We start from the raw sequence: 228,512 nt of genomic DNA on the forward strand, positions 1-228,512 counted from the left end.
GCGGGGCGCCGGGCGCGCTGCGACAGGCGCCTCCATGCCGCCGCCCTTCTTCTCCGCCGTCAAGGCGACGACGGCGCCGGCGACCCCTGGAATAGCCTTCACGACACGCTCGGCCGCGGTGCGCAGCGGCTCCATCTCCTGCGCCCTGGCGGCCGGAACGGTGATCGAGAAGAACACTTTCGCATCGGCGATGAAAATCTCGGAAACCATGCCGAGGTCGACGATGTTGCCGGTGAAATCGGGGCCATTGACCGTTTTCAGGCGCTCGATGACGGTTTCCTTGGTAACGGACATGGCTGATGTTTCCCTGACGTTCGGCTGCTGTTCACATAGTGCAGATCGCCGGCGGCTCCAAGCGCCAGGCCGCGACGTCAGCCTGCCAGGCGAACCGCCAGATAGGTCAGTGCCGAAATCGCCGCCGTCGCCGGCAAGGTGACGACCCATGCGATGACGATGTTGCCGGCTATGCCCCAGCGAACCGCCGAGACACGGCGGGCGGCGCCGACGCCTATGATGGCGCCGGTGATGGTGTGCGTGGTCGAAACCGGAACACCGAGCCATGTCGCGGCGAAGAGGGTGATGGCGCCGCCGGTCTCGGCGCAGAATCCCTGCATCGGGTTGAGCCTGGTGATCTTGGAACCCATCGTGTGGACGATGCGCCAACCGCCGAACAGCGTGCCCAGCGCCAATGCCGACTGGCAAGTCAGGACCACCCAGAGCGGCACGTAGAAATCCGTTCCGAGCATGCCTTGGGAATAGAGCAGCACGGCGATGATGCCCATGGTCTTTTGCGCATCGTTGCCGCCATGACCGAGCGAATAGAGGGATGCGGAAAAGAACTGCATGACACGGAAGGTGCTGTCGACGGCGAACGGCGTCTGGCGCACGAAAAGCCAGGAAACCACCAGGATCAGGAGAAGCGCCAGGACAAAGCCCGTCGCCGGCGACAGAACGATGGCGGCGACCGTCTTGCCGAGCCCCGCCCAGACGATGGCACCCGTCCCGGCCTTTGCGACGCCTGCTCCCACCAATCCGCCGATCAACGCATGCGAACTGCTCGACGGGATGCCGGCGATCCAGGTGACGATGTTCCAGACGATGGCGCCGACCAGGGCGGCGAAGATCACCGCCGGGGTGACGATGCTTGCATCGATGATACCCTTGCCCACGGTTTCGGCGACATGAAGGCCAAAGAACATGAAGGCGATGAAATTGAAGAAGGCCGCCCAGAACACCGCGTAATGCGGTCTCAGCACCCGGGTCGAGACAATGGTGGCGATCGAGTTGGCGGCGTCGTGCAGGCCGTTGAGGAAATCGAAGAACAGCGCGACGGCGACGAGGCCGACCAGCAAGGGAAAGGCGATCGCGACTTCCATCGCCTAGACGTTCTCGATGACGATGCCGCTGATCTCGTTGGCGACGTCCTCGAAGCGGTCGACCACCTTCTCCAATTGGCCATAGATCTCCGAGCCGATCAGATAGGCCATCGCGTCGCTGCGGCCGTGCCGCCTGAAGAGATCCTTCAGGCCCTGCTCATGCAGATCGTCGGCCCGGCCTTCGGCACGCATGACTTCCTCGGCGAGTTCATTCAGGCGCGCGCTGTTGGCGCCGACCTTGGCCAGCAGCGGGATCGCCTCGGCGACGAGCCTGGCGGCATCGACAATGACGGCGCCCATTTCCTGCATCAGCGGATCGAATTCCCTCTTCTCGAACAGCCGCACCGTCTTGACGGTCTTGTGCATCATGTCGATGGCGTCATCCATCGACTGGATCAGGTCCTTGATATCGCCGCGGTCGAAAGGCGTGATGAATGAGCGCCGCACGGCAAGCAGGACTTCGGCGGTGATATGGTCGGCCTCGTCCTCGAGATCGACGATCTTCTGGCACCAATGCTCGATGTCCTTGCCCAGGAGGAGCTCCTGCAGGGCCTCCGCGCCGCCGACCACCGTGCGGGAATGCCGCTCGAACAGGTCGAAGAAGCGATCTTCGCGCGGCAACAGCTTGCGGAACCAGCCCAGCATGTTCGTCCCTCCCGGCGCACCAGTTCCATCCACATAGCGCCGCATGCGCCCAGGGGGAACAGTAAGCCGGCTGAAAGATGTGGATGCAGCCAATTGCAGGCACCGCTCGCAATTGGCTGGCCGCCGGCAAAGCGGGGCTCGTCAAGCGACCGGCTCGACCTATTTCCAAGGAGACGCCGGGGACGACAAGCAGCGAAGGAGAAACGATCATGCTTGCAAACAGCAACGCAACGGCCAACCTCGCGGTGAAAGACCTGGCGAAGGCAAAGGCTTTCTATGAGGGGACGCTCGGCCTGAAACAGGTGCATGACGAGGGTGGCGAACTGATCGTGTACAAAAGCGGCGACACCACGATCAATGTCTATCGCTCTCAGTTCGCCGGAACCAACAAGGCGACGGCGGTGACGTGGACGGTCGGCGATGAGATCGACACCGTCGTCAGCGGGCTGAAATCGAAGGGCGTTGCCTTCGAGCACTACGAGATGCCCGGCCTGAGCCTGGAAGGCGACATCCATGTCGGCCAGGGCATGAAGGTCGCCTGGTTCAAGGATCCGGATGGCAACATCCTCAATCTCGTCGACCGATAGGTTTCTGCGATCAAGCATCGGCTTGGGGCGATCGACATCGCAGTTGGCGGCAGCCCTCTGGCGCGGTGCGGCGGGGGCGGTTAGCTTCAGACATGATCGACAAGCTGGAATTTTTCATCGCGCTTGCCAAGGAAGAGCATTTCGGCCGGGCGGCGGAAGTGTGCGGCGTCACCCAGCCCACCTTGTCGGCCGGCATCAAGCAACTTGAAGGTCAGCTGGGTGTAATGCTGGTCCTGCGCGGCTCGCGCTTCCTGGGCCTGACCCCGGAGGGCAAGCAGGTGCTGGTGTGGGCACGCCGTATCGTCGGCGATACCAGGACCATGCGCGAGGAGATGCGGGCGGCGCGGCACGGCTTGTCGGGACGTATCCGCATCGCCGCCATTCCCACCGCGCTCGCCATGGTGGCGCGGCTGACGACGCCATTCCGCGAAAAACACCCCGGCGTCACCTTCTCGGTATTGTCCCGGACCTCGATCGAAGTGCTGTCGCTGCTCGGCAATTTCGATATAGATGCCGGCATCACCTATCTCGACAACGAGCCGCTCGGACGAGTGACCAGCGTACCACTCTACGATGAGCGCTATCAGCTGATCACCGCCATCGGAAACCCCTATTCCGACCGCGACAAAGTGACATGGGCCGAGATCAGCCACCTGCCGCTCTGCCTGCTGACCCCAGACATGCAGAACCGCCGCATCATCGACCAGCACCTGGCCGAGGCCGGCGTCGAGGTGCGGCCGACGCTGGAATCCAATTCGATGATCGTGCTGTTCTCGCATATCCGCACCGGCAAATGGTCCTCGATCATGCCTCTCAACCTCACGGAAACGTTCGGCTTTTCCGAGCCTATCCGGGCCATCCCGATCGTCGAGCCGGACGCCAGCCACACGGTCGGGCTGGTGGCCGCGCTGCGCGAACCGCACACGCCGCTGGTTTCGGCGCTGCTGGACGAGGCGATGGCGCTCGCAGACGATTTCCGCACCCACCGCTAGGTTAGGAAATGCAGGTGCTGGAGCTCGATAGAAAATTTCTATCGAGCGACGGATCAGCTTTATTGATTTCGGGGGTTTCTCCTGATTTTGTAAAGACTTAGCGATAAAGCCACCGACCAGGGAGGGCGCTGCGTGACGATGCAGCCTGCAAGTACCGAGATCGCATCGCGCACGGCCGCGATCATCCAGGATCTGAAAGACCTCGAAGGTCCGCTGCTGCCGATCCTCCACGGCATCCAGGAAGAGTTCGGCCATGTGCCGCAGGCAGCACTCCCGGTCATTGCCGACGGGCTGAACCTTTCCAGAGCAGAGGTGCACGGCGTCGTCACCTTCTATCACGATTTCCGTGCCCGCCCGGCAGGCCGGCATGTGCTCAAGCTCTGCCAGGCCGAAGCTTGCCAGTCGATGGGTTCCGATGCGGTAGCCGCCAGGATCAAGCAATTGCTCGGCATTGATTTCCACGAGACGGCGAAAGACGGTTCGGTGACCCTGGAGCCGGTTTATTGCTTGGGACTGTGCGCCTGTTCGCCCTCGGCGATGCTCGATGGCGAGGTGATCGGGCGGCTCGACAACGAGAAGATCGAAGAGATCGTCGCGGAGGTGCGCTCATGATCCCGCGCATCTACATTCCCGGCGATTCCGGCGCGCTGGCGCTCGGTGCCGAAAGGGTCGCCAAGGCTGTTCGCGCTGAACTCGCCGAGCGCGGCGTTGAGGCCAAGATCGTCCGCAATGGTTCGCGCGGCGCCTATTTCCTAGAGCCTATGGTCGAGGTCGCCACAGCAAACGGCCGCGTCGCCTACGGGCCGGTGAAGCCGTCCGACGTCAGGAGCTTGTTCGACAGCGGCTTTCTCACCGGCGGCCATCACAAGCGCTGGTTGGGCGCGCCGGACAAGATCCCGTTCCTGGCCAAGCAGACCCGTCTGACCTTCGCGCGCTGCGGCATCAACGACCCGCTGTCACTCGACGCCTATAAGTCGCTTGGCGGGCTGAAGGGCCTACAGAACGCGGTGGCCATGGCGCCGGCCGAGATTGTCAGCCAGGTTACGGAGTCCGGCCTGCGCGGCCGCGGCGGCGCCGGCTTCCCGACCGGCATCAAATGGAAGACCGTGCTCGATACGACATCCGAGCGCAAATACATCGTCTGCAACGCCGACGAGGGCGACAGCGCCACCTTCGCCGACCGCATGATCATGGAGGGCGATCCCTTCGTGCTGATCGAAGGCATGGCGATCGCCGGCATCGCCACCGGCGCGACCAAGGGGTTCGTCTACATCCGCTCGGAATATCCGCATGCGGTGGCGGTCATGAACAAGGCCGTCGAGGTCGCCCGCAAGGCCGGCGTGCTCGGCGTCAACGTGCTCAGTTCGCCCAATGCCTTCGACATGGAGATCCGCCTCGGCGCGGGCGCCTATGTCTGCGGCGAGGAGACCTCGCTTCTGAACAGTCTGGAAGGCAAACGCGGCGTGGTGCGCGCCAAGCCGCCGCTGCCGGCAATCCAGGGCCTTTTTGGCAAGCCGACAGTGATCAACAACGTCATCTCGCTGGCTTCGGTGCCTGTCATCATGGACAAGGGTGCCGCCTACTACAAGAATTTCGGCATGGGCCGCTCGCGCGGCACGATCCCGATCCAGATCGCCGGCAACGTCAAGCGTGGCGGCCTGTTCGAGGCGGCGTTCGGCATGACACTGGGCGAAATCGTCGACGATATCGGCGGCGGCACGGCCACCGGCCGGCCGGTGAAGGCGGTGCAGGTCGGCGGTCCGCTCGGCGCCTATTTTCCGCGCGCTTTGTTCGACACGCCGTTCGATTATGAGGAATTCGCCAAACGCGATGGACTGATCGGCCATGCCGGCATCACCGTGTTCGACGACACCGCCGACATGCTGAAGCAGGCGCGCTTCGCCATGGAGTTCTGCGCCATCGAAAGCTGCGGCAAGTGCACGCCCTGCCGCATCGGCTCGACGCGCGGGGTGGAGACCATCGACAGGCTCGCCGCCGGCATCGAGCCGGAGAAGAACCTCGCCCTGGTCACCGATCTCTGCAACACGATGAAGTTCGGATCGCTCTGCGCGCTGGGCGGCTTCACGCCTTACCCGGTGATGAGCTCGATCACGCATTTCCCCGAGGATTTCAAGCCCGCACCGGCGCGCGTGGCTGCTGAATAGGAGCTGGCAGATGAACATCAAGGCCGACTTCCCGACGCTCATCGAAGAGATCGACTACGGAACTCCGCAATCGAAGGCTGAGAAGCGGATCACGCTGACCGTCGACGGCCGCAGCATCACCGTGCCGGAAGGCACGTCGATCATGCGCGCCGCGATGGAGGGCGGCGTCGAGATCCCGAAGCTGTGCGCTACGGACATGCTGGACTCCTTCGGCTCCTGCCGCGTCTGCCTGGTCGAGATCGATGGCCGCGGCGGCACGCCGGCGTCCTGCACGACCCCCGTCGGCGAAGGCATGGTGGTGCGCACGCATTCGGAACGGCTCGACGCCATTCGCCGCGGCGTCATGGAGCTCTATGTCTCCGACCATCCGGTGGGCTGGGACCAGAAGGCCGGCACCGGCGCCAGCGAGTTCGACGCGGTGGCGAAGTCGGTCGGCCTGACCGAGAACCGCTACGGCGTCGAAGGCCGCAACCACGTCAAGGAGGATGGCGTCGCGCCCGGCCACGGCTCGCTGGCCGTCGACTACATCGCGCGTGACGAATCCAACCCGTATTTCACCTATGATCCGGCGCAATGCATCGTCTGTTCGCGTTGCGTGCGGGCATGCGAAGAGGTGCAGGGTACGTTTGCGCTGACGATCGAGGGCCGCGGCTTCGAATCGCGCATGGTCGCCGGCATGCATGAGGATTTCATCGCTTCCGAATGCGTGTCCTGCGGCGCCTGCGTGCAGGCCTGCCCGACCGATGCGCTGCGCGAGAAGACAGTGCTCGCCAAGGGCCTGCCGGAACGCTCGGCCGTGACCACCTGCGCCTATTGCGGCGTCGGCTGCTCGTTCAAGGCCGAAGTGAAGGACGACGAGGTCCTCCGCATGATGCCCTACAAGGAGGGCAAGGCCAATCACGGCCATTCGTGCGTGAAGGGCCGCTTCGCTTATGGCTACGCCACCCACAAGGACCGCATCCTGTCGCCGATGATCCGCGAGAAGGTCAGCGATCCGTGGCGCGAGGTGAGCTGGGAAGAGGCGATCGCCCACACGGCCAAGGAGTTCCGCCGCATCCAGTACCAGTACGGACGCACCGCGATCGGCGGCATCACCTCGTCGCGCTGCACCAATGAGGAGACCTATCTCGTCCAGAAGCTGGTGCGCCAGGGCTTCCGCAACAACAATGTCGACACCTGCGCGCGCGTCTGCCATTCGCCGACCGGCTACGGGCTCGGCCAGACCTATGGCACCTCGGCCGGCACGCAGGATTTCGATTCCGTCGAATTCACCGACGTCGCCGTCATCATCGGCGCCAATCCGGCTTCCGCACACCCGGTTTTCGCCTCGCGGCTGAAGAAGCGGCTGCGCGAAGGCGCCAAGCTGATCGTGCTCGACCCGCGCCGCACCGAGATGGTCAAGTCGGCGCATATCGAAGCCGACTACCACCTGCCGCTGAAGCCCGGCACCAATGTCGCCGTGCTGACGGCGCTGGCACATGTCATCGTCACCGAAGGCCTGTTCGACGAGGCCTTCATCCGCGAGCGCTGCGACTGGACGGAATTCCAGGACTGGGCGTCCTTCGTCGCCCTGCCGGAGAACAGCCCCGAAACCGTCGGCAAGCTGTCGGGCGTCGATCCCGAACTGATCCGCGGTGCGGCACGTCTCTACTCCAAGGGCGGCAACGGCGCGATCTACTATGGCCTCGGCGTCACCGAGCACAGCCAGGGCTCGACCACGGTGATGGCGATTGCCAATCTCGCCATGGCCACCGGCAATATCGGCCGCCCGGGCGTCGGGGTGAACCCGCTGCGCGGCCAGAACAATGTGCAGGGCTCGTGCGACATGGGCTCCTTCCCGCACGAACTGCCGGGCTATCGCCATATTTCGGGCGACGCGGTGCGCGACATCTATGAAAGCCTGTGGGGCGTGAAGCTGGACGACGAACCGGGGCTGCGCATCCCCAACATGCTGGATGCAGCCGTCGACGGCTCCTTCAAGGGCATCTACATCCAGGGCGAGGACATCCTGCAGTCCGATCCCGACACCAAGCATGTCGCCGCCGGTCTGGCCGCGATGGAATGCGTGGTCGTGCACGATCTCTTCCTCAACGAGACGGCGAACTACGCGCATGTGTTCCTGCCGGGCTCGACCTTCCTCGAGAAGGACGGCACCTTCACCAATGCCGAGCGCCGTATCAACATGGTGCGCAAGGTGCTGGAACCGAAGGCGCGCTACGCCGACTGGGAAGCGACGCAGGAGCTTGCCCGCGCCATCGGGCTCGACTGGAACTATACGCACCCCTCCGAGATCATGGACGAGATCGCCAAGACGACGCCGAGCTTCGCCGGCGTCTCGTTCGAGTTGCTCGACCGCGTCGGGTCGGTGCAATGGCCCTGCAATGAGAAGGCGCCGCTCGGCACCCCGATCATGCATGTAGACGGCTTCGTGCGCGGCAAGGGCAAGTTCATCCGCACCGAATATGTGGCGACGGACGAGCGAACCGGGCCGCGCTTCCCGCTGCTTTTGACCACCGGCCGGATCCTGTCGCAGTACAATGTCGGCGCGCAAACGCGGCGCACTGATAATATCATGTGGCACTCCGAGGACCGGCTGGAGATCCATCCGCACGACGCCGAGAACCGTGGCCTGCGCGACGGCGACTGGGTGCGGCTGACCAGCCGCTCCGGCGAGACGACGCTGCGCGCGCAGGTCACCGACAGGGTGTCACCGGGCGTGGTCTACACGACCTTCCACCATCCCGACACGCAGGCCAACGTCATCACCACGGACTTTTCGGACTGGGCGACCAACTGTCCGGAATATAAGGTGACGGCGGTGCAGGTCGGTGCCTCCAACGGGCCGTCGGAATGGCAGCGCGACTATGACGAGCAGGCTCGCCAGAGCCGTCGCATCGCTCCGCTGGAAGCGGCGGAGTAGGAGGCAAGGTCGCAATGTATGCCTTGCCTGCCTATCTGCTCGCTGTCCTTACCGCTTCAGTGGTAATTCCGTTGGAGTTTTTGGCGGTTTCGATATCGAAAGACCTGATCGCTGGAAAAGGTTTCTCGTTGGATCCATTTCGGGACGGACTGCTCGCCGGCGTGTTCCTGTTGCCGTTCATCGTCTTCTTTTTCGCGATTGTGATATCGGTGGTGCCGTTCGCGTATTTCCAGAGCGCCTATAAGCAATTGAATGGAACTGCTGCCAAATACGCGGCTATTTTGTTTGGTGTCGCAGTTGCCTTCTTCGGATTTGAAGTGATGGGCCAGCTGTTGCCGCCGTTCCCCCGACATGATCATTTAGCAGCAGCACTATTGAGCATTGCGCCGGGAACCGTGAGCGGTTGGGTCTTTCACAGGACGAAGAAGCTTTCTTCCGAAGAGCTTACCGCGAAGGAGGATAGCTGATGTTGCCTCGTCCGCCTGCCACTACGCCGGCCAGCCGTATTGCCAGACGCGCGTCCGGCACAATTTCGGCAACCCGTATGGTACCGGAGGAGACGCCGGTGGCGTTCTCCTTTGCCGGCACGACGCACGCGGTGATGATGGCGAGCCCGGCCGATTTGAAGGATTTCGCGCTCGGTTTCTCGCTGACCGAAGGCATCATCGCTTCACCCGACGAAATCGAGGCGATCGAGGTCGAGGATCTCGGCGCCGGCATCGACATCCAGATTCGACTGAAGGACCAGGCCAACACGCGCTTCGAGGCGCGGCGGCGCAGGCTCGCCGGACCGGTCGGCTGCGGGCTCTGCGGCATCGAATCCATCGAGGAAGCGATGCGCTCGGTCGATACGGTTGGTGCGCCTAAGCTTACGCTTGATGCCGGCGACATCGTCCGTTCCGTCAAGCTTCTCGCCAAGATGCAGCCGCTGCACAGCGAGACGGGCGCGGTGCACGCCGCCGGCTTCTATATTCCCGGCAAGGGCACCGTCATTGCGCGCGAGGATGTCGGCCGTCACAACGCACTGGACAAGCTGGCCGGCGCATTGGCCAAGGCCGGCATCGACGGCGCGACCGGCGCGGTGGTGGTGACGTCGCGCGTCTCCGTCGAGATGGTGCAGAAGACGGCGGCGATCGGCTCGGCCTTCATCATCGCCGTGTCGGCGCCGACCGCGCTTGCCATCCGCACCGCCGAAGAGGCCGGCATGACGCTGGTGGCGTTGGTTCGCGGCCACGATTTCGATATTTTCACCCACCCCGACCGGGTGGCTACCGGAGCTGCCAAGCATGTCGCATGACGAAGACCATATCATGAGCACCGGCGAGAAGCTGGTGCGGATGGCCAACCAGATCGCGGCCTTTTTCCACTCCAGGCCGCGCGAAGAAGGCGTGGCCGGCGTGGCCGAGCATATCAACAAATTCTGGGAACCGAGGATGCGGCGTCAGTTCTTCGAGATGTTGGACAGCGGCGGCGATGGCTTCGATGAACTCGTCGTGGCTGCCTCGACCAGGATCAAGCGGCCGGTCACGCCCGCCGAAGCTGATCTGAAGCTCGGGCTCAAGCTTCCCCCAGGCGACGTAGCCGCCTCGCAAAAATAGCCATTGGTTCGCGTCCGCTTATATTTCCTTCCGCTAAAGTTTAAGCTGCCGCAAGCGACGCAGCTCTGCTATGGTCGGCGATCCGAAATCGTCAGGCCGGGCGGAACAACTCGTGAGGCCGATCGAGACCCGATATGCCCGTAGCGGCGACGTGCGGATCGCCTATCAGGTGGTCGGCCAGGGCGCGTTCGATCTCGTCTTCGTGCCGGGCTTCATCTCCAACCTCGATCTGCATTGGGAAGATGAAGGCTATAGCAGGCTGCTGAAACGGCTTTCCGCCTTCTCAAGGCTGATCCTGTTCGACAAGCGCGGCACCGGCCTGTCCGACCGCGTCGATGCCAACCACCTCCCCAGCCTCGAAACGCGCATGGACGACGTGCGTGCGGTGATGGACGCCGCCGGCAGCGGCCGCGCGGCCCTGCTCGGCGCCTCGGAAGGCGCTCCGATGGCCATGCTGTTCGCGGCTACCTATCCGGAGCGGACGCGCGCCCTGGTGCTCTATGGCGGCTATGCCCATTTCCACCGATGGGTGATGCCGCCGGAACGGCTGGACGCATTCATCGCGACGACGGAAACCGCCTGGGGCACTGGCGCCACCTTGCCGCATTTTGCGCCCGGGCGCGTGGAGGACAGTCACTTTGCCGCCTGGTGGTCGCGGTTCGAACGGTTGTCGGCAAGCCCGACGGCGGCGGCGGCACTGGCGCGCATGAACGCCGGCATAGACGTGCGCGGCATACTCTCGGCGATCAGCGCGCCAACGCTGCTGATCCACCGCCGCAACGACGCGCGCGTCGATCCCGATGCCAGCCGCTTCCTCGCCCGGAAGATCCCGAACGCCCGGCTTGTCGAAATCCCCGGGCGCGACCACCCGGTATGGACCGGTGACGTCGACCGGGTCGCCGACCTGATCGAGGAATTCCTGACCGGCGAGCCGGCCGTGGCCGACAGCGAACGCGTGCTCGCCGCATTGCTGGTGACGCGTATCTACGACACGGCGCGCCTCGGCGACCGCATGTGGAGCGAGCGCAGCCAGCGCTTCCAGGAGACCTGGCGACTGCTGGTTGGGCGCCATGGCGGACGGCCCGCGGGCACGCATGGCGAACTGATGGTCTCGCGCTTCGACGGTCCGGCGCGCGCCATACGTTGCGCGGCCGCATTGCGCGAAGCGGCGCAGGAGATCGGCGTGGCCAGCGCGCAGGGCGTGCATGTCGGCGAGATCGAGATGCGCGGACCGCCGGTCGGCCTGACCGCACGCGTCGCCATACAACTTGCCGCCCATGCCAGCCGCGGCGACATCCTGGCGTCGCGGCTGGTTGCCGACCTGGCGACCGGCTCAGGCCTCCATTTCATCGATGGCGGACGCATCGCGCTGGACGAATTGGACGAGCCGCTGGCACTTGTCCTTGCGACGTCCGAGCAGCATCTGGAACCCGCCTGCCGATCCAAGCCCAGGCCTGCCGAACCGGCTGTGCTGACGGCGCGCGAAAGCGAGGTGGTGAGCCTGATCGCCGACGGCAAAAGCAATGCCGCGATCGCTGCCGAGCTCAACCTCAGCGAGCATACGGTCAAGCGTCACGTCGCCAACATATTGCTCAAGCTCGACCTGCCATCGCGGGCGGCGGCGGCCGCGTTTTCGGCACGGAACCCTGGCCCGCACGGGCCATGAAGGCCATGGCGCTTTCGGGCGAAGCGGCCGAAGGCGTCGGGGACTATCAATTCTTCCGCATGCAGGCCAGGCGATATCGCCATGACGGCACTGCGAAGGGAGGATGAAATGGTGGAATCAAGTCGCAAGACCAGATTGCTCGTCATCGCGGCGGGCGCCGGCGCCTTGCTGGCCCTGGCTCCGGCGCGGGCCGAGGATGCCTCCGCGACGGCAGCATACAAGGACATAGAGGCCACGCTCGGCTCCGTACCGGACATGTTCAAGACTTTGCCTGACGTGGCGGTCGCCGGCGCCTGGGCCGAGATAAAGTCGATGCAGCTCAACCCCAAGACCGCACTCGACGGCAAGACCAAGGAACTCATGGGACTTGCCGTCGCCTCGCAGATCCCTTGCCAATACTGCGTCTACTTCCACACCGAGGCCGCCAAGCTCAACGGCGCGACCGACGAGGAGATCAAGGAAGCGGTGGCGATGGCGGCGATCGTTCGCCACTGGTCGACGATGCTCAACGGCAGCCAGGTCGACCTCGCAGCCTTCAAGAAGCAGACCGACGACGTGTTCGCGGCCGTGAAGGCCAAGTCGCAGTGACACTATCGCTGCACGGCGATGACCGCCGGGCAGCACTTTGCTCATCAACCGCCCGATCGGGAAGACAGGCCCATGGAGGATAAAAATGCTGACCAAGACACAGACCGTTGACGGCGCGGCAATCAAGAAAGCCATCGAAGGGCGCGACGGACAGATGCTGTCGAGCTTTTACGCCGACGATGCGGTGTTGCGGGTCGTCGACCGCAACAATCCGCCGAGCAAGCCGCGCGAGATCCGCGGCCGAGCGGCGATCAGCACGTTCTGGGACGACATCTGCAGCCGGGCAATGACCCACAAGGTCGACACCACCATCGCCGATGGCGACAACCTCGCCTTCACCCAGGCCTGCGCCTACCCGGACGGGACCAAGGTGTTCTGCGCGGCGATGCTGGAACTCAAGGGCGGGCGGATTGCACGGCAGACCGTCGTTCAGGCCTGGGACGAGTAATCAATCGCGGCATCAGCCGCACCTTCGGAGGAGGAAAAAATGTTCAGCGCCAGATGGCAGATCGATGCCAGGTTCGGACACAAGCAGACCGTGCTCGACCTCATGCGGAAATGGGAATCCGAGATCGGTTCGCAGGTCGGCGTCGCCGACCTGAAGTTCCAGATCATGACGGGTTCGGTCGGCGCGCGGGAGGGGACGGTCGAATCTCACCACCAGGTCGAAAGCCTGGCCCAGTTGGAAGAGTTCTTCGCCAGGATCGGCAAGATCGACGCGCACGCCAAATGGGGCAAGGAGATCGAGCCTTACGTCGTGTCGGGCACCAGCCTCTGGCAGATTTTCCGCATCGTGGAATAATGCATGTCGCCCAAAGGTGCCCATAGAACGACGATCTGAAGCGCGCCGCATCGGTCCCTTTCGGCGCGACGCGCTTCGCTACCATGACGGCTTCCGCCTGCCCACTATGGCTCTCCTGGGCCATTTCCCCACTGGCCCTTTCGGGCGAAGCAGCGAGGAGCCGGATCGGTGCAATGTGCTCTCCTGCACCATCCTGCGCACCCGACGGATGGACGGCACAAGCAAAGCAACAAGATCAATCGTCGCGTCGAGCCATATGGCGCAGGCGCGATCAGGGAGGAAACCGATGACCGACGAAACCTATGCAAAACTGCGTGAAGGCTTGCGCGGAGAGCTGATCCTTCGCGGCGAAGCCGGCTATGAGGAGGCTCGCAAGGTCTACAACGGCATGATCGACAAGAGCCCGGCGCTGATTGCACGCTGCGTCGATGTCGCCGACGTGATCACCGCCGTAAGGTTCGCGCGCATAAACGACCTCCTCATCGCCGTGCGCAGCGGCGGCCACAACGGCGCGGGATTGGGGATTTGCGACAACGGTCTCGTCATCGACCTGTCGATGATGAAAGGCGTCCATGTCGACCCGAAAACCCGGACCGTGAGGGTCGCGCCCGGCTGCACTTCGGGCGACGTGGACCACGCCACCCATCCTTTCGCGCTCGCCGTTCCGTTCGGCATCGTTTCGACCACGGGCGTCGCAGGTCTAACCCTTGGTGGAGGAACGGGCTATCTCACGCGCAAATACGGTCTCACCATCGATAATCTGATCGAGGCCGATCTTGTGCTGGCCGATGGCAGCATGGCGAAGGCCAGCAAAAGCGAGAATCCCGATCTGTTCTGGGCACTCCGGGGCGGCGGCGGCAATTTCGGCGTGGTGACCAGCTTCCTGTTCCAGGCTCATCCGGTGAACATGGTCTTCGGCGGTCCGGTATTCTGGGACGCCAGGCACGCACCGGCGGTGATGCGTACCTATCGCGACTACCTGCCGAAAGCGCCGGAAGACCTCGGCGCTTTCGTCGGCCTGAAATCCGTCCCTTCGACCGATCCGTTCCCGCGCGAGCATTGGGGCAAGCGCGCCTGTGCCATCATCTCGTGCTACAACGGCACGGAGGAGGATGGGCGCAAGGCCATGGCGCCGCTGCTGGACACCTTGCCGCCGCCAATGTTCAACTGGATGGGCGTAATGCCGTTCCCGGCGATGCAGTCGCTGTTCGACCCGCTCCTTCCGAAAGGCCTGCAATGGTACTGGAAGGGCGATTTCGTCAAGGCGCTTCCCGACGAAGCGATCGCGACCCATATCGCACAGGCCGCCCAGGCGCCCAGCGAATTGTCGCTTATGCATCTATACCCGATTGACGGCGCCGTCCGCCGCGTCGGCAAGGACGAGACCGCCTGGAACGCGCGTGACGCAAGCTGGTCGATGGTCATCGCCGCCATCGATCCCGACCCGGGCAAAGCCGCCGACCTGACCGCGTGGGCCCGGAACTACTGGGCGAACGTCCATCCCCATAATGGCGAGGGCGGCTACGTGAACTTCATGATGGACGATGAAGGGGACGCGCGCTTGCAGGCGAGCTATGGCGCGAATTACGAGCGGCTGAGCCAGGTTAAGCGAACCTACGACCCATCCAATGTCTTCCGGGTCAACCTGAACATCAAGCCCGCGACATCGGCGATGCAGGGCCGGACGGCCGCGTAGTGCGGGGGTCTCGCCACTGATGCCGTTCGGCGGCCGTGCCTGTCAGATGCAGTGCAATCGCGAAGTGGAATGACGCTGACGACCCTCTCAAGCGGGGTCGCCGGCGCCGGCCACAGCCATATAAGATCCGCCTTTGCCGGAAGCAGACAGATTATCCGTGCGCCACCATCACATGGCGCACGGCTGTATAATCCTCCAGCGCGTAGAGCGACATGTCCTTGCCGTAACCGGATTGCTTCAGCCCGCCATGCGGCATCTCGTTGGTCAGCATGAAGTGGGTGTTGATCCAGGTGCAGCCATATTGCAGGCGAGCGGCGGTCGCCATGGCGCGCGAGACGTCCCTGGTCCACACCGACGATGCCAGGCCATAATCGCTGTCATTGGCCCAGTTCACCGCCTCATCGACATCCGAGAAACGGGTCACCGAGACGACCGGACCAAACACTTCGCGGCGCACGATCTCGTCCTCCTGCAAGGCGCCGGCGACGACGGTCGGCTGGTAGTAGAAGCCGGTGCCCTCGCCCGGCTTGCCGCCGGTGGTGATCTCGATGTGCTTCAATTCCGAGGCGCGCTCGACGAAACTCGAGACACGGTCGCGCTGGCGGCGCGAGATCAATGGTCCGATCTCGTTTTCGGTATCGTCGGGACGGTTGTATTTGATGGTCGAGACCGCCGAGGAGAGGTCCGCGACAAGCTTATCGTAGACCTTCTTGCCGGCATAGATGCGGCAGGCGGCGGTGCAGTCCTGGCCGGCATTGTAGTAGCCGAAGGCGCGCAGGCCATTGACCACGGCGCCGAGGTCGGCATCGTCGAAGACGATGACCGGGGCCTTGCCGCCGAGTTCCAGATGCGTGCGCTTGACCGACTTGGCGGCCGCCTGGAGCACCTTCTTGCCGGTGGCGACATCGCCGGTGATCGAGATCATGTTGACCTTGGGATGGTTGATCAGCGTGTTGCCGACGCTGTCCCCGCGTCCGAGCACGACATTGACGACCCCTTCGGGCAGGATTTCGGCCAGGATCTTCGCCAGTTTCAGCGCCGTCAGCGGCGTCTGCTCCGACGGCTTGAAGACGACCGTGTTGCCGCCGCCGATCGCCGGCGCCAGCTTCCAGGCCATCATCATCAAGGGGTAATTCCACGGCGCGATGGAGGCGACGATGCCGATCGGATCGCGTCTGACCATCGAGGTGTGGCCCGGCAGGTACTCGCCGGCCACCTGGCCCGGCATGGAGCGGACGGCGCCGGCGAAGAAACGGTAGCAATCGACGATCGCCGGGATTTCGTCCTTGAGCACGGCATTGATCGGCTTGCCACAGTTCAGCGCCTCGAGCGCCGCGAATTCATTGGCTTCCGCCTCTATGCGGTCGGCGATCTTAAGAAGATAGCCCGAGCGCTGCGCGGGCGTGGTTCGCGACCAAGCCGCGAACGCCTTGCCGGCCGCCGTCACCGCCGCCTCGATCTGCGCCGGGCTTGCCTCGGGGAGATTGAGAATGGTCGCCCCGGTCTTCGGATTGAGGACCGGCTCCTCGGTCTCGGTGCCTTTCTCGAACTTCGAGCCGATCAGCATCTGGGCGTCCATTGGTTTCTCCTTGAAGAGGAGCGAGTAGCGAATAGGGTTTGGCTAACGATTTCCCTATTCGCTACTCGCTATTCGCTGTTTTCATTTCCCGCTGCCGGCGATCTGGTCGCCGTCGCGGGTCAGGTAATAGGCGGCGAGGATCGGCAGCAGCGTCACCAGCACCACCACCATGGCCACGACATTGGTGACCGGGCGCTGGCGCGGGCGGATCAGTTCTTCAAGCATCCAGATCGGCAGCGTCTGCTGCTGGCCGGCGGTGAAGGTGGTGACGATGACCTCGTCGAACGACAGCGCAAAGGCCAGCATGCCGCCGGCCAGCAGCGCCGTGGCGATGTTGGGCAACACGATATGCCGGAAGGTCTGAAAACCATCCGCGCCGAGATCCATCGAGGCCTCGATCATCGAGCCGGAGGTGCGACGGAAGCGGGCAACGGCATTGTTGTAGACGACAACCACGCAGAAGGTGGCGTGGCCGAGCACGACCGTCCAGAACGAGAACGGAATGTCGGCCAGCGCGAAAGCCGAACGCAGCGCAATGCCGGTGATGATGCCGGGCAGCGCGATCGGCAGGATGACCAGAAGCGAAATGGTTTCACGGCCGAAGAATTTCGTCCGTGACACCGCGGCGGCGCACAGCGTGCCGAGAACCAGCGCGATGGCCGTCGAGATGGCGGCGACGCGCACCGAGAGCGACAGCGCTTCCCACACGTCCGGCCGGTTCCAGGTGACGGCGAACCACTGCGTGGTGAGCCCCGGCGGCGGCCAGACGAAGCTCTTCTCCTCCGTCGTGAAGGCATAGACGAAGATCAGCAGAATCGGCAGATGCAGGAACAGCAGCCCACAGGCGGCGGCGACTTTGAGGCCAAGCGGAGCCGATTGGGCACGGTCAGAGCGCATCGAAAGCCCCCATGCGTTTGGCGCCCCAGAGGTAGAAGCCCATGATGACGATCGGCACCACTGTGAAGGCGGCGGCGAGCGGGATGTTGCCGGCGGTGCCTTGCTGCGAATAGACGGCCTGGCCGATGAACAGGCGCGACGTGCCGATGATCTGCGGGATGATGTAGTCACCAAGCGTCAGCGAAAAGGTGAAGATCGAACCGGCGACAATGCCGGGCAGCGCCAGCGGGAACAGCACATTGCGAAAAGTCTGGCCTGGCGAGGCGCCGAGGTCGGAAGAGGCCTCGACCAGGTTGCCGGGCACGCGCTCGAGGGCAGCCTGCACCGGCAGGATCATGAAGGGCAGCCAGACATAGACGAAAACGATGAAGGTGCCGGTGAACGACACCGACAGCGAGTTGCCGCCGACGACCGGCAGCGACAGCCACGCATCGAGCAACCACAACAGGTTCAGCTTGGCGAGCAGCCAGGTGAGAATGCCTTCCTTGGCCAGGATCAATTTCCAGGCGTAGATCTTGACCAGGTAGCTTGACCACAGCGGCAGCATGACGCCGAGATAGAACAGCGCCTTCCAGCGGCCGCGCGCATAGCGCGCCGCGTAATAGGCGATGGGGAACGCAACGACGGCCGCGGCCAGCGTCACCAGGGCCGCCATCGTCACCGTGCGCAGAATGATGTCGAGATTGGCGGCCTGCAACAGGTCGCCATAGGTCTTCAACGTGAACTCACGGTTGATGAGGCCGGAGAACTCGTCGATCGAGAAAAAGCTCTGCGCCAGAAGCGCGAACAACGAACCGATATAGACGATGCCGAGCCACAGGACCGGCGGCAAAAGCATGAGCAGAAGGAGCAGTTGCGGCCTGCGCCAGAAGAGGTCCGACAGCGCACCACGCAGGCCGCCGCTGCCGGGCAGGATGGCAGGGGCTGGATTGGGGTTGAGCGCGGCAATGGTCATGACGCGCCTACGTTCTCACCGGATCAAGGCCAGCAAGGCCGCGCTCTACGGCGCCCCCCTCTGGACTGCCGGCCATCTCCCCCACAAGGGGGGAGATCGGCAGCTTGGCCCGCGGCGCCTGTTCTGCGACGTTGGTGATTGGCGAAAGCCGAGGTGAAATCCAATCTCCCCCCTCGTGGGGGAGATGTCCGGCAGGACAGAGGAGGGCCCCGTAGAGCACCTCGGTAAGCCTATTAGCCATCACACCGCTTCGTCCATCAAATGCAGGCTCTCCCGGTTGAAGGTGAGCACCACCGCCTCGCCTTCCCCGGGCAGGGCGGTGCCGGCCGGTACGATGGCGTGCAGCTTCAGCCCGTCGGCGTCGAGCGCCAGCCTGGTCGTGGCTCCAAGATAGTTCGTGCCGACCAGGCGCGCGGCCACGCCGTCGCCTTTCGCGGCGCGGCCGACGCGGATCGATTCGGGTCGCAGGCTGCCCCAGCGGCGCTGGCCGCAATAGCGCTGGACGAAATCCGGCGGCAGCACGTTGGAGGAACCGACGAAATCGGCGACGAAGCGGGTGCTCGGCCGCTGGTAGATATCTTCCGGCGTGCCGATCTGCATGATCCTGCCGTCGTTGAAGACGGCGACGCGATCGGCCATCGACAGCGCCTCGCCTTGATCGTGGGTGACGAAGATGAAGGTTATGCCGAGCGCCTTTTGCAGCGACTTCAGCTCTTCCTGCATGTTCTCGCGCAATTTGAGGTCGAGCGCGCCGAGGGGCTCGTCGAGCAGCAGCACCTTGGGCTGGTTGACCAGTGCGCGGGCCAGCGCGACGCGCTGGCGCTGGCCGCCGGAAAGCTGGCCAGGGCGGCGAGCGCCGTAGCCGGGCAGCCTGACCAAAGACAGCGCCTCTTCCGCTGCCTTGTGCCGCCCGGCCTTGCCGATGCCCTTGACCATCAACCCATAGGCGACATTGTCGAGCACATCGAGATGCGGGAACAGCGCATAGTCCTGGAAGACGGTGTTGACGTTGCGGCGATAGGGCGGAACACCCTCGGCGCGCTCGCCGAAGATCGAGATCGAACCCGTCGTCGGCTGCTCGAAGCCGGCAATGAGACGCAGGCAGGTCGTTTTGCCGGAGCCCGACGGCCCGAGCATGGCGAAGAACTCGCCAGGCACGATTTCGAGGTCGACCGTGTCGACGGCGCGCACGCTGCCGAAATGGCGCGAGACTTTCTGAAAGGAAACGGCTGAGGTCATGGGGTGTCAGTCTCTTGCCGATTGGGTTCTGTTCGGTCGCCCGCAATCGTGGCTGGACGGCGAACGCGCGCGCCACTTACCTCGCCCTCGATGCGGGAGGTCGCGGCGAAGTCGCGGGTGGGGGTGCTCTGGCATGGACCGCCGCGCCGCCCCCACCCCGACGCTGCGCGTCGACCCTCCCCACAAGGGGGAGGGTAAAGAAAATCACCGCCCGCCGATGACGCCGATATAATCCGACACCCAGCGGTAATAGGGCACGCACTGGTCGTTCTGGGTGGCGCATTTGGTCACCGGCGTCTTCCAGAACTTGATCTTGTCGAAATTTTCGTAGCCGTTGGTCTTGCAGCCTTCGTCGGTCAGCAGCTCGTTGCCCTTGCAGGCGGCGGGGACGACCGGCAGCGAGCCGAACCAGGCCGAGACGTCGCCCTGCACCTTGGGCGAAAGTGAGTGTTCGAGCCACATATAGGCGCAGTTCGGATGTGCCGCGTCGGCCTCCATCATGGTGGTGTCGGCCCAGCCGGTGACGCCTTCCTCCGGCACGGTCGAGGCGACGGGCTTCTTGGCCGCGATCAGCGTGTTGACCTGGTATGGCCACGAGCCGGAAGCAACCACGCCTTCGTTCTGGAAATCGTCGACCTGGATGGCGGCGTCGTGCCAGTAGCGGCCGACCAGCGTGCGCTGGACGCGCAGCAACTCAAGCGCGGCCTTGTACTGGTCCTCGTTCAATTCATAGGGGTCCTTGATGCCGAGCTCCGGCTTGTGGAACATCAGGTAGTTGGCGGCATCGGCAATGTGGATCGGACCATCATAGGCCTGGACACGGCCCTTGTTGGACTTGCCGTCCGGCAGCTTCATCTCCTCGAAGACGACGTTCCAGCTCTTGGGCGCTTCCTTGAAGACATCGGTATTGTACATCAGCACGTTCGGCCCCCACTGGTAGGGAATGCCGTAATGCACCTTGTCGACGGTGAACCAGGGGGCGTCCTTGATGCGGTCGTCGACCGTCTTCCAGCTCGGGATGAGATCGGTGTTGATCGGCTGCACGCGCTTGCCGGCGACGAGGCGCAGCGACGCGTCGCCCGAAGCGGTGACGAGGTCGAAGCCGCCCTCGTTCATCAGCGAGACCATCTCGTCCGACGTGTTGGCGGTCTTGACGTTGACCTTGCAGCCGCTTTCCTTCTCGAATGCGGTGACCCAGTCATAGCCCTTGTCGGTTTCGCCACGCTCGATATAGCCCGGCCAGGCGACGATGTTGACCTCGCCTTCACCCTTGCCGAGCTCAGTGACCTGAGCGACGGCCTGGCCGGCGAAGGTCAGCGCGACCGTCAGTGCAGTGCATGACTTCAGGAATGAATTCATCGTCTATCTCCCATTGATAGGGCCCGCGCTTCGGCGGCTTTGTTCCCTGAAACGAAGTTGCTGTGAAAATCCCGGTTTCGCAAATTCATTTATCAGAAGGGGGATATCGGTTTTTCCGATAGATCAGCGGCCGTTCTTGTCGGGGCGCTGGCGAACCATGCGCTGCGACTGCGCGAGGCCGATGAAATCGCGCGCGGCCTGCGGCAGGCCGGAGCCGCGGCGCCAGACCATGCCGACCTGGACGACAGGCAAGGCGCCGGAGACGTCGCGCGACTCGATACGGTCGCCTTCGAGCGACCACGGCCGGTAGACGAGGTCGGGCAGCAGCGCCACGCCCGCGCCGGTGGCGACAAGGCTGCGCACCGCTTCGACCGAACGGGTGCGGAAGGCGACATGCGGTTTGGCGCCGATTGCCGTCAGCAGCTTGCCGGTATTCTCCTCGATCTCGTCGACGGTCAGCATGATCAGCGGCTCCGAAGCGATGTCGCCGATGCCGATGATGTCGGCGCCGGCGAGCGGATGCCCGAGCGGCAGCCACAGGCGGTAGGCCGAGACTTCGAGGATTTCGGATTGCAGCGCGGTTCGGTCGCGCAGATTGGAGGTGACCATCACGGCGATGTCCAGCTTGCCGCCGATCAGCAGATGCTCGAGATAGTCACCATTGTCCTCGATGGCGGAGACCTCCACGCCGGGATAGGCACGACGGTAGCGGGCAAGCAGGTCCGACAGCACGTAGCCGGCGACCAGCGAGGTGACGCCGAGCTGCAGCCGGCCGCCCGCTGTCGCCTGCTCGCCGAGGAAGGCGCGGCGCGCATCGGACACATCGGCCAGGATCTTGGTGGCATGACGCAGGAACTGGTGGCCCTTGTGGGTGATGTTGAGGCCGCGAGGATGGCGGTCGAACAATTCGACGCCGAGATCGCCTTCGAGCTCCTTGATCGCTTCGGTGACCGAGGATTGCGAAATGGAGAGGTTCTGCGCGGCACCCGACACCGTGCCCTGCTCGGCGACGGCGATGAAGAACTGCAACTGGCGGATGGTGAAAGCCATGGCCCGACTAAACACGGCGGAGACGGCGCTGGGAAGTGGAAACGGATCGGCAACTTGACGGCTTCCGAACTCGTAACTAAATAAGTTACATGAAACGCAACAGCCGGCTGTCGTCCACCTTGCACATTCTGGTCCACATGGCCGAGAAGCCCGAGCAGGCGCTGACTTCGGAGCAGCTTGCCACCTTCATCCACACCAATCCGGTCGTGGTGCGCCGCACCATCGCAGGGTTGCGGGACGCCGGCATCGTCACCTCTTCACGCGGCCATGGCGGCGGTTGGCTGCTCGGGCGCCGGCCCGACAAGATCTCGCTGGCCGAAATCAGCGCCGCGCTTGGCGAGACGCTGCTGCCGTTCGGCACCGAGCCGGAGAGCCCCGGCTGCCTTGTCGAGCAGGCCGTGATCGCCGTCCTCGACGATTTTCGCATCGCGGCGGAGAAGCTGCTGGCGGAGAAGCTCAGCCGCATCACGCTGGCCGACCTGACCGCCGACTTCCGCCGCCGTTACGACCTCATCGGAGTCTCCAGCCATGCAGTATGATCTTGCCGTCGTCGGCGGCAGCTTTGCCGGCCTGTCCGCCGCCATCCAGGCGGCCCGGGCCCGGCGCAACGTCCTGGTGATCGACGCCGGCCAGCCCCGAAATCGGTTTGCCACGCATTCGCACGGTTTCCTCGGCCAGGACGGGCGCACGCCCGGCGCCATCCTGGAAGAGGCAAGACGGCAATTGCTGGCCTATCCGACAGCCCGGCTTGTCAAGGGACGTGCGGACAAGGCAGTCGCCAATAGCAGCAGCGACTTCGAAATCAGCACAGAGGGCGGCGAGACCTTCGGCGCCGCGCGGGTGGTTCTGGCCACCGGCGTGCGCGACATCCTGCCGGAGGTTCCCGGGCTTGCCGAGCAGTGGGGCAAGACCGTGCTGCACTGCCCCTATTGCCACGGCTACGAAGTTTCCGGCAGACCGCTTGGCGTGCTCGCGACCGGGCCCATGTCCCTGCATCAGGCGCAGTTGATCGCCGACTGGGGCGACGTCACGCTGTTCGGCAACGGCCTGATCGAGCCCGATGCTGAACAGATGTCTCTCCTGGAAGGCAAGAATGTGAAGTTCGAACCCGCTGCGGTCGCCGAACTGCGGGAGGATGGCGCGGGCGGCTTGACGGTGATCCTCGACGGCGGCCGAAAGGCCGGGGTTCGCGCGATATTCACCGCGCCGCGCAATAGCATGGCGAGCCCGGTGGCCGAACAGCTCGGTTGCGGCTTCACGGACGGTCCCCTCGGCCCGGTGATATCAGTCGATGACAGGCAGCAGACGACGGTTCCCGGCGTCTACGCCGCGGGGGACGCGTCACGCGCGATGCACAACATCGCCTTCGCCGTGGCGGGCGGCGCCTTCGCCGGCATATGCGCCCACCAGTCGCTGGTATTCGGTTAGGTCAGGCTGCGTCGCCCGCGATGCTGAGCCGCGCGCCGGCCTGCGCCAGGCCAGCAGCGATGTCGCGCGGCGGCGGCCGGTCGGTGGCCAGTTCAGAAAAGCCGTCGAAGCCGCAGACCTGCACCAGGCCCTGGCGCCCGAACTTGGAATGATCGGTGACGACGAGCGAACGCTGGCCGCGCGACAGCACCATGCGGGCGAACTCGGCCTCGTCGAGGTCGTAATCCATGACACCCGTCACCGCATCGACCGCGCCCGTCGAGATCACCGCATGGCTGACCGAGAAGCGGCTGACGAAGTCGATGGCCGAGGCGCCAAAGGCGGCGCCGGAATCGCTACGCAGCTCGCCGCCGGCCATGTAGACCTTGTTGCCGTTGACGGTGGCCAGCGTGCGGGCGATGTCTGATGAGTTGGTGACGACCGTCAGCCGCCGATGGCCGAGCAGTTCACGCGCCAGGAACGAGGTGGTCGTTCCCGTGTCGAGCATGATCGATTCGCCGTCGCGGATGGTGGCGGCGACCATGCGGGCGATGAGACGCTTGGCCTCGGCGTTCTCGCGCATGCGCCGTTCGAACGGCGCTTCGCCGATCGTCGACGGCAGCCCCACGGCGCCATGCATCTTCAGGAGCGAGCCGTCGCTGGTGAGGGGCTTGACGTCGCGGCGCACGGTTTCCAGCGAAACGCCCAGGCGGTCGGCCAGACTCGCGATGGTGACGGTGCCTTCCTCCTGCAGAAACCGCAGGATTTCGCCGTGTCGCTTGGAATGGCTCATCGGGTCATTTCCGGTCGCGCCATGATGCAGTGACCGCTTCTATGGCAAATCTGCCGCATATTACACGGAATCTCGAAAGAATACGGGCAGGAAAGCAGAAAAAGCCACAGAATCTCGTTGACAACATGGCTTACCCGGCGTGACACTGATGCCGTGTCAGGCTCGCACTGCCACGGAAGAGCGATAGCGGAGCCTGATCTGAATTTGTGTGCCCCAAGGTCTGGAAACTGCCTGACGCGAGGGCGACTGGAAGAATTTTCTCATCCGCGGGGGCGGATGCCGGCCTCGAAGAGCCCGGCACGTGGGGCTCGTCGGTGCGGCGCGGGATACCGATCCCGAATGCCGCGCCGGCGAGGTCTTTGCCAGAACGAGCGTCCGGACAAACGGCGGGCCGCCGCGGCGGCGCCGCTCCGTCGGCGCCTTGCCGGACGAAGGGCGAATTCATGACGGCCGAGGACCGCATCCGTGCCCTGCCTTGCTGGACAGGCAGCGTCGAGATCGAGCCGCTGCCCGGCGGACTGAGCAATGCCAACTACTTGGTCAAGGACGCGGCCGGGAGACATGTCGTGCGCTTTGGCAGGGACTATCCCTTCCACCACGTCTTTCGCGAGCGTGAGGTGATGACCGCACGCGCCGCGCATGCCGCCGGTTTCGCGCCTGCGGTCCGCCATGCCGAACCTGGCATTCTGGTGACGGAGTATCTCGGCGCCAAGACCTGTCTGGCTGAGGACGTGCGCGCCAATCTCGGCCGTGTCGCCGCCCTGATGCGGGGCTTCCACCGCGAGATGCCCAACCACGTCTCCGGTGCCGGCTTCATGTTCTGGGTGTTCCACGTCATCCGCGACTATGCGCGCACGCTGGAGGACGCCGGCAGCCGCAAGGCGGGCGACCTGCCGCGCCTGCTGGTGCTGGCCGACGAACTCGAACGCGCCCAGAAACTGCTGCCTATCGTGTTCGGCCACAATGATCTTTTGCCGGCGAATATTCTCGACGACGGCAGCAGGCTATGGCTGATCGACTTCGAATATGCCGGCTTCAACACCGCGATGTTCGACCTTGCCGGCGTCGCCTCGAACGCCGGCATGAGCGACGAGGAATCCTTCGCCTTCCTGACTGCCTATTTCATGAAGGAGCCAGATGAGGCGATCCGCCGCTCGCATGCGGCCATGCAATGCGCCTCCCTGCTGCGCGAGGCGATGTGGAGCATGGTTTCGGAACTCTACCTCGACGTGCCCGGCATCGACTACGTCGCCTACACGGAAGAAAACCTGACCCGGCTCGACGCCGCGCTGGAAAACTACCGGACAAAATACGGGACCTGAACCCATGACTTTGCCAACCCAGGCAGCGATCGTCGTCATCGGCGGCGGTATTATCGGCTGCTCGACGGCCTACCATCTGGCGCGCGACCACAAGGCAGATGTGGTGCTGCTCGAACAGGGCAAGCTGACCTCGGGTTCGACCTGGCACGCCGCCGGGCTGGTCGGGCAGCTGCGCTCGTCGGCCTCGATCACGCGCGTGCTGAAATATTCGGTCGACCTCTACAAGGGGCTGGAGGCCGAGACCGGCCTTGCCACCGGCTGGAAGATGAGCGGGTGCCTGCGCCTTGCCACCAATGCCGACCGCTGGACCGAGTACGAGAGGCTGGCGACGACGGCGAAGAGTTTCGGCATGGACATGCAATTGCTGTCACCGGCGGAGGTCAAGACCATGTGGCCGCTGATGGAAACCGGCGATCTCGTCGGCGCCTCCTGGTTGCCGACCGACGGTCAGGCGAGCCCATCCGACGTCACCCAGTCGCTGGCCAAGGGAGCGCGCATGCATGGTGCAAGGCTTTACGAGGATGTGCGCGTCACCGGCTTCGAGATCAAGGACGGCCGCATCCTTGCGGTGAAAACCAGCAAGGGTGACATCGCCTGCGACAAGGTGGTGAACTGCGCCGGACAATGGGCGCGGCAGGTTGGCGCCATGGCCGGCATCAACGTGCCGCTGCAACCGGTGAAGCACCAGTTTATCGTCACTGAGAAGATCGACGGGCTGGCGACCGATGTCCCCACCATCCGCGACCCGGACCGGCGCACCTATTTCAAGGAAGAGGTCGGCGGGTTGGTAATGGGCGGCTATGAGCCGAACCCGCAGGCCTGGACGACTGATCTCCCCGGGGGCGACGTGCCCAACGACTGGGAGTTCAGGCTGTTCGACGACGATTATGATCATTTCGAACAGCATATGAGCCAAGCGATCGCGCGCGTCCCGGCGCTGGAAACCGTCGGCGTCAAGCAGATGATCAACGGGGCCGAGAGTTTCACGCCGGACGGCAATTTCATCCTCGGCGTGGCGCCCGAATGCGCCAACATGTTCGTCGGCGCCGGCTTCAACGCCTTCGGCATCGCTTCGGGCGGCGGCGCGGGCTGGGTGCTGGCGCAATGGGTAGTCGATGGCGAGGCGCCGTTCGATCTGTGGGTCGTCGACATCAGGCGTTTTTCCAGCCTGCATCGCGACCGGCACTGGGTCCGCGAGCGCACGCTGGAAGCCTATGGCAAGCACTACACGATCGGCTTTCCGCATGAGGAGTATCTTTCCGGCCGGCCGCGCATCGTTTCGCCGCTGTACAACAGGCTGAAGCAGCACCGCGCCGTGTTCGGCTCGAAGCTCGGCTGGGAGCGGCCGAACTGGTTCGCCCCCGAAGGCGTCGAGCCGCGTGACATCTATTCCATGGGCCGGCAGAACTGGTTTTCGGCCGTCGGCGACGAACATCGCCATGTGCGCGAGCATGTCGGCATCTTCGACCAGTCGTCCTTCGCCAAATACGAACTGAGCGGGCCCGACGCGCTGAAGGCGCTGGACTGGATCTGCGCCAATGACGTCAACAAGCCGGCCGGCCGGCTGACCTATACGCAGCTTCTCAACACGCGCGGCGGCATAGAGGCCGACCTCACCGTATCGCGGTTCGGCGAGGAAAGGTTCTACATCGTCACCGGCACCGGTTTCCGCACCCATGACCTGTCCTGGATCGGCGACCACGTCGAAAAGGAGCTCGACGTCACGCTCACCGACGTCACCGAGGATTTCGGCACGCTGTCGCTGATGGGACCGCGCGCCCGCGAGGTGCTCGCCGGCGTGACCGATGCCGACGTTTCCAACAGCGGCTTCCCATTCGGCCATGCCCGCGAGATTGTCATTGCCGGCCACACCGTGCGGGCGTTGCGCGTCACCTATGTCGGGGAACTCGGCTGGGAGCTGCATGTGCCGATCTCGGCAACCGGCGAGATCTTCGACGCGTTGATGGCGGCAGGCAAGCAACATGACATCCGCCCGGTCGGCTACCGGGCGCTGGAATCGCTGCGGCTGGAAAAGGGCTATCGCGCCTGGGGATCCGACATCACCCCCAACGACACGCCGCTGGAGGCCGGCCTCGGCTGGGCGGTGAAGCTTCGCAAGAATACGGATTTCATCGGGCGACGCGCCTTGGAGAAAATCACTGGCGGTGCACTGAAGAAGCGTTTCGTCGGCTTCACGGTCGACGATCCTGAAATCGTGCTCGTCGGGCGCGAGACGATCCTGCGCAATGGCGAGCCGGTCGGCTATCTCAGCAGCGGCGGCTATGGCTACTCCGTGGAGAAGAACATCGGCTACGGCTATGTGCGCAATGCCGACGGCGTGAGCGACGATTTTCTCGCCTCGGGCCGCTATGAGCTGGTCGTGGCGATGCAGCGCACGCCGGCAGAAATCCATCTCAAGCCGATGTATGATCCGGCGGGGATCAGGATCAAAGCGTAATCAGGTCACACGCAAGGCTAGGCAGCGGCTGGGCACCGTATCGGCCTCGCCCGGCATCGAGACGTACGGGCGCGTTTCCTCGATGCGGGTGACCAGCCCCTGCGCCTCCAGCTCCGCGACACGCGCGGCAAAGCCCAGATCCCAGAGCGTGTTCTTGACCGTCAGCACGATCACGCCGCCCGGCCGGCAGATGCGGATCAGTTCGTCCAGTCCTTCGGCACCGACATGGCCCGAGGTAAAGACGCCGGCCGAGATCACCCCGGCATAGGCGTTGTCGGCAAAGGGTAGCGGCCCGCCAAGCGCCAGACAATGCAGGGCCGAATAGACGCCCTTGCGCGCGGCCTGATCCAGCATGCCTTGCGAGATGTCGAGCGCCTCGACCTCGGGGTAGCCGGCAATGTCAAGCCATTCGCCGATGAGCCCCGTGCCGGCCCCCGCATCGAGCAGCGGGGCCGAACCGCGCGGCAGATGGCGGGCCAGCAAGGCCAGGCAGATGGTGGGATGGCGATAGCCGGCGGCCGACATGTCGCTGTCGTAGGTCTGCGACCAACGGTCATAGAGCGCCGCCACTTCTTCCGGGCGCTTGGCCGCGTAGGCAGCGCCAAGCGCGCCCTTATGCTTGCTGTCGGTCACTTCTGTCCTGTCCGCCATGCCCTAAATTGGTCTCGTACGGATAATAGCCAAAGCACGAATTTTGTGGAACCGTCGCTGCGACAAATAACAGCGGGGGAGCAGGCATGACAATGGACGAGGCACGGACAGAACTTGCCGCTATTCCCATGCTGGCCGGCTATAGCGGGCCGCTGGAGCGGCTTGGCGGCCTCACCAACCTGGTTTTCAAGGCCGGGGACTTCTGCCTGCGCATTCCAGGCAAAGGGACCGAGGAATACATCAACCGCGCGAATGAGGCGGTGGCAGCGCGCGAGGCGGCTAAGGCAGGCGTCAGCCCCGAGGTGCTGCATGTCGATCCGGGTACGGGGGTGATGGTGACGCGCTTCATCGCCGGAGCGGTGACGATGTCGCCGGAAAAATTCAGGGTTCGGCCGGGCAGCCCGGCGCGTGCCGGAGAGGCCTTCCGCAAGCTGCATTCGTCCGGTGCTGTGTTTCCGTTCCGTTTCGAACTGTTCGCGATGATCGACGACTATCTCAAGGTGCTGTCGACCAAGGAGGTCGCCCTGCCCGCCGGCTATCACGACGTGGTGCGCGAGGCCGGTGGCGTGCGCGCGGCGCTGTCGGCCCACCCGCTGCCCGTCGTTGCCTGTCATTGCGACCCGCTGTGCGAGAATTTCCTCGATGCGGGTGACAGGATGTGGATCGTCGACTGGGAATATTCAGGAATGAACGATCCGCTCTGGGATCTTGGCGACCTTTCCGTCGAAGGCAGGTTCGATGCCGCGCAGGACGAGGAGATGATGCGCGCCTATTTCGGCGGCGAGGCGAAACCGGCGGAGCGCGGCCGCATCGTCATCTACAAGGCGATGTGCGACCTGTTGTGGACGCTGTGGGGACTGATCCAGCTCGCCAACGACAACCCCGTCGACGATTTCCGGGCCTATGCCGACGGCCGCTTCGCGCGCTGCAGGGCGCTGATGGAGACGCCGGAATTTTCGCGCCACCTGGCAGCGATCCGCGAGGGCTAATTCACACCCTTCGGCACGTTTTCAGGCGGCACCGTCGTGTCGACCACCTTCTGGCGGTGGAAGATGAACAGGCCAGCCAGTACGACGATGCCCGAGCCGATGAGGATGCGCGGGCCGGGAACGTCGCCGAAGAACACCAGCCCGAAGACCACCGCCCATAGAAGCAGCGTGTAGTGCAGCGGCGCCAGCGTCGAGGCCGGCGCCAGCTTGAGCGCCCGCGTGATCATCAGATGGGCGCCGCAGGAGACGATGCCGAGCAGCAGCATGGCGCCGAAATCGAGCGCCGACGGCGTCTGCCAGGCGCCGATGGTCAGGGCGCCGCCGACCAGCAGCGTGCCGACGGTCTGCCATGTCACCAGATTGGTGTCGCTGGTGCCGCGCAAACGCCGGTTGAGGATGATGGCGAAGGCGAAGGCAATGCTGCCCGCCAGCGCGAAGCCCGACGACAGCGAGAAAGCCGCCGAGGAGGGCTGGAGCATGATCAGCACGCCGCAGAAGCCGAGCAGGATCGCCATCCAGCGGCGCCAGCCGACCTTCTCGCCAAGCAGGAGATGCGAGAGTGCCGCCACATAGATCGGCCCGGCCATGTAGAAGCTCATCACATCCGCAAGCGGCAGATAGACAACGGCGGCATAGAAGAGCCCGGTATCGAGCGTGGTCATGATGACGCGTAGGACCTGCAATTCGGGCCGTTCCATGCGGAACAGCTTGGTGGCGCCCTGGTGGGCGATCATCGGACCGAGCACGAAAAACGCGCCGATCGACCTGATCAGCACCACCTGGCCGACGGAAAAGCTGGCGACCAGCCATTTGCCCATGGCGTCGTTCAGCGCAAACAGGAAGTCGCCGGCCAGCATCAAAAGAATGCCGGCCAGAAGCACGTTCCTGATTGTGGAATTCTGCGCCACGGGTTGCGTCATGCCGATCCCGATTCCTTGCCTGTCTAGGGCGGTTCACCGTTTTACGAAAACGGCGAACCGCTCTATCTCTTTATTTCGCGCAATTCCGGACGGAAAACCGTACACACTTTCCTGAAATTGCTCCAGGCCGCGTCGTAGACGGAAGCGGCCGTTTTGACGAGGAGAAATCCGGGAATCGGCAAGGCCAGTGCCGGGAATCGGCTGGGTCTAGGGCGATACGTGCCGCCGGTTCACCAATGCCGGCCTGCCGGGGATGGCAAGCCGGGTGTCCTGCCTGGTTCGTTCCGCCACAACCTTGCCCCTGGCGATGACGCAAATGCGTTCGGGGCGCAGGCGAATGGCCTCGACCGGATTGCCGGCGTCGAGGACCACGAGGCTTGCGCGCTTGCCGACGGCGAGGCCCAGATGATCGAGCCCCATGATGGCGGCATTGACGTTGGTGACCATGTCGAAACAGCGCGCCATGTCGGCCGGGCTCGACATCTGGGCGACGTGAAGCCCCATGAAGGCGACGTCGAGCATGTCGGCGGTGCCCAGCGAATACCAGGGATCGAGCACGCAATCCTGGCCCCAGCCGACGCGGATGCCCAGCGCCAGCATCTCCTTGACCCGAGTCATGCCGCGGCGCTTGGGAAACGTGTCGTGGCGCCCCTGCAGCATGATGTTGATCAAAGGATTGGGGATGGCGGAGACGCCGGCCTCGGCGATCAGCGGCAGAAGCTTCGAGACGTAGTAATTGTCCATCGAATGCATCGAGGTGAGATGCGAGCCGGCCACCTTGCCCTGAAGGCCGAGGCGCTGCGTCTCATAGGCCAGTTGCTCGATGTGACGCGACAGCGGGTCGTCGGTCTCGTCGCAATGCAGGTCGACCATCAGGCCGCGTTTTGCCGCGATTTCGCAAAGCTCGGTCACCGAGCGGGTGCCGTCGGCCATGGTGCGCTCGAAATGCGGAATGCCGCCGACGACATCGACGCCCAGATCCAGCGCGCGAATGGTGTTTTCCCGTGCCCCGGGCGAGCGGTAGAGCCCATCCTGCGGAAAGGCGACCAACTGCAGGTCGATATAGGGCGCCACCGTCTTCTTGACGTCGAGCAGGGCTTCGACCGCCAGCAGCCTGTCGTCGCAAACGTCGACATGGGTGCGGATGGCGAGCAATCCCATCGACGCCGCCCAGTCGCAATAGGCGAGCGCGCGATCACGCACCGCCTCATGCGTCAGAAGCGGCTTCAGTTCGCCCCAAAGAGCGATGCCTTCGAGCAGCGTGCCCGAGGCGTTTATCCGCGGAATGCCGTAGGAGAGCGTCGCATCCATATGGAAGTGCGGGTCGACGAAGGGCGCAGAGACCAGATTGCCCCGCGCGTCGATCGTCGTGCCGGCGTTGCCATCGAGCTTCGGCTCGATCGTCGCGATCGTCTCGCCGACGATGCCGATGTCGGCAACCCTGCCGTCAGGCAATGTGCCGCCGCGCACAATGAGGTCGAAGTCCATCTGTGTCATCCCCGAAGAATCAGCGCCTGTCGGCTGCCGCAGTGATCGCGGCGGGCGAAAAATCTTGCCACGTGGCGCCGCCCCTCATCCGCCTGCCGGCACCTTCTCCCCGTATAGAGACAGGGAGAAGGGAGATGCTGCGACCTCGCCGCCATTTTTGCAACGTCTACAATTGGCGAAATCTTTGGTTATAGCCCTTTCTCCCCGTCACTTACGGGGAGAAATGTCCGGCAGGACAATGAGGGGCAGCACGAACCTGGCCGATTCGAGCCCTACTCCGGAACGTGCCTCACCGCACCTTTGTCAGCGCTGGTGGCGAAGGCGGCGTAGGCACGCAATGCGGTCGTCACCTTGCGCTTGCGCTTCTCTTCGGGCTTCCAGGCCAGAGCGCCCTTGGCCGCCATTGCCGCCCGGCGGCTGGCGAGCTCCTCATCGCTGACGGCGAGGCGGATCGAGCGGTTAGGGATGTCGATCTCGATCGTGTCGCCTTCCCGCACCAGCCCGATCGTGCCGCCTTCGGCGGCTTCCGGCGAGACATGGCCGATCGAGAGCCCCGACGTGCCGCCGGAGAAGCGCCCGTCGGTGATCAGCGCGCAAGCCTTGCCCAGGCCCTTCGATTTCAGATAGCTGGTCGGATAGAGCATTTCCTGCATGCCGGGGCCGCCGCGCGGTCCTTCATAGCGGATGACCACGACGTCGCCGGCCTTGATCTCGTTCGAGAGAATCGCCTTGACCGAGGCATCCTGGCTTTCGAACACCCGCGCCGGGCCGGTGAATTTCAGGATCGACTCGTCGACGCCGGCCGTCTTCACGATGCAGCCGTCGAGCGCCAGGTTGCCCTTGAGCACGGCAAGGCCGCCGTCTTTGGAAAAAGGCGTCTTCGCCGAGCGGATAACGCCCGTCTCGCGGTCTAGATCGAGCTCGTCCCATCGACGGTCCTGGCTGAAGGCGACCTGCGTCGGCACGCCGCCGGGCGCGGCGAGGAAGAAATCGCGCACGTTCTGGCTGGAGGTGCGGGAAATATCCCAATGATCGAGCGCTTCGCCCAGGCTTGATGTGTGCACGGTCGGCAGGTCGCGGTTGATCAGTCCGGCTTGGTCGAGCTGGCCGAGAATCGCCATGATGCCGCCGGCGCGGTGGACGTCCTCCATGTGCACGTCGGACTTGGCCGGCGCCACCTTGCACAGCACGGGCACCCGCCGCGACAGCCGGTCGATGTCCTCCATGGTAAAGTCGACCTCGCCCTCATGCGCCGCGGCCAGGATGTGCAGCACGGTGTTGGTCGACCCGCCCATTGCGATGTCGAGCGTCATGGCGTTCTCGAACGCGCCTTTTGAAGCGATGCTGCGCGGCAGCGCCTTTTCGTCGTCCTGCTCGTAATAGCGCTGGGCGAGATCGACGATCAAGTGTCCGGCCTCGACGAACAGCCGCTTGCGGTCGGCGTGTGTCGCCAGTGTCGAACCGTTGCCCGGCAGCGACAAGCCGAGCGCTTCGGTCAGGCAGTTCATCGAATTGGCGGTGAACATGCCCGAGCAGGAACCGCAGGTCGGGCAGGCGGAGCGCTCGATGACCTTGACGTCCTCGTCGGAGATCTTGTCGTCGGCGGCGGCGACCATGGCGTCGACCAGGTCGAGCGCCTGCGCCTTTCCGGCGAGCACCACTTTGCCCGCTTCCATCGGCCCGCCGGAGACGAAGACGGTCGGGATGTTGAGGCGCAGCGAGGCCATCAGCATGCCGGGCGTGATCTTGTCGCAATTGGAGATGCAGACCATGGCGTCGGCGCAGTGGGCGTTGACCATGTACTCGACGGAATCGGCGATCAGCTCGCGCGACGGCAGCGAATAGAGCATGCCGTCATGGCCCATGGCGATGCCGTCATCGACGGCGATGGTGTTGAATTCCTTGGCGACGCCGCCGGCCTTCTCGATCTCGCGCGCGACCAGCTGGCCGAGATCCTTCAGGTGGACGTGGCCCGGCACGAACTGGGTAAAGGAGTTGACCACGGCGATGATCGGCTTGCCGAAATCCGAGTCCTTCATGCCGGTGGCGCGCCAGAGGCCGCGGGCGCCGGCCATGTTGCGGCCATGGGTGGTGGTGCGGGAGCGATAGGCAGGCATGAACTTTCCTTAGCTGGCTGGCTGCGCCCGATGCGGAGCGTCGCGGCCCTGAATATGGATCGCAGGCGTTATAGACCGGCAAATATGGTCTGGCCACATTTTTGCTATGCGCCAGATTCTCCAGAAAAATTCAGAGTTTGCGAAAAAGATCGCCTCCCGTGTCGGATCGCCTGCCGGACGCCCGTCCTTGGATCAACGGCAAGGGAGTGGGACCATTTTCTCAGACAGCCGTTCCATTGTAGCAGCAAGAAGCAACCGAGGAGCACGACATGCAAAAGATCACCACCTGCCTGTGGTTCGATGGACAGGCCGAAGAGGCGATGAACCACTATGTCTCCATCTTCAAGAATTCGAAGGTGCTGAGCGTCATGCGTTGGCCCAAGGGCCACGCCGATGAAGGCAAAGTGCTGCTGACCACGTTCGAGCTCGACGGCGTGCCGTTCCAGGCGCTCAACGGCGGACCGCAATTCAAGTTCAACGAGGCGATGTCGCAGTCGATCGACTGCAAGACGCAGGAAGAGGTCGACTATTTCTGGGAGAGGCTCACCGAGGGCGGCGAGCCCGGCCCGTGCAGCTGGCTAAAGGACAAGTTCGGCGTCTCCTGGCAAGTGGTGCCGGAACAGCTGCCGCGCCTGCTACAGGATCCGGACCGGGAAAAGGCCGGCCGGGTGATGAGTGCGATGATGAAGATGGGCAAGATCGACATCGCCAAGATCGAAGAGGCAGCGAAGGGGTGAGAAGTGGTCCGCGTAGCGGACGGAAAGCCAATTCCTTGGCTTTCCGAGCTTCGAACGCCCTGAGCCCGCGAAGGGCAGGGCTGTCCATTGATTTTTTGAGGCCGGCGCTGCCCCTCATCCGCCTCTCGGGCACCTTCTCCCCGTGAACGGGGAGAAGGGAAGACCGCGCCTCAAGCCGCCTTGTCGCGGACTTGATAGTCCTTGATCGTGGCGAAGCGGATCGCCTTCCAGCGCTCGGCTTCGTAGTTCAGCGAAAAGGCGTGCTGGGCGAGGAACACCGGGTCGTTATCGAGATCGCGGGCAATGTCGCCGCGGTGGGCTTCGATGAAGCGCTGCACTTCCGTCTTGTCGTCGGCCGATATCCAGCGGCAGACCGAAAAACGCGACATCTCGAATTCGACCGGCAGCGTGTATTCGAAGTTCAGCCGCTCCTTCAGCACGTCGAGCTGCAGCGCACCGACGACGCCGACGATGGCTGGCGAGCCGTCTTCGGGCGAAAACAGCTGCACGACGCCCTCCTCGGCCATCTGGTGCAGCGCCTCCTTCAGCTTCTTGGCCTTCATCGCATCACCGAGGCGCACACGACGCAGGATTTCCGGGGCGAAGTTCGGCACGCCGCGGAACAGGATTTCCTCGCCCTCGGTCAGCGTGTCGCCGATGCGCAACGTGCCGTGGTTGGGGATGCCGACGACGTCGCCGGCAAAGGCCTCGTCGGCGGTGACGCGGGTGCGGGCGAAGAAGAATTGCGGCGCAGACAGGCTCATCGGCTTGCCGGTGCGCACCAGCTTGGCCTTCATGCCGCGCTCGAGCTTGCCCGAGCAGACGCGCACGAAGGCGATGCGGTCGCGGTGGTTGGGATCCATGTTGGCCTGGATCTTGAAAACGAAGGAGGTCATCTTCTCCTCGGTCGCCTCCACCATCCGGGTGTCGGCATCCTGCGCGCGCGGCGGCGGCCCGAAAGCGCCGAGCGCCTCGATCAGGTCGCGCACGCCGTAATTGCGCAGCGCCGAGCCGAAATAGACCGGCGTCAGATGGCCCTCACGGAAAGCGTCGATATCAAGGGGCCTGCAGGCTTCTCGCGCGAGCTCCAGCTCCTCGATGAAGGCCTCACGCTCGTTTTCCGGCAACAGGCCGGCGACGCGGTTGGAATCGGGACCGTTGACCGGCGTGCGCTCCTTCTCGTCGTCACCCTTGCGCACGGCGTTCAGCGCCAGGTGGTAAGTGCCTGAAAACGTCCTGCCACGGCCGATGGGCCAGGTGATGGGCGCGGTATCGAGCGCCAGCTTCTGCTCGATTTCGTCGAGGATCTCGAAGGGGTCGCGGCTCTCGCGGTCCATCTTGTTGACGAAGGTGATGATCGGGATGTCGCGCAAGCGGCAGACCTCGAACAGCTTCAGCGTGCGCGGCTCGATGCCCTTGGCGGCGTCGATGACCATGACCGCCGAGTCGACCGCCGACAGCGTGCGGTAGGTGTCGTCGGCGAAATCCTCGTGGCCGGGCGTATCGAGCAGATTGAAGACATTGTCCTCATACTCGAACGTCATCACCGAGGTGACGACCGAAATGCCGCGTTCGCGCTCGATCTTCATCCAGTCCGACCGGGTCTGGATGCGGTCCTTCTTGGCCTTGACCTCGCCGGCAAGCTGGATGGCGCCACCGAACAGCAGCAGCTTTTCGGTGAGCGTCGTCTTGCCGGCGTCCGGGTGGGCGATGATCGCGAAAGTACGGCGGCGCGATACCGCCTGTTCGATGTCTTCAGCCAATTTATGAAATCCTGTCTGTGGCGCGGGCTTCTAGCAGCGCTTTCCCGGCCTGTCGACGGTTTTGGACCGACGGCGACTGGCGTCCCTGTCGCCGAACCAGGTGATGACTGGATTTCGGAGCGGTTGATGCCGATGTCGCGCAGCAGGTAATCCGGCAATTCCCAGAGCCGTGCACGGTCGCGCCGAATTCGGATGATGCGAGCGATGGCGCGCAGGACGGAAAGACACAATTCGGTGGCGGCTGTGACGAGCCGCGAGCTGATGGGATGATCGACGATGAGATCCGGTTTTATATGTCCTGTTGTCATGGCTGTATTTCCTCCGTTCAAGTGATGGGATAAGCGCACGCTGCGTTGGCGCGGCGACGGGTCGCTGTAGGCATGAGCTGTTTGCAAGGACCGCGAGCGGTGGTCGCATGGCGTTTGTTGGCGAATGCCCGCTGCTCAGGCCGACTTGCGCCAGGGGATGAGCATCGAGACACGCTCGCGGTAACGCCGATATTCGTCGCCAAACATTTCGATCAGGTCGCGCTCTTCGAGAAAGATGCCGACCAAGATGTAGGTCGTGGTCACGGCGGCAAAGAAGAGGTGGCCGAAAGTCATGATCGGCGCCATCCAGAACGCGATGATAAAACCCAGATAGATCGGATGGCGGACAAATTTGTAGAGCACCGGCGTCTTGAAACGCACCGAGGGCATGTCGCGACCGATGAGGTTGTTGGCGACCTGATGCAGGCCGAACAGCTCGAAATGGTTGATCAGAAAGGTGCTGGTGAAGACCAGCACCCAACCGACGAATGACATGCCAAGGATCACCGTGGCGACGGTCGGATCGGTGACCTGCCACGCCACGGCCGGTATCGGGCGCCACTGCCAGAACAACAGGTCGAGCGCGAGGCTCGCGAGCAGTACGTAGGTGCTGCGCTCGATCGGCTTCGGAATCCAGCGCACCCACCAGTTCTTGAACGGCTTGCGGGCCATCACGCTGTGCTGGACGGCGAAGAGAACCATCAACAGGAGGTTGACGGTGAGAGCCTCGGCAAGCGGAGCAACCGCTCCGGTATCGATGGCCTTGGGAACGACCAGGCCGCTTACGAAGCCGATGGCGTAGACAATCGTACCGAAGAAGACGAGATATGCGGCCAAGCCGTAGGTGAATGCGAAAATGCGACCCATGGTCGATCTCCCTCCAAGTTGATGGTTGTTGGCCGCGTCGGTCGGACGACGAGCCCCTCGACGAGAGCAACGAACCCTCCGGCGACCATCCAGATCGCCGCGAGATACCTGGGAGGGCCACGCAATGCCCCTCCCAGGCGCTGCCTGATGCCCCTCAAGACATGTCGTGTTTGCAGCTCACATAAGGGTTCCAGTCGGCGAACATGCCGGCCGGGTTATGCCGCCAATGCCAGACGTGAAGCTCGTAGTAGGGGTCCACCGGGTGGACACCCACCGTGGTCTTGCGCTGGAGGGTGCGGCCGAGGAACTCGGGAACGCCCTTCCCCTTCCAGTCCTTCTCGAAGACGATGTATTCCATGCCGACAAGCTGCATGGATCCATCCTGTTCCGGCTCGTAGGTCAGCACGTCCGGCTCGCCCAGCACCAGCTTGCCGTCTCCTGCCCGCGCGGGGTTGATGAAATGAACGCCCATCGTGCCGTGCTCGTCATGGGTGGTGCATTCGAACAGCTGCTGGTAACCCTCGGCCTTGGCGACCTCGATATTGACGTACCTGGACGCCATTTCCCGGGACCGGTTAAGCGCCGGATCTGGCGTATCGTGGGCATCCGCGGTGCCGCAGGCGAGCGCGGACGCCCATATGCCTGCGGACAAAGCGGTGCCGAGGATCAGATTTGCGAGGAGTTTCACGACAGCTCCCTCCCCGTCAGGCGCCGGCATGTGCCGTCGTCGGATCGAACAGGCGCTTGACCTGCGTGATCTTCGTGGCCGGGAAGCCGCTCATCTTCGCGTGGCGCTGGATGATCTCTTCATCCTTGGCGAGATAGACGCAGAACGTCTTGTCGTCGGCGACGAAGGATTCGACCCACTGAATTTCCGGGCCGAGTTCGGCGAGAACGGTGTTCGAGGCCCTGGATGCTTCGCGAAGCTGCTCGCGCTCGAAAGTACCGACCTTGGGAATTTCGCGTTCGATGATATACTTTTGCATGTCCGTAGTTCTCCTTGTCTGGGTTCAAATGCCGCCGGACGGGCGATCGTGTCGCTACCGGTGACATTCCTGGGATCACTGCGCTAAAGTGCAGCTTGGCTCACCAGGCACACGGAGAATTACGGGAGGGGCGGCCAACAGTCCTTACGGCGCCCTTACCTTGTTCTGATCCTTTGCCTATTGTCGCAGGAGGAAATGCTGTCGATGGGGGTCTATAGTTTCGGCGATTTCGAGCTGAACGAGGAATCGCGCACCCTTCGTCTCACAGGCAGAGAAATCGAGGTGCAGCCGCTGGTGTTCGATTTCCTGGCTGTTCTGCTGCGGTATCAGGACCGTGCCTTGAGCAAGGACGAATTGCTCGAAACACTGTGGCCGGGAGTCACGGTAACCGAAGCCTCGTTGCAGCGCGTTGCCAGCCTCGCTCGCACCATCCTGCGCCAAGGCGGCATGGAAACGGCGATGCGCAACCTGCCACGGTTCGGCTACCGGATTTGCCTCGACAGACCGGCCTCTTCCAATCCAAACTCGAGCCCGGCCGACCCAGTTGCCGCGATCGCCGGGTCGCAGATCTTGCGTGCACGCGCGGCAGCCACGGCCAGGAAATGGCAAGAGGCCGTGGCCTGTTTCGTCGAAGCGGATGCCCAACAGGAGGTTCTCACCGCCGACCTTGAGGAATGGGCGCTGGCCCTGGAGTGCATGGGGCGGCCATCCGAAGCCATTCCGCAGTTGACGCGTGCGGTGGCGGCCCATAGCGTCGCCGGAGACCGACTGCGGGCGGCTTCCCCGGCGATCACCCTTGCGCGGATACACCTTGAAAGAGGCGAACTCCCAGTGGCGAAGGGCTGGCACAAGCGTGCTGCACAGTTGATCGATGCGGCCACCGACAGCCGGGAGCATGGCCTGTGGTGCTGGATGGGCGCGCGCATCATGGGCGCGGAAGCCCAGCCCGAACAGGCGCTGGCGTTGGCCGAACAGGCGTTCGAAGTCGGCAAGCATCTCGAAGATCCGGTCGTGGAATCGCTCGGGCTGATCTATCGCGGCTTCTTCAAGCTCTGCCTTGGGGAAACCAAGGCCGGAGAGGAAGACCAGGACTTCGCGGCTGCTCTTGGTCTGTCGAGCGACATTGATCCCATCGTCGGCGGCATTCTCTATTGCAATATACTGTGGGCCTGCCGGAGTTTCGGCGACTGGACGAGAGCCAATCAATGGACGCTCGGCTACGAAAGCTGGTGCAAGGGACACGGGCTCGACGACCTGTCGGGCTCGTGCCGGCTGCACCGCGCAGAAGTGCTCGGAGTGCACGGAACGCTGAAGGAGGCCGAGGCGCTGGTGCGCGCGGCTATCGACCAGCTTGCGCTTGACGCGCCTTGGGCAACGGGCGATGCATTGCGTGTTCTCGGCGATATTCATCTGGCTGCCGGTGATCTCACCGAGGCGGAGGTGGCCTATCGTGCGTCCCATGCCGCAGGCTGGGATCCGCAGCCGGGCCTTGCCCTGTTGCAACTGGAACTGGGACAGGCCGAGGCCGCTTTCGCCGCTCTCGAGCGTTCCCTTGTCGGCAGCAGCTGGCCGACCCTGCAGCGCAAGGGGCTGGTTCTCGCCACGCTTGCCAAGGTGGCGGCAAGGACAGACCGGCCGGAGCGGGCGAAGGAAGTCATCGCCGAGTTGGAGAGTCAGCCACAGCGTTGGCCCATGGCATCGATCCGGGCGCTGACGGCGGAAGCCAAGGCCGAGCTGTTTTCACGCGAAAACCGTTTGGCCGATGCAGCCCGCGAACTGCAGATCGCTTGCTCGCGCTGGAGCGAGATCGGTTCGCCGATCGGTGCCGCCGATGCCCGCCTGTCGCTGGCGGCGCTGCTTATCCAGCTTGGGGATCGCACAGGCGCCGAGCTGGAACTCGGCACCGCGCTGGCCGCTGCAAGGAAAGTAGACTCCTCACGGCTCATGCGGCGTCATGACGAGTTGAAGCGACTGCTCGCCGACGTGCAGGAAGAACGGCTGGACAGCGCGTAGCTCTCGCAAAGCGGATCGTCATATCCGCAACCGGTGCCAGTCCTGACCTTACCCTTGAGATCGAACCGATGCGATGGCATGACGGGACAACTCCCATCAAGAGCCAGAGCATGAGCAGCGCGAAGGAAGTCATCGTCATCGGCGCCGGTATCATCGGCGCTTCCATCGCCCGGCACCTGGCCAAGGCCGGGGCACGGGTCACCGTCGTTTCCGAGAGCGGCGCCGGCGGGATCGCCACGCCGAATTCCTTCGCCTGGATCAATGCCAGCTGGGGCAATCCGGAAGTCTATTTCCGGCTGCGCACCCGCGCCATGGCGGAGTGGAAACGGCTGGCAAACGAGCTGCCCGGCCTTCCGCTCGCCTGGTGCGGCGGGCTGTGCTGGGACTTGCCGGCGGACAAATTGGAGGCCTATGCGGCGGAGCATTCGTCCTGGGGTTATGGCATCAGGCGCGTCGACGGTGCCGGCGCGGCTGGCATCGAGCCCAATCTCGCCGAGCTTCCCGACTTTGCCTTGCATGTCGCCGAGGAGGGCGTCGCCGAGCCGGTCGCGGCAACAAAAGCGCTGCTGGCCGACGCCGAACAGCGCGGTGCGCGCATCGTCTCCAGCACGGTTACAGCGCTTGTTCAGACCGGGGGCAGGACGACGGGCGTGGACACCGCCCATGGCCTGCTCGCCGCCGATGAGGTGGTGATCGCGGCCGGCGTCGGCTCGCCGGAGATTGCCGCGACGGCCGGCATAAAGCTACCGATCGAAATGCCGCCCGGCCTGATCGTCCATTCGCGGCCTTACAGAAAATTGCTAAACGGGCTGGTGCTGGCCGAGCGGCTGCACATGCGCCAGACGGCGCAAGGCCGCATCATCGCCGGGTCGGATTTTGGCGGTGCCGATCCGGGGGTGGATGCGGCGGCGACGGCGCGCGAGCTGTTTGCGGCGCTGCAAGCGATGCTGCGCGGCGGCGACGGCCTGGAGCTCGATTTCCATACGGTCGGTTACCGGCCGACGCCGATCGACGGCTTCCCGATCATCGGCCGCGCCGAGGGCATGGACGGCCTCTATATCGCGGTCACGCATTCCGGCATCACGCTGGCGCCGGCGGTCGGCTTGTTCGCCGCGCGCGAAATCCTCGACGGCGAGCGCGATCCGCTGCTGGCGCCCTACGGGTTGGATCGGTTCGCTCAATAGTTTGGTGGACGGCTGAAGCCGCCGGTCAACGGCGCCATAGCCCCGGCAATAGCGAGCAGCCGTGATTCCGACCAGCGTTTGCCGACCAGTTGCAGACCGATCGGCAGGCGGTCTCGGTCCTGTCCGTACGGCATCGAAAGTGCCGGATGGCCACTGTAATTGAACACCGCGCCATAGGCCGGGAGCATCCAGTAGTCTTGGTCCTTGCCATCGACCTTGACCGGTGCGCCGGGCTCGCAATGAGGAAACGCGCTAGTCATGGCCACCGGGCAGAGCAGCGCGTCGCAACTGTCGAAGAAGGCGTCCCAGGCGAGGATGGATTTGTCGCGACGGGCGAGCGCTTCGAACCAGCGCGAGACGGGGGTCGGCTGTTCCGGCGGCCCGGGTTGCGTCGCCTCCATCATCATGCCAATCAGAGCTCCGCCGTGCCTTAGATCATCACGCAGATCGAGCTTGGGCAGTTTCGCTTCCTCGACAATGGCACCAGCCGATTGCAACTGCCCTGCAAGGTTGTCGACCGCTGCACTGATGTCGCCAGCCACCGGGAAGCCGGGAAACGACGACGCGAAGGCGATGCGTAGTGTCTTGAGGTCGAGCTTCGGCATGTCTTCGACCGGCACCGGGGCGACATCGGTGTCGCGCCCGTCCGCTCCGGCGATGATTTGATAGATCAAGGACAAATCGTCCACGCTGCGCGCCAGCGGCCCGAGACAGGACATCAACCGGACGCTGCGCGCGGCGTCGCCCGGGTCCGGAAAAGCGCCGGCCAGCGAGACGCGATGCTCCGTTGGTTTCAGGCCATAAACACCGCAAAACGCGGCGGGGAGACGGATCGAATCCTGCATGTCGGTGCCGACATCGAACGGTGTCATCCCGGCGCAAATCGCGGCCGCAGCGCCGCCGCTGGAACCGCCTGCGGTGCGCTCAAGATTCCAGGGGTTGCTGGTCCGGCCGAACAGCGGATTTTTCGATTGCCAGTCGGACAGCATGCTGGCGACATTGGTCTTGGCCATCAGCACGCCGCCGGCCGCCTTCAGCCTGGCAACGACCGGGCTGTCTTCTTTCGCCGCATAATCGGCGAAAGGCGGGAAGCCGACCGTGGTCGTCATGCCTGATGTCTGGTGCATGTCCTTCAGGGCGAACGGGATGCCGTGCAGCGGTCCGAGCGCAGCGCCGCTTGCGAGTGTCGCATCGGATTGGTTGGCGCGTTCGCGCGCACCTTCCCTGTCGAGCGAGACGACCGCGTTGACTGCTTCGTTATGACTGTCGATCTGCGCCAGATGGGCATCGAGCGCTTCAACGGCGGAGATTTCGCGCGCGGCGATGGCGGCGGCGAGGTCGACGGTTGAGGAGAAGACGAGTTCCATGGTGAATGCTCCGACTTGGCCGCGCTTGTCCGTCAAGATGGCGGACAACGGCACGGTTTCAAGCGGAGTTGAGCGTTTGAGGATCGGCTGTGCCTGATCGGAATTGTGCAGGCTGCACTATCGAGGTCAGCGCTTTACGGCGAGCCCTTTTGTCCCGCGACGTTGCAGTTTGACGAAGACTACCCGGCCAGCGCCAACTTCGCCGGGGCCGGCGCAAACGGCTGAATACTCACGCCGCGCCTGGTCATGGTGACGAAGCTCGATGGCGGGATCGCCTGCCAGTCGCCGCCTTCACGGTCGAAGGGTTCGGAGACGATGCAGCGGCCGCCGCCCTTGGCGGCGGTATAGAGGGTGGGCGCGTGGTCATCCGTGGCGTAGCGGACCGCGTGGAGCGCCTGCCCGTCGGAAAAGGCGGCCGTCAGCTTCAGCGCCGGCTCGATGCCGGCACGCCGCGAAGTCTCCAGCACGCGGCTGGTGGCACGGGCGACGGCGCCTTGCGGATCGGCGGCCAACCCTTCGTCGATCATCAGGAGAAAAAACAGCTCGGAATCGGTAGTGCCCTCGCGCTGGTCGAAGACGGCGTCGGACAGCGAATTTTCCAGCGCGCGGCGGATCTTCTCGAAGCCGCCGATCTGGCCGTTGTGCATGAACGACCAAGGGCCTGAGATGAAGGGATGGCAGTTCATGCGGCTGGTGGCGCCGCCGGTCGAGGCGCGCACATGGGCGAGGAACAATCCGGATTTGATCTGCCGGCACAGGCTCTTCAGGTTGGGATCGGACCAGGCCGGCAGGATGTCGCGGTAGAGGCCGGGCTCGGACCGGTCGCCATACCAGGCAAGGCCGAAACCATCGCCATTGGTCGGCGACTTGGCTTCCTCGGCGCAATGGCTCTGGGCGATCAGCGAGTGGCAGGGCGCCGTGAGGATGTCTTCGAGGAAGACCGCTTCACCGAGATAGGCCGCCCACCGGCACATCGCTTCTTCCGTTCCTAAGCGCGATCGAGAAGGGCCTTGGGCTCCGTGACCGCGTGCGAACCTCTGTTGTGCGTCCGCTCGTAAAGCTCGCGGACGATTCGGCTGGCGGTAGTCTCGAACAGAAATGGCAAGAAAGCGTGAACGAGGGCGGCCCCGGCGGCCGTCAGCAGGCGCGAGGAAAACCAGGCGGCAAAGGCCATGTGACCGAAATAGGTTTCGCCGACCTTGGCCGGATGGGAGGTGAAAATCCTTGCAAACGACATGCTGCTTCCCCTTCAGCGCTTAAAGTTCCTGATATCGGGTATCCTGGCACGGTTCGTTGGTTCATCGGTCTCAAAATATCCTTGTATTTTGCTTGTTCATGGGACAAACATCCCACATGGCTATCGAGATCGACGAAATTGATCGGAAATTGCTCGCCGAATTGCAACGCGACGGCACGTTGTCGGTCGATCAGCTGTCCGAACGGGTGGCCTTGTCGCGCAACGCCTGCTGGCGGCGCGTCAAGCGGCTGGAGGAGGATGGCGTCATCACCGGCCGGGTGGCGTTGGTCGATGCCGAGAAGCTCGGGCTCGGCCTCTCCGTGTTCATCCTGGTCCGAACTTCAAATCATGATCCCGAGTGGTTGCAGAAATTCCGGGCGGCGGTGACGGGGTTTTCCGAGATCACCGGAGTCTACCGCATGTCCGGCGACCTCGACTATGTCCTGCGCGCCCGCGTCGCCGACGTGAAGGCGTATGACCGGCTCTACCAGCGGCTGATCGCCAAGGTGGCGCTGTCGGACGTTTCGGCATCCTTCGTGATGGAGGAGATCAAGGAGACGACGGTGGTGCCGATGGAAGTGCGCTAAGGGTTGGCTCCGGCCATAGTGATGCCCGAAAGAAAGCCGTTGATAGGGTTGCGGGCGAATTGACCGAATCGGCAATCGCGCCGATAGGATCGATTTTATGCGCGCAGCCATCCAAAATTCCTCCGTCATCGGTCCGACTGTCGGCTTCGTCAGGTTGCCGCATGCGGAAGGACTCCCCCTTCCTGCCTATGAAAGCACCGGCGCGGCCGGCATGGATCTGCGCGCGGCGGTGCCCGACGATCGGCCGCTGCTGATCCTGCCGGGAAAACGCGCTCTGGTGCCGACCGGACTGATCCTGGAAATCCCCGAAGGGATGGAAGGCCAGGTGCGGCCGCGCTCCGGCCTTGCCTTCAAACACGGGCTGACCGTCCTCAACACGCCGGGCACGATCGACAGCGACTATCGCGGCGAGGTGAAGGTGCTGCTGGTCAATCTCGGCGACGAGGATTTTGCGGTGACGCGCGGCATGCGCATTGCCCAGATCGTGTTCGCCGCAGTGACGCAGGCGGGCGTTGAAGAGCGCGCCCTGGCAGGCGGCACGGCGCGCGGTTCGGGCGGGTTCGGCTCGACCGGCACGGCCTGATGAACATACCGAAACTTGTCATCTTCGACTGCGACGGAATTCTGGTCGATACCGAGAACCTGGCCAACCGGCGTCTCGCCGAATGGCTGAGCGAAGCCGGGTATCCCACCAGCTTTGAATATTGCCGCAAGAACTTCTCCGGCCGCAGCATGGTCTCGGTGCAGAAGCAGATCGAAGAAGAGACCGGCGTCAGGCTCGGCGCCGATTTCGTCGAGCGCTGGAACGCAGGGCTGCCGGACCTGTTCGCCCATGGGGTCGAGGCGATTCCCTATGTCCGGGAGTTCGTCGAGGCTGTCCGCGCGGCCGGCATCGCCTATTGCGTCGCCACCTCGGCCAGGGTGTCGAAAATGCACATCACGCTTGGCCAGACCGGCCTGCTGCCGCTGTTCGAACATGCGATGTTTTCCTCGACCATGGTCGCGCGCGGCAAGCCGTTCCCGGACCTGTTCCTGCATGCGGCCAAGACGATGGGCTTTGCGCCTGCCGACTGTATCGTCATCGAGGACAGCGTCGCCGGCACACAGGCCGGCATCGCCGCCGGCATGCGGGTATTTTCCTATCATGGCGATCCCTACAGCGACCGTGACGGCTTGGTGCGAGCCGGCGGCATCCTGTTCGACGACATGCGCACACTGGCCGGACTGGTGCCGATCCACTGATCGGCGCCGATTTTGACGGGGTTGCATGGACGCGCCGGACGAATTGTCAGCAGAGAAGGCGAAACGCTTCTGAGCCAACTGCATTCGTTTGCCCGGGCAAGGCGGGCAAGCTAAAATCCGCGCCATCGCACTCAACATGATGGGGGAACTTCCATGGACAAGGGCAAGATCTTTCGCGACCTGCATGCCTCGACCTTCGTCATGCCCAACCCTTGGGATGTCGGCACGACGAAGCTGCTTGGATCCTTCGGTTTCAAGGCGCTGGCGACGACCAGCGCCGGTTTCGCCTTCTCGCGCGGCCTGCCGGACGGCGCGGTGACCTTCGACCAGATGATCCATCATTGCCGCGAGGTGACGGCGGCAACCGAACTGCCGGTTTCGGCCGACCTCGAACGCGGCAAGGGCGACAGCGCCGAGCAGGCCGCCGAAACCATCTTCGCGGCTGAAGCCGCCGGCCTTGCCGGCTGCTCGATCGAGGACCACACCGGCGACCCGAACAAGCCGATCTATGATTTTTCGCACGCGGTGGAGCGCGTCGCGGCGGCGGCGGAAGCGGCCCGCGCGCTGAAACGCGATTTCGTCTTCACCGCGCGAGCGGAGAACTTCCTCTGGGGCAAGTCCGACCTCGACGACACGATCAAGCGGCTGCAGGCATTCGAGAAGGCGGGCGCCGACGTGCTCTACGCGCCGGGCATCGGCGACGTCGAGATGGTGCGCAAGCTCTGCTCGGCAGTGAGCAAGCCGGTCAACGTCATGGCAAGGCCCGACTTCACCATCGCCGATCTGACCAAGGCCGGGGCAAAGCGCGTTTCGCTTGGGCCTTGGTTGACCAATTTCGCCTATGGCATGCTGGAAACGGCGGCGCGCGAGATCCAGCAGGACGGCACGTTCGGCTTCACCCGCGCCGCCATGCCCTTCGGCAAGTTGCAGGCGCTGTTTGGCAAATCGGGATAAGCGGGCCGAACACATGACGCTGACCGTCGTCGACATGCACACCGGCGGCGAGCCGCTGAGGATCGTCACCGGGGGTTATCCCGATATCCCGAAGGGCACGATCCTGGAAAAGCGCGCCTATGTGCGCGACCATCTCGATCATCTCCGGAAAATCCTGATGTTCGAGCCACGCGGCCATTACGATATGTATGGCGCGCTGCTGGTCGAGCCCGATTTGCCGGGCGCCGACCTTGCCGTGCTGTTCATGCACAATGAGGGCTATTCGACCATGTGCGGCCACGCCATCGTCGCGCTCGGCCGCTATGCCGTCGACGAAGGGCTGGTGGCCAAGCAGGAACCGGTGACGATGGTCAACATCGAGGCGCCCTGCGGCATGGTCGTCGCCTCGGTCGAGGTGCGCGACGGCAAGGCCGGTGCTGTGTCGTTCGAAAGCGTGCCGGCTTTCTTGTTCGCACGCGACCGCAGGATCGAGCTACCGGGCTACGGCGCGATCGGCTTCGACATCGCTTATGGCGGGGCTTTCTACGCGCTGGCCGACTGCCGCCAGTTCGGGCTCGAATTCGGCCGCGACCGCGTACGCGATTTCGTCGATGCGGCGACGGCGCTGACCGAAAGGCTGAAGAGCGGGTTCCCCTTGTCGCATCCCGACCATGCCGACCTCGCCTTCCTCTACGGCACCATTTTGACGGATGGGCGGGACGCGTTTTCGGATGAGCCGACGAAAAACGTCTGTGTCTTCGCCGAGGCGCAGGTCGACCGCTCGCCGACCGGTTCCGGCGTCAGCGCCCGGCTGGCGGCGATGCATGCCAAGGGCGGGATCGCACCAGGCCGGACACGCACTTTCGAGAGCATCGCCGGCTCGCGCTTTTCCGGCGCGGTGGCGCGGACGGCGAAAGCCGGACCGCATGAAGCGGTCATCGCCCAGGTGGGTGGCCGCGCCTACTATTGCGGCCGCGCGGAATTCATCGTCGAGCCCGACGACGAACTGGGGCGCGGCTTTCTGCTGCGGTAGGGATTGACGCATCAACGGGACGGCTTGCTCCGCCGATCGGGCCGGGCCGAGATCGCCTTGTGCAGATGCACCATCATGGCTGCGGCGAAGAGCGGCGTCACCAGGTTGAGCACCGGCACGGCAAGGAAGGCCGCGATGACCAGGCCGGCGAGAAAGACCGTCCCGGCATGGTGCCGGCGCAAGGCCCTGGCCTCTTCTTCCGGACGGAAACGCATCGCGGCGAATTCGAAGAATTCGCGCCCGAGCAGGTAGCCGTTGACGATGAAAAAGGCGGCGATGTTGACGCCCGGCACCAGCAGGAGCAGCAGGGCGACGATGTTGCCCAGAACGACGACGCCGAAGAACTTTATCGCCAACGCCAGCGAGCGCAGCGCCGGCATGGCGCGGCCGGGCGGATCGCCGGGATAATCGGTACGCTCCACCACGTCGGCGACATCGTCGAGGAACAGCCCGGCGACGACAGCCGTGACCGGCGCGACGAGCAGCGCCATGCCGAAGGCAAGCGCGATGGCCGCGATGATGCCGCCCAGCCAACCGGCCCAGGACGGCAGACCGGGAAACAGCGTGTGCAGCCACGGCAGCGCCAGCCACTCGACGAGGCTGGTCAGCCCGAACCACAAGGCGACCAGCGCAAGCACAGTCAGGCCCAGCGTCTTAAGGAAGACGGCGCGGAATTCGGGCGACAACAACTGGCCGGCGGCGGCACGGGCGGCGCTGGAGATCACGGTGCTTCCAACCTCACTTCGAACGCCGTGAGGATAGGCAGCAGGTCCACCCGTCACAAGCGTCTGTTGCCATGGCAATCGCTTGAGGCTCGAATTCTCCGCATCCACCCTCTTGCGAGCGTCGGCGCCATTTGGTCTGAAGCGATTGCCTGGCTGCCTATTGTGCGAGCGCCGGCTTGCGGGTGGGAATGGTCATGGCCGCGACACCGGCGACGACGAACGCCATGCCGAGCCAGGCCGTCGAACCCAGGCTTTCGCCGAGGAAGACTGCGCCGATGCCGACGCCGATCGGCACGCGCAGATAGGCCTGTGACGTCGTGCCGACCGAGCCCAGCGTGTGGATCAGGCGGAAATAGATGACGAAGGCCAGCGCGGTCGAAAACACCGACAGGCCGAGCAGGGCCAGGATCGAGGCCGTCGACGGCGCGAGCGTCCAGGGCTGGTCGACGGCGAGGCTGAGCGGCACCAGGATGACGGCGCCGCAGAGCATCGAGCCGGCCGCGGGCAGCATCGGGTCGAGGCCCTTGAAGCCTCGGCCGAAGATCGCCGCCCCCGCATAGCAGACCGTTGCAAGGACGATGGCAAGCTGCGCCCAAAGTTCATGGCCGAGACCGCCCAGCGCCTGTGTGCCCACGATGAGGCAGATCCCGGCAATGCCGGCGCCGACGCCGATCAGTTTGCGCAGCGTCACCGGTTCATGGCGGGTGATGAGCGCGGTCAACAGAAAGGTGAAGATCGGCGACGTCGCGTTGAGAATAGTGGCGAGGCCGGCATCCACCGAGCGCTCGGCGGCGGCGATCAGGGTGAACGGGATGACGCTGTTGAGGCACGCCTGGAAGGCGAACCGGCGCCAGCTCGCCGCATCGCCCGGCATGGCAAGCCCGCGCCAGCGGATGACGGCGAACAGGATGCCGCCGGCGATCAAGGTGCGGGCGGCGATGAACGTCACCGGCGGGATCGTCTCGACGCCGATCTTGATGAAGGTGTAGGAGGCGCCCCAAAGCACCGCCAGGACGCCGAGCAGCGCCAGATCGGTGTTCATGTCGTTTCTTGCAGGCATGGGCTTGCCGCCTTCGGGCCGGGATCGAAAGGCCCTTCTTAGGCAAAGCCGAGGTGAAATGCTTCGGCCACGACCGAATTGTCGTAGCGCCTAGGCATCACGCGGTATGAACATGGCCTAGGCAAACCGGTTGCAAATCGCTAGACCCGCGCCCGGCCGGCATGGCAAGAAGCCGGCGCGGATTTTGGCGGAGACATTGATGCCGGACTATGACGTGCTTTGCATCGGCAACGCGATTGTCGACATCATCGCCCAGTGCGAAGAGGAATTCCTCAAGACCAACGGCATCATCAAGGGCGCGATGAACCTCATCGACACGCACCGCGCCGAACTGCTCTACAGCCGCATGGGCCCGGCGATCGAGGCGTCCGGTGGCAGCGCGGGCAACACGGCGGCCGGCGTTGCCTCCTTCGGTGGCCGCGCCGCCTTCTTCGGCAAGGTCTCCAACGATGCTTTGGGCGAAATCTATGCCCACGACATCCACGCACAGGGCGTCGCCTTCGACACCAAGCCGCTTCAGGGCGAGCCGCCGACGGCGCGCTCGATGATCTTCGTTACCCCCGACGGCGAGCGCTCGATGAACACCTATCTCGGCGCCTGCGTCGAGCTCGGACCGGAGGATGTCGAGGCCGACAAGGCGTCGGGCGCCAAGGTCACCTATTTCGAGGGGTATTTGTGGGACCCGCCCCGCGCCAAGGAGGCGATCCGGCAGACGGCCAAGCTGGCGCACGCGGCGGGCCGCGAAGTGTCGATGACCTTGTCGGATTCGTTTTGCGTCGACCGCTACCGTGACGAATTCCTCGACCTGATGCGCTCGGGCACCGTCGACATCGTCTTCGCCAACAGCCATGAGATCAAGTCGCTCTACCAGACCTCGTCCTTCGACGAGGCGCTTGCCCAGATCCGCAAGGACTGCAAGATCGCAGCCGTGACGCGCTCGGAAAAAGGCTCGGTCATCGTGCGCGGCGACGAGACCGTGGTCATCCAGGCGACCGCCATCAAGGAGCTGGTCGACACGACGGGCGCCGGCGATCTCTACGCTGCCGGTTTCCTGCATGGCTACACGCAAGGCCGCGCCCTCAAGACCTGCGGCGATCTCGGCTCACTGGCCGCCGGCCTGGTGATCCAGCAGATCGGCCCCAGGCCAAGGCAGAATCTGCGCAAAGAAGCCGAATTGGCGGGGTTGCTGTAGAGGGCGGTGCCTCGTACCTCTCCCCTTGTGGGAGAGGTCGGATTGCCCCGATTTGTCCTTAGCAAATCGGAAGGCAATCCGGGTGAGGGGTAACTTAGCGCCAAGCTGGAACACCCCTCATCCGACCGAGCTTCGCTCGGCCACCTTCTCCCACAAGGGGAGAAGGTAAAAGCGCCCGCCGTTCACCGTCGCGCGGCTGTCACACATCGCACCTACACGCAATCTGGGCGTCCTTGACTGACATTTGGGCGCCCTCAGCCAGTTGGGGTGCCAAGATGCAAGACAGCAAGCTGTCGGGCGGCCGGATTTGTTGCCGCCGCGATTTCCGCTTTCTACATTAGAAATTCAGCAACGGGCCGCGATCGGGGAGGAGCGCTCGCGGCCAGAAGACAGATGCATGAACAGATTTCACATAACCGGTCCTAAACAAGACGACTTCGCGGACATGGTCGCGGAGAAGGTCGAGCGGGCGCTCGCCCACTATGACGAGGCCATCAACAAACCCACCATGGTCTCGGTTGGCAAGATCGCGGGCAGCATAGCGTCCGCCGTCACCTTGCTGTCGCCGAAGCACCAGCGCGCCATCGATGCCCTCCATGCCGACCTTCCGGGGCTGGCGTCGAAATTCGTGCGTGCGCTGGCCGCGGAAGCCGCGCGCCGCAGCGAAACCGGTACTGCGGGCGCCACAAATCCGTCGGCGGATTTCGACGGCCCCGCCTCCCCGCTTCCGCGCACCCAGTCCGACGACCTCGAATCGATGCTGATCGAGGACTGGGCCGGCCGCGTCGCCGGCTCGACCTATCTGGAAGAAAACTTCCGCATTGCGCGCTCGACCCTGCACCGCTGGCAGAGGCGCGGCGAGGTGGTCGCCTTGCGTAAGGGCGGCCGCAAGCACGTCTTCCCGCTGGCGCAGTTCGTCGATGGCAGACCGGTGGCGGGTATTCGAGACGTGCTGTCGTTGATCGGCAATCCGAGGCTGGCGTGGCTGTGGCTGACCCGCCCCTCCGCGCTGCTCGACGAGCGCATTCCCATCGACCTGCTGAGGCAAGATCAGGTTAAGGAGGTCGTTGAGGCGGCGCGGGTTTTTTCCGCGGGTTAAGCGCGATCAGATCCGCCGCTGCTTCGCGTCCGACGCGCGAACCCCTTCCTCAGGTCCCCGCCGTGTAGGCCGCGATCGCCGCCATGTTGACGATATCGCTGTCCTTGGCGTTCAGCGAGACGATCTGCACCGGCTTGTTCAGCCCGACCAGCAGCGGGCCGATGACCGTCGAGCCGCCGAGTTCCTGGAGCATCTTGGTCGAGATCGAGGCAGAGTGGAAGGCCGGCATGATCAGCACATTGGCCGGGCCGGTCAGCCTCATGAACGGGTATTGCGCCATGGCGCGGGCGTTGAGCGCGACGTCGGCGGCCATCTCGCCGTCATACTCGAAATCGACGCGGCGCTTGTCGAGGATGCGCACGGCTTCCTGGATGCGCTCGGAGCGCTCGCCGTGGGGATGGCCGAAGGTGGAATAGGCGAGCATGGCGAGCCTCGGCTCATAGCCCATGCGGCGGGCAAAGCCTGCCGCCTCCTCGGCGATGTCGGCGATCTGCTCGGCGTTCGGCATGTCGTGCACGGCTGTGTCGGCGACGATCACGGTGCGGCCGCGCGCCAAAACGATCGACACGCCGATGACGCGGTGGCCGGGCTTGGCGTCGATAACGCGCCTGACATCGTCGAGCGCGGTGGAATAGTTGCGGGTGACGCCGGTGACGATGCCGTCGGCATCGCCCAGCGCCACCATGCAGGCGGCAAAATGGTTGCGGTCGTTGTTGATCAGGCGCTGGCAGTCGCGGAACAGGAAGCCTTTGCGCTGCATGCGCTCGTAGAGATAATCGGTATAGACCGAATTGCGGCGCGACAGGCGCGCATTGATGATCTCCAGGCCCTGCTTGTCGAGATCAATGCCGGCGTGCCTGGCGTTCTCCTTGATGACGTCGTCACGGCCGAGCAGGATGGCGGTGCCGAGCCGCTGGTTCACATAGGAGACGGCGGCGCGCATCACCTGCTCCTCCTCGCCCTCGGCGAAGACGATGCGCTTGGGCTGGCGGCGCACGCGGTCGTAGATGCGCTGCAAGGTCGAGGCGATCGGGTCGCGGCGGGCCGACAGCTCCTGCGCGTAGCGGTCGAGATCGAGGATCGGCTTGCGGGCGACGCCAGAATCCATCGCCGCCCTGGCGACGGCCAGCGGAATGGCCGAGATCAGGCGCGGATCGAACGGCACCGGGATGATGTAGTTGGGGCCGAATTTCGGCCGGTTGCCCTGGTAGGCTGCCGCGACGTCGTCGGGCACGTCCTTGCGTGCCAGGTCGGCAAGCGCACGCGCGGCGGCGATCTTCATGTCGTCATTGATGGTGGTGGCCCGCACATCCAGCGCACCGCGAAAGATATAGGGAAAGCCGAGCACGTTGTTGACCTGATTGGGATAGTCAGAACGCCCGGTCGCCATGATGGCGTCGGTGCGGATCTCCGCCACTTCCTCGGGCGTGATCTCGGGATCGGGGTTGGCCATGGCGAAGATGATCGGGTTCTTGGCCATGGAACGCACCATGGCGGTGGTCAGCGCGCCCTTGGCGGAAAGGCCGAGGAAGACGTCGGCGCCATCCAGCGCTTCGGCCAGCGACCGCGCGTCGGTCTTGACCGCATGCGCCGACTTCCACTGGTTCATGCCTTCCGTGCGGCCCTGGAAGACCACGCCCTTGGTGTCGCACAGGATGATGTTCTCGGGCGCAAAGCCCATCGCCTTCATCAGCTCGATACAGGCGATGCCGGCCGCACCGGCGCCGTTGCAGACCATCCTGGTGGTCTTCATGTCGCGGCCGGTGATCTCCAGCGCGTTGATCAGGCCGGCGGCCGAGATGATGGCGGTGCCGTGCTGGTCATCGTGGAAGACCGGGATGTCCATCAGTTCGCGCAGCCGCTGCTCGATGATGAAGCATTCCGGCGCCTTGATGTCCTCCAGGTTGATGCCGCCGAAGGAGGGCCCAAGGAAGCGCACGCAGTTGATGAACTCGTCGGCGTCCTCGGTGTCGACCTCGAGATCGATGGAATCGACATCGGCGAAGCGCTTGAACAGCACCGCCTTGCCCTCCATGACCGGCTTGGAGGCCAGCGCGCCGAGATTGCCCAAGCCCAGGATGGCGGTGCCGTTGGAGATGACGGCGACCATGTTGCCGCGCGACGTGTAGTCGAAGGCGCGGCTGGGATCCTCCGCGATAGCCAGCACCGGCACGGCGACGCCAGGCGAATAGGCGAGGCTCAAATCGCGCTGCGTGGCCATCGGCTTGGTGGCGACGATCTCGAGCTTGCCGGGCCGCCCCATGGCGTGGAATTCGAGCGCTTCCTGCGCGCTGACGGACGGACCGCTGTTTTCGGTTTTCCTTGCCATGATGCTTTTGATTTCCTCGCCATGCGGCACCTCCTTGAGGCGGGTGCCTTGTGTGATTCCGAATTAAGACCACGCGCCGCCGCGTGTAAACCGCCAAGCGTTGCCGAACTGGCGTCGGAAGGACGCATGGCGTTCAATGGTGGTTGATCTCCGTTCTTCCCCTGCTTTTCCAATGGCCGGCATTAAACCCCGCCGCCACATCTGCTAGCGTGAGCGCATGAACATGCACATTCAAAACGAACCGGACGCTCCCGAGGCGATCACGCCGGCAGCCGCTGGCGGCGTGACCCCGATGATGGAGCAGTTCATCGAGATCAAGGCGGCGAACCCGGATTCGCTGCTGTTCTACCGGATGGGCGATTTCTACGAGCTGTTCTTCGAGGATGCGGAGAAGGCGAGCGGGGCGCTCGGCATCGTGCTGACCAAGCGCGGCAAGCATCAGGGCCACGACATCCCGATGTGCGGCGTGCCGGTGCATGCGGCGGATGACTATCTGCAGAAACTGATCGCGCAGGGTTTCCGTGTCGCCGTCTGCGAGCAGATCGAGGATCCGGCCGAAGCCAAGAAGCGCGGCTCCAAATCGGTGGTGCGCCGCGATGTGGTACGGCTGGTGACGCCTGGCACCATCACCGAGGACAAATTGCTGGCGCCGTCGGAATCGAGTTTCCTGATGGCGCTGGGACGGGTGAAGGGCGGCGGCGATGCAAGAGGCGGGGAGCGCGGCGGCGCGACCGGGAACCAAGGAAGCTTTGCCCTGGCCTGGATCGACATTTCGACCGGGGCTTTCCGGGTCACCGACACCACCGCCGACCGGCTGCTCGCCGACATTTTCCGCGTCGATCCGCGCGAGCTGATCGTCGCCGAGCCGGTGTTCCACGATCCCGAATTGCGACCGGTATTCGACGTGCTCGGCCGCGTCGCCAACCCGCAGCCGCCGAGCCTGTTCGATTCGGCCTCGGCCGCTGGGCGCATCGCCCGCTTCTTCGAGGTGGCGACGCCGGACAGCTTTGGTGCGTTTTCGCGTGCCGAACTGTCGGCGATTTCGGGCGCCATCGCCTATGTCGAAAAGACGCAGAAGGCCGAGCGGCCGCCGCTGTCGCGTCCCGAGCGCGAGGAGGCCGGCTCGACTTTGTTCATCGACCCGGCGACGCGCGGCAACCTGGAGCTGCTGCGCACGCTGTCGGGCAGCCGTGAAGGCTCATTGTTCAAGGCGATCGACCGCACGGTGACCGGCGGCGGCGCCAGGCTGCTCGCCGACCGGCTGATGGCGCCACTGACCGACCCGGCGGCAATCGCCGCGCGGCTGGATTCGGTGTCGTTCTTCCGTTCCGAGACGCAGCTTTGCCAGGCGGTGCGGGCGAGCCTGAAGAGCGTCGCCGACATGCCGCGCGCGCTGTCGCGGCTGGCGCTCAACCGCGGCGGCCCGCGCGACCTCGGCGCGCTGCGCGCCGGCTTCGAGGCCGCCGGCGCGATCGCGGAGATCTTTGCCGCGACCGCCCTGCCCCGTGAATTGGCGGCGGCGCTCGCAGCGATCCGGGCGCTGCCGCAAGCGCTTGCTGGGCATCTGACGCATGCGCTTGGCGAGGAACTGCCGCTGCTCAAGCGCGACGGCGGCTTCATCCGAGGCGGCTACAACGCCGAGCTCGACGAGATGCGGGCGCTGCGCGACGAGTCGCGAAAAGTGATCGCCGGGCTGGAGCGTTCGCTGATCGAGGAGACCGGCATTCGGTCCCTGAAGATCCGGCACAACAATGTGCTCGGCTACTATATCGAGGTGACCGCCAACCATCACGCCGTGATGACCGGCAGCGATGGCGCCAAGGCGCGCTTCATTCACCGCCAGACCATGGCCAACGCCATGCGCTTCACCACGACGGAGCTGGCTGAGCTTGAAACGAAGATCGCCAATGCCGCCGACCGGGCGCTGAGCATCGAGCTTGCCGCCTTCGACGCGCTGACGGCGGAAGCGGTCGGCGAAGCGGAGAAGATCCGCGCCGGGGCCGATGCTCTCGCCGTGCTGGACGTGTCGGCGGCGTTGGCGCTTTTGTCCGAGAGCGAGGCCTGGTGCCGGCCGCTGGTCGATGCCAGCCTTGCCTTCGAGATTTCGGGTGGGCGCCATCCCGTGGTCGAACAGGCGCTGCGGCGCTCGGGCGAAGGGCCGTTCGTGGCCAATGACTGCGACCTGTCGCCGGAGGGCAGCGCCAAGAACGGCGCGATCTGGCTGCTGACCGGCCCCAATATGGGCGGTAAATCGACATTCCTGCGGCAGAACGCGCTGATCGCTATCCTGGCCCAGACCGGCTCTTTCGTGCCGGCGACATCGGCCCATATCGGCGTCGTCGACCGCCTCTTTTCCCGCGTCGGCGCCTCGGACGATCTGGCGCGCGGCCGATCGACCTTCATGGTCGAAATGGTCGAGACGGCGGCGATCCTCAACCAAGCCGGCGAACGCGCGCTGGTGATCCTCGACGAGATCGGCCGCGGCACCGCCACGTTCGACGGCCTGTCGATCGCCTGGGCCGCGGTGGAATATCTGCACGAGAAGAACCGCTGCCGGGCGATCTTCGCCACGCATTTCCACGAGATGACCTCGCTTGCCGGTAAGCTGGCGCGGCTCCACAACGTCACCATGCGGGTCAAGGAATGGGAGAACGACGTCGTCTTCCTGCACGAGGTCGGCAAGGGCGCGGCCGACCGCTCCTACGGCGTCCAGGTGGCGCGGCTCGCCGGCCTGCCGGAGGCGGTGGTGGACCGTGCCAAGGAAGTGCTGCACCAGCTCGAGGAAGGCGAGGTTTCGGGCAAGACCAACCGCCTGGTCGACGATCTGCCGCTGTTTTCCGTGGCGGTGAAGCGGGAAGCGCCAAAGCCGGTCAAGAGCGACGCGCTGGGCGCCGCACTCGGTGACATCAATCCCGATGAGATGACGCCGAGGGAAGCGCTGGAAGCGCTTTATCGATTGAAGGGGCTGGCGGGAATGTAGATTGAACCTGCTGGCATGGCGGTATCGCCGAAACCGCCAATCTCCCCCCTCGAGGGGGGAGATTGGCAGCTTCACCGACAACGCTCAGATCATCTCCAGCCCGCGTTTGCGGCTCGGCGGCGGGAAGGCGCGGTCGAGGTCGGCGAGGTCCTCGCCTGTGAGCTCGATGTCGAGCGCCGCGACATTCTGGCGGACATGGTCCTGGCTGCTGGCCTTGGGAATGGCGATGACGCCATCCTGGTGCATCACCCAGGCCAGTGCGATTTGTGCCGCGGTCGCACCGTGGCGGGCGGCGACCGCGTCTAAACTGGCATTGCGCGCCAAGGCGCCCTGCTCGACCGGCGAATAGGCCATCAAAGGGATGCCGCGTTTCCGGCTCCAAGGCGCCAGATCGAACTCAAGGCCGCGCCGGACCAGATTGTAGAGCACCTGGTTGGTCTGGACGTTACCGCCGTCGGGCAGGCCGACCAGCTCTTCCATCTCCCCGGTGTCGAAATTGCTGACGCCCCAGTGGCGGATCTTGCCGGCTTTCTTCAGCGCCTCGAAGGCTTCGACGGTTTCGGCCAGGGGCACGCTGCCTGGCCAATGCAGCAGATAAAGATCGATACGGTCGGTGGCGAGGCGCTTCAGGCTGTTCTCGCAGGCGCGCTGCACACCGGCGCGCGAGGCGTTGGACGGCAGCACCTTCGAGACCAGGAAGACCTCGGCGCGCTGCCCGGCGATGGCTTCCGCCACCACCTCCTCGGCGCCGCCGCTGGCGTACATCTCGGCGGTGTCGATCAGCTTGACGCCGAGATCGAGACCTAGCTTGAGGGCATTCACCTCCTCGGCGCGGCGGCGCGAATCCTCGCCCATCTTCCAAGTGCCTTGGCCGAGAACGGGAACGGCTTCGCCGGAGGGCAGCGTGGTGGTTCTGACGCTCAAGGGCATGGCAGGCTCCAGTTTAGACCGGATCGCGTCACAGTCTGGGGCAATTCCAGGAAAAGTGTGTAGCGGCTTTCCGTCCGGAATTGCGTAAACAAGATTTAGAGCGGGTCGGCGATTCCATCACGCTGAACCGCTCTGGGCGAGAAATCCGGAGGCGTTCTCGCCCGAGCCGCGAAAGCTTACTTCACCGGATGGGCGGCGAGCCAGTCCTGCATCTGCTTGATCTCGGCTTCCTGCGCCGCGATGACGGCCTCGGCCAGCTTGCGGATCTCGGGATCCTTGCCGTTGGCGAGTTCGACCTTGGCCATGTCGATGGCGCCCTGGTGGTGCGGGATCATGCCGCGGACGAAATCGACGTCGGCATTGCCGGTGTATTTGGAGGCCATCATGTCGGCGTGCATCTTGTCCATCGCCGCCTTGTAGCCTGCGGTCGATGGGCCTTCCGCCCCCGTCGCCATGCCGGCCATGTCGTGCTTCATCTCCTCGCTCTGTGCGGGAACGCTTTCGAGGAAGACGGCAACCAGCATTCCAGCCGCCATCAGCAGCAGTACGATTTTCTTGGCCAAGGTCATTGACGGTCTCCTGTTCATTGGGTTTTCGTATTTGGGGGATCGGCTCAAAGTTTCAATGTCCTCAGCCGCAACGCGTTGGCGATCACTGAAACCGAGGACAGGCTCATCGCCGCCGCTGCCAGCATCGGCGACAACAGCGTGCCGGTCAGCGGATAGAGCACGCCGGCCGCGACCGGCACGCCAAGCACATTGTAGAGGAAGGCGAAGAACAGGTTCTGCCTGATATTGCGGATAGTCGCCTGAGCCAGTGTGCGGGCACGCACGATGCCGTTGAGGTCGCCCTTGACCAAAGTGATGCCGGCGCTTTCGACGGCGACATCGGCGCCGGTGCCCATGGCGATACCGACATCGGCGGCGGCCAAGGCCGGTGCGTCGTTGACGCCGTCGCCGGCCATGGCGACGCCGGCGCCCTTGCCGCGCAATTCCTCGACCAGCGCGCCCTTCTGTTCCGGCAACAGGCCGGCGCGGACTTCGTCGATGTCGAGACTCCTGGCGATCGCGTTTGCCGTGCGCTCATTGTCGCCGGTCGCCATGATGATCCTCAAGCCGCTGTCGTGCAGGGCCTTGATCGCCTCGGCGGTGGTCGCCTTGACCGGATCGGCGACGGCGACGATGCCGGCCAATTTCCTGTCCACGACGACGAACATCGCCGTCTTGCCATCGCCTTGCAGCGCCTCGGCCGCGGCCGAAACGGTGGACACGCCGACGCCGAGATCACGCATCATCGCGGCGTTGCCGAGCGCTACATTCCTGCCCGAAACGGCACCGGAAACACCCTTGCCGGTGACCGCCTCAAAGCCGCTGGCTTCGGCGACCCTTACACCGCGGGTCGCGGCGCCTTCGACAATAGCCTCGGCCAGGGGATGCTCCGAGCCCTTCTCCAGGCTCGCGGCGAGGCCCAGCAATTCCTCCTCCGAAAACCCATCGGCGGCTACGACATCCGTCAGTTTCGGCCGGCCTTCGGTCAGTGTCCCCGTCTTGTCGACGATCAGCGTATCGACGGAAGCGAAGCGTTCGAGCGCGGCGGCCTCCTTGATCAGCACGCCGGCGTGGGCGCCACGTCCGGTGGCTGTCATGATCGACATCGGCGTGGCGAGGCCGAGTGCGCAGGGACAGGCAATGATCAACACCGAGACCGCCGAGACGATGGCGAAGATCAGGCTGGGCGTGGGCCCAAAGATCGCCCAGGCGACAAAGGCAGCGATGGCGACCAGAACGACAGCCGGGACGAAGTAGAAGGAAACGCGATCGGCCAACCCTTGTATCGGCGCGCGCGAGCGTTGCGCCTTGGCGACCAGCTCGACGATGCGCGAGAGCGTGGTCTCGGCGCCGATGCGCTCGGCGCGCATGATCAGCGAGCCGTTCTTGTTGAGCGTGCCGCCGGTGAGGGTATCACCTTCGGCTTTCTCGACCGGCAACGGTTCGCCCGTGATCATGGATTCGTCGATGGAAGAGCGGCCTTCGAGCACGGTGCCGTCGACCGGCACGGCATCGCCGGGCCGGATGCGCAGGCGCTCGCCGGCCTTGACGCTGTCCAGCGGCACATCGCTCTCGGAACCGTCCTCTCCTATGCGGCGGGCGGTCTTGGGCGCGAGATCTAGCAAGGCGCGAATCGCCGAGCTGGTCTTTTCGCGGGCGCGCAGTTCCAGCACCTGGCCGAGAAAGACCAGCGCGACGATGACGGCGGCGGCCTCGAAATAAACCGGCACCGCCCCGCCATGGCCGCGGAACTGATGCGGAAAAATGTCCGGGAACAGCGTCGCGACGACGCTGTAGAGATAGGCCGCACCGACGCCGAGCGAAATCAGCGTCCACATGTTCGGGCTGCGGTTGCGGATCGAGTCCCAGCCGCGGTGAAAGAACGGAAATGCTGCCCAAAGCACGACGGGGCTTGCGAGCGCCAGCTCGATCCAGACCTTTGTCCGGTCATCGACCAGCTTCTCGAACGACAGACCGATCATCGGCGCCATGGCGACGATGAGAAGGGGCACCGAGAGCACTGCACTGACCCAGAACCGCCTGGTAAAATCGACCAGTTCGGGATTTGGCCCCTCGTCACCGGTCGGAACGCCCATCGGCTCGAGCGCCATGCCGCAGATGGGACAGGAGCCGGGCTTGTCGCGGATGATCTCGGGATGCATCGGGCAAGTGTATTGCGTGCCTTTCGGCATCGCCTGAGGCGCCGGCCTGTCGCCGAGATAGGTTTGCGGTGCCGCCTCGAACTTCGACTTGCAGCCGGCGGAGCAGAAATAGAAGCCCTGGCGGTCATGGCGCAGAAAATGCTTTGCCGTGGCGCGGTCCACGCTCATGCCGCAGACGGGGTCGGTTGCGGTCAGGTATGCTTCCGGCTCGGCCTGGAATTTCGAACGGCAGCTTTCGCTGCAGAAATGATAGTGACGGCCGCCATGCTCCGATGTCGGCTTGCCGGCGGCTGGATCGACGGTCATGCCGCAGACCGGATCGCGTGTGACGGCGCCCGCATCCACGGCCGCACCTTTTGCCGCGCAGCAACCACCATGCGCGTGATGATCGTGATCTGAATGCGTCATTTCGAATGCCTCTATCAAACTGCTTCGAGCCGGAGGTAGTCCTTCCAGTAACTGGAAGGTCAAGGACTGGTTTGAATTTTATTGCCGCGGGTGTCCCGCACCATGGAAACGCGTCAACCCGCCCCCATACCCAGCGCCGCGGAAACGCGCTATAGACGCCGCCCAAAAGGCAAGGCCAACCGGTACCATGGCGAAAATCTCCCTGAAGCTCGATGAACTGATCGACGGCGACGCCTTGCGCCGCGAGATGACCGCTCTGACGGCGGCCACGGCCGGGGACGGCTCCGGATCGGCCGCCCGCGCCGGGGTTCTCCAGCTTCTCAAGGGCCGGCTCGCCGCGGGCCGAAAGGTCGCCGAGGCCATGCTGAAACAGGATGGCGGCGGCAATGCCTGCGCCGAGCGGCTGTCGCATCTGATGGATGAGCTGATCCGGGCGCTCTACGATTTCGCCGCGACCCATGTCTACCGGGTGAAAAACCGCTCGGTCGCCGAACGCATGGCCGTCGTCGCGGTCGGTGGTTATGGCCGCGGCACGCTGGCGCCGGGATCCGACATCGACCTTCTGTTCCTGCTGCCCTACAAGCAGACGCCGTGGGGCGAACAGATAGTCGAATACATGCTCTACATGCTGTGGGACCTGGGGCTGAAGGTCGGCCACGCGACCCGCAACATCGAGGAATGCCTGCGGCTGTCGCGCACCGACATCACCATCCGCACCTCGATCCTGGAAGCGCGCTTCCTGTGGGGTGAGCAGAAGCTCTACGACGAACTGATGCTGCGCTTCGACCACGAGGTGGTGCGCACCACCGGACCGGAATATGTGCAGGCCAAGCTCGCCGAACGCGATGAGCGCCATGCCAAGGCCGGCGAAAGCCGCTATCTGGTCGAGCCCAACGTCAAGGACGGCAAGGGCGGCCTGCGCGACCTGCAGACGCTGTTCTGGATCGGCAAGTATTTCTACCGCGTGCGCACCGGCGAGGAGTTGGTCGAGAAGGGCGTCTTCACGCAGGCCGAATACCGCGAATTCCAGAAGGCCGAGGATTTCCTGTGGGCCGTGCGCTGCCACATGCATTTCCTCACCGGCAAGGCCGAGGAGCGGCTGCATTTCGATATCCAGCGCGAGATCGCGGAGCGGCTGGGCTACACCACCCATCCCGGCCTGTCGGCGGTCGAGCGCTTCATGAAGCACTATTTCCTCGTCGCCAAGGATGTCGGCGACCTGACCCGTATCTTCTGCGCCGCGCTCGAAGAGGAGCAGGCCAAGCATGTGCCGGGCTTCAACCGCATCTTTCTCACCTTCCAGCGCCGCAAGCGCAAGCTTGCCGGCACGTCGGATTTCATCGTCGACAACCACCGCATCAACATCGCCGACGACCAGGTGTTCGAGCGCGACCCGGTCAATCTCTTGCGGCTGTTCTGGTTCGCCGACAAGCACGGGCTGGAATTCCACCCCGACGCGCTGAAGCTGCTCACCCGCTCGCTCGGCCTGGTCAACAAGTCGCTGCGGCGCGACGAGGAGGCCAACCGGCTGTTCCTCGACATCCTGACCTCGGACCGCAATGCCGAGCTCAATTTGCGCCGCATGAACGAGGCGGGGCTGCTCGGCCGGCTGATCCCCGATTTCGGCAAGATCGTCGCTATGATGCAGTTCTCGATGTACCACCATTACACGGTTGACGAGCATCTGATCCGCTGCATCGGCGTGCTGGCCGAGATCGAGCGCGGCGACGGCGAGAAGGTGCATCCGCTGTCGCATTCGCTGATGCCGGGACTGAGAAAGAGCCGCGAGGCGCTCTACGTCGCCGTGCTGCTGCACGACATCGCCAAGGGCAGGCCGGAGGACCATTCGGAAGCCGGCGCCCGGATCGCCCGGCGCATCTGCCCGCATATGGGACTTTCGACGGCGGACACGGAAACGGTGGCCTGGCTGGTCGAGAACCATCTGGTCATGTCGATGACGGCGCAGACGCGCGATCTCAACGATCGCAAGACGATCGAGGACTTCGCCTCGATCGTGCAGTCCGTCGAGCGGCTGAAGCTGCTTCTCATCCTCACCGTCTGCGACATCAGGGGCGTCGGACCGGGAGTCTGGAACGGCTGGAAGGGCCAGTTGCTGCGCACGCTGTACTACGAGACCGAACTGCTGCTCACCGGCGGCTTCTCGGAAGTGTCGCGCGCCCAACGCACTTCCGCCGCGCGCGAGCGCCTGGCCGAAGCGCTCGCCGGCTGGCCAGACAAGGTCCGCGAGCGCTATGTCGGCCTGCATTATGAGAACTACCTGCTGACCGTAGACCTGCCGGACCAGCTTCGCCATGCCGAATTCATCCGCGAGGCGGATGCGGCCGGCAACAAGCTTGCCACCATGGTCAAGACGCACCAGTTCGAGGCGGTGACCGAGATCACCGTGCTGGCGCAGGACCATCCGCGCCTGCTGTCGGTGATCGCCGGCGCCTGTGCGGCGGCCGGCGGCAACATCGTCGACGCGCAGATATTCACCACCTCGGACGGCCGCGCGCTGGACACGATCCTGATCTCGAGGGAGTTCGACCGCGACGAGGACGAGCGCCGGCGCGCCGAGCGCGTCGGGCGGCTGATCGAGGACGTGCTGTCGGGCAAGAGCTGGCTGCCGGAGATGATCGAGAAGCGCACCAAGCCCAAGCGCGGCGCCAAGGTCTTCCGGATCGCGCCGCGCGCCGAAATTCGCAACACGCTGTCGAACCGATTTTCGGTGATCGAGGTCGAAGGGCTGGACCGGCCGGGTCTGTTGTCGGAGATCACCGGAACACTGTCCGACCTGTCGCTCGATATCGCGTCAGCCCACATCACCACCTTCGGCGAAAAGGTGATCGACACGTTCTACGTCACCGATCTCACTGGCCAGAAGATCGACAGCCCCTCACGCACCACGACCATCCGCAACAGGCTGACGGCGACGCTCGAGGGCACGGCCTCCGAACGCGGCAGCAGGACCAAGGCGGCCGCCGAGTGAGCGCCACCATCACTTTGTCCCAATCGCGCAGGCAGTCTCCAAACGCATGAGCCTCGTCAAGAAATTCGCAACGGTCGCTTCCGGCACGCTGATGAGCCGCGCGCTCGGTTTCGGCCGCGAGATGCTGATGGCGGCGGCACTGGGCACCGGACCGGTGGCCGACGCCTTCAACGCCGCCTTCCAGTTTCCCAACACCTTTCGCCGGCTGTTCGCCGAAGGCGCCTTCAATGCCGCCTTCGTGCCATTGTTCGCCAAGGAAATCGAGACGCACGGCACCGACGGCGCCAAGCGCTTTTCAGAGGAAGTGTTCGGGGTGCTGTTCACGGCGCTGCTGGCGCTGACCATCGCCATGGAACTGGCGATGCCGCTGATCGTGCGCTACCTGGTGGCGCCGGGTTTCGCCGACACGCCGGGCAAGTTCGAGACGACCGTCACGCTGGCGACGATCATGTTCCCGTATCTCATCTGCATGTCGCTGGCCGCCATGATGGCGGGCATGCTGAACTCGTTGCGCCGCTATTTCGCCGCGGCGGTCGCGCCTGCCTTCCTCAACATCATCCTGATCAGCGTGCTTGGCTATGCCTGGTATCATGGGCTGGATGCGCAGGCCGTCGGCTTCAGCCTGTCCTGGGGCGTTCTGGCGGCGGGCCTCGTGCAGCTCGCCATCGTCTGGGTGGCGGTTCGCAACGCCGGCATCTCGATCGGTTTCCGCCGGCCGAAGATGACGCCGAACGTGAAGCGGCTCCTGATCCTGGCGCTGCCGGCGGCGATCACCGGCGGCATCACCCAGATCAACCAGCTGATCGGCACCGCGATCGCGTCGGCGCAGGACAGCGCCGTCTCCTCGCTCGCCTATGCCGACCGCGTCTACCAGCTGCCGCTTGGCGTGGTCGGCGTCGCCGTTGCGATCGTGCTGTTGCCGGAACTGTCGCGGGCGCTGAAGTCGGGCAATCTGATCGAGGCGGCCAATCTGCAGAACCGCTCGGTCGAATTCACCTTGTTCATGACCTTGCCGGCTGCGGTGGCGCTCTGGGTCATGTCTGAACCGATCGTGCGGCTGGTCTATGAGCGCGGCGCGTTCGCCGCCAACCATTCGACGCCTGTTGTGGCGGCGATCCTGGCGATCTTCGGGCTCGGCCTGCCGGCCTTCGTGCTGATCAAGGCGTTCACCCCGGGCTATTTCGCCCGCGAGGACACGCGCACGCCGATGATCTTCGCCGCCATTTCGGTGGCGGTGAACGTCGCCACCGCGCTGACGCTGTTTCCGAGGATGGGCGCGCCCGGCATCGCCGTGGCCTCGGCGGTGGCCGGCTGGGTCAACGCGCTGATGCTGCTCGGGGTGCTGATCCGGCGCGGCCATTGGGGCCGCGACGTGCCGCTCTTGAAGCGCATTCCGCGTCTGGTGCTGTCGGCGGCGGTGATGGGCGTCGCCCTCTATTTCGCCGAACACTGGCTGAGCGCCAGGCTCGGCTCCGGCTCGCCGCTGGTCGTCAAGGCGACGACGCTGCTGGGGCTGGTGGCCGGCGGGGCGCTGCTCTACTTCGTCACGGCCTTTGCCAGCGGCGGCGCCGATTTCGGCATGATCCGCCGCAATGTGAGGCGCGGCTCGGGCAAGGCGACACCATCAGCCGCAAAGGCCGAGTTGGACGAGTAGGCCGGCTGCAATAGCAGTCTTGATCGCAGCGTCATGTTCGTCCATAAGCGCGCCGTCGCAAGACTTTCGCCGCACGCGGTTTCCAGCCGCGTGATTGGCTCCGAAAAGTCTGCAACTTTTCGGAATCACGCTTATACGGCCCTCCACAAGCCACGAGGAAACCATGTCCGCCTTCAAGCCACTCGTCTTCTCCGGTGTCCAGCCGACCGGCAATCTGCATCTCGGCAACTATCTCGGCGCCATCAAGAAATTCGTCGCTCTGCAGGACACGTCCGACTGCATCTACTGCGTCGTCGACCTGCATTCGCTGACGGCCCAGCTGGTCTATGACGATCTCAGGGACCAGACGCGCTCCATCACGGCGGCATTCCTGGCCTCCGGCATCGATCCGAAGAAGCACATCGTGTTCAACCAGTCGCGGGTCATGCAGCACGCTGAGCTCGCCTGGATCTTCAACTGCGTGGCGCGCATCGGCTGGATGAACAAGATGACGCAGTTCAAGGACAAGGCCGGCAAGGACCGCGAGAACGCCTCGCTGGGACTGCTTGCCTATCCCTCGCTGATGGCGGCCGACATCCTGCTCTACCGCGCCACCCATGTGCCGGTCGGCGAGGACCAGAAGCAGCATCTGGAACTGACGCGCGACATCGCCCAGAAATTCAACAACGACTTCTCGGACCGCATCGCCGGTCTTGGCGTCGGCGTCGAGATGAGGATAGGCGAGGAGACGGTGAACGGCTATTTCCCGATCACCGAGCCGGTCATCGGCGGGCCGGCGGCGCGCATCATGAGCCTGCGCGACGGCTCCAAGAAGATGTCGAAATCGGACCCGTCGGATCTGTCGCGCATCAATCTGACCGACGATGCCGAGGCCATCTCCAAGAAGATCCGCAAGGCCAAGACCGATCCGGAAGCGTTGCCGAGCGAAGTGGATGGCCTCGCCACCCGGCCGGAAGCGGAAAACCTGGTCGGCATTTATGCGGGCCTTGCCGACATATCGAAAGAGGCGGTGCTGAAGGAGTTCGGCGGCCAGCAGTTTTCGGTGTTCAAGCCGGCACTGGCCGACCTGGCAGTCGAAAAACTGGCGCCGGTCGCCGCCGAAATGCGCCGCATTTCCGATGACCGCGCCTATGTCGACGCGGTGCTTAGGGACGGCGGCGAGCGCGCCGGCGTACTGGCGGAAGCGACGATGAAGACGGTTCGCGACATCATCGGGCTGCTGCAGGACTGATCCGCATCGTTATGCCCCGCACCATACCGGCCAAAGACCGGCGGCTTGCCGCCGGTCAGCCGCAGTGGCAGATTGCGGCCGAAATGACATCGAGTAAATAGACATGGTCTCCAAACGCCTCAGCCGCGAAGCCGGACATCGCCGCAAGTTCCTGGCGATCATCGACGATACGCCCGAATGCGAGCGCGCCGTCGCCTACGCCTCGAAGCGGGCGCTGAGCACCAGCGGCGTGCTGGTGCTGCTCTACGTCATCGAACCGGACGATTTCCAGCACTGGCTGGGCGTCGAGAAGATCATGCGCGAGGAGGCGACCGCCACCGCACGTACCGCGCTCGACAGCTACGCCAACAAGGTGCGCCAGAAACTCGGCATCGAACCGGAGATGGTGGTGCGCGAGGGCAAGCCCACCGAAGAGATCCACAAGCTGATCGAGGAAGACCAGGATATCGCCATCCTGGTGCTGGCGGCCGGCGCCGGCAAGGAAGGGCCCGGGCCGCTGGTCGGCGCCGTGGCCGGCAAGGGCGCCGCCTTCCCTATCCCGGTGACCGTGGTGCCGCAAAACCTTTCGGACGAGGAAATCGACAGCCTCGCCTGAAGCCCGCCAGGGATTTCGATCCCCAGCCAGCAAAAACATTCCGCCAGCCAGCCATTCGGGCGATGCGTTTCGCTTGAATGTCCAGCCGATAGAGCTTATTTAGAATTATTCCAAACTATCTGCCCGAGACGGGCACGGAGACGGCCATGTTCATCCAGACCGAATCGACGCCAAACCCGGCGACGCTGAAATTCCTGCCCGGCAAGGAAGTGCTCTTGGAAGGCACCGCCGATTTCCGCGATGCCGGTAGTGCGGCGACGGCCTCGCCGCTGGCCGGCCGGCTGTTCGAAATACCGGGCGTCACCGGCGTCTTCTTCGGCTACGACTTCATCACCGTCACCAAGGACGGCCCCGACTGGCAGCATCTGAAGCCGGCGATCCTGGGCGCCATCATGGAGCATTTCATGTCCGGCGCGCCTGTCATGGCCAATGCCGGCCCGGCCGCGGAGACCAGCCAGACCGGTGAGTTCTACGACAAGGCCGACGAGGAACTCGTCATCACCATCAAGGAGCTGCTTGACACGCGGGTGCGCCCGGCAGTGGCCCAGGATGGCGGCGACATCACCTTCCGCGGCTTCGAGAACGGCACCGTGTTCCTGCACATGAAGGGCGCCTGCGCCGGCTGCCCGTCATCGACGGCGACGCTGAAGCACGGCATCCAGAACCTGCTCCGCCACTTCGTTCCCGAGGTCCAGCAGGTCGAACAGGTCGCCTGACCGCGCGTTCGCCGAGCGCGGCGACGTTTCTCAAATGCAAGCAACAAAAAACCGGGCCGAATTGCCCGGTTTTTTGTTGGGGACGTCCGTTGTTGCCTGGACGGTCCGCGTACGAACGGTTTTGACCATGAACCTCGCGGTCACGGTCAGAGAACGATGACCTTGGCGCCGACCTCGGCGCGGTCGTAAAGGTCGATGATGTCCTGGTTCATCAGCCGGATGCAGCCCGACGACATCGCCTTGCCGATCGAGTTCCATTCCGGGCTGCCATGCAGGCGATAGCCCATGTCACCGCCCTTGTTGAACAGGTACAGCGCGCGCGCGCCGAGCGGGTTCTTCAGGCCCGGCTCCATGCCACCGGCGAACTTGGCGAGTTCTGGCTGGCGCTTGATCATCTGAGACGGCGGCGTCCAGGTCGGCCATTCGCGCTTGATGGCGACACGGGCGGTGCCATGCCACTCGAAGCCCTCGCGGCCGACGCCGATGCCGTAGCGAATTGCCCGGCCGTCACCCTCGACGAAGTAGAGGAACTTGTTCTGCGTATCGACGATGATGGTGCCCGGCTTTTCCTTGGTGTCGTAGTTCACCTCCTGCCGGTGATACTTCGCGGGCACCTTTTCGATCGGGATGCGCGGCAGCTGGTAGCCGGCGTCGGTCACCGCGCCATAGTCGTTGGAGAATATCTGCCCGCCAATGGTGCTGCAACCGGCGAGTGCGGTGGACAGCGCCAGTGCGGCAATGACTGCAAGCGACTTCATGCGCATGAGGTGATCCGTGCCCCGCCAAACATCCGCGGCACGAGTCGGCCGCTTTCTTGCCATCATTCATGCTGGCATTTGCTTTGCTTGCCAAGTACGCGATGCCTATATGCAAGACCTCACCTGCCGGTAAGCCAGCAACTGCGGCATTTCGGCAACAGCCTTCACCGGATTGTGAAGGAAATTCAATGGCCATGACTCTCGGGCCAGCAGGAATCGAGGAACAACCATGAATGTCGGCGACGCCGCCCAGCGTTCCGGTCTGCCAGCCAAGACCATCCGCTACTATGAGGAAATCGGCCTGATAGCGCCTGCGCGTGCCGGCAACGGCTATCGCGACTATTCGGGCGACGACATCCATCGGCTGACCTTCCTGCGCCGTGCCCGCAACCTGGGCTTTTCCATCGACGATTGCCGCCAGCTGATGGCGCTCTACCAGGACCGCGGCCGCGCCAGCCACGACGTGCGCGAGATCGCCACCGCCCATGTCAGGGCGATCGAGGAGAAGGTGCGCGAGCTGCAGTCGATGCGATCGACCCTGCAGAAGCTCGTCCAGGCCTGCCATGGCGACGACCGGCCGGACTGCCCGATCATCGATGACATTGCGGGAACCGCGCCACTCGGCGATAAAGCCGCCACGGTCGCATAGATCCGTGCTGGTCGAAGGCACCGAAGCCTCTCGACTACGGGGGAGGATGCCGATGGTCTCGATGACTGTCGAACTGCGCAATGTCGAAGGTACCGAAGCCGCCATGGGCTGGGCCGGCGGCCACACGATCGTCGTCGACCGACCCGAGGGCAAGGCCGGCGGCATGGGCCTGGGCTTCAATGGCGGCCAATTGCTGGCGCTGGCGATTGGCGGCTGCTTCTGCAACGACCTTCGCTATGTCGCCGACGAGATCGGCGTGAAACTCGGCAGGATCGCCGTCTCGGTGAGGCTTGATCTCGACGGCAAGCCCTTGCTGGCGACCGCGGCAAGGATGACGGTTTCCTGCGAGACCTTGGATGGATCCGACCCCCAAAGGGTCATTGACCATGCCAGCGTGGTTTCGACGGTCAGCAACTCGTTGCGCCAGGGCGTGCCGGTTACGATCGAGAGGACGGGGCCTGGCCGCTCATAGGCGATTATATGGTTGACAAACCCAAAGTTTCATGTTACACAATTACAACTCGTCGAGACAGAACGGCCTGCCCTTCCATAAGGTGGGCCGTTCGCGCATTGTGTTTGAGACAGTTGTTAGAAGTCTCGTTCTAAGTTACATGATCGCTCATGACAGGAACCAGCAATACGGCGATCATTTCCCAGCCCAACCTGGCTGAACGGTTCGGCGTTGCCCGTGCGCCGAGCCTGATTCGCGACTGGGAAACAGAAGCAAAGCCCAAATCGCTTGTGAAGATGACGAGAGAGGTTGGCGCCCATTTGCGATCTTATCGCGACTTGGCGCAAAACGACCTCTTTTGGAACGTGTCCCAGTGTTCTTCGTTTATTTGGGCTATGGGCGAAAATGGTGAAGTCTTCGTCGCGTTTGAGGAAATCGTGGTTGAACCCGATGGCGATGCCTTGGGATTGAAGGAAGGATATCCACGCCGTCGCGGGTATCCTACGCACCCGGCTGACGAAAAGAAGCTTGGACATCCCACCCTGATTGGCAATGGTCATGCGCGAATTGCGGGGGAGCTATTCCTTGACGTGGCTGAGGAAAAGCTGCATTGGTTCGTTAATTGCGGGTCCGGACGGTATTGCCGGGACGTGAGGCCGAATGGAGATCAGTCCAAAGCCATACATGAATTTTTCATGGAATTAATCGATGATGCGGTTCGCTTTGACGACCCATTTCGATGAAATTCCAGATGAATCGGAGGGATGAATGGCCGGGAAGATGTTGGATATGGATAAGGGTCATACTCGCCTGATGTATTTGTTCGGTTCGTTCAAGCCGTCTGAACGCGCGATCCTTTTGGATTCGGCAAACACCAACGCAAAGCCATTTATTGAAGCCCTCGATCTGTTCCTTACAAAGTGGGCCGCTGCGCCGTGGGTCGAAGAATATAATGTCGAACGCGTTGGCGAGTGGATTGCCGCTAAATGTCCGCCCTCTATCCGGAGGTCTGCGAAGCAGGTCGCCGAACGCGGCCTAGATCGCGCAGAAGGTAACGAGGCGTCCATACGCACCAAGACATATCGCGCTTTTCTTGATGGGATGAAGCGTCACCCTCAGCCCAAGAGCGCGGTAGTCCTGTCCCTGCACGCGTAATTCTCAGTCTTCAATCCGTTTGCGCTGACGCCGCACCAGATCCTTTATCTGGTCGGCAGTCAGTTTTGGCGCGTGGGCAATCTTGTCTATCGCCTTTTCGAAGGCGGCTTCGGACTGGTCCGTTTTCAGGTCCTTCGCGGCTTCGCGAAACTTGTCGATCTGAGGTTTGTCCTTGGTCATGATCCCGAACTCTAGACGGATTCGATGGCATCATATATATAGAGGCCCGCTGGTGAGGTAACTCACCAGCGGGGCAACCCGAGCCTTAGATGCGATGCAGAGCTTCGGCCCTCATCAAACTATTATGCGGGTTTGCCACACGGGATACTCTCTTTCTCATGCGCCTGTCCGGGCTGGGTTAAAAGGGGATCTCGTCGTCTGGTTCGGGCGACCGATGTCTTACGGCATCAATCGCGTCGCTCAGACTCAGAGAAGCGGTGGAGCCGGAGGGATTCGAACCCTCGGGAGCAGAAGGTGGGTAGCCCCTCTCCCGTCCAACCGGACCCAATGCTGGATGATTAGAAGGCTCTGGCGCTTCCGCGCCGGAGCCTTCTGCTTTCTTGACAACGGTCCAGCCTTGGCCGTCGTTGTCAATCAAACCGTCGTTCTTCATTTTCGATAGACGAGTACTGACCGAATTTTTGCTGGTATCGATCTGGCGTTGTTCGGTGATGAAATCGAAAATCGCCGCCGGCGTCGTGTTGCCCTGCGAGATGGCGTCGATGATCGCATTGTTGATCGGGCTGGCACCCGCCGGCAGAAGGCTGAAGTTGGCGTTGCCAGTGTAGATTGTGCCGGCAACTGTTCTTGTCTCGCCGCCCAAGACTTCCAGCGCAGCTTCGATCTCGCGAATGTCCTTTCGGATTTCGGCGACCTGCGCCAGCAATTCTTGCCGCTTCTGTTTCAAAATTTCTTTGGCGATGGACATGCCGAATCGACCTGTTCTGCTTCCGTTAAGGAAACAGTATGGGTGTTGGACACCAGAGTCAAACCCAAAGGGATTTAGGGTTTGGTGTTGTGATCACCTATTGGGAATAACCGGCCTTTAAGGATCGCGCCTGCGCTTGAGCGGCTTTCGGAGCCATAGCGCTAATTCCAGTTGAACCGGCCTACGGAAGTGGAGTGCCTTTGCCTCAATTAGGCCCGCGATAGGTGAGGCGCTTGCCAGCGGCACCCTTCAACGCGATGAAAGCGCGAGTGCCGTCATCCACGCCCATGGCAATGCGGTTGCTGTAACGGAAATCGAACTCGGCAAGGTAGCGGTGCAGATGGTGTTCGCCGCAGTGCTGATACACGCCCTTCATGCCGCGCTTGAAGATCGAATAGAAGCCTTCGACGGTGTTTGTGTGGACGGTCTTTTCGCCTTCGTGGCGCACATATTCGTCCTTGGAATGCGTGACGACATCGTGAGAAGCGAATTCCTGGCCAACGCGGCGATACATGCCAGCTTCATCCGTCATCAAGGCGCTTTCCTTGGCGATGTTGGCGCGAACGATAGGCATCACGGTGCCAATGCGGGCGGTATCGACATGAAAGGACCGAGCGCGGCCACCGCGCTCGACAAGCGTAACGACAGTGTTCTTATGAGCGCCGCCGCCGCGCTTAACCTGAGTGCCAGCAAGACGGCCTGTGTAGGTCTCGTCAACTTCCACGGTCTTGCCATTGCCGCCAAGCGGCGACAGGTCGCCAGACGCCATTGCAAGGCGAATGCGGTGGCACAGGAACCAAGCGGCCTCGTAGGTGCATTCGAGTATGCGGTGCATCTGGTGGGCGCTGATGCCCTTCTTTGAGGCGCACATGAGGTGGATAGCCTGTAGCCACTTGGTGAGCGGCAGATGGCTTTCCTCGAAAATGGATCCCATGCGCACGGTGAACTGCGAACGGCAAGCGCTGCACTTGTACAGGCCGTGACGCTCAACGCCATGAGGGTTCTTTTTGGAAGGCTTGGTGCGAACGCCCTTCAAGGCGTAGTGGCGATCAACGCTACCGCACTTGGGGCAAACGGGACCATTCGGCCAGAGTATGGATTCCACATGCTCGAAAGCCTTGGCTTCGTCGTGGAACTCGGGGCGGGACAGAATGGACATAGCGGTAACTCCTTGGAGTCGTTATCGCTTATCCATTTGGGTTTGTCAACCAGATAATCGCCCGCTCATAACGGGTTCAAACCATGAACAAAATCTGGCATGGTGCCGTCATGCCAATCATCTCACCGATTCCCCTGAACCCGCTCATCGACGGTCGCCAGTCCGAACGCGCCATGCTGGTGCGGCGCGGCGTGCAGCGGCTGCTCCGCGAAATGGGCGCGCATGTGCTGCCCGAACTGTCGCTGGCCACCGGCCGCCGCGCCGACCTTGTCGCGCTGACCCGCCAGGGCGACATCTGGATCATCGAGATCAAATCCTCGATCGAGGATTTTCGCGTCGACCGCAAATGGCCCGACTACCGGCTGCACTCCGACCGCTTCTTCTTCGCCACCCATCCCGGCGTGCCGGCGGAGATTTTTCCCGAAGAATGCGGCTTCATCCTCTCCGACGGCTATGGCGCCGAGATTTTGCGCGAGGCGCCCGAGCACCGCATGGCGGCGGCGACGCGCAAGGCGCTGATGCTGCGCCTTGCGCGGGCCGGCGCCGCGCGGCTGCTGGCGGCGGAACTCGCCGGAGTGGCCGTGCCGGCGCTGGAGGGGGAGAGCGAATAGGCTGCCTCACAGGACCTGCGCTTGTGGACCGCCCTACTCCTCGCCCTCATCCGCCCCACTCGCCGCCGGCGCCATCAGCAGGACCGCCGCTCCGAGCAGCGCCGCGACCAGGGAGCCGGCGAGAATGCCGACCTTGACGGCGTCCTGCAGCGCCACGTCGCTGGCGAAGGCGAGCAGGCCGATGAACAGGCTCATGGTGAAGCCGATGCCGCACAGCAGCGAGATGCCGATCATATGCAGCCAGCCGGCATTGGCAGGCAGGTCGGCGAGACCGAAGCGGATGGCGAGCGCGGAGGAGCCGAACACGCCGACCAGCTTGCCGACGACGAGGCCGGCGGCGACGCCGAGCGTCAGCGGCTCGAACAGCGCGCCGACGCTGAGGCCCGCCAGCGAAACGCCGGCATTGGCGAAGCCGAAGATGGGAATGACGACGAAGGGCACTATTGCGTGCAGGCCGTGCTCGAGCCGGTGCAGCGGCGAGTGGTCGAGATCGTGTTCGATGCCGGCGGTGCGTTCGAGCGGAATGGTCAGCGCCAGCGCCACGCCGGCAAGCGTGGCATGCACGCCCGACTTCAGCACCAGCACCCACAGGATCGCACCGAGCACGAGGTAGGGCACGAGGCTCATCACCCGCATGCGGTTGAGCACGACAAGCGCGGCGATGACCGCGAAGGCGGCGCCCAAATAGGCAAGCGACAGGCCGCTCGTATAGAAGATCGCGATGATGACGACCGCGCCGAGATCGTCGATGATGGCAAGGGCGGTGAGAAAGATCTTCAGCGAGGCCGGCACGCGGCTGCCAAGCAGCGATAGCACACCGAGCGCGAAGGCGATGTCGGTGGCGGTCGGGATCGCCCAACCGGACAGCGCGCCCGCATTGTCACGGTTGATGGCGACATAGGCCAGCGCCGGCACCACCATGCCGCCGGCCGCCGCGATGCCGGGCAGCACCCTGCGCGGCCAGGTCGAGAGCTGGCCGTCCAGCATCTCGCGCTTGATCTCCAGGCCGACGAGCAGGAAGAATACCGCCATCAGCCCGTCATTGACCCAATGCGACACGCTGAGCGGGCCGAGATAGGCGTGGAGGACGGCAAAATAGGTTCCGGAGAGCGGTGAGTTGGCGACGATCAAGGCCAATGCCGCCGCTACCATCAGCATGATGCCGCCGGCCGCCTCGCTGTCGAGAAATTCGCGCAAGACGGAAACCGGCCGCTGTTTCAAGTCCCGCATGTCACCTCCGTTGCCTTTCCAAACGCTGGCGCTGCCCCTCACCTGCCTGCCGGCATCCTCTCCCCGTATAGTGACGGCGAGAGGGGCGCTCTTCGCCGGTTTCGCCAATCACCGGCGTTACGGAATGGGCGCCAGCGCTGCGGCCAGCCTCTTTCTCCCCGTCACTATACGGGGAGAAATGCCCGGCAGGGCAATGAGGGGCGGGGCCGAGTTCGACAATGGATGCTCCCCCGTAAGCAGAAACCGGTCCGAAGGAATTGCTCAGCGCGCGCACTCCTAGCGCGGCGCGCGCTTGGCCAGGATGCGCTGTAGGGTGCGGCGATGCATGTTGAGGCGGCGCGCGGTCTCGGAGACGTTGCGCTCGCACATTTCATAGACACGCTGGATGTGCTCCCAGCGCACGCGGTCGGCCGACATCGGATTTTCCGGGGGTGCGGCGCGCTCGCCGGCCGTGCGGGTGAGCGCGGCAAAGACGTCGTCGGCGTCGGCCGGCTTCGACAGATAGTCGACGGCGCCGAGCTTCACCGCCGTCACCGCGGTGGCGATGTTGCCATAGCCGGTCAGGATGATCGCGCGGGAATCCTCGCGCTTCTCACGGATGGCGGCCACGACGTCGAGGCCGTTGCCGTCGCCAAGCCGCATGTCGACCACCGCGTAGGCGGGCGGATTGGCGCGTGCCTTGCCGACGGCCTCCTCGACGCTCTCGGCCGTTTCGACCACGAACCCCCTGGTTTCCATGGCGCGGGCCAGACGGGTCAGGAACGGTTTGTCGTCATCGACGATCAGAAGCGAGGTGTCCTCGCCCTCAACCATTGCGCCACTGTTTTCATCGCCTGTCATCGTCTTGAAATTCCTGCTGCCTTAATTTTACGCAGATATAGTTTTGCGTGGCGATTGTCCAATTTACGCGGTGTCAAACATCGTCGCGGGCGCCGATTCCGGGTTCAGGAAAACACTTCTGGGCCATGAAATCCGCACCATGGCCCCTTCGCCCAGTCCGCTCGAATTGCGAAAGTCGAGCGTGGCGCCCGATCGTTCGAGCAATGTCTTGGCGATGAACAGGCCCAGCCCCAGTCCGCCGCCGGCCTCCGTGCCCTGGCGTGTCGACATATAGGGTTCGCCGATGCGATCGATGATCTCGGGCGGAAAGCCGGGACCGTCATCGATGATCGAGAAGGTGACGGTGGCCTCGTCCCAGCTCCAGCGCACGGTGACGCTCTCGCGGGCGAAATCGACGGCGTTCTCCACTAAATTGCCAAGGCCGTAGATGACGCCGGGATTGCGGCGCCCGACCGGCTCGGGGCCGCTGCGCTCGCCCGGCCTGAGCTTGATCGAGATGCCGAAGTCGCGGTGCGGCGCGGTGACCTCCTCGACCAGCGAGGTCAGCGGCAGGCGGGACAGATGCGCCTCGCCCTCGGACGACAAGCTGGTCAGGCGCTTGAGTATCTCGCGGCAACGCTCGCTCTGGGAGCGCAGCAGCGTCACATCCTCCCCGTATTTGGCGTCCTTGCCGAGCGCCTTTTCCATCTCCTTGGCGACCAGAGCGATGGTGGCGAGCGGTGTGCCGAGCTCATGCGCGGCGGCGGCGGCCAGCCCGTCGAGCGCCGACAGATGCTGCTCGCGCTGGAGCACCAGTTCGGTGGCGGCGAGCGCATTGGCCAGGAGGCGGGCTTCCGCGGCCACGCGGAACGCGTAAATGGCGGTGAAGGCGATCGAAGACAGCACCGCCATCCATATGCCGGCAACATAGATGAAGGGCATCGCCAGCGGCCCGCCTTCATGCCAGGGCAATGGCAAGTGGAAAAAGACCAGCAAGGTCGCAGCCGTCATCACCAGCCCCCCAAGCACCGCGGTCAGGCGCAAGGGCAGCGACGTCGCCGAAATAACCACGGGCACGGTCATCAGCAGCGAGAACGGATTGGTTAGCCCACCGGTCATGTAGAGCAGGCCGGCAAGCTGGAGGCTGTCGAAGATCAGGATGCCGAAGGCCGCGAACGGTGTGAGCCGATGCGCGGCCGGGAACCGGAAGGCAAGAAACAGGTTCATCCAGGCCGAGCAGGCGATCAGGGCAAAGCACAGGCTGACCGGCAGCGGGAATTTCAGGCCATAGGCGACGAAAAGCACCGTCACGCTCTGGCCGACAATGGCAAGCCAGCGCAGCCGGATCAGCGTGTTGAGGCGCAGTCTCTGGCTCTGCTGGAAATCGGGAGAACGCAACACGTTGATCATGGCCATGAAATACAGCCGCGGGACGGCGAGCGCTAGGTGGTGCTGCACCGTGATCGAAGGGGCGAAGCTTCCCCGATTTCGTCATCCCAGGGCGGAGCAGCCGCGCAGCGGCGCGAAGACCCCGGGATCCATGCCGCGAGCTTGGCCGGAGAGTGCGGCGGAGAAGAATTTCTGCACCGCAGCAGCACGCGGAAGTCTCGGCGTGGATCCTCGGGTCTGCGCTGCGTCGCCACGCTCCTTGCTCCGCCCGTGGATGACGAAGCGATGGGGTTTGCGCCGATCGGCAAGCAACTACGTCCCGCGCGGCTTGGCGCGGCTGGTGGCGGCGGCGAGCAGCGGATTTTCCGGCCATACATGCTTGGGGTAGCGACCGCGCATGTCGGCGCGCACATCGGCCCAGGAGCCGCGCCAGAAGCCGGGCAGGTCGCGCGTCGTCTGGATCGGCCGGTGCGCGGGCGACAGCAGTTCGAGCGTCAGCGGCACGGTGCCGCCGGCGATTGCAGGGTGCCGGTCGAGGCCGAACAGTTCCTGGACGCGGACGGCCAAAACGGGCCATTCCCCGTCATAGCGGATCGGCACGCGGCTGCCGGACGGGACGTCGAAATGTGTCGGCGCAAGCGCCTCGATCCGGCGCTGCAAATCGTGCGGTACAAGTGCCGTCAGCCCGGCCGAGACAACACCCGGATCGATGGCGGCGAAGGATGCCGCGCCGGAGAGGAACGGCAGCAGCCAGTCGTCGAGGCGATCGAGAAGTGCCGTATCCGACATATCGGGCCACGGCGTCCCAAGTCCGCGGTGCAGCCACGACAGACGCTGGCGCAGCGTCTCGGCCTCCTTGCTCCAGCTCAGCAGCGAAAGTCCATGTTCGCGCAAGGCGTCAAGCATGGCGCGGTCGGCCTCGGCGCCGGCCGGCGGGGGCAGCATGCGTTCGGCGAGCATGATGGCGCCCAGGCGCACGGTTTCGCGCACGCGCACGGCGCGGCGGTCGCGATCGAAGCTGGTTTGCCTGCGTGTTTCGATCCTGTCCGCCAGTGCTGAACGGATATCGTCCTCGCTGATCGCCGCCGCCGCCGCGATGCGTGCATTCTGGGCCTTGCCCTGCAGGTCGGCGACAACCAGAAACGGCTCGCCGGCAAGCGGATCGGCAGCGTCGAGCATGGCACCGGAGCCGTTGGCCAGCACGAAACGCCCGCGCTCGCCGCGCGCCTTGGCGACACGATCGGGCCAGGCATGGATGAGGAGAGGACCAGCGGAAACGGCTTCGCTGTTTTTCGCTCCGCCCAGCTGCCTCGCCAGCCGCTCGGCGAGTTGCCGCGCTGCGGTGGCGCGCGGCGATCTTTCCTGGCGAAAGCGCATCAGCCGGCGTTCGAGATCGGCGCCGTCACCGCCCATCCCGCGCTCGGTCAGCAGAACCGCGAGCATGGCCGCCTCGCCGGCATGGCCGCCGCGGGCCGCCTCGGCGACCATGTGGGCCAGCCGCACCGGCAGGGCGAGCTTGCGCATCGCGGCGCCCGCTTCCGTCAGCCGCCCCGCCTCGTCGATGGCATCGAGCGCGCGGAGCAGCGCCCTTGCCTCGTTGAGCGCCGGGGCCGGCGGCGGATCGAGGAAGGCGAGACTCGTCGGATCGGCGACGCCGAAGGCGGCGCAGTCGAGCAGCAGGCCGGAAAGGTCGGCCTCGAGGATTTCCGGCGGGGTGAAGGCGGGAAGTGCTGAAGTCTGCTCGGCCCGCCACAACCGGATGGCGACGCCGGGTTGCGTGCGTCCGGCACGGCCGGCGCGCTGGTCGGCGGAGGCCTTGCTGACGCGCACCGTCTCCAGCCGGGTCAGGCCGCTGGCCGGCTCGTAGCGCGGCAGGCGCGACAGGCCGGAATCGATGACCACGCGGACGCCATCGATGGTAATCGATGTCTCGGCGATCGACGTGGCCAGCACCACCTTGCGGCGGCGCGCCGGCGCCGGCCTGATCGCCGCGTCCTGCGCCTTGCCGTCGAGCATGCCGTAGAGCGGCACGATATCGGTGTCGGCGCCGACCTTGCCGGCCAGCCGCTCGGCGGTGCGCTCGATCTCGCGCTGGCCGGGCAGGAAGGCAAGCACGCTGCCGCTTTCGTCGGCAAGAGCGTCGCGGATCCCCTTGGCCATGGCATCTTCGATTGCGATACCGGGCGGCCGTTCGTCGTAGCGGATGTCGACGGGAAAAGCACGGCCTTCGCTTTCGATCACCGGCGCACCCGACAACAGCTTCGCGACACGGGCGCCGTCCAGCGTCGCCGACATGACCAGCAGACGCAGGTCCGGCCGCAGCGCGCCTTGCACGTCGAGCGCCAAAGCGAGGCCGAAATCGCCGTCGAGCGAGCGCTCGTGGAATTCGTCGAAGATCACGGCCGAGATTCCGGGCAGTTCGGGATCGTCAAGGATCATCCGCGCCAGCACACCTTCGGTGACGACCAGTATTCTTGTCCGGGCCGAAGTGCGGTTCTCCATGCGCATGGCGTAGCCGACCGTGGCGCCGGGTTCCTCGCCCAGAAGTTCGGCCATGCGGCGGGCGGCGGCGCGGGCGGCGAGCCGGCGCGGCTCCAGCAACACGATCTTGCCCGTGCCCAGCCATGGCGCATCGAGCAGCGCCAGCGGCACCAGCGTCGTCTTGCCGGCGCCTGGCGGCGCGACCAGCACGGCGCTTTTGCCGGAGCCGAGCGCCTCGCCCAACGCCGGCAGCACGGCGGATACCGGAAGCTCCGGCAAGGGTTTTGTCGTCATCAGGCCCGCATATCAGCGCTCATGGTCGCCATGCAACCGGCGCCAGATCAAAGCCGGGTGCGCGAAAACGGGTTCCAGCGCACCGTGCCCAACCGTACTTCCTCGCGAACCATGGTGAACAGGCCGGACCCGCCGACGACCGCGAGACCGACCAGCGACAGCCAGTCGGGATATTCCCGGAAGAACAGCGCACCGAGGATGACCGCCCAGACCATCTGCGAATAATGCGTCGGCGCGATCCGGTTGGCTGGCGCGTATTTGACGGCCAGCAGCTGCAGCAACTGCCCGCAAGCGGTGAAGGCGCCGGCCATTATCAGCCATGCAAGCTGCCTTGCGTCGGGAAGCGTGAACGACGTGGCGGCGATGCCGATGCCGTTGAACAACAGGCCGTAGCCGATCAGCACGCCGAGCATGGTCGTGCGCTTTTCCTGCTTTGCCAGCGAGCGCATCAGGATGACGCTCGCGGCAGCGAGGAAGGCAACGCCGAAAGCGGCGAGGTGTCCAAGATTGAGTTCGCGAAAACCCGGTCGCACCACCAGCATGACGCCGGCAAAGCCGGCGACCACCGCCAGCCAGCGCCAGGGCCCGACCTTTTCCTTGAGGACGACCGTGGAGAGGATGGTGACGCAGAGCGGCGCCAGGAAGACGAGGGCGTAGACTTCGGCCAGCGGAATGGTGGTGAAGGCATAGACGCTGAGCACGCCCGAGGCGATGCCGGCCCAGGCGCGCGCCTGCACCGCCCAGGGACGTTTGGTGCGCCAGAAATCACGCCAACGCTCGTCCGCCGGCCGGGTGAAGAAGAGAAAACAGCCGGCAAACAATATCGAGAAGAAACCGATCTCGAACACCGTGAACTGCCCACCCAGGCTTTTGACAACGGCGTCGCTGCCCGAATAGCTTGCATAGGCGATCAGGGCGAGCAGGATTCCGTTCGTCACGTTTTTCCATTTCCGGGGAGAGAAGCGTTGAAAATACTGGCGCTCGGCGCGCATCCAGACGACATCGAGATATTCATGTTCGGTACGATGGCGGCCTATGCGGCGCAAGGCGCAGAACTGACTTTTGCCGTGGCCACGGATGGTGCCAGGGGCGGCAAGAGCGATCCCGCGGTTCTCGCCCGTGTCCGTCGCGAGGAGGCAACGGCCGCGGCCGCGCTGCTCGGGGCAGCGCCGCGCTTCCTCGACTTTCCCGACGGCGGGCTGGTGGCGGATGCCGCGCTGATCGGCGCGCTGAAGACGCTGATTGGCGAAACTGGACCGGATCTGGTGATCACACATGCGCCCAACGACTATCACGCCGACCACCGCGCGCTGTCGGATGCCGTGCGCATCGCGGCCTCGTTCGCCGTGCCGGTGCTGCATGCCGACACGATGGGCGGCACCGGATTCTCCCCGACCCACTATGTCGACATATCAGCCCGGGCCGAGATCAAGGCCAAGGCGATCCGCCTGCACCAGTCGCAGGACCCGGAGCGCTTCGTCGACATCGCCCGCACGCAGAATTTTTTCCGCGCGGGCCAGTGCAACGGCGCGCCGGGATCACAGGCGGAAGCCTTCCGCTTCGAGCCGATGTTTCCCTTCGCCGACATTCGCGACCTGCTGCCGCCGGCGCCGCCGATCCGGCCGGTGATGGTGAGCACAAAAAGGATCGACTGACCCGGAAGACGGCTGCTCGATCGCGGTGACCATGCCCGACGACGAGACCACCGGCGGACGCGCCGGTGCACACGGCCACATAGGAACGCCCGGGCCGGACCGTTGCTTTTCCTTCCCGGAGGGCCACGATGTCGCACCTTTGCGGCCAGGACCGGACCGGATCAGACGAATTGAGGGAAGACATCGCCGGAAAAAACAGCATAGGCTATTGCCTGGACGGCAAATCTTCCTGGGGAGGAAACGGATGGCTTCACGCTATCACGAGGTCTATGAGGGCTGGAAGCGCGATCCGGAAAAGTTCTGGGCGGACGCTGCTGGCGCCATCGATTGGTACACGCCTTACGACAAGGTGTTCGACGCGGAAGCCGGCGTTTATGGCCGCTGGTTTACCGGCGCCACCTGCAACACGTGTTACAATGCCCTCGACCGGCATGTCGCCGGCGGGCGTGCCGACCAGATCGCGCTGATCCATGACAGCGCCATCACCGGCAGCGTGAAGACATTCACCTATGCCGAGCTCAAACGCGAAGTGGTGGCGCTGACCTCGGTGCTGAAGAACCGTGGCGTCGGCAAGGGCGACCGCGTCATCATCTACATGCCGATGGTGGCGGAAGCGGCCATCGCCATGCTTGCCTGCGCCCGCATCGGCGCCGTGCATTCGGTCGTCTTCGGCGGTTTTGCCTCGCATGAACTCGCCACCCGCATCGACGACGCCAGGCCGAAGCTGATCATCTCGGCCTCCTGCGGGCTGGAGCCCGGCCGCGTCGTTGCCTACAAGCCGCTGCTCGACAAGGCGATCGAGATATCCCGCCACAAGCCGGACGCCTGCCTGATCCTGCAGCGCGACCAGCTGCGCTGCGAGCTCAGGGACAATTACGACATCGACTATGCGGACGCGGTCGCGCGCGAGCGGGCGGCCGGGGCCAATGTTGACTGCGTTCCGGTGCTTGCCACGGACCCGCTCTACATCATCTACACGTCGGGCACGACCGGCCAGCCCAAGGGCATCGTTCGCGACAATGGCGGCCACATGGTGGCGCTCGAATGGACGATGGAAAACGAGTTCGGCGTCAAGCCCGGCGAAGTGTTCTGGGCGGCGTCCGATGTCGGCTGGGTGGTCGGCCATTCCTACATCGTCTACGGGCCGCTGCTGCATGGCTGCACCAGCATCCTGTTCGAAGGCAAGCCGGTCGGCACGCCCGATGCCGGCACCTACTGGCGGGTGATCGCGCAGCATGGCGTGGTCGCCCTGTTCACCGCGCCGACGGCGTTCCGCGCCATCAAGGGGCAGGATCCGAAAGGAGAATTCGTCGGCAGATACGACCTGTCGAAATTCCGCACGCTGTTCCTCGCGGGCGAGCGCGCAGACCCCGAAACCATCAAATGGGCGGAGCAGAAACTGAACGTGCCGGTCATCGACCATTGGTGGCAGACAGAGACCGGCTCGCCAATGACGATCAACCCCGCGGGGCTCGGCCTGCTGCCGGTGAAATACGGCTCACCCGGCGTGCCGATGCCCGGCTACGACATCCGCGTGCTCGACGATGCCGGCCACGAGGTGCCGCGCGGCACGCTCGGCAATGTCGTGGTCAAGCTGCCGCTGCCGGCGGGCTGCCTGCCGACGCTGTGGAACGCCGACGCCCGCTTCCGCCAGGCCTATCTCGACGAGTTCCCCGGCTTCTACAAGACCGCGGACGCCGGCATGATCGACGAGGACGGCTACCTCTATGTGATGGCCCGGACCGACGACATCATCAATGTCGCCGGCCACCGGCTGTCGACCGGCGCCATGGAAGAGGTGCTGGCAACGCACCCCGATGTCGCGGAATGCGCCGTCGTCGGCATCGCCGACGCGATGAAGGGCCAGGTTCCGCTAGGCTTCGTGGTGCTCAACGCGGGTGTCTCGCGCGAGAGCGGCCTCATCGAGAGCGAAGTGGTGGGGTTGGTGCGCGAACGCATCGGCCCGGTCGCCGCCTTCAGGACGGTGGTGACGATCAAGCGGTTGCCGAAGACGCGGTCGGGAAAGATCCTGCGCGGCACCATGCAGAAGATCGCCGACAAGGAAGACTGGACAATGCCGGCGACGATCGACGACCCGGCCATCCTCGACGAGATCACGGCGGCGATGAGAGCGCGCGGGATCGGGGTTTAACAGGCTGTTCAATCACGTATGGCAGCGCCGGGCGCCATACCCGATTGAGTGAGGCCGTCCGGAGCAGATGTCTTACCTGCGGCGCGCAATCTTTTATTGTGCAATGCAGCAATGCGCCCTACAGTCGGAGTGGGGGGCCTTCGACGAGGTCGCATGGCTCAGCAGACAAAAATCACATTCGGCGGCGTCGACATATTGCGTTTCCTGGCCGCCGTCATGGTGATGTTCTATCACTATGGCTTCTGGGTATGGGCATTCCCTGACGGCGTTTCGGCGCGCGCGACCGGCGGCATCCCGCCCCATCCCGAAATGGCCTTCGTCGGCTCCGGCTGGGTCGGCGTGCAGATATTCTTCGTCATCAGCGGTTTCGTCATCGCCTTCAGCGCCGAGAATTCGACGCCGCTGCGGTTTTTCGAGGCAAGGGTGAAGAGGTTGGCCCCGGCGGTCTGGATCTGCGCACCGGTCACCGCGGCGGTGCTGCTGCTCATCGGTCTGAGCTGGCCGACCGATGCCGTGGTCAGGCTCGTCCGCACCGGCCTTTTCGCGCCCTATGGTCCCTGGGTGGACAGCGTCTACTGGACGCTCGGCATCGAGATCGCCTTCTACGCAGTTGTCTGGATCCTCTTGCGGCTTGGCCGCTTTCACCTGATGGAGACGGTGGCGGTCCTGATCGGCCTTGTCAGCACGCTGTTCTGGTGCCTGTATTATCCGCTCGGCTGGTCCGACCTCGCCGAGACGCGCTGGCTGCAGCTCGTCCTGGTGCACCATGGCTCTTTTTTCGCCGTCGGCGTGCTTATCTGGCTGATGCGGTTCAAGGCGGTGACGGCCTCGCGCCTGGCCTTCTGCATGCTGTTCCTGGGCGGGAGCGTGCTGCAAATCGCCAGCTCGGTCGATGTCCACAGCGCCAAGGTCGGCGCCGCGATGCCCTATGCGCCGCCGATCCTCGTCTTCTTGGTCGCCATCGCCCTGATGGCGTGGTCGCTGCGGCTCGACCTCAGCTGGAGCGGCTGGCGCCGGATCGGCCTGATGACCTACCCGCTCTATCTGATCCACGACGTCATCGGCGCGGCGATGCTCGGCGCGATGGTCCGCGCGGGATTTCCCTATCTCCTGTCGATGGCAACGGTCGGCGCGACCATGATCGCGGCAAGCTGGCTGGTGGCGACCGAAGCCGAACCGCGCATCCGGCTGCTGCTCGACCACACGGTGTTCCGCTACCGGCTCAAGGCCGCGTAGAGGCGGACTATCGCAATGGCCGCGCCGTCCAGCGGCAGCAACGCGGCTTCATCGAAGTGCATCGTCACGGGCTACCATGGCGTCTTTGGATCGGGCGTGGCTGCTTGAATGCCCGTACTTGTTTCGCCGGCTTGTTCGCTTTACGAACGGCAATGACCCTTATCTCTCGCATTGCCGCCCTTGCTTTGCTCGCCGTCATTGTCTTCGCGACGCTGTCGCCAATTCAGATGCGGCCTCATCTGGGTGACGCAAATTTCGAACGCGCCCTCGCCTATGTTCTGTTCGGCGTGGCAATGGGGCTCGGCTTTCCAAACCGCCTGGCTGGAACTGTCACTATCGTCGTTGTCGTAGCCGCTACGCTGGAGCTGATGCAACTCTTCGAACCCGGTCGCCATGCGCGCCTTTCAGACGGCTCGCTGAAGGCTTTGGCAGGCATCCTCGGAATAGTTGTCGTCCATCTCAGCCTTTTGGTGGCCAGCCGCTATTGGCCGCGCAGGCTGACACTGCCTGCCGAATGAATGCCCGGGTTTAGACCCCCACTGTAGCCCGCCGCGGCCGCATGGGCGATGACCTGCCTCGTCACTCAGGCACGGAAATCGCCACGGCCGATGTCAGACGGTTGTCTTGCTGCGCACTTCGGTCTTGTCGAGATAATAGCTCGAGTACTGGCCGAAGAATTTTTCAGACGCTCCGAACGAGCCGTATTTGGCGAGCTTCTTGAGATCGACCTTGTTCAGCACCGCGCCGACGATCTTGTTGGCGACATAGGGTTCGGATTCGAGCATCGACCTCACCATCGCGCGCGGCGTGCGGCCCCATTCGGTGACCAGCACGAAGCCGTCGACAAGCGGCGCGAAGGCCTTGGCGTCGACTACCGGCCCCAGCGGCGGCAGATCGACGACGATGTATTCGAACGTCTCCTTGGCGTTGTCGATGAAGCGCCGCATGCCGGCCGAGGAGAGAAGCTCGCTGGTATGCGAGAAATTGCCGCGCAGCACGGCCGGAATGATCGCCAGCTTGGTCTGCCGGTCGATCTTGCCGACCGACTGCCAGGTCTGGCCGCTCACCACCGCTTCCATCAGTCCCTGCTCGGCCTCCATGCCGAGGCTGCGGCTCAAGCCCGGATTGCGCAGGTCGCCGTCGATCAGCAGCGTCCTGGCCCCATTGGCGGCGAGCAGTCCGGCCAGATTGGCCGCGACCGTCGACTTGCCTTCGCCGGGAAGGACCGAGATGACACCGATGACGCGGCTGCCTTGCCCTTCCATGACGACGTCGAAGGCGATCTTTGCGCTGCGCAGCGTCTCGGAGAACATCGACGCCGGAGCATCGACGCTGACGCGCATGCGCGCGCGCTTTTCGACGGCGGCCGGCGTTTTGGCGGTTTTGAGATCCGGGTCGGCCGGCTTTTCCTCCCTGGCGGTCTTGCCGCCGATGACAGGCAGGTAACCGAGGAATTTGAGGCCGACGCGGTCGCGGACATCCTCGCCGGTCCTGAAGAAACGTTCGTTGAATTCGTTGAGGCCGCCGAACCCCGCACCCATCAACGTGCCCAGCACAAGCGAGAGCGCCAGCACCACCATCGTGCGCGGGCTGGAGGCGCTGAGCGGCATCGATGCATCCGAGATGATGCGGATCTTGCCGACCGGGAAGGATTGCTGCTGGGCGGCTTCCTCGTAGCGGCCGAGGAATGTCTGGTAGAGCGTGGAGAGCGCCGTCGCCTTCTGGTCGAGTTCACGCAGCTTGACCTGCGACTGGTTGTCGATGGCGCTCTTGCCTTGCGCCGCGGCGACATTGGCCCTGAGCGCGGTCTCGCGCGCCAGCGCCACTTCATATTCGTTGCGATAGCTTTCGGTCAGTTGCTTCAGCTCGCCGAATATCTGCGCCGATATGTCGGCCTTCTCCTTGGCGAGCGCCACCGCCTGCGGATGCTGCGGCCCGAAATTGGCCTCGACATCCTGCTGCCGCTTGGCGACGGCGAGATAGCGCGTCTTGAGCGCCGCGATGACCGAGCTGCTCGGCTGGTCGCTCGATATGGCGGCATCCTTGAAGGCGTTCTCCGAGCCGCTTTCGACGATGGACTTGTACTGCTGGTAGCGGGCGCTGGCCCGGGCCGTATCGGCCTGCGCAACGATAAGCTGGGCGTTGAGGTCGGCAAGCTGCTTGGCGCTCATCAGCTGGCCGTCGCTGTTGGCGGACAGTCCGTGCTCGGCCCTGAATTTCTCGACCGCTAACGATGCCGCCTGCGAGCTTTCGCGCAGTTCCGTCAGCCGGCCCTGCAGCCAGACCGCGGCGCGCTCGGTGGCATCGAAGGAGGCGTCGAGCTGGTCGGCGAGATAGGCATCGGCATAGGCCTTGGTAATCGCGGTCGCCAGTGCCGGGTCCGTCGCCTGGTAGCCGAGCGCGATGACATAGCTTCGCCCGATGCGCTCCGCCTGCACCTCGTTCTGCAATTTGAGGATCGCGTAGTCGCGACGTGAGGTCGCGATCAGCGCATCGCGGGTGGCGGGGTCGAGCTTGGTGACGTCGCCGACGCCCGGCATGGGAGGACTGGGGCGAACATACTGGATCAGGCCGCGGATCAGGCCGATGCCCTGGGCGAGCGCCGACTGGGGCGGGTTCATGAACGCGTCGTTGCGGTCGAGCTTCAGCTTGTCGACGACCACGGCGGCAAGCCGCGTCGAGGTCAGGATTTCAATCTGGCTCAGGATGGCCGAATCGGTCTGCATGGTCGTCGACGCCGCCGAAATGTCGTCGACGATCTTGTTCAGTCCCTCATCGATCAGCACGCTCGAGACCGACTGGTATTTGGGCGGCGTGGTCTGCAGATAGAGCAGGCCCAAAACAAGACCAATGACCGCGCCCAGGACAACCACCTTGGCCTGCCGCGCTGCCATGCCAAGCAGCCGCTCGACATCGATGAAGTCTTCGCCGTCTCCTGCTTCCGAATTCGGCAATGGCATCCTCTTGTCGAGAGGAAAGTTGGCATAGTTCATCTTCGGTCCAATTCCAGAGCCCGTCCATCCCAATCATCGGGATGGGCTCTATCTCACTGTTTGAACATGATCTTTTCCGAAAACCGCCTTACGCTTTCCGGGATCATGCCTTGGCTCCCAGGCACTTCGAAGATCGGGAGCATTGCCAAAAAGCAACGCAAGTTCCATGCCGGACGCCACCGGGCCTTCCGCGCATCGCACCGTCAGCCGTCTGACAATGCTCCCGAAACATGGGCATTATGCGGCTTCTTCCTGTCGTTCATGCGACCGGACGAACTCCTGGAGCATCTCGAAAACCGGACCCTTCATGTCGTCGCGCGCCAAGGCGAAGGCGATATTGGCCTGGATGAAGCCCTCCTTCGAGCCGCAGTCGAACATGCGGCCCTTGAAAGGCTGGGCAAAGAAGGACTGCTCCTGCGCCAGGCGGACCATGGCGTCGGTCAGCTGGATCTCGTTGCCGGCGCCGCGCTGCTGGTTGCCGAGCAGGGCGAAGATCTCGGGCTGCAGGATATAGCGGCCGTTGATGTAGAAATTCGACGGCGCATTGGCCGGCGCCGGCTTCTCGACCATCGCCGTCACCTCGAAACCGCCGCCAATATCGGCGCCGCGGCCGACAATGCCGTATTTGTTGGTCTCGGTCGGGTCACAGCGCTCGACCGCAATGACGTTGCCGCCGGTTTCGGCATAGAGGTCGGTGACCTCGGCCAGGCAGCCGCGGCCCCCGAACGAGACCATGTCAGGCAAAAGCAAGGCGAAGGGCTCGTTGCCGATGACCTCGCGCGCGCACCAGACGGCGTGGCCAAGGCCCTGCGGGGATTGCTGGCGGATGAAGCTGGTGGCGCCGGCCACCGGCAGCAGGCTTTCCAGCGACTGCAACTGCGCCTTCTTGCCGCTCTGCTCCAGCGTTCCGATTAATTCCGGATGCAGGTCGAAATAATCCTCGATGACCGCCTTGTTGCGGCCGGTCACGAACACGATGTGCTCGATGCCGGCCTCGAAGGCCTCATCGACGGCGTATTGCACGACCGGCCGGTCGACGACGGGGAGCATTTCCTTCGGCATCGACTTGGTCGCCGGCAGGAACCGCGTTCCAAGCCCCGCCACCGGTATCACGGCCTTCCTGATTTTCTTCATCGCAAATTCCTTCTGAGGAGATCGACTTCAGTCCATTCGCAGGCCAGGAAAATCCCTCCATGTGCCTGCATCTTCACCTCCCCGCCCCTACGGCAAATTGTGCCGCTACTCGTCGCAACCGCACGGCGATCGGCATGCCCATATGCCTGACCGCCGCCGGATCGCTGAGCGCCGTCCGGATCGCCTTGAGCGGGGACCGCGCCTTGATGTGCTGGACCATCGACAGGAACGAGGCTGCCTTGCGCAGGCTGCGGCTGCGCCTGGCGAAGGCCGCTTGCGCGGCTGCGTCCATCTGATGGCTTTGAGCGAAAATTGCATCGGCCTTGCGCATCGCCTCGACATGATGAGGCTCGAGCACGCGCGAAATGGAGCCGCTGCGGATGTGATAGGCATAGCCGATGTCAGGCTCGACCACGCACCTGCCGCCCCTGGCCAGAGCGTTGGCCAGGAATATGTAATCCTCGCCGATGACCAGGTCCTCGTCGTAGCGAAGTCCGTTTTCTTCCAGGAAGCGGCGCTCGAAGATTGGTTTGAGATAGCCGAGATTGAACTTCGATTCGAAGACGACGTTGCCGGCGATATAGCTGGCCAGCGAGATCTCGCCCAATTCCTCCAGATAACGTGTCGGGAACATCGCATCCTCGATCACGCCGTCCTCGCGGACGACCTGGAGGTTGTCGACGGCGATTTGCGCGCCCGCCCTTTCAGCCCGCGCGATCATGGCGGCGATGCGGCCGGGATAGACCGCGTCGTCGGAATCGAGGACCGCGACCCAGCGGCCTCGGGCAACCTCGAGCCCGGCATTCCTGGCGCCGCCGGGCCCCCTGTTCTGCGCAAGCGCCACGACGCGCACGATATCCTGCGGATAGGCCCTTGCCACGTCGAGCGTCGCGTCGCGCGACTTGTCGTCGACGACGACGACCTCGACGCTGACACCCTTTTGCGCGATGGCGCTGGCGATCGCCCGGTCGAGGGTCGCCTCGGCGTTGTAGGCTGCGATGACGAAGGAAACGTCCGGGACGAAGCTGACGTCAGGCTGCACGCTTGCCTCCTTGCTGTGGCGAGGGCTGGCCGTAGAGACGGATCTCGCGGATGCCGACAAGGCCGCTGACCACGCCGACATGCATAATGCCGCGCAGCACGCTGCGGTTCCGCCGCACGGGGCTGGCAAGGAAGGGAAACGCCGCGGCGAAGCAATAGGCTGCCTTTGCTGAGGCAATGCCGACCTGTTTGAGCAGGCCAATGCCGCTCGCATTGCGCCCGAGGAGATGGCCATGCGTCTGCCCGACGCGGAAGCGGCGGCGGCCAAGCCAGTCGAACGCGGCCCTGGTCCGCGGCACGACCTCGTCCACCCAAGCCTCCGGAGAAAAGGCGATCGTGCCGCCTGTCTTGTGCATCTGGTCGAAGAACTCGGTGTCCTCGCCGCCGGTCTGGCCACGCGCCAGGCTGAAGCGGCGCCCGCGCAGGCTGTCCGAACCCATGTCGAGCAGCACGTTGCAGGTGTAGCCGGTGCGGATTTCGCCGCGCACCCATACCGGCAAGGTCGAATGGAAATCGCCACGCCGCATCCAGTCCGGCGCATCGGCGCCATAGCGCGCCTTGACCGGGCCCAGCACGGCGGCGGCGCCACTTGCCTGGGCTGTTGCGACGAGCTCGGCAAGCCAGCGTGGCGAAGCCGTCTCGTCGTCGTCGATGAAGGCGACGAAATCCGACGTGCTGGCGTCAAGGCAGGCGTTGCGGGCGATCGAGATGTTGCGCGCCGGGCAGTGGTGATAGCTGATCGGCAGCGTCAGTTCCCGCGCCAGCGCCGTCACCAGATCCCTGGCGCTCGGCGTGTCGTCATTATCGGCGACGATGACACGGACATCGAAACCGGCCGGCCTGTCCATGGCATCGAGCGAGCGCAGCGTGTCGGCCAGTTCCGGCCGGCGGAACGTGCACACGCCGATGTCGATGCGGCGGTTCTTGCCTGCAGCCGCCATCACGCGACCCCGCGTCGTGCACCGAGGCCGAGAAGCTGCAGCCAGAAACCGACGGACCAGCCGAAATGCATGACCATCGCCGAGACGCCGGCAAGCGCGATGTCGGCATTGCGTTGGCTTACCGCCGTCCACAGGCCATAGCCGAGGCACACCGACGCCCAAATCAAAAGCGGCATCGCCGCCAGCCAGTGCACGAAGGAAAAGGCCGCGAGCACCACCACCGGGAACACCAGCAGCGGCACCATCTGCCGGACCTTCGGGATGACGCGGTGCTTCAGGACATTCTTGGCGCGACCGCGGCCGTAGCCGAGATACTGGAAATAGAGGCCGCTGAGCGACGCGCGCGGATAGTAGACCATCTGCGTCCTGCCGCTCATCCAGATCCTGTAGCCGGCCTGCCTCAGCCGGTAGTCGAGCTCGGCGTCCTCATTATGGCTGAACGTCTCGTCATAGCCGCCGACGGCCTGGAAGGCAGAAATCCGCATCAGCGCATGATGGCCGTGATCGACCCATTCTCCGGCGGACAGATGCCGGTGCTTGGAACCGCCGGTGCCGAGCTTTGAGTTCTGCGCCGCCGCGGCCGCCTTCTGTACGGTGCCGCTGCCGCTGGTCAGCATGGAAACCACGACCGAATCGGCGCCCGTGGCCAGCGCGTCCTCGACCAGCCGGTCGCAATAGTCGGCGGGGTAGCCGCCATGGGCATCGATGCGGATGAGATATTCGGCACCATCGCCGAATCTGGCGACGGCAAGATTGATCGCCGCGCTCTGGATGCGCTTTTCGTTGTGGAGCAGGATGATGCGGGGATCCTCTTTCGCGCGTTCGCCGACAATGGCCGGGGTACCATCGGTGCTGCCGCCATCGGCAACGACGATCCTGGCGCCGAGCCTCGCCGCCGCGGGGCTGAGCTGGTCGAGCAGCACACCGATATGGGCTGCCTCGTTGAGGCAGGGAATCACGATCAGGCTGGAGGGGAGCGCATGCATCATCGGGCGATCTCCATCCTATGCCAAGGCCTCGGCCGCGAAGGGTTCGCGTATGGCCGCCAGGCTGCGAAGCTTCTCGACCAGCGCCCGGCAATCGCTGCGATCATAGCTCCATATCTTGGGGTTGCGCGACAGAACGCGCTCCTTCAACGTGGCGAAGCGGCGTTCCTCCATCTTGCCGATGGCGGCCTGGAGTGCGTCGGGTGAGGCTTCGGGCAACAGAATGCCGATGCCCTGCCGGCCGAGGAACCGCCCGGTTTCCGTATTGGCCATAGAGATCGGCACCGCGCCGAAACGGCAGCCTTCATAGAGACGGTTGGGCAGCAGCCATTCGGAATTCTGGCCTGCCTCGAAGAAATCGATCGCCCAGGAGAAATGCACGTCCCGGTAGATCGCCGCCATGTCCTCCGGGTTGCGGTAGGGTCCGCGAAACGAAAGCCAGGGCTCCGCCTCGACGAAGGCGTGGAAATCCGGGAATTCGGTCAATGCCGGGCGGCCGCGCAGCACGATCTCGAACCGGCCGTCGGCGCGGCGCGAGAAATCGGCCAGGAGTTCGAGCGAGCGGCGGCAGCGCAATGCCCCGAACCAGCCGATGCGCCAGGGTGGTGCGACAGGCGCCTCGGCCATCTCATGCTCGGCCGGCAGGATCGCCGCTGCCTCGAAATATTTGTTTTCGACCAGTTCGACCGGCGCCGCCACCTGGCCGAACGGCTCGAAATAATTGGCGGTGAATGCGGGCGAACTGGTCACCAGCAGCTTTACGTCCCTGGCAAGGTAACGTTCCGTGGCGCGCAGCGCCTTGCCGACCGCATCGCTGCGGAGCATCAGGCGATGGATGTCGAGGCATTCATAGACGATCGGCACCGCGGCGCCGAATGCCGTGTTGGCGCGGCGGGCGAGCGCCAGCATTTCCAGATTGCGCGCGATGATGAGATCGGGCCTCGGCATGCCGCGGAGCCTGGTGCCGATCGAAACCGCCACTTTGGCGACTGCCGTCAGACGCTGGGCGAATCGCCCGTCACGCGTCGCGCCGAGATCCAGCGGCCGCAATCCCTCGACGTCGGCAATGGGATTTGCCGTGCGACGGAAGCCTGCGAGCGTGACCTGGGCGCCACCTGCCCTGAGCATTGTAATCCGCCGGCGCACTGCCGGGTCGGAAACGTCATGCACAAGGTACAAGACATTCAGCATGAAAACTCGACCGCTGTTGGCCCACCCACGGGGAACCTAGTACAGGTCTTGCTGCATCGCAACATTTTTGGTGCAGCGTAGCAAAATCCACGTTTTTTGTTGCACTGCAAAATAAATGCCGTAATTTGGCCGCGGCGGCGGTTGCAGGGTTCCTGGTCGGAACCTGCACAAGAATCAGGAATCCTGAATTTGGAAGCCAATCCATTCGATCCGCCAGAAGGCTCGCTGCGCAAATCGGTCGGGCGTGGCGCGGTCGTGACGGCCTTGTCGCAGTCCGTGCGGGTCGCCACGCAGATCATTTCCGTCATCGTGCTGTCGCGTCTCCTGTTGCCGCAGGATTTTGGCGTCGTGGCGATGTGCGCGCCGGTGCTGGCCTTCATCGCGCTGTTCCAGGATTTCGGCCTCACCCAGGCGACCATCCAGAAATCGGGCATACGGCACGACGAGGTGAACTACCTGTTCTGGATCAATGTCGCCGTCAGCGCGATCCTGGCCTGCGTGCTTGCCGGCGCGGCACCACTGGTCGCCGCCTTCTACGGCGAACCGCGCGTGGCTGGCCTGGTGGCGGCGCTGGGGCTGCAGATCATGGCCTACGGCCTCGGTGCGCAGCATCTGGCGCTGCTGACCCGCCGCATGCAGTTCGGCCGCCTGGCCGTCATCGATGTCGCAGGCGCCGTGGCCGGTCTTGCCGTGTCGATCGCCTGGACCTTCATCGACCGCTCCTACTGGGCACTTTTCGCCGGCACGTTGACCGGAGCCGTGCTGCCGACGCTGTGCTACTGGGCCAGTTCGCGCTGGCGGCCCAGCCTGCCGCGCAAGGTCGCCGGAATCAGCGAGCTGATCAATTTCGGCGCCGGCATAACCGGCTTCAACTTCGCCAACTTCTTCGCCCGCAATCTCGACAACGTGCTGATCGGAAAATACTGGGGCGAGGCGCAGCTCGGCCTCTATGACCGTGCCTACAAGCTGCTCCTGTTCCCGCTGAGCCAGATCACGAACCCGCTGTCGAAGGTGATGGTGCCGGCTCTTTCCAGGCTGAAGGACGAGCCCGACCGCTACCGCAGCGCCTATCTTCGCGTCATGCCGCTGATCCTGCTGGTGGCGCTCCCCGGCGTCGCTTTCGCCACCGCCATGTCGGACATACTCATCCCCTTCGTGCTCGGCGAGCAGTGGCGCGCGAGCGCCGGCATTTTCTTGGCGCTTGGCTTCGCCGGGCTGCTGCAGCCGCTCAACAATCCGGCCGGATGGCTGTTCGTCAGCCAGGGCCGTTCCGGCGACTTCATGCGCTGGGGCATCATCACGGCGGTGACGTCGGTGCTCGCTTTCGTGCTGGGCTTGCCTTATGGCGCGCTCGGCGTGGCGATCGCCTATGCCGTCAGCGAATATCTGCGCACGCCTTTCCTGTGGCTCTATGTCGGCAGGAGCGGGCCGTTGCGGGCAAGCCACGTTCTTCGCGCCGCGACGCCGTTCGTGCTCGGCGCGCATCTGGCGCTGGCGGCGGTCTGGTTGGTCAAGCCGCTGCTGCCGCAGCAGCCTGTCATTGCCTTGGCCAGCGGCGCCATCCTTGCCTATCTCATCACCATCGTCATCGCGCTGGCCTTCGCAGCCGGCCGTGAAGCCTTGCGCGAGGCCTTGAAAATGCTGCCGGCACGGCCGCCGGCGGCAGCACCGCGCGAGGCGCAATAATTTCGGCGCTTTCGACCCTTACCGTTCACCCGAGCAGGCCTGATCCATGCATTACCGATCGATCTCAGACATGAACGACGCGATCGTGAGCAACCTTCACCGGTTGCCGCGCGACATCGACCTGGTGGTCGGCGTCCCCAGAAGCGGGGTGCTGGCAGCGACGCTGGTCAGCCTCGCGGCGAACATACCGATGACCGACCTGGACTCCTTCCTCGAGGGTCGCGTCTACACATCGGGCATCACCAAGCGCCGTGCGGTGCTCGACCGCAAGGTCGCGGAAATGCGCAAGGTGCTGGTGATCGACGACAGCGTCTCCGGCGGCAACGCCATGCGCGACGCCCGCGCCCGCATAGAGGGTGCCGGCATCGAGGCCGACTACATCTTTGCCGCCGTGTTCGGGCTTGAGCCGCAGCATGCCGAGACCGATGTCGTCTTCGAGGTCGTGCCGCATCCGCGCATGTTCCAGTGGAACTTCATGCATCACAAATTCCTGGCGCAATGCTGCGTCGACATAGACGGGGTGCTGTGCCTCGATCCGACCGAGGCGGAAAACGACGATGGTCCGGCCTACGAGAAATTCCTTAGCGAAGCGCGGCCGCTCCATACAGCGACCCGCAAGATCGGCTGGCTGGTGACCAGCCGGCTGGAGAAATACCGCGCGCTGACCGAGGCATGGCTGGCCAAGCACGAGATCAAGTACGATCATCTGATCATGCTCGACCTGCCGAGCAAGGCGGAGCGCCAGCGGCTTGGCGCGCATGGCAGTTTCAAGGCCGAATTCTACCGCAAATCCGATGCCATCCTGTTCATCGAGAGCGAGCACGAGCAGGCGCTGAGGATCACCGAGCTGTCGGGCAAACCGGTGCTGTGCGTCGAAACGCACATGGTCAGCTTTCCCAACGCGCTGTCGCTCCCGGCGCTCGGCCAGGCGGCGCGCAACCTGCCGGCCAGGTTGCGACAGGCCAAGTCACAGGAAGGCCGCAAGGGCGCCGCCAAGGCCCTTGCCCGCGCCCTGCTCGGCGCCCGCGGCTACGAGACGCTGAAAAGCCGGGTCAAGCGCCTGGCCTGATCCGCCAAGGCTTCGAGTCCAGATTAACGGGTTCCTTCGGAGTGTTCGCCGGCGCGCCGGTCGAGAAGCATCAAACGAAAAACCCGCCTGTGCGGCGGGTTTCCGGCGCAACTCAGCACCATGACCAAAAATCTACCATAGCTGCCTTCACCCTGTCAAGAAAAAATTCCTATTACAGGGCTGCCGGGGCCGGTGCCAGCCTGAGCCTTGGCTACGCCGCTTGTCGCGAACGCCGCTGTGTGGCCTTGTCCAATATGGAAAAGAAGGTGAGGAACTGGCGGTCCGGATCGAGCTCCGGACGCTCGGAGAAGCTGCGCGCCGTGGCCGAGAGCCGGTCATATTCCTGGCGGTCGTTCCACAGCAGCCTGACGGCCGCGATCCAGTCGGCGAGCGGCGCATCGTAATCCAGCACCACGCCGCCCGGGCCGATCGCTTCGGGCAGGCCGCCGCGCCGCGAGCCGATGACGGGAATGCCGCTGCAATGGGCTTCCGAGGCCACACGGCCCCAGGCCTCTTCCCATTTGCTGGGCGCCAGCAGGATCCTGGTCCGGCCATAGACGGTCTTCATGTCGCCGGTGCGGTTCTCCAGCCTGATGTTGGAGAACGGGGCGATGGTTTGCTCGATGCGGGCGCGATGATCGTCGGCAAGCTTCCAGCTCTCCACGAACAGGAACGGAATCTCGGGGCAGGCGCCGGCGATGCGCACGGCGAGCTCGAAGCCTTTCTCCTCGTACGGATTGATCAAGGTGACGAACTGGCCCGTGGTCGGCGTGCTGTAGAGGGCGGCATTGATGGTCGGCGGCAGCACCGCCGCATCGATGCCGAACTTCTGTTTGTAGGCGCGCGCGGTGAATTGCGAATTGGCGATGTAGAGCGCCGAATGCAGCTCGCGCAGATCGCCGCCCAGTTCATGGAACTCGACGTTCCTGAGATAGACGACCAGCGGCACCCCTTCGGCCTGGAGCGCCTTGCCCACCGGAACCGACTTGTGGCACTGGACGACGGCCACGTCCGGCTTCAATCTGCGGACGGCAAAGTCGGCCGCCTTCCACGGGAACCAGGCCCGCACCACCGGATAACCGGGAAAACTGTCGATGACCGCCGGCTGACGCAGCAGCTTCATCTTGGCGCGCGCCTTGAAGCCGAAGACACCGTCGCCGAACAGGGCGGCCAGTACGGCCGCCTCATGGCCGTGCTCGATCAACTGCTCGGCCAGATGATGGGTGCTCGACTGGACGCCGCCGCTGAATTCGGGCGTGTATCCGTTGCCGCCTGCAAAAAGAACTTTCATGGTCCTGGCTCCTGGTTCTTTCGCGTTTCGTTCAATGTGGCCCGAGAGCTTGCTCCGGCACCGCCTCAGGCACTCTGTTGCTCGAGATTGGCGAACGGATTGGTGCATGGCTGCCATCCGGTGAACCGGATCGGATCGCCCGGCGAACTGCGCCAGGCGTAGTCGGTCAGCATGTGGAATTCGGCGATCAGCCAGCGGTCGAAATGCAGCAGGTCCTGCTTCTTCTGCTCCGGCAGCAAGGCGCGGGCTTTGCCCAGCCTTGTCTCCTCGAGCAAGGTGACGGCGTCGCTGAGTTTCTTGCTCGGGAATATCCATGGGTTCCTGTCGCGGAACGCCAGGACGAACTGCTGCAAATGCTCGATGCGCATGTTGAGCTTGCCGAAATATTTCTCGAGCGTGACGCGCACCAGATCCTCATCCGAAAACGAGGACACTGCCGCGTAGGCAATGCCGGTCGATACCACCCCGCCCGCCATGACGGCCAGTGCGGAGCGTCGCGAGATCTCTATCATCTGGTTTGCTCCTCTCACGCCATCCGGCTCGCCGCCCGCAGGGACAGCGCTGCCGCGGTCAGGCTCGGATTGGCGCATGAACAGCTCGGATATGTGCTGGTGCCGACCACGACCAGGTTCCTGAGCTGGTGATGAATCATGCCGCTGTCGACCACCGAATCGGCCGGGCCCGTTCCCATCCGGAGCGTACCCTGGACATGCGATTCGGTTGGCCGGATGCCGCGATCGAAAAGCTGTTCGACCGGCAGCGGGGCGAGCAGCCCGGGCAGTTTCTCCAGCGCCCGCGCCATGCCCTTGACCGCGTAGTCCGACGGCGCCTTGAAGCTGACGAAGGCGTTGTCGTTCTCGTCGAGCGTGACGAAATTCTCATGGTCGAGCAGGTTCTCGGTCACCACGACAAGCGGCAGCGCCTGGCGCAACCGCCCCTTCTCGGCGCGCATGCCGTGTTGCCAGCGGTTCTCGAAATAGACCAGCGCCGCGGCGTGCTCGGACCGGTGCGGACCGTCATAGAGGCCGAAATTCAAGCCGGTGGTGATGGTGCTGCCGTCGAAATTGTCGACACCGTCGAGGTAGACCTCGAAATTCCAGCCATAGGATTCATGCAGGCCGCGGCCGACGAATTCGCCTCCCAGGCCGGAGCGCAGCATGATCGCCGCGCTCTGGATGGCATTGGCGCCGAGGACGAAGAGGTCGCCGCTGACCTGATATTCCTTGCCGGCGTGGACGAAGGTGACCGAGCGGACGGTCCCGCCGACATGGTCGAGCCGGCGCACTTCCGAACCGAGGCAGACCGACACGTCGGGATGTTCGAAGACATGCATCAGGCCGTTATTGGCGGTGAATTTGGCATCGACCGGGCAGAGCCAGCATCTGAGGTTGGCGCAGCACGAGGTGCGCTGCGCGGTCGGCACGCGGGCGCGCGCGGTCGGCATGACGAAATGCTGGCCGGGCTGCGCCGCCTTCATCATCCGGTCGGGCGTCGACATGCGGTGCGGCGGCTGCGGAAAGGGCTTCGAGCGCGGCAGCATCGCCGCCATGTCGGGATCGCCCGAGATCGACATGATGTCTTCGGCGTCGCAATAGAACGGCTCGACGTCGTCATAGCCGATCGGCCAGTCATTGCCGATGCCGTAAGTGCTTTTCAGCCTGAAGTCGTTGGGATGGAACCTCGGCGTCTGCGCGAACCAGCAGTTGGTGCCGCCGCCCAGCCCGATCGTGTAGTTCCAGGGCTTGTCGGAATTGGTCTTGTAGGTCGACTCGTCCTCGATGTCGGTGTTGACGTTCTGCTTGAGCTGCCATTCATGCGTGTTGTGGCGGCCCCATTCCAGGAGCAGGATACGCGCCTTGCGCCGCTTCGTGAATTCGTGCAGGAAGAAGGCCGAACCGAAACCGGAACCGATCGCAACAACGTCAAAGTGGTCCTTCGTGATCTGCTCCGGCTTTACGTCCAGCACCATCAGCCGCAACTCCTTTCCGGGTCTTTCGCGTTCGTCATGGCCATCGCACCGGCCGATCGCGGCGATCCCACATTGGATTGTCCAAACCCGCCCTCATGCCGCGATCCTGCCGATCGAGTGATATTCGATGCCATGGCGGGCGATGACCTTGGGATCATAGAGGTTGCGGCCGTCGAAGATGATCGGCGTGGTCAGCGCGTCTTTCAGCGCGTCGAAGGACGGCGCGCGAAAACTCTTCCACTCGGTGGCGATCAGCAGCGCATCGGCGCCGCGCAGCGCCGCTTCCTTGGTGCCGCACAGAAGCAGGTCGTCGCGCAGCCCGTAGATGGCCTGGCATTCCTGCATCGCCTCGGGATCATAGGCCTGCACGGTCGCGCCGACGTTCCAGAGTGCCTCCATCAGCGTGCGGGCGGGCGCCTCGCGCATGTCGTCGGTGTTGGGTTTGAAAGCCAGGCCCCAGAGCGCGAAGGTCTTGCCCTTGAGGTTGCCCTTGAAATAGCGGTTCACCTTGTCGAACAGCACGGATTTCTGCTCGTTGTTGCGCTCCTCGACGGCGCGCAGCAGCTTGGCGTCGAACTTGACGCCTTCGGCGGTCTTGATCAGGGCGCGCACGTCCTTGGGAAAGCAGGAGCCGCCATAGCCGAGGCCCGGGTAGATGAAGTGGTAGCCGATGCGCGGATCGCTGCCGATACCCTTGCGCACCTCCTCGATGTCGGCGCCGAGCTGTTCGGCCAGGTTCGCCATTTCGTTCATGAAGCTGATCTTGGTGGCGAGCATGCAATTGGCCGCGTATTTGGTGAATTCGGCGCTGCGCACGTCCATCACGATCATCTTCTCGTGGTTGCGGTTGAAGGGCGCGTAGAGCTCGCGCATCACCGCCTCGGTGGCCTCGCTCGATGTGCCGACGATGATGCGGTCCGGCCTCATGCAATCGGCGACGGCCGACCCTTCCTTGAGGAATTCCGGATTGGAAGCGACGTCGAAGCTCAGGTCCTCGCGGCCTCTTTTCTTCAGCGTTTCGGCGATCCTGGCCTTGATCTTCTCGCAGGTGCCGACCGGCACGGTCGACTTGCCGACGACGATCTTGGGCGCATCCATTTCCCGGCCGATCGCCTCGGCGACCGCCAGCACGTATTTGAGATCGGCCGAGCCATCCTCGCCGGGAGGCGTGCCGACCGCGATCATCTGGATTTCACCATGCGTGACGGCGGCGGCCGCGTCGGTGGTGAACTTGATGCGGCCGGCGGCGTGGTTCTCCCTGACGATGCTTTCGAGGCCCGGCTCGAAGATCGGGACGAGACCTTGATTGAGCCGCTCGACCTTGTTGGCGTCGATGTCGACGCAGACGACCTGGTGGCCCACTTCGGCAAGCACAGCAGCCTGCACGAGACCGACATAGCCGATACCAAACACCGTCAAATTCATTCTGTTTTGTTCCTGTCCAGGGCAGCGGACCGTGGTCGGCCCGGCCGGTTCAAATCGACTTTCCCGATAGGTTCTACTTTACGCTGCATGCCAGCGATTCCGGAAACTGGCAGGGTTCGCCCTGCGCGGTGAAGGCGACGCGCTCGATCTGCAACGAAAGCCTGCGGCCCGGATCGGCGAATGCGCCCAACCATCCGGTCATCGTATCGCTGCCCCAGAGGCTGAAGAAGATCTTCTGCGCATGGCTGGGCAGCTTTGCCGGATCGGTGATGGTGTTCACCAGCTGGCCGTTGACGTACCAGCGCAAACTGTCCTTCTGCCAGACGAAGGCGTAGTCGTTGAAGGCCTTTTCCGTGCCGCCCGGCACGTCGACCAGCTTCTCGTTCTTGCCCTTGCCGGCGATGTAGGCATTGACCTGAACCTTGGACGTGTCCTTGGTCAGGATCTCGAAGTCGATCTCGTCCCAGGGCTGCTTGTCCGACGGGCCGATATAGGAGAAGAAAGCCGCGTTGAGGCCGGCGCCGGTGTCGGTCTTCATGCGCGCCTCATAGGTGCCATAGCCGAAGCGCTGCTTGGTCTGGATTTCGCCGCAAGCGTAGTCGCGGTCCTTCGTCTTCTGCTTCTCGAAGCCCAGCGACAGCACACCGTCCGCTAGGCTGACCTGCCCCTTCGCCCAGGTGCAATTCTGATGGCCGCCATTCGTCCAGCCATCGGAGACATACCAGCGCTGGCGGTTGAAACTGGTGAAATCATCGACGAATGAGGGCGCCGACTTCAGATCCTGGGACCAGGATGGCGCCGGCCCGGCGAACAGGCCAGCGAGAGCGGCCAGCGCGACCAGGGCAGCCCTGCGTCCGGTGGAACCCGGGCGGGCTTGCCTGGCCTGGCGCGTTGACGACATGCCGCGAACTGCGACGGTGAACGTGGTTCTCGGATCCGCATTCATACGAAACTCAACCTTTGCGCTGTGCATCCCCAACCCAAAGTAGCCATTCGAGCCGTTGCCAAACGGCGCTTTCTTTCTCTCGTCAGCCCCTCCCCAAGCTGCTTTCCCGCCTCGCGCCAAATCCACCGTTCAGCCTTCACCCTCTGCCGGCGCCTGCCGGTTTGGCGAGCCTCTGGCTGGCCGTCACATCGGACGACCCATCCTCATCGAAAACCATATCCAGCGAACGACGAAGCTCCCGGACCATGCCGTTCTGGCGCGACAGCGCCGCGATGCGGCGCTCGCAATTCAAGATCGAGGTCGTCAGTTCATCGACCTCGGCGGAACGGCGCGCAGACGCCGAGCCGTTCTCCATGGCCTCGACCAGAAAGGCGGCGTTGGCGGCCGTCGCCTTGTAGCGATTCTCCAGCCCGTTTCGCTCCGCCTCGATCTCCGCCGCGATCTGCTCGAACAGCTTCGCCAGGCGATCGAGGCGCGAAATGTCGGTCTGCCGGTCGCGGGCCGGATTCCTTGATCTGAAGCCGAATATCGAGGCCATGCGTTCAAAGTCCTGTGGTGGTCCGACCGTCGGCCGAGCCCCTTACCGGTTCAATATCGGGCAGCCCGATCGGAGGCCAGCTCATTGGCCATCTTAATTGCTGCACCGCAACATAGACTGCCATCCCCGGGCCGCGTAGGCAACCACCCAATTCGTAAACTCATAAATCCGCCCGAAATGGTTTGCGCGATGCACTGACAAGAGCGCGGCCGGACGCCCGCATTCAAGGCTCTTTGCCCGTGCTGGTGCCGGCCATGAGAAAACGCATTGGCGGCACATGTTGACGCCGGGAGGCGAACCCGACGCGGCGAAACAGCGCCTCGAGCTTGTCGGACGCCACGCCCTGGACGATGGGAACCAGGTTGGATTGGCTTGCGAAGGCATAGGCCGCGGCCGACGCCAGGCCCCGCTCTGCCTTGACGTCGAGGAAATTGCGCAGCCGGTATTTGTCGCGCACGTGGCGCTCGTGGCGGCGCAGCACCGCTTTGGAGCCCTCAGGCAGGCTGTCGATCGCCAGCAGCGCCAGGTCGGCGTCGGCCAGACGCTTCAGGTCCTGCGTCTTGTGGCGGCCGCTCAGCGAGTCGGCCCGCACGATGGCGCCGTAACCGCAGGAGCGGATGACCTTGAAACGCGCGCCGCTGGCGACCGCGCGCGCGTAGAGCTCGTAATCCTCGCCCAGACGCAAGCTCTCGTCATAGCGCAAGCCGTGCCTGTCGAGAAAAGCGCGGCTGATCACCGGCTTGAGGAACCCCAGTTCGCCTCTGCGCACGTTGCGCCTGGAGATGTTGCCTTCGACGAAACGCTGGAGGTCGAGGAATTCCGGCTCGGCCGCGAACTGCGGTGCGACGATCTGGGTGACATCGCTCAAGGCGTCGTCCCTGATGAGCATGATGTTGTCGGCCGCGAAATCCCAGTCCGCGCCGGCAAAGAGATTGTGAAACCTGCCTGCGAGAAAGAAGTCGTCGGCGTCCAGAATGGCGATGAACGGCGATTGCGAGGCCGCGATGGCGGCGTTGCGGGCGAAGGAGGGGCCGCGATTGACGTCGAGACGGATCACCGCGAGCCGGCCGCTGCCGTCATCGGCGGCGCGGGCGACGTGGGCCGTGTCGTCGGTGGAGGCGTCGTCGACGACGACGACTTCGGCCACTTCCGGTTCGCGCAGCGCGGACGCGATGGCGACAGCGATTGTTCGCGCCGCGTTTCGGGCCGCGATGATCACGCAGACCTTTGATTTTGTCATCGACATGAATTTGCCTCTTGCACAGGTTCCGTTCTGCCCTCGCCCTGTACGTGTTCGACGTCCGACAGGCTTCCCGTCACGGGCTGCCCTGCCGTTCGAAGATGCGGCGGCTGATGTCGGCCGATGCCGCCCAGCCGGCTTCCGCCAGATAGCGGACCGGCGCACGACCGCACAACTCCCACAACACGGTGCGCCGCTGCGGCCATCGCAGGGATGACAGCCACGGCGCGATGACCATGTTGAGCAGGTCCTCATTGCCGATGCGCGACAGCATCCGCGCGGCGCGCTGCGACAGGAGCGTGCCGGCGCCGCCGAGGAGCACGTCGGCGGCGCGCAGGCCAAGCAGCAGCGTGTCGTCCAGCCCCTGCGCCGCGGCGGCGTCGAGCAGGCGCTGCTGCTCGGCTGCGTCCAGGCGGTTGGCGCTGGCGCGCACGTCGCAGACATAGCCGGCGCAGGGTTCCCGGTTGAAAAGCGCCTTGGCGACGCTGATGCAGGATAACAGCAGAGTGTCGGCCGCCGATATGAACGGCACCTCGACGCCGGTGATCTCGACCTGCCGTTTGCGCCGCAGGAAGCCATCCGCGTCGCGTGGGCTGGGCGAGCCGGGTTGCTGGAGCCGATAATGCAGATCGACAGTGGATTGCGTCGGCGCGTCGCCGCGGATCATGTGCTGTTCGCCGAGGAAACGGACCCACCAGACGGAGCGCGACTTGCCGGCAATCTCGTATCCGATCGAGCGGAGCGCCTCGCGCGCCCTGAAAAACCCGGCCGGCGCCACCAATATGTCGACATCGCCCGAAGGCTTCATGAAATGATCGTCGTAAAGCAGAAGCTGCTGGAAGGGACCTTTCAGGAAAACGAAATCGATCTGCCTGTCGCGCAGCGCCGCCTGGATCGCCATCGAATCCATGATGCAGGACGCGTTCATCGAAACGGTCTTCCGGCGGTAGGCGTCGAGCCATTGGGAGAGCTGGGCCGGCGGCCCGTTCGCGGGTGCGCTCGACAGCACCTTGAGGATAAAGGTCGCGACCTTGTTCAACCTGGCTATGTCGGTGACATTGGCCACAGAGAGGGCGGAGGCATCGCCGGGCGCGGCGCCGGATCGCGCCGCGAAGAACAGCCGCAGACAGGCCTGCACATAGGCGATCTCGCTGGCGCAATCGGCGGCGCGCAGTCGCTCATATGAACGTTCGGTCAGGGCCATCGGGCGCACGGTTCTCCAGAAGCGATCGGCGCGACGCCTATGCTGCAGGTGCGAAGCAAAGCATCGCCAAAAACCTTGGCGCCGTCCAGTTTTTCCTTTTGCAGCGCAAAAATCCAGCCACCGACCTTTATCGAAACCGGCTCGGGAGAACGGTCAGGAGAACCACTGGACCACAAGGGACCAGTGGCTTTTTCGGCGTTCCGTAGCAAACCTTACCGGGAGACCCGGTGCTACGGCATTATTGGCGCTATGCCTTGAAGTGACAGGGCCTAAAAAGTTTATATATGCAAATCAATTTCTTATGCTGACCTAGTGCATTAGGCCCATATGCAGGGATGTCGAGGCGATGAAGGCAAAAGCTTGAGATCGTTACTCACGGCTGTGTCTGCGCGCGCGGTCCATAATTGATTAATACGCGGTAAATCAGGCTTGACTCATAAATGCTGCCATGCAGCTATTGCATCGCAGCATGAAAGTGCCGCCGGCAATCGACAGGCCGTTTCCAGTCCTTGATGGAGTGTAAAATGGAACAGAATGTTGAAAAGCAGGAGTACGAAACGCCCAGCCTGACGGTTCATGGTTCGATTGAAACCATCACTCAGGGCGGTGGCGGCAACACGGCGCTCGACGCAGCATTTCCTGCGCACACGCCGATTGGCGACCTGACGTTCTCCTGAACCTGTCCTGATTCTGGAGGGACACGTTGGGCCTCTGGAATCCAAGAACCATAAAGGGAGTCGGGGTGAAAATCCCGGCTTCTCTTCATTGCCTGACCCGGCCTTTCTTCATCGCCAGAATTGTCGGCACGCATTGCGGACAGTGTGTAGCAAACGAGGTTTTCGGATGAACTGGAACCCATCTGACCACGATCGCGTAAGTGCGACCAAGGAAGCGGTTGCCTGCGAATTCGGCAATGGCCTGGCGCTTCTCAACCTGAAATCCAACATCTACTACAGCCTCAACGGGGTAGGCACGTTCATCTGGGAGTTGATCCAGGAGCCGAAACCAGTTGCTGAAATCCGCCGTGCCGTGCTCGCGCGCTATGATGTCGACGCCGAGCGCTGCAAGGCCGATGTCGACGCGCTGTTGAAAGGTCTGGCCGATAGCGGACTTGCGAGGCTGCATCATGAGGAACCTGTCTAGGCAGGTTCCGCAAAAGCGGGTCACGGTTTTGCGGCAAGAACCTGCGACAGAGAAAAGTCCCGGCCAGACGAAGCACCGGCGGCGGCTTCGGGCTCTCTCCCTGAGCGGCCCGGAAATGCTGTTCCTCTGCCGCTGCCTGCTGGTGGTCGCGGCCGTTCGGCTGGGGCTGACCCTGTTCTCCTACAACCGCCTTCGCGGCATCGTCACCCGGCTGGAGGCACGTGAATGCGCCAGCACGGGAGAGCTGCGCCGTGTCGCCTGGGGCGTTGCCGCTGCGGCCCGCCTGGTGCCGCGCGCGAGCTGCCTCACCCAGGCGCTCGCCGGCCAGTACATCCTCGCCCGCCAGGGCAATGCCTCGAAGATCCGCATCGGCATCGAGCGCGACACCGGCCAGCAGCTGAAGGCGCATGCATGGCTGATCAGCGGCAACCATGTCGTCCTTGGCGGCTCGATAGACAGGTTCGTCCCTCTCGTCGACTATGGTCAATGACCGATGAGTGGCGTGGCCGGTATCCTGCACGGGCACGAGGCGCCGGAGCCCGCAGCCGAGATCCAGCGCATGCTGGCCCGCATGCGTCATCGCGCCCGCGACGGCAGTTCATGGTGGACCGACAAGGCTGTCGCGCTCGGCCATGCCTGGCTCAACACGACCGATGAAGCCGGCCCCGGCCCGCTGACGATGGCGGGCGGCAAACTGGCCGTCACCGCGGATTGCCGCCTGGACAATCGCGACGAGCTGATGGCACGGCTCGGCGTCCGCGACGCATCGGCTGCCGACGCTGTGCTCCTGATGCGGGCCTATCTGCGCTGGGGCGAAGCCTGTCCCGTGCACCTGCAAGGCGATTTCGCCTTCGCCATCTGGGATGCCGAGCGGCAGGTGCTGTTTTGCGCGCGCGATCATTTCGGCGTCAAACCGTTCTACTATCACGCGGACGGGCAGCGCTTTTTCTTTGCCTCCGAGATCGGCCCGATCCTTGGCGTCACCGGCGCCGGCGCCCGCCTCAGCGAACATCAGATCTCGGGTTTCCTGGCCGGGCTGCCGGACGATCCGCAAGCGACGCCTTACACCGATATTTTCCGCCTGCCGGCGCGCCATAGCCTCACTGTGACGGGGCAGCGCGTGACGCTGCAGCGATACTGGCAGATCGAGCCGTCGTCGCGGCCAATGCGCGCGGACGCCGCCGAGGAATTCGCCCACCTCTTCTCGCAGTCCGTGCGCAACCGCATGCGCGGAAGCGCCGCGGTCGGGGCCATGCTGAGCGGCGGCCTGGACTCCTCCTCGATCGCCTGCGTGGCGGGCCGGCAAAACCTGTCCGAGGGAAAGCCGAGGCTGCCCACCTTTTCGCTGGTTTTCGAACGCGGCTCGGCGATGGACGAAACCCCCTTCATCGACGCGGTGCTGGAACAAGAGCGCGTCGATGGCACGCTGATCCCGGTCGGCAACTACGCGCCGTTCGCGGAATTCGAACGGGTGCTGGAAGAGCAGGAAGGAACGTTCCTGGCGCCGGGCCTTACGCTCACCCGGACCGTCTACAGGACGGCGGGCGCCAACGGCGTCAAGGTGCTTCTCGACGGCCATGGCGGGGACGAAGTGGTGTCGCAGGGCCACGGCCATCTGCACGAGCTTGCCAATGCAGGCAGGTGGCTGGAGCTGTGGCGCGAGATCCGCAGCGCTTCCAACACCTATGGCGACGGCATGCTCGGCATGTACTTCCAGTTCCTGACCATCTACGGACCCGCCTGGCGCGTGGCCAGGCTCAGGCACAGGGCGAACCGGCTCCTCCAGAGGCTGCGAAAGCCGGCCCAGGCTTCGCAAGGCGGAAGCTGGCGCGACCTGATCAATGCCGATCTTGCCGGCCGCACCGAGCTTATCGAGCGGGTTCACCGAGCCGGCTACAAGCCGCCCGACGTCAGCGCCAGCGAGGCGCTGACCCACCGCTGGATCGTTTCCAACGGCTATGTGCCGCATGCTTTCGAAGTCCTCGACAAGGCCGCCGCCAATTTCGGGGTCGAGCCTCGTTATCCCTTCTGGGACAAGCCGCTGGTCGAGTTCTGCCTGGGGTTGCCGGGCAAGGAGAAGCTCAGCCGCGGTTTTGGCCGCTACGTGCTGCGCCGCGCCATGCAAGGCGTGCTGCCGGCGGCGGTCCAGTGGCGGCGCGACAAGATCGATTTCACCGGCAATCTCGTCAACGGCATGCTGCGCAACCACCGCGACCTTCTGGAACAGGTGCTCGGCCCGGATGCCGGCCGCATCGAGCCCTATATCAACCTGCCGGCCGTGAAGGCTGCCTATGCCCGGCTGCTCAGCCGGCCCGACCGGCCGGCGCCGCTCGATGTCCAGTATGTCTGGCGCTCGGCGTCGCTGTCGCTCTGGCTGCGGCAGGTGCAGCGCGCCGGGAGTGCCGCATGACGCCGTTGAACGAGCCGCTTGTCCTCGGCCCGCACGCGCAAGGCTGGCCGCGCGGACAGCGCCGTTTTTATCGGGCCTACGGCCTGACCATCGCTTCCGAGGTGGCCTTGCCAGAGCTGGAGCCGGCCGAACCGGCAGCGGCGGATGTCCTGATCAGCGTCGGCGCGATCGATATGCCGAAGCCTTCGCCCGAGGCCGCAACCATTTTCCGTTTCGAACCGGATCGGCAATATCTGGCATGGCACGCCGTCGGCGCGTTCCTGATCAGCGACGCCTGCCGCATCGAGGTCGAGCCGGCGCCCGGCATCGACGACGCGCTGATCGCGTTCCCGCTGCTGGGACCGGTGATGGCGCTCATCCTGCACCAGCGCGGCCTGCTCGTGCTGCATGCCAGCGCGGTCGCGATTGCCGGCAAAAGCGCCATCTTCATGGGCGACAAGGGCGCCGGCAAATCGACGACGGCAAGCGCCATGATCCGTGCCGGGCACGAACTGCTTACCGATGATGTCGTGGCGCTCGATCTCAGCCATCCGGACGAGCCGATGATCGTGCCGGGTTTTCCCCAAATCAAGCTGGCGGCCGATGCCGCGGCCACGATTTCGCTCGAAGGGGCACAAGTACGGCCGCCGGTGCATCCGGCCATCAACAAGGCCCAACACCGCTTGCACGGGGCATTTTCGCGCGACAGGGTTCCGGCGACCCGCATCTACATTCTCGAGCGCGGCCAAAAGGCCGAGATCTCGCCCATGCCCGGCATCGCCGCTTTGCCGGCCGTGATCAGATTTTCATACGTCACGCGCTTCGGCCGAGCCGCCCTGGTCGGCGATTTCGCTGCGGCGCATCTCGGGCACTGCGCACGGCTCGCCGATCGCGTCGGCGTGTGCAGGCTCGAAGTGTCGACGGGGCTCGACAGGATCGGCGAGGTCGTGAGCCTCGTCGAGCATGACCTGATGGCCGGACAGGGGTAGCAGGAGATGTCGAAATCATCGTTCCTCCGCCCGTCATTGTTTCGGGAAATCGCCGGGTTCGGCGGCGTTATCGCCCAGATAGGCGGGCGGCGGGCCTGGACGGCACTGCTCTTCCTGATCCTGGGCAGCCTGACCGAAGGCATCTCCATCCTGTTGCTGGTTCCGCTGTTGCAGCTGGTCGGGCGCTCCGGCCAGGACTTCGCGATCCGGCTGCCCGACAATGATTTCATGCGCTGGCTGGTGCCGGACGGCACGCTGAAGCTGACCACGATGCTGTGCATGCTGGTCGCGCTGGTCGTGCTGCAGGCCGCCTTCAACCGCTTCAAGTCGGTCTACATGGCCAGGCTTCTCTTCGACTTCATCAACCGCCTGCGCATGAACCTGTTCGAAAGCATCGGCAAGGCACGGTGGGGCGTCTTCACGCGCATGCGCGGCTCCGACCTCGACCATGCTCTGACCGGGGACATAGACCGCGTCCAGGGCGCGGCCTTCTCGCTGCTGATGCTGGTGCAGATCGCCGTGCTTTTGGCCGGCTATCTCGTGATCTCCCTATTCATTTCGCCGGTCATGACGCTGTTCGCCGTGATCATCGGCATCCTGATGTTCCTCGCGCTGCGGCCATTCCGGTCGCGGGCCACCGCCTTTGGCCAGATCCTGACCACCAACCGTCAGGATCAGTACCGGACGGTCTCGGAATTCCTCGGCGGCATCAAGGTGGCCAAGAGCCTGAACGTCGAGGCGACCTATTTCGCGCAGTTGCAGGCGACACTTGAAAGGATGAAGGCCGACAACATCGCCTATGTACGCAACAGCTCGACCGGCACCGCCCTGTTCCAGGTGGCGAGCGTGATCGGCTTGAGCCTGTTCATCTATGTGGCGCTGGTTCGCTTCGACCTCTCACTGGCCGAGATCGTGGTGCTGCTGCTGGTCTTCATGCGCATCGCGCCGCGCTTCATGGACATGCAGACGCAGGCGCAGCAGGTCCTGATCAACCTGCCCGCCTATGCCGCAATGCGCAGCCTGCAGATGCGTTTCGACGCCGAGCGGGAACCTGGCCATGCCGGGATCGAGGACGCTCGAAAGCTGTCGCTCGATTTCGGACTGAATATTCGCGGCGTCTCCTTCGCCTATGAGGACGGCACCGCCAAGACGGTGGTGAGCGACATTACCTTCGGCCTTCCGGCCGGCAAGGTCACCGCCCTTATCGGCCCTTCGGGATCAGGCAAGAGCACGATCGCCGATATGCTGCTCGGCCTGCTCGAGCCGACAGCCGGCACGATCCTCGTCGATGGCGTCGAGATCGACGCCGCCAATCGCCGGGGCTGGCGCGACCAGGTCGCCTACGTGCCACAGGACGTGTTTCTCTTGCACGACACGATCGCGGCGAACCTTCGCCTGGCCGCGCAGCAAGCAAGCGACGATGAATTATGGGCCGCATTGCGATCGGCCCATGCGGCCGAATTCGTCGAACGGCTCGACCTCAAGCTCGAAACGGTGGTCGGCGACCGCGGCGTGCGGTTGTCGGGCGGCGAACGCCAGCGGATCGCGCTGGCGCGCGCCTTGCTGCGCAAGCCCTCGCTGCTCATCCTCGATGAGGCGACCAGCGCGCTCGACTGGCAAAACCAGGCGCTGATCGCGCAATCGATAGACGGGCTGCGCGGCTCGATGACGATCCTGACCATCGCGCACCGGCCATCGATGATCGCCTTCGCCGACTGGGTGGTGGCGATGGAAAACGGCCGTATCGTCGAAGTCGGGCACTATCGGCAGCTGAAGGCGAAAGCCGGAAGCCGGCTGTCCCGGATGCTTTCGGGCGAACAATCAGAGTCCGAACCCGCCGACGTTGCCTGAGGCCGGCCCGGCTTGGTCAGTGAAGGCTTCGCCCGGCGCCGCCCAGCTTTTCACCCTCGGCCACCTCGGCCGAACTCAGCTTTCTTTCGGCCTCGCGTGTCCTGTCGGCCGGTGTCGGCGCGCTTCTGACGACCATGGCATAGACGAGCACGAAGTAGCCCGCCTGGATGACCACGGCACAGATGATGACGCGCAACAGCGTCGTGCCTATTGAAGCGCCGCCCAGCCATGACCAGCCAACGACGATCGCAAGAGCGAAAATCATCCCAACGATGAATTTTGGAAGCGACATACCCAACAGCCCACAAACCGGCCCGGGTATATCAAATCATTGCCCCACCCGAGCGTCGTCCCTTGTCATGCGGGCTTGTTAAGTCGCCCGCTCCCGACCGGTTGCTTCCGGCCTTTCAACCTGCCGCCACTTTGACAGGTATAATTTGCAATTCTATTAAGGCGGGCAAATGGCCGCAAGGGCAACCGAATTTATTTTTAGGTGAGCTTTTGCGCTCGACTCGCTCGTGCTGCAACGCACACGGGGGATTATGTGCAACTTCGGCACTTCGGTGCTTTTCAGTAAAATCTACAATATTGAATAGTATTTTATATGAATACCCTCGAATATCGTGTCACGATAAAGCACCAACGGGCTCGGCTCAGGGGCATAAAGAACGCGCCGCCCAGAAGTTGCCCCAAAAGGGCCTCTATTTTTCCGGCTATGCCCATTTATTGTCATAAATGTGCTAAATATTCCGAAATTTGTGCAGGGCTCGCTTATTATTTAGTCAATTCATGACGTGACTATTTCAAGGGTACGGGAAATTGTGTGTTGCGCTGCAACATTTTTTTGATATCGTGCGGTAAACCATCCGGTCAACGCATGGAGTTTTGGCATGAGGGACGTTGCCAAGTCGGCCACAGCGGAGTTTTCGCAGGCTGGCGTCGATTTTCCACCGCCGATCGGCGGCCTTATCAAGCGCAGTTTCGATATTGCCGGTTCACTGGCCGCCCTGATCGCGCTCAGCCCGCTGTTCGTGATGATAGCGCTGCTCGTCAAATTCTCCGATGGCGGATCGATTTTCTACGGTCACCGGCGAATCGGGCGTGGCGGACGGATTTTCCCTTGTCTCAAGTTCCGCACCATGGTCCCTGACGGTGAAAGGGTGCTGGCCGCCTATCTGGCGGCCAATCCGGAAGCCAAGGCGGAATGGATAGCCACCCGCAAGCTGAAGAACGATCCGCGCGTCACCAGGGTCGGCGCGGTCCTGAGGAAACTCAGTCTCGATGAGTTGCCGCAGGTCATCAACATCCTTCAGGGCGACATGAGCCTTGTCGGACCGCGTCCGGTCGTGCGCGACGAACTGGAGATCTATGGCAGCGCCGCCGTGTATTACCTGAAGTCCCGCCCCGGCCTGACCGGCCTGTGGCAGGTCAGCGGCCGCAACGACGTCTCCTATGACAGCCGCGTCGCGTTCGATCGCCACTATGTCGAGAATTGGTCACTTTTTGAGGATATTCGCATCATCATCAAGACAGTTCCGGCTGTCTGGATGTCGCGCGGCTGCTACTGAGCGGTCGCGAACCGGATCGCACGCGGGGAATCTCTCCCGGCAGGCATCGGGCGCAGGCTCATCGGGCTGGTGGGGCCAAAGCGGATCGGAACGTTCAGTTGAAGATAGACATGTTCGAAGTTTTTTGCAGCGGCCCGCATTCGGGCCGCTCGCGGCGTTTGCGGCTCGTGGCCAGCTGCCTGGCCCTGTCGCTCGCCCTGCCCCGGATCGCCATTGCCGACGAGTACCATCTCGGATCGCAAGACAAGCTCACCATCCGTATCGCGGAGTGGCAGACCGTCGAAGGCACGTTCCGTGACTGGTCGGCGGTCAATGGCGTATACACGGTCGGGCCGGCCGGAATGCTGTCGGTGCCTTTCGTCGGCGAACTGCCGGCATCCGGCAAGACAACGGCCGAAGTCGCGGCGGCGATCGGCGAGGCGCTGCAGCACAAGCTCGCTTTGTCGGACCGGCCCGAGGCATCGGTCGAAATGGCGCAGTTCCGGCCGTTCTATATTTCGGGCGAGGTGCAGAACCCCGGCCAATACCCCTATGTGCCCGATCTTACGGTGCTGAAGGCGGTCAGCATCGCCGGCGGCATCCGGCGAAGCGCCGACTACGGCCCGCAGCTCGGCAAGGACCTGGTCACCGCCAAAGGCAATTTCGACATATATGACGATCAGCGCGTTCGACTGATCGTCAAGCGCGCGCGCATCGATGCCGACCTTGCGGGCAAGTCGAGCTTCGACGTGCCGAAGGAGGTGGAGGGCGATCCGAGACTGCAGGCCATCGTCGCGGACGAGATGACGATCCTCACGGCTGACCAGAAGGCGCTGAAGCTGAAGCTCGAGGCGCTCAGCGATCTGAAAGGGGTTCTGCAGGCCGAGATCGAATCGCTGCAGAAGAAGATCGTCAACCAGCAGAAGCAGGTCGATCTGGCGCAGCAGCAACTCACCAGCATCGGTCCGCTGGCCCAGAAAGGCCTGGTCGCCAACGCAAGACTGCTGGATTCGCAGCAGTCCGTCACCGACCTTCAGGGCAAGATCTTGGACTACGAAACGGCCATCCTCACCGCCAAGCAAGCGATCAGCAAGGCAACGCAGGATGCCATCGATGCCCAGAACACGCTGAGCTCGAGCCTCGCCGCCGACCGGCAGCAGACCGAAGCCGACCTGAACGAGGCCGCGCTGAGGGTCAACATGCAGAAAGGATTGATGGCCCAGGCCACCGATCCCGCCACCGTGGCCGCCAGCGCAACCAACGAAGAGCCCACCCTGATCTATTCACTGCTGCGCGCTGCCGACGGCAAGACGAGCGAGATTGCGGTCAAGGAAGACACGCCCGTGCTGCCGGGCGATGTGATCAAGGTCAAGCTGGCTCCAATGGCGAGCCAGTAGGCAGCTTGAAATAGGGCAGTTCACCGTTTCACGGAAACGGCGAGCTCTCTATGTCATTGTTTTTGCGCAATTCCGGACGGAAAGCGCCGCGCGCTCTTCCCGGCGAAGCCGTACACACTTTCCTGAAATTGCCGGAGCGGGGCGGCGTTTGAGCGAATCGCCATCCGCTCTATCGCCTTGTTTTGACGCAAGCCCAAACGGGAAACCGATCCGCATTCATCGAGCCGCGTCGGTGCCGGGCTCGGGGCCGCTCCAGCCTCTGGCGGCATTCGCCTCCTCGATCCTTGCCGCAGACCGGCGAGGACGGGCAACGGGCAGCCGCGCCAGCTTGAAGAAGCTGAAATACATCAGGAAGGAACCCATGATGTAGGGGTTGAGGATCTCGACCTCGACGAAGGAGCGGATCAGGAGCAGCACCATGACGCCGGCGAGAACGACCGAATCCGCCCGCCATGTTCCGAACGCCACCGTCGAGACATGGCCGTAGAGCGTGCGCAGGATGACTAGCGAAACCAGCGTCGCCCCGACGAAGCCGAGTTCGACAAGGGCTTCGATGTAGGTATTGTGGAAGTGGAAGCCGGTGCGGGTTGTGATGTAGAACTCGTTCCACAGGCGCTCGGCCTCGGCAAAACCCTGGACCCAGTATGCGGCATAGCCGACGCCGAGCATGGGCGCCCTCTGCGCGGCGTTCCAGCCCTGCTCCCACAGATAGGTGCGCCCGGTGAGCGTCGAATCCTTGCCGAACAGGCCGAGGACGAAGTCCATGAGGCCGAGGTTCAGCGCCACTAGGATAGTGACGACCAGCATGCCGGTGCCGACCAGGAAGATCACCCGGCGGTAGCGTCGCGACAGCACCTTGCTCATGGCAAGCAGCATCACCAGCGCCAGCACCGCCGGTGTCGAGGCCATCGAGGTGGCCGAATGCGAGATGACCAGCAGATAGGCCGACAAAAGCACCACCGGCACCGTCAGGAACAGGCTCAGCCGGCCATGCCTGAGGAAGGCTATGAAGACGACGCTGAAATAGATGCCGAGCGAGGCGACGAAGCCTATCTGGTTCTTGGAGGCGAAGGCGCCGACGAAATTGTAGGTGCCGTCAAGGACGTCCTCGGAATAGGCCCCGACCTTGAGAGAATAGAGCAGGACGACGAATATGCCGACCAGCGCGCCTATCGTCAGGGTCCGCACACTGACGGCTCGCGCCGCGACATAGGCGCAGGCGATGTGGGAAAAGTACTGGACGGCCGTCCTCGCGGTGATGCCGGGAGCGTCCGACCAAAAGACGGAGAAGCATACATAGGCCGCGAACGACAATGGCAGCCAGGCGCTGGACAGATGCCGCAGAAACCGCCTGTAGTCGACCATGATGAGGGGCAGCCACACCGCATAGTAGGCCAGGATCAGCACCTGGCCGAATATGACGGAGTAGGAGAATGCCCAGACCGAAACGGCAACGGCAAAACTGCCGTAGACCGAGTTCCTCTCGGGATCGACCAGCAAGGACTTTGGAATCTTCATCTCAGGTTCTCGCCGAGCCTACCCCGGACCGCCACGTAGCCGGCAAGCATCTCCGTAAGAAGGGTGCAATCGACGGCATCTCCATTGTGCAGTGCAATATAACCTATCGCGCCCTGCGCTCAATGGCAAATCCGGTCACCTTGTCTTACAGCCAGGCGAGCGCCGAGAGATCAAGTCCGGGACAGCCGGACGGAATTGGAGTTCTCGTTCGGTGCCGGCCTCCTCCACCGAGGCCCATAGCCAGCCGTGCGCGCTACCAAAGTGCTCCGCCGGTGATCTGTATGTTTTCCATGGTGATGCCCTTGGCCATATCGGAGCAGAGGAACACGGCCAGCGCCGCGATCTCCTGCGGCTGGAGGATGCGCTGCTGGGGGTTGCCCCTGGCGATCTCGGCCATCGCGTCCTCGGCCGTGCGGCCCTTGCCCTCTCGCTCGACGACCTGCGCCACGTTGCGGCGCATCAGTTCGGTCTCGACCCAGGTCGGGCTGATCATGACGCAGGTAACGCCATGCGCAGCCCCTTCGAGCGCCACGCAACGGGTGAGGCCGAGGAGACCGGCCTTGGAGGCGCAATAGGCAGGATTGTCCTTCCAGCCGACCGAGGCGGCGGTCGAACCGATGTTGACGATGCGACCCCAGCCGCGCTCGATCATGCCGGGCAGCACGGCGCGCGTGGCGCGGAAGGCGCCGGTGAGATTGGTGTCGACGATCTTGTCCCACAGCGCGTCGGAATGGCCGCAGACCGGCTGCTCGGCCGTGGTGCCGGCGGCGTTGACCAGGATGTCGACAGGGCCGACCGCCGCCTGGGCGTCGGCCGCGAAACGGTTCGTTCCGTCGCTGTCGCGCACGTCGAGATGGGCGGCGTAAATCCTCGTTCCATGGGCGCCGAGAGCCGAACGCACCCGCTCTATCTCGTCGGCGCCGGGATAGTAGGCGGCGTCGGATCTCTCGGCGCCGGCAGGAGCGATATAGGAGCCGACGGCGACATTGGCGCCGGCCTGCGCCAATGCCGTCGCAATCGCAAGGCCCATTCCGGAGAACCCGCCGGTGACGATTGCGCTGCGGCCGGAAAGGTTTGTCATCGGGCATAGGCTCCGCACGGTACGGGACGGTCCATCAGTCCCGAGAGGATCTGAACTTCATACGGCAAGATAGCCTCGATCGAGGCCCATTTCGGGGCCGGTGACGAATCTCGTGTCCTTGCCATCAGCTTTCCTTGTCCATCGGCTCCAGCGGCTTGCCCAGCCAATCGCGGTAGAAACCTTCCAGGTCGGGTTCGAAATCGTGGACGATGGGATAACCCGGCGCCGCTGCCTCGACCTCGTGCAGCGTGCCGCATTGCGGGCAGATGAACTCGCGGATTTCCATCCATTCGGGATCCGGCAGGTCGCTGTTGGGATAGATCTCACGCAGCGCCTCCTCTGTGTCGCGCACGATGATCGAAGCCTTCAGCTTCCAGTTCTTGCGGTAGTCGCCGAAGGAATGGCCGCATTCGCAACGGGTTACCCGCTCGTCGCCGCTCTGGCAGATGAAGAGGTGGTCGCCCACGGGGAGCAGGATGGGATCCTTCCAGCCGACGCGGTTCTGAAGCACCGCGACGTATTTAAAGAAACGGTCGTCGTCCTTGTAGGCACTCATGATGCGGCGCGTCTGCGGCCAGGGCAGCGTGCCCGCGACCAGATCGGCGATGACTTCCTTGCTGTACGAGGTCATGATCCCGACTCCACGCCGAAGGTCGATTTGGCATCGACATCCCAGAAGCTTGAAAAATCCCTGGCGAAGCGCGGCGAAAGCTTGAAGGCGCTGGCATACATCTTCTTCACCTCGGGCGCGAAATCGGCCGCCTTCACCCGCTCGCGCTCCCTGGCCATCCACTCCGAGACCGGCCTGGCCCGAACAAGCCGGCGCGACCGCATCTCGGCGCGGTGGCGCTTGGTGGCTTCGAGATTGGCGACGGGATAGCCGTCCTCGTCCTCGTCAAGCACGATCCCGAAGACATTTTCGGCGGCTTCTCTGGTGAGATAGCCGTTCTCGACGTCCGATGCCGTCTTGAGCGGGTCGCGCTCCAGCACGTCGCCATAGCCGCCACCGCCATTGTAGGAATGGGTGAACACGTCGCCGGTCTTGTGGGGCGCGGTGATATAAGGCCCTTCCATCGTCACGTGCTGGCCTTCGAGCCGGACCTCGAGTTCGGAACGATAAGGATTGGTGCCGGTATGGTGCGCCAGCGGCGCACCCTTCTGCGCAAGCTCGAAGATGTTGCTGTCGCGCACCGCGCGGTGTTTTTGGCAGGTCGGCGCGGGATAGCCGCCGCAGAGCCCGCCATTGTCGAAGACGCGCGAGGAGTGTTCCGAGGTTACCAGCCGGAGATGGTCGGTCTTCGAAACCAGCCAGGTCGACAGGAAGGCGCAGCCGCCGCGATATTTGCCGGCGCCGCCGGAATTGGCAACGATCGAGCGGCCGATATAGACCATCGGCATGTTCTGTTCCCAGATCTCGATGTTGCCCATGTCGGATTCCGGGTTCCAGCCGACATAGGCGGTGTCCAGCCCGTCCTTGATGGCAAGCGCGCCGGAACCGGCGGCCGCGCATTCGAAATGCGCCATGCCGAACAGCGTGCCGTACTGGCTGGTGCCGCCCATCTCGATCATCGGGCTGTTGACCTGGCCGACGAAGGCCTCCTCGACGAAGCCCCGGGCGATGAATGATCTCGACAGGAGCCGCTGGAAGACGCCATAGGCCGGCAGGAGCAGCGCCCAGGACGTGGCGGTGGCCACCATCTCATTGTCGGGATTGGTCCAGGTGCCATGCGGCAGCTTCAGCTCCGTTGCCATCCAGGCGCCGTCATTGACCAGGCCCTCGAAATTCATGTGCTGGGTCAGCGTCACGAACATGCCGCCATCCATGCCGGCCGGCGTGCAGTTCATGGAATGGTAGCCCCAGGGCTGCGTGCCCTCGAAATCCATGATGATCTTGCCGCCTGACGTGATCTCCATTTCGATCGGAACGTTGTAGAGCCAGTCGGGATCGCCGAGCGGCTGGTAGCCCGGCTTGCCCCTGGTGACGTGACCGTAAAAAGTATGCCCCCGATAGATGCCGGGAACGGTCAGTTGCCGCGTGCGGGCGAGCTGCGCGCGGCGGCCCTCCTCGATGAACTCCTTCGACACCTTCATCCAGTAGTCGAGGCCGATCTCGTCGATCAGCGCCTTGACGCTTTCGCGCATGTCGATGCAGGAGGCGACCTTGGCCTTCTCGTCCAGCACCCAGTAGATGGGCATGCGCAGATTGCGCTCGCAGCGGATCACGTAGTCGCGCCGCAGTTCGTCGTTCTGGCCGACTTTCTCGGCGCAGACGAACAGGCCTTCGGTGAAGCGCTCCTGTGCGAGCGCCACGTCGCCGCCCGGCGTGATACCGCCGGCCTCGAGTTCGTGGCAGACCGCGCCCGCCCAGCCGACGAGTTTGCCCGAGTGGAAGATCGGCACCACGTCCATCACGTCGGGCACCTGCACGGTGCCGATGAAGGCGTCGTTGTTGGCAAAGATGTCGCCGTCGACGATGCGGGGATTTTCCTCGTAGCCTTGTCTGATCATCCATTTGATAAAACGGCTCATCGTGTGCACATGCACCATGATGCCGTTGGAGAGCGCGATCGCGTCGCCCTCGGGCGTGTAGATGGCGACGACCATCTCGCCGACCTCGCGCACGCCGGGCGAAGCCGAGATGCGACGCGCCATCTCGCGCGCCGAGACGCAGTAGGCGCGCAGCTTGGTGTGCAGCGTCTCGAATTTCAGCGGATCATGGTTGCGCAGTTCGAGATCGGTGATGCCGTCATAGCAGCCGGTCTCGTCCATGAGCCGTTCGGATTCGATCAGCCGCTCGCGCAGACGCAGGGCGGAGGCGGGTTTGTCCAGCATGGCGTTCGCCCTCTCAAGCGTGGGAGTAGTGGAGCAGCGTCCATTCGTCGACGAAGACACGGTCCTGCGGATGGACGACGAGCGTGGTGGCGGGGTGTTCGATGATGGCCGGGCCGGTCACCTCATGCCCGGGCAGCAGAAGATCCATCTCGTAGAGATCGGCCTTGTGCCAGCGGCCGCCAATATAGGCCTCGCGCACGCCCTTGTGCGCGGATGCGGGGCTGGAGCGGCCGAGCGGGCGCTTGAGCAGCACGGGCTTGACCTTGTCGGCGGTGGCGATGAGGCCGAGCTCGGTGATCGAGAAGCCGGCTTCGCCATAGCGCGAGACGCGATGGTTGACCTTGGCGTAGACCGCTTCGAACTCGTCGATGATCTTGCGCATCTCGTCGGCCGAATGAACCGCCGAGAGCGGCGCCATCACCTCGACATCCTCGAGCTGGCCAGTGTAGCGCATCATCAGGAACGGCACCGTCTTGATTTTGCCGAGCGCATGGCCGTCGGCGACCATTTCGTCAACAGCGGCCTTGGTCAGGTCGTTCCAGACGGCGGTGACCTTGCTGCCGAAGGCGACTAGCTCGTCGTCGCTTGCGCGGGCGCCGATGTCGATCTGCGTCGACACCGAATGGCGGCGCATGAAATCCGCCGTGGTACAGCCGAAGGCGGAGAAGGCGGCTGCGAACTGGAAGGTGATGATATCCTTGAAGCCGATGCCCCTGGAACAGCCGGCCAGATGCAGCGGCCCCGAGCCGCCATAGGAAAGCAATGTGAACTCCGAAGGGTGAATGCCCTGGCCGGAGATGACGCGGCGCAGCGCGTTGTTGGCGTCTGCCTCCAGCATCTCGATCATGCCTTCGGCGGCCTCTTCCACGCCGACGCCGAGCAGGCTGGAGCACTTCTCCTCGAAGGCATGCCGAGCCTTCTCGACCTGCAGCACGACCTTGCCGCCGAGGAAATAATGCGGGTTCAGCCGGCCGAGGATGGCGTCGCAATCGGCGATGGTCGGCTCGGTGCCGCCCCTGGCGAAGCAGATCGGGCCGGGATCGGCACCGGCGCTTTCCGGCCCGAGCGAGACTTTCTTCGTCAGCGGATCGACCTTGAGGATCATGCCGGCGCCGGCGCCGATCGTGTCGAGATGCAGCGTCGGCACGTTGAGCTTGAACCGGTCCATCAGCGGCTCGTTCTCGATCCGTGTCTGGCCGCGCGTGATGACGCCCATATCGAAGGAGGTGCCGCCCATGTCCGAGCAGATCAGCGAGTCATTGCCGATCAGCTTGCCGACATAGGCCGCGCCCAAAATGCCGCCGATCGGGCCGGAGATCATGGTTTCGTGCAGGCGCGGATGGTTGATCGAGGTGAGGCCGCCGAAGGAGAGCAGCGTCTGCACGCCATATCTGAAGCCGTATTTCTTCGAGACGTCCTCGATCCCCTTGAGCTGCTTGCGGCCGCGCGAGGTGGCGTAGGCCTCGATCAGCACCGAGTTCAGCCGCGACTGCTCGCGGATGACCGGGCGCACCTCATGGCTGCTGTAGACGAGGATATCGGCGCCAGCGGCGGCGATCTCCTCACGGCAGATCTCGGCGATGCGCTTCTCATGCACTGGATTGACATGCGAGAAGATCGTCATGATGCAGACCGCCTCGACCTTGTCGGCGATCAGCTTTTTGGCCGCGGCACGGACCTCATGTTCATAGAGCGGCAGGATGATGTCGCCGAACTGGTCGATACGCTCGGTGACGCCGTGAGTGCGGCGGCGCGGCACCAGCGGATCGGGGTGATGATGCGTCACCGCGTGCAGCCGGTCGGCATAGGAATAGTCGGCCCAGGCCTGGAGGCCGCGACCCATCAGGATCATGTCCTCAAGGCCCTTGGTGGTGATCAGGCCGAGTTTCCTGCCGGTGCGCGACAGCAGCGTGTTGAGCATGCCGGTGCCGGAATAGAGCACCACATTGACGCCCGAGAACAGCGCCTCGAGCGAGATGCCCCAGGCGTCCGCCGCATCCTCGGCCGAGGCGAGGAACCCCTCGGCCTCATTCTTCGGCGTCGTCGCCGACTTGCCGATCTTGAAGCGGCCATCCTGATCGACAAGGATGGTGTCAGTCATGGTGCCGCCGGCGTCGATGCCGATGACGATGGGATTGGTGATATGGTCCACGGGTCGCCTTCCCTTGCCGAGCATGACCACAGGCTAGATTCGCGGTACCGGATCGCGCCATATGCCTAAAGGCACAATGACGGGCGGGAGCTCGTCACCGAAAAAGAGGCATGCGCATGGGCAACATCTGGGCGCCGCTCGCCATGGCGATCGCCGCCACCGGCACCGACAGGCATGTCGACTGCCTGATCGACCTGATCGGCGCCGACATCGCGCATGACCTGGTGACGGTGACGCGCTACTCGGCGACGCAGACGCCGCAATTCGTCAAGCACCGGCGCTTCTCCGACGAGATGGTGCGGCGCTACCTTGATAATTATTACGTGTTCGACCCCTTCTACGCTTCCTGGCGGCGCGAGCGCCGGCTGGGCATCATGCCGCTCAAGCGGCTGGCCGACGACGAGGCCAAACGCGGCCAGTACATAGCCGGCTTCCTCGCGCAATCGGAGATCTGCGATGAAGTCGGCATCATGCTGGCCGATGGCGGCGACTGGTGCCTCGGCATTTTCCTCGATCGTTCGACCACGGCGTTCAAGGACAGCGAGATCGCCCTGCTGGCCGAGCGGCTGCCGGCATTCGAAGCCCTGCACGCGCTCGACATCAAGACGCGTGGGAGCGATTTCTCGCGCAGCTCGGCGCCCTCCAGCCCCGGGGCCTCGCCGCGCCAGCAACCCACAATCCCGGCGAGCCTATGGCCGGAGCTGTCGCTCCGAGAAAGGGAACTCGTGCAATTGATCCTGGCCGGCCATCCGACCGCCAACATTGCCGAGCGGCTCGGCATCACCGTCGGCACGGTCAAGAACCATCGCCGGCGCATCTATGAGAAACTCGACATCACCACCGAGCGGGAATTGTTCCTGCAGTTCTTCCTGTTCCGCTCGGACAGATAGGCCCGGCGCTGGCGATGGGCAAGCGCTGGAGAGGCAGCTCGAGGAGAACCCGGCATAACGCGTCTCAGGGATTGGCCCAGACGATCGAGTTGCATGCCGGCTTGAACTTGGCCAGCGGCGACCTCACAGTCTCCCCCGAACATGGTTTCGCCGGGCGGAGCCGATTTGCGCCAGGACAGGGGAAATGAGATGCCGACGATTTTCGCGGAACGGTTTGCCAAACGCTCGGCGGTGATTACGGGCGGCGCATCCGGCATCGGCCTCGCCGTCGCACAGAGGCTGGTCGAGGAAGGCGGGCGCGTTTCGGTTTGGGACCGCGATCCCGCCCAGATCGAAGCGGCCAGGGCTTCGATCCCGGCGCTGCATGGCCAGACCATCGATGTCGCCGACCCGGCCGCGGTGGATCGCGCGGCGCGGTCGACGATCGAGGCGCTTGGCGGGGTCGACATCCTGATCACCAGCGCGGCCATCACCGGTCCCAACATGACCGCCTGGAACTATTCGGTGGAGGACTGGCGCCGGGTCATCGATATCAACATCAACGGCGTCTTCTACTGCAACAAGGCGCTCGTCCCGCACATGCTGGAGCGCAATTACGGCCGCATCGTCAACATCGCCTCGATCGCCGGCAAGGAAGGCAATCCCAATGCTTCCGCCTACAGCACATCCAAGGCCGCCGTGATCGGCCTGACCAAGTCGCTCGGCAAGGAACTGGCCAAGACCGGGGTAACCGTGAACTGCGTCACGCCGGCGGCGGTGCGCACGGCGATCTTCAAGCAGATGAGCCAGGAGCATATCGATTTCATGCTCTCCAAGATACCGATGGCGCGCTTTGGCGAGGTCGATGAGGTGGCGGCGCTGATTTGCTGGATCGCCTCGGAGGAATGCTCGTTCACGACGGCTGCCGTCTTCGACGTCTCGGGCGGCCGCGCCACCTACTGATGTGGTGCGCGCTTTCCGGCTGGCAAGCAACTACAATTGCGCGTGAGGGAGCAACCAACGGAGCTGGACAAGCGTACAATGGCCGAGGCCCGAATCGGCAACGGCAACAATGAGGGCGAGACATGACAAGGCGTGACAGTCCGGCCCGCGCGCAATTGCTGCACCTTTCCCCGGCAATCGCGACGATCAGACCGGAGCTTGCCGCATTTGCTTAAGGTCGAGCCTGCCATCCTGTCGGACGACGACCTCCTGGATCGTTTTCAGCGCGCGGCCTTCGGCTATTTTCTGGAAAACGTGAATCCCGAAAACGGGCTGGTCGCCGACACGTCGCGGCCGAATTCACCGGCCAGCATCGCGGTCGTCGGCTTTGCGCTCTCCTGCTATCCGATCGGGGTCGAGCGTGGCTGGATGACGCGCGAGACGGCGGTGAAGCTGACGCTCGCCGCGCTGCGCTTCTTCTGGACCAGCACGCAAGGCAGCGGCGCAGATGTCACCGGCCACAAGGGCTTTTATTATCATTTCCTCGACATTCGCACCGGATTGCGGGTCTGGCGCTGCGAATTGTCGATGGTGGATACGGCACTGCTAATGGCCGGCATTCTGGTGGCGGGTGCCTACTTCCGCAGCGACGATGACGAAGAGGGGGAAATCCGCGAGCTGGCCGAGGCGCTCTACCGGCGCGTCGACTGGCGATGGGCGCAAGGCAGCAGCCCGACCTTGCGACAGGGCTGGAAGCCGAAGAGCGGCTTTCTCCACTATGGCTGGGAAGGCTACAATGAGGCGACTATCCTCTATATCCTGTCGATGGCCTCGCCCGACAGCCCGACGTCCGACGACAGCTACACAGGCTGGACGGCGACCTATCAGTGGGAGAACATCTATGGCTACGACGTGCTTTATGGCGGTCCGTTGTTCATGCACCAGTTCTCTCACGCCTGGATCGATTTCGCCGGCATCCGCGACGCTTTCATGCGCGAGAAGAATTCGGACTATTTCGAAAACAGCCGCCGCTCGACATACCTGCACCGCGACTATGCTCGGCACAACCCCTATGGCTATGAGGGCTACGGAGAGAACCTCTGGGGGCTTTCGGCCGGGGACGGACCCGGCGGCTTTCGCAGCAGCATACAACGGCGGCGGCGGCGGTTTTCCGGCTATGTCGCGCGCGGTGCGCCCTTCGGGCCGGACGACGGCACGATCGCGCCGTGGTCCTATCCGGCGTCGCTGCCCTTCGCGCCTGACATCTGCATGGCGGCGTTGCGCCATCTCGCAGACCGCTACCCCCAGGTGATCGACAATTTCCGGCTGCCAAGCGGCTTCAATCCGACACTGGCCAACCGGCGAAAATTCGGCCGCGACGGCTGGGTGTCGGAAGGCCATTTCGGCCTCGACCAGGGCATCGTGGTGATGATGATCGAGAACCACCGCTCGCGCCTGGTCTGGGAGCTGATGCGTTCCAACCAGCACATCCGCCGCGGCCTGAACAAGGCGGGGTTCACAGGCGGATGGCTGTCGCAGCCGGCAAGCCCGGATGGCCGCGATGTCGCTTGAAAGGACGAAAGCTGCCGGTTTCCCGGCCGACCACAATGATGTCGAGCTGGTCAGGGGCGCCCATCCACCGCATTGGCGAAATCCGCGCCCCACGGGACCATACAATCTCGTCGTCGTCGGCGCCGGGCCGGCCGGCCTGACGGCGGCGAGCGAAGCGGCAAGCCTCGGCGCGAAAGTGGCGTTGATCGAACGCGGGTTGATCGGCGGGACGTGCATCAACACCGGCTGCATCCCGTCCAAGTCGATCATCCGCACATCCAGGCTCTATGCCGACATGCGCGATGCCGAGAATTTCGGAGCCGATGCGCCAGACCATCTTCGCGTCGATTTCCAGCGCGCGATGACCAGGATGCGGCGCATCCGGCAACGGATCAGCCATGCCGACAGCGCAGAGGCGCTCGCTGCGCTGGGCATCGACGTTCATTTCGGCGAAGCCCGGTTCGAGGGAAGCGATTGCGTGACCGTCGCGGGAACGACGCTGCGCTTCCGCAAGGCGCTGATTGCGACAGGCGCGAGACCGGAGTTTCCATCGATTCCCGGCCTGGTCGAGGCCGGCTATCTCAGCAACGAGACGATGTTCGACCTTGTCGACTGCCCGAAGCGGCTGTTGGTCATCGGCGGCGGGCCGCTTGGCTGTGAGACAGCGCAGGCCTTCTGCCTGCTCGGCGCGAAGGTCATCGTGGCGCAGAGCGATCCGATGTTCCTGCCCGGCGAGGAACGCGACGCCGCGCAGATCCTTTCGGAGGCGCTGGCGCGCGAGGGGGTCGAGGTCCGACTGAACACCGAAGTGGTGGCGGTGCGCAGGGATGGCGACAAGAAGCTCGCCGACCTGGTGCGGGACGGCGACACGACGACCATTTCCGTCGACGAGATCATCACCGGCATAGGCCGCTCGCCCAATGTCGACGGTCTTGGCCTCGACGAGGCGGGGGTGGCCCACGACGCCAAAGGCATCAAGGTGGACGATTATCTCAGGACCTCAAACCCGCGCATCTATGCGGCGGGCGATGTCTGCCTCGACTACAAATTCACGCATACCGCTGAAGCAACAGCCCGCATGGTCGTGCAGAACGCCCTGTTTCTCGGGCGCAAGAGGCTGAGCGAATTGGTCGTTCCGTGGTGCACCTACACCGATCCGGAAATCGCCCATGTCGGTCTCTATCCGGTGGAGGCGCGCCGCGACGGCATTCCGGTCAAGACCTATACGGTGCTGATGCACGATGTCGCCCGCGCGGTGATGGACGGCGAGGAAGAGGGTTTCGTCAAAATCCATGTCAGGGAAGGGTCAGACCGCATCCTCGGCGCGACGGTGGTCGCTGCCCATGCCGGCGAGATGATCAATGCTGTGTCGCTCGCCATCAGGTCGGGCATGGGATTGCACGCGCTGGCCGACGTCATCCATCCCTTCCCGACACAGGCGCAAGGCATCAAGATGGCCGGCGACGCATATAGGCGAACGCGGTTCACCCCTTTCTGGAGGCATCTGGCGGCACGCTGGCTGGCGTGGTCCAGGAGATGACGCTTGTGTCCCGTCGGCGTTGGCGCGGGTTCAGCCGTGCAGGTCCCGCGAAATCGCCGGGCCGACCGAAAAGCCGGTGAATGTGACCTCGAAGCCTTCGCGCTGCGGCGAACAGCACATCATGCCGACATCCACCGCCTTCGAGACCGGGAAGTAGGCGAGCCGCACCGGTTTCCAATGGCCGTCGGAGACATCCAGATACTGGACGCGGATGGTCTCGGCATGGCGGGTCAACCGGATCCTAACGCCATCCGGACCGGCCGGAATGGTGGCCAACGACCAGTCCGAGGTATCGTTGGTGACGACGACCGAGAAATACATCACGCCGTCGGTATATTCGATGCCGGCCTTGATCCAATGCGTTTCGCTGAGGCGGAGCATCAGCCCCGCCTGGTCGTAGAGCACCTCATAGCGCCCGTTGACCGTGACTTCCGCGGTGAAATCGCCCTCAACGCGCTTGTAGAGGAAATGGCCATTGTCGCGCCAGAAATCATAAAAAGTCTCGCGCCAGAAGTCCGTCTCCTTGCCGGTGCGCACATGAACCGCATCGCCATCGACGGAATGATGCGGCGGCGGATTAAGCCAGGTCAGATCCTCGTCTTGAACTGTCATCGCCTCGTCTCTTGATGCATGCGAAGGCTTCGCCGGCCCGGTCAGCCGGCGCCCCGATCAGCCTGCGAATGTGTAGGCGGTCTTCACGGTGGTGTAGAATTCCATGGCATAGCGGCCCTGTTCGCGCGGACCATAGCTCGACCCCTTGCGGCCGCCGAAGGGAACATGGAAATCGACACCCGCCGTCGGCAGGTTGACCATCACCATGCCGGCCTCCGAATTGCGCTTGAAATGCGTGGCGTGCTTGAGGCTCGACGTGCAGATGCCGGACGTCAGCCCGAATGGCGTGTCGTTGGCGACGGCGAGCGCCTCGTCATAGTCCTTGACGCGGATGACGCTGGCGACGGGTCCGAAGATCTCTTCGCGCGAGCTGCGCATGGCGTTGGTGGCCTCGGTCAACAGCGCCGGCCGAAGGAAGAAGCCCGGCGTCTTGCGATCGAGCCGCTCGCCGCCGAAGGCGAGCGTCGCGCCTTCCCGGACGCCGATGGCGATATAGTCTTCGTCCTGCTTGAGCTGCGTCGCATCGACGACGGGACCGATCTGGGTCTGCGCGTCGAGCGCATCGCCGATGACAAGTTTGTCCATCCGTTCCTTGAGCGCTTCGACGAAACGGTCATGAATGCCCTTCGTCACGATCAGCCGGGACGAAGCCGTGCAGCGCTGGCCGGTCGAGAAGAAAGCGCCGTTGATCGCGCAATCGACTGATGTAGCGAGGTCGGCATCGTCGAGCACCACCAGCGGGTTCTTGCCACCCATTTCGAGCTGGAACTTGCGCATGTGCTCGACGCTCGCCGCGGCGACGCGCTTGCCGGTGCCAACCGAGCCGGTGAAGGTGATGGCGTTGATGTCCGGGCTGTCAAGCATCGCCTGGCCGACCACCGAGCCCTTGCCCATGACGAGGTTGAGCACACCCTTGGGCAGGCCGGCACGGTGCAGTATGTCGACGATGGTCCAGGCGCTCTCGGGAACGAGTTCCGCCGGCTTGAAGACGATGGTGTTGCCATGGGCCAGCGCCGGAGCGATCTTCCAGGCGGGAATGGCGATCGGGAAGTTCCACGGCGTGATGATGCCGACCACGCCGACCGCTTCGCGCGTGATCTCGACACCGACGCCCGGCCGCACGCTAGGCACGACTTCGCCCGAGAGGCGCAGTGTCTCACCGGCGAAGAAATCGAAGATCTGGGCGGCGCGAATGGTCTCGCCAATGCCTTCGGCCAGCGTCTTGCCTTCCTCGCGCGCCAGGTTGCGGCCGATCTCGTCCTTGCGCGCCAGGATCTCGTCCGACGTCTTTTTCAGCACCGCGTGGCGGGCCAGCAGACCCGAGCGCGACCAGGCGGGAAAGGCCGCGTTGGCCGCGGCGATCGCCTGTGCCGCCTGTTCGACACCTGCCGAGGCGTATTCGCCGACGATGTCGCCGGTATCGGACGGGTTGATGTTGCGGGAGCCGGCATCGCCGACCCACTCGCCGTCGATGAGGTTCTGTCGAAGCGGTGCCATGTCGTATCTTTCCTGCTGGTTCGCCGCGTGGCGGCATCTGTGTGATTTGTATTTGCCAGACAATTGCACTGCGGGAAAGCGCGCTTTTGCACGGACGGCCGCGACAAAGCCTCTCGCTTCGCGGCCCCGCACGACCTGCTGCCCGGGGCGCATCGCCCTGGCCCAACAGCTTCGGCGACACATCGTTCCAATCACCGCGAAACGCGTCTGTACATATATGTCCATAGCCTTGATTTACTTGGGGCGGCGTGTCATGCGTCGTGTCGATGGAAGCCACCGACAGGACAACCCAGCGCGCCGGCGCCACCGGCAACATCAAGGTTACACGGGAAGACTGGCTCAAGCTCGCGCTTGAAACGTTGATTTCGGACGGCGTTGAACGCGTCCGTGTGCAGACGCTCGGCCAGAAACTCGATGTGTCGCGTTCCAGTTTCTATTGGTACTTCAAGAGCCGCCAGGACCTGCTCGACCAATTGCTGGATTATTGGCGGCAGACCAATACAAGGTTCATCGTCGAACGCGCCGCGCGGCCTTCCGCGACCGTTATCCGCGGGGTGATGAGCATCTTCGAGTGCTGGGTGGACGAGAAGCTGTTCGATCCGCAGCTGGATTTCGCGATCAGGGCGTGGGCCCGGCGATCGCCCGCCATCAGGCGGGCTCTCGACGAGGCCGACGAGGAGCGCGTCGACGCCATTCGCGATATGTTCAGGCGCCACGGCTATGACGAGGAAGACGCCTTCGTGCGCGCCCGCGTGCTCTATTTCATGCAGATCGGCTACTACTCGCTCGAGCTCAACGAACCGATGAGCAGCCGCCTGCCGCACGTCGCGTCCTATCTGCGCAGCTTCACCGGCCAGGAGCCCACGGCGCAGGATGTCGAGGACTTTTCCCGCTATGTCGAGAGAACCGTCAGCCGTTAGTGGCGTCTCATCGATCGATCAACGCGCAATGCGAAAGCGGGCCGAGACGGCCGCTGCCGGCTTCTCCCTCAGAGCGTGAACGACCAAAACAGTGAGGCCAGCGTGGCCGCCGCGAAGACAACGAAAAACAGGCTGCGCAGCAGGACGTTGCGGCGAAGCTCGTTCATGACGAAATGGCACCCTGCGATGGCCGCCGCGAACAGGAAGCGCCAGTTCAGAAGCGCCCACAGGGCACCGCCCTGACCGAAGGCCCACCGGGCGACGAGACAGCCGACAATGGCGGCAAACAGCACGATCACCGTCCAGAAGATGGCGTCGGCTGCATGGGTCAGGACGATCCTGGCGGCCCTGATCGGCAGGATCATCATCAGAAGCGCGCTGAAGAAATAGACGGCGGCCATCGGAACGAACATCCCGGCATCGGCCATGCCGTCGAGGCGCCTTACACCCATCGCGCCGTAGGGATAACCGTGCCTGGCCACCGCCAGGCTCAAGCCCATGAGCAACGCGGTCAGCACCGCGACCAGGGCGAAGGACGTGAGGGCTTTGCTCATGACGGTCCCGTTCAAAGCGAATCAAAACAGGAACCGTTTTAGTCAATGGCTGCATATTGCGTAAGCGTCGGCGTGGCCGACGCCGGCGAAATCGGGCAGCCCGGCACCTAGGCGCGCCGACTGGCCCATCCTGACCTCCAGGCTATTCGGCGGCGGTGCCTTGAGCGACAATTTTTCTTGGCGTGTTGGCCGAAAACGAGTGGGCCGCGATCCAGCGGGCCCGATGGTTCAAAGACCGCCGCCCCAGTGGATGCAGATAGATCAAGGCTGGCACCGCTGGTAAAGCCATCGAATGGGAACTCGAATTGAGCGAAACTGCCGACCTAACCGCAACCAACGACGGCTAAGTTTAGCCGACACACTAGATGACGGTGCCGCGAGCGGAAGCGTTGATGGTCGCTCGCGCCAACGCCAGCTATCGGCTATCTTTCGTTGATGTTGTCCCACAGCCTGGATTGAAGTCGTTTCAGCACCGAGGAGGTGATTTCCATCTCTTCGTCGCTGATCCGCGCCACCAGTTCGTGCCGCAGTTCGGCCAGGACGGCGTTGATCGATTTCATCCTGGCCGCGCCTTCCTCGGTGAGGGAGAGGATCTTTGCCCGACGGTCGCTGGTATCTTCGCGCCGGGTGACCAGTCCCTCCGCGATAAGGAGGTCAATGAGCCGGACGACGGACGGCCCGTCGAGACCGGCCTGCTCCGCGACTGTACCCTGGCGGGCTTCGCCGCCCAGTTGCCACAATGCCAGCAGGGGCATCGCCACCGCATGCGAAATTCCGTAGCGGTCGAGCCTGTCATTGGCATTCCGGCGCCATAGACGCGCGACGTTGGTCACGAGCTGGCCAACCGTTTCCCGGTTCCTGGATTGATCGTCGCCCATTGTCAAACCTTTGCATACAATCTATTTATATGCAATCTAATCCTGGTGCGCTGCGGCGACCAGGAGATGCATATCGACAATGAAAAACAGCCGGCGCTCCACGAGCGCTTCGTCGGGGTATCATAAATGTCATACATAACCGAAGCGCTACCTGCGGGGACCGTTCCTGCCAATCCACGTTCGCGCGTCATCCTCGCCAGCCTGATCGGCACGACCATCGAATTTTATGATTTCTATGTTTACGCCACGGCTGCGGTGTTGGTTTTCCCGCATCTGTTCTTCCCGGCCGGGAATGAGGCGACCGCGCTTCTGGCTTCCTTCGCCGTATTCGGCGCGGCCATGATCGCACGCCCGCTGGGCGCCGTTTTCTTTGGCCATCTCGGCGACAGGCGCGGCCGCAAGATCACTCTGGTCGGGGCGCTTCTCACCATGGGGATTGCCACCTTCCTGATCGGCCTGCTTCCGACCTATGCGGTTGCGGGCTGGCTTGCGCCCGCCCTGCTCGTGGTGCTGCGGCTGGCACAGGGCTTCGCGCTCGGCGGCGAATGGAGTGGCGCGGCCCTCGTCGCCACGGAGAACGCTCCAAGGAACAAGCGCGCGATCTACGGCACGTTTCCACAACTCGGCGCGCCCATCGGCTTCATTATAGCCAACGGGCTGTTCCTGGCCATGGCTGCCGTGCTGCCGTCCGACGATCCGTCGATGCCGTCGGCCGCCTTCCTGTCATGGGGATGGCGCATACCGTTCCTGTTCTCGATCGTCATGGTCGCCATCGGCCTTTGGGTGCGGCTCAGCCTCGTCGAAAGCGCGGCATTCGAGAACACCGTCCGCAAAGGTCAGGTCAGGAAGGTGCCGCTGGCGGCGGCCCTGAAGACGCACCGCAAGGAACTCGTCCTTGGCACCTTCTACATGCTCGCCACTTACGTGCTTTTCTACCTGATGACGACCTTCTCTCTCAGCTACGGCCGGGCGGCTCCCACGGGCGCGGTTCCGGGCCTTGGCTACGACTACACCACCTTCGTGCTGATGATGATCATCGGCGTGGTGTTCTTCGGCATTTTCACCATGGTTTCCGGTCCCTGGGCGGATCGCTGGGGCCGCCGCAGGACGCTGATCTGGATCACACTTGCGATCGCCGTGTTCGGCCTGTTGTGGGTACCGATGCTGGCGGCGGGCACGGTCGGTGTCATGGCCTGGCTCATCGTCGGCTTCGCCCTCATGGGCATGACCTTCGGGCCGATGGGCGCGCTGCTGCCGGAACTGTTTCCCGCGAATGTCCGCTACACGGGCTCAGGCATTTCCTACAACGTGTCCTCGATCCTCGGAGCCGCCGTGGCGCCCTTCATCGCGGTCGCCCTGTGGAGGACCGGGGCGGGGAGCCCGTTCTGGGTGGGCATCTATCTGACAGCGATGAGCTTGCTCACCTTGATCTCGCTGCTGATCGGGCAGGAGACGAAAGATGTCGAGATCGACAGATAATCCGGGAAATCCGGACACAGTCGGTCCGCCCGGCTGGACGGGGGCGAAGCCATGACACTTCCTTCCTGGCGGGACTGGCTGTTTTCGTTCAAGGCGTTCCTGGCTTCCATGCTGGCGCTCTACATCGCGCTGGCATTCGACCTGCCGCGCCCCTATTGGGCGATGGCGGCCGTCTATGTGGTGGCCAATCCGCTCGCGGGGGCGACCAGTTCGAAGGGCCTCTATCGCGCACTGGGAACGCTGATCGGCGCCACCGCGTCCGTCATCCTGCTGCCGATGTTCGTTAATTCCCCGCTTCTGCTGAGCCTCGTCGTCGCGTTCTGGACGGGCGGTCTGCTCTACATCTCCATGCTGGACCGCACGCCCCGGAGCTACGTCTTCATGCTGGCGGGGTATACGCTGCCGCTCATCGCGCTTCCCGCCGTTGATGCGCCCTCGACGATCTTTGACATCGCCACGGCCCGCAGCCAGGAGATCATCCTCGGCATCGTCTGCGCCAGCGTCGTCGCACAGGTCGTGTTTCCGATGGGGCTGTCCTCGCTCCTGTCGGTTCGCGTCTCCGGTTGGCTGCGCGATGCGGCCAACTGGGGGGACGAGATCCTGCGCGGCGAGGGTGCGGTCCCGGCGACGCCGCTGGGACGGCAGAAACTCGCAGCGGATATTTCCGGCCTGGACATGCTCATCAGCCAACTCGCCTACGACGCGCATACGCGCGGCGTGACCCGCCAGGCGCGCGAGTTGCGCGGACGGTTGATGATGCTCATGCCGCTGTTCTCGTCGCTGGCCGATAGGCTGCATGCGCTGAAGGCGCAAGGCAAGGACCTGCCGCCACGGCTGGCGGACCTGCTTGGCGAAATCGCCGGCTGGCTGGCAGGCGTGGAGGACCAGGAGCGAGCGAAACGGTTTCGAGCCGAACTCGACCAATTGGCTCCGCCCGCAAGGTCGGCGGAGTGGGTCAGCCTCATTCTCGACAGCGCGCTCGCCCGGTTGCGCGAGATCGTCGATCTCTGGCACGACTGCCTGGTGCTGAGGGACCGGATCGCCGCCGGAAACCCGCATCGCCCAAAGCTTGCCTTCCGCCGCCGGCGCACGGTCGTCCGGATTCGGCACTACGACCACGGCATGATGGTCTTCTATGCCGCCTCGGCTGTCGCGGCGACGCTCGTGGCGAGCGCGCTGTGGATCTATTCGGGCTGGGCCGAGGGAGCCGGCTTCGTGCTGATGGTCGCAGTGGCCTGCTCCTTTTTCGCCGCGCAGGATCGGCCAGCCCCGCTTCTTTTGTCGATGTTCATCTGGTGCACCGTCAGCCTGCTGGTCACCGGCGCCTATCTGTTCGCCATCCTGCCGATGGTGCATGGCTTCACCATGCTGGCCCTGGTGCTGGCGCCACCCTTCCTCGTGCTGGGCACACTCATCCCGAGGCCGCAATTGAGCATGCTGGCCATGCTGCTCACCGTCAACACCGCCTCGTTCATCGCGCTAGGCAATCGCTTCTCGGCCGATTTCCAGTCCTTCGCCGGTGGAGGGATCGCCGCGCTGGCGGGGGTTGGCTTCGCCCTTTTGTGGAACCTGGTCACCCGCCCGTTCGGCGGCGAGATCGCCGCCCGGCGCCTGGTCAACGCGGGGTGGTCGGATCTTGCCGAATTGGCCGCAGGTAGCCGCGCCCAGGATCATGAGCGCCTCGCGGGCCGCATGCTGGACCGGCTCGGCCAACTTGTCCCACGCCTGGCGAGCATGGAAGACAAGGAACTGGCCAGGACGGACGGCTATGCCGAGATAAGGCTTGGGCTGAACATCGTCGAACTCCAGCAGCTACAGCGCCGCCTCACACCAGATGAAGATGCCGACGTGCGGACAGTCCTGTCCGGCGTGGCGGACCTGTACCGCGAGCGTGTGCGCCGTCGTTCGGCCATCGACCCATCGCCGCAACTGCTTCACGAGATCGATACTGCTCTCTCCGGCGCCTCGCGCCGGGAGGCGCTGCCCGCACGCCGTGCCGTCGACGCGCTCGTCGGCATACGCCGCGCGCTTTTCCCGAATGCCGTACCGCCATCCCAGGAAGGCGAACTGCCGGCTATTCCTCTATCCGCGGCCGCCGAATAGGTTCCCATGCAGACCGAAATCAACATCCTCGGCGTCTACCTGCCCGGCCTGCTGGTCCTGATGCTCGTCGCCTTCGCGGTCGCGCGGCTGATCTGGCAGGTGCTGTCGTGGACAGGCATCTACGGCCTCGTCTGGCATCGCGCGCTCTTCAATCTCGCGCTCTACGTTCTGATCCTCGGCGCAATGTCCTCGTTTTCCGATTGGTTGCTTCCATGAAAAATCGCTATCTGCGCCTGGCCGGGCGCGTCCTCATCACCCTCGTCGTGGTTGCTGCCGCCGCCGGTGTCGCCTGGAAACTATGGGACGACAACATGAACGATCCGTGGACGCGCGACGCCCATCTGCGCGCCGATGTAGTCGGGGTCACGCCCGACGTTTCGGGCCTTATCACCGACGTTCTCGTCCACGACAACCAGACGGTCAGGAAAGGCGACGTTCTCTTCCGCATCGACCGGCAGCGCTTCGCCATCGCGCTGGAGCAGGCCGTGGCAGTGGTGCAAGGCCGGCAAGCGCCGCTCGATCAAGCCAGGAAGGACCTCGCCCGCCGCGAGCATCTCGGCGATTCGATCGTGACGGTCCAGCAGCGCGAACAGTCTCGCGCCGCCGTCGCCGGAGCCGAGGCCGATTACCAGCAGGCCGTCGCGGCCCGCGACCTGGCGCAACTGAATCTCGACCGCTCCGACGTGAAGGCGTCGGTAAACGGCACCATCTCCAATCTCAGCCTCCGCCCCGGCGACTATGTTTCCGCCGGACAGGCGGTCATGGCCTTGGTCGACGGCGATTCCATGCGGGTCGAGGGCTATTTCGAGGAAACCAAACTTGGCCGCATCGACATCGGCGCCAAGGTCGCCATCCGACTGATGGGACAGCCTGGCACGCTGACGGGACGGGTGGAGAGTATCGCTGCGGGGATCGAGGACCGGGAGCGGGCAGCGGGATCGCTGCTGGCCAACGTCAATCCGACCTTCACCTGGGTCCGGCTGGCGCAGCGCATCCCTGTACGCATCGCCATCGAGAACGTGCCTGCGAATGCAAGGCTGGTTGCGGGCCTCACGGCGACCGTCGTGGTCGACCAAGGCTCGAACCGCTAGGTGTGAGCCTTTTCAGGAAGCTGTCCCTTCAAACCTGACCGAGTGAAGCTACCAGGCTTCAGCACCATCGGAGACTCCGAACGAACATCCAAAAGGATGCCCGTGTCACCGGCAGCATCGAGAGGAGATGGCGCCGTCGATCATTGAAGGCCGTCTTTCCAAAGCCGATGCGGCGCATCCCACGAGCATCAATTGTCAAAACGGCTGGAACCTATCTAGGCCGCTAAGACTAAGCGCTCAGAAAGGCGGAAACCCGCAAATCGTAAGTCTCACGTCCAGGCGTTTCTAGAAATGCGCAGCTAAACCTAGGAAAAGGCGCAACTATTTTCCAGTCTATAGAATAGTAGAATTAGAGAGGTGACTGTTTGGTGGAGCCAATCGGAATCGAACCGACGACCTCTTGAATGCCATTCAAGCGCTCTCCCAACTGAGCTATGGCCCCACTTCCGGCAGTCAACCGGCGCCGTTTCCGGCGAAGAGATCCGGCGCGGGTTGGAGACCGCGCCGTTAGTGCAGGCGGCTTCTAACCCCGCCCTTCGTCAATATCAAGCCTTCATCAGCGGCTTTTTCTTCACAAGCTGCGAAAGCAAGCAAACGCTTGCGTTCCCGGCCTTGTCAGACCTCGTCGTCGTCGTCGCCGACGCCGATCATGTCGGCGACATCGTCGTCTTCTTCCTCTTCGTCGGCGAGGAACGTATCGTCCTCGTCGTCGCCCAGGTCGACATCATCCTCGTCGTCGCCGAGATCGGGCAGATCGTCGCCCTTGACGTCTTCGTCAGCCTCTTCGAGCGAGACGACTTCTACGCCCTCCTCGTCCTCGGCGTCCACTTCCTTCTCGGCCACTTCCTCTTCCTCCTCGAGGGCGGCGATCTTGCCTTCCTCGAAATAGGAACGCGGATAGGTCTTGCCGGTGTAGGGCGAGACGATCGGGTCCTTGTTCAGGTCGTAGAATTTTCGACCCGTTTCAGGGTCGATACGCTTTGTGCCAAGTTCGGTTTTTGCCACGGCAAGCCTCGTCGATAAAAGAGTGGTCCCCTTAACCACTGTTTGCAGCGCTGTCAAAGCCAAATGCCGGCGTCACAAAACCGTACGTTGAAAGGCCTAGCGTCAAGTGACGACCATGGGGGATGACCATTTCGGCCCACCGTGATACGAGACCGCCGCAACAAATGAAAAGCGCCGGCCCGCCGGCATTCCGTCCAGGGAAATTCCATGTCTCACGCCGCCGCTTCCAAGCCGGCCACCGCCCGCAAATGTCAAGCGCTTTCCGGTACGGCGCGCGTTCCGGGCGACAAGTCGATCTCGCACCGCTCCTTCATGTTCGGCGGGCTCGCCTCCGGCGAGACCCGCATCACCGGCCTGCTCGAAGGCGAGGACGTGATGCGCACCGGTGCCGCCATGAAGGCAATGGGCGCGCATATCGAAAAGCGCGGCGACGAATGGGTGATCCGCGGCACCGGCAACGGCGCGCTGCTGCAGCCGGAAGGGCCGCTCGACTTCGGCAATGCCGGTACCGGCTCGCGGCTGACCATGGGCCTGGTCGGCACCTACGACATGGAGACGACCTTCATCGGCGATGCTTCCTTGTCAGGTCGGCCGATGGGCCGCGTGCTGGAGCCGCTGCGCCAGATGGGGGTGCAGGTGCTGAAGGCGACGCCCGGCGACCGCATGCCGATCACGCTGCATGGACCAAAGCATGCCGCCCCGATCACCTATCGCGTGCCTATGGCCTCCGCGCAGGTGAAATCGGCGGTGCTGCTTGCCGGCCTCAACACGCCCGGCATCACCACCGTCATCGAGCCTGTCATGACGCGCGACCACACCGAAAAGATGCTGAAAGGCTTTGGCGCCAATTTGTCGGTCGAGACCGACGAGCGCGGCGTGCGCCATATTTTCATCGAGGGCCAGGGCAAGCTCACCGGCCAGACGATCGCGGTGCCGGGCGACCCATCCTCGGCCGGCTTCCCGCTGGTGGCCGCGCTGATCGTGCCGGGTTCCGACATCGTGATCGAAAACGTGCTGATGAACCCGACCCGCACCGGGCTGCTTCTGACTTTGCAGGAGATGGGCGGCCAGATCGAGATCTTGAACCCTCGTAACGCCGGCGGTGAGGATGTCGCGGACCTGCGCGTGCGTTATTCCGAACTCAAGGGCATCACCGTGCCGGCCGAGCGGGCGCCGTCGATGATCGACGAGTATCCGGTGCTGGCCGTTGCCGCGAGCTTCGCCGAGGGCGAGACGCTGATGCAGGGGCTGGAGGAACTCAGGGTAAAGGAATCCGACCGGCTGTCGGCGGTCGCCAATGGACTGAAGCTTAATGGCGTCGACTGCACAGAGGGTGAGGCATCGCTCGCGGTGCGCGGAAAGCCCGGCGGCAAGGGGCTCGGCGGCCATCCCAATGGCCCGGACACGACCGTGCAGACCCATCTCGACCACCGCATCGCCATGAGCTTCCTGATCATGGGGCTGGCGACCGAGAAGCCTGTGACCATCGACGACCAGGCGATGATCGCCACGAGTTTTCCCGAGTTCATGGGCCTGATGAAGGGGCTGGGCGCGGAGATTGAGTAGCGGTGGTGTTCGTGCCCCTTGGAGATTGGCATCCGACATCCCTCACTTCGTCATCCTGGGACGAAGCAAGGAGCGAAGCGACGCGGCGCAGACCCCAGGATCCATGCCGTGACTTCAACGCCCTGCGACTGTGCAAAATTCTGCTCCGCAGCATTCCTTGGCTGAGGTCACGGCATGGATCCCAGGGTCTCCGCTCCGCTTCGCGTTCGCTGCGCCCTAGGATGACGAAGACGAGTGGGTCCTTTACCGCAAGCAAGGCGTGCCAATGACCCCCACCTTCACCATCGCCATCGACGGGCCCGCCGGCGCCGGCAAAGGCACGCTGGCGCGGCGGCTGGCCGATCACTACCGGCTGAACCTGCTCGATACAGGTCTGACCTATCGTGCGGTGGCTTACGCGCTACTCCAGCACGCGCTGCCGCTCGACAATGTCTCGGCGGCCGAGACCGCCGCGCGTCAGGTCGATTTGGCAAAGCTCGACCGGGCGGTGCTGTCGGCGCATGCGGTGGGCGAAGCAGCTTCGAAAGTCGCGGTGTTCCCGACCGTGCGGCGCATCCTGGTCGAAAAGCAGCGCGAGTTCGCAAAAGCGCCGCCGGGTGCGGTGCTCGACGGCCGCGACATCGGCACCGTGGTGTGTCCCGATGCCGACATAAAGCTCTATGTGACGGCCAGCGCCGAGGTGCGGGCACAGCGGCGGCTGGCCGAGATCGAAAGCATCGGTGGCACCGCCGATTTCACCGAGATCCTCGCCGATATCCGGCGCCGCGACGAGCGCGACATGGGCCGCGCCGACTCGCCCTTGAAGCCTGCCGCCGACGCGCACTTGCTTGATACCAGCGAAATGGCTATAGAAGCCGCGTTTCTCGCGGCCAGAGCTGTCATCGACGACGTGCTGTCCAAGGGAAACAAGGCCTGATCCGGGTTTTCCCTCGTGCTTCCGTTGCTGGAGGCGAAGGAAATACCCATATCGGGCACGAACCAGCCTGCCAGCATTCTTCATGCGCCGGACTTGCCGCCTTAAGCGGCCAAGGGCTCTTTGCCCGGAACGCCGGCAGGCCAACGCAACGCTAACCCACGGCGCACGCTCCGCTAAAAATGCGGGGCATTCCAGGAGAAACAATGTCTGTAGCAAATCCCTCTCGCGATGATTTCGCGAGCATGCTCGAAGAATCATTCACCGCCGGCCATTCCGGCGAGGGCCAGGTTGTCCGGGGCACGATCACCGCGATCGAAAAGGACATGGCCATCATCGACGTCGGCCTCAAGGTCGAAGGCCGCGTGCCGCTGAAGGAATTCGGCGCCAAGGGCAAGGAATCCACCCTCAAGGTCGGCGACACGGTCGAAGTCTATGTCGAGCGCATCGAGAACGCGCTTGGCGAAGCCATGCTGTCGCGCGAGAAGGCTCGCCGCGAAGAGAGCTGGGTGCGTCTCGAAGAGAAGTTCACCAAGGGTGAGCGCGTCGAAGGCGTCATCTTCAACCAGGTCAAGGGCGGCTTCACCGTCGACCTCGACGGCGCCGTGGCGTTCCTGCCGCGCAGCCAGGTCGATATCCGCCCGATCCGCGACGTCTCGCCGCTGATGCACAACCCGCAGCCCTTCGAGATCCTCAAGATGGATCGCCGCCGCGGCAACATCGTGGTGTCGCGCCGCACCGTGCTCGAGGAGAGCCGCGCCGAACAGCGTTCGGAAATCGTGCAGAACCTCGAAGAAGGCCAGGTGGTCGAAGGCGTGGTCAAGAACATCACCGATTACGGTGCGTTCGTCGACCTCGGCGGCATCGACGGCCTGCTGCATGTCACCGACATGGCATGGCGCCGCGTCAACCATCCGACCGAGATCCTCAATATCGGCCAGACGGTCAAGGTGCAGATCATCCGCATCAACCAGGAAACCCACCGCATCTCGCTCGGCATGAAGCAGCTCGAGAGCGATCCGTGGTCGGAGATCGGCACCAAGTTCCCGATCGGCAAGAAGATCAAGGGCACCGTCACCAACATCACCGACTACGGCGCGTTCGTCGAGCTGGAGCCGGGCATCGAAGGCCTCATCCACGTTTCGGAAATGTCGTGGACCAAGAAGAACGTGCATCCCGGCAAGATCCTGTCGACGACGCAGGAAGTCGATGTCGTGGTGCTCGAAGTCGATCCGGCCAAGCGCCGCATCTCGCTCGGTCTCAAGCAGACGCTCGAGAACCCGTGGGAGGCTTTCGCGCGCAGCCATCCGGTCGGCAGCCAGGTCGAGGGCGAGGTCAAGAACAAGACCGAGTTCGGCCTGTTCATCGGCCTGGAAGGCGACGTGGACGGCATGGTCCACCTTTCCGACCTCGACTGGACCCGTCCGGGCGAGCAGGTGATCGAGGAGTACAACCGCGGCGACATGGTCAAGGCGCAGGTGCTCGACGTCGACATCGAGAAGGAGCGCATCTCGCTCGGCATCAAGCAGTTGGCCCGCGACACGGTTGGCGAAGCGGCGACTTCAGGCGAACTGCGCAAGAACGCCGTCGTCACCTGTGAGGTCATCGGCGTCAAGGATGGCGGTCTGGAAGTGCGGCTGGTGGAAAGCGGCATCGAGACCTTCATCAAGCGCTCCGACCTTTCCCGCGACCGCGACGAGCAGCGCCCCGAGCGCTTCACCGTCGGCCAGAAGGTCGACGCCCGCGTCATCGCCTTCGACAAGAAGACCCGCAAGCTGCAGGTCTCGATCAAGGCGCTGGAAATCGCCGAGGAGAAGGAAGCGGTCGCCCAGTACGGCTCGACCGACTCCGGTGCCTCGCTGGGCGACATCCTGGGCGCCGCGCTGAAGAAGCAGGGCAACTAAGGCGCCAGCCATCGGCGGCACGCTCGCGTGCTGCCTTACAAAAAAGACCCGCCGGAGCGATCCGGCGGGTCTTTTTCTTTACGGGAACATAAACTTCCTCGCGTATTTGCTGGCGGTCCAACGGAATACTTCCATGAGCAATGGCGACGCCAACGCCGCTGCGCGACCTTCGTGGTTGCCAGGTCTTTATACCAGCTCGCCGGTCCTGTTCTGCTTTTTCGGAATGGCGATGCTGATGACCGCTCTGTGGTCCCTGGGCTTCCGGCTCAACAATGACTCCGACGATCTCCTCAAGCTGCACGAAATCCGTACCTTGCTTGAAACGGGCAACATCTTCGACCGGACGCTGCCCGGTATTGTCCAGCCCGAACCCTATGTCTCACACTGGCCGTGGATCGTCGACTTGCCCTACGCGGCCTTCGCGCGCCTGTTCGCCCCGTTTGCAGGCCCAGAGCCGGCTTTGATGCTGGCATGCTTCGCCGTCCCGCTGCTGCTGCTCGCACCCGCGCTTTATTTCTACAACCGGCTGGTGACCGCCATCGGCTTTGCCTATCCGGCCGTTGCATTCCCATTGGCTTTGATCTTTGCCGCGCGCAGTTTTTTCGAATTCGCCCCCGGACGGATCGACTACCACAATCTGCAAATCCTGCTTCTGCTGGCGGCCCTGGTGTTGATGCTGTCGCAGAGCCGCCTCTCCGCCTTCGTCAACGGGCTGCTGACGGCCCTGGCAATCGCCATCAGCAGCGAGTTCGCGCCGTTCTATGCCCTGGTGATGGCGGTCTATGCCTTTGATTGGATCTTCGACCGCGAGGGCGGTGAAAACAGGATCGCCGGTTTCGGGCTGGCCTTGACCGCCGGCGCAATCGGCCTGTTCGCGGCGATCGTGCCGCCCTCCGCCTATGACGCGGTCAGATGCGACACGTATTCGACGCCACATGTGACGGCACTGGCCGCGGCCGGGCTCTCATTCGCCATCGTGCCCTTGCTTGCGGGCCGGCGTGGAGGATGGCCGATGCGCACGGCCATTCTGCTGGTGTTCGCGGCGGCCAGCGCCGCGGCGCTAGCGAAGTTGTACCCGCAATGCCTGGCCAGCCCCTATGCCTGGCTCGACGCCTATGTTCGCGACAACATGATCAACAGGATTCTTCAGGAGTTGAGCCTGTTCCGGCGCCCTGATGTCGTCCTGTCGACAGATTTTTTCAGCATGGCGCTGCTGTTTATCGGCGCGCTTGCGCCAGTCGTCATCTGCGCCAAGCCGCAAGGTCGAAGTCGGCCCATCATCATTTTGGCGCTGTTTTCGCTGCTCTCGCTGGCGCTTGCGATCGGTTATGTCCGCTACTACCGCTACCTTCCGATCTTTTCAGGCATCGGCCTCATTTTCTCGCTGGCGAGCCTCCTGCCGAATACGGGGTTGGGTCGCTATTTGAAATCTCCGGTGCCGGCGGCATCGAACAGATACGCATTGATCCTGCCCGGTCTCGTTTTGTCCGGGGCGATGCTGCTGTACCACCTGTCGGTAAAGCCGCCCGAAGCGGTGGTTCCCGCCGCCGAGTTCGCCGACAGCTGCTTTTCGAGCCGTTTTGAACCGAAGCAGAACTGGCCGTCTGGCGCCGTCGTTCTTTCTCCCCCGCTGATCGGCGCGCGTTTCGTGGCGCTCGCCGAAGGGCCCAAGGTGGTGACGATCCCCAATCACCCGTCAGCCAAGGGAATCGAGCGCAGCTATCGTTTTCTGGATCCGGCGACCGCCGACCCGCGCGCGATACTCGATGCCTCCAAGGCAACGCATGTCGCAATTTGCGCCTGGCGAGGCCCGCCATTGCCGGGGCTGGAAGCCGCCTATCCATTCGCGGCGGGGCTGATTGAAGGCCGGCCGCCGACATGGTTGCGGGAGTGCCCGACGGATGCTTCCTCGCCGCTGCGCTTCTACAGCTATCGCAATGCCGATGGATCGGATGCCGCCTGCCCTGTTTCAACGGCCTCCGCTCAAGCCCGGCCGTAGAGCGGTACCAGCGTGCCGCTCATCGCCTGGTTGGCGGGCGAGGCAAGGTAGGCGATGGCCTCGGCCGCCGCTTCGAGGCTGACCCATTTGCTGAAATCGGCATCCGGCATGTCGGCGCGGTTGGCCGGCGTGTCGAGCGTCGAGGGCGCCACCGCATTGACCAGGATGCCCTGGTGCTTCAGCTCTTCCGCCATTGCCACCGTCATCGCCGCTACCGCAGCTTTGGAGGCGGCGTAGGCGACCATGCCCGAGCCGCGGCGCGGATCGAGCCCGGCGCGTGCCGTGACATTGACGACGCGGCCGGCGGTGCCCGCCGCCAGCATCGAGCGTACCGCCGCGCGGCTGCACAGGAACGCGGTGCGGGCATTGGTATCCATCATCTCGGCAAAGGAGGCGGATTCGATCTTCTCCACCGGCGCCATGGCAAAGCCGCCGGCCAGATGGATCGACCCCCACAAGGCGGGAACCTGGGCATAGAAGGCTTCGACCTTGGCGGAGTCCGACAGGTCGACATTGTGTGCCAGCTTGACGTTCTCGTGCGTGGTGAAAGGGAAATGCGAAGGTGCCGCGGCATGGGCGTTCGGCACATGGCAAACCGCGCCCTCGCCCAGCAGCTTGCCGACGACCGCGCCGCCGAGCGCACCGGTCCCACCGGTCACAACGATATGCCTGCCCTGAAGTGTTTCCGTCATCCTGGACCGCTCCTGTCTTTTTTGATTATGTCGCTTGTTTCGCCGCGCCGACGCGAAGCGTCGCGCCTTTCATGCGATCACTCAATTGATATCTCGACATGGCAGCCGTCGCGTCTTTGCATGTGTCGGGCAGCGGCGATTGTTGCCGCGCAAAAGCCAAGCCGGCGAATGACCACGATGCAGGTTGGAGGATCGACGCCGGCGTGAAGCTTCAATCGACCGTGATTTCGATGATGCGCGGCAGCCCCGTTGCCCGGGCGCGCTTCAGCGCGAGCGACAAGGAGCCGACATCTGCGAGCCTTTCGGCGCCAATGCCATAGGCCTCGGCCAGTTTGCAGAAATCGGGCGGTGCCGGCGACACGCCGACGGGTTCCACGCCGACATCGAGCATCGAAGTCTCGATCTCGCGATAGCCCCTGTTATTCCAGACGACGAAGATGACGGGTGCTGCGGCATCGAGCGCCGCGCCAAGCTCGGGCAAGGTGAACTGGAAGCCACCGTCGCCGGTGAGGCAGACGACGGGCGCGTCGGGCATGGCGAGCGCCGCGCCCACCGCCGCCGGCGGGCCGTAGCCCAGCGCGCCGAAGCCGGTGGCGGCGTTGAACCAGCCGCCCGGCCGGTCGTGATCGTAATAGAGGTTGGCGGCATAGACGGGCTGGGTGGAGTCGCCGACGATGATCGCGCCCGGCAAGGCGTCGCGGATGGCTTCCACCGCATGGACCTGCGCCGCATGGACGGGGGTCAGTTCGGCGCGAGCCGCCTTTCGCGCCGCCGCGGCGCGGTTCTTCCCGTCTTCTCTGTCCTCGTCGACCGAGCCGAGCGCGGCAAGCAAGGCTTCGATCGCCTCGGCGCAGTCGGCCTGGATGGCCACCGTCGCCGGACGCCGCGCCAGCTGGTCGGCGCCGATGTCGATGCGGATCAAATTGGCCGGCAGGACAAATCCGCCATCGCCATAGCCGTCATAATCGGTAGGGCCGAACTCGGTGCCGGCGGCAATGACCAGATCGGCCTCGCCCATCAGCGCGCGCACGGCTTTCAGGCTGGGGCTGGCCGGTACGCAGAGCGGATGACGGTGGAGGAGGCCGCGCGCATTGGTCGTCTCGACGACCGGCGCGCCCAGCCTTTCGGCCAGGCGCCGCAGCGCATCCTCGGCGCGCTTGGCGCCGCCGCCGGCCAGGATGAGCGGGAGCCTAGCCGCCGCACAAAGGTTGGCCGCCGCGGCGATGGCCGTCGCCCCGGCAGCCGGTGGCGCCGCATTGCTCAGCACCGCCGCGATCCCATCGGCAGGCTTGACCATGACGTCGGTCGGAATCTCGATATGCACCGGGCCCGGTCGCGATGAGGAAAACAGCGCGAAGGCACGGGCGAGCGCGCCGGGCAGTTCGCCGGCCTCGGTGATGCGTTGCGAAAACAGCGCCACCTTTTCCATCATGCCGTGCTGGTCCGGCAGTTCGTGCAGGAAGCCCAGGCCCTTGCCCAGCGTCGGCGTGGCGTTGACGCCCGAGATCACCAGCATCGGCACCGAATCGGCACGCGCCTGTCCCATGGCGGTGATGGTGTTGGTCAGCCCCGGCCCGGTGATGACGAAGGCCACGCCCGGCCGGCCGCCGGCGCGCGCATAGCCGTCGGCCATGAAGCCCGCGCCCTGCTCGTGGCGCGGCGTGACATGGCGGATCCTCGACCGCGCCAGCCCGCGATAAAGCTCGATCGTGTGGACGCCGGGAATACCGAAGACGGTGTCGACGCCATGCGCCTCGAGCAGTGAAATCAACGCTTCGCCAATGGTGGTCATCAGTGTTCTCCCCTTTCCGGCTCGAGGCCGAGCTCGGCTTCGACAGCCTTGATCCCAATCGCCGCCAATTCGCCGGGCGAGAACATCTCGCCGGCCAGGCAGCCTTCGATCCAGAGTCCGTCGATGATCGCGTTGATCGCGATGGCATGGTGGCGCAACCGGCTTGCGTCCGGCTTGCACTGTTCGGCGGCAAGCACTTCGGCCACAACCGCCTCCACCTCGTTGCGAAAGCCGAGATAGCCTTCGCGGTGGGCACGGGCCAGGGTCGGATCCGCACCGGCGCGGCCGATGAAGGTTGCCCAGAGCGAAAAAACCCGCGCGTCGATGATCGGCGCGTTGAGGTTGGCGGTGACGAAAGCCGCAAGGCGTTGCCGCGGCGAGGCATCTTCCATGACCAATGCTGCTTTCGCCTGCTCGGTCATGCGGCCGACCAGTGCCGTATAGGCCTCCTGCAGCAATTCTTCCTTGCCGGGGAAATAGTGCCGGATCAGCCCGGCGGTGACACCGGCACGCAATGCGATGGTGCGCAAGGTGGCGCCCTGCAGTCCATGTTCGGCCACGCTGTCCAGAGTCGCCTCGATCAGATCCTGCCGCCGCCGCTCCTCGCCCTCGCGACGGAACTTGCGGCGGGATGGCGCATTCATTGGCGCAGGATCGGCCGCGTCAGGCATGTCGGCCCACCTTCGCAGGCGATGCAGAGCGCATCCGCCTCGAAGACTTCAACCATGCAGCCGGCCGCCTCCATCGCGGCCTTGGTCTTGGGAAAGCCTGCAACGGCAATGACCTTGAGCGGGCTGGTCGGCAGTACGTTAAGGCTGAGGCCGTTGGAAGCAGCGAACTCCCCGGCATCGCCTTCGACCAGCCGGATGCCGCGTGCCTTCAGCATTTGATAGAACGGGGCCGGCAAAAGCGGTGAATAAACCAGCGCGAGGTCGTCGGCCAACGGGCTGATCACCGACATCAGGTGCAGGCACGCCTCTTCGCCCTGCCACAGCGGCAGATCAAAGCCGTAGACGGAAACGCCCAGCGGCGTCAGCAGGTTGGAAACCTGCTGGATGCCTTCCTGGTTGGAGCGGACACCGCGCCCGATCGCCAGCGTGCGGGCGTCCACCCAGACACAATCACCGCCTTCGACCTGACCGGGAGCTTCGACGCGGCCGAGGATCGGAATGCCCAGCCTTGTGTAGGTTTCCTCATGCAGCGAGGGCTCCCTGGCGCGCAATGGCTTACCCATGGACAGGATCAGCGCGCCGCGGCCGGTCATCAGCGATGGGTCGTGCGTGAACACCGAATCCGAAAGTCCGTCGGCCTTGTCTTCGATCCATTCGATTTCAGCGCCGGAAGCCGCTACCAACTCGGCAAGGGCCGCGTGCTGCGAGGCAGCTTTCGCCGGATTGAACCCCGGGCCATAGTGCCAGGCAAATCTGTCGGCGTCGCGCATGGCGTTGGCCGCCGACCGCATCAGCACGCGCCGCAGCGTCGCCGCCATGGACTGTGATCCGAAAGCGCTCATCGGTGCCCTTTTTAGCTGAAAAAAATTGAGAAAATTTCATGAAAGGCTATTTATACACTTGCACAACAAGGCCGCAAGTGCCGTAATGAGCGGGATTGACGGGCTCGCGCTGTTGGGTCCATGCTGAAGTCTGGAGCGGGGCAGTACAGCGTATGTTGATTAGCCGGGTAGACGTTCGACGAGCTGCCATCGACTACACGGAGGTCACCTGTTGAGCACGGCGGGAGTTGCCGCAGCCCCATCCGGTGAGGCGCAAAATGGCGCCGCCGAAGCCATCCACGTCGAGAACCTGCACAAGAAATTCGGTGAGCTGCACGTGCTGAAGGGCGTCTCGCTGTCGGCGCGCGACGGAGAGGTCATCGCAATCATCGGCGGTTCGGGCTCAGGCAAATCGACGCTGTTGCGCTGCATCAACTGCCTGGAGAATCCGACAAGCGGCATCATTCGCGTCAATGGCGAGGAGATCAAGCTGAAGGCCGACAGTCACGGCCATACCGTGCCGGCCGACCGCAAGCAGATCGAACGCATCCGCTCCAAGCTCGGCATGGTGTTCCAGAATTTCAATCTGTGGAGCCACATGACGCTGATCGAGAACGTCATCGAGGTTCCCGTGCATGTGCTGGGCGTCAAGCGCGACGCGGCGATCGCCCAGGCCGAAAAGCTGCTCGTCCGCGTCGGCCTCGCCGAAAAGCGGGACGTCTATCCGGCCTACCTGTCGGGCGGCCAGCAGCAGCGCGCCGCGATCGCTCGCGCTTTGGCGATCAATCCGCGCGTCATGCTGTTCGACGAACCGACCTCGGCGCTCGACCCCGAACTGGTCGGCGAGGTGCTTAGAGTGATCGGCGACCTGGCGCGCGAAGGCCGCACCATGGTGCTGGTCACCCACGAGATGAAGTTCGCGCGCGAGGTCGCGACGCATGTCGTCTATCTCTACAATGGACTGGTCGAGGAGGAAGGCCCGCCGGAGCAGATCTTCGGCGCGCCCAGATCCGAAAGGCTCAAGCAATTCATCCGCAACATCGGCTAGCGAACCGAGGGCGGAAGAAAACCGGGAACCAACAACAAACTGGGAGTCATGAAATGAAGACTGTTCTGAAGACGTTCGCCGCAGCGCTGCTGTTCGGCGTGGCCGCCATGGGCGTGGCCAAGGCCGATCCGGTCAAGATCGGCGTCGCCGCCGAGCCCTATCCGCCCTTCACCTCGCCGGATGCTTCGGGCAAATGGGTCGGCTGGGAGATCGAGTTCATCGACGCGGTCTGCGCCGAGGAGAAGCTCGACTGCGTCATCACGCCCGTCGCCTGGGACGGCATCATCCCGGCGCTGACCACCAAGAAGATCGACCTCATCGTCTCTTCGATGTCGATCACCGACGAACGCAAGAAGACGATCGACTTCTCGGATAAGTACTACAACACGCCGACAGCGATCATCGGACCGAAGGACCAGAAGTTCGGCTCCGCGCCGGACGATCTCAAGGGCAAGATCCTGGGCGTCCAGGTGTCGACCGTGCATGCCGTCTACGCCAAGAAGCATTTCGGCGCCACGGCATCCGAGATCAAGGAATACCAGACGCAGGACGAGGCCAACAACGACCTTGCCGCCGGCCGCCTTGATGCCGTGCAGGCCGATTCCATCGCGCTTGGCGAGTTCCTCAAGACCGACCAGGGCAAGGCCTGCTGCGACCTGAAGGGCATGGTGGCTCCGGACGACGAAGTGCTCGGACCGGGCGTCGGCGCCGGCGTGCGCAAGGAAGACACCGAGTTGAAGGAAAAGATCAACGCCGGCATCAAGGCGATCCGCGCCAATGGCAAGTATGACGAGATCTCGAAGAAATACTTCGATTTCGACATATATGGCGGCGGCGGCGCGCAGTCGAACTGACGTGGCGATGCCACGCAGTCGGACTGACGTGGCGATGCCACGCAGCCGGACTGACGACCATCGCATGGGCTGGAAGGCAAGGCGCTGACGCCAAGTCCTCCGGCCAACCTTTCCCACGCACCCTTGCCGCCGGCCGCTCGCGCCGGCGGATTGAGCCAGCAATCCGGGGGCGAAGCTGATCGATTCATTTCTTCCGGCCTCGGCGGCCGGCATCATCGAACTCCTGTCGCCCGCGCCCGTCGGCTGGGGCGGGACGCTCATGCTCGGGCTGCTGCATTCGCTTGAGATCGCCGTCGGCGCCACGATCGTCGGACTGTTGATCGGAACCGGCGGTGCCTATGGCAAGCTTTATGGCGGCCCCGTGGTGCGCGACCTGCTGGCGGTCTACACGACCATAGTGCGCGCGGTACCGGAACTGGTGCTGATCCTGCTCCTCTACTACGCCGGTACCGACCTGATAAACCAGATGCTGACCGCCATGGGCTATCAGCGCGTCGACATCAGCGGGCTGGTGGCCGGCATCGCGGTGCTCGGTTTCGTCCAGGGCGCCTACTCGACCGAGGTCATCCGCGGCGCCATCCTTGCCGTCCCGCAAGGCCAGATCGAAGCCGCCCGCGCCTACGGCATGTCTCCCGGCCTTCTCTTGCGGCGCATCACGTTGCCGGCAATGCTGCCCTTCGCCATTCCGGGTCTCGCCAATCTCTGGCTGATCGCCACCAAGGATACGGCGCTGCTGGCCGTGGTCGGTTTCTTCGAACTGACGTTGGCGACGCGGCAGGCGGCGGGCGTCACCAAGGCCTATCTGATATTCTATCTCGCGGCCGGCATGCTCTATCTGGCCGTGACGCTGTTTTCGAACCTCATTCTTGGTCGCGTCGAGAAATGGGCGCGACGCGGCATGCCATCGATCAAGGAAGCGCGCTGATGGCGAGCGAAGCGGCCATCATCAACAGCGCGGCCCGCGCCTCGCTCTGGCTGCAGCCGCATCGTATCGTGCTGATCCTGATTGCGCTCGGGCTGGTGCTGTCCGCGGCCTTCTTCATGCGCTGGGACTGGCTGCCGCAATATTACGGCCTGGCCCTGCTCGGCATCTGGCGCGCGCTGTGGATCCTGGCCGTTACTTGCCTGTTGGGCTTCCTGATCGCGGTGCCGGTCGGATTGGCACAGGCCGGCGGCCCGATCTGGTTCGCGGCGCCGGCGAAGGTCTTCTGCACCGTCATCAGGGGAACGCCGCTGCTGTTACAGCTGTGGCTGCTCTACTACGGGCTGGGTTCGTTGTTTCCGCAATATCCGTGGATCCGCGAATCCTGGATGTGGCCCTATCTCAGGCAGGCATGGCCTTATGCCGTCCTGGCGCTGACGCTCTCGTTCGCGGGCTACGAGGGCGAAGTGATGCGCGGCGCCTTTGCCGGCGTGCCGAAGGGGCAGCTCGAAGCCGCACGTGCGTTCGGCATGAGCCGCTGGAAGATCTTCCGGCGTATCTGGCTGCCGCAGGCCTTCTACCGGGCGCTGCCGACGCTGACCGGGGAAACCGTGCTGCAGCTGAAATCGACGCCGCTGGTGGCGACCATCAGCGTCATCGACATCTTCGCCGTTTCGTCGAAGGTCAGACAGGACACTTACCTCACCTATGAGCCCTTGCTGCTGCTTGCCTTGATCTATATGGCGATCACCGGCATTCTGGTCTTCGCCTTCGGCAGGATCGAGGCGCGGATTCCGAACAAGATCGGGTAGGACCTAGTGAGCAGGGATTAGTGAGTAGGAAGTGGCTAGCCGCCACCACCCATTGCTGACTACTCACTACTCACTACTCACTAAAGGCAATCGCCATGCAACTCAGTCTCGAACAGGCAACCGGGCTGTGCCGCATGGCGGCGCTGGGTGCGGGCGCCAACGAGGAAGCGGCGCAATCGCTCACCGCCTCGATCATATCGGCCGAGGCGGAAGGACTCTCGACCGTCGGGCTGTCGCATTTCATAGACTATCTCGAAGCGCTGGAGGCCGGCCGCATCGACGGCAATGCCGATCCGGTGATCACCCGGCCGGCGCTCGCAGTCTATCTTTCCGATGCGCAAGGCGGGCTGGCGCACACCGGCTTCGACCGCACGCTCGAGGACCTTGCCAAGGCGGCAAGACTGTTCGGCGTCGCCATCTTCTCGCAAAAGAATGCCTATACGTGCGGTGCCCTAGGCTACTTTACCGGAAGGCTGGCGGCGCAGGGGCTGGTCTCCTTCGCCGCCACCAACGGCCCGGCGGTGCTTGCCGGTTCGGGCTCGGTCAAGCCGGTCTATTGCACCAACCCGATGTCCTTCGCCGCACCCGCGGCCGACGGCCCGCCGCTGGTCATCGATCAATCGTCGAGCGCTACTGCCTTCGTCAATATCCGCAAGGCGGCCGAGGACGGCAAGAAGATCCCCGAAGGCTGGGCGCTCGACGCCAGCGGCAATCCCACTACAGATCCGGCCGCAGCCATGAAAGGCGCCATGCTCGCCTTCGGTGGCCAGCGCGGCGCCAACATCGCGCTGATGGTCGAGGTGCTGGCGGCGGGTCTGTCGGGCGCAAACTGGTCGCTCGATGCGCCCTGGTTCACCGGCGGCCCGGACAATCCCGGCACCGGCCTGTTCGTGCTGGCCGTCGAGCCCAAGCTGGTCGATCCGGATTTCGAGCAGCGGATGAAGGATCAGCTCGACCGACTGCGCCGGCGCTACGGCGTGCACGTGCCGGGCCGCTCCCGGGCCGAGGCGGCGGAGAAGGCCGCGGCACGAGGCATCAACGTGTCCAAGGCCGTGGTGCAGCGCATTTCCGAATTCGCCGAGCGTTATTCGGCCTGAAATAATTTCTTCTTTTCAGCTCATTAGCCGCCGGCCTCCTGCCCGCGGCATGGCTATGCGTTTTTTTTCGCGCGCGGTCTGAACCTTTTCGAGCGTCGGGGCGACCAATGCTTGTCCAGGGCAGGATGAGCTTGCCCGATCCAGACCGGGGAACAGCACGTCACATCGAAACCTGCTCCACGCCAGGGCATGCCCTTCGCGTCCCGGAAAAACCAACCTCAATGAAAGGAAACCATCATGACCAGCACCAAGACCACCATTCTGACCGCCGTCCTTCTCCTCGGCTCGTTCATGGGCGCGACCCAGGCGGCCAACCTGAAGGCCACGCCGGTCAAGCCGTCCAGTCCAGGCGTCATCGCCGCGCCAGGCGGCGGCGCCACCGAGGACCACTATTGCAAGAACGGCCACGCGAAATTCGCCAGTTGCAGCGCCGATTTCATCGCGGCCTGCAAGAAGGTCGGTGGCACCATGTCGGATGTCCAGGGCTGGGGTGGGCGTACTTGCTTCACGCCCTCCTGATACCGTCTCAGGTCAGGCCGCTCCGTCGGCCCCTGGCTTCGCATGGATGTCATCCGGAAAACCCCGCCTCGGCGGGGTTTTCTGCGTCAGGCAAGGCGTTCTGAAGCGCTTTTGTCCCGACGCAATTCCCAAGCTGTTTTCCTGGGAAAGCGCTTCACACTTTTCCTGGAATTGCTCTGAGAACCAGGGCGGCAGCGACGACGCGTCACCCTTTGCGTTTGACGCGAAACGGATTATGAAACGGCTTCAGCCAAGCTTTCGAGCGCCGGAGCCAGCCATGACCGAAATCCTGCAGACCCCCAAGCTCGTCGTCATTTTCGGCGGGTCTGGCTTTGTTGGCCGCCACGTTGTGCGGGCCTTGGCCAAGCGCGGCTATCGCATCAGGGTCGCCTGCCGCCGGCCCGATCTCGCCGGCCATTTGCAGCCGCTCGGCAATGTCGGCCAGATCCAGCCGGTGCAGGCCAATGTGCGCGTGCGCTGGTCGGTCGATCGCGCCGTGCAGGGTGCCGATCACGTCGTCAATCTGGTTGCCGTGCTGCATGAGAGCGGCCGACAGAAATTCACGGCCGTGCACGAATTCGGCGCTCGCGCGGTGGCCGAAGCGGCACGCGCCGCCGGCGCCGGCCTGACCCATATTTCGGCCCTGGGCGCGGACCTGGAAGCCGCATCCAACTATGCACGCACCAAGGCGCTTGGTGAAAAGGCCGTTCTGGAGACGATCACGGACGCCGTCATCCTGCGGCCGTCGATCAATTTCGGGCCGGAAGACAATTTCTTCAATCGCTTCGCCAACATGGCGCGTTATTCGCCGGCACTGCCGCTGATCGGCGGCGGCCACACCAAGTTCCAGCTGGTCTATGTCGGCGACGTCGCCGAAGCGGTGGCGCGCTCGGTCGATGGCAAGGTCAAGGGCGGCCAGATTTACGAGCTTGGCGGCCCGCAGGTGCTTACTTTCAAGGAAAGCATGCAGGAAATGCTCGCGGTGATCGAGCGCAAGCGCCTACTGGTTCCGGTGCCGTGGTGGGTGGCGAACCTGCAGGCGTCGATCCTGGGCCTCTTGCCCAACCCGCTGCTGACCAAGGATCAGGTGCTGCAATTGCGCGAGCACAATGTCGTGTCGGAAGAGGCCGCCAGGGCCAACCGCACGCTTGTCGGCCTCGGCATCCAGCCGCAGGCGCTCGGCACGATCCTGCCCAGCTATCTCTGGCGTTTTCGCGCGGCCGGCCAGTTCCAGCGCAAACCGGCGGTCTGAACATCGGCCGATGGCGGGCGATTACAGGCGCGAGGTGATCCGCATGGGCAGCCCGCCTTGGGGCTGGGTGGTCAGCTTCTGGACCGGCCACGGCCTGGTTTGCGCGATGGAATCGAAGCGGAAACGCGACAGCAGGACGGCGAGCGCGATGATCGCTTCCTGCATGGCGAAGCTGGCGCCGATGCAGACGCGCGGCCCGGCGCCGAATGGCAAATACTGAAAGCGGTCGATCTTTTCGCGGTTTCCCGGATGGAACCGCTCCGGCATGAACGCGTCCGGCCTATCCCACAGCTTCCTGTGACGGTGGACGACCCAAGGCATGACCAGCACGGCGGCGCGCCTCGGGATGTGGAGACCCCTCCAGTTTTCCGGCTCGATCGGCTCGCGGTTGATCGACGGCGCCGGCGGATAGAGCCTGAGCGCCTCGTCGAAGGCGGCGCGGGTGAGCGGCATGGCGTCCAGCCATTTGGTCGGATCGGGCTCGCGCGCCAGCGCGGCATCGATCTCGCGCTCGATCTTTTCGCGCTCCCATGGCGCCTCGGCCAGGCAATAGAGGGTCCAGCCCAAGGCTCGCGCCGTGGTCTCGTGGCCGGCACCGATGAAGGTGATGATATTGTCCTCGACCTCCGGGCGTGTCAGCCCGTCCGGCCCCTCGGCCTTGAGCAGGAGGGTCAGGAAATCCTGCGGCACGGCATTGGCATCGCGCCTGAATTTTTGTTCGCGTATCTTGACCGTATCGCTGACGATCTTGCGGAAATAGGCCATGGTCTTGCGGCCGCGGATGCGGGTAAGCCGCGGCAGCCATTCGGGCGCGCGCAGCAGGTCTAGCGGATCGACGCGGCCCATGGTCTCGAACAGCCGGTCGATCTCCTTGGCGAAACTGCCCGGCTCCCCCGCGATCTCGCCGGAGAAAAGCGTCTCGGCCAGGATGTCGTAGGTCAGCAGCGTCATGTCGTGGGCGATGTCGGAGGTGCCGCCATCCTCGTAGCGAGAGGCGAATTCGAGCGTGCGCTTGAGCATCGGCCCGGCGAAACCAAAGATGTGACGCGGCGTGAACACCGGCGCCATCGCCTTGCGCGAACGCTTCCAGACCTCGCCTTCGGCCGTCAGCAAGCCGTCGCGCAGGATCGGCCGCAGGATCAGCTGGCGCACCGTCGCCATCTTGTAGTTCCTGGCATTGTCGACCAGGACATGGCGAATGAGGCCGGGGTCGTTGGCGATGACCAGCGGTCCGCCGACGCCGTTCACCGATATCCAGGGCTCGTTGTAGGTCGGCTCGCCCCACAGTTCGAGCGGGTTGCGGTAGACGATGCGCATCATCTCCAGCGTCGAGGGCGGCGATGTGCGCGGCCTCGGCGCCGGCGGAACGAAGGGGGCGGGCTGGGTGTCCATGGCTGCTCCGCTGGCAAGCGCGTCGCGCTACTCCTTGCCTCCGTCCAATGTAGTGACTGACGCACGGCGCGTCCATGCGACAGACGGTAAAAGCCATGGCCTCGAAGGGACAGAGCGATGCTCCCATCATCTGATTGTGACCGCCCGCCAAACGGCGCGGTCTTGTCCATGACGGCGCTCTGCCGTAGGTCACGGTCACCAACAGATACCGTCAATCGAAGGAGCCCGCCTTGAAGCACCAGTTGAACATCATCATCGGCAGCACCCGGCCGGGCCGCGCCGGACCGGTTTTCGCGTACTGGCTGGAGCGGTTCGCGCGCGAGCACGGCAAGTTCGAACCGGTGCTGACCGACATCGCCGCCTTCGATCTGCCGGTGCTGGACGAGCCGCACCATCCCAGGCTCGGCAACTACCTGAACGATCATACCAAGGCCTGGTCGAAGGCCGTCGATGCCGCCGACGCCTTCGTCTTCGTGGCACCGGAATATAATTACTTCGTCGCACCGGCCATCGTGAACGCGATCGACTATCTCTCGCGCGAATGGAAATACAAGCCCGCCGCCATCTTCAGCTATGGCGGCGTTTCCGGCGGCCTGCGCGCGGCACAGGCGCTCAAGCCGCTTCTGACCTCCGTCGGCGTCATGCCGGTTCCGGAAGGCCTCGCGCTGCCGCTGTACCAGAAGCTGCTGGGAACCGATGGCTCCTTCGAAGCCAGCGAGCAGGTGCAGGGCGGGGCAAAAACCATGCTGGACGAGCTGCTGCGCTGGAGCGAGGCGCTGAAGCCGATGCGCGCCGGCTGATGCAAGCCGACGCGCCCGCGCCGTAAACAGGCGGAATCTCGGCAAACGACTGAACCGTGGGCGGTTCGGCCTACATTTGCCATGCGCTTTACTGCCGGTGCTTTTGATCGCCGTCATCGCGGCGGCGGAAAGGCACTTGCGCAAGCTCTGGCGGCTGGCGACCCAGCCAATGCCGAGCGGCCGGAAGGGGCAGCCGGCGCCAAGATGGAAGTTCACGATCAAAATTCCTGCGCGACCGGCTGGCTAAGGTCAAAGCCTCTCGCCAATAGCTGGCCGACAGTGCGCTTTTCCGCCCGGAAATGCCTGCAAACCTTGGAAAAACCACCTTTAAGGCCTATATCTAGGCGATATTGAAAGCGCGATTCGGGGCGATTTTTCGCGCTCCACCAGCCGCCTCTAGACAACAGGTTTTCATGAGCGACCAGACTGAGAACGCCAACGGCGCCGAAGCCGAATACGGCGCAGATTCCATCAAGGTTTTGAAGGGCTTGGATGCCGTCCGCAAACGGCCCGGCATGTATATCGGCGATACCGACGACGGCTCGGGCCTGCACCACATGGTCTATGAGGTCGTCGACAACGCCATCGACGAGGCGCTGGCCGGCCATGCCGACCTCGTCACGGTGACGCTCAATCCCGACGGTTCGGTCACCGTCATCGACAATGGGCGCGGCATTCCCACCGATATCCATCCCAGCGAAGGCATTTCGGCAGCCGAAGTGATCATGACGCAGCTGCATGCCGGCGGCAAATTCGACCAGAACTCCTACAAGGTGTCCGGCGGCCTGCACGGCGTCGGCGTCTCGGTGGTCAACGCCCTGTCGGCCTGGCTGAAGCTCAAGATCCGCCGCAATGGCCAGATCTTCGAGATGAGCTTCACGCACGGCAATGCCGACGCGCCGCTGAGCGTCACCGGCACCTACGAGCAGAACAAGCAACCGGGCACCTATGAAGGCCGCAGCGGCAGCGAGATCACCTTCTTTCCCTCGGCCGAGACCTTCACGATGGTAGAGTTCGACTACGGGACGCTGGAGCACCGGCTGCGCGAGCTTGCCTTCCTGAACTCCGGCGTGCGCATCGTGCTGACCGACGCCCGTCATGCCGACATTGTGAAGCATGAACTGCACTATGACGGAGGCCTCGAAGAGTTCGTCAAATATCTCGACCGGGTGAAGAAGCCGCTGATCGAGAAGCCGATCGCCATCCGCGCCGAGCGCGACGGCATCACCGTTGAGGTGGCGATGTGGTGGAATGACAGCTACCACGAGAATGTGCTGGCCTTCACCAACAACATCCCGCAGCGCGACGGCGGCACGCATCTCGCCGGTTTTCGCGGCGCCCTGACGCGTCAGATCACCGGGTATGGCGATTCCTCTGGCCTGACCAAGAAGGAAAAGGTCTCGCTGATCGGCGACGATTGCCGCGAGGGACTGACGGCAGTGCTGTCGGTCAAGGTCCCCGACCCGAAATTCTCCTCACAAACCAAGGACAAGCTGGTCTCCTCGGAAGTCCGGCCCGTGGTCGAAGGGCTGGTCAACGAGGCGCTCGGCACCTGGCTCGAAGAGCATCCTAGCGAAGGCAAGGTCGTGGTCGAGAAGGTGATCCAGGCCGCGGCGGCGCGCGAGGCCGCGCGCAAGGCGCGCGACATCACCCGCAAGACCTCGCTGGGCGTCACCTCGCTGCCCGGCAAGCTTGCCGACTGCCAGGAACGCGATCCGGCGAAGTCCGAGATCTTCATCGTCGAGGGCGATTCGGCCGGCGGCTCCGCCAAGGGCGGCCGCTCGCGCCAGAACCAGGCCATCCTGCCGCTGCGCGGCAAGATCCTCAATGTCGAGCGCGCCCGCTTCGACCGCATGCTCAGTTCCGACATGATCGGCACGCTGATCACCGCGCTCGGCACGTCGATCGGCAAGGACGAGTTCAACGCCGACAAGCTGCGCTATCACAAGATCATCCTGATGACCGACGCCGATGTCGACGGCGCGCATATCAGGACGTTGCTGCTCACCTTCTTCTTCCGGCAGATGCCGGAATTGATCGAACGCGGCCATCTCTATATCGCCCAGCCGCCGCTTTACAAGGTAACGCGCGGCAAGAGCTCGCAATACATCAAGAACGAAAGCGCGTTCGAGGAATTCCTGATCGGCTCGGGGCTGGAAGAAGCCTCGCTCACGCTCGGCTCCGGGGAGGTTCGCGCCGGGCAGGACCTGCGGGCGGCAATCGACGATGCGCTTGCCGTGCGCCAACTCATCAACGGCCTGCACACGCGCTACAACAGGGGCGTCGTGGAACAGGCGGCGATCGCCGGCGGGCTAAACGCCGACATCGTCGCCGATCTTGGCCGCGCCAACGCGATGGCGGAGCGGATCGCGCAGCGTCTCGATATCATTGCGGAGGACACCGAGCGCGGCTGGACCGGCCGGATGTCGACTTCGAATGAGGGTATCGGCGGCTATGTCTTCGAACGCACGGTGCGCAGCGTCAAGGAATACGCCCATCTCGATATGGCGCTGATCAATTCAGCCGATGCGCGACAGCTCGACCGCTACGCGCAGCGGCTCAGCGACGTCTATGGGACACCGCCCATGCTGCGCCGCAAGGACGTCTCGGAAAGCATCTCGGGACCGTTGGCGCTGCTCACCGCGGTGTTCGCGACAGGCCGCAAAGGCCTGACCATGCAGCGCTACAAGGGCCTAGGCGAGATGAACGCCGAGCAGCTTTGGGAAACCACGCTCGATCCGAATGTGCGTTCGCTGCTGCAGGTCAAGGTCAGCGATGCGACCGACGCCGACAGCCTGTTCTCGCGCCTGATGGGCGACGAGGTCGAGCCGCGGCGCGAGTTCATCCAGGACAATGCGCTGTCGGTGGCCAACCTCGACATCTAGGCGCATGGACCGGAGATCATTGGCGCGCATCGGTCGCGCCAATGTTTCCTTTGCGAGATTCATTCGAGCGACCGGAACGGAAGCTTCTTTCCAGCATTGTGGCAGTATCGATCACAATTCCTGACGAAGGAGGCCTCCATGGGACGTGGTATCTTGCTCTGGTTACTCGGGGTTCCGATCCCGATCATCCTTCTCATCATGCTTTTCGCGCGATAGGGGGCTGTCATGCAGTCCACCCTGTCGATCACGGATGATCCCGACGCGGTGGAATCATCCGCCACCGCCATCAGCTGGGGCCCGATCATCGCCGGCGCCTTCGCCGCCTCGACATTGACCTTCATCCTGATGCTGCTCGGCTCCGGCCTGGGGCTGAGCATGGTTTCACCCTGGTCGGGCTCGGGCGCCTCGATCACCACTTTCGCGGTGTCGACGGCGGTCTGGTTGATCGTCGTGCAATGGCTGTCGTCGGGCCTCGGCGGCTATCTTGCCGGCCGGCTGCGCACGAAATGGGTGGGCGTCCATACCGACGAGGTCTATTTCCGCGATACGGCTCATGGTTTCCTCGCTTGGGCGCTGGCGACACTGCTGGTCGCGGGCGTGCTCGGCTCGGCGCTGTCCGCTGCTGTGGGTACCGGTGTCCAGGCCGTGTCCAACGTGGCCTCCGGCGCGGCCCAGGGCGCTTCCGCCGGTGCGGCGGCCAATGCAGGCGGGGCATCGACGGACAATGCCACATCCTATCTGGTGGACTGGTTGTTCAGGCCGGCGGACGCGGCGAGACTGGCGGCCGCCAATCCGCAAAACGACGCGGCGGCGGCAGCGCAGGCATCCCGCATCCTGATCGCCAGCGCTGCGGCTGGCGAGGTGTCGGCTGAAGACAAGACATACCTGTCGCAGCTGGTCGCGGCACGCACTGGCCTGTCGGAAACAGACGCCAAGACGCGTGTCGATACGCTGCTGGCAAAGGCGCAGGACGCCAAGGCCAAGGCCCAGCAGGCGGCCGATACCGCCAGGAAGGCGAGCGCCACATTCGCGCTTCTTGGCGCCCTGTCGCTGGTCATCGGCGCCTTCATCGCCAGCGCCGCGGCCGCTCTCGGCGGCAGGCAGCGCGACGACGAGGAGGCCGTGTTCCTGACCAGCCGTTGAACATCGTCTCAAGTCCGAAATTGAAAAAGCCCGGCGAGCCGGGCTTCTTCATGGGGACAATGTGATCGGGTCAGTGGTCCATGGCCTTGACGATTTCCTCGGTCATCTTCTTGGCGTCGCCGAGCAGCATCATGGTGCCGTCCTTGTAGAACAGCGTGTTGTCGATGCCGGCATAGCCGGAGCCGAGCGAGCGCTTGACGAACAGGCAGGTGCGCGCCTTGTCGACGTCGAGGATCGGCATACCGTAGATCGGTGAGCTCTTGTCGTCCCGCGCGGACGGGTTGGTGACGTCGTTGGCGCCGATGACATAGGCGACGTCGGCCTGCGCGAATTCGGAATTGATGTCCTCGAGCTCGAACACTTCGTCGTAAGGCACGTTGGCTTCGGCCAGGAGCACGTTCATGTGGCCCGGCATGCGGCCGGCCACGGGGTGGATGGCGTATTTGACGTCGACGCCATTGGCCTTGAGCTTGTCGGCCATCTCGCGCAGCGCATGCTGCGCCTGCGCGACGGCCATGCCGTAGCCCGGCACGATGATGACCTTCTGCGCGTTCATCATCAGGTAGGCGGCATCGTCGGCCGAGCCCTGCTTGACCGTGCGCTCGATCCCGTCATCGGCTTGAGCCGCCGTCTCGCCGCCGAAGCCGCCGAGGATGACGGAAATGAAGGAGCGGTTCATGCCCTTGCACATGATGTAGGACAGGATGGCGCCCGACGAGCCGACCAGCGCGCCGGTGATGATCAGCGCCAGATTGCCGAGCGTGAAGCCAAGTGCTGCCGCCGCCCAGCCGGAATAGGAATTCAGCATCGACACCACGACCGGCATGTCGGCGCCGCCGATCGGGATGATGAGCAGCACGCCCAGCACCAGCGATGCGGCAACGATGAGCCAGAAGACGAGCTTCGATTCGGTGGAGACCAGAAGCACGATCAGCACGACCAAGGCGATGCCAAGCGCGATGTTGATGAGATGGCGGCCGCCGATCATGATCGGCTTGCCGGACATGCGCCCGTCAAGCTTCAGGAAGGCGATGACCGAGCCGGTGAAGGTGATGGCGCCGATGGCCACACCCAGGCTCATTTCGACCAGCGCCTGGGCGTGGATGTCGCCCGCCGTGCCGATGCCGAAGCTTTCCGGCGCATAGATGGCGGCGGCCGCCACCATGACGGCTGCGAGGCCGACGAGCGAGTGGAAGGCGGCGACCAGTTGCGGCATCGAGGTCATGGCGATGCGCCTGGCGGTGACGGCGCCGACGCCGCCGCCAATGGCAAGGCCGAGCACGATCAGGCCGAAGCGGCCGGCCGACGGGGTTGCCAGCGCCAGCGTGGTGGCGATGGCGATGCCCATGCCGATCATGCCGTAGAGATTGCCTTGCCGGCTGGTGGTCGGATGCGACAGGCCGCGCAACGCCAGGATGAACAGAATGCCGGAAACCAGATAGAGGAAGGAGGCGAGATTGACGGTCACGTCACTTGTCCTTCTTCTTGTACATTGCCAGCATGCGCTGGGTGACGAGGAAGCCGCCGAAGATGTTGACCGACACCAGCATCAGCGCGACGAAGCCGAAGCCCGCGGCGACGCCCGAGGCGGCGATGCCGACGGCAAGCAGCGCGCCGACGACGATGACCGAGGAGATGGCGTTGGTGACGGCCATCAGCGGCGTGTGCAGCGCAGGGGTCACCGACCAGACGACGTAATAGCCGACGAAGATCGCCAGCACGAAGATGGCCAGGCGGAAGACGAAGGGATCGATGGCGCCGCCCGACAGCGCGTGCGCGGCGTCACCGGCCGCCTCGGCGCCGCCGGGAGCATTTGCCAGGTTCTGCACCGCCAGCCGGACGGCAGCACTTGCCTGGTCGAGCTGGTCGAGGGCTTTCTGCAAGGTCTGATCCATCACGCGGTCCCTTTCGGCTTGGGCGAGGGCGACTTTGGCAGCGAGGGCTTGGATGCGGCGGCTTGCTTGGGCGCGGCTTTCCTGGGCGCGGCTTGCTGGGGCGCGGCTTTCCTGGGCGCGGCTTGCTGGGGCGCGGAAGCATCGGCGACCATTGTGCTGGCCGGGATCGCGGGCGGGTCGATATATTGGCCCTTTGGCGGCTGCTGGTCGGCCTTGGCGAAGGCCGGATGGACGATCTTGCCGCCGTCGGTCAGCAGGGTCGCCTTGACCAGTTCGTCGTCGCGATTGATGGCGAGCGTCTTGGTGGTCTTGTCGACCAGCGTCTCGAGGAAAGCAAAAAGGTTCCTGGCGTAGAGCAGCGAAGCGGAGGCCGCGACGCGGCCCGGCACGTTGAGATGGCCGACGATCTTGACGCCGTTGGCCGTCGTCACGATCTTGCCCGCCGCGGCGCCCTCGACATTGCCGCCGCGCTCCACCGCAAGATCGACGATCACCGAACCGGGCTTCATCGAGGCGACCATGTCAGCCGACACCAGCTTGGGCGCCGGACGGCCGGGGATCAGCGCCGTGGTGATGACGATATCCTGCTTGGCGATGTGCTCGGCGGTCAGAGCCGCCTGCTTGGCCTGGTACTCCCTGGACATCTCCTTGGCGTAGCCGCCTGAGGTCTCGGCCGCCTTGAACTCTTCGTCCTCGACGGCGAGGAACTTCGCGCCAAGCGAGGCGACCTGTTCCTTGGCGGCGGGGCGAACGTCGGTCGCGGTGACGACCGCGCCGAGGCGCCGCGCGGTGGCGATCGCCTGCAGGCCGGCGACGCCGACACCCATGATGAACACTTTCGCCGCCGGCACCGTGCCCGCCGCCGTCATCATCATCGGCAGCGCCCGGTCATATTCGGCAGCGCCGTCGATCACCGCCTGGTAGCCGGCAAGGTTTGCCTGCGAGGACAAGACGTCCATCGATTGGGCGCGCGTGATGCGCGGCATGAACTCCATCGCAAAGGCCGTCACCCCGGCCCCGGCCAGCGCCGCGACGGCGGCATCATTGCCGTAGGGATCCATGATGGCGATGACGGCCGCGCCGCGCTTGTAGCTCTTCAGCTCCGCATCCGTCGGCCGGCGCACCTTCAGCACCACATCGGCCTTGGCCACATCGCCGGCCTTGCCGATCGAAGCGCCCGCCTTGGCGAACTCCTCATCGGGAATGCGCGACCGCGTGCCGGCACCGGCCTCCACGACCACCTCAAGACCCAGGCCGGCCAGCCGTTTCACCGTATCGGGCGACGCCGCGACGCGCGGCTCGTTCGCATCGAGCTCACGAGGGATGAAAACCGTCTGTCCCACCGCATGATCCTTTCGGCTGGAACCTGTTTGCGCAAAATGTCGGCCGGGGCGTCCGGCGACGTCAAAGGCAATGGGGTTTTGGAAAGACTACCGCAGAATGAAGGCGCCGAGGGCCATGATCAGGACGAACAGGATAGTCGCCGAGAAGAAGCCGCCCGCGAAGAAACCGAAAGCCATCGCCAGAAGTATGGCGCCGCAGAAGAGCGATCCGTATTTGGCCAGCATGAGGAAGCCCGCATAGGTGCGGTCGTGCTCGGCATAGTCCATCTTCGCGCCCAGTTCGACAGGACCGGTCGGCGTGTGCTCAGCCATAGGAATACCCCTTCGAAGACATCTTTCAGGCACATAGCGAAAAGCCGCGCCGAGAGCAATGGCGCTATTGCCGCATCGCAGCCGACAACTTCCTCAAGGGAAATTTGAAACAAAGCGCTCCTGCGTTCGGCAGAATCGCCGAACCGCTCCGGCTGCTTGCGCAATCCCCGACGAAGCCGGCTGGCGCGTCAACCGTGCTCGCTCGCTTCAGCCGGCGAGGTGGGGAAACAATCCAAGCAGGCCGGCTATGATGAGATACAGCGCGACGATGTAGTTCAGCAGCCTTGGCATGACCAGGATCAGCACGCCGGCGATCAGCGAGATGAGCGGAGTGAGCGCAAGGGTGGAGATGGTCATATGGGCTTCCTTTCGGCGCTGGCCTGCTGAAGGAGACAAAGCTTCTCGTTTGCGCGGACGATTGGCGCCAGCGCGTCAACCAAACGTCGCAGCGACCGAAAAGCTCCATCGGCCCGGGACATTGGCGCAGTGCCGGAAGTCGCGGAGCGATATCACGCGGCTTCGCGGAAATACTTTGCGGTCGGCAGGATGGTCAGCGGCGCCAGTTCGCCCGCGCCCGGCGTTTCGAACAGCATACGCCGCTCCATCGGCGTCGAGCGGAAGAACGGGAAGCGGGAGAAGGAGCGCTCGCGGATCTCTTCGACGTTGGCCCGATAGAGCACGACCTTGTAGTTCAGGCCTGGATAGTCGCGCAATTCACCGATCTGCTCGGAGCAATAAATGCGGCGATAGAAGCCGGCATGCTCGGGGCGGATGGTGGAAAGGCAGTAAGGCGCGTCGAAATAGAAGCAGGCCATGCCGGCAAGACGAAGCGTCAGATAGGGGATCTGGGGATAGGCCCTAGACCAGTCCGGATCGGCCGCAAAGCGGCTCGGATCGGCGAAATGCGCGCCGGCGGCCAGCATCGGCCGCAATATGTCGCCATAGACCGTGGTGGACGGCGATTGCGGTGTGGCGCTGCACGCATGGTGGATGCGTAACGTGCTGACCAGCTCGCCATCGATGTAGATGCCGAATTTCGAGCAGTTCTCGGCTTCGTCGAGGTCGTCATGGATAATATGATCCGGATTCTCCGGAACCATGTCGCTCAAGCGATAGGATTTGTAGCGCAACCGATAGATATCCTCGAGGTCCTCGCCCTTGTCGCAACGGCGATACTCGGTGCGCTCCAGCATTGCCGAAATATTTCTGGCAAAGCTCGACATATTGTCGGAGGAATTTTCTTCGCTCACGCTTGCCACTTGGCGAAGCGCCGTCAACTTCGCATCCATGAACTAACCCCGTAAATGCCGCCGTATCTCAACACTACGACAGCACGACGGTATGTAAAGATGAAAATGAGCCGGACGCTCTTTACTGACCGTTAACGTTAACTACCAGCCAAATTTTACTAAAATCAAAATGTTCCGGAGCCGCGTCAGCCGCGAGCCGCCCGTCTGGCACTCTTGATCTCCTTGGCGAAAGGCCAAACCGTGCTCGACATGGTCTCGATACCGGAGGCACTGAGCGCCGAACCGAACAGGAAGCCCTGCACAAGATCCGGCTTGACCTCCAGGGCGAGGATCTTGAGCTGCTCGAAGGTCTCAACGCCTTCGACGGTCACCGAAAGCCCAAGCGGCCGTGATAGATTGACAATGCCCTTCAGCAGCTCCAGCGAGCGCTTGCTCTGGGTGACGTCCATCAGGAAAGAGCGGTCGATCTTGATCTTGTCGAGCGGCAGCTTGTGCAGATAACTCAGGCTCGAATAGCCGGTACCGAAATCGTCGAGTGCGATGCGCACACCGATCTGCTTCAGTTCCTCGATATATTGGCGTGTCAGCGACTTGTCGTCGAGCAGCGCCGTTTCGGTGACCTCGATCTCCAGCCGGCCGGCGGCAAGGCCGGAGCTGGCCAGCGCGTCGCGAACCTTCTGGATGACGTCCCGGTTGCGGAAATCCTTGGCGGAGAGATTGACCGAGACACTGGTGTGGTCCGGCCATTTGGCGCATTCGGTGCAGGCTGCCTGCAGCACGAAGGTGCTGATCTCGGAAATGATGCCCATTTCCTCCGCCAGCGGAATGAAGACGCCGGGTGAAATCGGCCCGAGATCGGGATGGTCCCAGCGGCACAGCGCCTCGCAGCTGGCTATGCGCATCGTGTTCATCGCCACGATCGGCTGGTAGACGACGCGCAGGGCCTTGCCTTCCACCGCGCTGCGCAGGTCCGCCTTCATCAGTTGCCGGTTGCGGAAAGCGGCGTCCATGGCTGCCTCGAACAGCCGCCAGCCGTTCTTGCCCAGCTCCTTGGCCTTATAGAGGGCCAGGTCCGCCTTGACGATCATGGCGTCGACGTCGGTATCCCTGACCCGCGACAGCACGGCACCGCCGCTGGCCTGGATGCGCAGCCCGTGGCCGGCGACGTCCACCTCCCCTTGCAGGGCGGCGAATATCGCGTCGAGCTGGCTGGCCAGATGGCTCTCATCCTCGATGCGGTCGAAGAAGATCATGAATTCATCGCCGCCGAAACGGCTGACGGTCAAGCCTGGCCCGGCAATGGCCGCAAGCCGCTCGGCGACGGCGTAGATCAGGCCGTCGCCGATCGGGTGCCCGAGCGTGTCGTTGACACTCTTGAAATCGTCGAGGTCGAGCACGGCCAGGCCGCAGATGCGGTCGCGGTCGCCCGACGCCATGGCCTCGCCGACCTGTTCGTGGAAATAGGCGCGGTTGGGCAGGCCGGTGAGACTGTCGTAGCGTGCCATGAAGCGGATCTTGTCTTCCGCCTCAACGCGCGCCGTCACGTCCTCGAAGGTGATGACCCCCAGCTCCTGGCTGCCTTCGCGGGCGGAGAATTCGTAGTGCTGGCCGTTGGCGAGCGAAACGAGCACCTTGCGGTCGCGGCCCTCGCGCAGCGCCCGCGTCAGCTGTGCTTCGATGTAGCGGCAGTCCTTCGGCGCCAGCATGCCGCCGGCGACGCCGCGCATCAGCAAGCCATGGATCGAGCGCCCGAGCAGCGCATCGGCCGATTTGAGCGACATCAGATGCGCGGCCTCGGCGTTGGCGACCGCCACCCGGCCGTCCGGGCCAAGCATGACCAGACCGTGCGACATAGTGTTCAGCGCGCGATTGAAACGCTGGGCGAGGCGGTTCGCCTTCTTTTCCTCGGACAAAGCGGCGAAAAGCACCTCGCGGACAAGGTCGGCGAAGCGCTTGATGGCGAACAGGAACGGCGCCGAAAGCAGGCCGAGAATGAAATGATAGGGGTCCCCGCGCAGGATGAAACCCAGCGAAATGGGCCAGGTCATGGTCATGATGAAGATCATCACCATCCTGGGCGAGCCATAATTGCGGCCGGCGATCGACGTCGCGGAGGCGAGCGTTACACAGACGGCCGCGATCTCGGCGAAGCCGTCATAGGCAAGATAGATGCCGACTAAGCAGAACGTGCCCAGCATGAAACCGTGCATCGAGCCGTAGAGGATGTAGTCGTTCTCGCGGCGGCGCGCTTCTTCCCAGCTCCTGGGCGACGGTGCATTCCGGTATTTTCGGATGTTGCGCAGGCGCAGGAAAGCAACCGTCAGAAAACCAACCGTCACGGCGAGATAGGCCGGATCCCTGGTCTTCCAGTAAACGAGCACCACCAGCAGGGTCTGGGCAAAGAATCCGATCGATAGCGTCAGTCCGTCGCGAAACAAGGTTTCCACGAACGGTATGTAGACGTCGACAGGGATCTCGTTCTTTTTTCTCAGATTCAACGCCTGAATCCCAACCCTGGGGGAGTCAAGCAGTGCCATATTCGCCTTAAGAAAGATTTAGAATGGCCGCTTTACCCGTGCCGTCAAGGCGGGTGACGTTACGGAATGTAGTGAAACTCGAGATCAGGTAAACAAGCCGTATCCATCACTCGGCGGCCTGGAGTTCCGCCCTCGCTGATGTGCCGGACAGGCGCTCGAGCAGCCTTTGGCGCTCACCGGCCGCCTTTTGAGCGCTGGCTTGCCTGATATGGCCGTAACCGCGGATGAGCGCCGGCACCGAGACGAGGGCCGTGGCGGCCTCGATGGTGTCCGGCGCCAGCGAGCTGGCGACGCGTTGCAGGTCGGCCTCATATTGCGCCAGCAACTGCCGCTCCATGCGCCGTTCGGCGGAATAGCCGAACAGGTCGAACGGCGTCCCGCGCAGGCCTTTCATCGCCGCCAGCACGCGGAACCCCTTCATCATCCAGGGGCCGAAGCTCGATTTCCTCGGTTTGCCGTCATTGCCGCGACGGCCCAGGATGGGCGGCGCCAAATGGAATTCGAGTTTTTCGTAACTCTGGAACTGCTTGCCGAGCTCGGCGGCGAAGGAGCCGTCGGTATAGAGCCGCGCCACCTCGTATTCGTCCTTGATCGCCATCAGCTTGAACAGGTTCCTGGCCGCCGCTTCGGTCACGACAATCGAACCGGGCGCGGCCTTGGCTTCGGCCGCGCGCAGGGCAGCGATCCTGCCGGCGTAGCGCTTGCCATAGGCGGCGTTCTGATAGGCGGAGAGGAAAGCGACCCGGCGGGCAATGATCTCGTCCAGCGTCTGGGCAATCGTGGCGGCTTGGCCGTCCTTGCCCGGCTGGGCGACGAGGCCACGCACGAAATCCGGCTGATGCGCGGCGCGGCGGCCCCAGCGGAAGGCGGCGATGTTCATCCCCACCGCCTCGCCGTTCAATTCGATCGCCTTTTCGACGGCTTGCGCCGACAGCGGCAGACCGCCATGCTGGAAGGCGAAGCCGAGCATGAACATGTTGGCGCCCAGCGAATTGCCGAACAGGGATGTGGCGGTGCGGGTGGCGTCGAAGAAATGCGCCTTGTCGCCGCCGGCAGCAGTACGGATCGCCCTCTTCAGGCGCTCGATGGGCAGCGAGAAATCGGCCGAGCGGGCAAACTCGCCCGGCATGATCTCGGCAGTGTTGGCGAGGAAGATGGTGTGGCCCTCGCGCACCGCGGCCAGCACCTTCTTGGCGCCCGACACCACGAGATCGCAGCCGAGCACGAGATCGGCCTTGCCGGCCGAGACACGGATGGCGTGGATGTCATCGGGCGTGCGGGCAATGCGGACATGGGTGAACACCGAGCCGCCCTTCTGGGCAAGGCCGGCCATGTCGATCATGCCGCAGCCCTTGCCTTCGAGATGAGCCGCCATGCCGAGCACGGCGCCGACGGTGACGACGCCGGTGCCGCCGACGCCGTCGATGATCGCCGCCCAGCCCTGTTCGCCGAGCGGGAATTCGGCGGCTGCTGGAACGCCGTCGAGTGGATCGGTCTTGCCGGCAATGCCTTCGGCCTTGCGGATCTTGGCGCCATGCACGGTGACGAAGGACGGGCAGAAGCCATTGACGCAGGAAAAATCCTTGTTGCAGCTCGACTGGTCGATCCGGCGCTTGCGGCCGAACTCGGTCTCCACCGGCTGGATGGAGACGCAGTTCGACTGGACGCCGCAGTCGCCGCAGCCCTCGCAGACCAGTTCGTTGATGAAGACCCGCTTGTCGGGATCGGGAAAGGTGCCGCGCTTGCGGCGGCGGCGCTTTTCGGCGGCGCAGGTCTGGTCGTAGAGCAGGATCGATACGCCGCTGACGCCGCGCAGCTCACGCTGGACGAGATCGAGATCGTCGCGGTGATGGATGGTGGCGCCGGCTGGGAACTCGACCTTGCCGGCATATTTGCCGGGCTCGTCGGTAACGATGGCAATGCGCTCGATGCCTTCGGCCCGCACCTGCCTGGCGATCATGTCCACCGTCAGGCCGCCTTCATGCGGCTGGCCGCCGGTCATGGCCACCGCGTCATTGTAGAGTATCTTGTAGGTGATGTTGGCGCCGGACGACAGCGCGAAGCGAATCGCCAAGGTGCCGGAGTGATTGTAGGTGCCGTCGCCGAGATTCTGGAAAATGTGATCGCGCTTGGAAAAGGGCGCCTGGCCGACCCACTGCGCCCCCTCGCCGCCCATCGCGGTGAAGCCGACAGTGTTCCTATCCATCCACAGCGCCATGAAATGGCAGCCGATCCCGGCCGCGGCAATTGAGCCGTCCGGCACCTTGGTGGAAGAATTGTGTGGGCAGCCGGAGCAGAAGAAGGGGGTGCGGGAGCCGATGTCCGACGCGTCGGCAAGCATGGCCTGGAACTGGCGCAGCTTCGCTACCCGTGCTGAAATCTCTTCCGACGGGCCGATGGTTTTCACGATCCTCTCGCCAAGCGCGATGGCGATCTCGTTGGGGTCGAGCGCGCCCTTGGCCGGAAACAGCCAGTCTCCGCGCTCATCCTTCTTGCCGACGATGACGGGCTGAATGGCGGTGCCGTAGAGGCTTTCGCGAAGCTGCACCTCGATCAGCGAACGCTTTTCCTCGACGACGACGATGGTATCGAGGCCGCGCGCGAACTCGGAAACGTGCTGGAAATCGAGCGGCCAGGGGCAACCGACTTTGAACAGCCGCACGCCGATGCGGCCGGCGGCCGCCTCGTCGATGCCGATATCCTCCAGCGCCTGGCGCACGTCGAGATAGCTCTTGCCGATCGTGATGATGCCGATCCTGGGGTTGCGGCCGCCCGAATAGACGACGCGGTTCAGCCCGTTGGCATGGATGAAGGCGGATGCCGCGGCGCGCTTGTACTCATGCAGCCGCTCCTCCTGGCCGAGCATGTCGATCTCGTGGCGGATGTTGAGGCCGCCGGGCGGCATGTCGAACTCGGGAATGACGATGTTCAGCCGCTCGATCGACGCGTCGACCGAGGCCGTCGATTCGATATTGTCCTTGACGCATTTGATAGCCGCCCATGTGCCGGCGAAGCGCGACATGGCAAAGCCGTAGAGCCCGTAATCAATTATCTCCTGGACACCGGCCGGGTTGAGGATCGGCACCATGGAGTCAACGAACAGGAATTCGGTGGCATGCGCGTTGGTCGAGGATTCGGCCATGTGGTCGTCGCCCATCAAAGCGAGCACGCCGCCATGTCTCGACGAGCCGGCCAGATTGGCGTGGCGGAAGACGTCGCCGGAGCGATCGACCCCCGGACCCTTGCCGTACCAGACCGAAAACACGCCGTCATGGGTGCCCTCGCCCAGCAGTTCCGTCTGCTGCGATCCCCAGCAGGCGGTGGCGGCGAGTTCCTCGTTAAGGCCGGGCTGGAAGACGATGTCGGCCTGGGCAAGCTGTTTTTTCGCCTTCCACAGCTGCATGTCGAGACCGCCCAGCGGCGAACCGCGATAGCCGGAGACAAAGCCTGCCGTGTTCAGGCCCGCGCGGCGGTCGCGCTCGCGCTGCATCAGCAGCATGCGGATGACCGCCTGGGCGCCGGACAGGAAGATGCGCTCCTTTCCCAGGTCGAACTTGTCGTCGAGCGCGACGTCGTGCAGCGTCATCAGGCATTTCCTCTGCGGAGGCCGCGCGGGGCCAGGCAGCCAGCGTCGGGATCGGATGACGCATCCTTTCTCCCCTTGCAAGACAGGTCAAACGAAATCGGACGTGCCAGGCAACGCGCAACGAACGATCCGCCGTCGTCTCTTGCCTGGTATGAAATCGCCCCGCGAGCAGTGTCCGGCGCACGAAAATTTCGCTTTTCTTCGGGCTTGGCGGCGAGCGTCAGATGCCCTTGGAGCAGTCCGGCTTCGGCTCACCCGGCAGCTTGCCGTCGGGATGGCCGACCAGATCGGGATTGGCGGTGTAGAGTTGGTCGATGACGAGCGGCCGGTCGGGCAGGATGGACTGGTCTTCGGTCGACATCAGCGTGGTGTCGATCTTCTGCAGGACCGCGCCGTCGGAGCCCTTGATGCTGATGGCGATCGCATAGGGCTTGTTCTTGACGACGCAGGTCAAGGCCGGGCTCTCCAGCGTCACCTTGTCGAGCTTGGGCCAGACCTTCTGCTCGACCACCAACGGCGCGCCGCCGGCCGGATCCTGGAAGCTGGCGACCGCGACCTGGCCGTCTCCCATCGGTCGCAAGGGCCGCAACGTCACGACATACGTCGCCCTGGCGAGACGATAGTTGAAGACGAATATCTTGCCCGAGATCTCGAACAATTTGCCTTCACCGTCCTTGCCGGCGTCGCGGCAGGCGCCGAGCGCCACCGCCGCGATCAGCGCCATGCCGAGCAGGGCCGAACGAGAGCTAATCCTGGACATTTTTGACCTCATTGGCCGCCCTGCGGCGGCGATAGTGACGGCTTGCCTTCTGGCGGTTGCCGCAGACCGCCATGTCGCACCAAAGGCGGCTGGAATTGCGGCTCCGGTCGACGAACAGCCAAGAGCAATTGGGACAGATCCTGAGCCTGGCGACGGTGTCGTTGCGCAGCAGCGACAGGGCGGAAACCGCCAGTGCCGCCTCGAAAGCGATCGGCGTTGCCGGATCGCCGAACGGCTTTCCGGGCGCCGCGATTTCGGTCCGGCTGCCGGCAAGACCGTCAGCGCAGGCTCCCAGGAAACCGGAGAGATGATCGGTGGCGACGACGCCCTTCGACACGGTGCGGCGAAACAACCGGTCGGTCGCCTCGCGGATCGCCAGCACGACGGGCGCGATCGCGGCCGGAGCGGAAACCGCCAGCCGCCTGCCGCCAAGCTCGGCGGCACGAAAGCCGCTCGCCGCGTCCGCGAAGCGGGCGATCTCGCGCGGATCATCAAAACGGTCGAAGGTCCTCTCCGGATCGGCACGCAGCACGACGGTGTTCGCCGTGTCGAGCGCGAGCAGGCCGCCGGTGAAGCGGTGCAGGGTCCAGGATACCGTCATGTCCGAAAATCTAACCGATAAATCGCATTTGACAAGTTAGATTCGACGATGCAAGTCTGCCGTGGGGCGGGTATTGCCGCTTTCTGTCTGGAGCGTATCGTCGTCCCAAAACCGCTATGCGCTTTGGGCGACATGCCCCGAGGATTTCGCATGCTGTATCTGTTCCAGCAGGTCCTGAACGGACTGCATTCAGGCGCACTCTATGCGCTGCTGGCGTTCGGCTATGTGCTGACCAACGGCATCCTGCACCGCACCAACCTGGCCTATGGCGCGCTGTTCGCCTTTTGCGGGCAGACGATGATCCTGACCGCCGCCTTCGGCTACCAGGTGCTGTGGCTGACGTTGACGGCGGCGGTGGTGCTCGGCGTCGCGGGGGCTTTCCTCTACGCCGCGCTCATAAGCCACGGCCTGTCGCGCAGCGTCTTCGAACCGCTGGCCGACCGCTCGCCCAACGCGATCGTGGTGACCACGCTCGGCATCCTGCTGGTTTTGTCGGAAGCAAGCCGCATTGCCGCCGACACGCATGACCTGTGGCTGCCGCCTATGCTGGCGCAGCCTGTCGTTTTCGCGCAGGATGCCGGCTTCAAGGCGACGTTGACGCTGATCCAGTTGCTCGACTGCGCCGTGGTGCTGGCGGCGGTGGCGCTTGCGGCATGGGCCTTTGACCATTCGAATTTTGGCCGGCGCTGGCGCGCCGTCTCCGACGATCCCAAGGCGGCCGCCATGTGCGGCGTAGACGTGCGCGCCGTGTTCCGCCACGCAGTGCTGTTCGGCGGTTTCTGCGCCGCGCTGGCCGGCGTCATGGCCGGCCTCTATTACGGCAATGTCAGTTTCGGTTCCGGCCTTGTCTACGGGCTGAAGATCCTGTTCGTGACGGCGGTCGGCGGTTATCTATCGCCGCCGCGGGCGGCCCTGGGCGCTGCCGCCTTCGGCATGGCCGAGTCGCTGTGGGCCGGCTATTTCCCCGTGGAATGGCGCGACGCGTGGATGTACCTGTTCCTCGTCGCCATGCTGGTGCTGATCGGCGCCGGTCGCGACCAGACCAAGATCGCCTGATCCGCATCAGACTTTGGTGCATGACGCCGGCCGCCGGTAGCTTGTTTCGGATACGAAACGACCGTCTTAACGCTTTAATTTTGCCCACGAACCCTGCCAGTAGCCGGTTCCGGTTTTCCAAACCGTGCGCGGTCGGCCGGCGCTTTGTCCGCTCCCTCGTCTCACAACCGCGTTGACAGCGCCGCTCCTGTGTTGACCCGTCCTGCCACGCACGGCATACCGTTGGGCCACAACGGCGCGGCGGAAAACAAGGGGAGCCGTCGCGCCTCGGACAACAAGGGAGGAATGCATGGCAGGGCTTCTCGCTCTATCCAGGACGATCGACCGTGTGAACGAGTTCATCGGCAAATGGATATCGTGGTTGATCCTGCTGGCAATCCTGGTGAGCGCCGCCAACGCGATCATCCGCAAGGTGTTCGACACCTCGTCGAATGCATGGCTGGAGCTGCAATGGTACCTGTTCGGCGCCGCCTTCATGCTGGCGGCCGCCTATACGTTGAAGCAGAACGACCATATCCGCATCGACATCGTCTACGGCCTGTTCCCGCGCCGTGTGCAGCACTGGATCGACCTTCTCGGCCATCTCTTTTTCCTGATGCCGTTCGTGACGCTGATGGTGATCTATTTCGTCCCCTATGTGTCGCTGTCGTTCCGCAGCGGCGAAATGTCGAACAATTCCGGCGGGCTGATCATCTGGCCGGCAAAGGCGATCCTGCTGGTCGGCTTCTTCCTGCTGGCGCTGCAGGGCATCTCCGAGATCATCAAGAAGATCGCCATCATGCGCGGCGACATGGACGACCCCACTCCGTTCATATCTGCGCATGAGCAGGCGGAACTCGAAGCCAAGGCACTGGCAGACGAGGCTAAGGCGCTTGGCGAGGTACGCTCGTGATCGAGTTCATCGCCCAGAACATGGCGCCGATCATGTTCGCCTCGCTGGTCCTCTTCCTGCTGATCGGCTATCCCGTCGCCTTCTCGCTCGCCGCCAACGGACTTTTGTTCTTCTTCATCGGCGTGCTGGTCTCTCCCTATTCGGGCGGCTCGATCAATCTCGCCTGGCCGCTGCTGCATGCGTTGCCGGATAATTTCTACGGCAGCAGGGTGATGTCGAACGACACGCTGCTGGCGATCCCGTTCTTCACCTTCATGGGCATCGTGCTCGAGCGATCGGGGATGGCGGAAGACCTGCTCGATACGATCGGCCAGCTGTTCGGGCCGATCCGCGGCGGGCTTGCCTACGCCGTGATCTTCGTCGGCGCGCTGCTGGCCGCGACGACCGGCGTGGTGGCGGCATCGGTGATCGCCATGGGGCTGATCTCGCTGCCGATCATGCTGCGCTACGGTTATGACCGCCGGCTGGCGTCTGGCGTCATCGCCGCGTCCGGAACGCTCGCCCAGATCATCCCGCCGTCGCTGGTGCTGATCGTGCTCGCCGACCAGCTCGGCCGCTCGGTCGGTGACATGTATGCGGGCGCGCTGATCCCCGGCATCGTGCTGACCAGCCTCTACATGCTCTACATCCTGATCATGACGATCGTCCGGCCGAATTCGATGCCGGCGCTGCCGCTGGAAGCACGCACGCTCGGCCAGGGCGTCGTGTCGCTGCTGGTGGCGTTGCTGGCGACGGTGGCGATCTCCTACGCGGCCTACCGCTATCTCGCACCGACCCATGGCGACAATGCCGACATCCTCGGCGCCAGCATCGGCGTGGCCGTGATCTATATCGTTGCGATCGCCGATCAGCGCCTGAAAATCAACATGATGTCGCGTCTGGCGCAGCAGGTCGTGATCGTGCTGATCCCGCCATTGGCGTTGATCTTCCTGGTGCTGGGCACCATTTTTCTCGGCATCGCCACTCCGACCGAGGGCGGCGCCATGGGCGCTGTCGGCGCGCTGGCGATGGCGGCGATCAAAGGCCGGCTGTCGCTGGACGTGGTCAAGCAGGCGCTCGCTTCGACGACAAGGCTGTCGTCCTTCGTGCTGTTCATCCTGATCGGCGCGCGCGTCTTCTCGCTCACCTTCTACGGCGTCAACGGCCACATCTGGGTCGAGCATCTCTTGACCTCGCTGCCGGGCGGCGAGGTCGGCTTCCTGATCGGCGTCAACATCCTGGTCTTCGTGCTTGCCTTCTTCCTCGATTTCTTCGAACTGGCCTTCATCATCGTGCCGCTGCTGGCACCGGCCGCCGACAAGCTCGGCATCGACCTGATCTGGTTCGGCGTGCTTCTGGGCGTCAACATGCAGACCAGCTTCATGCATCCACCCTTCGGCTTCGCGCTGTTTTACCTGCGCTCGGTCGCCGCCCGGGTGCCCTATCTCGACCGCCTGACCGGCAAGCAGATCGCGCCGGTGACCACGGGCCAGATCTATTGGGGCGCCGTGCCGTTCGTCTGCATCCAGGTGATCATGATCGGGCTCACCATCGCCTTCCCGCAAATGGTGATGCACTACAAGGGCACGGCGGTCGATTCCGGTACGATCGACTATACGGTGCCGGAGGTGCCGGGACTGACGCCGCTCGGCACGCCGCCGGCCGGGAGCGGAACCGCACCCGCCAACGGTGCCGCGCCGCCCGCCGCGCCTGCCGCACCCGACCTGTCGCAACCGCCGAACTTCGGCGACACGGCGCCCGCCAAACCGGCGGCGCCGCAGCCGGATCTGTCGAAGCCGCCGAGCTTCAACTGATGCCGGAGGTCGCAAAACCATGAAAGCGGTACGGCTGGAATCGGTTGGCAGCATCACGCTGCGCGAGGTCGCCAAGCCCGTTCCCGGGCCTGACGATCTGCTGGTGCGCATCGAGGCTTGCGGGGTCTGCGGCACCGACCGGCATCTTTTCCACGGCGACTTTCCCTGCAGGCCACCGGTAACACCCGGACATGAGTTCTCCGGCATCGTCGAGGCAATGGGACATTCCGTGAGCGGCTTCTCGATCGGCGACCGCGTCACCGGCGACCCCAACATCGCTTGCGGACGCTGCCGCCATTGCCATGCCGGCCGCGTCAATTTGTGCAGCAATCTCAATGCCATCGGCATCCACCGCGACGGCGGCTTCGCCGACTACGTCGTGCTGCCGCAGAAACAGGCTTTTGTCCTGCCCGCAGACTTGAAGCCGACCCATGGCGCCTTCTGCGAGCCGCTCGGCTGCTGCCTCCATGGCGTGGACCTGGCCGAGATCAAGCCCGGCTCCTCGGTCGCCATACTTGGTGGCGGCGTGATCGGCCTGCTCACCATGCAACTGGCAAGGCTTGCAGGGGCGACGACCATCATCCTGTCGACGCGCCAGGCTTCGCGGCGCGCGCTGGCGGAAGAGCTCGGCGCGACGGCAACGGTCGACGCGAGCGCCGCCGACGTCATCGATGCCATCTCCGGGCCAGCGGGACTGGTGCCCGGCGGTGTCGACGTGGTGCTCGAATGTGCAGGTGTCCAGGAAACGGTCGAGCAGTCGCTGCGGCTGGCGAGGGCCGGCGGTACGGTCGTCATTGTCGGCGTGGTGCCGCAAGGCATGAGGGCGGCGTTCGAGCCCTTCGATCTTCTGTTTCGCGAGTTGAAGGTTCTCGGCTCCTTCCTCAATCCCTACACGCACCGCCGCGCCGCCGAGCTGATCGCTTCGGGCGCGATCGAGATCGACCGGCTGATCTCCAGGCAGGTGCCGCTGGAGGAGGCGGCCACGGTGATCGCCAACCCGCCTGCCGCCGGCGAGGTCAAGGTGGTGGTGGTGCCGGGTCTGGACTGAAGCGCGGGCTTTCGGCAGTTGACGCCGCCCTCATCGCCGTGCCGGGCGCTTCTCCCCATATGGTGACGGGGAGAAGGACGCCGTTATCGCCGGTTTCGCCAATCAGGAGCGTTGCAAGGAAGGCGCCGAGGCGGGCGGATGAGGGGCAGCGCAGACTTCGGTCATTAGCCGGCGCGAACCCCTCTCCAACTGGGATCTACAGCTTGCCGTTGCGCTGCTGGACCATCATGAAGGTGTCGTAATTGTACTCGGCCACCTGCGCCCAGAGATAGTGCTCCTTACGGAAGCCTTTGATGGATTCCCAGATCTTCTTGAACGGCGCGTTCGAGGCTTCCATTTCGGCGTAGACCTCATTGGCCTTCTCGAAGCAGGCGGACATGATCTCCTGGCTGAACGGACGCAGTTTGGCGCCGCCGGCCACCAGCCGCTTCACCGCCGCAGGATTGAGATAGTCGTATTTCTGCAGCATGTTGGCATCGGCGGCTTGCGCGGCGGTATGCAGCAGCGACTTGTAAGTCGGCGAAAGTTCTTCGTATTTCGCCTTGTTGAACATCAGGTGGACGGTCGGGCCGCCTTCCCACCAGCCTGGATAGTAGTAGTAGGGCGCGACCTTGTAGAAGCCGAGCTTCTCATCGTCATAGGGGCCGACCCATTCGGCTGCGTCGATGGTGCCCTTTTCGAGCGCCGGGTAGATGTCGCCGCCGGCGATCTGCTGCGGCACGACGCCGAGCTTCTCCACAACCTTGCCGGCGAAGCCGCCGATGCGCATCTTGAGGCCGGAAAGGTCGGCCACCGTGTTGATCTCCTTGCGGAACCAGCCGCCCATCTGCACGCCGGTATTGCCGCCAGGCAGGCCGAACAAACCTTGCGTGGCGAGAAATTCGTTGAACAGGTCGATGCCGCCGCCATGATAGTGCCAGGCATTCATGCCGCGCGCGTTGAGCGAGAACGGAACCGCCGCGCCCAGCGCCCAGGTCGGGTCCTTGCCCCAGTAATAGTATGCCACCGTGTGGCAGGCCTCGACCGTGCCGGCGGTGGTGGCATCGGCCGCCTGAAGGCCGGGCACCAGTTCGCCAGCGGCGAAGACCTGTATCTGGAAGTTGCCGTCGGTAGCTTCCGAAAGCATCTTTGAGAAGACCTCGGCGCCGCCATAGATCGTGTCGAGCGATTTGGGAAAGGACGACGCCAGCCGCCACGTCACCTTTGGATTGGACTGGGCTATGGCGGGTGCTGCGAGCGTGGCGGCGGCCGCGGCGGCGCCAACGCCGGTCGTCCCGGCCTTGCGGATGAATGAACGACGATCCATGAAGTCCTCCCTTTTGGATCAACAAAACCGCCGTGCGGGGCATGCTCGATGCCCCGCACGGCTGGGCGAAACAATACACGGGCAAGGAGTCGAGTCCAGCGCGGCGGCCTGATTTGACGGCGTGTGCGCAGGGCCTTGCAACTATAGTCTAACTGGCCGTTTGGTGGCCCATCCGACAGACCGAAACTTGTCATGGAAAAATGTGCTGGGATCGCCTATTTTGAAGGCAGGATTCCCCGGTCCAGATGGAAAACAAAGCCAAAATGCAGCAGCCGCTCGTCGCCATATCGACCGACGTCCGTCAATTCGACAACTACACCTGGCATGCCGCCCCACAGCAATATCTGGAGGCGGCGATCGCCGGCGCCGGCGTGTTTCCGGTGCTGGTGCCTTCGTTCGGCGAGCGGCTCGATTTCGATGAACTGCTGTCGTCGGTCGACGGCGTCATGCTGACCGGCTCGAAATCCAACGTCGACCCCTCGCTCTATGGCGGCGATGCCAGCGAGGCGAACGGCCCCTATGACCCGGCACGCGACGCCACCACCTTGCCGCTGATTCGCAAGGCGATCGAGCGTGGCGTGCCGCTGCTTGCCATCTGCCGCGGCATCCAGGAGATGAACGTGGCGCTGGGCGGCACGCTGGGCACCGAAATCCAGGAGCGTGAAGGCTCGCTCGACCACCGCGCGCCGGTGAGCGACAATCAGGACGAACGCTTCGCCATCCACCAGGCCATTTCGATCAAGCCTGGCAGTTGCCTGGCCGGCGTGTTCGGTGCTGGCGAGATCAAGGTCAACTCATTGCACCGGCAGGCCATCGACCGGCTTGGTTCGAAGCTGCAGATCGAAGCCGTGGCCCACGACGGCACCGTTGAGGCGGTCTCTGTAAAGGATGCCCGCGCTTTCGCGGTCGGCGTCCAGTGGCATCCCGAATACTGGGTCAAGTCGGATAGTAACTCGGCCAAGATCTTCCGGGCCTTCGGCGACGCGGTTCGCCTGCATGCGGCTGCCAAAGCCGGCGCCCGCGCGGCGGCGGAGTAGTCAGTCGTCGGTGCTCGGGTCCCCGGCGGCCGCCAGCGACAGCAGCGGCAGTGCGGGAGCGTAGGATTCGAATCCGTCGCCATCGGCGACGGCGAAGGTGACGATCGGATCGACGCCGTTGACGCTGAAGGCGACCGTGCCGTCGTCCTGCTCGCGCCAGAATTTCGCCCGCTCGATGCCCGGCATGAGTCTGCGGCAGTTCGGAGCCACCGTCAAAAGCGACAGGCCGTCCGAGACGGTGGCGCCGCGTTTGATTGCGCAAACCCCCTCATCACCATTGGCGACCAGCCTGTAGGTGTCGGGCGGCGCGGCCTCTTCAGCGACGCTTTCGCCGGTGCCGCCATGAAACAGCTGAACGCCGCCAAACAGGGCGGCTCCGATCAGTGCGGAAAGCGTTTTCATGCTGATCCTCATCCATGCTTACGGACAGGATGAAGAATGATTTCAAAGAGTTAAGCTGACGTTAATAAATATGGCAGTCCGACCGCTCAGCCGCGCGCCTTCACATGCGCGGTCTCGGGCACAGGTGTGATCGACCGGCGCTCGCTGAACCAGGACACCAGATTGTCGACGCACAGATCCGCCATGGCGCGACGTGTGTGCTCCGACGCGGAGCCGACATGCGGCAACAGACTGGCATTGGTCGCGTCAAGCAGCGCCCGCGGCACGTTCGGCTCGTCGGCGAAGACATCGAGCCCGGCGGCGGCGATAGTGCCGTTGGCGAGGGCTGTCGCAAGCGCCGCCTCGTCGACCGTGCTGCCGCGCCCGATATTGACGAAGACGCCGTTGGCGCCAAGCGCCGACAGGATCTCGGCATCGACCGCCTTTTCCGTCGAGGCGCCGCCCGGGACCACCGAAATCAACGTGTCGACGGCTTCGGCGAGGGCCTTCAGCGTCGGGTGGTACGGATAGGACAGGCCCTCGACCCGGCGTCGGTTGTGATAGGCGACGGGCAATCCGAACGCCTCCAGCCGGCGGGCAATGGCGAGCCCGATACGGCCCATGCCGAAAATGCCGGCGCTGCGGCCGCGCAAGGTAAGCCGGCTCAGGGGATAGTTGCCCTTGCGCTGCCAGCTGCCGTCGCGCAGCCAGGTTTCGGCGCGCGGCAGGTCGCGCACGGTGTTGATCAGCAGGCCGATGGCGGTGTCGGCGACCTCCTCGGTCAGCACATCGGGCGTGTTGGTGACCATGATGCCGTGATCGCCAGCGTGGCGGGCATCGACCGAATCATAGCCGACGCCGAAACTGGCGATGATCTCAAGCTTCGGCAATGCATCCATGAGGGCCGCGCTGATGCCGCCGAACGAGGCGATGGCGCGCACGTTGTCACGCATCTCATCGGTGACCAGGGACGGATCGGCGCGCTCGATCCCGACACGCCTGAATGTCCGGTCGATGCGCTCGACCGCATGGTCGTTGAAATGCCCCGGCACCAGGATAGCGACGGCTTGCAGTTGCTCGGGCTTTGTCATGCGCGCTCCACCGGCTTGCCGGTCGACTGTCGCACATGCAGTTCCGGCTTGATCAGTTCCTGCGAGGGCCGCACCGTCTGCCCGTTCAGCTTGTCGAGCAGGGCGCTGGCGGCGCGGCGGCCAACCTCGCGCTGACCGTTCCACACGGTGGTCAGCGCCGGCGTGGCGATTGCCGCCTCCTCGAGATCGTCGTAGCCGGTGACCGATATGTCCAGGCCGGGCACCAGGCCGGCGCGCGCGATGCCGTTCATCAGGCCGATGGCGACGAGGTCGTTCCAGCAGCAGGCGGCTGTCGGTTTGTCCTTCAGCGCCAGGAACTGTCCGGCGGCCTCGAAGCCGGCCTGCTTGGTGCGCGGGCCGGGGATGCGCCAGGCCGGCCGCACTTCCAGCCCGGCGGCCTCCATGGCGTTGACATAGCCCTGGTAGCGGTCGCGGCCGGTCGAGGTCTGGTCGGTGCCGCCGATCATGGCGATGCGCTTGTGGCCGAGCGAGATCAGGTGATTGGTGGCAAGCCCCGTGCCATAGGCATCGTCGCCGCGAAAAACCGGCACGTCGGCGCCCTCGACGGTGCGCGCGATCAGCACCGCCGGCAGGCCGTTTTCCTCGGCCATCAGAATATCCGAGGCCGGAGTGCCGATGGCCGGCGACATGATGACGCCATCGGCGCCGAGCTGCAAAAGCGTGTCGATGAAAGTGCGCTGCTTCTCGAGCTGGTCGTAGTGATTGGACAGGATGAAGGTCTGGCGGCTGCGGTCGAGCTCGCTTTCGATCGAGCGCAGGATCTCGGCGAAGAACGGGTTCATGATGTCATGCACGACGACGCCGACAATGCCCGAACGCGAGGTGCGCAGGCTGGCGGCACGGCGGTTGTAGATGTAGCCGATGGCGCGGGCATGTTCCTTGATGCGGTCACGGGTGCCACCTGCGACCAGCGGGCTGTCGCGCAGCGCCAGCGATACCGTGGCCGTGGACACGCCGAGCGCATCCGCGATCGTCGACAGCTTGATCTTCTGTGCCAGCCTTCCGCTCCCCCGTCGTTTTTTAAACTGTTTAAAGGCGGCCTTATGCCACCCTTCGAGGCTAAATCAAAGTTTTTTTGCCAGCGCTTCCGCCTCGACGTCCAGCACCGCACGATTGCGCAGGCGCAGCCGGTGCTCGCGATGGACGATGTAGAGACCGCTGGCGACGATGACGGCGGCGCCGACGAGCGTCCAGCGGTCGGGGAACTGCTTGAAGACGATGAGCCCGGAAAGGATCATCCACACCATCTGCGAATAGGGATAAGGGGCGAGCGCGGTGGTGGTGGCCATGCGATAGGCCTGCACCAGCAGCCAGTGACCGACGCCGCCAAAGACGCCGAGCATGAGCAGGATGAACCAGTGCCAGCCATCGTGCGGCAAGGAAAACGAGAACGGCAGCATGGGCAGGAGCACCACCGCCGGGGCCAGTGCCGAAAACAGGATGAGGCTTTCCGATGTCTCGGTCGCCGACATGCGTCGGGTCATGATCACATAGAAGCAGTTCGACAGCATCGAGCCGAGCGCGAACAGATGGCCGACGCCGAAAACGCCGACCCCCGGCCTTGTGATGATCAGAACCCCGGCGAACGCGGCCAGGATCGCCAGCCACCGCCGCCAGCCCGCCCATTCGCCAAGCAGCGGGCCGGCAAGTGCGGTGATGACCATCGGCCCAAAGAAATAGATCGATGTCGTCTCGGCCAGTTGCAGGGACCGCAGCGCCAGCACGTTGAAGATGGTCGAGCCGAACAGGAACAGCCCGCGCAGGACATGAGCCGGCAGGTTGGCCGGACGGAACCGCGCCGGTTCGCGCCAGCCCCGCAACAGCGCGCCGACCAGCACGACATGTACGGCAAAGCGCACCCAGGCGACGACAAGCGCGGAGACGCCGGCGAGGACGAGGTATTTGCTGCTGGTGTCGAGAAAGGTGAAGAAGACATAGGTGGAAAGCATGCACAGGATCGCCACCGGCGGCGTCGCGCTTTCTGAAGATGTTTGGGGAGCACTCACTTGCAGGCCGGATGGAAAGCTGGGCTGAGGCCCACCTTTGCGGCAATTGCGGGCGTGCGGCAAGCCAAAAGCGGCTGGCACAACAAGAGCTGCGGACAGGCTCAGGCCCGGGTCGTCAGGGATGCATGCGAGCACCCTTGGTGATCTTGTCGACCGTCTTCTTGTCGGCGCGCAATGCGATGCCGACCACCTTGGCGTCTTCCGGCGCGAATTCGGCGAAGACGGCGCGGTTGGCGGCATCGAACCCGGTCGAGAACATCTCCTCGACATAGAGCGAGCTCGTTACTCCGCGCTCCAGGGCGCGGCTGTGGATTGCGCCGAGTGTCGCCTGGTCGGCGGACAGCACGATGACGGGCTGGATCGACAGCGGGTTGTAGACATTGCCGGCGCGGTCACGATAGGGCTCGCCGATGATATCGGGGAACTGCGCGACGACGCCGCTGGTCAGGAATGCGGTGACGTTGAGTTTTTGCCAGACCGGCAGATCATCCCTGAGCACGATTGCAAATTTCGTATCGAACATGAGACAGTGACCATTCGGGGTTGTGCCCCTTTCAAGGCGAAAGGAAGCGATGTCGCTCGATCTAGGCAGTCAGGCGTTCCAGGGTCTTGGACGTTTGTGCGCGGAGGCCGCGGAAAACTGCATCATTGCCGCCTGCGATCCTGCCGGCATGGAGCGCATCGAGGCGCGATTCCACGGCAGCGCCTTCGACATGCATCGCCACGACACCTATGCGATCGGGGTGACGCTGCAAGGCGTGCAGAGCTTTCGCTATCGCGGTGCGGTGCGCCATAGCCTGCCCGGCCAGATCATCGTCCTGCATCCCGACGAACTGCATGATGGCGGCGCCGGAACCGAGGACGGGCTGCGCTACAGGATCCTCTATCTGGAACCGTCACTGATGCTGGACTGCCTCGGGGGCGCATCGCTGCCTTTCGTCAGGCAGGCCGTGGTGGCGGACGAACGCCTGTGCGCCACCTTGCTTTCGGCCCTGGGTCCGCTGGAGGAGGAACTCGACGAGCTGTTTGTCGCCGACTTCCTGGCGCAACTGATGCAAGGGCTCGCCCCCCATGCCGGCCAGCCGGCGAGAGCGGTGCCGGGAACGGCCTGGCGGGCGGCCGCGCTGGCGCGCGACTATCTCACGGAAAACTCTGCCCGGCCCGTGCGATCCGACGAGTTGGAGGCGGTTACCGGGTTCGACCGCTATGCCTTGTCCAGGCATTTCCGCGCCGCTTTCTCCACCAGTCCGCATCGTTTCCTTTTGATGCGACGTCTTCAGCGCGCACGGCGTATGATCGCCGCCGGCGAGCCACTGGCACAGATCGCGACCGCGGCCGGTTTCAGCGACCAAAGCCACTTCAACAGGCAATTCAAGAAGGCATTCGGCATGACGCCGGGACGCTGGTCTTCGCTGATCCGTAGGTCCGCAGCGGCGGCCTGATCACCGCAATCGGCGGTCAGTCGTCCGACTCGGCGTCGTCGTCGATCAAGGCCAGTTCTTCGTTCGAAAGATTGGCTTCGATACGGGCAAGAAATTTGAACAGCGCCTTCTGATCCTTCTTGTCGAGGCCCTTCAGCGCCTGCTTTTCGGTCTTCTTCACCGATTTTTCGATGGCGCGGATGGTCTCGCGGCCGGTGTCGGTGAGAAAGATATGCGCCTGGCGGGCATCGGCGTCGGAGGCGCGCTTTTGCAGAAAACCCTGTGCTTGCAGCCGATTGATGGTCTTGGTGATGGTGGGCGGGCGCACGCCGAGCCGGCCAGCCAGATTGCCCGGGGTCTGGCCATCCTCGCGGTCGAGCGCCAGCATGATCTGGTCCTGGCCGGCATAGAAGCCATGCGCCAGCAGCCGTGCCGCAAGCGCTGTTCTTGCCAGCCTTGCCGCCGAATGCAGCCGGCTCATTGTCGCAGTCTTGTCCGCCTTGGCCATGGTCATCCCTCTTCGGCCATACCGGTGCGGGCAGCATAGACGCAGCCGGCCGGTTGGCAATCGACGATCAAAAAGATTCCGGCGCCTGAAACAGCTTTGCCGGCAAGCATTGCGGTGCCCGCCGTGGCTAATGCCAGATGATTATTTCAGTTAGATGACAAACGACTTTTCGCCAAAGCGATTGCGGTGGATCGGCCCGCCGTGGTCGTCCACAGGCTCTTTTTGCGCACCGATACCGCACAGTCCGCAGGCCGCCGCGCGCAGCCTGGTTCGACGAGACCTTGGCCTATGGATTGGACCGCAGCCATTCGCGGTTTGCCTCGTGCAAAAGCCCGCCGCACATCCTATATGGAGCCGACAATCCCTTTCGAGGCCGAAATCTTTCAAGGCCCAATCCATTCGAGGCAAGCCATGAGCGACGCACAGACGCAGATCCCCGTAACCGTTCTGACCGGCTATCTCGGCGCCGGCAAGACGACGCTGCTCAACCGCATCCTGTCGGAAAACCACGGCAGGCGCTACGCCGTCATCGTCAACGAATTCGGCGAGATCGGCATCGACAACGACCTGATCGTGGAATCCGACGAGGAGATCTACGAGATGAACAATGGCTGCGTCTGCTGCACGGTGCGCGGCGACCTGATCCGCGTGGTCGAGGGCCTGATGCGCCGGCCCGGCCGCTTCGACGCCATCGTGGTGGAGACCACGGGTCTCGCCGATCCGGTGCCCGTCGCGCAGACCTTCTTCATGGACGACGACGTACGCTCCAAGACCAAGCTCGACGCGGTGGTGGCGCTGGTCGACGCCAAGCACCTGCCCCTCAGGCTGAAGGATTCCAAGGAAGCCGAGGACCAGATCGCCTTCGCCGACGTCGTCGTGCTCAACAAGACCGACCTCGTCACACCAGAAGAACTCGCCAAGGTCGAAGCGACGATCCGCGCCATCAACCCGGCGGCAAGGATCCATCGCACCACCCGCGCCGGCGTGGCGCTGTCGGAAGTGCTCGACCGCGGCGCCTTCGACCTGTCGAAGGCGCTGGAGAACGACCCGCATTTCCTCGAGGCGCATGACGACCACCATGATCATGACCACGATCATCACCACCACGATCATGACGGGCACGATCATGACCACGATGGGCACCACCATCACGCCCACCCATCCGACATCCATGACGTGACGGTGCAGTCGGTTTCGCTGCGCGGAGGCGAGATGGATCCGAAGAAATTCTTTCCCTGGATCGAGAAGGTCACCCAGATGGAGGGGCCGAACATCCTGCGCCTGAAAGGCATCATCGCCTTGAAGGGCGACGACGAGCGCTACGTCATCCAGGGCGTGCACATGATAATCGAGGGCGACCACCAGCGCGCCTGGAAAGACGGCGAGAAGCATGAGAGCCGGCTGGTGTTCATCGGCCGCGAACTGGACGCCGAACGGCTGAGGAAGAGCTTCGAGGCCTGCCAGGCCGCTTGATTTCCGGACTCCATGGCGCTAGCGCTGCCCGCTCTTGCTTCTCTCCTTGTGGGAGAAGGTAGGGCCGCGTCTAGCCGCGCTGGCGGCTCCCGAGACGACCAGCAACAATCTGGAATGGACTTGTCTTACATGCCCACCGTCGCCCCGCTTGATCTCGAAGGCCATTGCCTCGCAGCCGTCTTCCTCGGCGACGTGCCGCATTTCGCGCTGGCCGACGGCACCGTCCATCGGCTCGACAATGGCCACAAGACGGTGCAGGGCAATGACGGGCTGCTCGCGGCCTTCCACGATGCCGCCAATGACCGGCTGCTCACCGGCGGCGAAGACGGCAAGGTGTTTGCGGTGAAAGCGGGCGGCGAGGCCAAGGAATTGGCGAGCGCGGGCAAGAAGTGGATCACCAGCGTCGCCGCAGGCCCGCAAGGCGCCATCGCCTATGCTACAGGCAAGACCGCCTATGTGCGCTTTGTCGACGGCCGGACAAAAGAGTTCGTCCATCCGCGTTCGGTCGAGGGGCTGGCATTTTCGCCCAAAGGCATGCGCTTCGGCGTCGCGCGCTACAATGGCGCGACGCTGCATTTCCCGGCCGCCGAGGGCAAGCCGGTGGAGCTCGAATGGGCCGGCGCCCATACCGGCATCACTTTTTCGCCTGACGGCGCCTTCCTCGTCACCACCATGCAGGAAAACGCATTGCACGGCTGGAAGCTGGCGGACGGCAAACACATGCGCATGAGCGGCTATCCCGCCAAGGTCAAAAGCCTGTCATGGAGCGTGAAAGGCAAGTGGCTGGCGAGTTCCGGCGCGCCGGCAGCGATCATCTGGCCGTTTTCAGGCAAGGACGGGCCGATGGGCAAGGCGCCGCTGGAACTCGGCACGCGCGGCGATGCGATGGTGACCTCAGTCGCCTGCCATCCAAGCCAGGATGTCGTCGCCATCGGCTATGAGGACGGCATGGTGATGGCGGTGCGTTTTTCCGACGCCAAGGAAGTGCTGTTGCGCCGCCCCGGCAAGGGCGCCATCACCTCGATGATGTGGGACAGGGAGGAACGCCGCATCGCCTTCGGCAGTGCCGCCGGCGACTGCGGCGTTATCGACATCACGGGTTAAGGGAGTAGGGGAGTAAGGGAGAAGGGGGACAACGAGTGAGGACATGACGTGCAGTCGTGCGCGCTGACGTCTTCTACCGCCCTACCGCCCTACTCCCCCCAGAGGGATGCTTCATGCACAGCAGCGACACATCGAAAACGTCCATTGGCGGCGTCAGCCGCGACCGCATTGCCGCATTGCGCGACACCGAGGGCGCCAGCTTCCGCAAGGCGCGGCCGAAATCGCAGGCCAAGGCCGGCAACGGCATGCCTTGCTTCTTCGGCGGGGTGCCGATGCACTGGATGAACGACTGGCCGACGCCGTTTCCGATTCTGGTCGAGAGCGCCAAAGGCGCTACGATCACCGACATCGACGGCAACAGGCTCGACGATTTCTGCCTCGGCGACACCGGATCGATGTTCGGCCATTCGCCGCCGGCGATAGCGCGCGCCATCCGCCGGCAGGCGGGACGCGGCCTGACATACATGCTGCCTTCGGAAGATGCGCTCGCCATCGGAAAGCTGTTGCAACAGCGCTTCGGCCTGCCGTTCTGGCAGATCGCCACGACGGCGACCGATGCCAACCGCTTCGCGCTGCGCGTTGCCCGCGCCGTCACCGGGCGAGAAAAGATATTGGTCTTCAACGGCTGTTATCACGGCTCTGTCGACGAGACGATGGTGCGGTTGATCGACGGCAAGCCGGCCAACCGGCCCGGATTGGCCGGCGAATTCCGCGACCTGACCCGCACCACCAAGGTCATCGAGTTCAACGACGTTGCCGCGCTGGAGGCGGCGCTCAGGGATCAGGATGTCGCCTGCGTCATCACCGAACCGGTGCTGACCAATTCCTGCATGGTGCTGGCCGATCCCGGTTTCCACGAGGCGCTGCGAAAGCTGACGCGCGCGGCCGGCACGCTGCTTCTGATCGATGAGACGCATACGATCTCGACCGGACCGGGCGGCTATACCGCCAAATACGGGCTGGAGCCGGACCTGTTCGTGCTGGGCAAGCCGATCGCCGGCGGTGTGCCCGCGAGCGTGTGGGGCATGAGCGAAGAGGTCGCCTCGCGCTACGCCGACTACAACAGGACGAAAGAGCCGGGTTATTCCGGCATGGGCACGACGCTCTCGGCCAATCCTCTGCAATTCGCGGCCATGCGCGCCGCGCTCGAAGAGGTGATGACGGAGGAGAACTATGCCCGCATGGATCACCTGGCGCGGCGGCTCGATGCTGGGTTGACCGCAGTCATCGACCGCTATCGCCTGCCCTGGCACGTCGCCCGTGTCGGCGCCCGCGTCGAGTTCATCTGCGCGCCCGGTCCACTGAGGAACGGCGGCGAAGCGGAAGCCGCGCACGCGCCGGAACTGGAAGCGGCGATCCATGTCGCGCTGGTCAATCGCGGCGTGCTGATCGCGCCCTTCCACAATATGATGCTGATCTCTCCGGCGACCACTGGCGCCCAGGTCGACCGGCTGATCACCGCCTTCGGCGCAGTTGCGGCGGAGCTTGCGGCATGAGACAAGCCACCCCACAGACAGGCGCGCAAGCCAGGCCGGGTTCCATCATGACTTCACCTTCGGGCTCGACGCCCGCCGAGGCGCAGGCCTTTCTCGATGCCCATCCCGAGATCGAAGCCTTCGATATCGTGCTGACCGATGCCAACGGCGTCGGCCGTGGCAAGATCGTGCGCCGGCACGAGCTGAAAGCCATCTTCGAAGGCGGCCGGCACATGCCGATCTCGATCCTCGGCCTCGACATCACCGGCGAGGACGTGCACGAGACCGGGCTGATCTGGACCACCGGCGACGGCGATCTGCGCGCTTGGCCGATTCCTGGCACGCTAGTGCCACTGCACGGGACCAACCCGCCGCGCGGCCAGGTGCTGATGGCGATGTATCATCTCGACGGCGCGCCGATGTCATCGGACCCGCGGCTGGCGCTGGCAAGGCAGGTCGATATATTGGCTTCCAAGGGGCTGTACCCGGCCGGCGCCTTCGAGCTCGAATTTTTTCTCCTCGCCAATGAGCGCGACAGCGACGGCAAGGTGCAGCCGGCGCGCGCCGTGCTGGATGGCCGGGTCTCGGGCAAGACCGAGGTCTACTCGGTCGACCATCTGCACGGCATGGAGCCGCTGTTCTCCGACATCTATGCCGCGGCCAAGGCACAGGGCATTCCGGCCGAGACCGTGATTTCCGAATATGCGCCCGGCCAGTACGAATTGACGCTGAACTACCGCAAGGATGTGATGCGGGCAGCCGACGACCTCGTCATGCTGAAGCGGCTGGTGCGGGCGCAGGCGCGCCGCCATGGCGTCACCGCTTGCTTCATGGCCAAGCCGATCGAGAAATACGCCGGCTCCGGCATGCATTTCCACGTCTCGCTGCAGGACAAGGCCGGCCGAAACGTTTTTTCGGAGGCCGGCGGCGAGAGTTGGTCGTTGCCGCTGCTGCGCGGGCTGGGCGGCCTGATCCAGACCATGGCGGAATCGATGCTGGTGTTTGCGCCGCACGCCAATTCCTGGCGGCGCTTCGTCTCGCAATCCTATGCACCGGTGGCGCCGACCTGGGGCGTCAACAACCGGTCGGTGGCGCTGCGCGTGCCGGCGGGCGACGCCAGGAACCGGCGCATCGAGCATCGGCCGTCGGGCGTCGACGCGAACCCGTATCTGATTGCGGCAACCGTGCTTGCCGGCATCGTCAAAGGCCTGGACGAAGGCCTCGATCCCGGACCCGAGACGACCGGCAACGGCTACGAGGCGGCGGTGACGCGCACGACCATGCCGGTCGACTGGCGCGCAGCGATCGAGGCGGCCAGAGCGTCCAGCTTCCTCAAAGGCGCGCTTGGCGAAGACCTGCACCGCACCTTCGTGGCGATCAAGCAGTCCGAATACCTGCGCGTGGCGCGCACGGTCAGCGAGCTGGATTATCACCTTTATCTGCACGAGGTCTGAGCCCTCGGAGGAACCATCGCCGGCCCCGTCCATTTCACTGTCAAAACCGACAGGACAGGATGATGGCGACCACAGGCCAAACGCATGAAGCGAAGAGGCCGGCCAGGCGCATTTCCGGGCCGTCCGACGAGCCACTGCCAGATGTCACCTCGATCTCGGAGCTGCGTGAGGTGGCGAAGGCTTGCCACCGCTGCCCGCTTTGGCGCGATGCGACGCAGACCGTGTTCGGCGAAGGGCCTGAGGGCGCCAAGGTGATTTTCGTCGGCGAGCAGCCCGGCGATCAGGAAGATCTCGCCGGCGCTCCTTTCGTCGGCCCGGCCGGACGGGTGTTCGACGCCATACTGGACGACGCCGGGGTCGACCGCCAGAAAGTCTACGTCACCAATGCAGTCAAGCACTTCAAGTTCGAACCGCGCGGCAAGCGTCGCATTCATTCCAAGCCGAACGCCGGCGAGGTTCAGGCGTGCCGCTGGTGGCTCGACCAGGAATTCGGACTGATCAAACCGAACCTTGCCGTGGCGCTCGGCGCCACCGCTGCACTCTCGCTGCTCGGCAAGGCGGTTCCGGTGACGAAAATGCGCGGCCAGGCGATCGAGCGGGAAGATGGCATGCGTGTGTTCATAACCATCCATCCCTCCTTCATCCTGCGCATCCGTGACCGTGCGGACAAGGAGGCCGAGCGCGAACGGTTCCTGCAAGACATGAAGCAGGTGAAGCGGCTGATGGCTGCCTGATCCGAGCGTCTACCGAATCAGGATCGCCCGGAGATCGTTGACATTGGTGCCGGTCGGGCCAGGCACGAACAGATCGCCGACCGCGTTGAAAGCCGTCCAGGCATTGTTGCCTGCCAGCATCGCCTTGGCGTCGATGCCGGCCGCGCGCATGCGCGAAACCGTGGAACCATCGGCGAAGGCGCCGGCATTGTCCTGCGAGCCGTCGATGCCGTCGGTGTCGGCGGCCAGGGCGTCAATGCCTTGCACGCCGTTGATGCCGATGGCGAAGGCGAGCAGGAATTCCGTATTGCGGCCGCCTTTCCCCTTGGCACGCAGCGTCACCGTGGTCTCGCCGCCGGACAGGATCAGCACCGGCTTTGAGAAAGGCCGGTTGCGTGTCGCCACTTCGCGCGCGATGGCCGCGTGAACCCCGCCCACCTCGCGGGCTTCGCCTTCGATGGCATCCGAGAGAATGACAGCCTCGATGCCCCGTCGGCCCGCTTCCGCTGCGGCTGCTTCGAGCGACACGCCGGCGGAGGCGATCAGATGCACCTCGTTGCGCGAAAAGCGCTCATCCCCGGGAACTGGTGCATCGGCGGCCGGTGAATTGATATGCGCCATGACCGAGGCCGGCAGGTTCATGCCGTAGGCTGATATCGACGCCAGCGCATCCACCCGGCTGCCGGTGTCGGGAACGGTCGGGCCGGATGCGACCAGCGCCGGATTGTCACCGGGAATATCGGAGACAACCAGCGACACCATTTTGGCCGGCCAGGCGGCGGCGGCCAGCCGGCCGCCCTTGATGGTGGAAAGATGCTTGCGGATGGTGTTCATCGCCGCGATCGGCGCGCCCGACGCCAGCAGCGCCTCGTTGACGGCGATCTCGTCGGCCAATGTCAGGCCGGTTGCGGGTGACGGCAGCAGCGCCGAACCGCCGCCGGAAATCAGCGCCACCACCAGATCGTCTGATGTCAGCCCTTGCACCTTCTCGAGCAGCCGCCGCGAAGCTTCGAGCCCGGCGGCGTCCGGCACCGGATGCGCCGCTTCGATGATCTCGATGCGCTCGCATTTCGCGCCATAGCCGTAGCGGGTGACGACCAGTCCTTCGATCGGACCGTCCCATGCTTTCTCGAAGGCCGCCGCCATCTGCGCCGAGCCTTTGCCGGCGCCAATGACGATGGTGCGGCCCCTGGGTCTGGCCGGCAAATGATCCCTGATGGTCTTTTCCGGATCGGCAGCGGCAACGGCGGCGTTGAAGATGGAGATGAGGAAGGATCTGGGATCGAGCACGGTCATGATGGGGCGCTGCCAGCGGTTTGCGAATTCTTGGAAGACCGGCGTTGCGCCGACGTCACGATTTTTCTTCCGGCGGGAGCGACAGTTCGCTTTGATTTATCTTCAAATAATCGCACAGCGCACTCACCACCACGCCATGATCCTCGCGCTCCGGCAGGCCCGAGACCGCGATCACGCCGATCACGCCGGCGCTCTTGACCGTGACCGGAAAACCGCCGCCAGCGAGCACATAATCCGCTATATCAAGGCCTTCACCGATCTTGAAGGTTCGATCGGGGCGCTGCTGCTCCAGCACCATGCGATACGTGCTTCTGAGATAGCGCCTGACGACATTGATCTTGCGCCGCGCCCAGTCGGGATTGGAAGCGTTCGAGCCCGGCATGGCTGCATAGAACAGCGGCCGGTCGAAGGTCCTGATGTCGACGATGATCGGGAGATTTTCAGCGAGCGCCCGGTCGCGGATCGCCGCGCCGATACTGAACGCGACCGCCTCGTCGAAGGCGGGAAAGACAAGAACTTCCTCCTGTCTCCTGATCAGAGCGATGTCTTCGGCAACGGCCATGTCGTTCCCCTGTCAACGTCGCCGAACGCTTTGACCGATGGTTGCCGCTGGGTCAAGGAACTTGTCGACACATCCTAAATCGCTATGTCGCTCTTGGCAGCCCGTCCCGACACATAGACTTCGCGCACGGCGCGGTCATCGCCCAGCGTCTGCAAGAGAAAGAGTTCCTGCGCCAGCGTCTCGGCGGTCTCCATCCTGAGCCGCATTGCCGGCGTCGCTCTGGCATCCAGCACAACGATATCGGCGTCGGTGCCTTCCTCCAGCGTGCCGATCCTTTGCGCTACCGACAACGCCTCGGCATTGCCGCGCGTGACCTGCCAGAAGGACTGGAACGGGTTCAGCTTCTCGCCATTCAGCGCGATCACCTTGTAGCCCTCATCCATTGTGCGCAGCATGGAATAATTGGTGCCGCCGCCGACATCGGTGGCGGCGGCGATGCGGAGGGCTTTATCGCGGGTGCGGTAGCGCTGATAATCGAACAGGCCGGAGCCGAGGAACAGGTTCGAGGTCGGGCAGAACACGGCTACGGAGCCTGAGTCCGAAAGCGCGTCCGCCTCGCGCTCCGACAGATGGATGCAGTGGCCGAGCAGGCTCTTTTTCCCCAGCAGCCCGTAATGCTCGTAGACGTCGGTGTAGTCGCGCGACCACGGATAAAGCTCCTGCGTGAAGGCAATCTCGGCATGGTTTTCCGACAGATGCGTCTGGATATGCAGGTCGGGATGTTCGCGGCATAGCGCTCCGGCCATCTCCATCTGCTCCGGCGACGAGGTGATCGCGAAGCGAGGGGTGATGGCGTAAAGCTGCCGGCCCTTGCCGTGCCACTCCCTGATCAGCGCTTTGCTGTCGTCATAGCCTGATTGCGGCGTGTCGAGCACGCCATCGGGTGCGTTGCGATCCATCATCACCTTGCCGGCGATGTTGAGCATGTTGCGATCATGCGACTCGGCGAAAAAGGCTTCGGCGGAGGCCTTGTGCACGGAACAGTAGGCGGCAACCGTCGTGGTGCCGTGGCGCACCATCTCGTCGAGGAACAGCCGTGCGACGCGCCGCCCGTGCTGCGCGTTGGCGAATTTCGTCTCTTCCGGGAAGGTGTAGGCGTTCAGCCAATCGAGCAGTTCGGCGCCGTAGGAGGCGATGATCTGCATCTGCGGGAAATGCACATGGGCATCGATGAAGCCCGGCAGCAGCAGATGTGGCCGGTGATCAATCCTTCTCGCTGTTTCGCCTGCCTTCCTTTCAACATCGACGTAAGCGCCTGCAGCGACGATCCTGCCGTCGCGGATCAGCAGGCCGCCATCCTCCTCGTAGCGCCAGGCGGAATGATCATCGATGGTTTCCGGCCAGCGCACGAAGGACAGCGTGCGGCCACGCAGAAGCGTCGATGTCATGCTTATTTCCCCGCGCCTTCGAACCAGGCCACCAGCAGCGCCCGCTCCTTGTCTGATATCTGGCTGACATTGGCGGGCGGCATGGCATGGCTGCGGCCGGCCTGCAGATAGATCTCGCGGGCATGCTCGGCGATGTTGGCGTCGGTATCCAGCATCACGCCCTTGGGGGCATGGTAGATGCCCTCATAGACCGGCTCCTGGGCATGGCACATCGAGCAGCGGCCGAGCACGGTGTCACGCACGGCCGGGAAATGCACGGAGGCGACATAGACTTGCGCCGAGGCGGACGCCTTCGGTTCGCCGGTCAACACCTTCGGCACGGTCGACAGCCAGATGATGACGAGGAACAGGACAAGGGCGCCCAGCCAGGTCCAGTGCGGGTTGCCGGCGCGCTTGTGAACGGTGTTGAAGTAATGGCGGATCAGCACGCCGATGATGAACACCAGAGAGGCGATGATCCAGTTGAACTCAGTGCCGAACGCCAGCGGATAATGGTTCGACAGCATCAGGAACAGCACCGGCAGTGTCAGATAGTTGTTGTGGAGCGAGCGCTGCTTGGCGATCTTGCCGTATTTCGGATCCGGCTTGCGGCCGGCGATGAGGTCGGCAACGACGATCTTCTGGTTGGGGATGATGACCATGAAAACATTGGCCGACATGATCGTGGCGGTGATGGCGCCCAGATGCAGGAAAGCGGCGCGGCCGGTGAACAGATGGGTCAGCCCCCAGGCGATGAACACCAGCACGCAATAGAGCACCAGCATCAGGCCGGTGTCGCTTTTGCCCAGCGGCGAACGGCAGAGTAGGTCATAGACCACCCAGCCGACGCCGATCGTCGCCATCGACAGGAGGATGCCGACCGGCACCGACATCGGCAGCACGTTGGGATCGATCAGGAACAGGTCGGCCCCGGCATAGTAGACCACGCACAGCATGGCGAAGCCGGACAGCCAGGTAGCGTAGGATTCCCATTTGAACCAGGTGAGGTGTTCCGGCATCTCGGCCGGCGCGACCAGGTATTTCTGGATGTGATAGAAGCCGCCGCCATGCACCTGCCACTCCTCGCCGAAGGCGCCGGCAGGCATGCTCGGTCGCTGGCGCAAACCGAGATCGAGCGCGACGAAATAGAAGGACGAGCCGATCCAGGCGATGCCGGTGATGACGTGCAGCCAGCGCACGGCAAAGCTCAGCCAGTCCCAGAAAATAGCGAAATCCATCATTGAAGTCGTCCCTGCCGATGAAGCGACTTTACGGTGTGGCGCGCAAACGGAAAGAGGCGAGGTGTGCGATGACTTTCAAAAAAAATTGGAAAATACTAGGTTGCTCGCACACAGCTTGATTGAAAGCCACTGAACCGCATGGCCTATCTCGACAACATCGCCGTCTTCGTCCGCGTGGTCGAGCTCGGCAATCTGTCGGCGGCTGGGCGCGACATGCGCATTTCGCCGGCGGTTGCTTCCAACCGCATCAAGGAGTTGGAGAAGCACCTTGGTGTGCGGCTGTTCAACCGCACGACACGACAATTGATGCCGACCGAGCATGGCACGGTCTTCTACACCGGCGCCAAGCAGGTGCTGGAAGCGATCACCGAGGCGGAGGCCGCGGTCTCGGCCCTTTCCGGCCAGCCGCGCGGCACCATCCGCGTGACCGCGCCGCTCGGCCTCGGCCGCCGCCTGGTGGCCTCGGGCATTCCCGATTTCCACGACAAATATCCTGATATCGAGGTGCGGCTGAGGCTCTCGGATCACAATGTCGATATCATGAAAGAGGGCATCGACGTCGCCTTCCGGCTCGGTATCATCGAGGATTCCAGCCTCAGGATGCGCGGCATCATGGAATGCGAGCGGGTGCTGGTCGCAGCGCCCAAATATCTGGAGGCGCGCGGAGAGCCGGCCGAGCCGCAGGAACTGATCAGCAGGAAGCACGATTGCCTGATGCTGCGCTATTCCGGCGCGCGCGAATATGTCTGGACCTTGCAGACGCCGAACGGGCCGCAGAAATTCGAGGTGCACGGACCCTATGATACGGACGATGGCGACGTGTTGACCGGCTGGGCGCTGTCGGGGCGCGGCATCATCAACAAGCCGCGCTTCGAGGTCGAGCCTTTCATCCGCGACCGGCGGCTGAAGATCATCCTGGCCGCCACGCCGCCGACGCCGGTGCAGTTCGCCGCCGTCTATCCGCACAAGAAGCTGCAGGACCCGAAGGTGCGCCTGCTGCTGGATTTCATGGCCGAGCGCTGCCAGCGGCTGATCAAGGATATTCTGGCCGGCAAATAATAGCTGGCCGGCGCGTCAACCGCCGCTGTCTTCTTGGTTCGAGGCAATTCCGGACGAATACCGTCACGCAGTTTTGCTGGAATTGCTCCAGCCGGCCATCAGCCTTTCGTGCGAAGGCTTGTGGTCGGCAGACGCTGCGGCGTACGCGACCAGCGCGGTCATGATCTCGGCTGCGGCGAGCGCTGCGATGACGGTAGGGCGTTTGTCCTTGACGGCATTGCCGCCGATCGGCGAGACGAGGCGGGCGAACTCTGTCTGGCTGCCTTCAGCCGACTTCAGGAACCAGGTCCTGAACGTCGCCTTCTTGGTCTTCGAACCGATCATGCCGACATAGGCGCTGTCCTTGCGCTTCAGCGCCTCGGCGACGATCAGGAAATCGAGCGCATGGTCGTGGGTGAGGATGGCGAAGGCGGTGCCGGCTGGAGCCTCCCGCACGATCGTTTCCGGCATCGGCACCAGCAGCGTCTCGACTGTGTCCGGCATGCCTTCCAGAGCCTCGGCGCGGGTCTCGACGATGACGGCGCGCACTGGAAGAAGTGCTATGGCCGAGGCCAGCGCCTGGCCGACATGGCCGCCGCCGAAGACGTAGACATGCGGCAGATGGTCTTCTTCGGCTTCCGCCGCCTGGATCAGTTCGGCCTCCAGCGTTGGGTCGATCAGTCGGATCAGCACCTCGACCCGCCCGCCGCAGCACTGGCCAATTTCCGGTCCTAATGGGACGTCGAGGGTCGCGCTTCTGTCCCTCCCCCTTGAGGGGGAGAAGAGTATCTGCCGTGCCTTGTCGATGGCCATGTATTCGAGCTGGCCGCCGCCGATTGTGCCTGATATCGCCGTTTTCGAAACGAGCATGAAGGCGCCCTTCTCGCGCGGCGTCGAGCCCCTCGCCGCCGCGACCTCGACCAGCGCGACCCGGCCGGCTCGGCCAAGAAAGGCTTTCAGCTTTTGCACGTTCGAGTTCATTTCACATTCCCTCAGCGGGAAATATAGGCGTTTGGGACCCGTTTTTCACGTTTCGCGCGGTTCAGGCTCTGGCCTCGCTCTTCAGCCGCTCGATCGCCATCAGCACGCGTTCCGGTGTCGCAGGCGCATCGAGGCGCGGGCAGATTTTGTAATCGGCAACGCTGGCCACCGCGTCAGACAGCGCATGCAGCACCGACATGCCGAGCGGGAAGGGCGGCTCGCCGACGGCCTTGGAGCGGTGGATTGTCGGCTCACCGGCCTCCGGCCAATCGGCCAGTGTCACGTTGAAGATCTTTGGCCGGTCCGACGCCAGCGGGATCTTGTAGGTCGACGGCGCATGGGTGCGCAGCCTGCCCTTGGCATCCCACCACAACTCCTCCGTCGTTAGCCAGCCCATGCCCTGGATAAAACCGCCCTCGACTTGGCCGAGGTCGATGGCGCGGTTCAGCGAGCGGCCGGTCTCGTGCAGGATGTCGGTGCGCTCGACCACATATTCGCCGGTCAGCGTGTCGACCGAGACTTCCGAGCACGAGGCGCCATAGGCGAAATAATAGAAGGGACGGCCCTCGCCCTTGTCACGGTTCCAGTGGATCTTCGGCGTTTTGTAGAAGCCGGCCGCCGAAAGCTGGATGCGGGCCATATAGGCCTGCTTGACGAGATCGGCGAAGGGTATCTCCTGGTTGCCGATGCGCACCCTGTTGGGCAGGAACAGCACCTGGTCGCGTGGCACCTGGTATTTCTCGGCGGCGAAATCGGTCAGCCGGTCCTTGATCTGTCGGGCGCCGTTCTGCGCCGCCATTCCGTTGAGGTCGGTGCCGGACGACGCGGCGGTGGCCGAGGTGTTCGGCACCTTGCCCGTGGTCGTCGCGGTGATCTTCACCTGGTCGAGATCGATCTGGAACTCTTGCGCCACCACTTGCGCCACCTTGACGTTGAGGCCCTGCCCCATCTCGGTGCCGCCATGGTTCAGATGCACCGAACCGTCGGTGTAGATATGCACCAGCGCGCCGGCCTGGTTGTAATGCGTGGCGGTAAACGAGATGCCGAATTTGACCGGCGTCAGTGCGAGGCCTCGCTTGATGAAGCGGCTGTTGTTGTTGAAGGCCGAGATTTCGCGCCGGCGCCTTGCATAGCTGGCGCTTTCTTCCAGTTCCGCAACGATGCGGTGGATGATGTTGTCCTCGACCACCTGGTGGTAGGGCGTGACGTTGCGGTCGGCGGTTCCATAGAAATTCCGCTTGCGTATCTCGAGCGGGTCCTTGCCGACGGCGAACGCCACCTCGTCGATGATGCGCTCGGCACCGACCATGCCTTGCGGGCCGCCAAAGCCGCGAAAGGCGGTGTTCGAGACCGTGTTGGTGTAGAGCGGCGCCGATTTTGCATGCACCGCCGGCCAGAAATAGGTGTTGTCGCAGTGGAACAGCGCGCGGTCGGTAACAGGGCCGGAAAGGTCCGCAGAAAAGCCGCAGCGCGCCGCGAACAGGAAGTCGACGCCGAGGATATTGCCCTCATCGTCGAAGCCGGCTTCATAGTCGATGAGGAAATCGTGCCGCTTGCCGGTGGCGATCATGTCGTCGTCGCGATCGGGCCGGATTTTCACCGCCCGGTGATGCTTCTTGGCGGCGATCGCGGCCAGCGCGGCAAACTGGTTGCCCTGCGTTTCCTTGCCGCCGAAGCCACCCCCCATGCGGCGCATCTCCACTGTAATGGCGTTGCTCGGCACGCCGAGCGCATGACCAACCATGTGCTGGACCTCGCTCGGATGCTGGGTCGAGGAATAGATGGTGACGTCCTGATCCTCGCCGGGAACCGCCATCGCGATATGCCCTTCGAGGTAGAAATGCTCCTGGCCGCCGACGCGCATTTTTCCTTTCAGCCGGCGGGGGGCCTGACGGATCGCAGCAGCCGCGTCGCCGCGTTTCAGCGTCAGAGGCGGCGTGACGAGTTTGTCCTTGGTCGGATCGAGCGCGCCGATGTCGGTGACGAAAGGCAATTCCTCGTATTCGACCCTTGCCAGCCTCGTGGCGCGCCGCGCCTGCTCGCGCGTCTCGGCAATCACGCAAAAGATCGGCTGGCCGAAAAACTGCACCTTGCCGTCGGCGAGTACCGGCTCGTCATGGCGCCCGGTCGGCGAAATGTCGTTCTCGCCCGGCACATCCTTTGCCGTGAGCACGTCGATCACGCCGGGGGCGGCGCGCACCGCCGACAGGTCCATTTTGGCGATGGTCGCATGCGTGGCCGTGGCCAAGCCGAGGCAGCCATGCAGCGTGCCCGCCGGTTCGGGCATATCGTCGATATAGACGGCGCTGCCGCTGACATGCTTGTGCGCGGAATCATGGCGCTGGTCGGTGGCGACGCCGCCGACGATCTTCTCGGCCTTTAAATTGGCGGTGGCGTGCTTGTTCATCATGCCGCCTCGTTGCGCGACACCTGGAACGGTGCCCTGGTGCCGGTGGTTTCGACAAAGAAACGCAACAACAGGTTTTTCGCCACCAAAGTCCGATATTCAGCGCTTGCCCGCATGTCGGTGAGCGGCGTGAAATCCGCTGCGTATTCGGTCATCGCCGCCTCGACTGTTTCTTCGGTCCAGGGCTTGCCGAGCAGAGCTTTCTCGACTGCCGCAGCCCGCTTCGGCGTTGCCGCCATGCCGCCATAGGCGATACGGATATCGGCCACGGTGCCGTCCTTGGCCAAGGCCAGAAAAAACGCGCCGAGTGCGGCGGTGATATCCTCGTCGCGGCGCTTGGTGATCTTGTAGATGGCGAACTTCGTTTCGTTTGCCGGAACCGGCACATGCACGGCCTCGACGAACTCGCCGGCCTGCCGGTCCTGCTTGCCATAGGCGATGAAGAAATCCTCGAGCGGGATCGTGCGCCGCTTGCTTCCACGGCGCAGCGTCAGCCGCGCGCCGAGTGCGATGAATGGCGGTGGTGCGTCGCCGATCGGCGAGCCATTGGCGATGTTGCCGCCGATCGTGCCCATGTTGCGCACCTGTTCGCCGCCGATGCGATCGAACAATGGCCCGAGCGCCGGGATGCGTTTAGACAGCATCCCGAAGGCATCGGAATAGGTGACGCCGGCGCCGATCGAGATCACGCCCTTGTCCTCGGCAATGGCGCACAGCCCGTCGAGATTGCCGATGAAGATGGCAGGCGAAATATCGCGCATGTGCTTGGTCACCCAGAGACCGACATCGGTCGAGCCGGCGACGATGGTGGCGCCCGGTTCCTTGTCGAGCACGGTGGCGAAATCGTCCACGTCAGCCGGCACGACGAGCCGCGCCTTGCCGGCGCCGATCTCGATCCGTGCCCCGTCGCGCATCGCCTCGAGTCGGGCCATGATCGACCGACGCTCCAACGCCAGCGGATCCTTCTGTGCTTTGCCGTAGCTGGAGATGGCGCGGGCCGCTCGCATGATCGCCTCATAGCCGGTGCAGCGGCAGAGATTGCCCTGCAAGGCCTTTTCGATGGCCGCGTCCGACGGGTCCGGTGATTTCATCCACAGGCCGTAAAGCGACATGACGAAGCCCGGCGTGCAGAAGCCGCATTGCGAGCCGTGGAAATCCACCATCGCCTGCTGCACCGGGTGCAACTGGCCCGGCGCTCCATGGAGATGCTCGACCGTCACGACATGGGTGCCGTCCAGAGAACCCAGGAAGCGGATACAGGCGTTGACGCTTTCATAGACCAGTTCGCCGGCGGAAAGCCTGCCGACCAGCACGGTGCAAGCGCCGCAATCGCCCTCTGCGCAGCCTTCCTTGGTGCCGCGCAGCGACCGGTCGAGCCGCAGCCAGTCGAGCAAGGTCGCGTCAGGCGCCACGGATGACAGCACGACCTCCCTGCCATTGAGGATAAAGCGGATGTCGTTGCGGATCTTGACCTCGGCCACGCCTCAGCTCCCCCTGTAAGTCGAATAGCCATAGGGCGAGACGAGCAGCGGCACATGATAGTGCACGGCATCCGCCATGCCAAAGCGGATCGGCACGGTGTCGAGGAAGGCCGGCTCGGGCAGTTTCGTTCCCTGGCGCCGCAGATAGTCGCCAGCGGCGAACACAAGCTCGTATTCGCCGGTCTGGAAATTCGCGTCGGCCAAAAGCGGTGCGTCGCAACGGCCGTCGGCGTTGGTGGCGACCGTCTTCAGATGCGTCCTGGCAGAGCCATCGATCCGGTAGAGCGCAATCGACAATCCCGCCGCGGGCTTGCCGGTCGCCGTATCCAGCACATGGGTCGTCAGACGTCCGCCATCGGCTTTCGACGTTTCTGCCATTGTCCGCCTCCCATTCCAATACGAACAAATCGGCCGGTACAGCCAAACATTACTGATGAATTGTGCGCCAATTAAAGGCGATGCATAAGTCCCGGTCGAGCGGAGTGCGACAAAAACACTTTCAAAAATTTTCGGGGGAATGCGAGAAGCACCCTTTCGATATCCTGATCATACTTCGGGCGATGCCCCGTGGGAGGGACGATGCGTTACACCAGAGACATGCGCGGTTACGGAGCCAACCCGCCGGATCCGAAATGGCCCGGCGGCGCGCATGTGGCCGTGCAATTCGTCGTCAATTACGAAGAAGGCGGCGAGAACTGCATCCTGCATGGCGACAAGGCTTCGGAAGCCTTCCTGTCGGAAATCGTCGGCGCGGCTCCCTGGGCGGGCCAACGCCATTGGAACATGGAATCGATCTACGAATATGGCGCGCGGGCAGGCTTCTGGCGGCTGCTTCGCCTGTTCACCGAGGCCGAGGTGCCGGTGACCTGTTACGGTGTCGCCACGGCGCTCGCCCGCTCGCCCGATCAGGTAACGGCGATGCAGGATGCCGGCTGGGAGATCGCCTCCCACGGGCTGAAATGGATCGACTACCGCGACCACAGCGCCGAGGACGAGCGCCGCGACCTCGAAGCGGCGATCAAGCTGCACTATGAGGTGACAGGCGCGCGCCCGACGGGCTGGTACACCGGCCGGACGTCGGTCAACACCGTGCGGCTGGTGGCGGAGGAAGGCGGCTTCGACTACGTCTCAGACACTTATGACGACGAACTGCCCTACTGGTTCGCGGATGAGGGGACCGACAGGCCGCAGCTTATCATCCCCTACACGCTCGATGCCAACGACATGCGCTTCGCCACGCCGCAGGGCTTCAACTCGGGCGACCAGTTCTTCGCCTATCTGAAGGACAGTTTCGACACGCTCTATGCCGAAGGCAAGGCTGGGCGGCCGCGCATGATGAATATCGGCCTGCACTGTCGCCTCGTCGGGCGGCCGGGGCGGGTGGCGGCGCTGAAGCGCTTCGTCGACTATGTGAATTCGCACGACAAGGTCTGGCTGGCGCGGCGTATCGACATCGCCAGGCATTGGCGCGAGACCCATCCATACAAGCCGCCGGTGCTGCGCCCTTCGAGGATGGAATTCGAAGCCTTCGTGCATGCTTTCGGCAGCGTGTTCGAGCATTCGCCGTGGATAGCCGAGCGCGCCTACGAGCTGGAACTTGGCCCGGCGCATGACAGCGCCGGCGGCCTGCACAATGCGCTCTGCCGCGTCTTCCGCGCCGCAAGCGAAACGGAACGGCTCGGCGTGCTCAATGCCCATCCCGACCTTGCCGGGAAACTGGCAACGGCCAGGCGGCTGACGGCTGAATCGGCCAGGGAGCAGGCTTCGGCCGGCCTCGATGAGCTGACCGACAAGGAGCGCGAGCTGTTTTCCAAGCTTAACGCCGCCTACGTCACCACCTTCGGCTTCCCGTTCATCGTCGCGGTGAAGGGCAAGACCAGGCAAGAAATCCTGGCGGAGTTCGAAAGGCGCATCGGCAACAGCCGCGGCGTCGAATTCGAGACCGCCTGCAAACAGGTCGAGCGCATCGCGCTCTTCCGCCTCAGGGACATGCTTCCGCAATAGGTTTGAACCCATGGATACTATCAGGATGCCCGAGCGAACCTATTATGCTCCACATGGCGGCCATTCCGGCCAGAGTGAGCTTCTGACCGGCCGCGCCGTCTTCACCGAGGCCTATGCCGTCATCCCCAAGGGCGTGATGCAGGACATCGTCACCAGCGCCCTGCCATTCTGGGACAAGACCCGCGTCTGGATATTGTCGAGGCCGCTGTCGGGCTTTGCCGAGACGTTTTCGCAGTACATCGTCGAGGTCGCGCCCGGCGGCGGCAGCGACCGGCCGGAACCCGATAGCGGCGCGGAGGGCGCCTTGTTCGTGGTCGAAGGCGAACTGACCGTCCTGCTTGCTGGCGAAAGACATGTCTTGCAGCCGGGCGGCTTCGCCTTCCTGCCGCCGGCGAGCGGCTGGACCGTTCGCAACGAGGCCAAGGCCGATGTCCGTTTCCACTGGATTCGCAAGGCCTACGAGGTAGTCGACGGTCTCGACGTGCCGGAAGCCTTCTTCACCAACGAGCAGGACATCGGGCCGACGCCGATGCCCGGTACCGACGGCCGTTGGGCGACGACGCGCTTCGTCGATCCGGCCGACATGCGCCACGACATGCACATGACCATCGTCACCCTCGAACCGGGCGCGGTCATTCCCTTTGCCGAGACCCATGTCATGGAGCACGGGCTCTATGTGCTGGAAGGCAAGGCCGTCTACCGGCTCAACCAGGACTGGGTCGAGGTGGAGGCCGGCGACTATATGTGGCTGCGCGCCTTCTGTCCGCAGGCCTGCTATGCCGGCGGACCGGGAAAATTCCGCTATCTGCTCTACAAGGACGTCAACCGGCACGCCAAGCTCGGCGGTGCCGGGATCGCGGGGCGTGCGCCGTGACCCGCATCGTCGCGCGGCCGCTGACCCGCGAAGGCTTTGCCCCGTTCGGCGATGTCATCGACATGGGCGGCGACAACCGTTACCCGATCAATGGCGGCAAGGCCGAGCGCTACCATGATCTGGCGACCGCCGAGGCGGTAGGGCCGAACGCCCGCGTGCTGATCTCGATGGTGCGCGGCACGCCTTACGAATTGCCGCTGACGCTGCGCATGGTCGAGCGCCACCCGCTCGGCAGCCAGGCCTTTGTCCCGCTGTCGCCACGACCGTTCCTGGTCGTCGCCTGCCATGACGGCAAGGAGGGCCCGGGCGAGCCGCATGCCTTCATCACCAAGCCAGGGCAAGGCATCAACTACCGCCGCAATCTCTGGCATGGCGTGCTGACGCCGATCGGCGAGGTGCAGGATTTCCTGATCGTCGACCGTGGCGGCGACGGCTCCAACCTCGAGGAATTTCACTTCTCGCATAGCTACGAGATTCATCTCCCCGCCGAGACCCCGCGATGACCGACATTTCGCTGATCGACCGCCTGCTCGATGTCATCGAGCACGACATCGTGCCGAAGACGGAGGAAGGCGTCGCCCATGGCAACAAGCTGTTCGGCGCTGCGGTCCTGAGGAAAGGCGACCGCTCGCTGGTGCTGGCCGAAACCAACAACGAGATCGAAAACCCGCTCTGGCATGGCGAAGTGCACTGCCTGAAACGCTTCTACGAAATGCCCAAAGCCGAACGGGTCGACACCAAGGATGCCATCTTCCTGGCCACGCACGAGCCCTGTTCGCTCTGCCTGTCGGCGATCACCTGGACCGGTTTCGACAATTTCTACTACCTTTTCTCTCATGAGGACTCGCGCGACAGCTTCGCCATCCCGCACGATCTGAAAATCCTGAAAGAGGTCTTCACCCTCGATCCCGGCGGCTACAATGGTGAGAACGCCTATTGGAAAAGCTTTTCCATACGCAGGCTGGTGCGGGCACTGCCCGAGGCGGAACGCGGGCGGCTGGAGGCGCGCATCGGCAAGATTGCAGCACTTTATGACGCGCTGTCTGGCGACTACCAGGCGAACAAGGCCGAGAACGACATTCCGCTGAACTGAGGGCACCAAGCAGCGGTACAGGTCGCATAATCCTCTGCTCCAGTCGCGAATGGCGATTGAAACTTGCCGCGCCGCGAGGCGTTATGCGCGCCATGAAAACCGTCACCGAATTTCCCCGCAAGGCCGTCGAATTCCCCGATATGGGCATCGTCATGCCCGATGGCTGCCGGCTGTCGGCGCGGGTGTGGATGCCGGAAGATGCCGGCGATGATCCGGTGCCTGTCATCCTCGAGCATCTGCCTTACCGCAAGCGCGACGGCACCATCTTTCGCGACCAGCTGACGCATCCCTATTTCGCCGGCCACGGCTATGCCTCGATCCGCGTCGACATGCGCGGCAACGGCGATTCCGAAGGGCTGATGGACGACGAATATTCCGAGCAGGAATTGCAGGATGCCTGCGACGTCATCGCCTGGGCGGCCGCCCAACCCTGGTGCAACGGCAATGTCGGCATGATGGGCATTTCCTGGGGCGGCTTCAACTGCCTGCAGGTGGCAGCCATGCAGCCGCCGGCGCTCAAGGCGGTGATCAGCCTGTGCTCGACCGTCGATCGCTACGCCGACGACATCCACTACAAGGGCGGCTGCCTGCTGCTGGAAAATTTCGGCTGGGCCTCGACGATGCTGTCCTATTCGTCACGGCCGCCGGACCCGCTGCTGGCGGGCGACAACAGATGGCGCGACCTGTGGCTCAGCCGTCTGGAGAACCAGTCGTTCCTTTTGCCGCTCTGGCTTGGCCACCAGCACCGCGATGCCTACTGGAAACGCGGCTCGATTTGCGAGGATTTCTCCGCCGTCAAGGCCGCGGTGCTGTCGATCGGTGGCTGGCATGACGGTTACCGCAACACCATCTCGCATCTCGTCGCCAACATCGAGGCGCCGGTCAAAGGCATTGTCGGCCCTTGGATCCACAAATACCCACATTATGCCGGCCCCCAGCCGGCAATCGGCTTCCTGCAGGAAGCGCTGCGCTGGTGGGACCGCTGGCTGAAGGGTATCGAGACCGGCGTCGAGGCCGACCCGCCCTACCGCGCCTATGTGATGGACAGCGTGCGGCCAGCGCGCTGGCATCCGGAACGGCCGGGCCGCTGGGTGGCGGAGCGGCAGTGGCCTTCGCCCGACATCAAGACGCAAACGATCGAATTGGTCCCTGCGGGCGGTAAATCCGTCATCATCGCTTCGCCGCAAAGCTGCGGGCTGGCCGGCGGTGAGTATTTCCCGTTCACCTTCGGCCCGGAATTGCCGGGCGACCAGCGTCCCGACGACGCGCTGTCGGCATGTTTCGACCAGCCGGAACTCGCCGAGGCGATCGACATCGTCGGCGCACCGGAAGTCGACGTCCGGTTATCCTGCGACCGCCCGCAGGCCAACATCGCGGTGCGGCTTTGCGACGTGCATCCCGATGGCGCCTCCGAACTGATCTCCTATGGCGTGCTCAACCTGACGCATCGCCTCTCGCACGAATTCCCCCAAGCACTTGTCCCCGGCGAGAGCGTTTCTGCACGCGTCGTGCTCGACCAGTGCGCCTATCGCGTGCCGGCCGGCCACCATTTGCGCATAGCCGTCTCGAACGCCTATTGGCCCATGATCTGGCCCTCGCCGGAGCCGGTCCGCCTAAGCCTGTCGGCGGCGACGCTGGAGCTGCCGCTGCGCCCGCTGGCGACAAGCGACGAGGTCACGTTCGCCGCGCCGGAGGCTGCTTCCCCTTGGGCAACCGAGACCATCCGCCCGGCCAATTCGGAACGCCGCGTCGACCGCGACGAGAAGACCGGCATCGTCACGCTTTCCATAGAAGACGATTTCGGCGAGGTGCGCGATCTTGCACATGGCCTGGCGAACGGCAGCATCGCCCGCGAGACCTGGACGATCCATCCGGACGATCCGTTGTCGGCCGGGGGACGCACGCATTGGACGCAAACCCTGTCGCGAAGCGGATGGTCGGTGCGCACCGAAACATCGGCCGAAATACGCTCGGACGCCAAAAACTTCATCGTAAGCGCCCGAATTGAAGCTTACGAAGGCGAAAAACTCGTCTTCGAACGCGATTTCGAACAGGCGATTCCGCGCTCGCTTGTTTGAGCGGCAAGGCATTGGTCCAATTGCGACGTGCCATTTACGCCACGGCATGTCGCATTCGGTCTTGCTTACCGCTTTCCCTTGCGGTCATTATTCCCCTCACAAGAAACAAGAAAACGACCACTAAGGTCGAACCAACAGAGTGAGGAACTCAAAATGTCAAACGAACTGGAATTCCTTAGCCGACGCGTCGCTTCAGGCAAGCTCAGCCGTCGTGATTTTCTCGGCCGGGCGGCAGCGCTCGGCGTCACCGCGACCTTCGCCAACTCGCTGCTTTCGAGCGCGGCGCGCGCAGCCGGCCCGGTCAAGGGCGGCACGCTCAAGGCAGGCCTGGTTGGCGGCGAGTCCACCAACAGCCTGGATCCAGCCCTGTTCATGACGCAGGTGCCGTTCGCCTTCGGCAAGATGTGGGGCGAACTGATCGTCGAGCTTTCCCCCGAGGGCAAGCTCGAGAACCGCATCGCCGAGGAGATCGGCTCGTCCGACGATGCCAAGGTCTGGACGCTGAAGATCCGCGACGGCGTCGAATTCCACAATGGCAAGACGGTGACAGCCGAAGACGTCGCCGCCACGCTCGAGCGCCATTCGGATGAGAAGTCGAAGTCCGGCGCGCTCGGCTACATGAAAGGCATCGAAAGCATCAAGGCCAGCGGCAAGGAAGTGGTGCTGACGCTGAAGGAGGCCAATGCCGATCTGCCCTACCTGCTCAGCGACTACCACCTGATCGTCCAGCCCAATGGCGGCAAGGACAAGGCCGATGCCGGCATCTCGGCGGGCCCCTACAAGGTCACCACCAACGAGCCCGGCGTGCGCCATGGCGGCGAGCGCTTCGCCAATTACTGGCAGGGTGACAAGATGGGCCATGCCGACCAGATCGAGATCATCGTCATCAACGACGCCACGGCACGTACGGCCGCCCTGCAGGGCGGCCAGGTCAACATGGTCAACCGCGTCGAGCCGAAGATCGTCGACCTTATCAAACGCGTGCCGGGCGTTACCATCCGCAACCATGCGGGACCGGGCCACTACGTCTTCATCATGCACTGCAATACGGCGCCGTTCGACAATAACGACCTCAGGATGGCGCTGAAGCTGGCGATCGACCGGGAAGAAATGCTGAAGAAGGTGCTGCGCGGTTACGGTTCGCTCGGCAATGATTTCCCGATCAATGCCTCCTACCCGCTGTTCACCGAGATCGAGCAGCGCACATACGATCCGGACAAGGCCAAGTTCCACTACAAGAAGTCGGGGCATGACGGCACGGTGCTGCTCAGGACCTCCGACGTCGCCTTCCCGGGCGCCGTCGACGCGTCCCAACTTTTCCAGCAGAGCGCCGCCAAGGCCGGCATCAAGATCGAGCTCAAGCGCGAGCCGGGCGACGGCTACTGGAACGAGGTCTGGAACAAGCAGCCCTTCTGCGCCTCCTATTGGGGCGGACGCTCGACCCAGGACCAGATGTACTCGACCGCCTATCTGTCGACCGCCGACTGGAACGACACGCGTTTCAAGCGCCCGGATTTCGACAAGATGGTGCTGGCGGCGCGCGCCGAGCTGGACGAGGCCAAGCGCAAGGCGATGTATCACGACATGGCCGTCATGGTGCGCGACGAAGGAGGCCTGATCCTGCCGATGTTCAACCAGTTCATCGACGCCACCGGCGCCAAGGTGGGCGGCTGGGTGGACGATCCGCACCAGGAGTTGATGAATGGCTACGCCCTGGCAAAGTGCTGGCTCGAAGCCTGAGCCGGCCTTGCCCAGATGTCCTCACCCATCGTGAAATTGGTGGCCCAGCGCGTTGCGCTGGGCATCCTCCTTTTGTTGGCCGTCTCGGTCCTGATTTTCGCCGGCACACAGATCCTGCCCGGCGACGTCGCGCAAGCCATCCTGGGGCAGTCGGCGACACCGGAATCGCTCGCCAATCTGCGTGAGCAGCTTGGTCTCAACGACCCGGCCTATATCAGGTATTTCCGCTGGCTCGGCGGCGTTTTGACCGGCAATCTCGGGACCGCCATGTCGAGCGGACAGGACATCGCGACATCGATCAAGGGCCGGCTGTGGAACACGCTGTTCCTCGCCTTCTGGGCGGCGATCGTGGCCATTCCACTGGCCATAACGCTTGGCCTGATCGCGGTGCGCTACCGCAATGGCTGGGTCGACAAGCTGATCTCGGGACTGGCGCTCGCCTCGACCTCCTTCCCGGAATTCTTCATCGGCTACTTGCTGGTCTTCTACTTCGCGGTTCAGCATCAGTGGTTCCCCGCCATCTCGACCGTCTATGAAGGCATGCCTTTCGGCGAACGCATGCAGGCGATCGCGCTGCCGGCGGCGGCACTGACGCTGGTGGTGCTTGCCCATATGATGCGCATGACGCGCGCGGCGATCCTAAACGTCATGCAATCGGCCTATGTGGAGACCGCCGAGCTCAAGGGACTCTCGGCTTTCGCGGTCATCCGCAAACATGCCTTCCCGAACGCCATCGCGCCGATCATCAACGTGGTCATGCTCAACCTCGCCTATCTGATCGTCGGCGTGGTCGTGGTCGAAGTGATCTTCGTCTATCCCGGCATGGGGCAGTATCTGGTCGATCACGTCACCAAGCGCGACGTGCCGGTGGTGCAGGCGGTCGGACTGATCTTCGCCGCCGTCTATATCGGCCTCAACATCATCGCTGATATAGCGGCAATCGTCGCCAATCCGCGCCTGAGGCATCCCAAATGAAGAGGGCGGGCATGCTCGACATCAAACGCATCCCCGTGCCCGCGCTGGTCGGTCTGGTGCTGACGGCCCTGTTCGTGTTGGCGGCTATCTTCGCGCCCTGGCTTGCGCCGCACGGCAATGGCGAGATCGTCGGCGACGTCTGGGAGCCGATGTCGGCGGCGCATTGGCTGGGCACCGACAACCTTGGCCGCGATCTGCTGTCGCGCATGATCTATGGTGCGCGCATCACCCTGTTCATCGCAGTGCTCGCCACGGCGTTGTCCTTCTCGCTTGGCGCCATTCTCGGCTTTTCGGCGGCAGTGTTCGGCGGCTGGTTCGACACGCTGCTGTCGCGCCTCGTCGATCTCCTGATGTCGATCCCGACGCTGATCATGGGCCTTGTCGTGCTCTCGGTGCTGCCGACAAACCTGGTGACGCTGATCCTGGTGATGGGCATTCTTGACTCGACCCGCGTCTACCGCCTGTCGCGCGCGGTCGCCGTCGACATCAACGTGATGGACTATGTCGAAGCCGCGAAGCTGCGCGGCGAAGGCAGCGCCTGGATCATCTTCCGCGAGATCCTGCCCAATGCGCTGTCGCCGCTGGTCTCGGAACTCGGCCTGCGCTTCATCTATGCCGTTCTGTTCCTGTCGACGCTCTCCTTTCTTGGCCTCGGCGTACAGCCGCCGGATGCCGACTGGGGCGGCATGGTCAAGGAAAACAAGGACGGCATCGTCTTCGGCATTGCCGCGGCGCTCATACCGGCGGCCGCGATCGCGGCGCTTGCGATCTCGGTCAATCTCGTTGCCGACTGGGTGCTCAACCGCACGACAAGCCTGAAAGGAGGACGCGGATGATGGCCGACAGCAAAGCCAAATCCAGCCCGCTCCTCGATATCCGCAACCTGCGCATCGAGGCCATGGTCTACCCACCAGGCGAAGCGCCGAAGACCATCACCCTCGTCCATGACGTCTCGCTGACGCTGGAAAAGGGCAAGGTGCTCGGCCTGATCGGCGAATCCGGTGCCGGCAAGTCGACCATCGGCCTGTCTTCGATGGGTTACGGACGCGGCGGCGTGCGCATCACCGGCGGCGAGGTGCTGCTCAACGGCCGCGACATCCTCAAGGGCGGCAAGGAAGGTTTCCGCAGGCTGCGCGGCCGCGAGGTCTGCTATGTCGCGCAGTCGGCGGCAGCGGCTTTCAACCCGGCGCACAGGCTGATGGACCAGGTTGTCGAAGCCACCCTCCTGCACGGCAGGGCGACGCGCGCGGAGGCCGAGAAACGCGCCGTCGCGCTGTTCAAGAAGCTGAGCCTGCCCAATCCCGAAACCATCGGCGAGCGTTTCCCGCACCAAGTGTCCGGCGGCCAGCTGCAGCGTGTGATGACGGCGATGGCGCTGTGCTCGGAACCGGACCTGATCGTCTTCGACGAGCCGACGACGGCGCTCGACGTGACGACGCAGATCGACGTGCTGTCGGCGATCAAGGACGCCATCCGCGACACGCATGTGGCCGCGCTCTACATCACCCACGACCTCGCCGTCGTCGCCCAGGTGTCGGACGAGATCATGGTGCTGCGTCACGGCCGGCTGGTCGAATGGGGCGGCACCCGCCAGATCATCAAGGAACCGCGCCAGGAATACACCAACGCTCTGGTGTCTGTGCACGAGATCGAACACGCCGAGCAGAAACCCGGCGCCTCGCCATTCCTGTCCGTGAAGAACGTCACCGCCGCCTATGGCGGCGGCCATGTCAAGGTGCTGAAGAACGTCTCCGTTGATATCTATCCCGGCCAGACGCTGGCAGTGGTCGGCGAGTCCGGTTCCGGCAAGTCGACGCTGGCGCGCGCCATCACAGGGCTCCTGCCGCCCGAACAGGGCACGGTGACCTTCGACGGGCGCCCGCTTGCCAACCGGCTTGCCGACCGGCCGAAGGAGGATCTGCGGCAGCTGCAGATGATCTATCAGATGGCCGACGTGGCCATGAACCCGCGCCAGACCGTCGGCACCATCATCGGCCGGCCGCTGGAGTTCTATTTCGGCATGCGGGGACGTGAGCGCGACCGGCGCGTCGCCGAATTGCTCGACGAGATCGAGATGGGCAAAGGCTTCATCGACCGCTATCCGGCGGAGCTGTCGGGCGGCCAGAAGCAGCGCGTCTGCATCGCCCGCTCGCTCGCCGCCAAACCGAAGCTGATCATCTGCGACGAGGTGACCTCGGCGCTCGACCCGCTGGTGGCCAACGGCATTCTCAAGCTTTTGTTGAACCTGCAGCAGCACGAGAAGGTCGCATATCTCTTCATTACCCACGACCTTGCGACGGTAAGGTCGATCGCCGATTCGATCGCGGTGATGTATCGCGGCGAGGTGGTCCGTTACGGTTCCAAAAGCAAGGTGCTCACACCGCCTTTCGATGCCTATACCGACCTCCTGCTGTCCTCGGTTCCGGAAATGGAAATTGGCTGGCTGGAAAAGGCGATCAAGGGGCGACGCATGGCGAGCGCCGGGAACTAGCCAGCGGTTCGCCAGTCAAGGAGATGACGAACGTCATCCGCATGCAACACTGGAGGGCCACACGTCCTTCGGACGGCATCGCCTGTGTGCGGTTGTTTCAAAAAGGGGTAGGACATGAAGACTGAACTCGACCATCTCGCTGAACTCGCCGGCCAGGGCCGGATATCGCGGCGTGACTTTTTGGGCCGCACTGCGGCATTGGGCGTGTCGGCGGCGCTGGCAACGACGCTGGCCGGGAAAGCCTTCGCGCAGACGCCGGTCAAGGGCGGCATTCTCAAGGCCGGCCTGCAGGGCGGCGAATCGACCAACAGCCTCGATCCGGCGCTGAACCTAAGCCAGGTCACCTTCAGCTTCGGCAAGCAGTGGGGCGAATATCTGGTCCGCCTCACCCCCGACAACAGGTTGGTCAACCTGATCGCCGAGGACATCGGCGCTTCCCCGGATGCCAAGACCTGGACGATCAAGATCCGCGACGGCATCGAGTTCCACAATGGCAAGACGGTCGGCGCGGAGGATGTCGCGGCCACCATCGAGCGCCACGCCGACGAGAAGTCGAAGTCGGGCGCACTCGGCATTCTCAAGAACATCAAGGGTATCAAGGCCAGCGGCAAGGAGGTCGTCGTCACGCTTGCCGACGCCGATGCCGACTTCCCCTATCTGATGGCCGACTATCATCTCGTCATCCAGCCCAATGGCGGCAAGGACAATCCGAACGCGGGCATCAGCGCCGGCCCCTATAAGGTGACCGTCAACCAGCCCGGCGTGCGCCATGGCGGCGAGCGGTTCGCCAATTACTGGCAAGGCGACAAGGCGGGCCATGCCGACCAGGTCGAGATCGTCGTCATCAACGATGCGACGGCGCGGCTCGCGGCCCTGCAAGGCGGCCAGGTGCACATGATCAACCGCGTCGAGCCCAAGGTGGTCGATCTCGTCAAGCGCATCCCCGGCGTCAGCATCGAGAACGTTTCGGGCAAGGGCTATTACCCGTTCAACATGTTCTGCGACACTGCGCCCTTCGACAACGGCGATCTCAGGATGGCGCTCAAGCTCGCCATGGATCGCGACGAGATGCTGGAAAAGATCCTTCGCGGCTATGGTTCAGTCGGCAACGACTTCCCGATCAACGAGGCCTATCCGCTGTTTTCGACCATCGAACAGCGCAAGTTCGACCCGGAAAAGGCGGCGGCGCTCTATAAGAAGTCGGGCCACAGCGGCTCGATCCTGCTGCGCACCTCCGACGTCGCTTTCCCCGGGGCCGTCGATGCGGCACAGCTCTATCAGCAGAGTGCCGCCAAGGCAGGCATCAAGATCGAGATCAAGCGCGAGCCGGGCGACGGCTATTGGTCGGAGGTCTGGAACAAGCAGCCTTTCTCGCTGTCTTACTGGGGCGGGCGTGCGACGCAGGACCAGATGTATTCCACCGGCTATGTGTCGAACGCCGACTGGAACGACACGCGTTTCAAGCGGCCCGAGTTCGACAAGATGCTGTTTGCGGCGCGCGGCGAGCTCGACCAGGACAAGCGCAAGGCAATCTACCACGACATGGCCGTGCTGATGCGCGACGAAGGCGGATTGATCGTGCCTTTCTTCAACCAGTTCATCGACGCCGCCACCAACAAGATCGGCGGCTTCGCCAAGAGCCCGATCGGCGAGATGATGGACGGCTACGCGCTTGGCGAATGCTGGCTGAACGCCTGACATCAGGTTCCTGCCGAAAGTGCCGCGTGTCCGTGCGACACGCGGCGTGCTCGTTTCACCGGACAATCGCATGGAGCAGCTCGTGGCGCTCAAGACCAAACTGCTGCTGATCATCCTCGACGGCGTGCCGTACCGAAACTGGCGCCGGCTGATGGGCAACCTCGAAGGCTGGGTGCAGTCGGGCGAAGCGCGGGTATGGAAGATGCGCTCGGTGCTGCCGTCGACCTCGGCCTGCTGCTACGCCTCGATCCATACCGGGGTGCCGCCGCAGGCGCATGGCATTCTTTCCAACGAGAACCGCTTCCGCGTCAGCCAGCCCGACATCTTCTCGGAGGTCACCAAGGCCGGCGGCACAACCGGCGCGGTCACCCACTCCTACTGGTCGGAGTTCTTCCGTTCCTACCCGTTCGACCTCGTCGAGGACATGGAGTACGACGAGCCGGGCGGGCCGATCACGCATGGCCGCTTCCACACCATGACTGGCTACAACGCGCGCAACCAGATGACGCCGAGCGACGTCGACCTGTTCGCCACGCTGACCATGCTGAGCAGCCGCCACGGCATCGACTACGGCATCCTGCACACTTGCACGCTGGACTCGATGGGCCACCGTTTCGGCCATGACTGTCATGAGATGGACCATGCCTGCTACGCGATGGACGGCATGCTGGCCGCTTTCCTGCCGCGCTGGCGCGATGCCGGCTATGAAGTGATCGTCACCGCCGATCATGGCCAGACCGACCGCGGCCACCATGGCGGCCATGATGACGAGATGCAGGATTTCGCGCTGTATTATTTCGGCGGCGGCAACGGACCCGATGCCGACACGCTGCTCGACCAGTTGCAGCTGGCACCGACGGTTCTGAGCCGGCTTGGGGTGGCGATACCCGAGACGATGAAGGCGAAGCCTTTCCTAGACTGAAGGAGCGGGCGCGACGTTGGCGTCCCCTCTCCCGTCCCTATATGCTCTGGCAACGCTCATCTTCTTCGGTTAGCCTCCGCAAATTCCTTGGCGGAGGATGAACCTTTTTGGACCGATCAGCGACAGAGCAGGCAGGAGCCAGGCGGCTCGATCGGCCATGACGGCCGCAATGGAAACCGATCGCGCGCTTGTCGAGCGGGTCGCGAAGGGCGACCGGGCCGCCGTGCGGCTCCTGTTCATGCGCCACCACGCGCGAATATACCGCTTCGTGGCGCGCCAGACGGGATCGGAAATGATGGCTGACGATATCGCGAACGAGGTGTTCCTCGAACTGTGGCGCCAGGCGCCGGATTTCGAGGGACGTTCCGAAGTCTCGACATGGCTGCTCGGCATCGCCCGCTTCAAGGCGCTGTCCCTGTTGCGCAAGAAAAAGGAAGACTGGATCGACGACGAGGCCGCCGCCGCGGTGCCCGACGGCGCCGATACGCCCGAGATCGTCACCATGAAGGAGGACAAGAGCGCCGCCTTGCGCCGCTTCATCGATGCCTTGCCGCACGAGCATCGCGTGGTCATCGATCTCGCCTATTATCAGGGGCAATCGGTGACCGAGATCGGCGAGGTCCTCGACATCCCGGTCGCGACCGTCAAGACCCGGATGTTTTATGCCCGCAAGAAACTCGGCGAGGCCCTCAAGGCCGCCGGTTACGACAGGGGGTGGCCATGAGCGCCGCTGAAAAGATGTCGCGCCGCGATGAAATGGAAACGCTGCTGCCGTTCTACCTGAACGGTTCGCTGGAAGGCTCGGAGCTGGAGGCCGTCGAGGAATGGCTGGCCAGCGATCCGGCGGCCATGGCGGCTCTTGGCGAGGCGGAGGCCGAATTCTCCAGCACCGCGGCCGCCAATGAGGCGATCCGTCCGCCGGCCGATGCGCTGAGCCGCTTTTCCAGGGCGCTCGATGCCGAGGCTGGCCCGGCGCGCGCCGCCGCCGGTTCGTCCTGGCTGGCGCAGGCCTGGGGCCGTTTCATGGCGCTGCCGGTCGGCGTCGCCTGGGCGGCGGCCGCGGCTCTGCTGGCACTGGTCATGGTGCAGTCGTTTATGCAGCCCGGCGGCAAGGGCGGCAATTTCGAGATCGCGGGCGCGCAGGACGAGATGGCGAAGATGCCGTTCGCCCTGGTCAAGTTCAAGCCCGACGCGAAAATGTCCGACATCGCCGCCTTTCTCGGCGGCAGCGGACTGAAGATCCTGGACGGACCGACTGCCGGGGGCGTGTTCCGGCTCGGCATTCCGGCCGCCAACGCGGCCGACTACACCAGGCAACTCGGCCTTGTTGCCGCCCAGCCTTTCACGGACACCGTGATCGAGGGAAGGAAACCGGCCGATGGCGGCTGAGGCGGTCATTCGATTTGCGGCAATCCTTGCGGCGGCGATGACGATCGCCATCGGGCCTGCGTCGGCGCAGGGCAACGACGCCAATGCCAACCGGGGAAAGATCGACTGCCGCGACGGCACCGATGCGGCGGGCGCCGACTGTGGCAAGGACGGCAAGGGCATCAATGACGGCGCGGCCGGTGCCGTGTTTCTTCCCGCCCTGATCGTTGACCTGTTCCCCAATCCGACCGCTCCTGCGGCACCGGTGCCGACGCCACGGCCGGACCCGGCGACGCCGCCCGCCGGCACGCAGGCCGGACCGCCTTCGGGCGGGCCGATCGTCTCGCCGAGCGATCTCATCGCCGTTGAGCCGCCACGCGCCGTGGCCGGCGATTTCGTGCCAGACGAGGTGCTGGTGACCGTCGATGGCGATGCGGGCGCCGTGCAGCAGATCGCCGCTTCCTTCGGCCTCGATGTGCGCTCGCAGCGGCGGTCGTTTCTGCTCGGCACCACCCTTGTGCGCTTCGGCATTCCCGACGGCCGACCCGTCGGCGTGGTGCTGGCGCAGCTTGCCGCCGACAGCCGCACAGAGCGGCGTGAGCCCAACCATATCTATTCGCTGCAGCAGGCGGCGGGCATCGTCAACTATGCGTTCGAGCGCATCGCGCTCGACGCCAACCAGGCGAGCGGCGAGAATGTCCGCGTCGCGGTAATCGATGCCGGCATCGACGACACCAACCCGACACTGGCCGGGGTCATCGCCGGCCAGTTCGACGCCATGCCCGACGTGCCGGTCGAAAAGCGCGACCACGGCACCTCAATCGACGGGCTGATCGCCGGCGTCGGCGCGCTCAAGGGCATGGCGCCCGGCGCCAGGATCTTTCACGCACGCGCCTTCGAAGGCGGCAAGTCGACAATGGACGTCATCCTTGCTGCGCTCGACTGGGCGGCAAGCCAAGACGTGCGCATCATCAATATGAGTTTCGTCGGTCCGAAGAACGACCTGCTCGGCGTCGCCTGCCGCAATGCACGCGCGCTCGGCATGGTTCTGGTCGCCGCCGCCGGGAACAACGGGCCTAAGGCGCCCTATGGCTACCCGGCCGCCTTCGACGGCGTCATCGCCGTGACCGCCACCGACGCCAGGGATGGGCTGATGCCGCAGGCCAATCGCGGCGCCTATGTCTTCATCTCGGCGCCGGGCGTCGAGATGGTGGCGCCGAGCGGAGCCGGCTCGGATGTCGTCACCGGCACATCGTTCGCCGCCGCGATCGTCTCGGGCGCCATTGCCAATCTCATCCACGCCGCGCCGGACCGCTCGGCCGACGCCATCGAAAAGGCGCTTGCCGCAACAGCCCGGGATCTCGGTTCGAAAGGGCGGGACGATGATTTCGGCTACGGGCTGCTGGACATCAAGGCCGCCCAGACGGCGAAGGAATGATCCTTGGCGACACGCCCCAAGGTCAAAATTCAGTCGACGGCTATTTGCGATGGCCGAGACGGGAGGAATGCTGGACTAGAGGGCCGGACCCAACCGAACGGCGCTCCCATCATAGAAGCGTGACAGCCGAAAGCGGTTGAGATCATGCCCACTCGCGTGACCCTGAATCAGGTCGGAAACGACGCGACCGATTCCAGGTCCGATACCGAATCCGTGACCACTCATTCCCGTCGCGACGAAAAGACCGACGATTGCCCGCACGTGATCCACGACGGGGACGACATCGGGCATGGCGTCAATCATGCCTCCCCACCCTGCCTTCAAGCGAACTGTTTCGAACTGTGGAAAAAGGCGTCTGAAATTGCGCTCTACAGAACGGATACCGGAGCGTTCAGCGGCCGGGTTGAGCACCCGCATTCTTTCGAAAGGACTCCGGGAATCCGGGGTCCAATCGCGCGGAATCGACCAACTGTCAGGGTAACCCGATGGAGCGCACGGAAAGTAGCGGGTTCCGAGCGGATTGGCCATGAGGGCGGGAAGATACTTGGTGGCGTGCCGGAATGCGTCAGGCCCCAGGTAAAGCAAATTACTGCCTCCCGGGGCGAGCGTGTATCCGCCATCCTGTCGGCGCCTGAAAGCGATGTGTTCGTCCGCTGCCGCACCTGCATAAATTTCAGGCATAGGCTCCGTTGCGGCTACGGTTACCCTGACGCTGAGTTGGGGGATGGAGACGCCGTGTCTTCTCAGGAACAGGGACGACCAGGCGCCGCCCGCGACCAGTACGCTGGAGGTTTCAATGCATCCCGCCTCGGTCCACACTCCTCTGATCCTGCCAGCTGAGATTTCGAGGGTTCGCGCTGCGCAATTCTCTATGATCTTGGCGCCTTTTCGGACGGCAAGACGAGCAAGCGCAGGCACCGCCAACCAAGGCTCCGCGCGCATGTCGGAGGGCGTCGTCATCGCGCCCTTGAACTTGCGCGACATGCCCTTGATGAGTTTCGCGGTTTCGTCCGCGTCCAGGAGGCGAGTGTCGAGCCCATGGATCGCGGCGATCTTCATGAACTCTTCGAAACCGGCCATGTCCTTGTCGGAGTTCGCCAGATAGGTCACACCTGTCTGGTACAGCCCGATGTCTTCGCCGCATTCCTCAGCCAGTTGCCGCCACAGGCGAGAAGCCTCGATGACAATTGGCAGTTCATCTGCGTCGCGCCCCTGCTTTCGTATCCAGCCCCAATTTCGGGACGATTGTTCGGCAGCAACGCGGCCTTTTTCCAGCAGCGTGACCGGAATGTTCCGCTTCGCCAGGAAAAGAGCCGTCGTTACGCCGATAATGCCGCCACCAATGATGACCACCTCCGAACGCTTCGGCGGCGGGCCAGGATGTTGGATTGGATTCATTTCGGAGAACGGGAATATCGGCAAGTGGGCATCCAGGAGAACTGGTTGATGGCTTTAGCTTACTGGTTGCCACCCTCTAAAAGCCAAAGCAAGCGCGGTGCACGCAGACCACTGTCCATGACACTGCAATCGATCTTCCGGCAACGACTGCGGCCCCTCGGAGCGATTGGCTCTATTCCAGGGCAGGCGCTCCGGCAACCGACCCCCTGATCACCAGATCGACCGGCCAGACCTCGCCGCGCGCCCCCTCTTCCAGCCCTGATATCCGCGCCGCCAGCCGTTCGGCGATGCGGGCGCCGGCGAGCCGGATCGAGGAGCGCGTCGTCGACAGCGGCACGGAGAAGTTCTCCGGCTTCAGCCATGGGAAGACGTCGTCATGGGCGATCAATGAGATGTCGCCGGGGATGCTCAAGCCGAGGTCGCGCACGGCGCGCACGACGCCGAGCGCCATGATCAGGCTGGAGCAAGCGATCGCGGTGGGCGCGCCGTCCTGTTCGAGCAGGCGCCGGGCGGCGCGATAGCCGTTCTCCTCGGTCATGGCAACGGAACAGACATGGCGTTCGCCCAAGGTCAGGCCGCTCGCGGCGAGCGCCCGGCGCACGCCTCGCTCGCGATGCACGGCGAAGGTTTCGCGGTCGTCGCCGTTGATCAGCGCCAGCCGCCGATGGCCGAGTTGGACGAGCAGCCGCGCCGCCTCGTGAAAGGCGCCCTCATTGTCGATGTCGAGATAGGGATAATCGAAATCGAAACCTTCGCTGCGGCCATGGATGATGAAGGGTATACCGAGCGTATTGACCAGCGCCACGCGCCGGTCGGCCGGCGTCGGCGAGGAGATGTAGACGGCGTCGACCTGGCGATTGGCGACGATGCGCCGGTAAGTCGTCTCCTGGTCGTCGGCGTCGGCGGGAGACAGCACCAGGTCGAGCTCGTGCGAGCGCGCATAGTCGCCAAGGCCGGACAGGAATTCGACGAAGTGCGGGTCGATGTCGACGGCAGCACCCGTCGGCAAGACATAGCCGATCATGCCGGACTTGCCGGTCGCAAGCCGGCGCGCGCTCGGATTGGGGCGGTAGCCATGGCGCTTGGCGGCGTCCATGACGCGCCGGCGCGTCTCTTCGTTGACCTCGGGATAGCCGTTCAGCGCCCGGCTTACCGTGGTCTGCGAAAGCGCCAGCATGTGCGCGAGTTGCTTCAGGTTCACGAGAGGCCTCCGTGCCTCAAAGCGCTTTTAAATTGAATCGACCCAAGCCCTGCGACAGGTCCGGCATATCATGACGAGCATAGGCAGGCTTGGTGCAGGTTTGAAACATAAATTGCTGCTGCGCTGCCAAAAAAGCATGCAGCAGCGCGATTTCTTAGACGCCAGACTCCTGAATTAAATCGATTAAGTTGCCACACCTCTTGACTTCTGGGCGATTCAATGGCGAGATCGAAAAAGCCAAAGCGCTTTGGAAGACTCTTCGAAAGGTTGCGGTTCCTTTCCGACTGAGTCACAGTCCTGCGGCGTCGGCGGGCGGAATGGAGGTTCCGTCCGGTATTGTGACCCACTGGGAGGGAATACCGATGAAGAAAATGCTTTTGCTGGGCGCCACGCTTGCCTTGCTGGCCCTCGGCGCGCCCGCGCAGGCCGAGCTGAAGTTCAAGCCGGGCGAGGACAAGCGTTTCAACTGGGCAAACTACGAAGAACTCAAGAAAGTCGACCTCAAGGGCGAGACCCTGTCCATCTTCGGGCCATGGCGCGGCGAGGACGAGGCCCTGGTTCGTGGCGTACTCGATTATTTCTCGGAAGCCACCGGAGCCGAGATCAAATATTCCTCCTCGGAAAATTACGAACAGCAGATCGTCATCGACACGCAGGCCGGCAGCCCACCCAACATCGCCGTTCTGCCGCAACCCGGCTTGATCCAGGATCTCGCTTCCAAGGGGCTCTTGACGCCGCTCGGCGACGACACCGCCAAATGGGTCAAGGACAATTACGGCGCCGGCCAGTCATGGGTCGACCTCGGCACTTTCAAGGACAAGGACGGCAAGCCTGGCTTCTTCGCCTTCCCCTACAAGGCCGACGTGAAGTCGCTGGTCTGGTACTCGCCGGACAATTTCGAGGAAGCCGGCTACAAGGTGCCAAAGACGCAGGAAGAACTCGCCGACCTCGAGAAGAAGATTATCGCCGACGGCGGCACGCCATGGTGCATCGGGCTCGGCTCGGGCGGCGCCACCGGTTGGCCGGCGACGGACTGGGTGGAAGACCTGATGCTGCGCACGCAGTCTCCGGAAATCTACGACAAATGGGTGAAGAACGAGATCCCCTTCAACGACCCGGCCGTGGTCAATGCAATCGACATCTTCGGCAAGATCGCGACCGACGACAAGATGGTCGATGGCGGCGCCAAGGCGGTCGCGGCGACCGATTTCCGCGACAGCCCCAAGGGCCTATTCGCGGTGCCGCCGAAATGCTACCTGCACCATCAGGCGTCGTTCATCCCGACCTTCTTCCCCGAAGGCACGAAAATCGGCCAGGACGCGGACTTCTTCTACTTTCCGCCCTATGCGTCCAAGCCCGAACTCGGCACCCCCGTGCTCGGCGCCGGAACGCTGGCGATGATCACCAAGGACTCGAAGGCCGCCCGCGCGTTCATCGAATTCCTTAAGATGCCGCTGGCCCATGAGATCTGGATGGCCGAAGGCGGTTTCGTGACGCCGTTCAAGACGGTCAACAAGGATGCCTATGCCAGCGATGCGCTGCGCAAGCAGGGCGAGATCCTGGCCAATGCCTCGACCTTCCGTTTCGACGGGTCGGACTTGATGCCGGGCAAGATCGGCGCCGGCGCCTTTTGGACCGGCATGATCGACCTGGTCGGCGGCAAGTCGGCGCAGGACGTCGCCACCGACATTCAGAAGAGCTGGGACGCGATCAAGTAAGAGCCGCACCCGCGGAGGCTTAGGCTTCCACCTCCCGAGCGGATCCGGGCCAGCTGGCCCGGATCCGACCGGCCCCATCGCAACATCCCAGCCCGGCCAACCGGGACGGGTCAGATCCAGTCGTGACAGCGTAGACATTCCGGCATGCGGCGGGCACGGAGCCACACGCTTCCCTGCCTGTTCGCGCTCAACAACGAGATCGGCGCGCGGCGCAACCGCAAGGATCGTTTCCATCCTGGCGGGTCGTGCAGGGAGAGGGACCCATGGCGGCTCAGATTTTCTCGGCCATATTCGTCATCATCATCGGCGTCGGCGGCTGCGTCGCCTATTTCTGGGGCGCCAACAAACTGCTCGACGTCACCTTTCCCTCGCGCGGCGTCTCGGGCGCCGCCGCCGTCGACAATCTGCGCCGGCAAGGGCTGATCCGGCCCTGGCTGTTCGTCGGTCCGGCGATGATCATCCTGACCATCTATCTCATCTATCCGGTGGTCGAGACGCTGCGGCTGTCCTTCCTCGATCGCGGCGGCGCCAATTTCGTCGGCCTGGCCAACTATCAATGGGCTTTCGGCGACCGCGAGTTCCGCAATTCGATCCTCAACAATGTGCTCTGGCTGGCCGTGGTGCCCGCCGCCTGCACCTTCCTTGGCCTGATCATCGCCGTGCTTACCGACAAGATCTGGTGGGGCACGATCGCCAAGAGCCTGATCTTCCTGCCGCTGGCGATCTCCTTCGTCGGCGCCAGCGTCATCTGGAAGTTCATCTATGAGTATCGCGGCGAGGGCCAGACGCAGATCGGTATCCTGAACGCCATCATCCAGCATTTCGGCGGCCAGCCGCAGGTCTGGATATCGCTGCCGTTCTGGAACAATTTCTTCCTGATGGTGATCCTGATCTGGATCCAGACCGGCTTTGCCATGGTCATCCTGTCTTCGGCGCTGCGCGGCATTCCGGAAGAGACCCTGGAAGCCGCCGTCATCGACGGTGCCAATCCGTTCCAGATCTTCTGGAAAATCATGGTGCCGCAGATCTGGGGCACCATCGCCGTGGTCTGGACCACAATCACCATCCTGGTGCTCAAGGTATTCGACATCGTGCTGACCATGACCAACGGCCAATGGAACAGCCAGGTGCTGGCCAATCTGATGTTCGACTGGATGTTCCGCGGCGGCGGTGATTTCGGCCGCGGCGCAACAATCGCCATCATCATCATGATCGCGGTCATTCCGATCATGGTCTGGAACATACGCCAGGCCAACAAAGAGACGGGAGGACATTGAGATGACCGTCGCGACCGGAAACTCCTTCGCCAGCCGCTTCGGCGTTCACATTGCCGTGCTGGTCTTCGTTGCGATCTGGACCATGCCGACGCTCGGCATTCTGGTATCGTCGCTGCGCGACAAGGACCAGATCATCGCCTCGGGCTGGTGGAACTCGTTCGCCAGCTCCAGCCAGACTGAAGCCGGACGCCTGCCGCCCGCCTCGGCGCAGGTCGAGAAGGATGGCAAGTTCGTCCTCCAGGGCAACATTTTCGGCGATGGCGCGGCGCGCGAGATCAGCGCCTTCGGCGTCAAGTCGGCGGCACCGACGCAATTTCCGGCCGGCACGTCGGCCGATCTCGGCGACGGCGTCACCTTGCAGCTCAATGCCGACGGCAGCTTCGTCATGACCTCGCCCAAGGCGTTCGAGGGCGACCGCGGCCAGCGCGTCTACTATGCCTCCTCGGCGCCGCCGAAATTCACCACCGACAACTACAGGACCGTGCTGTTTTCGGAAGGCATCGGCCGCTCCTTCATGAACTCGCTGACCGTCACTATCCCGGCGACCGTCATCCCGATCCTCATCGCCGCCTTTGCGGCTTACGCTCTGGCCTGGATGCGCTTTCCCGGGCGCGCGCTTCTGATCGCGGTCATCATCGGCCTTTTGGTGGTGCCGCTGCAGATGTCGCTGATCCCGCTGCTGAAGCTCTATAACGGCGTCGGCGCCTTCTTCGGCGTGCCGTCCAAGACCTATCTCGGCATCTGGCTGGCGCATACCGGCTTCGGGCTGCCCTTCGCCATCTACCTCTTGCGGAGCTACATTGCCGGCCTGCCGCGCGAGATCATGGAATCGGCGCGCATCGACGGCGCCAGCGATTTCGAGATCTTCGTCAAGATCGTGCTGCCGCTGTCATTTCCCGTGCTGGCATCCTTCGCCATCTTCCAGTTCCTGTGGGTATGGAACGATCTCCTGGTGGCGATGGTTTTCCTTGGCACGGAGGCGGATCAGATCGTGCTGACCGCCAAGCTCAATGCCTTGCTCGGCTCGCGTGGCGGCGACTGGGAGATCCTGACGACGTCGGCTTTCGTGACCATCATCGTGCCGCTGATCGTGTTCTTCTCCTTGCAGCGCTATTTCGTCCGCGGGCTGCTCGCAGGCTCGGTGAAAGGAGGCTGAAACCATGCAATCCGCTTTGAAAGCTAGTTCGAGGCCCGATCTCGCCGTCGATAGCGACTGGTGGCGAGGTGCCGTGATCTACCAGATCTATCCACGCAGCTATCAGGATTCGAATGGCGACGGCATCGGCGACCTCAAGGGCATCATCGGGCGGCTTCCCTATATCGCCGCGCTTGGCGCGGACGCCATCTGGATCTCGCCCTTCTTCAAATCGCCGATGAAGGACTTCGGCTACGACGTCTCGGATTACTGCGACGTCGACCCGATGTTCGGCACGCTGGCCGATTTCGACGCGTTGACGGCGGAGGCGCACAGGCTGGGGCTGAAGGTGATGATCGACGAGGTGCTGTCGCACACCGCCGACATCCATCCCTGGTTCAGGGAAAGCCGATCGAACCGCAGCAATCCGAAAGCCGACTGGTACGTCTGGGCCGATCCCAGGCCGGACGGCACACCGCCCAACAACTGGCTGTCGATCTTCGGCGGATCGGCCTGGCAATGGGACACCAGCCGCCAGCAATACTACCTGCACAACTTTCTCGCGGAACAGCCGGACCTCAATTTCCACAACGGCGAAGTCCAGGACGCGCTGCTCGACGTCACCCGCTTCTGGCTGGAGCGCGGTGTCGACGGGTTCCGCCTCGACACGATCAATTTCTACTTCCACAGCCAGGGGCTGGAAAACAACCCGCCGCTGCCACCGGAACAGCGCAACGACCAGACCGCACCCGCGGTCAATCCCTACAACTACCAGGACCACATCTACGACAAGAGCCGTCCGGAGAACCTCGGCTTCCTCGAACGCTTCCGCGCCCTGCTCGACGAATATCCGGCGACTGCCGCGGTCGGCGAGGTCGGCGATTCACAGCGCGGACTGGACGTTGTGGCGGCCTATACAGCCGGCGGCAAGCGCGTGCACATGTGCTATTCCTTCGATTTCCTGGCGCCGGAAAAGATCAGCGCCGCCAAGGTTCGTTCGGTGCTGGAAACCTTCGGCAAGGTTGCCAGCGACGGCTGGTCGTGTTGGGCCTTCTCCAACCATGACGTGATGCGCCCGGCCTCGCGCTGGGCCGCCAACGAAGCCGACCCGACCGCCTATCTCAAGGTTATCTCGGCATTGCTGATGTCCTTGCGCGGCTCGGTCTGTATCTATCAGGGCGAGGAATTGGGGCTCGGCGAAGCCGAATTGCGGTTCGAGGATCTGCAAGATCCCTACGGCATCCGCTTCTGGCCGGAATTCAAGGGCCGCGATGGCTGCCGCACGCCGATGGTGTGGGACGGCAACGCCAGGAATGGCGGCTTCTCCCAGGCAAAGCCGTGGCTGCCCGTGCCGGCCAAGCACCTGTCGCAAGCCGTCAATGTCCAGCAAGGCGACGAGCATTCGCTGCTCGAACACTACCGGCGCTTTCTCGGCTTCCGCCGCGCCCATCCGGCGCTGGCCAAGGGCGATATCAACTTCATCGAAAGCCAGGGCGACACTGTCGCCTTCACGCGCCGTGCCGGCAACGAGCAGATCGTCTGCGTCTTCAATCTGGGATCCGGGCCGGCGGAGGTTGACCTTGACGGCCGATCGCTGCAACCTTTGCCCGGACACGGATTTTCGGGACAGGCGAGCACCGGCTCCATCCGCCTCGGCGGCTACGGCGCCTGGTTCGGGCGTATCGACTGAATTCTAGGGAGCACTGGAGGGAAACATGGCCGATGTCACGCTGAGGCAAGTGAAGAAATCATACGGCAATCTCAACATTCTGCACGGCATCGACCTCGACATCAAATCGGGCGAGTTCATCGTTTTCGTCGGTCCGTCGGGCTGCGGCAAGTCGACATTGCTGCGCTCGATCGCCGGGCTCGAGGAGATCACCTCGGGCGAGCTCCGAATAGCCGGCGAGGTGGTCAACGACGTGCCGCCGTCGAAGCGCGGCATCGCCATGGTGTTCCAGTCCTACGCGCTTTATCCGCATATGACAGTCTATGACAACATGGCGTTCTCGATGAAGATCGGCAAGGAAAGCAAGGCCGAGATCGACAAGCGCGTGCGCCAGGCGGCAGAGATCCTGCAGCTGACCAACTATCTCGACCGCCTGCCCAAGGCGATGTCCGGCGGCCAGCGCCAGCGCGTGGCCATCGGCCGCGCCATCGTGCGCAACCCGAAAGTGTTCCTGTTCGACGAACCGCTGTCGAATCTCGACGCGGCGCTGCGCGTCGCCACCCGCATCGAGATCGCCAAGCTCAAGGAATCGATGCCCAACACCACCATGATCTACGTCACCCACGACCAGGTCGAGGCGATGACGCTGGCCGACCGCATCGTGGTGCTGAAGGAGGGCCATATCGAGCAGGTCGGCACGCCGATGGAACTCTACAAGAAACCCGGCAATCTGTTCGTTGCCCAGTTCATCGGCTCGCCGGCCATGAACATCCTGCCGGCGACCATCGACAAATCGGGCAATCCGACCGTCATCAGTCATGTCGGCGGCCGCAAGGCTACGGTGCCGATCGCGACGCCGGCCTCGGCCAAGGGCGCGTCGGTGAGCTTCGGCGTGCGGCCGGAGGACCTGGCGATCGCCAGCGGCACGGACTACCTGTTCGAAGGGACGGTGGACTATGTCGAGCAGCTCGGCGAGGTGCAACTCGTCTATGTCGACATCGGCCGCGCCGACCTGCCGCTGGTGACCAAGCTGCCGGGCAATGTCGAGGTCAAGCGCGGGGCGACGCTGCGGCTGAGCGCCGACGCCGGAGACCTTCATATCTTCGACGCGGATGGGCGATCCTTCGCGCTGCACGAGACGGAAGCGAAGGCAGCCTGAGAGCAGGCCATGAATTTACATGAATTAATTGCCGGCCACGCAAAAACAGGAGCGGGGGGGG

The 228,512-nt window shown here is 63.9% G+C and carries 199 protein-coding genes, 1 tRNA gene and 2 pseudogenes; 107 read left to right on the forward strand and 95 right to left on the reverse strand.

The features are described from left to right. The 3 genes from LB533_RS22650 to LB533_RS22660 form a co-directional block, all read right to left on the reverse strand. Window positions 1-294, reverse strand: a 294-nt coding sequence (locus tag LB533_RS22650; RefSeq protein ID WP_224678261.1) for an iron-sulfur cluster assembly protein, incomplete at its 3' end; no start/stop codon positions are given. A 77-nt stretch (window positions 295-371) separates the two neighbouring features. Then, on the reverse strand, window positions 372-1,376 hold the full coding sequence (locus LB533_RS22655; RefSeq protein WP_140497030.1) for an inorganic phosphate transporter: 1,005 nt from the start codon (window positions 1,374-1,376) through the stop codon (window positions 372-374). A 3-nt stretch (window positions 1,377-1,379) separates the two neighbouring features. Further along, window positions 1,380-2,021: a DUF47 domain-containing protein gene (locus tag LB533_RS22660; protein ID WP_224678262.1), complete on the reverse strand. Its 642-nt coding sequence runs from the start codon at window positions 2,019-2,021 to the stop codon at window positions 1,380-1,382. Window positions 2,022-2,230: 209 nt separating this feature from the next. Between LB533_RS22660 and LB533_RS22665 the strand changes: the two genes are divergently transcribed. From LB533_RS22665 to LB533_RS22725, 13 genes are all read left to right on the forward strand, one after another. After that, window positions 2,231-2,608 carry a VOC family protein gene (locus LB533_RS22665; RefSeq protein WP_140640092.1) on the forward strand — a complete coding sequence of 126 codons (378 nt, stop codon included), beginning with the start codon at window positions 2,231-2,233 and terminating at the stop codon, window positions 2,606-2,608. Between the two features lie 92 nt (window positions 2,609-2,700). Beyond that, window positions 2,701-3,600, forward strand: coding sequence for a LysR family transcriptional regulator (locus tag LB533_RS22670; RefSeq protein WP_140640094.1), 900 nt, complete (start codon window positions 2,701-2,703; stop codon window positions 3,598-3,600). A gap of 132 nt (window positions 3,601-3,732) precedes the next feature. Further along, window positions 3,733-4,212: a formate dehydrogenase subunit gamma gene (locus LB533_RS22675; RefSeq protein WP_140640096.1), complete on the forward strand. Its 480-nt coding sequence runs from the start codon at window positions 3,733-3,735 to the stop codon at window positions 4,210-4,212. Then, window positions 4,209-5,765, forward strand: a complete 1,557-nt coding sequence (locus LB533_RS22680; RefSeq protein WP_140640098.1) for a formate dehydrogenase beta subunit — start codon at window positions 4,209-4,211, stop codon at window positions 5,763-5,765. Before LB533_RS22675 ends, LB533_RS22680 begins: the two co-directional genes overlap by 4 nt. A 10-nt stretch (window positions 5,766-5,775) precedes the next feature. After that, window positions 5,776-8,685: a formate dehydrogenase subunit alpha gene (gene fdhF / locus LB533_RS22685; RefSeq protein WP_140640100.1), complete on the forward strand. Its 2,910-nt coding sequence runs from the start codon at window positions 5,776-5,778 to the stop codon at window positions 8,683-8,685. A gap of 14 nt (window positions 8,686-8,699) precedes the next feature. Further along, window positions 8,700-9,152, forward strand: a complete 453-nt coding sequence (locus LB533_RS22690; protein ID WP_140640102.1) for a hypothetical protein — start codon at window positions 8,700-8,702, stop codon at window positions 9,150-9,152. Then, on the forward strand, window positions 9,152-9,982 hold the full coding sequence (fdhD, locus tag LB533_RS22695) for a formate dehydrogenase accessory sulfurtransferase FdhD (RefSeq protein ID WP_224678263.1): 831 nt from the start codon (window positions 9,152-9,154) through the stop codon (window positions 9,980-9,982). The genes LB533_RS22690 and fdhD overlap by 1 nt, the downstream gene beginning before the upstream one ends. Continuing rightward, window positions 9,972-10,283, forward strand: coding sequence for a formate dehydrogenase subunit delta (locus LB533_RS22700; protein ID WP_140640106.1), 312 nt, complete (start codon window positions 9,972-9,974; stop codon window positions 10,281-10,283). Before fdhD ends, LB533_RS22700 begins: the two co-directional genes overlap by 11 nt. A gap of 112 nt (window positions 10,284-10,395) precedes the next feature. Then, window positions 10,396-11,949 (forward strand): alpha/beta fold hydrolase, encoded by a 1,554-nt coding sequence (locus LB533_RS22705; RefSeq protein WP_140640108.1) that lies wholly within the window; start codon window positions 10,396-10,398, stop codon window positions 11,947-11,949. Window positions 11,950-12,057: 108 nt separating this feature from the next. Continuing rightward, window positions 12,058-12,537, forward strand: coding sequence for a carboxymuconolactone decarboxylase family protein (locus tag LB533_RS22710; RefSeq protein ID WP_140640109.1), 480 nt, complete (start codon window positions 12,058-12,060; stop codon window positions 12,535-12,537). An 85-nt stretch (window positions 12,538-12,622) separates the two neighbouring features. After that, window positions 12,623-12,985, forward strand: a complete 363-nt coding sequence (locus LB533_RS22715) for a nuclear transport factor 2 family protein (protein ID WP_140497301.1) — start codon at window positions 12,623-12,625, stop codon at window positions 12,983-12,985. 39 nt (window positions 12,986-13,024) lie between these two features. Further along, the gene (locus LB533_RS22720; RefSeq protein WP_140640111.1) at window positions 13,025-13,339 is read left to right on the forward strand and encodes a hypothetical protein; all 315 of its coding nucleotides are present in this window, start codon (window positions 13,025-13,027) and stop codon (window positions 13,337-13,339) included. A 286-nt stretch (window positions 13,340-13,625) separates the two neighbouring features. Then, the gene (locus LB533_RS22725) at window positions 13,626-15,035 is read left to right on the forward strand and encodes an FAD-binding oxidoreductase (RefSeq protein WP_140640113.1); all 1,410 of its coding nucleotides are present in this window, start codon (window positions 13,626-13,628) and stop codon (window positions 15,033-15,035) included. Window positions 15,036-15,186: 151 nt separating this feature from the next. Here the strand turns inward: LB533_RS22725 and LB533_RS22730 are convergent, their stop codons facing one another. The 6 genes from LB533_RS22730 to LB533_RS22755 all read right to left on the reverse strand — a co-directional run bounded on the left by LB533_RS22730 (window position 15,187) and on the right by LB533_RS22755 (window position 22,114). Continuing rightward, window positions 15,187-16,614 (reverse strand): gamma-aminobutyraldehyde dehydrogenase, encoded by a 1,428-nt coding sequence (locus LB533_RS22730; RefSeq protein WP_140640115.1) that lies wholly within the window; start codon window positions 16,612-16,614, stop codon window positions 15,187-15,189. An 81-nt stretch (window positions 16,615-16,695) separates the two neighbouring features. Beyond that, complete coding sequence (locus LB533_RS22735) at window positions 16,696-17,511, reverse strand: ABC transporter permease (protein ID WP_140640117.1); 816 nt, start codon at window positions 17,509-17,511, stop codon at window positions 16,696-16,698. Continuing rightward, window positions 17,501-18,466 carry an ABC transporter permease gene (locus tag LB533_RS22740; protein WP_140640119.1) on the reverse strand — a complete coding sequence of 322 codons (966 nt, stop codon included), beginning with the start codon at window positions 18,464-18,466 and terminating at the stop codon, window positions 17,501-17,503. Before LB533_RS22740 ends, LB533_RS22735 begins: the two co-directional genes overlap by 11 nt. A gap of 240 nt (window positions 18,467-18,706) precedes the next feature. After that, the gene (locus LB533_RS22745; RefSeq protein WP_140640123.1) at window positions 18,707-19,705 is read right to left on the reverse strand and encodes an ABC transporter ATP-binding protein; all 999 of its coding nucleotides are present in this window, start codon (window positions 19,703-19,705) and stop codon (window positions 18,707-18,709) included. 204 nt (window positions 19,706-19,909) lie between these two features. Then, window positions 19,910-21,064, reverse strand: coding sequence for an ABC transporter substrate-binding protein (locus tag LB533_RS22750; protein ID WP_140640125.1), 1,155 nt, complete (start codon window positions 21,062-21,064; stop codon window positions 19,910-19,912). Window positions 21,065-21,187: 123 nt separating this feature from the next. Continuing rightward, a complete protein-coding gene (locus tag LB533_RS22755) occupies window positions 21,188-22,114 on the reverse strand; it encodes a LysR substrate-binding domain-containing protein (RefSeq protein ID WP_027023699.1) in 927 nt (308 codons plus the stop codon). Window positions 22,115-22,203: 89 nt separating this feature from the next. Between LB533_RS22755 and LB533_RS22760 the strand changes: the two genes are divergently transcribed. Both LB533_RS22760 and LB533_RS22765 read left to right on the forward strand, forming a co-directional pair. Beyond that, window positions 22,204-22,653, forward strand: coding sequence for an RrF2 family transcriptional regulator (locus tag LB533_RS22760; protein ID WP_140640127.1), 450 nt, complete (start codon window positions 22,204-22,206; stop codon window positions 22,651-22,653). Further along, on the forward strand, window positions 22,643-23,542 hold the full coding sequence (locus LB533_RS22765; protein ID WP_140640129.1) for an NAD(P)/FAD-dependent oxidoreductase: 900 nt from the start codon (window positions 22,643-22,645) through the stop codon (window positions 23,540-23,542). Before LB533_RS22760 ends, LB533_RS22765 begins: the two co-directional genes overlap by 11 nt. Before the next feature lies 1 nt (window position 23,543). Here LB533_RS22765 and LB533_RS22770 read toward each other — a convergent pair whose 3' ends face one another. Beyond that, entirely contained in the window at window positions 23,544-24,314 is a 771-nt protein-coding gene (locus LB533_RS22770; RefSeq protein WP_140550215.1) for a DeoR/GlpR family DNA-binding transcription regulator, read from the reverse strand. Between the two features lie 443 nt (window positions 24,315-24,757). Between LB533_RS22770 and LB533_RS22775 the strand changes: the two genes are divergently transcribed. After that, window positions 24,758-25,636 (forward strand): phosphotransferase family protein, encoded by an 879-nt coding sequence (locus LB533_RS22775; protein ID WP_140640131.1) that lies wholly within the window; start codon window positions 24,758-24,760, stop codon window positions 25,634-25,636. Between the two features lie 4 nt (window positions 25,637-25,640). Further along, window positions 25,641-28,094 (forward strand): FAD-dependent oxidoreductase, encoded by a 2,454-nt coding sequence (locus LB533_RS22780; RefSeq protein ID WP_140640133.1) that lies wholly within the window; start codon window positions 25,641-25,643, stop codon window positions 28,092-28,094. Here the strand turns inward: LB533_RS22780 and LB533_RS22785 are convergent, their stop codons facing one another. Further along, entirely contained in the window at window positions 28,095-28,727 is a 633-nt protein-coding gene (locus LB533_RS22785; RefSeq protein WP_181169387.1) for a class I SAM-dependent DNA methyltransferase, read from the reverse strand. It abuts the gene before it with no gap. Window positions 28,728-28,831: 104 nt separating this feature from the next. Between LB533_RS22785 and LB533_RS22790 the strand changes: the two genes are divergently transcribed. Further along, window positions 28,832-29,734: a phosphotransferase family protein gene (locus tag LB533_RS22790; RefSeq protein WP_140640137.1), complete on the forward strand. Its 903-nt coding sequence runs from the start codon at window positions 28,832-28,834 to the stop codon at window positions 29,732-29,734. Here LB533_RS22790 and LB533_RS22795 read toward each other — a convergent pair. The 3 genes from LB533_RS22795 to ilvD all read right to left on the reverse strand — a co-directional run bounded on the left by LB533_RS22795 (window position 29,731) and on the right by ilvD (window position 34,259). Then, complete coding sequence (locus LB533_RS22795) at window positions 29,731-30,654, reverse strand: DMT family transporter (RefSeq protein ID WP_140640139.1); 924 nt, start codon at window positions 30,652-30,654, stop codon at window positions 29,731-29,733. The genes LB533_RS22790 and LB533_RS22795 overlap by 4 nt on opposite strands. 207 nt (window positions 30,655-30,861) lie before the next feature. Next, window positions 30,862-32,142 (reverse strand): amidohydrolase family protein, encoded by a 1,281-nt coding sequence (locus LB533_RS22800; RefSeq protein ID WP_140640141.1) that lies wholly within the window; start codon window positions 32,140-32,142, stop codon window positions 30,862-30,864. 272 nt (window positions 32,143-32,414) lie between these two features. Continuing rightward, window positions 32,415-34,259, reverse strand: coding sequence for a dihydroxy-acid dehydratase (gene ilvD / locus LB533_RS22805; protein ID WP_140640143.1), 1,845 nt, complete (start codon window positions 34,257-34,259; stop codon window positions 32,415-32,417). Between the two features lie 269 nt (window positions 34,260-34,528). Here ilvD and LB533_RS22810 point away from each other — a divergent pair, with 269 nt between their 5' ends. Continuing rightward, a complete protein-coding gene (locus LB533_RS22810; RefSeq protein ID WP_140497085.1) occupies window positions 34,529-34,996 on the forward strand; it encodes a VOC family protein in 468 nt (155 codons plus the stop codon). Window positions 34,997-35,166: 170 nt separating this feature from the next. Here LB533_RS22810 and LB533_RS22815 read toward each other — a convergent pair whose 3' ends face one another. From LB533_RS22815 to LB533_RS22835, 5 genes and pseudogenes are all read right to left on the reverse strand, one after another. Then, the gene (locus tag LB533_RS22815) at window positions 35,167-36,759 is read right to left on the reverse strand and encodes a peptide chain release factor 3 (RefSeq protein ID WP_140550224.1); all 1,593 of its coding nucleotides are present in this window, start codon (window positions 36,757-36,759) and stop codon (window positions 35,167-35,169) included. A 119-nt stretch (window positions 36,760-36,878) separates the two neighbouring features. Further along, a pseudogene (locus LB533_RS30215) lies at window positions 36,879-37,067 on the reverse strand (DUF1127 domain-containing protein); the annotation flags it as partial. Window positions 37,068-37,202: 135 nt separating this feature from the next. After that, the gene (gene mddA / locus LB533_RS22825; RefSeq protein WP_140640147.1) at window positions 37,203-37,934 is read right to left on the reverse strand and encodes a methanethiol S-methyltransferase; all 732 of its coding nucleotides are present in this window, start codon (window positions 37,932-37,934) and stop codon (window positions 37,203-37,205) included. A 154-nt stretch (window positions 37,935-38,088) separates the two neighbouring features. Continuing rightward, window positions 38,089-38,622: a hypothetical protein gene (locus tag LB533_RS22830; RefSeq protein WP_140640149.1), complete on the reverse strand. Its 534-nt coding sequence runs from the start codon at window positions 38,620-38,622 to the stop codon at window positions 38,089-38,091. Window positions 38,623-38,638: 16 nt separating this feature from the next. Further along, window positions 38,639-38,920: a DUF4242 domain-containing protein gene (locus LB533_RS22835; protein ID WP_140640151.1), complete on the reverse strand. Its 282-nt coding sequence runs from the start codon at window positions 38,918-38,920 to the stop codon at window positions 38,639-38,641. A 204-nt stretch (window positions 38,921-39,124) separates the two neighbouring features. On the opposite strand from LB533_RS22835, the gene LB533_RS22840 reads away from it, so the two are divergent. Together LB533_RS22840 and LB533_RS22845 are read left to right on the forward strand one after the other, a co-directional pair. Beyond that, window positions 39,125-40,933 (forward strand): winged helix-turn-helix domain-containing protein, encoded by a 1,809-nt coding sequence (locus LB533_RS22840; RefSeq protein ID WP_181169382.1) that lies wholly within the window; start codon window positions 39,125-39,127, stop codon window positions 40,931-40,933. Window positions 40,934-40,944: 11 nt separating this feature from the next. Further along, window positions 40,945-42,117 (forward strand): annotated as a pseudogene (locus LB533_RS22845) (FAD-dependent oxidoreductase); the annotation flags it as partial. Here the strand turns inward: LB533_RS22845 and LB533_RS22850 are convergent. The 3 genes from LB533_RS22850 to LB533_RS22860 form a co-directional block, all read right to left on the reverse strand. Continuing rightward, on the reverse strand, window positions 42,111-43,484 hold the full coding sequence (locus LB533_RS22850) for an amidase (protein ID WP_140640157.1): 1,374 nt from the start codon (window positions 43,482-43,484) through the stop codon (window positions 42,111-42,113). The pseudogene LB533_RS22845 and the gene LB533_RS22850 sit on opposite strands and share 7 nt — an antisense overlap. 179 nt (window positions 43,485-43,663) lie before the next feature. Then, complete coding sequence (locus LB533_RS22855) at window positions 43,664-44,458, reverse strand: class II glutamine amidotransferase (RefSeq protein WP_140640159.1); 795 nt, start codon at window positions 44,456-44,458, stop codon at window positions 43,664-43,666. A 14-nt stretch (window positions 44,459-44,472) separates the two neighbouring features. Beyond that, on the reverse strand, window positions 44,473-44,721 hold the full coding sequence (locus LB533_RS22860; RefSeq protein ID WP_140640161.1) for a DUF6356 family protein: 249 nt from the start codon (window positions 44,719-44,721) through the stop codon (window positions 44,473-44,475). A gap of 116 nt (window positions 44,722-44,837) precedes the next feature. On the opposite strand from LB533_RS22860, the gene LB533_RS22865 reads away from it, so the two are divergent. The 5 genes from LB533_RS22865 (at window position 44,838) to LB533_RS22885 (ending at window position 48,516) form a co-directional block, all read left to right on the forward strand. Beyond that, window positions 44,838-45,308 (forward strand): Lrp/AsnC family transcriptional regulator, encoded by a 471-nt coding sequence (locus LB533_RS22865; protein ID WP_140497095.1) that lies wholly within the window; start codon window positions 44,838-44,840, stop codon window positions 45,306-45,308. Between the two features lie 97 nt (window positions 45,309-45,405). Further along, window positions 45,406-45,891, forward strand: a complete 486-nt coding sequence (dut, locus tag LB533_RS22870; protein WP_140640163.1) for a dUTP diphosphatase — start codon at window positions 45,406-45,408, stop codon at window positions 45,889-45,891. Further along, a complete protein-coding gene (locus tag LB533_RS22875; RefSeq protein WP_181169383.1) occupies window positions 45,891-46,550 on the forward strand; it encodes an HAD family hydrolase in 660 nt (219 codons plus the stop codon). The genes dut and LB533_RS22875 overlap by 1 nt, the downstream gene beginning before the upstream one ends. Window positions 46,551-46,703: 153 nt before the next feature. Continuing rightward, entirely contained in the window at window positions 46,704-47,504 is an 801-nt protein-coding gene (locus LB533_RS22880) for an isocitrate lyase/phosphoenolpyruvate mutase family protein (RefSeq protein ID WP_140640167.1), read from the forward strand. 13 nt (window positions 47,505-47,517) lie between these two features. Further along, a complete protein-coding gene (locus LB533_RS22885) occupies window positions 47,518-48,516 on the forward strand; it encodes a proline racemase family protein (RefSeq protein WP_140640169.1) in 999 nt (332 codons plus the stop codon). A gap of 11 nt (window positions 48,517-48,527) precedes the next feature. On the opposite strand, the gene LB533_RS22890 is transcribed toward LB533_RS22885, so the two are convergent. Together LB533_RS22890 and LB533_RS22895 are read right to left on the reverse strand one after the other, a co-directional pair. Next, on the reverse strand, window positions 48,528-49,241 hold the full coding sequence (locus LB533_RS22890) for a sulfate transporter family protein (RefSeq protein WP_224678264.1): 714 nt from the start codon (window positions 49,239-49,241) through the stop codon (window positions 48,528-48,530). A gap of 157 nt (window positions 49,242-49,398) precedes the next feature. After that, window positions 49,399-50,283, reverse strand: coding sequence for an EamA family transporter (locus LB533_RS22895; RefSeq protein WP_224678265.1), 885 nt, complete (start codon window positions 50,281-50,283; stop codon window positions 49,399-49,401). Window positions 50,284-50,500: 217 nt separating this feature from the next. On the opposite strand from LB533_RS22895, the gene LB533_RS22900 reads away from it, so the two are divergent. Then, window positions 50,501-51,493: an adenosine kinase gene (locus LB533_RS22900; RefSeq protein WP_140640172.1), complete on the forward strand. Its 993-nt coding sequence runs from the start codon at window positions 50,501-50,503 to the stop codon at window positions 51,491-51,493. Window positions 51,494-51,890: 397 nt separating this feature from the next. Beyond that, on the forward strand, window positions 51,891-52,592 hold the full coding sequence (locus LB533_RS22905; protein ID WP_140643642.1) for a hypothetical protein: 702 nt from the start codon (window positions 51,891-51,893) through the stop codon (window positions 52,590-52,592). Window positions 52,593-52,641: 49 nt separating this feature from the next. Here LB533_RS22905 and LB533_RS22910 read toward each other — a convergent pair whose 3' ends face one another. After that, complete coding sequence (locus LB533_RS22910; protein ID WP_140497115.1) at window positions 52,642-54,921, reverse strand: NADP-dependent malic enzyme; 2,280 nt, start codon at window positions 54,919-54,921, stop codon at window positions 52,642-52,644. Window positions 54,922-55,138: 217 nt separating this feature from the next. Between LB533_RS22910 and mutS the strand changes: the two genes are divergently transcribed. Continuing rightward, window positions 55,139-57,901, forward strand: coding sequence for a DNA mismatch repair protein MutS (mutS, locus tag LB533_RS22915; protein ID WP_140643644.1), 2,763 nt, complete (start codon window positions 55,139-55,141; stop codon window positions 57,899-57,901). A gap of 84 nt (window positions 57,902-57,985) precedes the next feature. Here mutS and LB533_RS22920 read toward each other — a convergent pair whose 3' ends face one another. The 3 genes from LB533_RS22920 to LB533_RS22930 all read right to left on the reverse strand — a co-directional run bounded on the left by LB533_RS22920 (window position 57,986) and on the right by LB533_RS22930 (window position 61,949). Then, window positions 57,986-58,831, reverse strand: a complete 846-nt coding sequence (locus LB533_RS22920) for an aldo/keto reductase (RefSeq protein ID WP_224678266.1) — start codon at window positions 58,829-58,831, stop codon at window positions 57,986-57,988. Window positions 58,832-59,007: 176 nt separating this feature from the next. Beyond that, window positions 59,008-59,400, reverse strand: a complete 393-nt coding sequence (locus tag LB533_RS22925; RefSeq protein WP_140643648.1) for a DUF305 domain-containing protein — start codon at window positions 59,398-59,400, stop codon at window positions 59,008-59,010. Between the two features lie 44 nt (window positions 59,401-59,444). Then, the gene (locus tag LB533_RS22930) at window positions 59,445-61,949 is read right to left on the reverse strand and encodes a heavy metal translocating P-type ATPase (protein WP_224678267.1); all 2,505 of its coding nucleotides are present in this window, start codon (window positions 61,947-61,949) and stop codon (window positions 59,445-59,447) included. 187 nt (window positions 61,950-62,136) lie between these two features. On the opposite strand from LB533_RS22930, the gene LB533_RS22935 reads away from it, so the two are divergent. From LB533_RS22935 to LB533_RS22955, 5 genes are all read left to right on the forward strand, one after another. After that, the gene (locus tag LB533_RS22935) at window positions 62,137-64,938 is read left to right on the forward strand and encodes a [protein-PII] uridylyltransferase (protein WP_224678268.1); all 2,802 of its coding nucleotides are present in this window, start codon (window positions 62,137-62,139) and stop codon (window positions 64,936-64,938) included. A gap of 46 nt (window positions 64,939-64,984) precedes the next feature. Continuing rightward, complete coding sequence (gene murJ / locus LB533_RS22940; RefSeq protein ID WP_140643652.1) at window positions 64,985-66,592, forward strand: murein biosynthesis integral membrane protein MurJ; 1,608 nt, start codon at window positions 64,985-64,987, stop codon at window positions 66,590-66,592. A 163-nt stretch (window positions 66,593-66,755) separates the two neighbouring features. Beyond that, window positions 66,756-67,823 carry a tryptophan--tRNA ligase gene (gene trpS / locus LB533_RS22945; RefSeq protein ID WP_140643654.1) on the forward strand — a complete coding sequence of 356 codons (1,068 nt, stop codon included), beginning with the start codon at window positions 66,756-66,758 and terminating at the stop codon, window positions 67,821-67,823. Between the two features lie 103 nt (window positions 67,824-67,926). Next, window positions 67,927-68,418 carry a universal stress protein gene (locus LB533_RS22950; RefSeq protein ID WP_140497131.1) on the forward strand — a complete coding sequence of 164 codons (492 nt, stop codon included), beginning with the start codon at window positions 67,927-67,929 and terminating at the stop codon, window positions 68,416-68,418. 146 nt (window positions 68,419-68,564) lie between these two features. Next, window positions 68,565-69,134, forward strand: coding sequence for a NifU family protein (locus LB533_RS22955; protein ID WP_140643656.1), 570 nt, complete (start codon window positions 68,565-68,567; stop codon window positions 69,132-69,134). A gap of 146 nt (window positions 69,135-69,280) precedes the next feature. On the opposite strand, the gene LB533_RS22960 is transcribed toward LB533_RS22955, so the two are convergent. Next, a complete protein-coding gene (locus LB533_RS22960) occupies window positions 69,281-69,898 on the reverse strand; it encodes a L,D-transpeptidase (RefSeq protein ID WP_140643658.1) in 618 nt (205 codons plus the stop codon). Between the two features lie 223 nt (window positions 69,899-70,121). Between LB533_RS22960 and cueR the strand changes: the two genes are divergently transcribed. The 4 genes from cueR (at window position 70,122) to LB533_RS22980 (ending at window position 72,147) form a co-directional block, all read left to right on the forward strand. Further along, a complete protein-coding gene (gene cueR / locus LB533_RS22965; protein ID WP_140643659.1) occupies window positions 70,122-70,541 on the forward strand; it encodes a Cu(I)-responsive transcriptional regulator in 420 nt (139 codons plus the stop codon). 52 nt (window positions 70,542-70,593) lie between these two features. Further along, on the forward strand, window positions 70,594-71,013 hold the full coding sequence (locus LB533_RS22970; RefSeq protein WP_224678269.1) for an OsmC family protein: 420 nt from the start codon (window positions 70,594-70,596) through the stop codon (window positions 71,011-71,013). A 149-nt stretch (window positions 71,014-71,162) separates the two neighbouring features. Beyond that, window positions 71,163-71,735: a hypothetical protein gene (locus LB533_RS22975; RefSeq protein WP_224678270.1), complete on the forward strand. Its 573-nt coding sequence runs from the start codon at window positions 71,163-71,165 to the stop codon at window positions 71,733-71,735. 25 nt (window positions 71,736-71,760) lie between these two features. Continuing rightward, window positions 71,761-72,147, forward strand: coding sequence for a hypothetical protein (locus tag LB533_RS22980; RefSeq protein ID WP_224678271.1), 387 nt, complete (start codon window positions 71,761-71,763; stop codon window positions 72,145-72,147). 3 nt (window positions 72,148-72,150) lie between these two features. Here LB533_RS22980 and LB533_RS22985 read toward each other — a convergent pair whose 3' ends face one another. From LB533_RS22985 to LB533_RS22995, 3 genes are all read right to left on the reverse strand, one after another. After that, the gene (locus tag LB533_RS22985) at window positions 72,151-72,327 is read right to left on the reverse strand and encodes a hypothetical protein (protein WP_224678272.1); all 177 of its coding nucleotides are present in this window, start codon (window positions 72,325-72,327) and stop codon (window positions 72,151-72,153) included. Between the two features lie 178 nt (window positions 72,328-72,505). Further along, window positions 72,506-73,075 carry a hypothetical protein gene (locus LB533_RS22990; RefSeq protein ID WP_224678273.1) on the reverse strand — a complete coding sequence of 190 codons (570 nt, stop codon included), beginning with the start codon at window positions 73,073-73,075 and terminating at the stop codon, window positions 72,506-72,508. A 205-nt stretch (window positions 73,076-73,280) separates the two neighbouring features. Further along, on the reverse strand, window positions 73,281-74,234 hold the full coding sequence (locus LB533_RS22995) for an IS1595 family transposase (protein ID WP_224678274.1): 954 nt from the start codon (window positions 74,232-74,234) through the stop codon (window positions 73,281-73,283). A 110-nt stretch (window positions 74,235-74,344) separates the two neighbouring features. Between LB533_RS22995 and LB533_RS23000 the strand changes: the two genes are divergently transcribed. Further along, complete coding sequence (locus tag LB533_RS23000; RefSeq protein WP_224678320.1) at window positions 74,345-74,845, forward strand: MmcB family DNA repair protein; 501 nt, start codon at window positions 74,345-74,347, stop codon at window positions 74,843-74,845. Window positions 74,846-74,878: 33 nt separating this feature from the next. Here LB533_RS23000 and nhaA read toward each other — a convergent pair whose 3' ends face one another. The 5 genes from nhaA to LB533_RS23025 form a co-directional block, all read right to left on the reverse strand. After that, window positions 74,879-76,075, reverse strand: a complete 1,197-nt coding sequence (nhaA, locus tag LB533_RS23005; RefSeq protein WP_140643662.1) for a Na+/H+ antiporter NhaA — start codon at window positions 76,073-76,075, stop codon at window positions 74,879-74,881. A 276-nt stretch (window positions 76,076-76,351) separates the two neighbouring features. Beyond that, entirely contained in the window at window positions 76,352-76,915 is a 564-nt protein-coding gene (locus tag LB533_RS23010) for an ActR/PrrA/RegA family redox response regulator transcription factor (protein WP_140497143.1), read from the reverse strand. Between the two features lie 63 nt (window positions 76,916-76,978). Continuing rightward, complete coding sequence (locus LB533_RS23015) at window positions 76,979-78,310, reverse strand: ActS/PrrB/RegB family redox-sensitive histidine kinase (RefSeq protein ID WP_224678275.1); 1,332 nt, start codon at window positions 78,308-78,310, stop codon at window positions 76,979-76,981. 285 nt (window positions 78,311-78,595) lie between these two features. After that, window positions 78,596-81,058: an ATP-dependent helicase HrpB gene (hrpB, locus tag LB533_RS23020; RefSeq protein ID WP_224678276.1), complete on the reverse strand. Its 2,463-nt coding sequence runs from the start codon at window positions 81,056-81,058 to the stop codon at window positions 78,596-78,598. Window positions 81,059-81,105: 47 nt separating this feature from the next. Continuing rightward, entirely contained in the window at window positions 81,106-81,996 is an 891-nt protein-coding gene (locus tag LB533_RS23025; protein ID WP_224678277.1) for a DMT family transporter, read from the reverse strand. 27 nt (window positions 81,997-82,023) lie between these two features. Here LB533_RS23025 and LB533_RS23030 point away from each other — a divergent pair, with 27 nt between their 5' ends. The 4 genes from LB533_RS23030 (at window position 82,024) to LB533_RS23045 (ending at window position 86,619) form a co-directional block, all read left to right on the forward strand. Continuing rightward, entirely contained in the window at window positions 82,024-82,713 is a 690-nt protein-coding gene (locus LB533_RS23030; RefSeq protein WP_224678278.1) for a PIG-L deacetylase family protein, read from the forward strand. A 244-nt stretch (window positions 82,714-82,957) separates the two neighbouring features. Then, on the forward strand, window positions 82,958-84,865 hold the full coding sequence (locus tag LB533_RS23035; RefSeq protein ID WP_140643670.1) for a propionyl-CoA synthetase: 1,908 nt from the start codon (window positions 82,958-82,960) through the stop codon (window positions 84,863-84,865). Between the two features lie 153 nt (window positions 84,866-85,018). Next, on the forward strand, window positions 85,019-86,101 hold the full coding sequence (locus LB533_RS23040) for an acyltransferase family protein (RefSeq protein WP_140643672.1): 1,083 nt from the start codon (window positions 85,019-85,021) through the stop codon (window positions 86,099-86,101). A 152-nt stretch (window positions 86,102-86,253) separates the two neighbouring features. Next, window positions 86,254-86,619 carry a VanZ family protein gene (locus LB533_RS23045; protein WP_181169569.1) on the forward strand — a complete coding sequence of 122 codons (366 nt, stop codon included), beginning with the start codon at window positions 86,254-86,256 and terminating at the stop codon, window positions 86,617-86,619. Between the two features lie 93 nt (window positions 86,620-86,712). Here LB533_RS23045 and LB533_RS23050 read toward each other — a convergent pair whose 3' ends face one another. The 6 genes from LB533_RS23050 to LB533_RS23075 all read right to left on the reverse strand — a co-directional run bounded on the left by LB533_RS23050 (window position 86,713) and on the right by LB533_RS23075 (window position 94,387). Next, window positions 86,713-89,094: a polysaccharide biosynthesis tyrosine autokinase gene (locus LB533_RS23050; protein WP_140643673.1), complete on the reverse strand. Its 2,382-nt coding sequence runs from the start codon at window positions 89,092-89,094 to the stop codon at window positions 86,713-86,715. Between the two features lie 237 nt (window positions 89,095-89,331). Further along, window positions 89,332-90,228: a UTP--glucose-1-phosphate uridylyltransferase gene (locus LB533_RS23055; RefSeq protein WP_140643675.1), complete on the reverse strand. Its 897-nt coding sequence runs from the start codon at window positions 90,226-90,228 to the stop codon at window positions 89,332-89,334. Window positions 90,229-90,301: 73 nt separating this feature from the next. Beyond that, complete coding sequence (locus LB533_RS23060; protein ID WP_140643677.1) at window positions 90,302-91,270, reverse strand: glycosyltransferase family 2 protein; 969 nt, start codon at window positions 91,268-91,270, stop codon at window positions 90,302-90,304. Further along, complete coding sequence (locus tag LB533_RS23065) at window positions 91,260-92,210, reverse strand: glycosyltransferase (protein WP_224678279.1); 951 nt, start codon at window positions 92,208-92,210, stop codon at window positions 91,260-91,262. The genes LB533_RS23060 and LB533_RS23065 overlap by 11 nt, the downstream gene beginning before the upstream one ends. Further along, complete coding sequence (locus LB533_RS23070; RefSeq protein WP_140643680.1) at window positions 92,210-93,199, reverse strand: glycosyltransferase family 2 protein; 990 nt, start codon at window positions 93,197-93,199, stop codon at window positions 92,210-92,212. Before LB533_RS23070 ends, LB533_RS23065 begins: the two co-directional genes overlap by 1 nt. A 15-nt stretch (window positions 93,200-93,214) precedes the next feature. Next, a complete protein-coding gene (locus tag LB533_RS23075; protein ID WP_140643681.1) occupies window positions 93,215-94,387 on the reverse strand; it encodes a glycosyltransferase in 1,173 nt (390 codons plus the stop codon). A 189-nt stretch (window positions 94,388-94,576) separates the two neighbouring features. Here LB533_RS23075 and LB533_RS23080 point away from each other — a divergent pair, with 189 nt between their 5' ends. Together LB533_RS23080 and LB533_RS23085 are read left to right on the forward strand one after the other, a co-directional pair. After that, complete coding sequence (locus LB533_RS23080; RefSeq protein ID WP_140643683.1) at window positions 94,577-96,073, forward strand: lipopolysaccharide biosynthesis protein; 1,497 nt, start codon at window positions 94,577-94,579, stop codon at window positions 96,071-96,073. 46 nt (window positions 96,074-96,119) lie between these two features. Then, the gene (locus LB533_RS23085) at window positions 96,120-97,142 is read left to right on the forward strand and encodes a phosphoribosyltransferase family protein (protein WP_140643684.1); all 1,023 of its coding nucleotides are present in this window, start codon (window positions 96,120-96,122) and stop codon (window positions 97,140-97,142) included. 211 nt (window positions 97,143-97,353) lie between these two features. On the opposite strand, the gene LB533_RS23090 is transcribed toward LB533_RS23085, so the two are convergent. From LB533_RS23090 to LB533_RS23125, 8 genes are all read right to left on the reverse strand, one after another. Continuing rightward, window positions 97,354-98,433, reverse strand: coding sequence for a glycosyltransferase (locus LB533_RS23090; protein ID WP_140643686.1), 1,080 nt, complete (start codon window positions 98,431-98,433; stop codon window positions 97,354-97,356). A gap of 65 nt (window positions 98,434-98,498) precedes the next feature. Beyond that, window positions 98,499-98,945 carry a hypothetical protein gene (locus LB533_RS23095; protein WP_140497175.1) on the reverse strand — a complete coding sequence of 149 codons (447 nt, stop codon included), beginning with the start codon at window positions 98,943-98,945 and terminating at the stop codon, window positions 98,499-98,501. 14 nt (window positions 98,946-98,959) lie between these two features. Next, window positions 98,960-100,402: a GMC oxidoreductase gene (locus LB533_RS23100; protein WP_224556985.1), complete on the reverse strand. Its 1,443-nt coding sequence runs from the start codon at window positions 100,400-100,402 to the stop codon at window positions 98,960-98,962. A gap of 93 nt (window positions 100,403-100,495) precedes the next feature. Then, window positions 100,496-101,827, reverse strand: a complete 1,332-nt coding sequence (locus LB533_RS23105; RefSeq protein ID WP_140643688.1) for a UDP-glucose dehydrogenase family protein — start codon at window positions 101,825-101,827, stop codon at window positions 100,496-100,498. Window positions 101,828-101,900: 73 nt separating this feature from the next. Further along, window positions 101,901-102,728 carry a family 16 glycosylhydrolase gene (locus LB533_RS23110; RefSeq protein WP_181169571.1) on the reverse strand — a complete coding sequence of 276 codons (828 nt, stop codon included), beginning with the start codon at window positions 102,726-102,728 and terminating at the stop codon, window positions 101,901-101,903. A 181-nt stretch (window positions 102,729-102,909) separates the two neighbouring features. Then, window positions 102,910-103,311, reverse strand: coding sequence for a hypothetical protein (locus LB533_RS23115; RefSeq protein ID WP_140643691.1), 402 nt, complete (start codon window positions 103,309-103,311; stop codon window positions 102,910-102,912). 223 nt (window positions 103,312-103,534) lie between these two features. Continuing rightward, on the reverse strand, window positions 103,535-104,557 hold the full coding sequence (locus tag LB533_RS23120; protein WP_140643693.1) for a glycosyltransferase family 2 protein: 1,023 nt from the start codon (window positions 104,555-104,557) through the stop codon (window positions 103,535-103,537). Window positions 104,558-104,627: 70 nt separating this feature from the next. Next, a complete protein-coding gene (locus tag LB533_RS23125; RefSeq protein ID WP_140643695.1) occupies window positions 104,628-105,755 on the reverse strand; it encodes a nucleotidyltransferase family protein in 1,128 nt (375 codons plus the stop codon). Window positions 105,756-106,279: 524 nt separating this feature from the next. Between LB533_RS23125 and LB533_RS23130 the strand changes: the two genes are divergently transcribed. From LB533_RS23130 to LB533_RS23155, 6 genes are all read left to right on the forward strand, one after another. Then, window positions 106,280-106,432: a lasso peptide gene (locus tag LB533_RS23130; protein WP_140497189.1), complete on the forward strand. Its 153-nt coding sequence runs from the start codon at window positions 106,280-106,282 to the stop codon at window positions 106,430-106,432. 166 nt (window positions 106,433-106,598) lie between these two features. Further along, window positions 106,599-106,898: a PqqD family protein gene (locus tag LB533_RS23135; RefSeq protein ID WP_140643696.1), complete on the forward strand. Its 300-nt coding sequence runs from the start codon at window positions 106,599-106,601 to the stop codon at window positions 106,896-106,898. A 115-nt stretch (window positions 106,899-107,013) separates the two neighbouring features. After that, window positions 107,014-107,388 carry a lasso peptide biosynthesis B2 protein gene (locus tag LB533_RS23140; RefSeq protein ID WP_224556987.1) on the forward strand — a complete coding sequence of 125 codons (375 nt, stop codon included), beginning with the start codon at window positions 107,014-107,016 and terminating at the stop codon, window positions 107,386-107,388. A 3-nt stretch (window positions 107,389-107,391) separates the two neighbouring features. Next, window positions 107,392-109,308: a lasso peptide isopeptide bond-forming cyclase gene (locus LB533_RS23145; RefSeq protein ID WP_224678280.1), complete on the forward strand. Its 1,917-nt coding sequence runs from the start codon at window positions 107,392-107,394 to the stop codon at window positions 109,306-109,308. After that, the gene (locus LB533_RS23150) at window positions 109,305-110,276 is read left to right on the forward strand and encodes a serine kinase (RefSeq protein ID WP_224678281.1); all 972 of its coding nucleotides are present in this window, start codon (window positions 109,305-109,307) and stop codon (window positions 110,274-110,276) included. Before LB533_RS23145 ends, LB533_RS23150 begins: the two co-directional genes overlap by 4 nt. 6 nt (window positions 110,277-110,282) lie before the next feature. Continuing rightward, entirely contained in the window at window positions 110,283-112,127 is a 1,845-nt protein-coding gene (locus LB533_RS23155) for an ABC transporter ATP-binding protein (RefSeq protein ID WP_224678282.1), read from the forward strand. Window positions 112,128-112,143: 16 nt separating this feature from the next. On the opposite strand, the gene LB533_RS23160 is transcribed toward LB533_RS23155, so the two are convergent. After that, entirely contained in the window at window positions 112,144-112,419 is a 276-nt protein-coding gene (locus tag LB533_RS23160; RefSeq protein ID WP_224678283.1) for an exopolysaccharide production repressor exox, read from the reverse strand. Between the two features lie 598 nt (window positions 112,420-113,017). Between LB533_RS23160 and LB533_RS23165 the strand changes: the two genes are divergently transcribed. Then, window positions 113,018-113,695, forward strand: a complete 678-nt coding sequence (locus LB533_RS23165; protein WP_140643706.1) for a sugar transferase — start codon at window positions 113,018-113,020, stop codon at window positions 113,693-113,695. Window positions 113,696-113,805: 110 nt separating this feature from the next. Further along, window positions 113,806-115,071 (forward strand): polysaccharide biosynthesis/export family protein, encoded by a 1,266-nt coding sequence (locus tag LB533_RS23170; RefSeq protein ID WP_224678284.1) that lies wholly within the window; start codon window positions 113,806-113,808, stop codon window positions 115,069-115,071. 216 nt (window positions 115,072-115,287) lie between these two features. Here the strand turns inward: LB533_RS23170 and LB533_RS23175 are convergent, their stop codons facing one another. The 5 genes from LB533_RS23175 to LB533_RS23195 form a co-directional block, all read right to left on the reverse strand. Beyond that, entirely contained in the window at window positions 115,288-116,589 is a 1,302-nt protein-coding gene (locus tag LB533_RS23175) for an O-antigen ligase family protein (RefSeq protein WP_140643709.1), read from the reverse strand. Between the two features lie 253 nt (window positions 116,590-116,842). Then, entirely contained in the window at window positions 116,843-117,670 is an 828-nt protein-coding gene (locus LB533_RS23180; protein WP_224678285.1) for an SDR family NAD(P)-dependent oxidoreductase, read from the reverse strand. Window positions 117,671-117,794: 124 nt separating this feature from the next. Beyond that, a complete protein-coding gene (locus LB533_RS23185; RefSeq protein ID WP_140643711.1) occupies window positions 117,795-118,301 on the reverse strand; it encodes an acetone carboxylase subunit gamma in 507 nt (168 codons plus the stop codon). Beyond that, window positions 118,298-120,502: a hydantoinase B/oxoprolinase family protein gene (locus LB533_RS23190; RefSeq protein WP_224678286.1), complete on the reverse strand. Its 2,205-nt coding sequence runs from the start codon at window positions 120,500-120,502 to the stop codon at window positions 118,298-118,300. Before LB533_RS23190 ends, LB533_RS23185 begins: the two co-directional genes overlap by 4 nt. Before the next feature lie 13 nt (window positions 120,503-120,515). Continuing rightward, window positions 120,516-122,645: a hydantoinase/oxoprolinase family protein gene (locus LB533_RS23195; RefSeq protein ID WP_224678321.1), complete on the reverse strand. Its 2,130-nt coding sequence runs from the start codon at window positions 122,643-122,645 to the stop codon at window positions 120,516-120,518. A gap of 119 nt (window positions 122,646-122,764) precedes the next feature. Between LB533_RS23195 and LB533_RS23200 the strand changes: the two genes are divergently transcribed. The 4 genes from LB533_RS23200 to LB533_RS23215 all read left to right on the forward strand — a co-directional run bounded on the left by LB533_RS23200 (window position 122,765) and on the right by LB533_RS23215 (window position 127,556). Next, window positions 122,765-123,544, forward strand: coding sequence for a helix-turn-helix domain-containing protein (locus tag LB533_RS23200; protein WP_224678287.1), 780 nt, complete (start codon window positions 122,765-122,767; stop codon window positions 123,542-123,544). A gap of 189 nt (window positions 123,545-123,733) precedes the next feature. Beyond that, the gene (locus tag LB533_RS23205; protein WP_224678288.1) at window positions 123,734-124,486 is read left to right on the forward strand and encodes an SDR family NAD(P)-dependent oxidoreductase; all 753 of its coding nucleotides are present in this window, start codon (window positions 123,734-123,736) and stop codon (window positions 124,484-124,486) included. Window positions 124,487-124,693: 207 nt separating this feature from the next. Beyond that, window positions 124,694-126,037: a glucoamylase family protein gene (locus LB533_RS23210; protein WP_224678322.1), complete on the forward strand. Its 1,344-nt coding sequence runs from the start codon at window positions 124,694-124,696 to the stop codon at window positions 126,035-126,037. Continuing rightward, window positions 126,027-127,556: a mercuric reductase gene (locus LB533_RS23215; protein WP_224678289.1), complete on the forward strand. Its 1,530-nt coding sequence runs from the start codon at window positions 126,027-126,029 to the stop codon at window positions 127,554-127,556. The genes LB533_RS23210 and LB533_RS23215 overlap by 11 nt, the downstream gene beginning before the upstream one ends. A gap of 30 nt (window positions 127,557-127,586) precedes the next feature. On the opposite strand, the gene LB533_RS23220 is transcribed toward LB533_RS23215, so the two are convergent. Beyond that, window positions 127,587-128,168, reverse strand: coding sequence for a DUF1349 domain-containing protein (locus LB533_RS23220; protein WP_140643722.1), 582 nt, complete (start codon window positions 128,166-128,168; stop codon window positions 127,587-127,589). Between the two features lie 57 nt (window positions 128,169-128,225). Continuing rightward, window positions 128,226-129,665: an aldehyde dehydrogenase family protein gene (locus LB533_RS23225; RefSeq protein ID WP_224678290.1), complete on the reverse strand. Its 1,440-nt coding sequence runs from the start codon at window positions 129,663-129,665 to the stop codon at window positions 128,226-128,228. 266 nt (window positions 129,666-129,931) lie between these two features. On the opposite strand from LB533_RS23225, the gene LB533_RS23230 reads away from it, so the two are divergent. Beyond that, a complete protein-coding gene (locus LB533_RS23230; protein ID WP_181169575.1) occupies window positions 129,932-130,585 on the forward strand; it encodes a TetR/AcrR family transcriptional regulator in 654 nt (217 codons plus the stop codon). 68 nt (window positions 130,586-130,653) lie between these two features. Here LB533_RS23230 and LB533_RS23235 read toward each other — a convergent pair whose 3' ends face one another. Both LB533_RS23235 and LB533_RS23240 read right to left on the reverse strand, forming a co-directional pair. Continuing rightward, window positions 130,654-131,139 (reverse strand): hypothetical protein, encoded by a 486-nt coding sequence (locus tag LB533_RS23235; RefSeq protein ID WP_224678291.1) that lies wholly within the window; start codon window positions 131,137-131,139, stop codon window positions 130,654-130,656. Between the two features lie 422 nt (window positions 131,140-131,561). After that, on the reverse strand, window positions 131,562-132,017 hold the full coding sequence (locus tag LB533_RS23240; protein WP_140643729.1) for a MarR family winged helix-turn-helix transcriptional regulator: 456 nt from the start codon (window positions 132,015-132,017) through the stop codon (window positions 131,562-131,564). Between the two features lie 126 nt (window positions 132,018-132,143). On the opposite strand from LB533_RS23240, the gene LB533_RS23245 reads away from it, so the two are divergent. Genes LB533_RS23245 through LB533_RS23260 form a run of 4 tightly spaced genes read left to right on the forward strand, consistent with a single transcriptional unit; the run spans window position 132,144 to window position 136,690 of the window. Beyond that, window positions 132,144-133,496 (forward strand): MFS transporter, encoded by a 1,353-nt coding sequence (locus LB533_RS23245; RefSeq protein WP_140643731.1) that lies wholly within the window; start codon window positions 132,144-132,146, stop codon window positions 133,494-133,496. 51 nt (window positions 133,497-133,547) lie between these two features. Continuing rightward, a complete protein-coding gene (locus tag LB533_RS23250; RefSeq protein WP_224678292.1) occupies window positions 133,548-135,599 on the forward strand; it encodes an FUSC family protein in 2,052 nt (683 codons plus the stop codon). 6 nt (window positions 135,600-135,605) lie between these two features. Beyond that, a complete protein-coding gene (locus tag LB533_RS23255; protein WP_140643735.1) occupies window positions 135,606-135,815 on the forward strand; it encodes a DUF1656 domain-containing protein in 210 nt (69 codons plus the stop codon). Beyond that, a complete protein-coding gene (locus LB533_RS23260) occupies window positions 135,812-136,690 on the forward strand; it encodes an HlyD family secretion protein (RefSeq protein WP_224678293.1) in 879 nt (292 codons plus the stop codon). The genes LB533_RS23255 and LB533_RS23260 overlap by 4 nt, the downstream gene beginning before the upstream one ends. Window positions 136,691-137,056: 366 nt before the next feature. On the opposite strand, the gene LB533_RS23265 is transcribed toward LB533_RS23260, so the two are convergent. Continuing rightward, window positions 137,057-137,132, reverse strand: a tRNA-Ala gene (locus LB533_RS23265). Between the two features lie 173 nt (window positions 137,133-137,305). Further along, a complete protein-coding gene (locus LB533_RS23270) occupies window positions 137,306-137,695 on the reverse strand; it encodes a TIGR02300 family protein (RefSeq protein ID WP_140497238.1) in 390 nt (129 codons plus the stop codon). A gap of 207 nt (window positions 137,696-137,902) precedes the next feature. On the opposite strand from LB533_RS23270, the gene aroA reads away from it, so the two are divergent. The 4 genes from aroA (at window position 137,903) to LB533_RS23290 (ending at window position 144,077) form a co-directional block, all read left to right on the forward strand. Then, window positions 137,903-139,261 (forward strand): 3-phosphoshikimate 1-carboxyvinyltransferase, encoded by a 1,359-nt coding sequence (gene aroA, locus LB533_RS23275; protein WP_140643738.1) that lies wholly within the window; start codon window positions 137,903-137,905, stop codon window positions 139,259-139,261. Between the two features lie 265 nt (window positions 139,262-139,526). After that, entirely contained in the window at window positions 139,527-140,177 is a 651-nt protein-coding gene (cmk, locus tag LB533_RS23280; protein ID WP_140643740.1) for a (d)CMP kinase, read from the forward strand. A gap of 203 nt (window positions 140,178-140,380) precedes the next feature. Continuing rightward, window positions 140,381-142,078 (forward strand): 30S ribosomal protein S1, encoded by a 1,698-nt coding sequence (rpsA, locus tag LB533_RS23285; protein WP_140643742.1) that lies wholly within the window; start codon window positions 140,381-140,383, stop codon window positions 142,076-142,078. A 133-nt stretch (window positions 142,079-142,211) separates the two neighbouring features. After that, window positions 142,212-144,077: a hypothetical protein gene (locus LB533_RS23290; RefSeq protein ID WP_140643744.1), complete on the forward strand. Its 1,866-nt coding sequence runs from the start codon at window positions 142,212-142,214 to the stop codon at window positions 144,075-144,077. Here LB533_RS23290 and LB533_RS23295 read toward each other — a convergent pair. From LB533_RS23295 to LB533_RS23310, 4 genes are all read right to left on the reverse strand, one after another. Next, window positions 144,062-144,769, reverse strand: a complete 708-nt coding sequence (locus LB533_RS23295; protein ID WP_140643746.1) for an SDR family NAD(P)-dependent oxidoreductase — start codon at window positions 144,767-144,769, stop codon at window positions 144,062-144,064. The genes LB533_RS23290 and LB533_RS23295 overlap by 16 nt on opposite strands. Before the next feature lie 211 nt (window positions 144,770-144,980). Next, on the reverse strand, window positions 144,981-146,561 hold the full coding sequence (locus LB533_RS23300; RefSeq protein WP_140643748.1) for a 5-guanidino-2-oxopentanoate decarboxylase: 1,581 nt from the start codon (window positions 146,559-146,561) through the stop codon (window positions 144,981-144,983). Then, a complete protein-coding gene (locus LB533_RS23305; RefSeq protein WP_140643750.1) occupies window positions 146,561-147,232 on the reverse strand; it encodes a TetR family transcriptional regulator C-terminal domain-containing protein in 672 nt (223 codons plus the stop codon). Before LB533_RS23305 ends, LB533_RS23300 begins: the two co-directional genes overlap by 1 nt. Then, window positions 147,202-148,074 (reverse strand): dimethylarginine dimethylaminohydrolase family protein, encoded by an 873-nt coding sequence (locus tag LB533_RS23310; protein WP_140643752.1) that lies wholly within the window; start codon window positions 148,072-148,074, stop codon window positions 147,202-147,204. The genes LB533_RS23305 and LB533_RS23310 overlap by 31 nt, the downstream gene beginning before the upstream one ends. Before the next feature lie 211 nt (window positions 148,075-148,285). On the opposite strand from LB533_RS23310, the gene LB533_RS23315 reads away from it, so the two are divergent. The 7 genes from LB533_RS23315 (at window position 148,286) to LB533_RS23345 (ending at window position 154,557) form a co-directional block, all read left to right on the forward strand. Continuing rightward, a complete protein-coding gene (locus LB533_RS23315; RefSeq protein WP_140559774.1) occupies window positions 148,286-149,101 on the forward strand; it encodes an ABC transporter ATP-binding protein in 816 nt (271 codons plus the stop codon). A gap of 53 nt (window positions 149,102-149,154) precedes the next feature. Beyond that, a complete protein-coding gene (locus LB533_RS23320) occupies window positions 149,155-149,955 on the forward strand; it encodes a transporter substrate-binding domain-containing protein (RefSeq protein WP_140643754.1) in 801 nt (266 codons plus the stop codon). A gap of 259 nt (window positions 149,956-150,214) precedes the next feature. Then, on the forward strand, window positions 150,215-150,880 hold the full coding sequence (locus tag LB533_RS23325; protein WP_140643756.1) for an ABC transporter permease: 666 nt from the start codon (window positions 150,215-150,217) through the stop codon (window positions 150,878-150,880). Next, the gene (locus tag LB533_RS23330; protein WP_140497262.1) at window positions 150,880-151,689 is read left to right on the forward strand and encodes an ABC transporter permease; all 810 of its coding nucleotides are present in this window, start codon (window positions 150,880-150,882) and stop codon (window positions 151,687-151,689) included. Before LB533_RS23325 ends, LB533_RS23330 begins: the two co-directional genes overlap by 1 nt. 95 nt (window positions 151,690-151,784) lie before the next feature. Next, on the forward strand, window positions 151,785-152,786 hold the full coding sequence (locus LB533_RS23335) for an Ldh family oxidoreductase (RefSeq protein ID WP_140643758.1): 1,002 nt from the start codon (window positions 151,785-151,787) through the stop codon (window positions 152,784-152,786). A gap of 237 nt (window positions 152,787-153,023) precedes the next feature. Beyond that, a complete protein-coding gene (locus tag LB533_RS23340; RefSeq protein WP_224678294.1) occupies window positions 153,024-153,305 on the forward strand; it encodes a hypothetical protein in 282 nt (93 codons plus the stop codon). Between the two features lie 277 nt (window positions 153,306-153,582). Further along, complete coding sequence (locus LB533_RS23345; protein ID WP_224678295.1) at window positions 153,583-154,557, forward strand: complex I NDUFA9 subunit family protein; 975 nt, start codon at window positions 153,583-153,585, stop codon at window positions 154,555-154,557. Window positions 154,558-154,578: 21 nt separating this feature from the next. Here LB533_RS23345 and LB533_RS23350 read toward each other — a convergent pair whose 3' ends face one another. After that, window positions 154,579-155,949, reverse strand: a complete 1,371-nt coding sequence (locus tag LB533_RS23350) for a cytochrome P450 (protein WP_224678296.1) — start codon at window positions 155,947-155,949, stop codon at window positions 154,579-154,581. 230 nt (window positions 155,950-156,179) lie between these two features. On the opposite strand from LB533_RS23350, the gene LB533_RS23355 reads away from it, so the two are divergent. The 3 genes from LB533_RS23355 to LB533_RS23365 all read left to right on the forward strand — a co-directional run bounded on the left by LB533_RS23355 (window position 156,180) and on the right by LB533_RS23365 (window position 160,777). Then, the gene (locus tag LB533_RS23355; RefSeq protein ID WP_140643766.1) at window positions 156,180-156,749 is read left to right on the forward strand and encodes an NADPH-dependent FMN reductase; all 570 of its coding nucleotides are present in this window, start codon (window positions 156,180-156,182) and stop codon (window positions 156,747-156,749) included. A 413-nt stretch (window positions 156,750-157,162) separates the two neighbouring features. Beyond that, window positions 157,163-159,634 carry a DNA topoisomerase (ATP-hydrolyzing) subunit B gene (gene gyrB / locus LB533_RS23360; protein ID WP_224678297.1) on the forward strand — a complete coding sequence of 824 codons (2,472 nt, stop codon included), beginning with the start codon at window positions 157,163-157,165 and terminating at the stop codon, window positions 159,632-159,634. 225 nt (window positions 159,635-159,859) lie between these two features. Continuing rightward, window positions 159,860-160,777: a hypothetical protein gene (locus LB533_RS23365; protein ID WP_224678298.1), complete on the forward strand. Its 918-nt coding sequence runs from the start codon at window positions 159,860-159,862 to the stop codon at window positions 160,775-160,777. A 70-nt stretch (window positions 160,778-160,847) separates the two neighbouring features. On the opposite strand, the gene LB533_RS23370 is transcribed toward LB533_RS23365, so the two are convergent. From LB533_RS23370 to LB533_RS23415, 10 genes are all read right to left on the reverse strand, one after another. Continuing rightward, window positions 160,848-162,245 carry an NAD(P)(+) transhydrogenase (Re/Si-specific) subunit beta gene (locus tag LB533_RS23370; protein ID WP_140643287.1) on the reverse strand — a complete coding sequence of 466 codons (1,398 nt, stop codon included), beginning with the start codon at window positions 162,243-162,245 and terminating at the stop codon, window positions 160,848-160,850. Between the two features lies 1 nt (window position 162,246). Continuing rightward, window positions 162,247-162,672, reverse strand: a complete 426-nt coding sequence (locus tag LB533_RS23375; RefSeq protein WP_140512858.1) for an NAD(P) transhydrogenase subunit alpha — start codon at window positions 162,670-162,672, stop codon at window positions 162,247-162,249. Next, the gene (locus LB533_RS23380; RefSeq protein WP_224678299.1) at window positions 162,672-164,015 is read right to left on the reverse strand and encodes a Re/Si-specific NAD(P)(+) transhydrogenase subunit alpha; all 1,344 of its coding nucleotides are present in this window, start codon (window positions 164,013-164,015) and stop codon (window positions 162,672-162,674) included. The genes LB533_RS23375 and LB533_RS23380 overlap by 1 nt, the downstream gene beginning before the upstream one ends. Before the next feature lie 87 nt (window positions 164,016-164,102). Beyond that, a complete protein-coding gene (locus LB533_RS23385) occupies window positions 164,103-164,327 on the reverse strand; it encodes an aa3-type cytochrome c oxidase subunit IV (protein WP_140644050.1) in 225 nt (74 codons plus the stop codon). A gap of 207 nt (window positions 164,328-164,534) precedes the next feature. Beyond that, window positions 164,535-164,684, reverse strand: a complete 150-nt coding sequence (locus LB533_RS23390) for a DUF3096 domain-containing protein (protein ID WP_140550323.1) — start codon at window positions 164,682-164,684, stop codon at window positions 164,535-164,537. Window positions 164,685-164,836: 152 nt separating this feature from the next. Next, on the reverse strand, window positions 164,837-165,616 hold the full coding sequence (locus LB533_RS23395; RefSeq protein WP_140644048.1) for an N-acyl amino acid synthase FeeM domain-containing protein: 780 nt from the start codon (window positions 165,614-165,616) through the stop codon (window positions 164,837-164,839). A 146-nt stretch (window positions 165,617-165,762) separates the two neighbouring features. Next, a complete protein-coding gene (locus LB533_RS23400) occupies window positions 165,763-168,075 on the reverse strand; it encodes a putative bifunctional diguanylate cyclase/phosphodiesterase (protein ID WP_224678300.1) in 2,313 nt (770 codons plus the stop codon). Window positions 168,076-168,220: 145 nt separating this feature from the next. Continuing rightward, a complete protein-coding gene (locus LB533_RS23405) occupies window positions 168,221-171,700 on the reverse strand; it encodes an indolepyruvate ferredoxin oxidoreductase family protein (RefSeq protein WP_224678301.1) in 3,480 nt (1,159 codons plus the stop codon). Window positions 171,701-171,920: 220 nt separating this feature from the next. Further along, window positions 171,921-172,460, reverse strand: a complete 540-nt coding sequence (locus LB533_RS23410; RefSeq protein WP_411970905.1) for a hypothetical protein — start codon at window positions 172,458-172,460, stop codon at window positions 171,921-171,923. After that, window positions 172,447-173,061, reverse strand: a complete 615-nt coding sequence (locus LB533_RS23415) for a CGNR zinc finger domain-containing protein (protein WP_224678303.1) — start codon at window positions 173,059-173,061, stop codon at window positions 172,447-172,449. The genes LB533_RS23410 and LB533_RS23415 overlap by 14 nt, the downstream gene beginning before the upstream one ends. A gap of 150 nt (window positions 173,062-173,211) precedes the next feature. Here LB533_RS23415 and LB533_RS23420 point away from each other — a divergent pair, with 150 nt between their 5' ends. The 4 genes from LB533_RS23420 to LB533_RS23435 all read left to right on the forward strand — a co-directional run bounded on the left by LB533_RS23420 (window position 173,212) and on the right by LB533_RS23435 (window position 177,850). Then, window positions 173,212-174,117 carry a branched-chain amino acid ABC transporter permease gene (locus LB533_RS23420; RefSeq protein WP_224678304.1) on the forward strand — a complete coding sequence of 302 codons (906 nt, stop codon included), beginning with the start codon at window positions 173,212-173,214 and terminating at the stop codon, window positions 174,115-174,117. Between the two features lie 289 nt (window positions 174,118-174,406). Beyond that, on the forward strand, window positions 174,407-175,009 hold the full coding sequence (locus tag LB533_RS23425; RefSeq protein ID WP_140644038.1) for a TRAP transporter small permease subunit: 603 nt from the start codon (window positions 174,407-174,409) through the stop codon (window positions 175,007-175,009). Then, window positions 175,006-176,802, forward strand: a complete 1,797-nt coding sequence (locus tag LB533_RS23430) for a TRAP transporter large permease subunit (protein ID WP_224678305.1) — start codon at window positions 175,006-175,008, stop codon at window positions 176,800-176,802. The genes LB533_RS23425 and LB533_RS23430 overlap by 4 nt, the downstream gene beginning before the upstream one ends. Before the next feature lie 19 nt (window positions 176,803-176,821). After that, window positions 176,822-177,850 (forward strand): zinc-dependent alcohol dehydrogenase family protein, encoded by a 1,029-nt coding sequence (locus LB533_RS23435; RefSeq protein ID WP_224678306.1) that lies wholly within the window; start codon window positions 176,822-176,824, stop codon window positions 177,848-177,850. Window positions 177,851-178,046: 196 nt separating this feature from the next. On the opposite strand, the gene LB533_RS23440 is transcribed toward LB533_RS23435, so the two are convergent. Next, on the reverse strand, window positions 178,047-179,156 hold the full coding sequence (locus LB533_RS23440; RefSeq protein WP_224678307.1) for a TRAP transporter substrate-binding protein: 1,110 nt from the start codon (window positions 179,154-179,156) through the stop codon (window positions 178,047-178,049). A 245-nt stretch (window positions 179,157-179,401) separates the two neighbouring features. Here LB533_RS23440 and LB533_RS23445 point away from each other — a divergent pair, with 245 nt between their 5' ends. Continuing rightward, window positions 179,402-180,193: a gamma-glutamyl-gamma-aminobutyrate hydrolase family protein gene (locus LB533_RS23445; RefSeq protein ID WP_224678308.1), complete on the forward strand. Its 792-nt coding sequence runs from the start codon at window positions 179,402-179,404 to the stop codon at window positions 180,191-180,193. Here LB533_RS23445 and LB533_RS23450 read toward each other — a convergent pair whose 3' ends face one another. From LB533_RS23450 to LB533_RS23470, 5 genes are all read right to left on the reverse strand, one after another. Next, window positions 180,194-180,595, reverse strand: a complete 402-nt coding sequence (locus LB533_RS23450; protein ID WP_140644034.1) for a hypothetical protein — start codon at window positions 180,593-180,595, stop codon at window positions 180,194-180,196. It abuts the gene before it with no gap. Window positions 180,596-180,681: 86 nt separating this feature from the next. Beyond that, entirely contained in the window at window positions 180,682-181,665 is a 984-nt protein-coding gene (locus LB533_RS23455; RefSeq protein ID WP_140644033.1) for a 2-hydroxyacid dehydrogenase, read from the reverse strand. Then, window positions 181,662-182,684: a LacI family DNA-binding transcriptional regulator gene (locus LB533_RS23460; RefSeq protein WP_140501249.1), complete on the reverse strand. Its 1,023-nt coding sequence runs from the start codon at window positions 182,682-182,684 to the stop codon at window positions 181,662-181,664. Before LB533_RS23460 ends, LB533_RS23455 begins: the two co-directional genes overlap by 4 nt. A gap of 66 nt (window positions 182,685-182,750) precedes the next feature. Beyond that, a complete protein-coding gene (locus tag LB533_RS23465) occupies window positions 182,751-183,635 on the reverse strand; it encodes a DMT family transporter (protein WP_181169596.1) in 885 nt (294 codons plus the stop codon). A 172-nt stretch (window positions 183,636-183,807) separates the two neighbouring features. Then, window positions 183,808-184,215, reverse strand: coding sequence for a DUF2000 family protein (locus tag LB533_RS23470; protein WP_140567817.1), 408 nt, complete (start codon window positions 184,213-184,215; stop codon window positions 183,808-183,810). Between the two features lie 49 nt (window positions 184,216-184,264). On the opposite strand from LB533_RS23470, the gene LB533_RS23475 reads away from it, so the two are divergent. Further along, complete coding sequence (locus LB533_RS23475) at window positions 184,265-185,134, forward strand: AraC family transcriptional regulator (protein ID WP_140644030.1); 870 nt, start codon at window positions 184,265-184,267, stop codon at window positions 185,132-185,134. Window positions 185,135-185,150: 16 nt separating this feature from the next. Here LB533_RS23475 and LB533_RS23480 read toward each other — a convergent pair whose 3' ends face one another. Continuing rightward, a complete protein-coding gene (locus tag LB533_RS23480; protein ID WP_140501145.1) occupies window positions 185,151-185,621 on the reverse strand; it encodes a MarR family winged helix-turn-helix transcriptional regulator in 471 nt (156 codons plus the stop codon). 411 nt (window positions 185,622-186,032) lie between these two features. Here LB533_RS23480 and LB533_RS23485 point away from each other — a divergent pair, with 411 nt between their 5' ends. The 5 genes from LB533_RS23485 (at window position 186,033) to LB533_RS23505 (ending at window position 191,861) form a co-directional block, all read left to right on the forward strand. Next, window positions 186,033-187,094, forward strand: coding sequence for a CobW family GTP-binding protein (locus LB533_RS23485; protein ID WP_140644029.1), 1,062 nt, complete (start codon window positions 186,033-186,035; stop codon window positions 187,092-187,094). Between the two features lie 129 nt (window positions 187,095-187,223). Next, window positions 187,224-188,198 carry a WD40 repeat domain-containing protein gene (locus LB533_RS23490; protein WP_224678309.1) on the forward strand — a complete coding sequence of 325 codons (975 nt, stop codon included), beginning with the start codon at window positions 187,224-187,226 and terminating at the stop codon, window positions 188,196-188,198. Window positions 188,199-188,311: 113 nt separating this feature from the next. After that, the gene (locus LB533_RS23495; protein WP_224678310.1) at window positions 188,312-189,694 is read left to right on the forward strand and encodes an aspartate aminotransferase family protein; all 1,383 of its coding nucleotides are present in this window, start codon (window positions 188,312-188,314) and stop codon (window positions 189,692-189,694) included. Between the two features lie 47 nt (window positions 189,695-189,741). Continuing rightward, on the forward strand, window positions 189,742-191,127 hold the full coding sequence (locus tag LB533_RS23500; RefSeq protein WP_224678323.1) for a glutamine synthetase family protein: 1,386 nt from the start codon (window positions 189,742-189,744) through the stop codon (window positions 191,125-191,127). Then, window positions 191,124-191,861, forward strand: coding sequence for a UdgX family uracil-DNA binding protein (locus LB533_RS23505; protein ID WP_224678324.1), 738 nt, complete (start codon window positions 191,124-191,126; stop codon window positions 191,859-191,861). The genes LB533_RS23500 and LB533_RS23505 overlap by 4 nt, the downstream gene beginning before the upstream one ends. Window positions 191,862-191,870: 9 nt before the next feature. On the opposite strand, the gene LB533_RS23510 is transcribed toward LB533_RS23505, so the two are convergent. From LB533_RS23510 to LB533_RS23525, 4 genes are all read right to left on the reverse strand, one after another. After that, a complete protein-coding gene (locus tag LB533_RS23510) occupies window positions 191,871-193,136 on the reverse strand; it encodes a glycerate kinase (protein WP_224678311.1) in 1,266 nt (421 codons plus the stop codon). 55 nt (window positions 193,137-193,191) lie between these two features. After that, entirely contained in the window at window positions 193,192-193,698 is a 507-nt protein-coding gene (locus LB533_RS23515) for a heme-degrading domain-containing protein (protein ID WP_224678312.1), read from the reverse strand. 74 nt (window positions 193,699-193,772) lie between these two features. Continuing rightward, entirely contained in the window at window positions 193,773-195,086 is a 1,314-nt protein-coding gene (gene guaD / locus LB533_RS23520) for a guanine deaminase (protein ID WP_224678313.1), read from the reverse strand. Window positions 195,087-195,088: 2 nt separating this feature from the next. Continuing rightward, window positions 195,089-196,306 (reverse strand): urate hydroxylase PuuD, encoded by a 1,218-nt coding sequence (locus LB533_RS23525; RefSeq protein WP_224678314.1) that lies wholly within the window; start codon window positions 196,304-196,306, stop codon window positions 195,089-195,091. Window positions 196,307-196,444: 138 nt separating this feature from the next. Between LB533_RS23525 and LB533_RS23530 the strand changes: the two genes are divergently transcribed. Beyond that, window positions 196,445-197,365: a LysR family transcriptional regulator gene (locus tag LB533_RS23530; RefSeq protein WP_140550348.1), complete on the forward strand. Its 921-nt coding sequence runs from the start codon at window positions 196,445-196,447 to the stop codon at window positions 197,363-197,365. Between the two features lie 63 nt (window positions 197,366-197,428). Here LB533_RS23530 and xdhC read toward each other — a convergent pair whose 3' ends face one another. The 4 genes from xdhC to uraH form a co-directional block, all read right to left on the reverse strand. Next, complete coding sequence (xdhC, locus tag LB533_RS23535) at window positions 197,429-198,325, reverse strand: xanthine dehydrogenase accessory protein XdhC (protein ID WP_224678315.1); 897 nt, start codon at window positions 198,323-198,325, stop codon at window positions 197,429-197,431. A 61-nt stretch (window positions 198,326-198,386) separates the two neighbouring features. Beyond that, window positions 198,387-200,732: a xanthine dehydrogenase molybdopterin binding subunit gene (gene xdhB, locus LB533_RS23540; RefSeq protein ID WP_224678325.1), complete on the reverse strand. Its 2,346-nt coding sequence runs from the start codon at window positions 200,730-200,732 to the stop codon at window positions 198,387-198,389. Continuing rightward, window positions 200,732-202,213 (reverse strand): xanthine dehydrogenase small subunit, encoded by a 1,482-nt coding sequence (gene xdhA, locus LB533_RS23545; RefSeq protein WP_224678316.1) that lies wholly within the window; start codon window positions 202,211-202,213, stop codon window positions 200,732-200,734. The genes xdhB and xdhA overlap by 1 nt, the downstream gene beginning before the upstream one ends. A gap of 3 nt (window positions 202,214-202,216) precedes the next feature. Continuing rightward, window positions 202,217-202,591 carry a hydroxyisourate hydrolase gene (gene uraH / locus LB533_RS23550; RefSeq protein ID WP_224678317.1) on the reverse strand — a complete coding sequence of 125 codons (375 nt, stop codon included), beginning with the start codon at window positions 202,589-202,591 and terminating at the stop codon, window positions 202,217-202,219. A 201-nt stretch (window positions 202,592-202,792) separates the two neighbouring features. On the opposite strand from uraH, the gene puuE reads away from it, so the two are divergent. The 14 genes from puuE (at window position 202,793) to LB533_RS23620 (ending at window position 218,894) form a co-directional block, all read left to right on the forward strand. After that, window positions 202,793-204,217, forward strand: a complete 1,425-nt coding sequence (gene puuE, locus LB533_RS23555) for an allantoinase PuuE (protein ID WP_224678318.1) — start codon at window positions 202,793-202,795, stop codon at window positions 204,215-204,217. Window positions 204,218-204,227: 10 nt separating this feature from the next. Beyond that, window positions 204,228-205,091: a bifunctional allantoicase/(S)-ureidoglycine aminohydrolase gene (locus tag LB533_RS23560; protein ID WP_140644004.1), complete on the forward strand. Its 864-nt coding sequence runs from the start codon at window positions 204,228-204,230 to the stop codon at window positions 205,089-205,091. Beyond that, on the forward strand, window positions 205,088-205,594 hold the full coding sequence (locus LB533_RS23565) for an ureidoglycolate lyase (RefSeq protein ID WP_140644002.1): 507 nt from the start codon (window positions 205,088-205,090) through the stop codon (window positions 205,592-205,594). The genes LB533_RS23560 and LB533_RS23565 overlap by 4 nt, the downstream gene beginning before the upstream one ends. Beyond that, on the forward strand, window positions 205,591-206,184 hold the full coding sequence (locus LB533_RS23570) for a nucleoside deaminase (protein WP_140644000.1): 594 nt from the start codon (window positions 205,591-205,593) through the stop codon (window positions 206,182-206,184). The genes LB533_RS23565 and LB533_RS23570 overlap by 4 nt, the downstream gene beginning before the upstream one ends. 92 nt (window positions 206,185-206,276) lie before the next feature. Then, the gene (locus LB533_RS23575; RefSeq protein WP_140643999.1) at window positions 206,277-208,262 is read left to right on the forward strand and encodes a CocE/NonD family hydrolase; all 1,986 of its coding nucleotides are present in this window, start codon (window positions 206,277-206,279) and stop codon (window positions 208,260-208,262) included. 153 nt (window positions 208,263-208,415) lie between these two features. Next, window positions 208,416-210,002 carry an ABC transporter substrate-binding protein gene (locus LB533_RS23580; RefSeq protein ID WP_140550359.1) on the forward strand — a complete coding sequence of 529 codons (1,587 nt, stop codon included), beginning with the start codon at window positions 208,416-208,418 and terminating at the stop codon, window positions 210,000-210,002. 15 nt (window positions 210,003-210,017) lie between these two features. Next, entirely contained in the window at window positions 210,018-210,977 is a 960-nt protein-coding gene (locus LB533_RS23585; RefSeq protein WP_140643997.1) for an ABC transporter permease, read from the forward strand. Between the two features lie 11 nt (window positions 210,978-210,988). Next, complete coding sequence (locus LB533_RS23590) at window positions 210,989-211,813, forward strand: ABC transporter permease (RefSeq protein WP_140512801.1); 825 nt, start codon at window positions 210,989-210,991, stop codon at window positions 211,811-211,813. Continuing rightward, the gene (locus LB533_RS23595) at window positions 211,813-213,468 is read left to right on the forward strand and encodes an ABC transporter ATP-binding protein (protein ID WP_140644056.1); all 1,656 of its coding nucleotides are present in this window, start codon (window positions 211,813-211,815) and stop codon (window positions 213,466-213,468) included. Before LB533_RS23590 ends, LB533_RS23595 begins: the two co-directional genes overlap by 1 nt. A gap of 114 nt (window positions 213,469-213,582) precedes the next feature. Then, window positions 213,583-215,166, forward strand: coding sequence for an ABC transporter substrate-binding protein (locus LB533_RS23600; RefSeq protein WP_140643995.1), 1,584 nt, complete (start codon window positions 213,583-213,585; stop codon window positions 215,164-215,166). 70 nt (window positions 215,167-215,236) lie between these two features. Then, the gene (locus tag LB533_RS23605; RefSeq protein ID WP_181169594.1) at window positions 215,237-216,088 is read left to right on the forward strand and encodes an alkaline phosphatase family protein; all 852 of its coding nucleotides are present in this window, start codon (window positions 215,237-215,239) and stop codon (window positions 216,086-216,088) included. Between the two features lie 157 nt (window positions 216,089-216,245). Next, window positions 216,246-216,812 (forward strand): sigma-70 family RNA polymerase sigma factor, encoded by a 567-nt coding sequence (locus tag LB533_RS23610; RefSeq protein ID WP_140643993.1) that lies wholly within the window; start codon window positions 216,246-216,248, stop codon window positions 216,810-216,812. After that, on the forward strand, window positions 216,809-217,477 hold the full coding sequence (locus LB533_RS23615; protein ID WP_140643991.1) for an anti-sigma factor: 669 nt from the start codon (window positions 216,809-216,811) through the stop codon (window positions 217,475-217,477). Before LB533_RS23610 ends, LB533_RS23615 begins: the two co-directional genes overlap by 4 nt. Further along, window positions 217,467-218,894: a S8 family serine peptidase gene (locus LB533_RS23620; RefSeq protein ID WP_224678319.1), complete on the forward strand. Its 1,428-nt coding sequence runs from the start codon at window positions 217,467-217,469 to the stop codon at window positions 218,892-218,894. Before LB533_RS23615 ends, LB533_RS23620 begins: the two co-directional genes overlap by 11 nt. Window positions 218,895-218,969: 75 nt before the next feature. Here LB533_RS23620 and LB533_RS23625 read toward each other — a convergent pair whose 3' ends face one another. Together LB533_RS23625 and LB533_RS23630 are read right to left on the reverse strand one after the other, a co-directional pair. Continuing rightward, window positions 218,970-220,316, reverse strand: coding sequence for an NAD(P)/FAD-dependent oxidoreductase (locus LB533_RS23625; RefSeq protein ID WP_140643988.1), 1,347 nt, complete (start codon window positions 220,314-220,316; stop codon window positions 218,970-218,972). Between the two features lie 148 nt (window positions 220,317-220,464). Then, window positions 220,465-221,493 carry a LacI family DNA-binding transcriptional regulator gene (locus LB533_RS23630; protein WP_140643986.1) on the reverse strand — a complete coding sequence of 343 codons (1,029 nt, stop codon included), beginning with the start codon at window positions 221,491-221,493 and terminating at the stop codon, window positions 220,465-220,467. Window positions 221,494-221,855: 362 nt separating this feature from the next. Between LB533_RS23630 and LB533_RS23635 the strand changes: the two genes are divergently transcribed. The 5 genes from LB533_RS23635 to LB533_RS23655 all read left to right on the forward strand — a co-directional run bounded on the left by LB533_RS23635 (window position 221,856) and on the right by LB533_RS23655 (window position 228,451). Beyond that, complete coding sequence (locus LB533_RS23635) at window positions 221,856-223,211, forward strand: ABC transporter substrate-binding protein (protein WP_140643985.1); 1,356 nt, start codon at window positions 221,856-221,858, stop codon at window positions 223,209-223,211. A 263-nt stretch (window positions 223,212-223,474) separates the two neighbouring features. Further along, on the forward strand, window positions 223,475-224,488 hold the full coding sequence (locus tag LB533_RS23640; protein ID WP_140501210.1) for a carbohydrate ABC transporter permease: 1,014 nt from the start codon (window positions 223,475-223,477) through the stop codon (window positions 224,486-224,488). Between the two features lies 1 nt (window position 224,489). Then, on the forward strand, window positions 224,490-225,644 hold the full coding sequence (locus LB533_RS23645) for a carbohydrate ABC transporter permease (protein ID WP_140643983.1): 1,155 nt from the start codon (window positions 224,490-224,492) through the stop codon (window positions 225,642-225,644). 4 nt (window positions 225,645-225,648) lie between these two features. Further along, the gene (locus tag LB533_RS23650; protein ID WP_140643981.1) at window positions 225,649-227,313 is read left to right on the forward strand and encodes an alpha-glucosidase; all 1,665 of its coding nucleotides are present in this window, start codon (window positions 225,649-225,651) and stop codon (window positions 227,311-227,313) included. Between the two features lie 25 nt (window positions 227,314-227,338). Continuing rightward, a complete protein-coding gene (locus LB533_RS23655) occupies window positions 227,339-228,451 on the forward strand; it encodes an ABC transporter ATP-binding protein (protein ID WP_140643980.1) in 1,113 nt (370 codons plus the stop codon). The last annotated feature ends 61 nt before the right edge of the window (window positions 228,452-228,512 follow it).

Origin of the sequence: Mesorhizobium sp. BR1-1-13 (assembly GCF_020165515.1) — a bacterium.
GTDB lineage: Bacteria > Pseudomonadota > Alphaproteobacteria > Rhizobiales > Rhizobiaceae > Mesorhizobium.

Excerpts from the sequence above, each read along its gene's own strand:
- LB533_RS22655 (WP_140497030.1), bottom strand. The coding sequence starts at position 1,376 with ATGGAAGTCGCGATCGCCTTTCCCTTGCTGGTCGGCCTCGTCGCCGTC.
- LB533_RS22660 (WP_224678262.1), bottom strand. The coding sequence starts at position 2,021 with ATGCTGGGCTGGTTCCGCAAGCTGTTGCCGCGCGAAGATCGCTTCTTC.
- LB533_RS22665 (WP_140640092.1), top strand. The coding sequence starts at position 2,231 with ATGCTTGCAAACAGCAACGCAACGGCCAACCTCGCGGTGAAAGACCTG.
- LB533_RS22670 (WP_140640094.1), top strand. The coding sequence starts at position 2,701 with ATGATCGACAAGCTGGAATTTTTCATCGCGCTTGCCAAGGAAGAGCAT.
- LB533_RS22680 (WP_140640098.1), top strand. The coding sequence starts at position 4,209 with ATGATCCCGCGCATCTACATTCCCGGCGATTCCGGCGCGCTGGCGCTC.
- fdhF (WP_140640100.1), top strand. The coding sequence starts at position 5,776 with ATGAACATCAAGGCCGACTTCCCGACGCTCATCGAAGAGATCGACTAC.
- LB533_RS22690 (WP_140640102.1), top strand. The coding sequence starts at position 8,700 with ATGTATGCCTTGCCTGCCTATCTGCTCGCTGTCCTTACCGCTTCAGTG.
- fdhD (WP_224678263.1), top strand. The coding sequence starts at position 9,152 with ATGTTGCCTCGTCCGCCTGCCACTACGCCGGCCAGCCGTATTGCCAGA.
- LB533_RS22700 (WP_140640106.1), top strand. The coding sequence starts at position 9,972 with ATGTCGCATGACGAAGACCATATCATGAGCACCGGCGAGAAGCTGGTG.
- LB533_RS22710 (WP_140640109.1), top strand. The coding sequence starts at position 12,058 with ATGGTGGAATCAAGTCGCAAGACCAGATTGCTCGTCATCGCGGCGGGC.
- LB533_RS22715 (WP_140497301.1), top strand. The coding sequence starts at position 12,623 with ATGCTGACCAAGACACAGACCGTTGACGGCGCGGCAATCAAGAAAGCC.
- LB533_RS22720 (WP_140640111.1), top strand. The coding sequence starts at position 13,025 with ATGTTCAGCGCCAGATGGCAGATCGATGCCAGGTTCGGACACAAGCAG.
- LB533_RS22725 (WP_140640113.1), top strand. The coding sequence starts at position 13,626 with ATGACCGACGAAACCTATGCAAAACTGCGTGAAGGCTTGCGCGGAGAG.
- LB533_RS22730 (WP_140640115.1), bottom strand. The coding sequence starts at position 16,614 with ATGGACGCCCAGATGCTGATCGGCTCGAAGTTCGAGAAAGGCACCGAG.
- LB533_RS22735 (WP_140640117.1), bottom strand. The coding sequence starts at position 17,511 with ATGCGCTCTGACCGTGCCCAATCGGCTCCGCTTGGCCTCAAAGTCGCC.
- LB533_RS22740 (WP_140640119.1), bottom strand. The coding sequence starts at position 18,466 with ATGACCATTGCCGCGCTCAACCCCAATCCAGCCCCTGCCATCCTGCCC.
- LB533_RS22745 (WP_140640123.1), bottom strand. The coding sequence starts at position 19,705 with ATGACCTCAGCCGTTTCCTTTCAGAAAGTCTCGCGCCATTTCGGCAGC.
- LB533_RS22750 (WP_140640125.1), bottom strand. The coding sequence starts at position 21,064 with ATGAATTCATTCCTGAAGTCATGCACTGCACTGACGGTCGCGCTGACC.
- LB533_RS22755 (WP_027023699.1), bottom strand. The coding sequence starts at position 22,114 with ATGGCTTTCACCATCCGCCAGTTGCAGTTCTTCATCGCCGTCGCCGAG.
- LB533_RS22760 (WP_140640127.1), top strand. The coding sequence starts at position 22,204 with ATGAAACGCAACAGCCGGCTGTCGTCCACCTTGCACATTCTGGTCCAC.
- LB533_RS22765 (WP_140640129.1), top strand. The coding sequence starts at position 22,643 with ATGCAGTATGATCTTGCCGTCGTCGGCGGCAGCTTTGCCGGCCTGTCC.
- LB533_RS22770 (WP_140550215.1), bottom strand. The coding sequence starts at position 24,314 with ATGAGCCATTCCAAGCGACACGGCGAAATCCTGCGGTTTCTGCAGGAG.
- LB533_RS22775 (WP_140640131.1), top strand. The coding sequence starts at position 24,758 with ATGACGGCCGAGGACCGCATCCGTGCCCTGCCTTGCTGGACAGGCAGC.
- LB533_RS22780 (WP_140640133.1), top strand. The coding sequence starts at position 25,641 with ATGACTTTGCCAACCCAGGCAGCGATCGTCGTCATCGGCGGCGGTATT.
- LB533_RS22790 (WP_140640137.1), top strand. The coding sequence starts at position 28,832 with ATGACAATGGACGAGGCACGGACAGAACTTGCCGCTATTCCCATGCTG.
- LB533_RS22795 (WP_140640139.1), bottom strand. The coding sequence starts at position 30,654 with ATGACGCAACCCGTGGCGCAGAATTCCACAATCAGGAACGTGCTTCTG.
- LB533_RS22800 (WP_140640141.1), bottom strand. The coding sequence starts at position 32,142 with ATGGACTTCGACCTCATTGTGCGCGGCGGCACATTGCCTGACGGCAGG.
- ilvD (WP_140640143.1), bottom strand. The coding sequence starts at position 34,259 with ATGCCTGCCTATCGCTCCCGCACCACCACCCATGGCCGCAACATGGCC.
- LB533_RS22810 (WP_140497085.1), top strand. The coding sequence starts at position 34,529 with ATGCAAAAGATCACCACCTGCCTGTGGTTCGATGGACAGGCCGAAGAG.
- mddA (WP_140640147.1), bottom strand. The coding sequence starts at position 37,934 with ATGGGTCGCATTTTCGCATTCACCTACGGCTTGGCCGCATATCTCGTC.
- LB533_RS22835 (WP_140640151.1), bottom strand. The coding sequence starts at position 38,920 with ATGCAAAAGTATATCATCGAACGCGAAATTCCCAAGGTCGGTACTTTC.
- LB533_RS22840 (WP_181169382.1), top strand. The coding sequence starts at position 39,125 with ATGGGGGTCTATAGTTTCGGCGATTTCGAGCTGAACGAGGAATCGCGC.
- LB533_RS22850 (WP_140640157.1), bottom strand. The coding sequence starts at position 43,484 with ATGGAACTCGTCTTCTCCTCAACCGTCGACCTCGCCGCCGCCATCGCC.
- LB533_RS22855 (WP_140640159.1), bottom strand. The coding sequence starts at position 44,458 with ATGTGCCGGTGGGCGGCCTATCTCGGTGAAGCGGTCTTCCTCGAAGAC.
- LB533_RS22860 (WP_140640161.1), bottom strand. The coding sequence starts at position 44,721 with ATGTCGTTTGCAAGGATTTTCACCTCCCATCCGGCCAAGGTCGGCGAA.
- LB533_RS22865 (WP_140497095.1), top strand. The coding sequence starts at position 44,838 with ATGGCTATCGAGATCGACGAAATTGATCGGAAATTGCTCGCCGAATTG.
- dut (WP_140640163.1), top strand. The coding sequence starts at position 45,406 with ATGCGCGCAGCCATCCAAAATTCCTCCGTCATCGGTCCGACTGTCGGC.
- LB533_RS22875 (WP_181169383.1), top strand. The coding sequence starts at position 45,891 with ATGAACATACCGAAACTTGTCATCTTCGACTGCGACGGAATTCTGGTC.
- LB533_RS22880 (WP_140640167.1), top strand. The coding sequence starts at position 46,704 with ATGGACAAGGGCAAGATCTTTCGCGACCTGCATGCCTCGACCTTCGTC.
- LB533_RS22885 (WP_140640169.1), top strand. The coding sequence starts at position 47,518 with ATGACGCTGACCGTCGTCGACATGCACACCGGCGGCGAGCCGCTGAGG.
- LB533_RS22895 (WP_224678265.1), bottom strand. The coding sequence starts at position 50,283 with ATGAACACCGATCTGGCGCTGCTCGGCGTCCTGGCGGTGCTTTGGGGC.
- LB533_RS22900 (WP_140640172.1), top strand. The coding sequence starts at position 50,501 with ATGCCGGACTATGACGTGCTTTGCATCGGCAACGCGATTGTCGACATC.
- LB533_RS22905 (WP_140643642.1), top strand. The coding sequence starts at position 51,891 with ATGAACAGATTTCACATAACCGGTCCTAAACAAGACGACTTCGCGGAC.
- LB533_RS22910 (WP_140497115.1), bottom strand. The coding sequence starts at position 54,921 with ATGGCAAGGAAAACCGAAAACAGCGGTCCGTCCGTCAGCGCGCAGGAA.
- mutS (WP_140643644.1), top strand. The coding sequence starts at position 55,139 with ATGAACATGCACATTCAAAACGAACCGGACGCTCCCGAGGCGATCACG.
- LB533_RS22920 (WP_224678266.1), bottom strand. The coding sequence starts at position 58,831 with ATGCCCTTGAGCGTCAGAACCACCACGCTGCCCTCCGGCGAAGCCGTT.
- LB533_RS22925 (WP_140643648.1), bottom strand. The coding sequence starts at position 59,400 with ATGACCTTGGCCAAGAAAATCGTACTGCTGCTGATGGCGGCTGGAATG.
- LB533_RS22930 (WP_224678267.1), bottom strand. The coding sequence starts at position 61,949 with ATGACGCATTCAGATCACGATCATCACGCGCATGGTGGTTGCTGCGCG.
- LB533_RS22935 (WP_224678268.1), top strand. The coding sequence starts at position 62,137 with ATGGCGAAAATCTCCCTGAAGCTCGATGAACTGATCGACGGCGACGCC.
- murJ (WP_140643652.1), top strand. The coding sequence starts at position 64,985 with ATGAGCCTCGTCAAGAAATTCGCAACGGTCGCTTCCGGCACGCTGATG.
- trpS (WP_140643654.1), top strand. The coding sequence starts at position 66,756 with ATGTCCGCCTTCAAGCCACTCGTCTTCTCCGGTGTCCAGCCGACCGGC.
- LB533_RS22950 (WP_140497131.1), top strand. The coding sequence starts at position 67,927 with ATGGTCTCCAAACGCCTCAGCCGCGAAGCCGGACATCGCCGCAAGTTC.
- LB533_RS22955 (WP_140643656.1), top strand. The coding sequence starts at position 68,565 with ATGTTCATCCAGACCGAATCGACGCCAAACCCGGCGACGCTGAAATTC.
- LB533_RS22960 (WP_140643658.1), bottom strand. The coding sequence starts at position 69,898 with ATGCGCATGAAGTCGCTTGCAGTCATTGCCGCACTGGCGCTGTCCACC.
- cueR (WP_140643659.1), top strand. The coding sequence starts at position 70,122 with ATGAATGTCGGCGACGCCGCCCAGCGTTCCGGTCTGCCAGCCAAGACC.
- LB533_RS22970 (WP_224678269.1), top strand. The coding sequence starts at position 70,594 with ATGGTCTCGATGACTGTCGAACTGCGCAATGTCGAAGGTACCGAAGCC.
- LB533_RS22975 (WP_224678270.1), top strand. The coding sequence starts at position 71,163 with ATGACAGGAACCAGCAATACGGCGATCATTTCCCAGCCCAACCTGGCT.
- LB533_RS22980 (WP_224678271.1), top strand. The coding sequence starts at position 71,761 with ATGGCCGGGAAGATGTTGGATATGGATAAGGGTCATACTCGCCTGATG.
- LB533_RS22985 (WP_224678272.1), bottom strand. The coding sequence starts at position 72,327 with ATGACCAAGGACAAACCTCAGATCGACAAGTTTCGCGAAGCCGCGAAG.
- LB533_RS22990 (WP_224678273.1), bottom strand. The coding sequence starts at position 73,075 with ATGTCCATCGCCAAAGAAATTTTGAAACAGAAGCGGCAAGAATTGCTG.
- LB533_RS22995 (WP_224678274.1), bottom strand. The coding sequence starts at position 74,234 with ATGTCCATTCTGTCCCGCCCCGAGTTCCACGACGAAGCCAAGGCTTTC.
- LB533_RS23000 (WP_224678320.1), top strand. The coding sequence starts at position 74,345 with ATGCCAATCATCTCACCGATTCCCCTGAACCCGCTCATCGACGGTCGC.
- nhaA (WP_140643662.1), bottom strand. The coding sequence starts at position 76,075 with ATGCGGGACTTGAAACAGCGGCCGGTTTCCGTCTTGCGCGAATTTCTC.
- LB533_RS23010 (WP_140497143.1), bottom strand. The coding sequence starts at position 76,915 with ATGACAGGCGATGAAAACAGTGGCGCAATGGTTGAGGGCGAGGACACC.
- LB533_RS23015 (WP_224678275.1), bottom strand. The coding sequence starts at position 78,310 with ATGGCCATGATCAACGTGTTGCGTTCTCCCGATTTCCAGCAGAGCCAG.
- hrpB (WP_224678276.1), bottom strand. The coding sequence starts at position 81,058 with ATGACGACAAAACCCTTGCCGGAGCTTCCGGTATCCGCCGTGCTGCCG.
- LB533_RS23035 (WP_140643670.1), top strand. The coding sequence starts at position 82,958 with ATGGCTTCACGCTATCACGAGGTCTATGAGGGCTGGAAGCGCGATCCG.
- LB533_RS23040 (WP_140643672.1), top strand. The coding sequence starts at position 85,019 with ATGGCTCAGCAGACAAAAATCACATTCGGCGGCGTCGACATATTGCGT.
- LB533_RS23045 (WP_181169569.1), top strand. The coding sequence starts at position 86,254 with ATGACCCTTATCTCTCGCATTGCCGCCCTTGCTTTGCTCGCCGTCATT.
- LB533_RS23050 (WP_140643673.1), bottom strand. The coding sequence starts at position 89,094 with ATGAACTATGCCAACTTTCCTCTCGACAAGAGGATGCCATTGCCGAAT.
- LB533_RS23055 (WP_140643675.1), bottom strand. The coding sequence starts at position 90,228 with ATGAAGAAAATCAGGAAGGCCGTGATACCGGTGGCGGGGCTTGGAACG.
- LB533_RS23065 (WP_224678279.1), bottom strand. The coding sequence starts at position 92,210 with ATGGCGGCTGCAGGCAAGAACCGCCGCATCGACATCGGCGTGTGCACG.
- LB533_RS23070 (WP_140643680.1), bottom strand. The coding sequence starts at position 93,199 with ATGATGCATGCGCTCCCCTCCAGCCTGATCGTGATTCCCTGCCTCAAC.
- LB533_RS23075 (WP_140643681.1), bottom strand. The coding sequence starts at position 94,387 with ATGCTGAATGTCTTGTACCTTGTGCATGACGTTTCCGACCCGGCAGTG.
- LB533_RS23085 (WP_140643684.1), top strand. The coding sequence starts at position 96,120 with ATGCATTACCGATCGATCTCAGACATGAACGACGCGATCGTGAGCAAC.
- LB533_RS23090 (WP_140643686.1), bottom strand. The coding sequence starts at position 98,433 with ATGAAAGTTCTTTTTGCAGGCGGCAACGGATACACGCCCGAATTCAGC.
- LB533_RS23095 (WP_140497175.1), bottom strand. The coding sequence starts at position 98,945 with ATGATAGAGATCTCGCGACGCTCCGCACTGGCCGTCATGGCGGGCGGG.
- LB533_RS23100 (WP_224556985.1), bottom strand. The coding sequence starts at position 100,402 with ATGGTGCTGGACGTAAAGCCGGAGCAGATCACGAAGGACCACTTTGAC.
- LB533_RS23105 (WP_140643688.1), bottom strand. The coding sequence starts at position 101,827 with ATGAATTTGACGGTGTTTGGTATCGGCTATGTCGGTCTCGTGCAGGCT.
- LB533_RS23110 (WP_181169571.1), bottom strand. The coding sequence starts at position 102,728 with ATGTCGTCAACGCGCCAGGCCAGGCAAGCCCGCCCGGGTTCCACCGGA.
- LB533_RS23115 (WP_140643691.1), bottom strand. The coding sequence starts at position 103,311 with ATGGCCTCGATATTCGGCTTCAGATCAAGGAATCCGGCCCGCGACCGG.
- LB533_RS23120 (WP_140643693.1), bottom strand. The coding sequence starts at position 104,557 with ATGTCGATGACAAAATCAAAGGTCTGCGTGATCATCGCGGCCCGAAAC.
- LB533_RS23125 (WP_140643695.1), bottom strand. The coding sequence starts at position 105,755 with ATGGCCCTGACCGAACGTTCATATGAGCGACTGCGCGCCGCCGATTGC.
- LB533_RS23130 (WP_140497189.1), top strand. The coding sequence starts at position 106,280 with ATGGAACAGAATGTTGAAAAGCAGGAGTACGAAACGCCCAGCCTGACG.
- LB533_RS23135 (WP_140643696.1), top strand. The coding sequence starts at position 106,599 with ATGAACTGGAACCCATCTGACCACGATCGCGTAAGTGCGACCAAGGAA.
- LB533_RS23140 (WP_224556987.1), top strand. The coding sequence starts at position 107,014 with ATGCTGTTCCTCTGCCGCTGCCTGCTGGTGGTCGCGGCCGTTCGGCTG.
- LB533_RS23145 (WP_224678280.1), top strand. The coding sequence starts at position 107,392 with ATGAGTGGCGTGGCCGGTATCCTGCACGGGCACGAGGCGCCGGAGCCC.
- LB533_RS23150 (WP_224678281.1), top strand. The coding sequence starts at position 109,305 with ATGACGCCGTTGAACGAGCCGCTTGTCCTCGGCCCGCACGCGCAAGGC.
- LB533_RS23155 (WP_224678282.1), top strand. The coding sequence starts at position 110,283 with ATGTCGAAATCATCGTTCCTCCGCCCGTCATTGTTTCGGGAAATCGCC.
- LB533_RS23160 (WP_224678283.1), bottom strand. The coding sequence starts at position 112,419 with ATGTCGCTTCCAAAATTCATCGTTGGGATGATTTTCGCTCTTGCGATC.
- LB533_RS23165 (WP_140643706.1), top strand. The coding sequence starts at position 113,018 with ATGAGGGACGTTGCCAAGTCGGCCACAGCGGAGTTTTCGCAGGCTGGC.
- LB533_RS23170 (WP_224678284.1), top strand. The coding sequence starts at position 113,806 with ATGTTCGAAGTTTTTTGCAGCGGCCCGCATTCGGGCCGCTCGCGGCGT.
- LB533_RS23175 (WP_140643709.1), bottom strand. The coding sequence starts at position 116,589 with ATGAAGATTCCAAAGTCCTTGCTGGTCGATCCCGAGAGGAACTCGGTC.
- LB533_RS23180 (WP_224678285.1), bottom strand. The coding sequence starts at position 117,670 with ATGACAAACCTTTCCGGCCGCAGCGCAATCGTCACCGGCGGGTTCTCC.
- LB533_RS23185 (WP_140643711.1), bottom strand. The coding sequence starts at position 118,301 with ATGACCTCGTACAGCAAGGAAGTCATCGCCGATCTGGTCGCGGGCACG.
- LB533_RS23190 (WP_224678286.1), bottom strand. The coding sequence starts at position 120,502 with ATGCTGGACAAACCCGCCTCCGCCCTGCGTCTGCGCGAGCGGCTGATC.
- LB533_RS23200 (WP_224678287.1), top strand. The coding sequence starts at position 122,765 with ATGCGCATGGGCAACATCTGGGCGCCGCTCGCCATGGCGATCGCCGCC.
- LB533_RS23205 (WP_224678288.1), top strand. The coding sequence starts at position 123,734 with ATGCCGACGATTTTCGCGGAACGGTTTGCCAAACGCTCGGCGGTGATT.
- LB533_RS23215 (WP_224678289.1), top strand. The coding sequence starts at position 126,027 with ATGTCGCTTGAAAGGACGAAAGCTGCCGGTTTCCCGGCCGACCACAAT.
- LB533_RS23220 (WP_140643722.1), bottom strand. The coding sequence starts at position 128,168 with ATGACAGTTCAAGACGAGGATCTGACCTGGCTTAATCCGCCGCCGCAT.
- LB533_RS23225 (WP_224678290.1), bottom strand. The coding sequence starts at position 129,665 with ATGGCACCGCTTCGACAGAACCTCATCGACGGCGAGTGGGTCGGCGAT.
- LB533_RS23230 (WP_181169575.1), top strand. The coding sequence starts at position 129,932 with ATGGAAGCCACCGACAGGACAACCCAGCGCGCCGGCGCCACCGGCAAC.
- LB533_RS23235 (WP_224678291.1), bottom strand. The coding sequence starts at position 131,139 with ATGAGCAAAGCCCTCACGTCCTTCGCCCTGGTCGCGGTGCTGACCGCG.
- LB533_RS23240 (WP_140643729.1), bottom strand. The coding sequence starts at position 132,017 with ATGGGCGACGATCAATCCAGGAACCGGGAAACGGTTGGCCAGCTCGTG.
- LB533_RS23245 (WP_140643731.1), top strand. The coding sequence starts at position 132,144 with ATGTCATACATAACCGAAGCGCTACCTGCGGGGACCGTTCCTGCCAAT.
- LB533_RS23250 (WP_224678292.1), top strand. The coding sequence starts at position 133,548 with ATGACACTTCCTTCCTGGCGGGACTGGCTGTTTTCGTTCAAGGCGTTC.
- LB533_RS23255 (WP_140643735.1), top strand. The coding sequence starts at position 135,606 with ATGCAGACCGAAATCAACATCCTCGGCGTCTACCTGCCCGGCCTGCTG.
- LB533_RS23260 (WP_224678293.1), top strand. The coding sequence starts at position 135,812 with ATGAAAAATCGCTATCTGCGCCTGGCCGGGCGCGTCCTCATCACCCTC.
- aroA (WP_140643738.1), top strand. The coding sequence starts at position 137,903 with ATGTCTCACGCCGCCGCTTCCAAGCCGGCCACCGCCCGCAAATGTCAA.
- cmk (WP_140643740.1), top strand. The coding sequence starts at position 139,527 with ATGACCCCCACCTTCACCATCGCCATCGACGGGCCCGCCGGCGCCGGC.
- rpsA (WP_140643742.1), top strand. The coding sequence starts at position 140,381 with ATGTCTGTAGCAAATCCCTCTCGCGATGATTTCGCGAGCATGCTCGAA.
- LB533_RS23290 (WP_140643744.1), top strand. The coding sequence starts at position 142,212 with ATGAGCAATGGCGACGCCAACGCCGCTGCGCGACCTTCGTGGTTGCCA.
- LB533_RS23295 (WP_140643746.1), bottom strand. The coding sequence starts at position 144,769 with ATGACGGAAACACTTCAGGGCAGGCATATCGTTGTGACCGGTGGGACC.
- LB533_RS23300 (WP_140643748.1), bottom strand. The coding sequence starts at position 146,561 with ATGACCACCATTGGCGAAGCGTTGATTTCACTGCTCGAGGCGCATGGC.
- LB533_RS23305 (WP_140643750.1), bottom strand. The coding sequence starts at position 147,232 with ATGCCTGACGCGGCCGATCCTGCGCCAATGAATGCGCCATCCCGCCGC.
- LB533_RS23310 (WP_140643752.1), bottom strand. The coding sequence starts at position 148,074 with ATGAGCGCTTTCGGATCACAGTCCATGGCGGCGACGCTGCGGCGCGTG.
- LB533_RS23320 (WP_140643754.1), top strand. The coding sequence starts at position 149,155 with ATGAAGACTGTTCTGAAGACGTTCGCCGCAGCGCTGCTGTTCGGCGTG.
- LB533_RS23325 (WP_140643756.1), top strand. The coding sequence starts at position 150,215 with ATGCTCGGGCTGCTGCATTCGCTTGAGATCGCCGTCGGCGCCACGATC.
- LB533_RS23330 (WP_140497262.1), top strand. The coding sequence starts at position 150,880 with ATGGCGAGCGAAGCGGCCATCATCAACAGCGCGGCCCGCGCCTCGCTC.
- LB533_RS23335 (WP_140643758.1), top strand. The coding sequence starts at position 151,785 with ATGCAACTCAGTCTCGAACAGGCAACCGGGCTGTGCCGCATGGCGGCG.
- LB533_RS23340 (WP_224678294.1), top strand. The coding sequence starts at position 153,024 with ATGACCAGCACCAAGACCACCATTCTGACCGCCGTCCTTCTCCTCGGC.
- LB533_RS23345 (WP_224678295.1), top strand. The coding sequence starts at position 153,583 with ATGACCGAAATCCTGCAGACCCCCAAGCTCGTCGTCATTTTCGGCGGG.
- LB533_RS23350 (WP_224678296.1), bottom strand. The coding sequence starts at position 155,949 with ATGGACACCCAGCCCGCCCCCTTCGTTCCGCCGGCGCCGAGGCCGCGC.
- gyrB (WP_224678297.1), top strand. The coding sequence starts at position 157,163 with ATGAGCGACCAGACTGAGAACGCCAACGGCGCCGAAGCCGAATACGGC.
- LB533_RS23365 (WP_224678298.1), top strand. The coding sequence starts at position 159,860 with ATGCAGTCCACCCTGTCGATCACGGATGATCCCGACGCGGTGGAATCA.
- LB533_RS23375 (WP_140512858.1), bottom strand. The coding sequence starts at position 162,672 with ATGGATCAGACCTTGCAGAAAGCCCTCGACCAGCTCGACCAGGCAAGT.
- LB533_RS23385 (WP_140644050.1), bottom strand. The coding sequence starts at position 164,327 with ATGGCTGAGCACACGCCGACCGGTCCTGTCGAACTGGGCGCGAAGATG.
- LB533_RS23390 (WP_140550323.1), bottom strand. The coding sequence starts at position 164,684 with ATGACCATCTCCACCCTTGCGCTCACTCCGCTCATCTCGCTGATCGCC.
- LB533_RS23395 (WP_140644048.1), bottom strand. The coding sequence starts at position 165,616 with ATGGATGCGAAGTTGACGGCGCTTCGCCAAGTGGCAAGCGTGAGCGAA.
- LB533_RS23405 (WP_224678301.1), bottom strand. The coding sequence starts at position 171,700 with ATGACGCTGCACGACGTCGCGCTCGACGACAAGTTCGACCTGGGAAAG.
- LB533_RS23410 (WP_411970905.1), bottom strand. The coding sequence starts at position 172,460 with ATGTCCAGGATTAGCTCTCGTTCGGCCCTGCTCGGCATGGCGCTGATC.
- LB533_RS23415 (WP_224678303.1), bottom strand. The coding sequence starts at position 173,061 with ATGACGGTATCCTGGACCCTGCACCGCTTCACCGGCGGCCTGCTCGCG.
- LB533_RS23420 (WP_224678304.1), top strand. The coding sequence starts at position 173,212 with ATGCTGTATCTGTTCCAGCAGGTCCTGAACGGACTGCATTCAGGCGCA.
- LB533_RS23425 (WP_140644038.1), top strand. The coding sequence starts at position 174,407 with ATGGCAGGGCTTCTCGCTCTATCCAGGACGATCGACCGTGTGAACGAG.
- LB533_RS23435 (WP_224678306.1), top strand. The coding sequence starts at position 176,822 with ATGAAAGCGGTACGGCTGGAATCGGTTGGCAGCATCACGCTGCGCGAG.
- LB533_RS23440 (WP_224678307.1), bottom strand. The coding sequence starts at position 179,156 with ATGGATCGTCGTTCATTCATCCGCAAGGCCGGGACGACCGGCGTTGGC.
- LB533_RS23445 (WP_224678308.1), top strand. The coding sequence starts at position 179,402 with ATGGAAAACAAAGCCAAAATGCAGCAGCCGCTCGTCGCCATATCGACC.
- LB533_RS23450 (WP_140644034.1), bottom strand. The coding sequence starts at position 180,595 with ATGAAAACGCTTTCCGCACTGATCGGAGCCGCCCTGTTTGGCGGCGTT.
- LB533_RS23455 (WP_140644033.1), bottom strand. The coding sequence starts at position 181,665 with ATGACAAAGCCCGAGCAACTGCAAGCCGTCGCTATCCTGGTGCCGGGG.
- LB533_RS23465 (WP_181169596.1), bottom strand. The coding sequence starts at position 183,635 with ATGCTTTCCACCTATGTCTTCTTCACCTTTCTCGACACCAGCAGCAAA.
- LB533_RS23470 (WP_140567817.1), bottom strand. The coding sequence starts at position 184,215 with ATGTTCGATACGAAATTTGCAATCGTGCTCAGGGATGATCTGCCGGTC.
- LB533_RS23475 (WP_140644030.1), top strand. The coding sequence starts at position 184,265 with ATGTCGCTCGATCTAGGCAGTCAGGCGTTCCAGGGTCTTGGACGTTTG.
- LB533_RS23480 (WP_140501145.1), bottom strand. The coding sequence starts at position 185,621 with ATGGCCAAGGCGGACAAGACTGCGACAATGAGCCGGCTGCATTCGGCG.
- LB533_RS23485 (WP_140644029.1), top strand. The coding sequence starts at position 186,033 with ATGAGCGACGCACAGACGCAGATCCCCGTAACCGTTCTGACCGGCTAT.
- LB533_RS23490 (WP_224678309.1), top strand. The coding sequence starts at position 187,224 with ATGCCCACCGTCGCCCCGCTTGATCTCGAAGGCCATTGCCTCGCAGCC.
- LB533_RS23495 (WP_224678310.1), top strand. The coding sequence starts at position 188,312 with ATGCACAGCAGCGACACATCGAAAACGTCCATTGGCGGCGTCAGCCGC.
- LB533_RS23500 (WP_224678323.1), top strand. The coding sequence starts at position 189,742 with ATGACTTCACCTTCGGGCTCGACGCCCGCCGAGGCGCAGGCCTTTCTC.
- LB533_RS23510 (WP_224678311.1), bottom strand. The coding sequence starts at position 193,136 with ATGACCGTGCTCGATCCCAGATCCTTCCTCATCTCCATCTTCAACGCC.
- LB533_RS23515 (WP_224678312.1), bottom strand. The coding sequence starts at position 193,698 with ATGGCCGTTGCCGAAGACATCGCTCTGATCAGGAGACAGGAGGAAGTT.
- guaD (WP_224678313.1), bottom strand. The coding sequence starts at position 195,086 with ATGACATCGACGCTTCTGCGTGGCCGCACGCTGTCCTTCGTGCGCTGG.
- LB533_RS23525 (WP_224678314.1), bottom strand. The coding sequence starts at position 196,306 with ATGATGGATTTCGCTATTTTCTGGGACTGGCTGAGCTTTGCCGTGCGC.
- LB533_RS23530 (WP_140550348.1), top strand. The coding sequence starts at position 196,445 with ATGGCCTATCTCGACAACATCGCCGTCTTCGTCCGCGTGGTCGAGCTC.
- xdhC (WP_224678315.1), bottom strand. The coding sequence starts at position 198,325 with ATGAACTCGAACGTGCAAAAGCTGAAAGCCTTTCTTGGCCGAGCCGGC.
- xdhB (WP_224678325.1), bottom strand. The coding sequence starts at position 200,732 with ATGAACAAGCACGCCACCGCCAATTTAAAGGCCGAGAAGATCGTCGGC.
- uraH (WP_224678317.1), bottom strand. The coding sequence starts at position 202,591 with ATGGCAGAAACGTCGAAAGCCGATGGCGGACGTCTGACGACCCATGTG.
- puuE (WP_224678318.1), top strand. The coding sequence starts at position 202,793 with ATGCGTTACACCAGAGACATGCGCGGTTACGGAGCCAACCCGCCGGAT.
- LB533_RS23560 (WP_140644004.1), top strand. The coding sequence starts at position 204,228 with ATGGATACTATCAGGATGCCCGAGCGAACCTATTATGCTCCACATGGC.
- LB533_RS23570 (WP_140644000.1), top strand. The coding sequence starts at position 205,591 with ATGACCGACATTTCGCTGATCGACCGCCTGCTCGATGTCATCGAGCAC.
- LB533_RS23575 (WP_140643999.1), top strand. The coding sequence starts at position 206,277 with ATGAAAACCGTCACCGAATTTCCCCGCAAGGCCGTCGAATTCCCCGAT.
- LB533_RS23580 (WP_140550359.1), top strand. The coding sequence starts at position 208,416 with ATGTCAAACGAACTGGAATTCCTTAGCCGACGCGTCGCTTCAGGCAAG.
- LB533_RS23585 (WP_140643997.1), top strand. The coding sequence starts at position 210,018 with ATGTCCTCACCCATCGTGAAATTGGTGGCCCAGCGCGTTGCGCTGGGC.
- LB533_RS23590 (WP_140512801.1), top strand. The coding sequence starts at position 210,989 with ATGCTCGACATCAAACGCATCCCCGTGCCCGCGCTGGTCGGTCTGGTG.
- LB533_RS23595 (WP_140644056.1), top strand. The coding sequence starts at position 211,813 with ATGGCCGACAGCAAAGCCAAATCCAGCCCGCTCCTCGATATCCGCAAC.
- LB533_RS23600 (WP_140643995.1), top strand. The coding sequence starts at position 213,583 with ATGAAGACTGAACTCGACCATCTCGCTGAACTCGCCGGCCAGGGCCGG.
- LB533_RS23605 (WP_181169594.1), top strand. The coding sequence starts at position 215,237 with ATGGAGCAGCTCGTGGCGCTCAAGACCAAACTGCTGCTGATCATCCTC.
- LB533_RS23610 (WP_140643993.1), top strand. The coding sequence starts at position 216,246 with ATGACGGCCGCAATGGAAACCGATCGCGCGCTTGTCGAGCGGGTCGCG.
- LB533_RS23615 (WP_140643991.1), top strand. The coding sequence starts at position 216,809 with ATGAGCGCCGCTGAAAAGATGTCGCGCCGCGATGAAATGGAAACGCTG.
- LB533_RS23620 (WP_224678319.1), top strand. The coding sequence starts at position 217,467 with ATGGCGGCTGAGGCGGTCATTCGATTTGCGGCAATCCTTGCGGCGGCG.
- LB533_RS23635 (WP_140643985.1), top strand. The coding sequence starts at position 221,856 with ATGAAGAAAATGCTTTTGCTGGGCGCCACGCTTGCCTTGCTGGCCCTC.
- LB533_RS23640 (WP_140501210.1), top strand. The coding sequence starts at position 223,475 with ATGGCGGCTCAGATTTTCTCGGCCATATTCGTCATCATCATCGGCGTC.
- LB533_RS23645 (WP_140643983.1), top strand. The coding sequence starts at position 224,490 with ATGACCGTCGCGACCGGAAACTCCTTCGCCAGCCGCTTCGGCGTTCAC.
- LB533_RS23650 (WP_140643981.1), top strand. The coding sequence starts at position 225,649 with ATGCAATCCGCTTTGAAAGCTAGTTCGAGGCCCGATCTCGCCGTCGAT.
- LB533_RS23655 (WP_140643980.1), top strand. The coding sequence starts at position 227,339 with ATGGCCGATGTCACGCTGAGGCAAGTGAAGAAATCATACGGCAATCTC.